The sequence below is a fragment of the Chryseobacterium sp. 14P4.3.2 genome (assembly GCF_057799275.1).
Genome location: NZ_JBYOKO010000006.1, coordinates 1 through 230,686, shown reverse-complemented (window position 1 = coordinate 230,686; position 230,686 = coordinate 1). Strand labels below are relative to the sequence as shown.

At 36.5% G+C, this 230,686-nt stretch carries 201 protein-coding genes, 2 tRNA genes, 2 pseudogenes and 1 riboswitch; of the genes and pseudogenes, 123 read left to right on the top strand and 82 right to left on the bottom strand.

Annotated features, from left to right (window positions below; genetic code table 11):
* The first annotated feature begins 74 nt into the window (after positions 1-74).
* Both AC27VX_RS11690 and AC27VX_RS11685 read left to right on the top strand, forming a co-directional pair.
* Positions 75-1,268 (top strand): T9SS type A sorting domain-containing protein, encoded by a 1,194-nt coding sequence (locus AC27VX_RS11690; RefSeq protein ID WP_488695696.1) that lies wholly within the window; start codon positions 75-77, stop codon positions 1,266-1,268.
* Between the two features lie 170 nt (positions 1,269-1,438).
* Positions 1,439-1,606, top strand: a complete 168-nt coding sequence (locus AC27VX_RS11685) for a bacteriocin-like protein (protein ID WP_410680551.1) — start codon at positions 1,439-1,441, stop codon at positions 1,604-1,606.
* 99 nt (positions 1,607-1,705) lie between these two features.
* Here the strand turns inward: AC27VX_RS11685 and AC27VX_RS11680 are convergent, their stop codons facing one another.
* Entirely contained in the window at positions 1,706-4,237 is a 2,532-nt protein-coding gene (locus AC27VX_RS11680; protein ID WP_300687733.1) for a DUF5686 family protein, read from the bottom strand.
* Between the two features lie 445 nt (positions 4,238-4,682).
* Between AC27VX_RS11680 and AC27VX_RS11675 the strand changes: the two are divergent.
* A pseudogene (locus tag AC27VX_RS11675) lies at positions 4,683-4,775 on the top strand (transposase); the annotation flags it as partial.
* Positions 4,776-4,875: 100 nt separating this feature from the next.
* Here the strand turns inward: AC27VX_RS11675 and AC27VX_RS11670 are convergent.
* The 5 genes from AC27VX_RS11670 to AC27VX_RS11650 form a co-directional block, all read right to left on the bottom strand.
* A tRNA-Asn gene (locus AC27VX_RS11670) sits at positions 4,876-4,952 on the bottom strand.
* 381 nt (positions 4,953-5,333) lie between these two features.
* A complete protein-coding gene (locus tag AC27VX_RS11665; protein ID WP_488695693.1) occupies positions 5,334-8,540 on the bottom strand; it encodes a S41 family peptidase in 3,207 nt (1,068 codons plus the stop codon).
* A gap of 387 nt (positions 8,541-8,927) precedes the next feature.
* Positions 8,928-9,001: transfer RNA gene (locus AC27VX_RS11660), tRNA-Asn, on the bottom strand.
* Positions 9,002-9,082: 81 nt separating this feature from the next.
* On the bottom strand, positions 9,083-10,573 hold the full coding sequence (rseP, locus tag AC27VX_RS11655) for an RIP metalloprotease RseP (RefSeq protein WP_236856528.1): 1,491 nt from the start codon (positions 10,571-10,573) through the stop codon (positions 9,083-9,085).
* Between the two features lie 106 nt (positions 10,574-10,679).
* Positions 10,680-11,120, bottom strand: a complete 441-nt coding sequence (locus tag AC27VX_RS11650; protein WP_488695691.1) for a DUF6646 family protein — start codon at positions 11,118-11,120, stop codon at positions 10,680-10,682.
* Between the two features lie 234 nt (positions 11,121-11,354).
* Here AC27VX_RS11650 and AC27VX_RS11645 point away from each other — a divergent pair, with 234 nt between their 5' ends.
* Complete coding sequence (locus AC27VX_RS11645) at positions 11,355-12,107, top strand: nitrilase-related carbon-nitrogen hydrolase (RefSeq protein ID WP_236856526.1); 753 nt, start codon at positions 11,355-11,357, stop codon at positions 12,105-12,107.
* Positions 12,108-12,152: 45 nt separating this feature from the next.
* Here AC27VX_RS11645 and AC27VX_RS11640 read toward each other — a convergent pair whose 3' ends face one another.
* The 4 genes from AC27VX_RS11640 to AC27VX_RS11625 all read right to left on the bottom strand — a co-directional run bounded on the left by AC27VX_RS11640 (position 12,153) and on the right by AC27VX_RS11625 (position 15,517).
* Entirely contained in the window at positions 12,153-12,452 is a 300-nt protein-coding gene (locus AC27VX_RS11640) for a thioredoxin family protein (RefSeq protein ID WP_236856525.1), read from the bottom strand.
* A 17-nt stretch (positions 12,453-12,469) separates the two neighbouring features.
* A complete protein-coding gene (locus AC27VX_RS11635) occupies positions 12,470-12,844 on the bottom strand; it encodes a rhodanese-like domain-containing protein (protein ID WP_488695688.1) in 375 nt (124 codons plus the stop codon).
* A gap of 1 nt (position 12,845) precedes the next feature.
* The gene (locus tag AC27VX_RS11630; RefSeq protein WP_236856523.1) at positions 12,846-14,255 is read right to left on the bottom strand and encodes an MBL fold metallo-hydrolase; all 1,410 of its coding nucleotides are present in this window, start codon (positions 14,253-14,255) and stop codon (positions 12,846-12,848) included.
* Positions 14,256-14,455: 200 nt separating this feature from the next.
* On the bottom strand, positions 14,456-15,517 hold the full coding sequence (locus AC27VX_RS11625; protein WP_488695686.1) for a hypothetical protein: 1,062 nt from the start codon (positions 15,515-15,517) through the stop codon (positions 14,456-14,458).
* A gap of 144 nt (positions 15,518-15,661) precedes the next feature.
* Between AC27VX_RS11625 and AC27VX_RS11620 the strand changes: the two genes are divergently transcribed.
* The 13 genes from AC27VX_RS11620 to AC27VX_RS11560 all read left to right on the top strand — a co-directional run bounded on the left by AC27VX_RS11620 (position 15,662) and on the right by AC27VX_RS11560 (position 30,865).
* Positions 15,662-17,188 carry a helicase HerA-like domain-containing protein gene (locus AC27VX_RS11620; protein WP_488695684.1) on the top strand — a complete coding sequence of 509 codons (1,527 nt, stop codon included), beginning with the start codon at positions 15,662-15,664 and terminating at the stop codon, positions 17,186-17,188.
* Between the two features lie 158 nt (positions 17,189-17,346).
* On the top strand, positions 17,347-18,570 hold the full coding sequence (locus tag AC27VX_RS11615) for a 3'-5' exonuclease (RefSeq protein WP_236856520.1): 1,224 nt from the start codon (positions 17,347-17,349) through the stop codon (positions 18,568-18,570).
* Positions 18,571-18,831: 261 nt separating this feature from the next.
* On the top strand, positions 18,832-20,034 hold the full coding sequence (lysA, locus tag AC27VX_RS11610) for a diaminopimelate decarboxylase (RefSeq protein WP_236856519.1): 1,203 nt from the start codon (positions 18,832-18,834) through the stop codon (positions 20,032-20,034).
* 360 nt (positions 20,035-20,394) lie between these two features.
* Positions 20,395-22,128 carry a thiamine pyrophosphate-dependent enzyme gene (locus AC27VX_RS11605; protein WP_488695681.1) on the top strand — a complete coding sequence of 578 codons (1,734 nt, stop codon included), beginning with the start codon at positions 20,395-20,397 and terminating at the stop codon, positions 22,126-22,128.
* Positions 22,129-22,258: 130 nt separating this feature from the next.
* Positions 22,259-22,741 carry a hypothetical protein gene (locus AC27VX_RS11600; protein WP_236856517.1) on the top strand — a complete coding sequence of 161 codons (483 nt, stop codon included), beginning with the start codon at positions 22,259-22,261 and terminating at the stop codon, positions 22,739-22,741.
* A gap of 3 nt (positions 22,742-22,744) precedes the next feature.
* Complete coding sequence (locus tag AC27VX_RS11595) at positions 22,745-23,164, top strand: energy transducer TonB (protein ID WP_488695679.1); 420 nt, start codon at positions 22,745-22,747, stop codon at positions 23,162-23,164.
* Positions 23,165-23,335: 171 nt separating this feature from the next.
* Positions 23,336-24,085, top strand: a complete 750-nt coding sequence (locus AC27VX_RS11590) for an energy transducer TonB (RefSeq protein WP_300690655.1) — start codon at positions 23,336-23,338, stop codon at positions 24,083-24,085.
* A 109-nt stretch (positions 24,086-24,194) separates the two neighbouring features.
* Positions 24,195-25,631, top strand: a complete 1,437-nt coding sequence (miaB, locus tag AC27VX_RS11585) for a tRNA (N6-isopentenyl adenosine(37)-C2)-methylthiotransferase MiaB (RefSeq protein ID WP_300690653.1) — start codon at positions 24,195-24,197, stop codon at positions 25,629-25,631.
* A 66-nt stretch (positions 25,632-25,697) separates the two neighbouring features.
* A complete protein-coding gene (locus AC27VX_RS11580) occupies positions 25,698-26,159 on the top strand; it encodes a hypothetical protein (RefSeq protein ID WP_488695676.1) in 462 nt (153 codons plus the stop codon).
* Positions 26,131-26,928, top strand: coding sequence for a tetratricopeptide repeat protein (locus AC27VX_RS11575; RefSeq protein WP_236856512.1), 798 nt, complete (start codon positions 26,131-26,133; stop codon positions 26,926-26,928). The genes AC27VX_RS11580 and AC27VX_RS11575 overlap by 29 nt, the downstream gene beginning before the upstream one ends.
* Positions 26,929-26,961: 33 nt before the next feature.
* Positions 26,962-28,251 carry a sigma-54 interaction domain-containing protein gene (locus tag AC27VX_RS11570; protein WP_236856511.1) on the top strand — a complete coding sequence of 430 codons (1,290 nt, stop codon included), beginning with the start codon at positions 26,962-26,964 and terminating at the stop codon, positions 28,249-28,251.
* A 57-nt stretch (positions 28,252-28,308) separates the two neighbouring features.
* Positions 28,309-28,860 (top strand): LptE family protein, encoded by a 552-nt coding sequence (locus AC27VX_RS11565; RefSeq protein WP_236856510.1) that lies wholly within the window; start codon positions 28,309-28,311, stop codon positions 28,858-28,860.
* Between the two features lies 1 nt (position 28,861).
* Positions 28,862-30,865, top strand: coding sequence for a tetratricopeptide repeat protein (locus tag AC27VX_RS11560; protein WP_236856509.1), 2,004 nt, complete (start codon positions 28,862-28,864; stop codon positions 30,863-30,865).
* Positions 30,866-30,911: 46 nt separating this feature from the next.
* Here AC27VX_RS11560 and AC27VX_RS11555 read toward each other — a convergent pair whose 3' ends face one another.
* The 4 genes from AC27VX_RS11555 to AC27VX_RS11540 form a co-directional block, all read right to left on the bottom strand.
* Entirely contained in the window at positions 30,912-31,511 is a 600-nt protein-coding gene (locus AC27VX_RS11555) for a DUF4126 domain-containing protein (protein ID WP_236856508.1), read from the bottom strand.
* A gap of 192 nt (positions 31,512-31,703) precedes the next feature.
* On the bottom strand, positions 31,704-32,081 hold the full coding sequence (gene rnpA, locus AC27VX_RS11550; protein WP_236856507.1) for a ribonuclease P protein component: 378 nt from the start codon (positions 32,079-32,081) through the stop codon (positions 31,704-31,706).
* On the bottom strand, positions 32,081-32,806 hold the full coding sequence (locus AC27VX_RS11545) for a tRNA threonylcarbamoyladenosine dehydratase (protein WP_236856506.1): 726 nt from the start codon (positions 32,804-32,806) through the stop codon (positions 32,081-32,083). The genes rnpA and AC27VX_RS11545 overlap by 1 nt, the downstream gene beginning before the upstream one ends.
* Positions 32,799-33,425 carry a TatD family hydrolase gene (locus AC27VX_RS11540; RefSeq protein ID WP_300690641.1) on the bottom strand — a complete coding sequence of 209 codons (627 nt, stop codon included), beginning with the start codon at positions 33,423-33,425 and terminating at the stop codon, positions 32,799-32,801. Before AC27VX_RS11540 ends, AC27VX_RS11545 begins: the two co-directional genes overlap by 8 nt.
* A gap of 96 nt (positions 33,426-33,521) precedes the next feature.
* On the opposite strand from AC27VX_RS11540, the gene AC27VX_RS11535 reads away from it, so the two are divergent.
* The 8 genes from AC27VX_RS11535 to AC27VX_RS11500 all read left to right on the top strand — a co-directional run bounded on the left by AC27VX_RS11535 (position 33,522) and on the right by AC27VX_RS11500 (position 41,918).
* Positions 33,522-34,151: a TetR/AcrR family transcriptional regulator gene (locus tag AC27VX_RS11535; protein ID WP_236856504.1), complete on the top strand. Its 630-nt coding sequence runs from the start codon at positions 33,522-33,524 to the stop codon at positions 34,149-34,151.
* A gap of 103 nt (positions 34,152-34,254) precedes the next feature.
* Complete coding sequence (locus tag AC27VX_RS11530; RefSeq protein ID WP_236856503.1) at positions 34,255-35,250, top strand: outer membrane protein assembly factor BamD; 996 nt, start codon at positions 34,255-34,257, stop codon at positions 35,248-35,250.
* Positions 35,251-35,292: 42 nt separating this feature from the next.
* Positions 35,293-35,616 carry a DNA-directed RNA polymerase subunit omega gene (locus AC27VX_RS11525; RefSeq protein ID WP_027372958.1) on the top strand — a complete coding sequence of 108 codons (324 nt, stop codon included), beginning with the start codon at positions 35,293-35,295 and terminating at the stop codon, positions 35,614-35,616.
* A 121-nt stretch (positions 35,617-35,737) separates the two neighbouring features.
* Positions 35,738-36,943: a bifunctional phosphopantothenoylcysteine decarboxylase/phosphopantothenate--cysteine ligase CoaBC gene (coaBC, locus tag AC27VX_RS11520; RefSeq protein WP_488695670.1), complete on the top strand. Its 1,206-nt coding sequence runs from the start codon at positions 35,738-35,740 to the stop codon at positions 36,941-36,943.
* A 36-nt stretch (positions 36,944-36,979) separates the two neighbouring features.
* The gene (porD, locus tag AC27VX_RS11515) at positions 36,980-37,885 is read left to right on the top strand and encodes a type IX secretion system protein PorD (RefSeq protein WP_236856501.1); all 906 of its coding nucleotides are present in this window, start codon (positions 36,980-36,982) and stop codon (positions 37,883-37,885) included.
* 95 nt (positions 37,886-37,980) lie between these two features.
* Positions 37,981-39,630, top strand: a complete 1,650-nt coding sequence (locus AC27VX_RS11510) for a DNA repair protein RecN (protein WP_488695668.1) — start codon at positions 37,981-37,983, stop codon at positions 39,628-39,630.
* Positions 39,631-39,731: 101 nt separating this feature from the next.
* Complete coding sequence (locus tag AC27VX_RS11505; RefSeq protein ID WP_488695666.1) at positions 39,732-41,198, top strand: DUF5687 family protein; 1,467 nt, start codon at positions 39,732-39,734, stop codon at positions 41,196-41,198.
* A 3-nt stretch (positions 41,199-41,201) separates the two neighbouring features.
* Positions 41,202-41,918, top strand: a complete 717-nt coding sequence (locus tag AC27VX_RS11500; RefSeq protein ID WP_236856498.1) for an ABC transporter ATP-binding protein — start codon at positions 41,202-41,204, stop codon at positions 41,916-41,918.
* Between the two features lie 55 nt (positions 41,919-41,973).
* Here the strand turns inward: AC27VX_RS11500 and AC27VX_RS11495 are convergent, their stop codons facing one another.
* Entirely contained in the window at positions 41,974-42,165 is a 192-nt protein-coding gene (locus AC27VX_RS11495) for a hypothetical protein (RefSeq protein WP_300690626.1), read from the bottom strand.
* A gap of 208 nt (positions 42,166-42,373) precedes the next feature.
* On the opposite strand from AC27VX_RS11495, the gene AC27VX_RS11490 reads away from it, so the two are divergent.
* From AC27VX_RS11490 to AC27VX_RS11480, 3 genes are read left to right on the top strand one after another with little or no spacing between them, the layout of a single operon-like run.
* Complete coding sequence (locus AC27VX_RS11490) at positions 42,374-42,934, top strand: RNA polymerase sigma factor (RefSeq protein WP_488695664.1); 561 nt, start codon at positions 42,374-42,376, stop codon at positions 42,932-42,934.
* A complete protein-coding gene (locus tag AC27VX_RS11485) occupies positions 42,921-43,535 on the top strand; it encodes a hypothetical protein (protein ID WP_488695662.1) in 615 nt (204 codons plus the stop codon). The genes AC27VX_RS11490 and AC27VX_RS11485 overlap by 14 nt, the downstream gene beginning before the upstream one ends.
* Positions 43,536-43,562: 27 nt before the next feature.
* Entirely contained in the window at positions 43,563-44,603 is a 1,041-nt protein-coding gene (locus AC27VX_RS11480) for an outer membrane beta-barrel protein (protein ID WP_488695660.1), read from the top strand.
* A gap of 79 nt (positions 44,604-44,682) precedes the next feature.
* On the opposite strand, the gene fumC is transcribed toward AC27VX_RS11480, so the two are convergent.
* The gene (gene fumC / locus AC27VX_RS11475) at positions 44,683-46,077 is read right to left on the bottom strand and encodes a class II fumarate hydratase (protein ID WP_236856493.1); all 1,395 of its coding nucleotides are present in this window, start codon (positions 46,075-46,077) and stop codon (positions 44,683-44,685) included.
* Positions 46,078-46,215: 138 nt separating this feature from the next.
* Between fumC and AC27VX_RS11470 the strand changes: the two genes are divergently transcribed.
* Both AC27VX_RS11470 and AC27VX_RS11465 read left to right on the top strand, forming a co-directional pair.
* On the top strand, positions 46,216-47,823 hold the full coding sequence (locus AC27VX_RS11470) for a fumarate hydratase (RefSeq protein ID WP_236856492.1): 1,608 nt from the start codon (positions 46,216-46,218) through the stop codon (positions 47,821-47,823).
* Between the two features lie 147 nt (positions 47,824-47,970).
* Positions 47,971-48,255 (top strand): hypothetical protein, encoded by a 285-nt coding sequence (locus AC27VX_RS11465; RefSeq protein WP_236856491.1) that lies wholly within the window; start codon positions 47,971-47,973, stop codon positions 48,253-48,255.
* 93 nt (positions 48,256-48,348) lie between these two features.
* Here AC27VX_RS11465 and AC27VX_RS11460 read toward each other — a convergent pair whose 3' ends face one another.
* Positions 48,349-49,221 (bottom strand): helix-turn-helix transcriptional regulator, encoded by an 873-nt coding sequence (locus AC27VX_RS11460; RefSeq protein ID WP_488695657.1) that lies wholly within the window; start codon positions 49,219-49,221, stop codon positions 48,349-48,351.
* A gap of 154 nt (positions 49,222-49,375) precedes the next feature.
* On the opposite strand from AC27VX_RS11460, the gene AC27VX_RS11455 reads away from it, so the two are divergent.
* From AC27VX_RS11455 to AC27VX_RS11415, 9 genes are all read left to right on the top strand, one after another.
* Positions 49,376-51,454: a T9SS type A sorting domain-containing protein gene (locus AC27VX_RS11455; protein ID WP_488695655.1), complete on the top strand. Its 2,079-nt coding sequence runs from the start codon at positions 49,376-49,378 to the stop codon at positions 51,452-51,454.
* Between the two features lie 184 nt (positions 51,455-51,638).
* Complete coding sequence (locus tag AC27VX_RS11450) at positions 51,639-54,473, top strand: alpha-amylase family glycosyl hydrolase (RefSeq protein ID WP_488695653.1); 2,835 nt, start codon at positions 51,639-51,641, stop codon at positions 54,471-54,473.
* A gap of 48 nt (positions 54,474-54,521) precedes the next feature.
* On the top strand, positions 54,522-55,820 hold the full coding sequence (locus AC27VX_RS11445; protein WP_488695651.1) for an APC family permease: 1,299 nt from the start codon (positions 54,522-54,524) through the stop codon (positions 55,818-55,820).
* A 174-nt stretch (positions 55,821-55,994) separates the two neighbouring features.
* A complete protein-coding gene (gene prfA, locus AC27VX_RS11440) occupies positions 55,995-57,080 on the top strand; it encodes a peptide chain release factor 1 (protein WP_236856486.1) in 1,086 nt (361 codons plus the stop codon).
* 77 nt (positions 57,081-57,157) lie between these two features.
* The gene (locus AC27VX_RS11435; protein WP_488695649.1) at positions 57,158-57,835 is read left to right on the top strand and encodes a hypothetical protein; all 678 of its coding nucleotides are present in this window, start codon (positions 57,158-57,160) and stop codon (positions 57,833-57,835) included.
* A gap of 95 nt (positions 57,836-57,930) precedes the next feature.
* Positions 57,931-60,033 carry a prolyl oligopeptidase family serine peptidase gene (locus AC27VX_RS11430; RefSeq protein WP_488695647.1) on the top strand — a complete coding sequence of 701 codons (2,103 nt, stop codon included), beginning with the start codon at positions 57,931-57,933 and terminating at the stop codon, positions 60,031-60,033.
* A 137-nt stretch (positions 60,034-60,170) separates the two neighbouring features.
* Positions 60,171-63,257, top strand: a complete 3,087-nt coding sequence (locus tag AC27VX_RS11425; protein ID WP_488695645.1) for a reprolysin-like metallopeptidase — start codon at positions 60,171-60,173, stop codon at positions 63,255-63,257.
* 139 nt (positions 63,258-63,396) lie between these two features.
* Complete coding sequence (gene scpA / locus AC27VX_RS11420; RefSeq protein ID WP_236856483.1) at positions 63,397-65,517, top strand: methylmalonyl-CoA mutase; 2,121 nt, start codon at positions 63,397-63,399, stop codon at positions 65,515-65,517.
* Between the two features lie 38 nt (positions 65,518-65,555).
* Positions 65,556-66,542: a M28 family peptidase gene (locus tag AC27VX_RS11415; RefSeq protein ID WP_488695643.1), complete on the top strand. Its 987-nt coding sequence runs from the start codon at positions 65,556-65,558 to the stop codon at positions 66,540-66,542.
* A gap of 40 nt (positions 66,543-66,582) precedes the next feature.
* Here AC27VX_RS11415 and AC27VX_RS11410 read toward each other — a convergent pair whose 3' ends face one another.
* Positions 66,583-67,425 carry a hypothetical protein gene (locus tag AC27VX_RS11410; RefSeq protein WP_488695641.1) on the bottom strand — a complete coding sequence of 281 codons (843 nt, stop codon included), beginning with the start codon at positions 67,423-67,425 and terminating at the stop codon, positions 66,583-66,585.
* 435 nt (positions 67,426-67,860) lie between these two features.
* Between AC27VX_RS11410 and AC27VX_RS11405 the strand changes: the two genes are divergently transcribed.
* The 5 genes and pseudogenes from AC27VX_RS11405 (at position 67,861) to AC27VX_RS11385 (ending at position 71,840) form a co-directional block, all read left to right on the top strand.
* Positions 67,861-68,595 carry a hypothetical protein gene (locus tag AC27VX_RS11405; RefSeq protein WP_488695639.1) on the top strand — a complete coding sequence of 245 codons (735 nt, stop codon included), beginning with the start codon at positions 67,861-67,863 and terminating at the stop codon, positions 68,593-68,595.
* A gap of 27 nt (positions 68,596-68,622) precedes the next feature.
* Positions 68,623-70,014, top strand: a pseudogene (locus tag AC27VX_RS11400) (RtcB family protein).
* Positions 70,015-70,085: 71 nt separating this feature from the next.
* On the top strand, positions 70,086-70,631 hold the full coding sequence (locus AC27VX_RS11395; RefSeq protein WP_300688404.1) for a hypothetical protein: 546 nt from the start codon (positions 70,086-70,088) through the stop codon (positions 70,629-70,631).
* 2 nt (positions 70,632-70,633) lie between these two features.
* Complete coding sequence (prfH, locus tag AC27VX_RS11390) at positions 70,634-71,332, top strand: peptide chain release factor H (RefSeq protein ID WP_236856477.1); 699 nt, start codon at positions 70,634-70,636, stop codon at positions 71,330-71,332.
* Positions 71,319-71,840 carry a hypothetical protein gene (locus AC27VX_RS11385; protein WP_236856476.1) on the top strand — a complete coding sequence of 174 codons (522 nt, stop codon included), beginning with the start codon at positions 71,319-71,321 and terminating at the stop codon, positions 71,838-71,840. Before prfH ends, AC27VX_RS11385 begins: the two co-directional genes overlap by 14 nt.
* A gap of 119 nt (positions 71,841-71,959) precedes the next feature.
* On the opposite strand, the gene AC27VX_RS11380 is transcribed toward AC27VX_RS11385, so the two are convergent.
* Together AC27VX_RS11380 and AC27VX_RS11375 are read right to left on the bottom strand one after the other, a co-directional pair.
* A complete protein-coding gene (locus AC27VX_RS11380; RefSeq protein ID WP_488695636.1) occupies positions 71,960-72,247 on the bottom strand; it encodes a c-type cytochrome in 288 nt (95 codons plus the stop codon).
* 24 nt (positions 72,248-72,271) lie between these two features.
* Positions 72,272-72,565 (bottom strand): c-type cytochrome, encoded by a 294-nt coding sequence (locus AC27VX_RS11375; protein ID WP_236856474.1) that lies wholly within the window; start codon positions 72,563-72,565, stop codon positions 72,272-72,274.
* A 195-nt stretch (positions 72,566-72,760) separates the two neighbouring features.
* On the opposite strand from AC27VX_RS11375, the gene meaB reads away from it, so the two are divergent.
* Positions 72,761-73,756, top strand: a complete 996-nt coding sequence (gene meaB / locus AC27VX_RS11370) for a methylmalonyl Co-A mutase-associated GTPase MeaB (RefSeq protein WP_488695634.1) — start codon at positions 72,761-72,763, stop codon at positions 73,754-73,756.
* On the opposite strand, the gene AC27VX_RS11365 is transcribed toward meaB, so the two are convergent.
* The gene (locus AC27VX_RS11365) at positions 73,753-74,301 is read right to left on the bottom strand and encodes a DUF4251 domain-containing protein (protein ID WP_236856472.1); all 549 of its coding nucleotides are present in this window, start codon (positions 74,299-74,301) and stop codon (positions 73,753-73,755) included. The two genes, meaB and AC27VX_RS11365, sit on opposite strands and share 4 nt — an antisense overlap.
* Before the next feature lie 106 nt (positions 74,302-74,407).
* On the opposite strand from AC27VX_RS11365, the gene AC27VX_RS11360 reads away from it, so the two are divergent.
* Positions 74,408-75,214, top strand: coding sequence for a M48 family metallopeptidase (locus AC27VX_RS11360; protein WP_236856471.1), 807 nt, complete (start codon positions 74,408-74,410; stop codon positions 75,212-75,214).
* A gap of 86 nt (positions 75,215-75,300) precedes the next feature.
* A complete protein-coding gene (locus AC27VX_RS11355; RefSeq protein WP_236856470.1) occupies positions 75,301-75,612 on the top strand; it encodes a hypothetical protein in 312 nt (103 codons plus the stop codon).
* A gap of 36 nt (positions 75,613-75,648) precedes the next feature.
* Here the strand turns inward: AC27VX_RS11355 and AC27VX_RS11350 are convergent, their stop codons facing one another.
* From AC27VX_RS11350 to AC27VX_RS11300, 11 genes are all read right to left on the bottom strand, one after another.
* A complete protein-coding gene (locus AC27VX_RS11350; protein WP_236856469.1) occupies positions 75,649-76,260 on the bottom strand; it encodes an outer membrane beta-barrel protein in 612 nt (203 codons plus the stop codon).
* Entirely contained in the window at positions 76,244-77,059 is an 816-nt protein-coding gene (locus tag AC27VX_RS11345; protein ID WP_236856468.1) for an ABC transporter ATP-binding protein, read from the bottom strand. The genes AC27VX_RS11350 and AC27VX_RS11345 overlap by 17 nt, the downstream gene beginning before the upstream one ends.
* Complete coding sequence (locus AC27VX_RS11340; protein ID WP_236856467.1) at positions 77,059-77,811, bottom strand: MlaE family ABC transporter permease; 753 nt, start codon at positions 77,809-77,811, stop codon at positions 77,059-77,061. Before AC27VX_RS11340 ends, AC27VX_RS11345 begins: the two co-directional genes overlap by 1 nt.
* Positions 77,812-77,908: 97 nt before the next feature.
* Positions 77,909-79,279 (bottom strand): exopolysaccharide biosynthesis polyprenyl glycosylphosphotransferase, encoded by a 1,371-nt coding sequence (locus AC27VX_RS11335; RefSeq protein ID WP_236856466.1) that lies wholly within the window; start codon positions 79,277-79,279, stop codon positions 77,909-77,911.
* Positions 79,280-79,322: 43 nt separating this feature from the next.
* Positions 79,323-79,952, bottom strand: a complete 630-nt coding sequence (locus tag AC27VX_RS11330; protein WP_236856465.1) for a 7-carboxy-7-deazaguanine synthase QueE — start codon at positions 79,950-79,952, stop codon at positions 79,323-79,325.
* A gap of 7 nt (positions 79,953-79,959) precedes the next feature.
* Entirely contained in the window at positions 79,960-80,844 is an 885-nt protein-coding gene (locus AC27VX_RS11325; protein ID WP_236856464.1) for a bifunctional 5,10-methylenetetrahydrofolate dehydrogenase/5,10-methenyltetrahydrofolate cyclohydrolase, read from the bottom strand.
* 40 nt (positions 80,845-80,884) lie between these two features.
* The gene (pgi, locus tag AC27VX_RS11320) at positions 80,885-82,525 is read right to left on the bottom strand and encodes a glucose-6-phosphate isomerase (protein ID WP_236856463.1); all 1,641 of its coding nucleotides are present in this window, start codon (positions 82,523-82,525) and stop codon (positions 80,885-80,887) included.
* A 205-nt stretch (positions 82,526-82,730) separates the two neighbouring features.
* Complete coding sequence (locus AC27VX_RS11315) at positions 82,731-83,327, bottom strand: hypothetical protein (protein ID WP_236856462.1); 597 nt, start codon at positions 83,325-83,327, stop codon at positions 82,731-82,733.
* A complete protein-coding gene (locus AC27VX_RS11310; RefSeq protein ID WP_236856461.1) occupies positions 83,317-83,826 on the bottom strand; it encodes an RNA polymerase sigma factor in 510 nt (169 codons plus the stop codon). Before AC27VX_RS11310 ends, AC27VX_RS11315 begins: the two co-directional genes overlap by 11 nt.
* Before the next feature lie 24 nt (positions 83,827-83,850).
* Entirely contained in the window at positions 83,851-84,729 is an 879-nt protein-coding gene (locus AC27VX_RS11305; protein ID WP_488695632.1) for a TraB/GumN family protein, read from the bottom strand.
* Positions 84,730-84,882: 153 nt separating this feature from the next.
* A complete protein-coding gene (locus AC27VX_RS11300) occupies positions 84,883-85,794 on the bottom strand; it encodes a DUF4349 domain-containing protein (protein ID WP_488695630.1) in 912 nt (303 codons plus the stop codon).
* 208 nt (positions 85,795-86,002) lie between these two features.
* On the opposite strand from AC27VX_RS11300, the gene AC27VX_RS11295 reads away from it, so the two are divergent.
* Positions 86,003-87,361, top strand: coding sequence for an acyl-CoA dehydrogenase family protein (locus AC27VX_RS11295; protein WP_488695628.1), 1,359 nt, complete (start codon positions 86,003-86,005; stop codon positions 87,359-87,361).
* Positions 87,362-87,428: 67 nt separating this feature from the next.
* Here AC27VX_RS11295 and AC27VX_RS11290 read toward each other — a convergent pair whose 3' ends face one another.
* Positions 87,429-87,806, bottom strand: a complete 378-nt coding sequence (locus AC27VX_RS11290) for a DoxX family protein (RefSeq protein ID WP_236856457.1) — start codon at positions 87,804-87,806, stop codon at positions 87,429-87,431.
* A gap of 157 nt (positions 87,807-87,963) precedes the next feature.
* Here AC27VX_RS11290 and AC27VX_RS11285 point away from each other — a divergent pair, with 157 nt between their 5' ends.
* Positions 87,964-88,215 (top strand): bacteriocin-like protein, encoded by a 252-nt coding sequence (locus AC27VX_RS11285; RefSeq protein WP_410680522.1) that lies wholly within the window; start codon positions 87,964-87,966, stop codon positions 88,213-88,215.
* Between the two features lie 116 nt (positions 88,216-88,331).
* Here the strand turns inward: AC27VX_RS11285 and AC27VX_RS11280 are convergent, their stop codons facing one another.
* Complete coding sequence (locus tag AC27VX_RS11280) at positions 88,332-89,444, bottom strand: AI-2E family transporter (protein WP_236856456.1); 1,113 nt, start codon at positions 89,442-89,444, stop codon at positions 88,332-88,334.
* A gap of 201 nt (positions 89,445-89,645) precedes the next feature.
* A complete protein-coding gene (gene lon, locus AC27VX_RS11275; protein WP_236856455.1) occupies positions 89,646-92,051 on the bottom strand; it encodes an endopeptidase La in 2,406 nt (801 codons plus the stop codon).
* Positions 92,052-92,312: 261 nt separating this feature from the next.
* Between lon and AC27VX_RS11270 the strand changes: the two genes are divergently transcribed.
* The 13 genes from AC27VX_RS11270 (at position 92,313) to AC27VX_RS11210 (ending at position 108,064) form a co-directional block, all read left to right on the top strand.
* Positions 92,313-94,466 (top strand): peptidylprolyl isomerase, encoded by a 2,154-nt coding sequence (locus AC27VX_RS11270; RefSeq protein WP_488695624.1) that lies wholly within the window; start codon positions 92,313-92,315, stop codon positions 94,464-94,466.
* Between the two features lie 132 nt (positions 94,467-94,598).
* A complete protein-coding gene (locus tag AC27VX_RS11265; protein WP_236856453.1) occupies positions 94,599-95,549 on the top strand; it encodes an MlaD family protein in 951 nt (316 codons plus the stop codon).
* 8 nt (positions 95,550-95,557) lie between these two features.
* The gene (locus tag AC27VX_RS11260; protein ID WP_488695622.1) at positions 95,558-96,886 is read left to right on the top strand and encodes a 4Fe-4S dicluster domain-containing protein; all 1,329 of its coding nucleotides are present in this window, start codon (positions 95,558-95,560) and stop codon (positions 96,884-96,886) included.
* A 90-nt stretch (positions 96,887-96,976) separates the two neighbouring features.
* A complete protein-coding gene (locus AC27VX_RS11255) occupies positions 96,977-97,762 on the top strand; it encodes a (Fe-S)-binding protein (protein WP_103232354.1) in 786 nt (261 codons plus the stop codon).
* An 18-nt stretch (positions 97,763-97,780) separates the two neighbouring features.
* On the top strand, positions 97,781-98,917 hold the full coding sequence (locus AC27VX_RS11250) for a hypothetical protein (RefSeq protein WP_488695620.1): 1,137 nt from the start codon (positions 97,781-97,783) through the stop codon (positions 98,915-98,917).
* A 24-nt stretch (positions 98,918-98,941) separates the two neighbouring features.
* On the top strand, positions 98,942-99,430 hold the full coding sequence (locus AC27VX_RS11245; RefSeq protein ID WP_236856450.1) for a hypothetical protein: 489 nt from the start codon (positions 98,942-98,944) through the stop codon (positions 99,428-99,430).
* A 98-nt stretch (positions 99,431-99,528) separates the two neighbouring features.
* Entirely contained in the window at positions 99,529-100,662 is a 1,134-nt protein-coding gene (locus tag AC27VX_RS11240) for a glycosyltransferase (protein WP_488695618.1), read from the top strand.
* 5 nt (positions 100,663-100,667) lie between these two features.
* Positions 100,668-101,921, top strand: coding sequence for a lipopolysaccharide biosynthesis protein (locus AC27VX_RS11235; RefSeq protein ID WP_236856448.1), 1,254 nt, complete (start codon positions 100,668-100,670; stop codon positions 101,919-101,921).
* A gap of 84 nt (positions 101,922-102,005) precedes the next feature.
* Positions 102,006-103,904, top strand: coding sequence for an asparagine synthase (glutamine-hydrolyzing) (asnB, locus tag AC27VX_RS11230; protein WP_488695616.1), 1,899 nt, complete (start codon positions 102,006-102,008; stop codon positions 103,902-103,904).
* A 37-nt stretch (positions 103,905-103,941) separates the two neighbouring features.
* Positions 103,942-104,460: a hypothetical protein gene (locus tag AC27VX_RS11225; RefSeq protein ID WP_236856446.1), complete on the top strand. Its 519-nt coding sequence runs from the start codon at positions 103,942-103,944 to the stop codon at positions 104,458-104,460.
* Between the two features lie 66 nt (positions 104,461-104,526).
* Positions 104,527-105,795, top strand: a complete 1,269-nt coding sequence (serS, locus tag AC27VX_RS11220) for a serine--tRNA ligase (RefSeq protein WP_236856445.1) — start codon at positions 104,527-104,529, stop codon at positions 105,793-105,795.
* A 390-nt stretch (positions 105,796-106,185) separates the two neighbouring features.
* Positions 106,186-107,475 carry a hypothetical protein gene (locus AC27VX_RS11215; RefSeq protein WP_488695613.1) on the top strand — a complete coding sequence of 430 codons (1,290 nt, stop codon included), beginning with the start codon at positions 106,186-106,188 and terminating at the stop codon, positions 107,473-107,475.
* A 19-nt stretch (positions 107,476-107,494) separates the two neighbouring features.
* Positions 107,495-108,064, top strand: a complete 570-nt coding sequence (locus tag AC27VX_RS11210; RefSeq protein ID WP_300685828.1) for a DUF6705 family protein — start codon at positions 107,495-107,497, stop codon at positions 108,062-108,064.
* Between the two features lie 36 nt (positions 108,065-108,100).
* Here AC27VX_RS11210 and AC27VX_RS11205 read toward each other — a convergent pair whose 3' ends face one another.
* The 9 genes from AC27VX_RS11205 to AC27VX_RS11165 all read right to left on the bottom strand — a co-directional run bounded on the left by AC27VX_RS11205 (position 108,101) and on the right by AC27VX_RS11165 (position 117,675).
* Positions 108,101-108,796: a hypothetical protein gene (locus tag AC27VX_RS11205; protein WP_488695611.1), complete on the bottom strand. Its 696-nt coding sequence runs from the start codon at positions 108,794-108,796 to the stop codon at positions 108,101-108,103.
* A gap of 57 nt (positions 108,797-108,853) precedes the next feature.
* Positions 108,854-109,579 carry a sulfite exporter TauE/SafE family protein gene (locus tag AC27VX_RS11200; RefSeq protein ID WP_488695609.1) on the bottom strand — a complete coding sequence of 242 codons (726 nt, stop codon included), beginning with the start codon at positions 109,577-109,579 and terminating at the stop codon, positions 108,854-108,856.
* Entirely contained in the window at positions 109,570-110,022 is a 453-nt protein-coding gene (locus AC27VX_RS11195) for a FixH family protein (protein ID WP_236856440.1), read from the bottom strand. The genes AC27VX_RS11200 and AC27VX_RS11195 overlap by 10 nt, the downstream gene beginning before the upstream one ends.
* Positions 110,023-110,031: 9 nt before the next feature.
* Positions 110,032-111,486 (bottom strand): cytochrome c oxidase accessory protein CcoG, encoded by a 1,455-nt coding sequence (gene ccoG / locus AC27VX_RS11190; RefSeq protein ID WP_236856439.1) that lies wholly within the window; start codon positions 111,484-111,486, stop codon positions 110,032-110,034.
* Between the two features lie 96 nt (positions 111,487-111,582).
* Positions 111,583-112,464: a cbb3-type cytochrome c oxidase N-terminal domain-containing protein gene (locus AC27VX_RS11185; protein ID WP_236856438.1), complete on the bottom strand. Its 882-nt coding sequence runs from the start codon at positions 112,462-112,464 to the stop codon at positions 111,583-111,585.
* A gap of 10 nt (positions 112,465-112,474) precedes the next feature.
* Positions 112,475-112,675, bottom strand: a complete 201-nt coding sequence (locus AC27VX_RS11180; RefSeq protein WP_062652071.1) for a cbb3-type cytochrome oxidase subunit 3 — start codon at positions 112,673-112,675, stop codon at positions 112,475-112,477.
* 16 nt (positions 112,676-112,691) lie between these two features.
* Positions 112,692-114,953, bottom strand: a complete 2,262-nt coding sequence (gene ccoN / locus AC27VX_RS11175) for a cytochrome-c oxidase, cbb3-type subunit I (RefSeq protein WP_488695605.1) — start codon at positions 114,951-114,953, stop codon at positions 112,692-112,694.
* Positions 114,954-114,974: 21 nt separating this feature from the next.
* Complete coding sequence (gene ccoS / locus AC27VX_RS11170; RefSeq protein WP_124535806.1) at positions 114,975-115,187, bottom strand: cbb3-type cytochrome oxidase assembly protein CcoS; 213 nt, start codon at positions 115,185-115,187, stop codon at positions 114,975-114,977.
* Positions 115,188-115,296: 109 nt separating this feature from the next.
* On the bottom strand, positions 115,297-117,675 hold the full coding sequence (locus AC27VX_RS11165; RefSeq protein ID WP_236856435.1) for a heavy metal translocating P-type ATPase: 2,379 nt from the start codon (positions 117,673-117,675) through the stop codon (positions 115,297-115,299).
* An 88-nt stretch (positions 117,676-117,763) separates the two neighbouring features.
* Here AC27VX_RS11165 and AC27VX_RS11160 point away from each other — a divergent pair, with 88 nt between their 5' ends.
* The 11 genes from AC27VX_RS11160 to AC27VX_RS11110 all read left to right on the top strand — a co-directional run bounded on the left by AC27VX_RS11160 (position 117,764) and on the right by AC27VX_RS11110 (position 126,665).
* Positions 117,764-118,477, top strand: coding sequence for a Crp/Fnr family transcriptional regulator (locus AC27VX_RS11160; protein ID WP_236856434.1), 714 nt, complete (start codon positions 117,764-117,766; stop codon positions 118,475-118,477).
* Between the two features lie 62 nt (positions 118,478-118,539).
* Positions 118,540-119,355 carry a 3-methyl-2-oxobutanoate hydroxymethyltransferase gene (gene panB / locus AC27VX_RS11155; RefSeq protein WP_236856433.1) on the top strand — a complete coding sequence of 272 codons (816 nt, stop codon included), beginning with the start codon at positions 118,540-118,542 and terminating at the stop codon, positions 119,353-119,355.
* Between the two features lie 5 nt (positions 119,356-119,360).
* Positions 119,361-119,678 carry a hypothetical protein gene (locus AC27VX_RS11150; RefSeq protein WP_236856432.1) on the top strand — a complete coding sequence of 106 codons (318 nt, stop codon included), beginning with the start codon at positions 119,361-119,363 and terminating at the stop codon, positions 119,676-119,678.
* 11 nt (positions 119,679-119,689) lie between these two features.
* Positions 119,690-120,367, top strand: coding sequence for an RluA family pseudouridine synthase (locus AC27VX_RS11145; protein ID WP_236856431.1), 678 nt, complete (start codon positions 119,690-119,692; stop codon positions 120,365-120,367).
* Between the two features lie 144 nt (positions 120,368-120,511).
* Positions 120,512-120,608, top strand: a riboswitch (TPP riboswitch).
* A gap of 57 nt (positions 120,609-120,665) precedes the next feature.
* Entirely contained in the window at positions 120,666-120,872 is a 207-nt protein-coding gene (gene thiS / locus AC27VX_RS11140) for a sulfur carrier protein ThiS (protein WP_488695601.1), read from the top strand.
* A gap of 24 nt (positions 120,873-120,896) precedes the next feature.
* Complete coding sequence (gene thiC, locus AC27VX_RS11135) at positions 120,897-122,708, top strand: phosphomethylpyrimidine synthase ThiC (protein WP_300690281.1); 1,812 nt, start codon at positions 120,897-120,899, stop codon at positions 122,706-122,708.
* Positions 122,705-123,292 carry a thiamine phosphate synthase gene (locus tag AC27VX_RS11130; protein WP_488695599.1) on the top strand — a complete coding sequence of 196 codons (588 nt, stop codon included), beginning with the start codon at positions 122,705-122,707 and terminating at the stop codon, positions 123,290-123,292. Before thiC ends, AC27VX_RS11130 begins: the two co-directional genes overlap by 4 nt.
* Before the next feature lie 24 nt (positions 123,293-123,316).
* A complete protein-coding gene (locus AC27VX_RS11125; RefSeq protein WP_488695597.1) occupies positions 123,317-123,931 on the top strand; it encodes a thiamine phosphate synthase in 615 nt (204 codons plus the stop codon).
* A gap of 87 nt (positions 123,932-124,018) precedes the next feature.
* Positions 124,019-124,795 carry a thiazole synthase gene (locus AC27VX_RS11120; protein WP_488695595.1) on the top strand — a complete coding sequence of 259 codons (777 nt, stop codon included), beginning with the start codon at positions 124,019-124,021 and terminating at the stop codon, positions 124,793-124,795.
* Between the two features lie 10 nt (positions 124,796-124,805).
* Positions 124,806-125,924 (top strand): 2-iminoacetate synthase ThiH, encoded by a 1,119-nt coding sequence (thiH, locus tag AC27VX_RS11115; protein WP_236859538.1) that lies wholly within the window; start codon positions 124,806-124,808, stop codon positions 125,922-125,924.
* Between the two features lie 30 nt (positions 125,925-125,954).
* On the top strand, positions 125,955-126,665 hold the full coding sequence (locus AC27VX_RS11110; protein WP_236856425.1) for a HesA/MoeB/ThiF family protein: 711 nt from the start codon (positions 125,955-125,957) through the stop codon (positions 126,663-126,665).
* 87 nt (positions 126,666-126,752) lie between these two features.
* Here AC27VX_RS11110 and AC27VX_RS11105 read toward each other — a convergent pair whose 3' ends face one another.
* The 3 genes from AC27VX_RS11105 to AC27VX_RS11095 form a co-directional block, all read right to left on the bottom strand.
* Positions 126,753-128,975: a TonB-dependent receptor domain-containing protein gene (locus AC27VX_RS11105; protein WP_236856424.1), complete on the bottom strand. Its 2,223-nt coding sequence runs from the start codon at positions 128,973-128,975 to the stop codon at positions 126,753-126,755.
* A 480-nt stretch (positions 128,976-129,455) separates the two neighbouring features.
* Positions 129,456-131,723, bottom strand: coding sequence for an aconitate hydratase (locus AC27VX_RS11100; protein ID WP_488695592.1), 2,268 nt, complete (start codon positions 131,721-131,723; stop codon positions 129,456-129,458).
* Positions 131,724-132,042: 319 nt separating this feature from the next.
* Positions 132,043-134,826, bottom strand: a complete 2,784-nt coding sequence (locus tag AC27VX_RS11095) for a bifunctional aconitate hydratase 2/2-methylisocitrate dehydratase (protein ID WP_236856422.1) — start codon at positions 134,824-134,826, stop codon at positions 132,043-132,045.
* Positions 134,827-135,240: 414 nt separating this feature from the next.
* Here AC27VX_RS11095 and AC27VX_RS11090 point away from each other — a divergent pair, with 414 nt between their 5' ends.
* The 8 genes from AC27VX_RS11090 (at position 135,241) to AC27VX_RS11055 (ending at position 144,555) form a co-directional block, all read left to right on the top strand.
* Positions 135,241-135,906, top strand: a complete 666-nt coding sequence (locus AC27VX_RS11090; RefSeq protein ID WP_488695590.1) for a WG repeat-containing protein — start codon at positions 135,241-135,243, stop codon at positions 135,904-135,906.
* 278 nt (positions 135,907-136,184) lie between these two features.
* Positions 136,185-138,302 carry a TonB-dependent receptor gene (locus AC27VX_RS11085; RefSeq protein WP_300690296.1) on the top strand — a complete coding sequence of 706 codons (2,118 nt, stop codon included), beginning with the start codon at positions 136,185-136,187 and terminating at the stop codon, positions 138,300-138,302.
* A gap of 177 nt (positions 138,303-138,479) precedes the next feature.
* Positions 138,480-139,232 (top strand): hypothetical protein, encoded by a 753-nt coding sequence (locus tag AC27VX_RS11080; RefSeq protein ID WP_488695588.1) that lies wholly within the window; start codon positions 138,480-138,482, stop codon positions 139,230-139,232.
* On the top strand, positions 139,220-139,762 hold the full coding sequence (locus AC27VX_RS11075) for an acyl-CoA thioesterase (protein WP_047492349.1): 543 nt from the start codon (positions 139,220-139,222) through the stop codon (positions 139,760-139,762). Before AC27VX_RS11080 ends, AC27VX_RS11075 begins: the two co-directional genes overlap by 13 nt.
* Before the next feature lie 173 nt (positions 139,763-139,935).
* A complete protein-coding gene (locus tag AC27VX_RS11070) occupies positions 139,936-140,865 on the top strand; it encodes a 2-hydroxyacid dehydrogenase (protein WP_236856418.1) in 930 nt (309 codons plus the stop codon).
* Positions 140,866-141,025: 160 nt separating this feature from the next.
* On the top strand, positions 141,026-142,288 hold the full coding sequence (locus tag AC27VX_RS11065; RefSeq protein WP_236856417.1) for a serine hydrolase domain-containing protein: 1,263 nt from the start codon (positions 141,026-141,028) through the stop codon (positions 142,286-142,288).
* 25 nt (positions 142,289-142,313) lie between these two features.
* Positions 142,314-144,092 (top strand): Ig-like domain-containing domain, encoded by a 1,779-nt coding sequence (locus AC27VX_RS11060; RefSeq protein ID WP_488695585.1) that lies wholly within the window; start codon positions 142,314-142,316, stop codon positions 144,090-144,092.
* A gap of 4 nt (positions 144,093-144,096) precedes the next feature.
* Complete coding sequence (locus AC27VX_RS11055; RefSeq protein ID WP_236856415.1) at positions 144,097-144,555, top strand: heme-binding domain-containing protein; 459 nt, start codon at positions 144,097-144,099, stop codon at positions 144,553-144,555.
* Positions 144,556-144,702: 147 nt separating this feature from the next.
* On the opposite strand, the gene AC27VX_RS11050 is transcribed toward AC27VX_RS11055, so the two are convergent.
* The 5 genes from AC27VX_RS11050 to AC27VX_RS11030 form a co-directional block, all read right to left on the bottom strand.
* A complete protein-coding gene (locus AC27VX_RS11050; protein WP_488695583.1) occupies positions 144,703-145,215 on the bottom strand; it encodes an NUDIX hydrolase in 513 nt (170 codons plus the stop codon).
* A gap of 41 nt (positions 145,216-145,256) precedes the next feature.
* Entirely contained in the window at positions 145,257-146,171 is a 915-nt protein-coding gene (gene xerD / locus AC27VX_RS11045; RefSeq protein WP_236856413.1) for a site-specific tyrosine recombinase XerD, read from the bottom strand.
* 6 nt (positions 146,172-146,177) lie between these two features.
* Entirely contained in the window at positions 146,178-146,600 is a 423-nt protein-coding gene (locus tag AC27VX_RS11040; protein ID WP_236856412.1) for a deoxycytidylate deaminase, read from the bottom strand.
* Between the two features lie 51 nt (positions 146,601-146,651).
* Complete coding sequence (locus AC27VX_RS11035; protein ID WP_300690308.1) at positions 146,652-147,419, bottom strand: enoyl-CoA hydratase-related protein; 768 nt, start codon at positions 147,417-147,419, stop codon at positions 146,652-146,654.
* Between the two features lie 105 nt (positions 147,420-147,524).
* Positions 147,525-149,012, bottom strand: coding sequence for a catalase (locus tag AC27VX_RS11030; RefSeq protein WP_488695580.1), 1,488 nt, complete (start codon positions 149,010-149,012; stop codon positions 147,525-147,527).
* Between the two features lie 132 nt (positions 149,013-149,144).
* Between AC27VX_RS11030 and AC27VX_RS11025 the strand changes: the two genes are divergently transcribed.
* From AC27VX_RS11025 to AC27VX_RS10980, 10 genes are all read left to right on the top strand, one after another.
* Positions 149,145-150,095 (top strand): LysR substrate-binding domain-containing protein, encoded by a 951-nt coding sequence (locus tag AC27VX_RS11025; RefSeq protein WP_236856409.1) that lies wholly within the window; start codon positions 149,145-149,147, stop codon positions 150,093-150,095.
* 231 nt (positions 150,096-150,326) lie between these two features.
* A complete protein-coding gene (gene metK / locus AC27VX_RS11020) occupies positions 150,327-151,607 on the top strand; it encodes a methionine adenosyltransferase (protein ID WP_236856408.1) in 1,281 nt (426 codons plus the stop codon).
* An 82-nt stretch (positions 151,608-151,689) separates the two neighbouring features.
* Positions 151,690-152,181, top strand: a complete 492-nt coding sequence (locus tag AC27VX_RS11015; protein ID WP_488695577.1) for a hypothetical protein — start codon at positions 151,690-151,692, stop codon at positions 152,179-152,181.
* Positions 152,182-152,372: 191 nt separating this feature from the next.
* Positions 152,373-152,963, top strand: coding sequence for an RNA polymerase sigma factor (locus AC27VX_RS11010; protein ID WP_236856406.1), 591 nt, complete (start codon positions 152,373-152,375; stop codon positions 152,961-152,963).
* Between the two features lie 46 nt (positions 152,964-153,009).
* Positions 153,010-153,144: a hypothetical protein gene (locus tag AC27VX_RS11005; protein WP_262912492.1), complete on the top strand. Its 135-nt coding sequence runs from the start codon at positions 153,010-153,012 to the stop codon at positions 153,142-153,144.
* Positions 153,145-153,164: 20 nt separating this feature from the next.
* Entirely contained in the window at positions 153,165-153,860 is a 696-nt protein-coding gene (locus AC27VX_RS11000) for a YjjG family noncanonical pyrimidine nucleotidase (protein ID WP_488695574.1), read from the top strand.
* Positions 153,861-154,147: 287 nt separating this feature from the next.
* Positions 154,148-154,597 (top strand): PepSY-like domain-containing protein, encoded by a 450-nt coding sequence (locus AC27VX_RS10995; RefSeq protein ID WP_300690316.1) that lies wholly within the window; start codon positions 154,148-154,150, stop codon positions 154,595-154,597.
* Positions 154,598-154,632: 35 nt separating this feature from the next.
* On the top strand, positions 154,633-154,839 hold the full coding sequence (locus AC27VX_RS10990; RefSeq protein WP_300690317.1) for a PepSY-like domain-containing protein: 207 nt from the start codon (positions 154,633-154,635) through the stop codon (positions 154,837-154,839).
* A 197-nt stretch (positions 154,840-155,036) separates the two neighbouring features.
* Positions 155,037-155,708, top strand: coding sequence for a response regulator transcription factor (locus tag AC27VX_RS10985; RefSeq protein WP_236856403.1), 672 nt, complete (start codon positions 155,037-155,039; stop codon positions 155,706-155,708).
* Positions 155,708-156,991 carry a sensor histidine kinase gene (locus AC27VX_RS10980; RefSeq protein ID WP_488695571.1) on the top strand — a complete coding sequence of 428 codons (1,284 nt, stop codon included), beginning with the start codon at positions 155,708-155,710 and terminating at the stop codon, positions 156,989-156,991. The genes AC27VX_RS10985 and AC27VX_RS10980 overlap by 1 nt, the downstream gene beginning before the upstream one ends.
* An 85-nt stretch (positions 156,992-157,076) precedes the next feature.
* On the opposite strand, the gene trpS is transcribed toward AC27VX_RS10980, so the two are convergent.
* The 8 genes from trpS to ileS form a co-directional block, all read right to left on the bottom strand.
* Positions 157,077-158,045: a tryptophan--tRNA ligase gene (gene trpS / locus AC27VX_RS10975; protein ID WP_236856401.1), complete on the bottom strand. Its 969-nt coding sequence runs from the start codon at positions 158,043-158,045 to the stop codon at positions 157,077-157,079.
* Positions 158,046-158,095: 50 nt separating this feature from the next.
* The gene (locus AC27VX_RS10970; protein WP_236856400.1) at positions 158,096-159,100 is read right to left on the bottom strand and encodes a hypothetical protein; all 1,005 of its coding nucleotides are present in this window, start codon (positions 159,098-159,100) and stop codon (positions 158,096-158,098) included.
* Positions 159,101-159,110: 10 nt separating this feature from the next.
* Complete coding sequence (locus tag AC27VX_RS10965; RefSeq protein WP_488695569.1) at positions 159,111-159,755, bottom strand: SanA/YdcF family protein; 645 nt, start codon at positions 159,753-159,755, stop codon at positions 159,111-159,113.
* Between the two features lie 15 nt (positions 159,756-159,770).
* Positions 159,771-160,409 carry a lipoprotein signal peptidase gene (locus AC27VX_RS10960; protein WP_236856398.1) on the bottom strand — a complete coding sequence of 213 codons (639 nt, stop codon included), beginning with the start codon at positions 160,407-160,409 and terminating at the stop codon, positions 159,771-159,773.
* Complete coding sequence (locus AC27VX_RS10955) at positions 160,409-160,603, bottom strand: DUF2683 family protein (RefSeq protein WP_236856397.1); 195 nt, start codon at positions 160,601-160,603, stop codon at positions 160,409-160,411. The genes AC27VX_RS10960 and AC27VX_RS10955 overlap by 1 nt, the downstream gene beginning before the upstream one ends.
* 16 nt (positions 160,604-160,619) lie before the next feature.
* The gene (locus AC27VX_RS10950) at positions 160,620-160,865 is read right to left on the bottom strand and encodes a DUF6576 domain-containing protein (protein ID WP_236856396.1); all 246 of its coding nucleotides are present in this window, start codon (positions 160,863-160,865) and stop codon (positions 160,620-160,622) included.
* A 78-nt stretch (positions 160,866-160,943) separates the two neighbouring features.
* On the bottom strand, positions 160,944-161,324 hold the full coding sequence (locus AC27VX_RS10945) for a TraR/DksA family transcriptional regulator (protein ID WP_045501318.1): 381 nt from the start codon (positions 161,322-161,324) through the stop codon (positions 160,944-160,946).
* A gap of 58 nt (positions 161,325-161,382) precedes the next feature.
* Complete coding sequence (gene ileS / locus AC27VX_RS10940; protein ID WP_488695565.1) at positions 161,383-164,838, bottom strand: isoleucine--tRNA ligase; 3,456 nt, start codon at positions 164,836-164,838, stop codon at positions 161,383-161,385.
* Positions 164,839-165,209: 371 nt separating this feature from the next.
* On the opposite strand from ileS, the gene AC27VX_RS10935 reads away from it, so the two are divergent.
* The 3 genes from AC27VX_RS10935 (at position 165,210) to AC27VX_RS10925 (ending at position 168,939) form a co-directional block, all read left to right on the top strand.
* Positions 165,210-166,898 carry a M23 family metallopeptidase gene (locus tag AC27VX_RS10935; RefSeq protein ID WP_488695563.1) on the top strand — a complete coding sequence of 563 codons (1,689 nt, stop codon included), beginning with the start codon at positions 165,210-165,212 and terminating at the stop codon, positions 166,896-166,898.
* Between the two features lie 66 nt (positions 166,899-166,964).
* Positions 166,965-168,257, top strand: coding sequence for a flexirubin biosynthesis putative acyl-CoA ligase FlxY (gene flxY, locus AC27VX_RS10930; RefSeq protein WP_488695561.1), 1,293 nt, complete (start codon positions 166,965-166,967; stop codon positions 168,255-168,257).
* A gap of 76 nt (positions 168,258-168,333) precedes the next feature.
* Positions 168,334-168,939: a hypothetical protein gene (locus tag AC27VX_RS10925; RefSeq protein WP_236856388.1), complete on the top strand. Its 606-nt coding sequence runs from the start codon at positions 168,334-168,336 to the stop codon at positions 168,937-168,939.
* A 33-nt stretch (positions 168,940-168,972) separates the two neighbouring features.
* On the opposite strand, the gene AC27VX_RS10920 is transcribed toward AC27VX_RS10925, so the two are convergent.
* Positions 168,973-170,229 carry an NAD(P)/FAD-dependent oxidoreductase gene (locus AC27VX_RS10920; RefSeq protein WP_236856387.1) on the bottom strand — a complete coding sequence of 419 codons (1,257 nt, stop codon included), beginning with the start codon at positions 170,227-170,229 and terminating at the stop codon, positions 168,973-168,975.
* A gap of 98 nt (positions 170,230-170,327) precedes the next feature.
* Here AC27VX_RS10920 and flxA point away from each other — a divergent pair, with 98 nt between their 5' ends.
* From flxA to AC27VX_RS10875, 9 genes are all read left to right on the top strand, one after another.
* A complete protein-coding gene (flxA, locus tag AC27VX_RS10915) occupies positions 170,328-171,848 on the top strand; it encodes a flexirubin biosynthesis tyrosine ammonia-lyase FlxA (RefSeq protein WP_488695559.1) in 1,521 nt (506 codons plus the stop codon).
* Between the two features lie 82 nt (positions 171,849-171,930).
* The gene (gene flxB, locus AC27VX_RS10910; protein ID WP_488695557.1) at positions 171,931-172,662 is read left to right on the top strand and encodes a flexirubin biosynthesis SDR family reductase FlxB; all 732 of its coding nucleotides are present in this window, start codon (positions 171,931-171,933) and stop codon (positions 172,660-172,662) included.
* 1 nt (position 172,663) lies between these two features.
* The gene (locus AC27VX_RS10905; RefSeq protein ID WP_300689504.1) at positions 172,664-173,884 is read left to right on the top strand and encodes a beta-ketoacyl-[acyl-carrier-protein] synthase family protein; all 1,221 of its coding nucleotides are present in this window, start codon (positions 172,664-172,666) and stop codon (positions 173,882-173,884) included.
* A 4-nt stretch (positions 173,885-173,888) separates the two neighbouring features.
* Positions 173,889-174,143, top strand: coding sequence for an acyl carrier protein (locus AC27VX_RS10900; protein ID WP_236856383.1), 255 nt, complete (start codon positions 173,889-173,891; stop codon positions 174,141-174,143).
* A gap of 121 nt (positions 174,144-174,264) precedes the next feature.
* Positions 174,265-175,149: a lysophospholipid acyltransferase family protein gene (locus tag AC27VX_RS10895; protein WP_236856382.1), complete on the top strand. Its 885-nt coding sequence runs from the start codon at positions 174,265-174,267 to the stop codon at positions 175,147-175,149.
* Positions 175,150-175,326: 177 nt separating this feature from the next.
* Positions 175,327-176,838, top strand: coding sequence for a phytoene desaturase family protein (locus tag AC27VX_RS10890; RefSeq protein WP_236856381.1), 1,512 nt, complete (start codon positions 175,327-175,329; stop codon positions 176,836-176,838).
* A 16-nt stretch (positions 176,839-176,854) separates the two neighbouring features.
* Positions 176,855-178,540, top strand: coding sequence for a C45 family autoproteolytic acyltransferase/hydrolase (locus AC27VX_RS10885; RefSeq protein WP_410680495.1), 1,686 nt, complete (start codon positions 176,855-176,857; stop codon positions 178,538-178,540).
* The gene (locus tag AC27VX_RS10880; RefSeq protein WP_236856380.1) at positions 178,537-178,902 is read left to right on the top strand and encodes a hypothetical protein; all 366 of its coding nucleotides are present in this window, start codon (positions 178,537-178,539) and stop codon (positions 178,900-178,902) included. Before AC27VX_RS10885 ends, AC27VX_RS10880 begins: the two co-directional genes overlap by 4 nt.
* 287 nt (positions 178,903-179,189) lie before the next feature.
* Entirely contained in the window at positions 179,190-181,838 is a 2,649-nt protein-coding gene (locus tag AC27VX_RS10875; protein ID WP_488695554.1) for a T9SS-dependent M36 family metallopeptidase, read from the top strand.
* A gap of 73 nt (positions 181,839-181,911) precedes the next feature.
* On the opposite strand, the gene AC27VX_RS10870 is transcribed toward AC27VX_RS10875, so the two are convergent.
* From AC27VX_RS10870 to DarG, 16 genes are all read right to left on the bottom strand, one after another.
* On the bottom strand, positions 181,912-183,084 hold the full coding sequence (locus tag AC27VX_RS10870) for a DUF2062 domain-containing protein (RefSeq protein ID WP_488695552.1): 1,173 nt from the start codon (positions 183,082-183,084) through the stop codon (positions 181,912-181,914).
* A gap of 4 nt (positions 183,085-183,088) precedes the next feature.
* Complete coding sequence (locus tag AC27VX_RS10865) at positions 183,089-183,565, bottom strand: hypothetical protein (protein ID WP_488695550.1); 477 nt, start codon at positions 183,563-183,565, stop codon at positions 183,089-183,091.
* Positions 183,562-183,942, bottom strand: coding sequence for an ApeI family dehydratase (locus tag AC27VX_RS10860; protein ID WP_300689523.1), 381 nt, complete (start codon positions 183,940-183,942; stop codon positions 183,562-183,564). Before AC27VX_RS10860 ends, AC27VX_RS10865 begins: the two co-directional genes overlap by 4 nt.
* An 84-nt stretch (positions 183,943-184,026) precedes the next feature.
* A complete protein-coding gene (lolB2, locus tag AC27VX_RS10855; protein ID WP_488695548.1) occupies positions 184,027-184,662 on the bottom strand; it encodes a flexirubin biosynthesis protein LolB2 in 636 nt (211 codons plus the stop codon).
* Positions 184,628-185,254 (bottom strand): flexirubin biosynthesis/transport protein LolA2, encoded by a 627-nt coding sequence (lolA2, locus tag AC27VX_RS10850; protein WP_236856373.1) that lies wholly within the window; start codon positions 185,252-185,254, stop codon positions 184,628-184,630. Before lolA2 ends, lolB2 begins: the two co-directional genes overlap by 35 nt.
* Entirely contained in the window at positions 185,247-186,002 is a 756-nt protein-coding gene (locus AC27VX_RS10845; RefSeq protein WP_236856372.1) for a polysaccharide deacetylase family protein, read from the bottom strand. The genes lolA2 and AC27VX_RS10845 overlap by 8 nt, the downstream gene beginning before the upstream one ends.
* A gap of 171 nt (positions 186,003-186,173) precedes the next feature.
* Complete coding sequence (locus tag AC27VX_RS10840) at positions 186,174-187,235, bottom strand: beta-ketoacyl synthase N-terminal-like domain-containing protein (protein WP_300689531.1); 1,062 nt, start codon at positions 187,233-187,235, stop codon at positions 186,174-186,176.
* Positions 187,232-188,431, bottom strand: coding sequence for a beta-ketoacyl-[acyl-carrier-protein] synthase family protein (locus tag AC27VX_RS10835; protein WP_488695546.1), 1,200 nt, complete (start codon positions 188,429-188,431; stop codon positions 187,232-187,234). The genes AC27VX_RS10840 and AC27VX_RS10835 overlap by 4 nt, the downstream gene beginning before the upstream one ends.
* 83 nt (positions 188,432-188,514) lie before the next feature.
* On the bottom strand, positions 188,515-188,772 hold the full coding sequence (locus AC27VX_RS10830; RefSeq protein WP_047381552.1) for a phosphopantetheine-binding protein: 258 nt from the start codon (positions 188,770-188,772) through the stop codon (positions 188,515-188,517).
* Between the two features lie 93 nt (positions 188,773-188,865).
* Positions 188,866-189,405, bottom strand: coding sequence for a beta-ketoacyl-[acyl-carrier-protein] synthase family protein (locus AC27VX_RS10825; protein ID WP_300689539.1), 540 nt, complete (start codon positions 189,403-189,405; stop codon positions 188,866-188,868).
* A 10-nt stretch (positions 189,406-189,415) separates the two neighbouring features.
* Positions 189,416-190,549: a beta-ketoacyl synthase N-terminal-like domain-containing protein gene (locus AC27VX_RS10820; RefSeq protein WP_488695543.1), complete on the bottom strand. Its 1,134-nt coding sequence runs from the start codon at positions 190,547-190,549 to the stop codon at positions 189,416-189,418.
* Positions 190,546-190,974 (bottom strand): acyl-CoA thioesterase, encoded by a 429-nt coding sequence (locus AC27VX_RS10815; protein ID WP_236856367.1) that lies wholly within the window; start codon positions 190,972-190,974, stop codon positions 190,546-190,548. The genes AC27VX_RS10820 and AC27VX_RS10815 overlap by 4 nt, the downstream gene beginning before the upstream one ends.
* Positions 190,964-192,232: an ABC transporter permease gene (locus AC27VX_RS10810; protein ID WP_300689543.1), complete on the bottom strand. Its 1,269-nt coding sequence runs from the start codon at positions 192,230-192,232 to the stop codon at positions 190,964-190,966. Before AC27VX_RS10810 ends, AC27VX_RS10815 begins: the two co-directional genes overlap by 11 nt.
* A complete protein-coding gene (locus tag AC27VX_RS10805) occupies positions 192,219-192,977 on the bottom strand; it encodes an ABC transporter ATP-binding protein (protein WP_488695541.1) in 759 nt (252 codons plus the stop codon). The genes AC27VX_RS10810 and AC27VX_RS10805 overlap by 14 nt, the downstream gene beginning before the upstream one ends.
* A 1-nt stretch (position 192,978) precedes the next feature.
* Positions 192,979-193,974, bottom strand: coding sequence for a BtrH-related acyltransferase DarH (darH, locus tag AC27VX_RS10800; protein ID WP_236856364.1), 996 nt, complete (start codon positions 193,972-193,974; stop codon positions 192,979-192,981).
* A gap of 64 nt (positions 193,975-194,038) precedes the next feature.
* On the bottom strand, positions 194,039-194,443 hold the full coding sequence (gene DarG / locus AC27VX_RS10795) for a flexirubin biosynthesis protein DarG (protein ID WP_300689547.1): 405 nt from the start codon (positions 194,441-194,443) through the stop codon (positions 194,039-194,041).
* Positions 194,444-194,802: 359 nt separating this feature from the next.
* On the opposite strand from DarG, the gene AC27VX_RS10790 reads away from it, so the two are divergent.
* Complete coding sequence (locus tag AC27VX_RS10790) at positions 194,803-197,715, top strand: M16 family metallopeptidase (RefSeq protein WP_236856362.1); 2,913 nt, start codon at positions 194,803-194,805, stop codon at positions 197,713-197,715.
* A gap of 310 nt (positions 197,716-198,025) precedes the next feature.
* On the opposite strand, the gene AC27VX_RS10785 is transcribed toward AC27VX_RS10790, so the two are convergent.
* Genes AC27VX_RS10785 through AC27VX_RS10765 form a run of 5 tightly spaced genes read right to left on the bottom strand, consistent with a single transcriptional unit; the run spans position 198,026 to position 204,658 of the window.
* Entirely contained in the window at positions 198,026-198,469 is a 444-nt protein-coding gene (locus tag AC27VX_RS10785; RefSeq protein WP_488695538.1) for a hotdog family protein, read from the bottom strand.
* Between the two features lie 6 nt (positions 198,470-198,475).
* On the bottom strand, positions 198,476-198,907 hold the full coding sequence (locus AC27VX_RS10780) for a hotdog family protein (RefSeq protein ID WP_236856360.1): 432 nt from the start codon (positions 198,905-198,907) through the stop codon (positions 198,476-198,478).
* On the bottom strand, positions 198,907-200,046 hold the full coding sequence (darB, locus tag AC27VX_RS10775; protein WP_488695535.1) for a dialkylresorcinol biosynthesis protein DarB: 1,140 nt from the start codon (positions 200,044-200,046) through the stop codon (positions 198,907-198,909). Before darB ends, AC27VX_RS10780 begins: the two co-directional genes overlap by 1 nt.
* Position 200,047: 1 nt before the next feature.
* Positions 200,048-200,962: a dialkylrecorsinol condensing enzyme DarA gene (locus AC27VX_RS10770; protein WP_236856358.1), complete on the bottom strand. Its 915-nt coding sequence runs from the start codon at positions 200,960-200,962 to the stop codon at positions 200,048-200,050.
* Between the two features lie 42 nt (positions 200,963-201,004).
* The gene (locus AC27VX_RS10765; RefSeq protein WP_488695533.1) at positions 201,005-204,658 is read right to left on the bottom strand and encodes an MMPL family transporter; all 3,654 of its coding nucleotides are present in this window, start codon (positions 204,656-204,658) and stop codon (positions 201,005-201,007) included.
* A gap of 192 nt (positions 204,659-204,850) precedes the next feature.
* Between AC27VX_RS10765 and AC27VX_RS10760 the strand changes: the two genes are divergently transcribed.
* From AC27VX_RS10760 to AC27VX_RS10670, 19 genes are all read left to right on the top strand, one after another.
* The gene (locus AC27VX_RS10760) at positions 204,851-205,858 is read left to right on the top strand and encodes a hypothetical protein (RefSeq protein ID WP_488695531.1); all 1,008 of its coding nucleotides are present in this window, start codon (positions 204,851-204,853) and stop codon (positions 205,856-205,858) included.
* 1 nt (position 205,859) lies between these two features.
* A complete protein-coding gene (locus AC27VX_RS10755) occupies positions 205,860-206,999 on the top strand; it encodes an EpsG family protein (protein WP_236856355.1) in 1,140 nt (379 codons plus the stop codon).
* Between the two features lie 195 nt (positions 207,000-207,194).
* The gene (locus tag AC27VX_RS10750; RefSeq protein ID WP_488695529.1) at positions 207,195-210,614 is read left to right on the top strand and encodes a T9SS type A sorting domain-containing protein; all 3,420 of its coding nucleotides are present in this window, start codon (positions 207,195-207,197) and stop codon (positions 210,612-210,614) included.
* Between the two features lie 271 nt (positions 210,615-210,885).
* Positions 210,886-213,462, top strand: coding sequence for a type I DNA topoisomerase (gene topA, locus AC27VX_RS10745; RefSeq protein ID WP_488695527.1), 2,577 nt, complete (start codon positions 210,886-210,888; stop codon positions 213,460-213,462).
* 348 nt (positions 213,463-213,810) lie between these two features.
* Positions 213,811-214,185 carry a hypothetical protein gene (locus tag AC27VX_RS10740; protein ID WP_236856353.1) on the top strand — a complete coding sequence of 125 codons (375 nt, stop codon included), beginning with the start codon at positions 213,811-213,813 and terminating at the stop codon, positions 214,183-214,185.
* Between the two features lie 198 nt (positions 214,186-214,383).
* Positions 214,384-215,835, top strand: coding sequence for a T9SS type A sorting domain-containing protein (locus AC27VX_RS10735; protein WP_488695525.1), 1,452 nt, complete (start codon positions 214,384-214,386; stop codon positions 215,833-215,835).
* Positions 215,836-215,995: 160 nt separating this feature from the next.
* Complete coding sequence (locus AC27VX_RS10730; protein ID WP_236856351.1) at positions 215,996-217,066, top strand: formimidoylglutamase; 1,071 nt, start codon at positions 215,996-215,998, stop codon at positions 217,064-217,066.
* 3 nt (positions 217,067-217,069) lie between these two features.
* Complete coding sequence (locus tag AC27VX_RS10725; protein WP_488695522.1) at positions 217,070-218,071, top strand: glycosyltransferase family 2 protein; 1,002 nt, start codon at positions 217,070-217,072, stop codon at positions 218,069-218,071.
* A gap of 117 nt (positions 218,072-218,188) precedes the next feature.
* Positions 218,189-219,307 (top strand): glycosyltransferase family 4 protein, encoded by a 1,119-nt coding sequence (locus AC27VX_RS10720; RefSeq protein ID WP_236856349.1) that lies wholly within the window; start codon positions 218,189-218,191, stop codon positions 219,305-219,307.
* A gap of 35 nt (positions 219,308-219,342) precedes the next feature.
* Complete coding sequence (locus AC27VX_RS10715) at positions 219,343-220,224, top strand: polysaccharide biosynthesis/export family protein (RefSeq protein ID WP_236856348.1); 882 nt, start codon at positions 219,343-219,345, stop codon at positions 220,222-220,224.
* Positions 220,225-220,229: 5 nt separating this feature from the next.
* Positions 220,230-222,728 carry an exopolysaccharide transport family protein gene (locus AC27VX_RS10710; RefSeq protein ID WP_236856347.1) on the top strand — a complete coding sequence of 833 codons (2,499 nt, stop codon included), beginning with the start codon at positions 220,230-220,232 and terminating at the stop codon, positions 222,726-222,728.
* Positions 222,729-222,941: 213 nt separating this feature from the next.
* Positions 222,942-223,832 carry a type IX secretion system protein PorG gene (porG, locus tag AC27VX_RS10705; protein WP_236856346.1) on the top strand — a complete coding sequence of 297 codons (891 nt, stop codon included), beginning with the start codon at positions 222,942-222,944 and terminating at the stop codon, positions 223,830-223,832.
* A gap of 1 nt (position 223,833) precedes the next feature.
* Positions 223,834-224,583 carry an undecaprenyl pyrophosphate synthase gene (gene uppS / locus AC27VX_RS10700; protein ID WP_236856345.1) on the top strand — a complete coding sequence of 250 codons (750 nt, stop codon included), beginning with the start codon at positions 223,834-223,836 and terminating at the stop codon, positions 224,581-224,583.
* Between the two features lie 27 nt (positions 224,584-224,610).
* Positions 224,611-227,145, top strand: coding sequence for an outer membrane protein assembly factor BamA (gene bamA / locus AC27VX_RS10695; RefSeq protein ID WP_236856344.1), 2,535 nt, complete (start codon positions 224,611-224,613; stop codon positions 227,143-227,145).
* Positions 227,146-227,153: 8 nt separating this feature from the next.
* Positions 227,154-227,705, top strand: a complete 552-nt coding sequence (locus tag AC27VX_RS10690) for an OmpH/Skp family outer membrane protein (RefSeq protein WP_236856343.1) — start codon at positions 227,154-227,156, stop codon at positions 227,703-227,705.
* Between the two features lie 65 nt (positions 227,706-227,770).
* On the top strand, positions 227,771-228,274 hold the full coding sequence (locus AC27VX_RS10685; protein WP_236856342.1) for an OmpH/Skp family outer membrane protein: 504 nt from the start codon (positions 227,771-227,773) through the stop codon (positions 228,272-228,274).
* Between the two features lie 70 nt (positions 228,275-228,344).
* Positions 228,345-228,830, top strand: a complete 486-nt coding sequence (locus AC27VX_RS10680) for an acyl-CoA thioesterase (RefSeq protein ID WP_236856341.1) — start codon at positions 228,345-228,347, stop codon at positions 228,828-228,830.
* Positions 228,831-228,882: 52 nt separating this feature from the next.
* Entirely contained in the window at positions 228,883-229,746 is an 864-nt protein-coding gene (gene rfbD / locus AC27VX_RS10675; RefSeq protein ID WP_488695517.1) for a dTDP-4-dehydrorhamnose reductase, read from the top strand.
* A 14-nt stretch (positions 229,747-229,760) separates the two neighbouring features.
* On the top strand, positions 229,761-230,444 hold the full coding sequence (locus AC27VX_RS10670) for a hypothetical protein (protein ID WP_488695515.1): 684 nt from the start codon (positions 229,761-229,763) through the stop codon (positions 230,442-230,444).
* Positions 230,445-230,686 lie beyond the last annotated feature (242 nt).

Genomic DNA, 230,686 nt, shown 5'->3' with positions numbered 1-230,686 from the left:
TCAATGCATTTCAAAGTATTCTAATTTTGTACCCCATTTTAAATAACTTGAACATGAAGGGTAAAATTATACTAATGTTAGGACTGTTGGCTTCTGTAAGCTGGCAGGCACAAATAAAAATACTTTTTGACGCCACCAAGGCAGAGTCAGCAGGAAATGCAGACTGGGTTATTGATGCTGATGTGCATAATCTCTATTTTAATGCAACAGGAGTTGCCACTACAGGGTCAGAATCTAATCCGCAAAGATTTCCAACGCCTGCACAAAGTACAATTACTGCTGCGACTCCGGAAACCTATTGGCAGGGAGCATTGAGTAATTGGGGAATAGACCTTGTTAAACAGGGGTATAGTGTAGAAACGTTACCATACAACGGAAGTATTACGTATGGAAGCTCTTCGAATCCACAGGATTTGTCCAACTACAAAGTTTTTGTCATAGATGAGCCTAATATTAAATTTACTCCTTCAGAAAAAACAGCGCTGTTAAGTTTTGTAGCAAATGGTGGTGGACTTTTTATCATTTCTGATCATAATCAAAGTGATAGGAATAATGATGGTTGGGATTCTCCTGCTATCTGGAATGACTTTTTTACAACAAATGGGGTGGTTTCCAATCCATTCGGAATTAGTTTTGACTTGAATAGTATATCTCCATCCACATCTAATTTTGCGCCAATAAGTGTCAACCCAATGATTTTGTCTGGTCCTCAGGGGACTCCAACGCAAATGAAATTTTCAAGTGGTGCAACAATGACTCTGGATAAAAGCAGTAACGCATCTGTACAGGGACTGGTTTTTACTTCCGGTTCATCTAATACGGGAAGTACTAATGTAATGTTTGCTACAGCAACCTATGGAAGTGGCAGAATATGTGCTTTAGGGGATAGCTCTGTGCCGGATGACGGAACGGGTGATCCTAATGATACTTTATATAACGGTTATACAGGAGATGCAAACGGTAATCACAGGCCTCTTTTGGTGAATGCAGTAATTTGGCTTGCCAGTTCATCAAATCTTGGGGTACAGAATATGATATCTGAACAACAGGATATTGAGGTGTATCCTAACCCGGTTACGGACTATGTTTATATTAAAAATAATAAATTTAAGACCTATAAACTTATAGATGAGGTTGGAAAAGTTGTGCTTTCCGGGTCACTACAGGAAAATGGCTCAGTTAATATTAAGGATTTGCCGGTAGGGGTGTATTACCTCTTACTGCAGTCCGATAAGGATGTGAAATCAACTAAGCTGATCAAAAAATAATAATTAGGAGCTGAACTTTAAATAGAGTTCAGCTTTTTTATTTTTAAGGGATTCTGACTATTCTAATTATACTCCTTTATTCGTGAAATATTTTTATATTTGCTCAATCACAGACCCTATGCGGAAGCCGAAAAGCATATAGAGTAGGCCGAGAATCAAAACTAAATAATATGAAAAATCTCAAAAAACTAACAAAGAAAAATCTAAAAAGCATTAATGGTGGTGGAGAACAATGTCCTCCAGCTCCCACTAAAACATGTGATAAATGGTGCAGGCTGACCCCATGGCAGAAAATACATTGCCTGCTGGACGTTGAGGAACCTTGTACATGTTTTTAATAATGGTCTTTCGAAGAGTAATCTGTACTAGATCTTAAGCTTTAAAATAAGAATCGGCGGCTTCGAAGAAGCCGCCGATTCTGTTTATATTTTTCTTATTTAGAAACCTACCTGGAATCCTGCTTTAACGCCGAATTTTGAAATATCGGGTCTGTCAAGATAATTTCCTCTCCAGTTGAAATCTACTCTGAAGATTCTAAGGTTGCCAATTCCTATATTTTCAATACCAAATCCGTATTCATAATAAATATGCTCGCTTGGAGCGGAATATCTAAATCCTTCAACATTGATGGCCTTAGAAGCATCACTTAAGGTTCCGTATGCTCCTCTGATAAATGCAATTTCTCTAAGCTTCAGTTTTTTGATCAAAGGAATGTAAGAAAGTATTTTACCATTAAAATGATGTTCCAGATGCAAAGTCGTATAGGCATCGGCAACAAATTCATAATAATTAAGCTGTGAAAATGTATTCGGAACTAAACCATATGAAAGATTAGCCGGGATTATATTCTGTAATGCTAAAGGAACTGTATTAAAGTTTTTCCCAGCCTCAAAATTAACAATCATTTTTCCCATACTTCCAATTAAGAAAGGTTTATACAGCATAAACTGCAGCTTGTCATAATTGAAATCAGCATTGAATAGACCTTCTATTCCTCTCGTATATCTTAAAACAATAGTAGGTGCCAGATTTCTTGCCTGATAGCGGTCTATTCCCGTTTGAGAAAATTTCGCTCCCGGTTTTGCAATCAAACTAATTGTAACATGAGAATCGTTTACTGTTTTTCTTAAATTTCCATTCTGATAATACATAAGGTTGAATTTCTCAGGAATAGCAGATTTAATACTTTGCATCACTCCGTCAACTCTTATCTGAAAATTTTTCCAGGGTTCAATCGCTGCAAAAACATTTGTTTGGTTTACAGAACTTAAAGAAATATTTTCTCCTCTTGCAAAAAAAGTACTGGAAGATAAAGAACGGGATGCAACTCCATCACCTGATGTAAGCTGTCCTCCAAGCTGTATAATATCTCTGCTGGTTCCGGCACCGACCATAAAACGGTTAAGCCTGTTGAACATATATCGTGCATCAACACCGTATTTTACCTGGTGGTCTCTGAATCCATAGGCTGTATAAAACTGAGCCCTCCAGGTGTCATTTAAGCCAAAATAGGTTCTCGCTCCAAGTCTTATACGGTTTCCTTCAACTTCATTTTTCCCGTAAATGGAGAAAATAGGACCAATATCAATTCCCTTAAAAGCGTTATAATAACGGGACCCAAGAGTTTCTACCAGTTTTACCATTCGGTTGAATTTAGGAGTCTGCTGAAGCTGATCCAGCATATTATAGACTCCCTGTTCTGCTTTAGATAACGTGTCAGGTCTGGCTTTGGTCCAATACGCATCATCTTTATCTGTAAATTTATCTTCATATTCCTCTTCAGTCCGCTTAAATACTTTTGGATCAAGAGGTTTATTGAACTGATAGTCGGAGTAGTCTACGGATCTTTTTGCTATAATACTTTTGGCGCCTTTCTTTTTTGAGAAAGGGCTCATTTCAAATTCTGTAACAAGCTTTTTAGGAAGAAAAGTAGTGTCATCAGGATTATCATATTCCAGCTGTGTATAAACACTGTTGACGAAATTGACGTTTATCTTCTGTGTTGATTTTAAGGTGGCTCCCAACACAGCATACGTGTCTGTGTCTATATAAAGATTTCCCTGAAATGCAAGGATATCTTTTCTCTTGGGCTGATATCTTATTTGGAAAGCCTTTTCGCCACGGATGGTTATAGTGTCCATCAGGCTGTAGTCATAAGTACTGAATCCATCAGTTCCTACCGGACTCTGGAATCCAATATCGAAATAATTGAGGGTATTATCATAAATATTGATATCCCGGTACAGGTTTTTAGCTGAAACAGTTATTACCTGATTATCTTGAAAACCAGAAGTTTTCTGAGCAATCAAAGTTCTTTTACTATCCTTATCAGGTCTGTTTCTACCATAGTTTTCATAAACAGCTTCATTCAGGAAGATAGGAAGCCCTAATCTTCCACTGGCAGTAGAGTCGGCATAACTGAAAATAAAATCCAGTTTGTTGAAGATCTTTTTCTTCATGAATGCGCTGTCCAGGTTGTTGAGATCAAATTGAGTCTTCTCATATTCTTTAAACGAATAGGTGTCAAATTTCTCTAACCCGTTATTTCTTTTCTGAGCCCATACTTTCTGCATGATAGCATAAGCAGGGTTTTCCTTTTTGTTCTTGTACTTGGGTTTTCCGCTTTGAAGAACAATTTCTTCGATGTTGCTTACCTTGGCCTGGGAAAGCTGTACAAAAATATTGTCAGCAGTCTCTGGAGTAATGTCCAGTGTTTCTGAAGTATAATTTTTTTTAGAAAATTTTAATTTATGAATGATGCTGTCCGACTGCACCATGAAGCTGCCGGATGTTGTGGTAAGAGAAGGAGTTTTATTATCATTGATAAAAATATCAACTTTACTTAGTTCTTTGTTGCTTTTTTCATCTGCAATTTTACCACTGGCCCGGTTTTGAGCATGTGCTGAACCGGCAAGTATCAGGAGAAAAAATAAAAAATAGTGTTTTTTGGAATTATTATTTAACATCATTCGTTTCTTCAGGCAATTAGCATAAACAAAAAGTATGCAGTTTATTTAAAAAAATACGTAAAAAAATAAATTATTTTTATTCTTACATATAAAACGGCAAATGTAACGAAAATAATATACTGTATACTAAAATTAAATAGGAAATTTTTAGGCTTAAGGTATAAAGAATCAGTGAATTAATGAATAGGATAACCCTTTAGATTTATTATGTATTCAGCTGTTCTTTTGGGTACAAAAACTATAAATAAAAGAATTGTTCTCTTTCTTTCAATTTTACTGAAGAAATTAATGTGATCTTTTTTTAAGTAAATACTTTTTTGTGAGGCTTTTAACTTGTATTTAAAGTGTTTTGAATAAAAGTGCTAAAGGTAGCCACTTTGATGAGATCTCGTGGGATAACAAAGTTTGTAATAACAATCCATGTATTAATTCTGATAAATAACCTTTCAACGCGAAAATCAAGAACTTCAGGATGCAGCTCAGAGGGGTGAAGGACAGATCATTTTTTTTATTCAGATTAACCAAACTTTTTGCTTAGCCCCCAGCTTTTGCACCTGATCCATAAAAACCCTATTTCATCAGCTCATCGGGTAAAAGTTTTAGGCATAAAAAAAGACCTACATTGCTGTAAGTCTTTTTGGCTCCTCCTGCTGGGCTCGAACCAGCGACCCTCTGATTAACAGTCAGATGCTCTAACCAACTGAGCTAAGGAGGAATGTCCTTTGTTTTAAGTGGTGCAAATATAATATGAATATCCATTCGACGCAAGTTTTCTTGCCTATTCTGGATGATTTTTAACTAAAAGTATTGAAATTCAATAAGAAATATTTTATTTTTTTTTCAACAGATTCCCGGAAATTTCAAAAAATGGCAAAAATCTAAAAGTTGTTCCTCTAAAGTAACCTTGAGATTTAACAAATTTTTCTCTCCTATGAAGATTTACAGGAACAAATATTTGATGAAATACTCTCAATAGCCCGAAAAAATTGAGTCATCAAAAAAAACCAATCATATAATTTTTGATTTAATAGGTTATGGAGTAAGTCTGTTATCATCAAAAAAAACAAGACCTACATTCCTGTAAGTCTTGTTTTTTTTATTTCTTTATATCTTTAAGTATTTCCTGAACAGCCCGTTCCAGTTGAGGATCGTTGTCCTTTTGTCGGTCTATGAAGGTATTTTTAACATAGATATCAGGTTTTACACCTGTTTTTTCCAGATTTTGCCCATCCAGAGTATAAGTTCCCCATGAAGGAAGTCTGTAAAAAGAACCGTCTACGAGGCTTTTTCCTGAAGTGAAGATAATCCATCTGTACGTATCCTGTCCAATAATTTTCCCCAGTTTCAGTGCTTTGAACCCAGCTGCGGTCATTTCAGCATCACTTAATGAGCCTTCATTAATCAGTAGAACAATAGGTTTTCCGGAAGGAGCAAAATTAGGCTGCATAGTCATTTTCCCTTCACGGTATTTCCATTGTAAATAAGGTCTTTGGGAAAGGAAGTTTAATACTTTATCATGAACATTTCCTCCAGTATTGTAGCGCAGATCAAGGATGACAGCATCTTTTCTGTTTTCCTGTTCTACCATATCCAGAAGGAAACGATCCAGCTCATCGGTAGACATGTTTTTCATGTATGAATAAGCAATTCGGTTGTTGCTGAGCTTATTAACACGCTGGCGGTTGTTGAATATCCAGTCGTCGTAAAGCAGTGTTTTTAATTCCGTATTTGAAACCGGATGTACTTTGGTGGTTACATTCTTACCGCTACGGCTCAAGGTAAGAGTGAGCTCATCCTGTTTTTTAGGACTTGTGAAATAGGTTTCACGATTTTCAGCAGTATCAATGTTTTTTCCGTTTACAGCAACCAGCTGATCGCCAGGTTTAATGTCAACACCTGAACGGAAAGCCGGAGATTTTCGAATAATACTTTCTACGGTATAAGGCTGGTCTTCTTTAAAGACAATCCCGGTTTCGTTTGTAAAGTAGTTCAGGTATCTGGTTTCTTCTTTTCCTGTTGAGGAAAATCCGGTGTGTGAAGAATTAAGTTCACCCAGAAGATCATTTAATAAAATTCGAAGATCATTTCTGTTGTGAACGTAGGGTAGATATTTTGCATACTGCTCTTTTTTTGCTTTCCAGTTAATGCCATGGAAATTCTCATCGTAGAAGTTTTCATCAACACCAGTCCAGGCTTCGTCATACATCTGATTAAATTCAGAGGCCAGATCCTTATCAAAAGTATACTGAATACTTACTTTCTCGGGCTTTAAGGCAGCCAGAGTCATCTTATAAATATTGCCTTCTACTAATGCAAAGAGATTCTTATCACTTTTTGTGATGTAGTAAGCTGCCTTATCAAATACTTTTTCAGATTTGGCGGGTTCAAAATCGCTGAAGACTTTCTTAAAGAGCTGTTTTTTTCCATTATCCTGATTAGAATTAAAGAAAAGGATCTCCTTTTTGTCATCAAGAAAAACCGAAGGATCATCCTGATATCCATATCGGTCGGTCACCAGCTCAATTCTGTCCAGAGTATTTTCAGGATTTACTTTTAATTCTTTTATAACCGGTTCTTTCTCTTTTTCATCCTTTTTGTCTTTCTCTTCTTTATTTTCGGTATCTTTTTTGTCTTTTTTGTCCTTTTTATCCTTATTATCTTTTTCTTTTTCTGAAGGTTTAGTTTCCTTTTTTTCTTCAGTAAAAAGCTTGTCGAACTTTTCAGACTTATAAGGTTCATCAAACCAGTCCAGAGCCATGCGGTAAATATTAGACTTCTGCATACCTAAAGGATAAGACGGGTTTGTTCTGTCGCTGGCGAAATAAATGTATTTACCATTGGGAGACCAGAAAGGATCTTCCTCTGAAACGCCGGTATTCGTAAGGTTTATAGTCTGTTGCTTTTTGATATTATAAATGAAAATATCCAGCTCAAAGTTTCTTTTTGCAGAGAATAAGACATATTCGTTGTTCGGCGAGAAAGAAGGGGTTGAGTTTTGGAATGCCCAGATTTCGTCTTTTACAATGGTTGTGGAGCTGAAGCTTTTTAAATCCATTAATCTTACTTCATCCCTTCCGCTTAAGTAAACGGCTTTTGTAAGATCGCTATTAAGTGTTATGTTACGATTATTACGCGAATCGTGAGTCAATTGTTTTAAGGGATCTTTGCCGTCTGCAGAAATGCTAAACCAGTTTTGATACCCCTTATCGGTCTGACTAAAAAGTAATGTGCGGTTATCTTTCTGCCATTTTACCTCCATTGCACGTTCTTTTCCATCAGAAACCTGCTGGGTAAACTTCCCTTCAATGTCTGAAACAAACAAAACACCACGGCTTATGAACGCCATTTTTTTACCATCCGGAGAGACATCATAGTAGGAAATATTATTTTCTACTCCGAAGTTCTGTTCTTTTTCCAGTGTTTTATTAGTATTTAAATTGATATTCAGAGCCTTCGTCGCTTTTGTGGCAACGTCGTAAATATAGAGTTGATAATCCTTTTCAAATATTACTTTGGACCCGTTTGCCGAAACAAAAGGTTTTTTAATAGAAGTGTCAAATTGGGTTAAAGGTATCTTTTTACCGTTTTCGATTTTATAAAGATTGTATTCATTATTATTCTCATCGGAAATGAAATAAATAGCCCCGTTTTTATCTACGCTAGGGTTGAAATCTTTTCCTTCATAGTTAGTATATTGTTTGAAAGTGCCGTTCTTTGGATTATATCCTAAAATATCAGGATTGTTTTCACCTTTGTAGCGCTTACGGTGTACCTGATTGGCGCTTTCTGAGGAGTTGGTGAAGAGAAATTCTCCAGCCGGAGTTTCTGCAAGGCCATTAGTATTGTTGAAGTAATTATTAAAAAGCTTTTGTGGAGTTTTTCCTTCAACCGTAGTTTTGAAGCTTCCGAAGTTATTGTTTCTGTTTGAGGTGAAATAGATGGTTTTACTATCCCATCCCCAGTTTTCCATTTCATCTTTTCCTGTATGAAAGGTCAGTTGTTTAATATTTCCTCCTTCAGCAGGCATTACATAGACGTCGTAATTTCCATATTGATTAGAACTGAATGCAAGCCATTTTCCGTCGGGAGAGACACGTGGATTAATCTCTTCTCCATCCAGAGCGGTGATTCTTGAAGCATTTCCACCGTTGGAATCTGCTTTCCAGATGTCTCCGTCATAAGCGAAATAGGCAGTTTTCCCATCAGGACTTAGTGAAGGGCTGGATAAAAAGTATGATTTGTCCTGTGCTGAAGCTTGGATAATAGCAAAGGCAGTTAATAATGAGATATAAAGTTTTTTCATGAGATAAGTGGGTATTTATGCCTTCCCGAAGACATACTATGAAACTGGTTTGTCATGGTAGATTAATAATAAGCTACAAATGTCTAAATTTTTCAGAAATAAGAAAGATTTTTCTCTGACTTATTTAGAGCGAGAGATAACCTAAAAAGGACCTGCGCTTTTGTGACCCCTTTATACTTTATCATTCTGTTAATAGAATGAACATCTGATTTTGATGACAGGAAGATTGTGTCAGAAAAGACTCGTTTGAAATATGAATACTCCGTAAAGTTTTAAAATTTAAACAAGTTGAGATGTTCTCCCAACTTTTGAGCCTGGCGCATTAAAATACGATTTGTTACAGGTCATAAAATGAAAAAAGACCTACATTACTGTAAGTCTTTTTTGCTCCTCCTGCTGGGCTCGAACCAGCGACCCTCTGATTAACAGTCAGATGCTCTAACCAACTGAGCTAAGGAGGAATGTCCTTTGTTTTAAGTGGTGCAAATATAGGACGAATATTTATACCCTACAAATATTTTTTAGAAAAATTTTCAAAAAAATTATAATTTCCCTGTAAAGATCTTGAAGATATCGCTTCCGAAGATTAGTAACATTAAGCCTAACAGGAAGATAACCCCAATCATCTGTGCATTCTCCAATACCTTTTGCGGAACAGGTTTCCCTACAATAATTTCATACAACGTAAATAAAACATGTCCTCCATCAAGGCCTGGAATAGGAATAAGGTTTAGGAATGCCAACCATATCGAGAACATTGCTGTAAAACTCCAGAATGCAGCCCAGTTAATGGTAAAGCTTCCGTCAGCACTTTTATCAACAGGCATATTCTTTACAATAGCAATAGGGCCTCCCACGTTCTTATATCCCTGAACTTTGGAGTTGAACATGATTTTAAACTGTTTTACCTGTGCAGTTAATGCCTCAATAGTTCTTGTAAATCCTCTTGGAATAGCTTCTCCAAAAGAATATTTTTTATTGGTTACAATATTTTTGGCAATACTTTTAGTATCAATTGCTACCCCTAATTTTCCATTTTTGTCAACAGAAACATTAGATACTGTTTGTAAAGCGCCATTTCTTTCAACGTCTACAGTAATTGTTTTTCCTTTATTTTCAGCTAAAAGAGCACTTACTTCATCAAAGAAAACTGCTTTTTTTCCGTTGATTCCTACAACTTTGTCTCCTTTAGCTAAGCCTGAAGCTTGAGAAGAAGGTGTTGCCAGGGAATCAATTACCATCTGAATCCTGGGAGTAATATAAAGCTTTGCTTCCTTCTGCTTAAGAACAGCTGCTACACCATCTGCTTCTACAGGGAAAGTAACTTCCTGCCCGTTTCTCAGTACAGTAACATTATTTCCTAAAAGGATATTGATAGATGTGTTTTCTAATCTTTCTGCAGGTTTCCCATCCACATTGATGATTTTGTCCCCGTTTTGGAAGCCCATTTTCTTTCCTGCGTCACTCGCCTCAATTCCATTGTTGAATTTGGTGATGTCCGTATACGTTTCTCCATTGAAGAATGATAGGGAGCTGTAGATTAACCACGCAAGGAAAAAGTTTACAGTAACCCCTCCCATCATAATGATAAGCCTCTGCCAAGCCGGTTTGGATCTGAATTCCCATGGCTCTGCCGGTTTTTTCATCTGAGCAGTATCCATACTTTCATCTACCATTCCGGCAATTTTCACATAACCTCCAAAAGGAAGCCATCCAATTCCGTATTTAGTTTGTTCAGGATGTTTTCTCCAGTCGTTGTCCGGAAGTTTTGATATATCGATAGGAACTTCTTCCTTCTTTCCGTTAACCTCTATTACTTCAGAATCCGGTAGATTCTGTGAGAAGAATTTATACTGCCATTTTCCGTTGATTTTCTTCATTGAGAATAAAGAAAAATAAGGATCGAAAAACAGGAAAAACTTCTCCGCTCTGGTTTTGAACCATATTGCCGGTAAAAAATGCCCAAGCTCATGAAGAAGCACAAGTATAGAGATGCTCAGAATGAACTGAAAGAGTTTGATTGCTATTTCCATTAATAAATTTTAGATTTTAATTTGCAAAGGTAACAATTATCAAAACTATGCCAAATAAAAAAGCCTCCCGAAACGAGAAGCTTTGTCATATTTAAAGACGATTTGATTATAAATTGAATGAAACTCCAAGGCTGCCGTTATTACCAACCTCTGCAAAGACTCCTATTTTCTCAGTAAAGAAGTAGCGTGCTCCTATGTGGGCCCCTATTCCAAAGTCGCTTCCTACCACTCCCATATCTACTCCCGGATAGATATCCCACTTCGCCGGAAGGTTCAGTGCATCCTGTAAGTGAAAATTTAGTCTTCCAAAAACAAAAACACGATTGTCTTTATCATTATTCTTATAATTATCAAAATAACCATTAATTCCGGCTCCTACGGAGATGAGTTTGTTCAGTCCGTAATCATAAGTTCCCGTTATACCAGTTCCATATCCCCAGGCACTTAGACCCAGCTGAATTTTCTGATCTCCCTTTCCATTCCATGCCTGAGCATTTGCCATGGCTCCGAAAAAGAATATCATCACCATAAAAACCAATTTCTTCATAAATTTTCCAATTTTTAATGATATTAATAAAAAATACCTGTATCAAAAATGAAACCGAAAGAAGTTTTATAGCTGAAAAACGCATGACTTTAATAGTTTGTTAAGAAATTCAGATGTTGAAAATAAAGTCTTCGCTACACCGAAATATAATTCCGGAAGTAAGTTTTTTTGATCAATATAAAAGGCGTATTTTTATAAATCAGATTTGAAATAATTTTAAAAAACAATAAAAAGATGAAAGTTGCAGGGCTCAATTTAGATATCATCTGGAAAAATAAATCAGAGAATTTTAAACTTATAGAACATGAACTTCAGCATATTGAAGCAGATCTCTTTCTTCTTCCTGAAATGTTTTCAACAGGTTTTTGTATGGATGCTTCTGAAGTTTCGGACCGTAATGAAGAATCCCTGGAGTTTTTGAAAAGGATGGCAAAGGATAAGAATGCCGCATTTTCCGGAAGTGCTCCGGTAGAAGAGGATGGTCGTTTTTATAATAGGATGTATTTTGTAAAACCGGATGGTCATATTTCATGGTATAACAAAAGGCATCTGTTTTCTTTTTCAGGGGAAGATAAAGTGTATACTCCAGGAAATGAAAGAGTAATTGTAGATTATAAAGGAGTACGAATTCTGCTTCAGGTATGCTATGACCTTCGTTTCCCGGTCTTTGCCAGAAATAATGATGATTATGATGCCATGCTGTATGTTGCCAACTGGCCGGAAAAAAGGGTAGGAGCATGGGAGCATCTTTTAAAAGCAAGAGCTATAGAAAACCTGTCTTTTGTATTTGGTTTAAACAGGATAGGAACAGATGGAAACAATCTGTTTTATCAGGAAAGCTCCCACTGCTTCTTCGCAGACGGAAAAGAAATTTCTCAAAAAGAAGGAAATATTGTATCCACAGAATGGAATATGGATGAACTGATAGATTTTAGAAAACACTTCCAGTTTTTGAATGACCGGGACCACTTTTCAATCCAATTATAAAAAATAAGGCTGAGGTTTAAATTTCAGCCTTACTTATATTTTATGTTACATATATTGTTGCAAAAGTTGGGTTAATGTATTCACATCATGTACCCCGCTTTCCTTCCATAATAATTCTCCATTTTTGAAAACCGCCAGTGTAGGGACTCCACGTACACCATACTGGGATGCTATTGCAGGATATTGATCCACATCTACCTTTATGATTCTGGCTCCTTCACCGATGTTTTCTTTTACCGTATTCAAAACCGAAGACTGTACTTTGCAAGGCTGACACCAGGTAGCAAAAAAGTCAATAAGTACCGGTCTGTCGGAATTGATAATTTCCTGAAATTTTTGTGACATAGTTTTTGGTTGTTAATTTATTTTTTATCAGTTTCTTCCTGAATGGCTTTTACATTCTTCCAACTGGTGCCATCGTAGGCCTCTACACTGTTTTTCTTTAAAATATCCATAGCCTGGTCTGCCTGTATTCCTTTATTACAGAACACGACAACCTTTTTGCCTTTAAGCGTTTCAATATTATTCTGAATTTCTGCCAAAGGGATATTGATTGCATTTTTTGCAGTTCCCGCAGCATACTGTTCCGGGATTCTGACATCTATCAGGGTCACCTCTGAACTGTTTACCACTTCTCTGATATTCGCCTTTGGGACATCTGCCAAATGAGATGATTTACAGGCGCTTACCATACATGTTAAAATCAGAATAAGACCGAAAAAATGAATTTTCCTCATCCTATGATGTTTTAGATTGGCAAACAAAATCAGATGTTGGAAATTTTTCTGTTTTTTTGATACCGTTAAAACCACCTTCTATTTCAGTGAAGTTCCTGATTCCGTTTGAATTAAGGATGCTTGCCGCAATCATGCTTCTGTATCCGCCTGCACAGTGAAGGAAGAAATGTTCCGAATCATCAATTGTGCGTGCCCAGTCGCTGATAGTATCTAATGGCTTATTATAAGCGTTATTAATATGTTCTGCAGAATATTCAGTTAGTTTTCTTACATCAATTACCTTGCTGTCTTCTGTAAATACTTCTGCAAATTCAGCCGGAGAAATTCTTTTGATCTCATCCGTTTCTTTACCTGTATTTTTCCAGGCTTCAAAACTTCCTTTCAGATATCCAACCACATTATCAAATCCTACTCTGCTTAGTCTGGTAATCACTTCCTCTTCTGTTCCTTCATCAGCAACCAATAGTAAAGGATGATTTACATCTACTATAAGATTTCCCACCCATGGTGCAAAATCTCCTTTTAATCCAATGTTGATAGAGTTGGGTACAAAACCTTTATGAAAGTCAGCAGCCGCTCTTGTGTCTAAAATCAAGGCTCCCATTTCTTCTGCCAATGCTTCGAAATCTTCTGCAGCAACTGGCTGTAGTCCTTTGTTCATTACTACATCCAGACTTTCATAGCCGCCTTTATTCAATGCTACATTCATTCCGAAATACTTTGGAGGAGCAGTCAGTCCGTCCAATACTTCTTTGATAAAAGATTCTTTATCAGGCTGGTTAAGTGCGTAGTTAGTCTTTTTTTGGTTTCCTAAAATGTCAACAGTTTCCTTCTGCATATTTTTTCCACATGCAGAACCTGCACCGTGAGCCGGATAAACAGTGATGCTGTCATCTAAAGGCATAATTTTATTTTGAAGGCTGTCATACAGAATACCTGCAAGATCTTCTTGTGTAAGATTGGTTGCTTTCTGAGCCAGATCAGGTCTGCCTACATCTCCCAAAAATAAAGTGTCGCCTGTGAAAATGGCGGTTTCAATACCGTTTTCATCAATTAAAAGATAAGTACTGCTTTCCATCGTATGACCCGGCGTGTGCATTACCTTGATTTTTATTTTCCCAATCTCAAAGATCTGGTCGTCCTCTGCTATAATGGCTTCAAATTCAGGGGCAGCAGTAGGCCCGTATACAATAGGTGCACCTGTTTTTTTGCTTAGATCCAGATGTCCGGAAACAAAATCAGCGTGGAAATGAGTTTCAAAAATATATTTTAACGTAACGTTGTCTTTTTCCAAGCGATCAAGATAAGGTTTTACCTCTCTTAGCGGATCAATAATCACAGCTTCATTCTCTGATACAATATAATAGGCACCCTGAGCCAGACAGCCCGTATATATTTGTTCAATTTTCATTGGGGTATTTTTTTAATGAGTTAAAGATACAAAGTATTAGATGAATTCTAAATGAAATGTTAAATGCCATTGATAGTTTCTTTCAATACTATGTTAAACAATTGTTTAATGTTCTTCGTCTTTTCAGCAAAAAGAATGCCTTACATAGTGTTAATTTCCAAATGCTGTTTTTTATCATGTTCAATTGATAGAATCTTCAATTATTCTAAACGATAATACAGTTTGTAGAAAATCTGATTAGTATCTTCCGAAATATGGTTATCAATTTTGAATTGGATATAGTCATCTTTTCTGGCGTCACCTTCATCATACTGGATCAACCGGTTATACTTTGCATAGATATGATCTTTTATTTTGCCACTATCAGCGATTCTGATCATTTCATTAAAATATTTTTTCGTGTCTTCATGTATAGGCCAATCTTTTTCATGAGCTTTATAGAACTCTATCATTTTTTCAATAGCATACACCTCCGAATCAATTTTCATATCATTGAACCCGGCGAGGAGTTCCTTTTTTTCTAAATTTGTACCTAGCCATTCTTTTTTAGCCTCTGCAGCCGCAATGGTTGAGCGGATCATCATGGTGTCTCTTTTGATGACGGGTGATAGAATAATATCCGGTGCCTGATCAATGGGAAGAGGTTTTTTTGAAGCAACTTCCAGTATACTGAAATAGTTTTCTATTTTGTTTTTCATCTCAGCTAGCTGATCCGCGGTCATATGATCACTTGATATTCTGATTTTAAAACGCCAGCCTCCACATTCATAAATAGAAATAAGAGATTTTTTATCAGTGTATTTTACACCTTTAAAAAAGTCACGTTCACCCATTGAATGGTCAAATACAGAGTAAATATAATTTACTTTTACCCGGTCATTAGAAATATTTCCAAATAATGGTTTTAAATCGACTCCTTTGTTGGAATTCTGATTCAGCACATATTCATAAGTTGAAAATTCGCTTCTGAGAAGTTGGTTGTCAATTGATTTTATAGGATATACGTACAGGGTAAGTGCTGTTTTGTTTTTCTTTCCTTCTTCCTGCACATAACTCACCGCGACATGCTTATTCTGCATATCATAAGAGTATATGGATTCTCTTTGAAAACCTGACCAAAGTAAGGGGAAAATCACTGAAGTGGATATATGGGTGAAATCTCCTTTTATGGCTAATTTTACAGGTTCCTTCCTGTTTTGAGTGAAAAACAGAGTGTACAAAAGGGAGAAAATAATAAATAGATTTTTTTTTAATGGAATCATGTGTGGTATATATGTTGTTACTGTCAACGCCAAATTAAATATATAAATTAATGAATTTAGAACAAAATTTAATCATAATAATATTGTTTTAATCATTAAACATTTTACAAAAACTTCTATATTTATAAGTTAAAAAACGATCAGATGGCAGACAAAGCACAATTTATTGAAGAATTAAATGCGAGATACACTCCAAAGGGAGAACATATTATATTAGGAAAAGGAATGCTGGACGGAGAAGTGGTTCCTGAGGTGAATGTAACCATTCCTTTGAAAACAATCAACCGTCATGGTCTTATTGCAGGCGCAACAGGAACGGGGAAAACAAAAACATTACAGGTGTTTGCTGAACAACTTTCCCATCAGGGAATTCCGTCTCTTGTATTAGATATTAAAGGTGATTTTTCAGGAATTGCAGAAGCTGGTCAGATGAATTCGATTATTGAAGAAAGATACGCTAAGACACAGCTTCCTTACAATCCACAAGGATTTCCGGTGGAACTAATGACAATTTCCGGTGGAAAAGGAGTGAAATTAAGGGCAACGGTTACAGAATTCGGCCCCGTTTTATTAAGTAAAATCCTGGAACTTAATGATACCCAGCAAAGTATCATGTCTATTGTTTTTAAATATTGTGATGATAAAGGACTTCCGCTGATTGACCTGAAGGATTTAAAGAAAGTTTTACAGTATGTTACAGATAATGCACAGGGAAAAGCTGAACTTGCCGCTGATTATGGATCGATAGCATCGGCCTCTTTAGGTGCTATCTTAAGATCTATTGTTGCACTGGAGCAGCAAGGAGCAGCAGACTTTTTTGGAGAATTGAGTTTCGATGTGCAGGATTTACTGGAAACGCGCAATGGAAAAGGGGTTGTCAATATCTTGAGAGTCGCAGATATTCAGAATAAACCACAACTGTTTTCGACCTTCATGCTATCGCTTTTTGCAGAAATTTATATGACTTTCCCGGAAGAAGGAGATAGTGGCAGGCCCAAACTGGTCTTGTTTATAGACGAGGCTCACCTTCTTTTTGATGAAGCATCAAAAGCCCTTCTTTCACAAATTGAAACAATGGTGAAACTGATCCGTTCTAAAGGAGTTGGGATTTATTTCATTACCCAAATTCCGGGTGATGTTCCGGAAAGTGTACTTTCTCAATTAGGGCTGAAGATACAGCATGCCTTAAGAGGGTTTACGGCTAAAGATAAAAAAGAAATCTCCAAAGCAGTAGAAAATTATCCTACTACAGAATACTATAATGCATCCAGCCTGATCCAGAATATGGGGATTGGAGAAGCATTTGTAACAGCTTTGGACGAAAAAGGAATTCCTACACCACTTGTTCACACTTACCTTATCTCTCCGGAGTCGAGAATGGATGTCCTGAGTGAACCGGAGATTACAGAGCTTACCGCAAAATCAGCAATGGTTGCCAAATATGAAGAGGCGATTGATAGAGAATCAGCGTATGAAATGCTAACCAGCAGAATGGAACAGGCAGCCCAGAATGCTGCTCCAACACAAAAAACCAGGCCGGTAAAAGAAGAACCGGGAATGTTCGAACAGGTATTGCAGAGCAAGGCCGGAAAAACTTTCACCAGTACATTAATGCGTGAAGGGGCAAAGGCTATTCTCGGAATGCTGGGGTTAGGAGGCCGAAGAAGATAGTTTTAACGTATAATATAAAGTAAACTGCTATGTTTTTGACATATTTTTTGTTATTTTAGCAGGTTATCTTTACTTATATGGTAAAAGTAAACCCAGATTTTGATGGGAATTAAAAATGGGTTTAATATAAATTAGAAACAGCAGTTAACAGAAATTCAATGTATTCAATTATAGATATAGAAAGTAATGGTGCAGGTTATAGAAATGAATGCATTATAGATATCGCCATCTACAGATATGACGGTCAGAAAATTACGGACCAGTTTATATCTCTTGTAAACCCTGAAAGTGATATCACTCCTTTTGTTCAAAAGCTTACGAGTATCACTCCTAAAATGGTGAAAACTGCTCCTAAATTTCATGAAATAGCCAAAAGAGTTATCGAAATTACCCAGAATACAACATTGGTAGGGCATAATATTGATTTTGATTACAGAATGCTTCGCCAGTCCTTCAAAAGGCTTGGTTATGATTTTAAAATCAATACTTTAGATACCATTCCATTAGCTAAAAAAATGATTCCGGATGAGGTAAGCTACTCATTGGGAAAACTGGTGAAGTCACTGGGAATTCCTTTGACCAATCATCACAGGGCTGATGGAGATGCACGAGCCACATTGGAACTTTTCAAACTGTTGATCTCAAAAGATACCGAAAATGAGATCATTCAAAAGCAGCATGATGAGTCCAATGCGAAAACCTATATCAACAAGATTAAAGAGCTTACCCAGGATCTTCCGAATGAAAAAGGGTTTGTTTATTTTCAGGATGAAGTTGGACGAATTATTTTTTCTGATTATGTGCAGGATATCAACAAGTATTCAAAAAAAATGTTCAATTCCAAGTCAAAGAAATGGGAGCCGATCCAGAGAGATGTTGAGCAGATTAATTTTGAACTTACCGGAACAGATATTATTGCGAAGCTGATCCTGAATTCTAAAAATATTAAAAAGAAAGAAGTTTTACCTTTTGGACTTTATTTTAGGAACGGGAAATATATCGTTGAAAAAAATCAGCTCAATAAAACAGAAAAGCCGGTTTTAAAATTCAGATCATTTACACAGGGTACAAAAGCCGTTCAGTTTATTAATTCTCATGAAGAATACAATGATTTTTCTGTATTAAAACATAAAATTGATTTCAAAAAAAGAAATGAATTGTGGCTGGGTGCCGGAAGAAAATTAGGTGAGAAATTATTTTTGATTATTGAAAACGGGAGGGTAATGTCTTTTGGTTTTTATGAGCTGTTTACACAGATTCAGACGCTGAGTAAGCTTGCCAAATTAAAAATTGATCTTCCTTTATCTTCTACGGATCTGAACAACGAATTGCAGCTGGCAATGCTGCGTGGTGACTTTGAGACACTGCCTTTGCCAAAATAACGGAAGAATTTAGACTGTATAATCTTTTATAAAAAAGAAGATGCTTTTCAAATCAATTTTCTTAAAATAAAAAATAAATAGTATTTTTGTAAAAAATAAAACGAAGCAATGCAAAATTTTAAACAAATTAAAACTGGAAAAAAGGGAGCTGTAAAGTTCTCTAAGGTTTGGAATATTTAAAAGAGTTGTCTTGCATAAAAATAATTAATGTGGCAGACTCTTTATCTAAGAATCTGCCTTTTTTTATGTTAAAATGAAATTATGAATTCAAAAGAATTATTAAAGATTGCCAATGAGTTTGGCACCCCGGTGTATGTTTACGATGCTGAATCCATCAAAGTTCAATATGAAAAACTTACATCTTCTTTTTTAAAACACACAAAGTTTTTCTATGCTGCGAAGGCATTGACAAACATCAATATTTTGAAGTATGTCAAGAACTTGGGTGCTTCTTTGGATTGTGTATCTATTAATGAAGTCAAACTTGGACTGAAAGCAGGATTTCCGAAAGAGAAAATATTGTTTACTCCAAATTGTGTTGACTTAGCAGAAATAGAAGAGGCAATGGCTTGTGGAGTTCATATAAACATTGATAACATTTCTATTCTTGAGCAATTCGGGAATAAATACGGAAATACATATCCGATTTTAGTAAGGATCAACCCGCATATTTTTGCTGGTGGTAACTATAAAATTTCAACAGGACATATCGACAGTAAATTTGGTATTTCTATTCACCAGGTTCGTCACATAGAAAGAGTGATGAAATCTACCAACCTGAATGTGGAAGGACTTCACATGCATACAGGAAGTGAAATCAAAGATCCTGATGTATTTCTTCAGGCTTTGGATATCATGCTGGAGCTTTCTGAGCATTTCCCCAACCTGAAATATCTTGATATGGGAAGTGGCTTCAAAATTCCTTATCAGGACAGCGAAGAGGAAACTGACGTTAAAACTTTAGGTAAAAAAGTAGAACACGTTTTAAGCGAATTTTCAAAAACAACGGGGAAAAAATTCGAGTTATGGTTTGAGCCTGGGAAATTCCTGGTAGGAAAGAGCGGCTATCTATTGGTGAAAGCTAATGTGATTAAGCAGACTACCGCTACAGTTTTTGTAGGTGTTAATTCTGGATTTAACCACCTGATCCGTCCGATGTTCTACGATTCTTACCACACGATTGAGAACTTATCTAATCCAAAGGGAGCGGAAAGAATCTATACTGTAGTAGGAAACATTTGTGAAACAGATACATTCGCATGGGACAGGAAGCTGCATGAAGTGAGGGAAGGGGATGTCCTTGCTTTCCATAATGCAGGAGCTTACGGGTTTGAAATGAGTTCTAACTTCAACTCAAGATTGAAACCTGCAGAAGTATTATTCCTGAATGGAAAAGCTCACCTGATCCGTAAAAGAGATGAATTTGAAGATTTATTAAGAAATCAGATCGAAGTAGTGATCTAAAGACTTAAAAAAATATATATAAACGGCTGTCTTTTGGATAGCCGTTTTTCTTTTACCGGAAAATACGGTACTATTTATCCAATATAAATACTGCAAGATTTTTTGCTTTTGTTTTAAAGGGATTTTGTCTTTGTGTTTAACAGATGTTTAAATCCAAAGAACCTTGCGGATTTTGCCTGAAAATAATAATTCTTTTCTTCCCAAGAACCTATAAAGTCTGATCATGAATTTAGGAACCTTTAACATTGAAACCCTGCGGAAGTTCCAATTTAATTAGTTAATTTTGATAGAGATATAGAGGCTTATCTTTATATCCATTACTATTTTTCATAGAAAAACAACCACCAAAACATATTAATTATGGCTAAAAATATAGCAGAGCAAATTGTAGAAATGCTCGAAAGTGCTAATGTGAAAAGAATTTATGCAGTAACGGGTGACAGCCTTAATCATCTTAATGTAGCTGTTAAGAAAAGCAGTATTCAATGGATCCATGTACGGCACGAGGAAGTGGGAGCCTATGCGGCGGCGGCTGAAGCCGAGCTGGATGGTTTGGCGGTATGTGCGGGCAGTTGTGGTCCGGGACATGTCCATTTGATCAATGGGGTGTATGAGGCGCACCGGTCTCATGTTCCGATGTTGGTCATAGCTTCCACTATTCCCAGTGAAGAAATGGGAATGGATTACTTTCAGGAAACCAATACGATAAAGCTATTTGATGACTGCAGTTATTATAATCAGATGATTACAAGACCGGAACAGGTGCAGAGAACTATTCAGACAGCCATTCAGCATGCAATCTCTAAGAAGGGAGTTGCAGTAATAGGGCTTCCGGGAGATGTCTCTGAACTGGACGCGGAAGAAACAACTACCTCTACCCAAATATTTAGGACTAATCCCGTTATACGCCCTTCAGATGAAGAGCTGAAGCGTTTAGCTAAACTGATCAACGAAAGCAAAAAAGTAACCCTGTATTGCGGAATTGGAGCAGCAGGAGCAAGCACAGAAGTAATAACATTATCTGAGCTCTTAAAAGCTCCTGTAGGATATTCATTCCGTGGAAAAATGGATATTCAGCCTAATAATGCTAATGAAGTAGGGCTTACCGGGCTCTTAGGATTTCCATCAGCGTTTCACGCAATGCATGAAGCAGAGCTGGTTATCCTTCTCGGAACAGACTTTCCTTATCAGAAATTCATGCCTTTAAAAAATAAAATCGTGCAGATAGACGAGAGCCCGGAGAGGCTGGGCAGAAGAGCGAAACTGGAATTGGGGCTCACAGGAGATATAAAAGAGACAATTCTTGCTTTGCTTCCTTTGCTGGACGAGAAAACAGACGTTCATTTTCTTAATGAGCAACTGGCATTTTACGAAAAAGTAAAAGAGAACCAGTTAGAATACGTCAAAGACTATGGTAAAGAGAATGCAATTCAGCCGGAGTATGTTGCACATACTTTAGACCGGCTTGCTGATAAAGATGCTATTTTTACCGTAGATACAGGAATGTGTTGTGTGTGGGGTGCCAGATTTATTACCGGAACCGGAAAAAGAAAAATGCTGGGATCTTTTAATCATGGATCAATGGCTAATGCAATGCCTATGGCTATTGGTGCTGCTCTTTCACATCCGGAAAGACAGGTTATTGCAATGTGTGGAGATGGAGGACTGTCGATGCTTTTGGGAGACATGGCAACCATTTTTCAGTATAAGCTTCCCGTGAAGCTCATTGTATTCAATAACAGGACGCTAGGAATGGTAAAACTTGAAATGGAAGTAGGCGGAATGCCGGATAATGAAACAGATATGATCAATCCTGATTTTGCAATGGTTGCCCATGCAATGGGATACCCTGGGAAAAATGTGCACCTACCTGAAGACGTACAAAGTTCTATAAAAGAATGCCTGGAGCATAACGGACCTTACCTCTTGAATATTTTCACAAATCCTAATGCCTTGGCGCTCCCTCCCAAAATTGAATTTGAACAGGTTATGGGAATGACGAAATCTATGGCACAGCTCATGCTTGGCGGAAAAATGGATGAGGTTTTTGAAACAGTGAAAAGTAATTATAAGCATATCAAAGGCCTGTTGTAAAATGATGGTCCTACAAAAGAGATAAAATCACCATATTTTTAAAAACTTCACATCTGATGTGAAGTTTTTTTTTCCTATCAATGAGGTAAATATTTACCTTTGCTAATAATTAATACTAGCTAACAAAATTATGAGAACGATATTTTTATTCTTAGCCCTATGTGTTGCCAATTTTTCCTTTGCACAGGACCAGGAAGATAGAGATGATTCTTTTATCAGAGACAGCAACAAGAATCTTTTAAAGATAGATATCAAGGAACCCTTTATGCAGGTTGCTGTTAAATGTAATGACTTTAGGCCCGCGGGCTTTGAAGGAGGGGTGGCAGCGTATAAAAACATATTGAATAAATATATGTATGCCTATCTGAATTCGGATTTCTATGCATTGTCAGGAGATTTTACATTCACATTAACTATTGATGCTAAAGGAAAAGTAATTGATGTTACAGGAGTGCCTAAGGTGGAGAATAGCAAGGTTTTCTTTGATGATATGCAATATGTTGTAAGAAGAATTAAGAAAAACTGGACTCCTGCGTCATGTGGCGGACAGCCTGTATCTTCACAGATGAAAATTAAAATGAGCTTTTCATCCATATCTACAGATATTGATTAATCCATGAAAAAATATCTTTTAATTTTACCTTTATTACTTTTAAACGGTAGGGGTTTTTCGCAGGAAGCAAAGGCTCAGATTCAAACTCAAAATGGAGAAAATTTCCAGAAAGCAGAATTTCCAGGTGGAGATGATGCCTTTCGGAAAGAATTTCTGAATATGGTACATGCCTATATTGATGTTGCTTTATATGCCATTCAGGGACAAGTGACTTTCCTGTTTAATATCAATTCAAAAGGGAAAATTGATAAAGTAGATATACTTCCAAGATTCAGAAATGATGAAACATTTATTGATGATATGAAGTTCGCTCTTAAAAAGGTAAAAGGAAAGTGGACTCCAGCTACAAAGAATGGCATCCCCGTTGATTCTAAACTTATCATGAAAATCAATTTTCAGAATAATGTCTATGACCATGATTAAAAAATGATTGAAAATCATTTTGGCCCTTTTCGGAAAATTAGAATGAAGTCTTCTGAGAATTGTTCCACGTGATATGTCTATACGAGACTTAAAACAATCGAAGTTTTGTATTTCTGCAGCCATTCTACATCTTATATATACTAAAATAACTAATTAAAAAACTATATACTATTGAATAACTTTAATTGGGGGGGTAAGAAAATCCTCTTTATTTTGTGCCTTGCTTTTGCATCTCAAAACAAAGCACAAGTTCTAGATGAATACCCCCGAAATCAGAATTTTTATGAAGGCGGCCTGGTCAATTTTTATAAAGAGGCTCATGAATATATTGTCAACAATAAACTGAAAGAGTGTGATGAAAATGAGATTTATCAGCCAAGAATCTTAGTTACAAAAGAAGCAGGAGTAAAGCTGGTTAAAGATTTTGACACCATAAATATTGCAAAGAACAAGTGTGCTTACAACCTATCCAAAGAAGTTATAAAAAACCTTGTCCATTGGAAAGCAGCTGAAGTAAAAGGAGGTAAAATAGGAGCTGTTGCAGAATTCATTATTTATCCTAAAGATCTGATGAGCAATTATAGATCAGGATATAATGCCAATGCTTTTGTGAGGCCGGCTGAATATGCAGGAGGAAAAAAAGAATTTAATAAAGATTTTCATGATAACTTTATGGTATTGTTCGAAGATTACCATATCAACGGAAAGATAAATCTGGAATTCTATATCAACAAGGAAGGGCATATTGTAAATCCAAGATTTTATCCGGAGGTCAATAACCGAAGTTTTAATATGGATTTCCTGAGAACACTTGCGAGAATGAAAAAAGTGTGGAAGCCAGCTCTGTATGCTAGCCTTCCTATAAAACAAAGGATTGCAATCCCAATAGATTTTTCAATAACATTCAGAGAAGATAGATAGCCCTGACATTCTGTCACAATATTTTGTATCTTTGCAGACTTATTTGTTCGTAATTTAAAATTCACGGAAAAATTCTCTGTGTTTTAATCCCGAACCTAAATTGATTATCGTGCAGGAAAAATATATTGACGAAACAAAACAAGGCGAAGCTTTTGCTATTGCTGAAAAACCTGAGAATTCTAAAAAATTGTTTTTAGAAAGCTATGGTTGTCAGATGAACTTCTCTGATTCTGAAATCGTTGCATCTATTCTTAATGAACAGGGGTACAATACGACGATGAAAGTAGAAGAAGCAGACCTTATTTTGTTAAATACCTGTTCCATTCGTGAGAAAGCGGAACAGACTGTAAGAATGCGTCTTGCCCAGTTCAAAAATCTAAAGAAAGAAAGACCGGGCATGACGGTAGGAGTGCTGGGATGCATGGCGGAAAGGCTAAAAACTAAATTCTTAGAGGAAGAACAGCTTGTTGACCTCGTTGTAGGTCCGGATGCCTATAGAGATTTGCCTAACTTATTGAAAGAAACTGAAGATGGTAGAGATGCTATTAATGTCATTCTTTCCAAAGAAGAAACATACGCTGATATTAATCCGGTACGTTTAGGCGGGAATGGAGTGACTGCTTTTGTAACCATTACCAGAGGTTGTGATAATATGTGTACATTCTGTGTAGTCCCTTTTACCAGAGGAAGAGAAAGAAGCCGGGATCCACATTCCATTCTTGACGAATGTAAAGATCTTTGGAATAATGGGTATAAAGAGATTACCCTTTTAGGGCAAAACGTAGACTCTTACCTGTGGTATGGAGGAGGTCCTAAGAAAGATTTCGCAAAAGCTTCTGAAATGCAGAAGGCTACAGCTGTGAATTTTGCAAACCTGCTTGATTTGGTGGCTAAAGCTGTTCCTGAAATGAGAATCAGGTTCTCAACTTCAAATCCTCAGGATATGAGCCTTGATGTATTCAGAATGATGGCAAAGCATAATAATATTTGTAAATATGTACATCTTCCTGTACAAAGCGGAAGCAATAATATGCTTGAAGCGATGAACAGACAGCATACCCGCGAAGAGTATCTGGACTTGATCAGAAAGGCCAAAGAAATAGTTCCTGACGTATCTTTTTCTCAGGATATGATTGTTGGGTTCTGTAATGAGACCGAAGAGGATCACCAGGATACTTTAAGCCTGATGAAAGAAGTAGAATATGACTACGGATATATGTTTGCGTACTCAGAAAGGCCGGGAACTCCTGCTCATAAAAAAATGGAAGATAATATTCCTGCCGATGTGAAACAGAGACGCCTTGCTGAGGTGATTGATTTACAGCGTGAGCTTTCCAGAAAGAGAATGGAATCTTATGTTGGAAGAACGCACCAGATTCTGATTGAAGGAACTTCCAGGAAAAATGAAAATCAATGGAAAGGAAGGAATTCTCAGAACGCAGTATGTGTTATTGATAAGATTGAAGGGCAGAAAGTGGGTGACATTTTGGATGTTTTTGTTTATGACAATACCCAGGGCACACTTTTAGGGAGGCTGACAGAATAAAATAAAGTTTTGATCAAAGCGGTTTATTTCTTTACCCTGTTTTCTTCTGTCTTGATTTCCTGTCAGGTGGAAAAAAATAGTAATAAATATCCCAATACCGTAGGAGATATTGAATTTGATGGAAAACCGGATGATATTGATTTTAAAAAATGTGGAGCAGGAAAAGACGCTCCCTTTAGTTTTCAGTATTATCAGGGGACAAAAGGGTTTGATTATAAAGGAGAGAAAATTGCCATTGTTGAAAAACTTAAAAAAGAAAATATATACTCTAAAAAGAAGATCTATGGTTATATTACCGTAAGATTTTTAGTAAATTGTGAAGGAAAAACGGGGTTATTCAGACTGAAAGCTATGAATTCAGATCTGAAGGATGACGTTTTAGATGAAGAAGTTGAGAATAAACTGCTGAAATTTACAAAATCATTGGATGGGTGGCAGCCCAAGGATATCAAAGGTTTCAAAGTAGATTACTATCAGTATTTAACCTATAAAATTGAAAATGGAAAAGTTTCAGAGGTATTACCTTAGCTTTTTGTTACTTATAGTTTATACCAATACTATTGCACAGGTTAACTGTAATGCAGTAGAGGGAGAGGACTGCAAAAAAGCGTGCGAGTTATACAACTGGGCTTCATACTTACAAGGTTCAGGAGAATCTCAGGAAGGCTTTGATAAAGCCATTGGGCTATGTCCGGATTTCTCCCATGCTTATATGGAGAAATCAGTTCCATATCTTAAAAACGGAGATTTTGTAACCTGGAAAGTACTTATAGATAAAGCTGTTGATTTAGATCCTAAATTGTATCTGGGCTACAGAGGCTGGTGTAAATTCCAGTTTCTGCGTGATTATAGCGGAGCTATCCAGGATTTAGAAGAATTAAAGAAGTACTATCCTGAAGACTTAGGAAGATCTCAAAACGGAGATTATAATCTGGATGTAGTGAGAGCTATGTCTTACAGTGCTTTAGGAAAGAAAGGAAAAGCTGCAGGAATAATAGAAAGGCTGCTGGCAGCAAGAGGTTATGTCAAAGGAATGTTTGACCATTACCAGCTGGGAGTGACTTATTTCGAACAGGGAAAATATGACAAAGCCCTGGAAAATTTTGAAAAACAAAGCAAAGAATACAACTTTGCTGAGAACATATACTTTAAAAGTAAAGTTTCTAAGATCAGAAACAAAGATTATTTGGATTTAAAAACGTTGGCACTTAGAACGTATGATGAAGGAAAAACGATGAAAGACATCTACACCCATCATTTTAACAAGGTCTACAGACAACAGATAGAAGAGCTGTAGATTATTATTAAATCAATAATCAAAAATTTACTTATGAGCAATGAGCTGCAAAATATAAAAAACCGTTTCGGAATTATCGGGAACTTTCCGGCACTTAACAGGGCCCTGGAAAAATCAATTCAGGTCGCTCCCACAGATATTTCCGTTCTTGTAATAGGAGAAAGTGGAGTGGGAAAAGAATTTATTCCGAAAATTATCCATTCAGAATCCAGAAGAAAACATCAGCCTTATATCGTTGTAAACTGCGGGGCCATCCCTGAAGGAACAATAGATTCCGAACTTTTCGGGCACGAAAAAGGAGCCTTTACAGGAGCTACGGCTACCAGAAAAGGATACTTTGAAGTGGCAGATGGAGGTACAATCTTCCTGGATGAGGTGGGAGAACTACCGCTACAGACGCAGGTTCGCCTTTTAAGGGTGTTAGAAAGTGGTGAATTTATGAAAGTGGGTTCTTCACAGGTGCAGAAGACCAACGTCCGAATTGTAGCGGCTACCAATGTTAATATGATGAAAGCGATCCATGACGGAAGATTTCGTGAAGATTTATATTACCGTTTGAACACCGTTCAGATTGATATGCCTCCTTTAAGAGAAAGAAAAGGAGATGTTCATCTGCTGTTCAGAAAGTTTGCAATAGATTTTGCTGAGAAATACAGGATGCCTGAGCTTGAATTGGAACCTAGTGCTGTTCACTATATTGAAAACTACCCTTTCCCGGGAAACATCCGACAGTTAAGAAATCTTGTTGAGCAAATGACTGTTGTGGAAAGGAACAGAAGGATAACAGCAGAAAAACTGGCTGAGTATATCCCGATGGAGACCCACCTTCCAATGGTGGTGAATACTCAGAATATATCCAAACAGAATGACTTTGGAAGCGAAAGAGAAATCATGTATAAAATTCTTTTCGATATGAGGAATGATATTAATGATTTAAAATCCTTAACTTCGGAATTGATCAAAAACAGAGGCGCAGGAGATCTAAGCAGTCAGGAAAAAAACCTGATCAACAGGATTTATACCCCTGAAAGCCAGCCTCAGGTAAGTTCAGGGTCTTTATTATATTTTGAAAATAACAATGATGCACCGGCTGTTCAGACCCCTACAATCATGTCGGCACCTGAAGATAGCTACGAAGACATTGAGGATATTGAAGTAGAAGAAAACAGACCCGAGTCTCTTTCTCTTCAGAACAATGAAAAAGACTTGATTATCAAAGCATTGGAGAAGCATAAAGGCCGCAGAAACAGAGCGGCAGATGAATTGGGAATCTCACAAAGAACATTATACAGAAAAATAAAACAGTATAATCTGGAAGATTAGATGAATATCTAGACCTTTAAATAATTCCGGAATTTAATTATACGAAATAAGTGAAAAATGAATATTAATATCAAAAATATTAGTCTGAAGCAGTCAATGGTAGTTGGAGTGCTTTTTGCGCTGCTGGGAGTTTTAAACTCCTGCTATAGCTTTACAGGATCCTCCCTGAAAGATGAAAAGACTGTTCAGATCAATGAGTTTCCTAATAATGCATCTCTTGTAAACCCGGCACTGGCACAACAGTTTTCTACTGATATTCAGAACAGGTTTCTCCAGAGAACAACGTTGAAGGGAACCAAAGAAAATCCTGATATTCTGATAGAGGGGGAAATTACAGACTATACAATTACCCCAACCACGATAAGTTCCGGTACACAGACCAATTCTGCGGGAGGAGTAGTGCAGCAGGCTCAGAATAAACTTACGATCACAGTAAAAGTGCATTATGAAAATAAACTGCATCCGGAGCTGAGTTTCGACAGAACTTACACTGATGAAGCTGCTTTCAACAGTAACTTATCACAGAGTGATATCGAAACCTCACAGGTGAAAATTGTTACCGAGAGAATTATTAATAAGATATTTAACGACATTGTAGCGAATTGGTAAGATGAATCCGAGAATTTTAGAATTAATAAAAAATCCGAAAAATATTCAGTTAGAAGACCTTGGTCTTTTGAAAGAAGAGATTCACACTTTTCCTTATATCCAAAATATCAGGGCACTTCATCTGTATGGGGTGCATCTGTATGAAAAAGAAAATTATCAGAAAGAATTATCTGTTACTGCGGCATATACCACAGATAAAAAAATTCTTTATCAACTGATCAACGGAAAAATAAAACAGGAAGAGAAAGTAGAAGTGCAGCCTGCCAAACCAGCTGATAAAGCAGTACAGCAAGCTTATAAAAATAAAAGCTTCCCGATTAAAAGAGAAGACGAAATTCCTTCGGAGCAACAGAAGGAAGAGGAAAGTGTCTGCTTATTATCCACTTCAGAGGAAATTCTCCCTATCTATGTGAATGGGGAAAGAAACAGAATCCTGTTTGAAGGAGAAGAAAACTTTTTGGAAGACAAAAACTCTGAGACTATAGATATTGAATCTACTTTGGAATCAGGTACTTTAATCACTCAAAAAGCTGAGCCCGCAACAGAACCTGAGCTGAATGAAAAGGAAGAAACACAAGCAGAAATAGAAGAAAATGGCGGTGAAGAATTTACTTCAGAAACCATTATTAACGAAGATGAAATTTCATCAGAACCGGAGGAAGAAAAAATAGTAGAAGAAGAGAATATAAGCTTTGAAGAAACAGAAGCAATATTGCCGGAAGTTACTATTGAAGAAAATACCAGCGAAAAATCTACAGAACCTGAAGCAGTATCTGAAAATGAAGATATCCGTTCTGTAGAAGTAGAACAACAGGTACAGGAACCCGATGCAGAAGTCAGTTTCCATGGTACAGAAGCCTTCCTGCCTGATGTAAAAATAGAGACCAGTAACGAAGAACTTGCGGAGACTGCAGAAGTCTCTCAACCGAATGTCAATAAGCATGAGGATGAAATGCGACGCCTTATCGAAGAGGTTGAGAAAAAGATGAAGGAAGCGAAATCTGCTCCTGAACACGAAAAAGTGGAAACAGAACCTGTGCCTGATCACGAAATCAGTTTTGCAGAAACGCAAAGCTTTCATTTTTGGTCAACCAGTGAAGAATCTATCCCATCAGAGGAAGTAAAAACAGAGGCAGAACCGGAAGAAATTACAGAAATAAAAGAATCTGTAAGAACTGATGATTCTAAAGAAGAGATCGGAGGCAAAGAACTTCCTGAAGTTCAGTCTACATGGAAACCAATGAGTGTTGAATCCAATGTTCCGGATTCTTTAATCAACAAATCAGCTGAAGTTTCAACTCCTCCGGTAGCAGCTTCTATAGAAGAAACTACGGTGGTGGCTGCTGAAGAAGTGAAAAAAGAAAACCAAGAACCGGAAATTGCCGAAGAAACTCTTTCTGAAGAGATTTTACCTGCTGCAGATCCTGTTTCGAAGCTTGCCAATGATCACGCTGAGAATAATGAAGCCCTGAAAGAATCTCCTGGGACCATTGCCACAAAAGAAGATGAGGTAGCTGTAATGAATGTTTCATTCTTTGGAACAGACATTTCAAGCCTCAGCGTCCAGGAAAAAGAAAATAAAGATAAAGAGGAGTCTGTAAAAGAAGAAACAGCACAAGAGGCTATGATGAAAAAGACAACTCAACCTCCGGCAGACAGCAATGTCCCCGGATTTATCAATACATGGCAAAGCTGGCTGAAAATCGACAGAATAGAAGAGGTGGAAAAAGTAAAAGTGGAGATTAAGGAGAAAGCAATTGAGACTTTTATTGAAAATAATCCTAGAATCAGTCAGTTAAAAGAGGAAAGCACCTATGTCGTTAAAGAGAAAAATGATGATATTTCCCACTTGATGACAGAGACTTTGGCCAAACTTTATTTTGAACAGAAACTTTATACGAAAGCAATAAAGGCATTTGAAATATTGATTAAGAAAAACCCTGAAAAGAAAGACTATTTCAAATCAAAAATTCAGGAAGTCAAAGATTTCAGAAGTAAAAACTAAATAAAAAGGTACAGTGTTTTGAGACTGTACCTTTTTTATTTTAAATCTAGAGCGTCCCTTTTCTGCGCTGTATTTTTTTCAATGCTCTGCGACCGAAGACAATGATGAGAATCAACAAAACAATTGAAGCAATGGCTGCAACAAAAGGAAGTGCTATAGCTAGAACAGACATAATCCCTGCTCCGGCTGTTTCAGTAGTTCCTACTACAGAATTTCCCAATCCACCAGTCGTAGCAGTAGAAGCTGCCCGTATTCCCGCAAAGCCTGTACTTATGGTAGCTGCCGTTCCTCCGCCTGCAATCAGTGCTAATGCCCATTGAGGAAAAGTTCCCAATTCAGCAAACTGACTGGCAAATAAAATAGAACCCGCCACAGTAGCCATAGGAATAGAAATAGTGTCCAGTAAATGGTCTATAAAAGGAATATAATAGGTAAGAATTTCTGCAACCGTTGCGATTCCTGTTGTGATAAGAGCAGGAAGGCCGGCAAGCCATTCAAAGTGTTCATTCATGGGAAGCCAGTGAAAATAAGAAGCCAGACTTACAATGAACATGGGAAGAAAGACCCGGAAGCCTGTAGCCGCAGCCAGCCCAATACCGATGAATGCGCTCAGTATATAGGACAAATAGGGAATATTGTCTAACATATTAATTTTCAGATTTATTGTTTTCCTTAAAAATACAAAAACTATCCGAAGAATTAATAGAAATTTCAGCTCATAAAAACTTTCACATCCATTTCCATCACTAGAGTTTATCCTCCCTGTAAAATGGGATTAATATTATACACCATTATTGATGAAGGATTGATACAGGAGAGTGAAATTATCCTGATGTATCTAAGCCTGTTTTTTCTGCGCCTCACAAAGCTTTATAAACTGTGCCTCTACCTCCTGATACTTTTGAGGCATTACAGGAGAGACCCAGAATAACATTGCCATCGTCTTTTCTCCAAAGGACTGCCGGAAGAGTTCCTTGTTAAGGCGGTAGCATTCTCTCAGTAATCTCTTTATACGGTTTCTGTGTACCGCTCTCTTGAAATATCTCTTAGAAACCGAAACTCCAAATCGGGTAGCTTCTATAGGAAGGGTGGGCTTATCTTTCAGAATGATGATTCTGAGATTTCCACATGTCTTCCATTTACCCTTGTCAAAAAGTAAACTGATCTCAGTGTTTTTTTTAAGCTTTTCCGCTCTGGAGTATTGGAAATTCTGCATTAATCTTTTTTTACTAAATAATTGATTACTTCAGCAGCAGCATACAGACCAAAAATAGCCGGAATGAAGCTTACCGTTCCATAAAAAGATCTTTTATAATTTGCCCCGTCCGTCATTTTCAGACTTTCTTCATTTTGAAGCTCATTAGAAAAAACACATCTGAAACCTTTATTGATGTTTTCCTTTTTTAATCTTTTTCTTATCTGTCTTGCAAGAAAGCAGTTTTGTGTTTTACTGATATCCCTTACCATTACTTTGCTTGGGTCGCTTTTACCACCCGCTCCCATAGAACTGATAAGTTTTATCTTTTTCCTTTTAGCGGCTTTTATCAGACATAATTTGGGAGTTACACTGTCAATACAGTCAAGAACATAATCAAACTTAGCAGAATCTAAAACTTCTTCCATTCTTTCAGGATTTAAAAACTCATTTATCTTCACCAGTTTGATTTGTGGGTTGATATCAAGAAGCCTTTCAGCCACCACATCCACTTTGTGCTTTCCAACAGTAGAGTGCAGCGCGGGAAGTTGTCTGTTGATATTGGTAATATCTACCGTATCTCCATCCACAATCGTCATATTTCCCACTCCTGCTCTAGCAAGGAATTCCGCAGCAAAAGAACCTACACCTCCTAAGCCTATCACCAGCAGATTAGCTTTGATCAGCTTCTCTAATCCCTCTTCTTTTATTAGCAGTTCAGTTCTTTCCAGCCAGTATTTATCCATTTCTTATCGTGTGTAAATTTTCTAAAATTTGTTCGTTGAGTTGTTCCAAAGAAATCGCCCTTATTTCAGAAACTTTCAGGTACAATTCTTCGATGTTAAAATCCTCATTGTCAGTTTCTAAAAAGATTTTGTCCAACGGGGTGTCTTTTAAAATATTCTGCAAAGATAAATTATACAAAACAGCTTTCCCAAAACTCAGATAAAAATTATTGGACAGAAGGTCTTCTGCAATTTGTCTTTTCTTATTGAAACCGTGGATGATCATAGGCTGTTCAGCCTTCTTCTTAAAAGAAATAACCTCATAAAACTTTCTGACACAATGAATAATAATAGGTTTCTTTACCTCATTGGAAATCATTATTTGTCTTAGAAAAACTTCTTCCTGAATACTCTGGTCAATAGGAACAAGAGAATCTAATCCACATTCCCCGATAGCAAAACAGTTTTTAAACATCATACTTTTCATCCAGCTCAGCTGTATATCAATAGTATTAATATCAATATCATTAGGGTGAATCCCTATGGAATAAGAGAAGTCAGGCGGAATTTGTTCAATATCCAAATTGTAAATTCCGTTGCTGATATATTTCTTATGATGATGAAAATCAAAAAAATCCATTTTCAAAAATAGGACTTTCTACAATTAATTTAAAATTATTAAACGATCGTTTATAAATGTGTTAAAAATTTCTTAACTTTACTCAAAGTGCACTCTATGAAAAAAAAATTTACGGACAAACAGATTCATATACTTGATATCGCGGAAGAGCTGATTGCAAAAAAAGGATATGAAGGTACATCTGTGAGAGACATATGTTCCAAAGCCAATATTAATGTGGCAATGATCTCTTACTATTTTGGTTCCAAAGAAAAAATGATGTCTTATCTCTATCAGTACAGAGTATTGAAAACCAGAGAGAACTTTTCAGAATTTGCAGATACAATCAAAGATGGGAAGCCGGAAATGCAGATGCGTGAAATGATAAAATATATTGTTTCTCAGTTATTTAAGTATAATTATTTCCATGGGTTTGTAACGCAGGAGCTTCGTCATACAGAAAACCTGAAAGATGAATTGCTTGATTTTTACCAGCTATTTGTAAAAAAACTGGATGAAGTTATTAAAAAAGGAGTGGCTTCCGGAGTTTTTACCTTCACTCCAAAACCCGAAGATATTCTTACCATGATCATCGGATCCACCCTATTTGTGATCAGAAATAAAAACTTTTATGAGCTCTATGTCCCTAGCAAAAATGAAGAAACCTATACAAAAGAAGCCGAAAAAAAAGTGAGAATGAACCTTTTATTGAGTGTTTTTGCAATTTTAGGATACGCTGCAGACTAAAATTACGTTAAATATTCATAAAAAAAAATCTATTGGCAAAAAAGTTATATTTTTGCAAATTAGTAAATCGGCTGTGTAATCCGTAAACTGTTGAATTTTTTATATGAAAAAATATATTTTAGGTCTTTTTGCTGTAGCGGTAATTTCATCTTGCGTAAGCCAGCAGGAAAAAGCAATGAGAAGTGCTGACAAAGAGTTTATCTTAAAAGCAGCTAATGAAAATTTCGCTAAGAAAAAGTGGAAAAACGCATTGGCTCTTTATGACAGACTTGCAAATCTGGTAGCAGGAACAGATGATTTTCCTAACGTAGGTTTTAATACTGCCTATGCCAATTATTATGATAAAAGTTACAAGTTGGCAGGTCACCAGTTTAAAAATTTTGCAGTTAGTTTTCCAAAAGATCCAAGAGCAGAAGAGGCTGCTTATATGTCTGCCCTTTGTTATTATGAAGGATCTATGGATTACAACTTGGACCAGTCCAGCACAGAGTTGGCAATCAATGAGCTTCAGGACTTCCTGACTAACTATCCTAATTCTGAAAGATCAAAAAATATTACCCAGCTTATTGATGAGCTTTCTTATAAATTAGAGTTTAAAGCTTATGAGAACGGACGTCAGTACTTTAAAATGGCTGAATATAAAGCGGCTGGAGTTGCCTTAGAAAATGTATTGGAAGACTTTCCAAGTACAAAACTTCGTTCTAAAATTTATGATTATATCATGAAATCGCGTTATGAATTGGCAGCAAAATCAATTTATAGCCTTAAAGAAGAGCGTATTGAAAGTGCACTTACCTATACAAAAATGGTAGAAAAGGAACTTCCTAATACAGAATATTCAAAAACGGCAACAGACCTTAGAGAAAAACTGGAGAAGGAAAAACAACACTTCGCTATCGTTAAGAAAGAAACAGAAGCAAAAATCGCAACTTTAACTGCAAGACAGAAAAAAGAGGCTGATAAGCTGGCAGATAAAAATAAAACTGAGCAGCAAATCAAAGATCAGATCAGTAATGAAAAGCAGGCAAAGCAGATCCAGAGGGATAGTGCAGCACTTCAGACCCCTCCTCCTGCAGCGACTTTCAAAATTCAAAGATAATTCGTAAATTTGTCGTCTTATAAATAAAATAATTTTCTCAAAATGAGTGTAAAAGATACAAAAGCAGAAGTAAATACTATTACTTACGATAAAGATAAGATTGAAGATAAAGTGGGTTCAATCTATGAAGCTATTGTTATCATGGGAAAGAGAGCAGAGCAGATCAATGCGGAGATCCGTACGGAACTTCATAACAAATTGGATGAATTTGCCGTTCACAATTCTACATTAGAAGAAGTTTTCGAAAACAGAGAGCAGATAGAGATCTCTAAGCATTACGAAAAGCTTCCAAAGCCAACTTCAATTGCTATTGAAGAATGGTTAAATGAAGATATCTATTTCAGAAAAACAGAAGACAGAAAATAATCATCTGTGTTTTTATAAATGAAGGTCATAAAGGAATCAGGTTCTTTTATGACCTTCTTTGTTTTAAAGCCTTATTGTGGGAAAAAATAAGTATTTTAGTGTTTCAAAAAATTAAAACTAAATGAGTATTTCCGGTAAAAAGATACTGATCGCCGTTTCTGGAGGAATTGCAGCTTACAAAACTCACTTTCTGATAAGAGATTTTGTAAAAAAAGGAGCCGATGTACAGGTTATTATGACCCCTGATGCTGAACAATTCGTAACGAAACTAAGCCTGTCTACCTTATCCAAGAAACCTGTATATTCAGACTTTTATGGAGATAACGGAACATGGAACAGCCATGTGGAGCTGGCTTTATGGGCAGATATCATGATGATAGCTCCCTGTACTGCTAATACCTTATCTAAAATGGTTCATGGGATGTGTGATAATTTGGTGATTGCCACTTATATGTCTGCGGAATGTCCCGTATTCATTGCACCTGCAATGGACTTAGATATGTATATACATCCGTCTACAAAAAAAAACCTTAAACTTGCAGAAGACTTTGGGCACATTATAATTCCTGCAGAAAGCGGTGAGCTGGCAAGCGGACTGATCGGACAGGGAAGGATGGCAGAACCGGAAACAATTTATACTGCTGTTGAAAACTATTTTACAGGAAATATCCCTGCAAAAAGTCTTGAAGGGAAAACTGTTCTAATTACGGCTGGGCCTACCTATGAAGCCATAGACCCTGTAAGGTTCATCGGAAATCATTCTTCCGGGAAAATGGGGTTTTCTCTTGCGGAGGAAGCTTCAAAAAGAGGGGCAAAGGTTATCCTTATTTCTGGGCCCAGCGCTCAGGTCCTTAAAGATTCGAACGTAGAACTTTATAAAGTAACTTCTGCCAGGGAAATGCTGGCAAAAGTATTCGAGTTTTACGACAAGATAGATATTGGAATTGCAAGTGCCGCAGTAGCAGACTATGCACCAAAGGAGGTGGCGAAGGAAAAGATTAAGAAAAATGATGATAACCTGACTATCGAGTTGGTGAAGAATCCTGATATTCTTAAAACAATGGGAGAAAAGAAGACCCACCAGTTTCTGGTAGGATTTGCGCTGGAAACCCAAAATGAAGAAGAAAATGCAAAAGGAAAACTGGAAAAGAAAAATCTGGATATGATTGTTTTGAACTCCTTGAGGGATGAAGGAGCCGGGTTTAAAAACGATACCAATAAAATCAAAATATTTACCAAAACGGAAAAGAAAGAATTTAACCTGAAGTCTAAAGGAGATGTGGCCAGAGATATTCTCAATTTTGTTGAATCTCAACTTTTAAAATAATTTTAATAAATTTCCGTTCTCAATTTTTAATAGACAATGAAAAAAATTATAAGTTTATTTTTTCTGTTTTTTCTATATACTCAAAGTTTTTCACAGGAATTGTTAGCAACAGTTCAGGTAAACTCTCAGCAGATAGGAGGAAGTAACCAGCAGGCTTTTAAAGCGTTGGAAAAAAGCCTTAGAGACTTTATTAATAACACCAGCTGGACTGGGAAAAAGCTACAGAATTTTGAAAAGATAAAATGTGGGTTTGCCATTGTTATTTCGGAAAGAGATGTCAACAAATTCAAAGGTTCTATTGTAGTTCAGGCTGTACGTCCCGTTTACAATACCACTTACGAAACCCCTTTACTGAACCTTCAGGATCAGAGATTTGCTTTTGAATATATTGAAAATGAGAATCTTATTTTTAATGAAAGACAATTCTCAGGTAAAAACCTTACAGATGTTATCAGTTATTATATTTATCTTATTTTAGGATATGATGCTGATAGTTTCCAGTCTATGGGAGGAACTCAATGGTATGCAAAAGCCCAGCAGATTGCCCAGAACTCACAGAACAGGAACTATGAAGGATGGAATACCATCAATGAGCCAAGAAGCCGAAGCATACTGATCAATGAAATTGTTAACCCCAACTGGAGCCAGCTGCGCTCAACGATATATACTTACCACAGAGCGGGAATGGATAACTTATTCAATCAGGATCAGACTGCAGGAAAGAAAGTGATCTTTGATGCGCTGATGCAGCTGAAAATGTATGAAAATACTTTCCAGCAGGCTTATTTCTTTAATCTTTTTATGGATACGAAAAGTGATGAGATCTTCAATATTTTCAATTCCGGAAACAATGGAGGGCTTATGCTTAATGATTTAAAACAAACTATGATCATTCTGTCTCCTAAAAATATTGAGAATAAGTGGAATAAATGGAAGATTTAAAGAAGGGAAATCCCTCAAAAACATTTTCGTAATTCATTAAAAAAAAACTTACTTTTACAGTTCAAACTCAAATTGGATCATAACCCGGACTATCAATGCTTTCGAGAATTTACATTAAAAACTTTGCCCTGATTGATACTCTCGAAGTATCATTGAAAAATGGTTTGCAGGTAATAACCGGTGAAACGGGTGCAGGGAAATCTATTATTTTAGGAGCACTTCGACTTATTTTGGGAGAAAGAGCCGATGTAAAATCCATTGCCAAAACTGAAGAAAAAAGTGTGGTAGAAACCGAGTTTAATCTCAATAATCAGTTCAAGAAGTTTTTCATTGAAAATGATCTGGATTACGAACTTCAGACCATTATAAGACGAGAAATACTTCCTTCAGGAAAATCAAGGGCATTCATCAATGATGTGCCGGTAACATTAGATATTCTCAAAGAACTTTCTTCTAAGCTTATTGATATTCACTCACAGTTTGAAACCTCCAATCTTTTTACCTCAGAATACCAGTTTAAAATTATTGACGGACTTTCTGAGAACAAAAGGATCATTGAAGAATATCAGCATGAATTTTCCGACTTTCAGAGCATGAAAATGCTGTTGAAGAAATTGAAAACTCAGCTTTCAGAGGCCAATAAAGAAAGCGATTATAAAGAATTTCTGCTGAACGAATTGGAAGAGCTGAAGCTGGATGATGTAGACTACGAAGATATTCAGAATCAACTTTCAATTCAGGAAAATGCAGGAATGATTTCCGAAAATGTGGGTCAGATTTTGTCTCGTTTTCATCAGGAAGAGATCGGTATTCTCTCCTTCTTTAATGAAGCTAAAAGCAGACTTTCAAAAATCTCCGAAGTTTCTACCAGTTTTGCAGAACTAGATGAAAGATTTGAAACCTCTTTTGTAGAATTAAAAGATATCATTTCTGAACTTGAAAACGAAGCTGAAAGAGTAGAAATCAATCCGGAAAATCTATTATATCTTACAGATCTTAATAATAAAATCAATGCTTTATTTCTTAAGCATAGCGTTTCAGACCTCAATGAGCTGATAGAGATCAGAAGCCAGCTGGCCGGAGATCAGAAAGGAGCTTCAGAGCTGGAACTACAGATCGCTGAAACTGAAGAAAATATTACCAGGAAAGAAAAAACACTTCAGAGTTTAGCTGGCAGACTTTCGAAAAACCGTCATAAAAATGTTTCTGTTTTCGTAAAAAAAGCAGAAGGGCTTCTTAAAAAATTAGGTCTTGAAAAAGCGAAAGTTGATATCCAGCTGGAAGACGCGCAGGAATTCAATGCATTTGGGAAAGAAAGCATCCAGTTGCTTTTTCAGGCGAATTCAGGTTTCCCGTTAAAACCCATTCAGACTGCGATCTCCGGTGGTGAAAGATCCAGAGTAATGCTGGCTGTAAAGAAGATTATTGCAGAAAGTGATGAGCTTCCGACCCTTATTTTGGACGAAATTGATACAGGTGTCTCAGGTAAAGTTGCAGAAGAAATCGGAAATCTGATGAGGGAAATGTCTGAGGATATGCAGCTCATTGTTATTTCCCATCTCGCGCAGGTGGCGGCTAAAGGAAATGATAACTATAAAGTTGTGAAACAGGATGTTTCCGGAAAAACGCAATCTACCATCATTCCTTTAAGTGATGCAGAAAAACTGAATGAAATTGCACAATTGCTTTCAGGAAGCAAGATTACTGAAGCTGCTTTAGCACAGGCAAAGGAACTTATCGGGTAGTGATGAATCTTTGGGTTTTATATTTTCCAATTTATTGATGATTTTGTGATGAAATCTGTAACATTTTTTGCATTATACATACTAATGTAAAAAACTAACATATGTTTCTAAAGTTCCTTAGACTGGAAATTAAAAGCTTCTTTCGCGGCAGTTCTTTGGGGATCAATCTTGCCATGAAAATTCTGAGACTTTTCGGGATTTTTTATTTCATGGTGTGCCTCATTGCCGGAGCGTGTATTTCTTTTTATTATGTACAGGAGGAGATGCATCAGAATCCATTAATAATAGCATCAAGATTCTTAATCATTGCCTGGGTTATAGATTTAATTCTAAAATATCTATGGCAGGAAATCCCAACACAGAATATCAAACCTTTTCTTACTCTGAGTATCAGAAAGAATACACTGGTTAATTATATGCTGGCAAAAACATTTCTTTCAGCATTCAGCTGGCTGAGTTCTCTGTTTTTTGTTACATTTTCTATAATGGCTCTGTTCAACGGATATAGTTTCTTTGGAGTATTCACCTGGTTGGTAGGAATCTCAATGCTTCTTTATATGAATAACTTTATCAATATTTTCTTTAATGGTAAAGAGACCGTGGCTTTGTTTGTAGGCATATGCTTTGCTGCAATAGGAGCTTTGGGGTATTATCATATTATTCCGTTACTGTCTTATTCAGAATCTGTTTTTTATAGCTTTTATGATAAGCCTTACTTTGTGTTGATACCTATTGCTTTGTTTGCGGGGCTTTGGTTTGTATGCTTTAAATACCTGCGTCGGGAGTTCTACCTAGATCAGGGACTTGAAGCAAAAAAAGCAGTTGGAAAAACTGAAAATATTGCTTTCCTGAATAAATACGGCGTTACAGGGACATTTATCAATAATGATATTAAAATGCTCAGACGTAATAAGGTGACAAAAGGAATCCTTTTGGGAAGCTTTATGTTTCTTTTTTATGGTTTGCTGATGTATGCCAACGTTATGTATAAAACTCCGGCGATGATTATGTTCATGGGACTTTTTGTAACAGGAGGATTCCAGTTTCTGTTTGGGCAGAGAGTTCCTGCATTTGACAGTTCTTATTACCCTTTAATGATGACCCTGAATGTTCCTTACAAAGAATATATAAAAGCAAAATGGTGGCTCATTAATATTGTAACAGGAATCTCTATAATTATAGCTTTGTTTTATGCCTATTTTGGCTGGGAGATTTATGTTACATTTTTTGCAGCAGGGCTTTACAATATTGGGGTAAACTCTCAATTTACCCTCTGGTCAGGAGCATTCAATAAAAGTCAGATTGATCTAAACTCAAAGGAAAAAAGATTTGGGCAGAAAGGAAGTTTCAACATGATTGCATTACTTCTTCTGATTCCTAAAATGCTCCTTCCAATGGCGGTCTTTGCCATCGTAAAGTATTTCTCGGGAATTACAGCAGCCGTTATCTCAATTGCCGTTTTAGGGTTTATAGGATTCCTGCTCAGAGAGAAGATCTTTGATATCATTGTAAAACATTACAAGAAAGAAAAATACAGTACACTTGAAGCATTTAAAAATAAAGGTTAAGCCATGATCAGTATAAATAATTTATCAAAAACATACGGAACAGCAACGGTTCTGAACATTGAGAATCTTGAAATTCCAAATGGCGAAACATTTGGTCTGGTAGGGAATAACGGAGCGGGAAAAACAACGCTTTTCAGTCTTATGCTCGATTTGATTCAGGCAAGTACGGGGTTTGTAAGCATTGACGGAATTAAAGTAAATGAATCCGAAGTCTGGAAGAATAAAGTTTCAGCTTTTGTAGATGATACTTTTCTCATCGGATATCTTACTCCGGAAGAATATTTTTATTTCATTGGTGAGCTGAGAGGCCAGAATAAAGCTTCTGTAGATGAGTTTCTGAAACCCTTTCATGATCTTTTTAACGGGGAAATTCTTAAATCCGGAAAGTACATCCGTGATCTTTCTAAAGGGAACCAGAAAAAGGTGGGAATTGTAGGAGCGATTATCGGAAACCCGGAAATTATTATTCTTGATGAGCCGTTTGCCAATCTTGACCCTTCCACACAAATCAAACTTAAAAATCTTATCAAAGAATTATCCAAACAGGATGGGGTGACTTTCCTTATTTCCAGCCATGATCTTTCCCACACGACAGAAGTCTGCAACAGAATTGTAGTGGTGAATAAAGGGCTTATTGTAAAAGATATTCAGACCAATCCGGAAACCTTGAAGGACCTTGAACAGTATTTTGCAGATCAGGTTTCAGAAGTGACGATCTAAATGAATCTAGATATAAAAAAGGTCAGGAATATTTCATTTCTGACCTTTTTACTTTTTAATCACACATTCCTATAGGAAGCATGCACATTACAGTCGTTGAGCAGGGGTTATTGATCTGTTCCTTGCAGCAAGCATAGTATCCATTGAAGCCTACAAGATATTGCAGCCTTCCGGAGCATGTAGGTACAGAGCCTCCTCCAGGAAATTGTTTTAAATTTTGTCTGTTTACTTTTTTTAAATTTTTCATGGCTTTGGATTTATAAATTTGGTATTCCTAATGTAAGAAAAATAGAATTAATAGACTGAAATTCAAAATTTTATATACTGATGGAAATATGTGGAGCATTGTTTTAGAGCTTTCACGAGCCATTCCGTTTAAATAAATTTCAAAAAAATATATTTTTCTGTAACTTTTTAAAATATTTGTTGTCTTTAATACAAGAAACAGCATTAGAATGAAACTTTTGTTCGTAAATAAAAAAGAAGATTTGTTGAGCCGCCTGAAAAAACAGGATCCGGTGGCACAGAAGCTTTTCTATGAGAAGAATGTAAAGAAATTCCTAAGCGTAAGCAAGAGCTATGTAAGTGACTTGTATCAGGCAGAAGATTGTCTCATCAAAGCATTCTGTAAGATTTTTAAGCATATTGAAAGTTTCAGAGGTGACGCTAATCTTGAAAGCTGGGCAAGGCGGATTGTTGTTAACGAATGCCTGAACTTTATCAAAAGCCATAAAACGGTTTTTTATCTGGATGAGATTAATCATTCTTTCCAGCAGGATATTCATGATCCGGACATCGCTTTCGACTTTAATGCTCAGGAACTTCTGGACCAGCTTCCGGATGCTTACCGAATGGTTTTCAATCTTTACGTTTTGGAAGGCTATTCTCACCAGGAAATTGCTGATGCTCTGCAGATTTCGGTTGCTGTAAGCAAAACACAGTTGTTTAGAGCAAAAGAAAAACTAAGAAAGATCTATTTGCAACAACAAAAAAAAATGAAAAATGAACACATCTAAAGATAATTTCGAATGGCAGATCAAAAAACAGATCGAGGAAAGAGAAGTTGCCCCTTCCAGAGATCTGTGGTCTGAGATTGAGTGGCAAACCCAAAATAACAAGGCTCCCAAATTAAAGATAAACTGGATATTGGTAGCTGCATGTATTATCCTGACTTTCAGTTTAGGCACTGTTCTGTTGTTCCTTAAAGAGGAACCTTTGGTAGAGCAGCCCAAAATTGTAAAAGAGGTAAAAGAACAAAATGAAGATCAGATCATTACTGAACCAAATAATGATAATCCTGTATTGGCAGCGCAAAACCCTGTAAAAAAAGATATAAAAAATATCCCGTCAAAGGAGAAAACAGAAAAAATAACCGCTATACCGGTGCCAGATAAAAACACTATTCTCACTAAAGAAGGGCTTCCGGCAAGAAAACTGGAAGTAATCAGAATGACCGATCCCAAAATTCTGGCAAAAGCTGATTCCTCAAAAATTCAGGTTAAAAAGAAAAAATATGTGGACCCTTCTGCATTGCTTTTCTCAGTAGAACACAAAGATGTGATCGAAAAGACCAAGGATGGGAGTAATGTGGCTACAATAGAACTCAATAGAAACTAATTTATTTAAAATTTAAAAATTAATAATATGATCAAGAAATTTATCCTGATGGGATTGGTGTGTCTTTTCTCGTCCTCATTTTACGGGCAAAAGACATTCAATATCAATCTTGCATCTAAAAAAGATACGGAGGTAAGTCCTATCGTAAAAGATAAAATTGAAGAGTATGCTGGCCAGATTAATGCTATCATTCAGGAAGAGAAAAAGCTCATGGAAGCAGAGTTGTTGAATCTTCAGTCTAAAAATCTGGATAAAACTGAATTTGACAAGCAAAAGGCTCAGATCGCAGACCGCTATTCAGAGAAAATAGATAAAAGGATTGAGGAACTTGGGTTTGATCTTGATGGAGTCATTCAGAAGCAGGTAAGATATTCTCTTCTCAATACGGATGCTGCATCTAAAGAGGAGCTTAAAGCAAAGCTTCTGAAAAAATTCCGCCCCAGCAGAAGTATTACAGGATACTTTTCTTACGGAATTATGACAATGACGAACAGCCTTCAGGATAATGATCTGGATAAAAATATTGGATATTCTAATAATTTGGAATTCGGCTTGAAACTAAACTATCAGCTCAGCAGAACCAGTCCATGGGCCATTATATCCGGATTGGGATTCTCATGGAGAACGCTTCGCCTGGATAATAATATGGTCTTTGCAAAGAATTTTGATAATAATGTTTATCTGGAACATTATAATGGTGATATAAGCAAAAGTAAACTGAGAACGGGTTATATTGTAGTTCCTCTGGGGCTTCAGTACAATTTTTCCAAACTTAAAAATGCAGGTATGGATGTTCAGTACCGGAACTATTACAGAGGGTTAAAAATAGGGGCTAATGTGTATGGAGGAGCAAGAATGTCCACCAATAATATTATAGACGGAAACAACGGAGAATTAAGAAAAAGAGACAACTATCAGGTGAATCCTTATATTTATGGCGGCCAGCTTACTTTGTCCTATAACAGTGTGAGTATTTTTGTGAAAAAAGACTTCAGTAATTTCTTTAAAGACAGCCACTTTAAAAATGATAAAGCGTTGGTGTTTGGAATTAGCATTGGATTAGAATAATTGAACTTTTTATTCAACTAAAAACTCCGGGGAAAAATCTCCGGAGTTTTTTCAAGTCTATGAATGAAATTAAATCTAATTATTTTAAACTTCCTACCATATCTTCAGGTTTTACCCATTCGTCAAACTGTTCTGCTGTTAACAGACCAAGATTGACTGCTTCCTCTTTTAAAGTAGTTCCATTTTTATGGGCGGTTTTTGCAATCTTTGCTGCGTTTTCATAGCCAATATGAGTATTTAAGGCAGTGACAAGCATTAAGGATTTGTCCACCAGCTCTTGAATTCTCTCATGATTCGGTTCAATACCTACTGCACAGTGATCATTGAAAGAAATAGACGCATCAGCGATTAATTGGGCAGACTGCAAGAAATTATAGGCCATTACAGGTTTGAAAACATTCAGCTCGTAATTTCCCTGGGTTCCTGCAAAAGAGATTGTAGTGTCATTTCCCAATACTTGCGCGCAAACCATGGTCAGAGCCTCATTTTGCGTAGGATTTACTTTTCCTGGCATAATGGATGATCCCGGTTCATTTTCAGGAATATGAATTTCCCCGATTCCGGAGCGCGGTCCGGATGCCATCAATCTGATATCCTGTGCAATTTTAAATAGAGATACAGCAAGCTGCTTTAATGCACCATGGCTTTCCACAATAGCATCATGAGCAGCCAGTGCTTCAAATTTATTTTCAGCAGTGATGAAAGGGTGATTGGTAAACTTTGCGATATATTCAGCTACTTTTACATCATAGCCATTAGGAGTATTCAATCCCGTTCCTACAGCTGTTCCCCCTAAAGCCAGCTCAGAAAGATGGGGTAGCGTATTTTTTAATGCTCTTAAGCCAAATTCCAGTTGAGCCACATACCCTGAAAACTCCTGTCCCAGTGTAAGTGGAGTAGCATCCATCAGGTGGGTTCTTCCGATTTTTACTACATCCTTGAATGCTTTGGATTTTTCAAGCAGCGTATTTTTCAATTTTTCAACCGCTGGAATAGTCACTTCCACTACCTTTTTATAAGCAGCGATGTGCATAGCCGTAGGATAAGTATCGTTAGAAGACTGGGATTTGTTGACATCATCATTCGGATGGATTTCTGATTTCTCGCCCAACGTCCCCCCGTTGTTCACATGAGCTCTGTTGGAAATCACTTCATTCACATTCATATTGGACTGCGTTCCTGAGCCTGTCTGCCAGATGACCAAAGGAAACTGATCATTAAGCTTTCCTTCCAGAATTTCGTCACATACCCGGGCGATCATATCTCTTTTTTCAGCAGGAAGAACTCCCAGATCAGTATTGGTATAAGCTGCAGCCTTTTTCAGATAAGCAAAAGCTTCAATGATCTCATGTGGCATAGATCCTTCAGGTCCGATTTTGAAATTGTTTCTGGAACGTTCCGTCTGTGCACCCCAAAGCTTGTCCGCAGGTACCTGCACTTCTCCCATGGTGTCTTTTTCTATTCTGTAATTCATTGTGATTGAAATTTTTATAAAGTTAGTGATAACCGAAGAATTCTGCAATTTATAATCATTATAAATATCAATTTTAATGACTGACTTTGCTCATGTTTTTTTAAAGGAAGCCGTATTTTTGTACAAACAAAAAATTGAATGGATTTTAGATATCAGGATCCGTATCCTATTCAGAAAGATGATACGGTGTATAAAAAGCTTACATCAGATTATGTAAAAGTTGAAAAACTTGGCGACAGAGAAATTTTGACAGTAGACCCTAAAGGATTGGAATTATTGGCAGAAGAGGCGATGGCAGATGTTTCCTTTATGCTTCGTTCTTCTCACCTTGAAAGTCTTAAAAGAATCATTGATGATCCTGAAGCTACAGACAATGACCGATTTGTTGCTTACAACCTTTTGCAAAATGCAGCCGTAGCTGTTGAAGGAGCACTTCCTTCATGTCAGGATACGGGAACTGCCATTGTAATGGGTAAAAAAGGGGAAAATGTATACACAGGTGTAGATGATGGAGAATACCTGAGCAAAGGGATCTACAATACTTACCAAAAAAGAAACTTAAGATATTCTCAGGTTGTTCCTTTGACTATGTTTGAGGAGAAGAATTCGGGATCAAACCTTCCTGCACAGATTGATATTTATGCTAAAAAGGGAGATTATTATGAATTTTTATTCCTTACAAAAGGAGGAGGTTCTGCGAATAAGACTTTCTTATACCAAAAGACGAAATCTCTATTGAACGAAAAATCTCTGGAAGAATTCGTTAAAGAAAGAATTTCCGACCTTGGAACAGCAGCTTGTCCGCCATACCACTTAGCTTTGGTAATAGGAGGGACATCGGCAGAAGCAAACCTTGCTACAGTAAAAAAAGCTTCAGCAAAGTATTATGACAATCTTCCAACAGAAGGAAATGAAGCCGGGCAGGCGTTCAGAGACCTTGAGTGGGAGGCAAAAGTTCAGAAGATCTGTCAGGAAAGTGCAATTGGAGCACAGTTTGGCGGTAAATACCTTACTCATGATGTAAGAGTGATCAGGCTTCCAAGACACGCAGCTTCTTGCCCTGTAGGAATGGGAGTTTCATGTTCTGCAGACAGAAATATAAAAGGTAAAATTACAAAAGAAGGTATTTTCCTTGAACAGCTGGAACAAGACCCGAAGAGATTCTTGCCGGATACCCCTCCACATCTGGAAGAAGCCGTTGAAATTGATTTGAATAAGCCAATGCCTGAAATTTTGGCAGAGCTTTCAAAATATCCAATCAAAACAAGATTGAAATTAAATGGAACATTGATCGTAGCAAGAGATATCGCTCACGCAAAAATCAAAGAAATTATTGACAGTGGTAAGCCAATGCCGGAATATTTCAAAAACCACCCAATCTACTATGCAGGACCGGCAAAAACACCGGAAGGAATGGCCTCAGGAAGTTTCGGACCAACTACAGCAGGAAGAATGGATGTGTACGTTGATGAATTCCAAAGTCACGGCGGAAGCATGATCATGCTGGCAAAAGGAAACAGAAGTAAAGATGTTACCAATGCGTGCGGCAAATACGGAGGTTTCTATCTTGGATCTATCGGAGGACCTGCAGCGATTCTTGCAAAAGACAATATTGTATCCGTAGAAGTAGTGGACTTTCCGGAATTAGGAATGGAAGCGGTAAGAAAAATTGAAGTAAAAGATTTCCCTGCATTCATCATTAGTGATGATAAAGGAAATGATTTCTTCGCAAATCTTGCCCATTAATTAAATTAAAAACGATTATTAAGGCCTCAGATATTAAGTCTCATGGCCTTAAAATCTATATAGAATTAAAATAAATAATAAAATAGAGCACTGATCTTTTGTGTAAAAAGGAAAAAAGTTCTATTTTTGCCTAAAATCTTTAAGAGAATGATAACGATATTATCAGCATTTTGGCCGTTCTACCAGTTCCTTTGGACTATCTTCTTCATTACTATGTTCTTAGTGGGATTCTGGTGTATTTTCATGTTCTTCGGATGGGTTATCCCAATTTGGTTGACTGAAGGTCTGAAGGAGTACTTCGGAAAAGTAAAGCCTTTCGATCCTGAAGATATCAGAAGAAAGAAAGTATACGAACAGGAAGGTGTAGAGGTGATCTACAACGAGCCTAAAGGTAACGGACCGTTCCTTCACGATCACGGACATCATCATTAATTGATTGTCATTGCTTTTTCACCTGAATTCTGAAAAAGTAATATCAAAGCAAAACAACATATATAAACCGCTTAATTTTTTAGGCGGTTTTTCTTATTTATTATTCCTGAGGTTTTCCGGAGATATTCCGAATTTCTTTTTAAAAGCCCGCGTGAAATTCTGCAGATACTCATATCCGCATTCTATAGCAATTTCCTTGATCATAATTTCCTTATTGGTAATCAGTTTTTTAGCTTTCAGCATTCTGAGGTCTGATATATAATTGGAAATTGTAGTGTGGTACTGTGCCTTAAACTCTCTCCTGATGATATTCGGATTTACCCCTATCAGTTTTCCCAGTTCCTCAGCTTTTATATTTCTGTGGTAGTTTTCATCGATGAAATTCTTAATCATTTCAGTTGCCCTTGGTGTTATCTCCTGAGTGTTTTTTTCATTGAACTGTTCAAAAATTAAAATAAGAAGTTTGATGATCTTTGCCTCAATGAATAATTTCTGCATAATTCCTCTCTTGGAATATCCCTGAATCTCCTTTACTATCATATGCATTTCAACAGTCATGTCAGGAGGAGTTTTTTTGTGAAGGAATATAAAATTATTAGAAATCATATTTTCCAGAATCTCTGCGTTCTCCCGGTTAAGTTCCGGATTGATGAGGTTAAAAATATATTGGTAATTAATTTGGATTTGGAAGTATTTCAATATTTCCTGGTTTTCAGTCCATAGCTCAGCCTTACTTTCTTTAGACGAATAGTGCAGTATATATTGGTTTTTCTTAAATAAAAATTGAGTTCCACAGTCATAAGCTTTCAGATTGACATCCGGGCTCAGGATAAAGAGAAGATTAAAACTTGATTTGCCTTCAAGCAAATGTGATTTGAAGGATTGGTCAGGACACAAATCCTCCTGTATAGTGATTTTGATGTCTTCGGATCTGAACAAAAGTCCACTTTTAGGTTGATTCCTCATACAACACATTTTTACGGCCATGGTACAAATAACTTTAAGCAAAGTACTGCGCAGGATAACCAAAAGTTTGAAAATGATAACTCGGGGTTAATTATGTGAGGTACTTTTGCGCAAAATTAAATTAAATTTAGAATAATTAAAAATAATATTTAATATGTTTAAAAGTTTACATTTTGCAATAAAGAAAATAACAACGGGATTAGCGTTGTTGACCGTTGCGGGAAGTTATTTATATGCCCAGCAATGGGAGAATGTTGGAGGTGTTCAGAATGTATCAGCAGGAGGAAGCAGTTTTAATAATCTGGTGATTGATAATAGCGGAAATTATTATCTATCCTATTATGATGTTCCCGTTGCCAGAGGTTCTGTTCAGAAATTTGATGGGACAGCATGGTCATATCTTGGTGGAAGTGCCGGTATTACCACCGGAACAGCAACCTACAATTCCTTGTCAGTGAGCCCGTCAGGAAGCACTATATATTATACCAACCAGCTTGGCTATCCGGGATCCGGGATGGAAGTACGCTTGTTTAGCGGTTCTTTATGGTCTCAGCTTCCTAATGCTACAGAAAGTTCTGTTAATTATCAGGCTTCTGCTGTATCTTCGGACGATATTTTATTTACTTACGGGTCTTATAATTCGGGAACTGTAAAAAGATATGTTAACGGAGGATGGGAGCAGGTAGGAAATGCAGGATTTTCAGGAGGAGCTGAATTTGCAGAAATGCATATTGGAACTAATAATATGGTGTATACCAGCAATGTATCAGGAGGAGTAAAAGTATATCAAAACAGTACAGGCGCTGATGCTTCACAAAATTGGAGTCTTGTAGGAGGGGCAGCTGTGGATGCAGCATCTTCAGGTGAGCAGTACAATACTGATATGGCATTGGATGCTTCCAATACAATCTATGTTGCCTATGTTTCCAATTCAGGAGGAGGAAGAAGAGTGAACGTTAAAAAATTCAACGGAAGCTCTTGGATTCAGGTTGGAAACGCTAATTTTTCTGAGGGAGGAGTTCAGCATATAGCTTTAGCAGTGACGGCATCCGGTACTCCATATGTGGTAGCCAGCCGTTTTGAAAATGATAACTTCCTGAGAAATACAGTTTATAAACTGGATGATTCTCAGAACTGGGTAAGCTTTGGAGGTGATTTTGTCTCTGATGGTGAAGCAAAATACAATGATCTGGCTATAGATAAAGCTCATAATTATCTTGTACTGGCTTATTCAGAAAACGAAACAAAAGTTAAAAGAATATCTCTTACCAATACACCACAAGTATGTACCAATACAGACCCGGGTGCCAATACCGGAGATATAGGCTGCGTAACTTTTACGTATCAGGGACAGCCGGTTTCTTATACAACAGTAAGAGGAGCAGATGGAAAAATATGGCTTCAGCAGAATTTAGGAAGCTCTCAGGTAGCTTTGTCAATGGATGATGCTGCTTCCTATGGTGATGTTTTCCAGTGGGGAAGATGGGATGACGGACATCAGCTTAGAAATGCTCCCACTGCACCTGCACCTGCACCTAACACACCTGAAGGGGCAGCAGCAGTTGCCGGATCTTTTATAGCGGGGTCGCCTGCCTGGTGGACAGGTTTTGTTTCTACAGATCAATGGAATGCCATATCACCTGCTCAGGCCGGCAAATTTTTAGGAGTAGATCCATGCAAAGCCATCGGGACAGATTGGAAAATGCCTTCCCAGGCAGATTGGACTGCTTTGGTTGTTGCAGAGGGTATTAATAATCCGGCCAATGCTTATGGAAGTAATCTGAAGCTGCCGGCAGGAGGATACAGAAGTTCCAGCACGGGAGATTATACTTTTGTAGGGCAGAAAGGATATTTCTGGAGTTCAGATACTTCAGGCTTAGGAGGGAAATATCTGTATATTGGGACAACCATTGCTAATGCATCTTCAGGGGCTATGAGAGGGCAGGGATCTTCTGTACGATGTATCAAGCCATCATCTGCACTGGGTACATCAGAAATTAGCCTGAATACTGCATCTTTAGGAGTATATCCAAATCCTACCAAAGGAATTCTTTATATTAAAGCTGATTCAAATATTGAAAATGTAAATGTTATCAATGCCGTAGGGCAAAGAATGAATGTACTATTTTCAAATAACCAGATCGATATGACCGGACTGGCTAATGGAGTATACATTGTTGATCTGAAATTAAAAAACGGACAGACAATTTCTAAAAAAATAATTAAAAACTAGTGTAAGATTGTATATACAGTCCTATACTTGTAAAAAATAATAGTTCATTACAATTACTTTTATTGGAAAGTCCATGAAATTTTCATGGGCTTTTTTTGTGATAAATAATAAAAACACTAAGGATAAAATAAAAAATAGATGCTGCAAAAAAGAAAATTAATATTATATTCGATAAAAATAAGACATGAAAAAGTTTTACTCTGTTGTTTTTCTGCTTGTTGCAGTGTTTGTTTTTGGACAGATCAATTATACCATTGCCCCAAATCTATTCAATGAAACAGATAATGTCACTCTAACGGTGCCGGGAGATCAGATCGACGAATCGGTATGGGGAATTACTGATCATTCAGTTTACATTTGGTCATGGTCTTTTGATACCAGCTATCAGAATAGCCAGGATTGTCCTACGAATGGCAGTTGGAATAATTCCGGTGATCTGAATAAACTGATTTATAACGCAGTAACAGATACCTATTCATTCACTTTTACTCCGACTGTTTTTTTCGGAAGGACAGGGATTGGAAGATTTGGATTTTTATTAAAAGATAAAACAGGATCACATCAGACCTCACCGGATATTTTTGTAAACGTTGGAATTTTAAATATGACTTTAACCAATCCAATGGCAAATAGTCTTACCTCTGTGCAGGCGGGAAGCTCAATCAGCATTACAGCGGCAACCAATGTAAACGCAACTTTCCAGTTAAAAGCGAACGGAACCATCGTGAATTCTACAAGTGCTCCTTCACAATCTTATTCTTACAACTATAGCGTTTCACAGGATGCCAATATGGAGCTTGTTGCTACCCAGGGATCAAGTTCTAAAAGCGCAGCATTCATGTTGCAGATTCCCAGAAATGTGGTTTCCGAAGCGATTCCGGGCTGGATAAAACAGGGAATCAATTACCATCCCACAGATCAGACAAAAGCAGGACTTGCTTTATATGCTCCCGGAAAAAATTTCGTGCATGTGATTGGAAGTTTCAACAGCTGGACGGTGGATGATGCCTATTTAATGAAAAAAGATACCACAAACCCTGATCTTTACTGGATTGAACTAAGTGGGCTTACCCCGCAGCAATTATATTCTTTTCAATATAGAACCAATGATTTAAAAAAAGTAGCGGATCCCTATTCACCACAAATTCTTTCTTCTTATGATGATCAATGGATCTCATCTTCCACTTATCCCAATCTGCCGGTATTTCCTGCGGGGCAGGACTTTGAAGTTTCAACATTTAAAACAGGACAGACACCTTATAACTGGCAGGTAGCGAATTTCCAAAGACCTGCAAAAGAAGACCTGATCGTATATGAGTTATTGCTAAGGGATTTTACACAGGAAAAAAACTGGCAGTCGCTGATTAATAAGATTTCTTACTTAAAGAACCTGAAGATTAATGCAATCGAACTGCTTCCGATCATGGAATTTGATGGAAATCTTTCGTGGGGATATAATACATCTTTCCATTATGCTCTGGACAAAGCCTATGGAACTCCGGAAAAATTCAAAGAATTTGTAGATCTGTGCCATCAGAATGGGATTGCTGTTATTTTAGATGTTGCTTTCAATCATGCAACAGGACGTTCACCATTAGTGAGGCTCTGGAATATTGATCCGGATGGTGACGGATATGGAGATGTTGCTCCCAATAACCCTTATTTCAATCAGGTTCCAAAACATTCCTATAATGTATTTAATGATTTTAACCACACAAGTACCTCAACTCAATATTACGTTGAAAGATGCCTTCAGCAATGGCTTACAGATTATCATGTTGATGGATTCCGTTGGGATTTAACAAAAGGATTTACCCAAAGCTGTTCAGAAAATGATGAAGCGTGTACCAATGCCTATCAACAGGATAGGGTGGATATCATGAAATATTATGCAGACAGACAGTGGGCAATCGACCCGAATTCTTATATGATTTTCGAACATCTGGGAACAGACGCAGAAGAACAGCAATGGGCCAATTACAGAGTAGCAGAAGGGAAGGGAGTATTACTTTGGAATAAACAGACAGACCCTTACAATCAGAATACAATGGGATATAAGGAGAACAGCAACTATGACAGAATGAATCATACTCTTCACGGCTTTACCAATATGCGCGCTGTAGGATATGGAGAAAGCCACGATGAAGAAAGGCTAATGTTTAAAAACCTTGCTTATGGAGCGATAAACGGAAGCTATAGTGTTAAAAATCTTACGACAGCTCTCGAAAGAATGAAAACCTTTGGCGCTGCGTTCTTTACTATTCCAGGCCCAAAAATGATCTGGCAGTTTGGAGAATTAGGATATGAATTCAGTATCAACAGGTGTGCAGACGGTACTATTAGCAGCGGATGCAGAACAGATGAAAAGCCCGTGGCATTTACGTTGGGCTATGATACTGATGCTGCCAGAAAAGGAGTATATGATACCTGGGCAAAAATTATCAGCATCCGAAATACCAACCCTGTATTCAAATCGAAGACATACAGCATAGAGTCAAATAATCTGACAAATGATCCAAATGGTCTTATCACAAGGATTTATATATACGATGATACGATTAACGGAATGAAGAATGTTGTCGTACTGGCCAATTATGCCGCTTCTGTACAAAATGTTGTTCCCTATTTTCCATATGCAGGGCAATGGCAGAATTTGATGGATAACACGGTTACTAATATTATTTCCACGATTGCCCCAATAACCCTTCAGCCAGGAGAATTCAGAATCTTTGGCAATTATGCAGGAGCTTTATCAACAGAAGATGCAAACGCGGTTCACAAACTCTCACTTCAGATTGAGAATAACCCTGTAAAAGACGGCTTGGCAAAACTATTATTTAACAAAGCTAAAAATGGTAATGTTTTGATTTTTGATATGAACGGTAGAAAGATTGATGAATTTAAACTGAACAAAGAGAGTGGAACTTATGAATTGAAAGTTAATTATCCGGCAGGGACTTATTGGGTGCAGCTGAAATCAGAAACGGGAGTTGCCATTCAGAAAATGATCGTTAAGTAGACCAATACAAAACAAATATATTTTTTAGAAAGATCTAATTTTAACTCAATGAGCACTCATTCACATCAGATTGGCTGGAAAACGGCTGCCGCTATCGTAGTGTCCAATATGATAGGAACAGGAATCTTTACAACGTTGGGATTTCAGCTTTCCGATATCACCAATACCTACAGTATTTTTTTATTATGGGTTATTGGAGGGATTCTGGCATTGTTCGGGGCTTTCTGCTATGCCGAGCTGGGATCTCATTTTAAAGGAAATGGCGGAGATTTTATCTATCTTAAAGAAACCTATCATCCTTTGTTTGGATATCTCATAAGCTGGATATCATTAATTATCGGGTTTTCATCCCCTGTTGCCTTAGCCGCATTGGCCATGTCAAAATATTTGTCAGTATTCAACTACAGTTTTGGAAATGGTTTTGCAATCATCGCTGTTTTTCTGATTGCTATGGCCTTATCATTCAGTTTAAAAACTTCAAGCAGATTTCATAATTTTTTTACTTTTGTGAAAGTGATTTTTATTATTGTTCTCATTGTTCTGGGAGTAGGTCTTTCAGAATCACCTCAGATAGGGAACAGTTTGAATTTCAGTAACAGCTGGCAGAAAGAAATCCTGCTTCCGGCCTTTGCAACCTCAATGGTTTTTGTTACCTATTCCTATACCGGCTGGAATTCAGCTTCTTACATTGCGGGAGAAATAAAAGATGTTCAAAAGAATCTTCCAAAATCCCTGATCATAGGAACTGTTTTTGTGACAGTAAGCTACATTCTGATTAATTATATTATGTTGAAGCACGCTCCTGTAAGCCAGCTGGCAGGAAAAGAAGATGTAATGGGAGAAGCTGCTGTTAATATGTTGGGACTTTCCTTTGGAAAAATCGTCAATATTTTTATTGCATTACAGCTTATTGCCACGGTCAGCGGTTACTTGTGGGTTGGCTCCCGGCTGACTCAGGCTTTTGCAAGAGAAAGCTATATTTGGAAGCCCCTGTCATTTGGGAATAAAAAAGGAATTCCGGTGATTGCTATATTTGCCCATGCTGTAATTGCTGCCATTATTATTTTAACAGGAAGTTTTAAAGAAATATTCGTCTACACAGCCTTTATTTTGCAGCTGTTTGCAAGTCTGGCTATTTCTACCGTATATTTTCTTAAAAAAGAAGACCGCAAAATATTTAAATCCAATACTTTTTATATTTTTCCCACTGTTTTTTTATTATTCAGCGTATATATTCTCTACTTTACATTGGTTCATAATCTTAAAGAAAGCTTGATAGGACTGGGAATCGTTGCAGTAGGAATTATTTTATACTTAATAGACAGAAAGCTGTCTGAAAAAAGCTGATATTCAAAATATAAATAAACTCTTTTGATGCAGATTGATAGGTGAAAAAGTAGAATTTCGAAATATGCTTATAAGCCCTTTGTGCTTTATCCCTCATGCTCAAAAATTTATGCTGATTTGTAATTTTAATTTTGAATTAATAATTCTTATCTTTGCACCCACAAAAATTCCATAATGTCTAAATCATTAATTCCAAAATTAGAAGCTATAAAACAAAGATATAATGAGGTTGCAGACCTTATTATACAGCCTGATGTCATTTCAGACCAAAAAAGATATTCTTCTTTGAACAAAGAATATAGTGATTTGGGGAAAATTGTAAGAGTTTACGATCAGTATAAAGGGGCATTAGATAGTATCGAAGAATCTGAAGAAATCATTGCAGATGGTTCAGACAGAGACTTGGTAGATCTTGCTAAAGAAGAAAAGCTTGAAGCACAAGCCAAAATTCCTGGCCTGGAAGAAGAACTGAAAGTACTCCTGATTCCTAAAGATCCTGCAGATGATAAAAACGTTATCGTGGAATTACGTGCCGGAACCGGTGGTGATGAAGCGGCTATTTTTGTGGAAGATGTCTACAGAATGTACACCATGTACTTCAAAACGAAAGGCTGGAAGCATGAAGTTACAGATTCTAACGAAGCTGCAAAAGGTTACAAGGAATTGATAATGAAGGTGGAAGGAGAAGGTGTTTACGGAATTATGAAGTTCGAATCCGGAGTTCACCGTGTACAGCGTGTCCCGGAAACAGAATCTCAGGGTAGAGTTCATACCTCTGCTATCACAATTGCTGTTTTACCGGAGGCTGAAGAAGTAGATTTCGAACTGAATCCTGCAGATATTGAAATGCAGACTTCCCGTTCAGGTGGAGCCGGAGGTCAGAATGTAAATAAGGTTGAAACGAAAGTTCAGCTAACGCATAAGCCTTCAGGACTTGTTGTTGTTTGTCAGCAGGCCCGTTCTCAGTTAGCAAACCGTGAATTGGCAATGGAAATGCTAAGAACAAAGCTATACGATATCGAGCTGCAAAAAGTACAGGGAGATATTGCAGCACAACGTAAATCTATGGTTTCTACAGGAGACCGTTCTGCAAAAATTAAAACCTACAATTATCCTCAAGGTAGAGTTACTGATCATAGAATCAATAAATCTATGTATAATCTGGATGCTTACATGAACGGAGATATCTCTGAAATGATCGATGCCGTAATTATGGCAGAGAATGCAGAGAAAATGAAGGGAGAAGAAGATAACTACTAAATTTTATAAAAAATAAAGATAAGACCTCTGATTTTTTCAGAGGTTTTTTTGTAATAATTAAAATTCAAAAATAAGCTATGAAAAACTACAAAATTATTTTATTATTACTCCTTACAATGATGGGGCAATATCTTACTGCTCAGACAGAAGTAAAGAAACCTGCTGAAGCATTTGAAATGTTCTTCGGAACTTTCGTAAATAATGATGAGGCAGCACTCAATAAGCTTAATGATTATCTGAAACCCACAGTGAATGGTGAGAATGCCTATCAGGTAAACTTTAAAGAGACCTCAGGAGAGATCATGAAAAGCAGCGTAGAGAATTTCCTTTCTGCCTTTTCTAAAACTACAGGATCAGCATGTCAAAAAGAAGCAGAAGACTATTTTAAAGCAATGTTTGAAAACTTCAAAAACGGGAAACTTACCATTAAAAATGTGAAAGTAGTTCCTAACGAATATGTTGAAGGTCAGAAAATTGCCGAGGTAAGTTATTCTGTAAGCTTTAAAGTGCCGTCAAAATTAACAGTCGGGCCAACAGGAGATACCCAGAAAGTAAAAGCTGAAGACTTGAAAAAATACTTGACTCAGGCAGCGAAGGACTTTAACAATGCAGATAAAACAGTAACCACCGATCAGAATTTTAATCTATACGAATTGAAAGAAGACGGGAAAATATATTATTGGAATGGGAGTCCCGATGAGATTGTGAGCAGCCTGACAGATTTTTATTTTGAGAGTTTCGGGCCAAAAGAATAGTTTGACTAAATACCCTTTAAGAGATACAAAGTTCTGATTTTTCAGGACTTTTTTTATTTCATATACTTTGCGTATTTTTGAAAAAACCGATCAGTATGAATTTTAAACCTATGTTATTAACGGCTGGAGTTTTGTTTTCAGCCACTTTTTATTCTCAGAAAATGAATTATCCTAAAGCATTAAAAGGAAATCAGACCGATACTTATTTTGGAAGTACAGTTTCTGACCCGTTCAGAGATCTTGAAAATGATTCTGAAGCAACAAAGAAATGGGTAGATGAAGAAGTCGCTTATAGCCAGAACTATCTTTCAAAAATTCCATTCAGAGATAAAATTAAAAATCAGTTGAAAGACATCTGGAATTATGAGAAAATTTCAGCCCCTTTCAAAGAAGGAGATTATACTTACTATTATAAAAATGACGGTTTACAGGCACAGTCTGTTTTATACAGAACCAATAATGCTACAAAAGCAACAGACGTATTTTTAGATCCTAATAAGTTTTCAGAAAAAGGAACCACTTCACTTTCTAACCTTTCCTTCAATAAAAAAGGAAACCTTGCTGCTTATTCTATCTCAGAAGGAGGAAGTGACTGGAATAAAATTATTATCATTGATGCCATTACCAAAAAGCAGATTGATGAAACAATTCTGGATGTAAAATTCAGTGGAATTTCATGGCAGGGAGACGAAGGATTCTATTATTCAAGCTATGATAAGCCGAAAGAAGGAACTGTACTTTCCGGAATGACGGATAAGCATAAAGTGTATTTTCATAAATTGGGAACTAAGCAGTCTGAAGATAAACTGATCTTCGGAGGAGACAAAACACCAAGAAGATACCTGAGTGCCGGAGTTTCTGAAGATCAGAGATTCCTGATCATTTCTGCAGCAAATGCAACCAATGGAAATGAACTGTATATAAAAGACTTGAAGAAAGGAGGAGACTTTGTGCAGATTACCAAAGGATTTGATATCAACGCCAGTATTGTAGACACAGAAGGAGATAACCTTTTTATTTTCACAGATAAAGATGCCCCAAATATGCGTCTTGTAAAAACTACAATCAGCAATCCAGCTCCTGAAACATGGAAAAATGTGATTCCTGAGACCGAAAATGTATTGGGAATTTCTTCCGGAGGTGGCTATTTCTTCGGAACCTACATGATTGATGCTATTGATAAGGTGAAACAGTTTGACAAGACAGGTAAGCTGATCAGAGAAATTACTCTTCCGGGGAAAGGAAACATTTCCGGTTTTGGAGGGAAGGAAAAAGAAAAAGAAGTTTATTATTCATTCAGTAACTATATTACACCGGGAACTACTTACAAATTTAATGTAGATTCAGGACAATCAGAAGTATATCAGAAACCGAAAGTGAAATTTAATCCGGATGATTATGTTTCTGAGCAGGTATTCTATACTTCAAAAGATGGGACAAAAATCCCTATGATGATCAGCTATAAAAAAGGGACGAAGCTTGATGGTAAAAACCCTACTATTTTATACTCATATGGTGGTTTCAATATCAGTTTACAACCTTCTTTCTCTGTAGTGAATGCTATCTGGATGGAAAATGGGGGGATCTATGCTGTTCCAAACATCCGTGGTGGAGGTGAATATGGTAAAAAATGGCATGATGCAGGAACAAAAATGCAGAAGAAAAACGTTTTTGAAGACTTTATTGCTGCCGGAGAATATCTTCAGAGCAAGGGCTATACTTCAAAAGAATACATGGCACTTTCAGGAAGATCTAACGGAGGATTGCTGGTAGGTGCAACCATGACAATGCGTCCGGATCTGGCAAGAGTAGCATTCCCGGGAGTAGGAGTTCTGGATATGCTGAGATATAATAAATTTACAGCAGGAGCTGGCTGGTCATACGATTATGGAACAGCAGAAGACAGCAAAGAGATGTCTGAATATCTTAAATCATATTCTCCGGTACATAATGTAAAAGAAAAAATATGCTATCCATCCACGATGATTATTACCAGTGACCATGACGACAGAGTAGTTCCGGCTCACTCTTTCAAATTTGGTGCTGAGCTTCAGGAAAAGCAGGCATGTAAGAATCCTATTTTATTAAGAATTGAAAAGAATGCAGGTCATGGTGCAGGAAGAGCAACTGATCAGGTAATCAGTGAAAATGCAGATCTTATATCATTTGCGCTGTTTGAAATGGGAATTAAGAAATAATATATAAAATATTAAAATAGCACTTAAGCGACTGATTTATTAAAATTAGTCGCTTTTTTTATAGTGATTATTTGGATATAATTACTAATTTTAGCTCGGATATTTAAATTTACTAATTTTTATTTAATTAGGTTATTATGAAAAAAAGAATTTTACTAGTTTGTGCACTGGCAGCTGGGCTGTCCGGTGTTAATGCACAAAGGTGGGAGCCGGCCTCGCAAAAAACGTCTCAGATCAGAAAAGAAGTAGAAGTGCAATACTCCTACAGAGTAGACTTACAATCTCTTAGAAATATTTTAAAAGATGCTGTAGAAACAGGGAAAGGAGCTCAGGCAGTTACTGTTTCTTTGCCTACAGCAGAAGGTAAGATTGAAAGATTTGCGGTATATAGTGATCCTGTAATGGAAAAATCTTTAGCCGATAAATATCAATTGGGATCTTATGTAGGTGTAGGATTGGATGATCCTTCTAAATATTTAAGATTCAGCACCTCTCCAACAGAAATGCAGTCCATGATTATTAAAGATGGTGTATTTCAGTTTATAGAACCCATCACTACTGATAAACAAACCTATGGTGTTTTCTATAAAACAAACCGAACAGAAGGACTGCATGGGTTCGAATGTTCTACAGATGAAAAAGGTATTGATATAAAATCCCTAGAAAGTTACGGAAAAAAAAATCTTTCTAGTGTAGGAATTACGAATAGACCTGCAAGTACAAAATACAGAACCTATAGATTAGCTCTATCAGTTACAGGAGAATATACACAATATTTCATGACTCAGGCTGGTGTACCTTCTACTGCTACTGATGATGAAAAAAGAGTTCCTGCACTTGTGGCTATTAACAATACAATGAGCCGTGTAAATGGTGTCTTTGAAAAAGATTTCGGAATAAAATTACTTGTTCAGGATTTTCCAAATATCATCTATACAAATTCTGCCACAGATCCCTATTCCGCAGCAGCTACAGGATCTGCCGGGGCTTGGAATCTGGAACTTCAAAATACTATAACAGCCCAGGTAACGAATGCCAATTACGATATAGGGCATTTATTTGGTGCATCTGGAGGAGGAGGTAATGCCGGATGTGTAGGTTGTATATGTGTTAACCCAACAACCAGTGTGCCTAGGGGTAAAGGTTCCGGATTTACTTCACCGGCGAATAGCATTCCAAGTGGAGACGCTTTTGATATCGATTATGTAGCTCATGAAATGGGACACCAGCTAGGAGGAAACCATACCTTCTCACATGCTTCAGAAGGATCAGGGGTTAATATTGAGCCAGGTGGGGGTACTACCATCATGGGATATGCAGGAATTACACAGGATAATGTTCAGGCTAATTCTAATGCTTACTTCCATTATTCTTCCATTAATCAGATTCTGAATAATCTTGATGCTAAGACAACATGTGGCGTAGCAGAAAATATTACAAATAATAATGCTCCTGTTATTGCTGCTCTTACACCATACACTATTCCTAAAGGAACAGCTTATTATTTAGAAGCTTCAGCTACAGATGCTCAGGGTGATCCTATTAATTATACATGGGAGCAATATGATAGTGTAACCGCTAAAGGTTCTATTTCAGGTGACAGTGGTTGGGGCTTCATTACAGAAGGTTCTATTGCAAGATCATTTACGGGTACGGCAAGTGGAAGAAGATACTTCCCTAGCTTTCCTCTTGTAATGGCTGGAAAGCTTACCAATAAGGCAACTTGGGAAACGGTATCATATGTTCCAAGGGTTCTTAATTATGCAGTAACGGCAAGAGATACAAATGCTCAAAGACCAATGCTTTCATCTTTAGAAACAACAGTTACAGTAGGGAATGATGGACCATTTAAATTTAATGGTATTACAGATTCTACTGTGCTTTACAGTAATGCTTCCAATACTATATTATGGGACGTGGCCAATACAAATGCAGCTCCTTATAATGTGTCAAATGTAAAGATTGAGTATACTACTGATCTTACTAATGGAGCATCATGGACAGAACTTGTGGCATCTACTCCCAATACTGGAAGTTACAGCGCACAAATGCCATCTGGATTAACAGGGGATATCAAGTTAAGAATATCTGCTGTAGGGAATATATTCTATGCAATATCTCCTAAAGTAAGTGTTGCAACAGCACCAACATCTTCTACAGCAGCACCTGCCGGAGTTTTTGCTCAGGATACAGAAATTTTTAGAACCTCAGCAAGATTATCTTGGAATAGTGTACCAGGAGCTACCTATTCAATCAACTACAGAAAAGTGGGGGAGACTAATTGGCAAAATGCTACGAGTCCTACCAATTCTGTATCAATATCCGGTCTTGAAGATGAAACAAATTATGAAACTCAGGTTGCAGCTGTTGTAAACAGTGTAGCAGGTGCATTCTCTTCAAACTATGCTTTTAAAACAAAAGGGTTAAGAACCGGATATGATTACTGTCTAATGACAACGGGAGGAAATAATATGAATGGTGCGTTTTATAGTGGGCTAATTGGATTAAACGTAGGAGGACTAAACTATTCGGAAACTACTGTAGCTGGAGTCGCAAGAACTTATCTGGATTTTAGTGCAGATCCTACTAAAACAGTTAATTTAACAAAAGGAACTCAATATACTGGTACATTTAGAACTTTAGGTAACCCTAGTAATTATAGTGACTGGCTAGAAGTATGGATCGATTTTAATAGAAATGGTATTTTTGAAGCTTCAGAAAAAGTAGGTTCTCATAGTGCCGTTCCGGTTAATGATCCAGGAACTACTGGATACAAATATCATGATGGCTCATTTACATTTACAGTGCCAACCAGTGCATATGCCGGAGATAAAACTCTTAGAATGAGAGTGGCAACTACATTCTATAATGCGGCATCAGGACCATGTGGTTATCCTTCTGTTGCTTCTGGACCAAGTAGTATTGTTTCAGCTGGGGGATTCAGAGACTTTAATGTGAAAATTTCAGAAACGTTAGGCGTAAATGAAACAAAAAATACAAAAGCATCAGAAGTATCTATCTATCCTAACCCTGCAGACACTTTCGTAGAAGTGAGAAATCTGAAAGGAAAAGCAGATTATAAAATCTATACTGCTGACGGAAGATTGGTTCAGGAAGGTAAAATTGATGGAAGAATCAATGTAGCTTCATTGATCAAAGGAATGTATGTAGTGACGATCAAAGACGAGAAAGGCACTTACAATACAAAGCTTATCAAAAAATAAGCAGACAATATATAAATAACAGAAGACCGGGCATTCGTCCGGTCTTTTTCTTTCAATAAACATCACAAAAACTGTATGTTAACAGATGTTTTGTGTTTCGGTCAAAAAAATTAACTTTACGGAGACAAAAATTATTGGAATGCGAAAGACAATTTCTGTGAAAACCCCGGATTTTAAAGTGTTACCTCAAGAGAGAGAAATCTATAACTTTGAAAAAGACGGACTTGAACTTAAATCATCTTATGAAAAAAAAGATGTAAAAGATGAATCTTTAACACAGACTTCTCCAGGAATTGAACCCTACCTTAGAGGGCCGTATTCTACTATGTATGTTCAGAAGCCGTGGACCATCAGGCAGTATGCCGGTTTCTCTACAGCTGAAGAATCCAATGCTTTTTACAGAAGAAATCTTGCCGCAGGACAGAAAGGTCTTTCCGTAGCATTTGACCTTGCTACCCACAGAGGATATGACTCTGATCATTCAAGAGTGGTAGGAGACGTAGGAAAAGCAGGAGTTGCTATTGATTCTGTTGAAGACATGAAGATTTTGTTCAACGAAATTCCGTTGGATCAGATTTCAGTGTCCATGACAATGAATGGAGCTGTACTTCCGATTTTGTCTTTCTATATTGTGGCAGCAGAAGAACAAGGGGTAAAACAGGAACTGCTTTCAGGAACCATTCAAAATGACATTCTGAAAGAATTTATGGTTAGAAATACCTATATCTATCCACCAGCACCTTCTATGAAGATTATTGCAGATATCTTTGAATATACCTCTCAAAATATTCCAAAATTTAATTCTATTTCCATCTCAGGATACCATATGCAGGAAGCAGGCGCTACTCCGGTGCTGGAAATGGCTTATACACTGGCAGATGGTCTTGAATACGTAAGAACAGGCATCAAAGCAGGTATGAATGTTGACGATTTTGCACCAAGACTATCATTCTTTTGGGCAATCGGAATGAATCACTTTATGGAAATTGCTAAAATGCGTGCTGCAAGATATATTTGGGCCACACTTTTAAAACAATTTAACCCTCAAAACCCTAAATCCCTTGCACTAAGAACCCATTCCCAGACTTCAGGATGGTCTTTGACAGAGCAGGAGCCCTTCAATAATATTACAAGAACCGCTATTGAGGCATTATCATCTGCCTTAGGAGGAACGCAGTCATTACATACCAATGCTTTGGATGAGGCCATTGCCCTTCCTACAGACTATTCAGCGAAAATTGCAAGAAATACTCAGATTATTCTCCAACAGGAAAGCGGAATATGCGATGTCGTAGACCCGATGGGAGGAAGTAATCTGGTAGAAAGCCTCACCCAGCAGATGATTGAAGAAGCAATGAGATACATAGATGAGGTAGAACAGGAAGGAGGAATGACGAAAGCTATCGAGGCCGGAATTCCAAAGATGAGAATTGAAGAGGCAGCAGCCAAAAAGCAGGCTAAAATTGATAGCGGGGAAGAATTCATCATTGGGGTAAATTCTTTCAAATCCTCATTAAAACAAGATGCAATAGAGATTCTTGATATTGATAATACCGAAGTTCGCAGAAAACAGATCGAAAGACTGAATAATATAAAAACAGATCGAAATGCAGAAGCCGTAGCCCAGATATTAAATGATATCCGTGAAAGTGCAAAAACTGGAAAAGGAAACCTTTTGGCATTATGTATTGAGGCTGCAAGAAGAAGAGTTACTCTCGGAGAGATGAGCGATGCGATGGAGGAAACTTTTGGAAGATATAAAGCAAACATTAAAACAATCTCTGGAGTATACGCTATGAACGCAGGTAAAAACGAATACTTTGAAAAAGCTCTGAATCTGACGCAGAAATTTGAAGAAGAAGAAGGACGCCGCCCGAGAATAATGGTCGCTAAAATGGGCCAGGATGGGCACGACAGAGGCGCAAAAGTAGTAGCAACAGCTTTTGCCGATATGGGATTTGATGTTGATGTTGCTCCATTGTTTCAGACTCCGGAAGAAGTTGCTAAACAGGCCATTGAAAATGATATTCACATTTTAGGAGTATCCTCCCTGGCTGCAGGACATAAAACTCTGGTTCCACAAGTAGTGGAAGAACTGAAAAAATTGGGTGCTGATGATATTACCATCGTTGTAGGAGGTGTGATCCCACAACAGGATTATGAATTCCTATATGCCAATGGGGCAGACTTCATATTTGGCCCAGGTACGAACCTTCCGAAATGTGCCGTAGAAATTTTAGAGAGATTTTTAGAAAACTAAACTTTAAAAATTTTAATTTTAGTTGAAAGATAAACTGAATGAATTTTAAAAACAAAATAAAGCCTGCGAAAAAGAAGATTATTCTTTTCGTAGGCTTACTTTTTATGGGTGCTTTGTTGCTAAGCTTAGTCAGAAGAGAGAAGCCTATCATACAAAAATCTACGAATACTGCTGATATTGAGAGAGTAAAAGAGTATTTAACGGTACTTACCCAGACATCTCAGTTCCGGAACCATAAAAATATAGATCAATTGAATGCAGTGGCGGACTATATTCATCGGACCTTTAAGACTTATAGTGACAGTACAGATTTTCAGGAATATAATGTTGAAGGGAAGACCTATAAAAACGTAATTTGCTCCTTTGGGACGGAAAACAGCAAAAGAATTATCATAGGAGCCCATTATGACGTTTGCGGAGATCAGCAGGGCGCAGACGATAACGCGACCGGAGTTACTGCCCTTTTAGAACTTTCCAGAATGCTTAAAGGACAAAAGCTCAACTACAGAATAGACCTCGTAGCTTATACCTTAGAAGAACCTCCCTATTTCAGAGCTGAGAATATGGGAAGCTACATCCATGCAAAATCGTTGAAAGATAAAAATATTGACGTCTATGGGATGGCAAGTGTTGAAATGATTGGCTACTTCAAAGATGAAAAGAGCTCCCAGAATTTTCCTGTAGGAATACTTTCATGGATCTATGGCAATAAAGGAGACTTTATTACTTTAGTCAGAAAACTCACCGGAGCAGGCCCATTTGTCAATAATTTTATTGATAATTTTAAAAATTCAGAGCAGATCAAGACAGAAACTTTTCCCGCTCCCAAATTCGTGGGCGGTGTAGATTATTCCGATCATATGAATTATTGGAAATTTGACTTTCCAGCTCTCATGATCACTGATACCTCGTTCTTTAGAAACAAAAATTATCACAAATCTACAGACACTTTAGAAACATTGGATATCCAACGGATGACAAAAGTTATTGATGCTATTTTTCTAAGCATTATTTACCTCAAATGAAAAAATAAAGGCTGTTTCAACATCTGAAACAGCCTTTATTCTATTTTTTCTGAACGATTTTACCATCATCCATAATCTGATAATGAGTTTTAGTTATCCTTTGACTATTTCCATCAATCTTATGATCTGTTGTCACAGTGATTTCTCCTGCTTTATTGATTTCATAGCTGCTGAATTCCTCCTTCTTATCATCCTTTCCGGGATCAAACCAAATACCTTCAACATAGGCTTCGTCAACGATGCTGTTATTCAGTACAGTAAGAAGATAATATCGGTAATCAAAATCTCCGCAATCCGTCGGAACAAGAATCAGTTCAACATCCTTGTATTGAGCTAAAGGAAAATATCGGAATGCTGGCTCTCCACAGCTGTACTTTTCTGAACCTTCCACCGCAAAATCTGTTTCGATAAATTTTACATCTACCTGAGGAAGACTTTCAATTGGTAAGCTATAAAGCCCTGGTTTTAATAAAGATTCCATTGCGGCAGGCTCATTTTTGCTTTTTCTCCATTGCTCAATAGAAATATATTCTCCGGATACGGGTTCTAAAATAGTTAAAATGTTACATTGACTACTTGAAGCATGGAAAATGTGATACGTTTCAAAACGGTCTGGCCCATTATAACCTACGGAAATTGAATAATCCCAGCCATTATTTGCTTTTGTGCTGTCTACAAGAAAACCGATTTTCCCCTTTCCTTGGGTTTGTGAATTCAGAAATTTTGCCTGATCTTTTATTTCCTCCAAATCAAAAATTTTTTCCATGAAATTCGTAGAGAAACAGCCTTTTTCTGATACTTTTACCACCTCCTTTTTTACAGGTTCTTCTTTCTTACATCCTATAAAAAGCATTGGAAGTAAGGCCAATAAAACTTTATACATAAAACTCTTTTTTCACAAAAATAAGATTTAAATAATTGATGATTAAAAAAATAATTCTATATTTGCACCTGAAAATCAAGTTTAACCAATTAAAAACAACGAAGCAATGTTCAGAACAAAACAGAATTCTACAGTTGGATTACCCCTTATGGTGGTAAGGCTTCGCGGTTTGGTACATTCTTAGAATAATAGTACAATACAATATCAAAACCCGAAGTCGTAAAGATTTCGGGTTTTTTATTGCGCAATATTTCAAACTTCAAGTTTCCCCGAAATCTTTTTTAGTGTCACATAAGGACAAAAACAGGATGAGGTATGTCCTCAAAGCCGTTGGCGTCTATTATTAATCCATTCAACTAGTATTTTAGTTGATTAAAAGTTGTGTGAGGTAAGATAAGCTAACTTCTAATATCTCACATCTAACTTCTCTTAACAATGGAAAATGATAATCTTCTGTCTTCCCGCTTGAGAAGCGTAAGAAACAGAAAAAGAACAAGTAGAATAGATGTAGAAAAACAGATCAGAAAAAAGTATAAACGTAGTAAAGAGCTTTGGAATATAAGAAGAAACATTCCATTGATTCCTTTAGATAAACCCTGTCAGAGAGGTTTTGTAAGATTCTTTGTGGTAAGGGAAGATGTCATGAGAACTAAAGACGGAGATTTTTTTGACGGAATTCTGAAGAAAATCAATACTTACATGTATTCTGAAAGCAGGCAGTTTCTCAAAAAGAAAAGAAAATTCGGACGAAGAATATATGTAGAAAGAGAGCAAAAACTTAGCAGAATTTCTTCTTACTCTTGGAATGATCCGAAGTTAGGGCTTACACCAAGGGAAAGACAGTATTTTTTGAAACTTGAAGAATATTGGCCTGTAAGAAAGAGATACGATACTTACTACGAATTCATCGAGCCATGGAGGTTTATCCTGAGAATAAGACCCAATATGATTACCCACTACAAGCCTGTGGACTTTGAACTAGAAAAAGAATATGCAGAGCTTGAATCCTATCTGGGACAGCATAAAGTGTCAGGAATTATTCTTAAAACAATGCATGGAAAACCCAATCCATGGAAGATGAAATACAAATCTGATAAAACGGGAAGTACAAAATACTTTCACTACAAAATGTCTGCAACAGCGATTGCAGAAAACTTACAGGACTTATAGGTCCAACTGTTATTTAAAACAAAAACAATGGGAAATTTAAAACTAAAAGGAAAAGATATATTAAAATTGGGCTATCCAAATAACCAAAGCGTCAATGTAGCTTTGGAGGTCATGAAAAGGAATTTTGCAACCAAAAATATTCATCATGTGAAATCTATTTTAAAAGAAATCCTTGCGAATCCTGAGAATTTTGAAAAAGATTTAACCTTCGGGCAAATTGCAGAGACCTTATTATCCTCCAAAAAAACTGAAAAAAGAATGCTCAATTCACAACGGGCTTCTTTCCAGATCTTTGGCAGTAATATTTCAGAAGAAGCAAAAAATCAGTTGTACATTGGCTTAAAGCTTCCAATATCTACTCAGGGAGCATTAATGCCTGACGCTCACAGTGGCTAGGGACTTCCGATAGGAGGAGTACTTGCTGTAGAAAACGCAGTGATCCCTTACGGAGTAGGAATGGATATTGGCTGTAGAATGAGCCTCAGTATTTTGGATACCCCGGTTTCATATCTTGAAGGTGCAAGAGATAAATATGAAAAAGCTCTTGCTGAACATACAAAATTCGGAATGTATGAAGTCCATAAGTCTCATATAGATCATGAGATTTTTGAGAGAGATACATTCGATATGATCCCTATTCTCAGAAGATTAAAAGGCAAAGCCATCAAGCAGATGGGCTCCTCAGGCGGTGGAAATCACTTTGTGGAATTCGGAGAAGTGGAAATTACAGAAGTAGATGACCAGATTGGATTGCCGAAAGGTAAATACCTGGGAATTCTCTCACACAGCGGTTCCAGAGGGCTGGGAGCAGAAATTGCCCAATACTATTCAAGAATGGCTACAGAACAATGCCCACTGCCAAAAGAAGCTCAGAACTTTGCCTGGCTGGACCTGAGTACACACCTCGGACTGGAATACTGGACTGCCATGAATCTCGCCGGAGATTATGCTTCAGCCTGTCATGATGATATTCACAGAAGACTGGTAAAGGCTGTTGGGGGGAGAGTAAAAGCCAGAATAGAAAATCATCACAACTTTGCCTGGAAGGAAATTCACAGCGGAAAAGAAGTGATCGTTCACCGTAAAGGAGCTACTCCTGCCAATGAAAATGAATTGGGAATGATTCCGGGATCTATGACCGCAAAAGGATTTATTGTACGTGGAAAAGGAAACCCGGATTCTCTGAATTCAGCGTCGCATGGAGCGGGAAGAGCTTACTCTCGTGGAGAATGCAGGAATCTTTTCACGCAGCACGATATTAAGAAAGAGCTGAAGCTGAAGAATGTCACATTAATGGGTGGAAATGCAGAAGAAGCACCAATGGCCTATAAAGACATTAATGAAGTGATGAATGCACAAAGTGAATTGGTAGACATCCTGGGAACATTCCAGCCAAGAATCGTAAGAATGGATCGATAGTCAGAATGATAAACCTTATAGGTTCTTTTAAGCCTGTAAGGTTTATTAAGATTTAGCAAAAATTAAAAAAAATGGGAGCACCGCATAACATAAAAAGATACGGAGAACTCTGGCCGGAATTCAGAATCCGGTTGGGGCTCGAAATTTTAGAACAATTAAAAGATAAAGTTATTATATCAGGTGGTTGGGCATGGCATTTCATGTCAGAAAGTGGACATATAGAATATAAACATGCTCATGATCATAAGGATATTGATGTTTTTGTAAAAAAGGAAAACGTTGCAGAGGTTGTTGTGATCCTTTATCAGGAAGGATTTCAGAAAGTCTGGACCCGCTATGACCATCTGGCAAGTGAGGAAAACTTTCGTAGGTATGAGAAAACGGTAGAACAGGAAAATGATAAATTCTACAGGATTACAATAGATTTCTTTGAAAGAAATGATCTTGAGACAATCAAAGCAAATGGTTTTACTGTTGTGAAACCTGATATTTTACTGTCATTTTACCGGAATATTCATTCCAGTGATAAATGCTGGGCTGTGATGGCAGCAACAGAATTATTAAACAAGGGAATAGATCCTCTAGGACATCCTTTATTAAGCAAAATGCCAAACTAACAATGGAAAAATTAATACAGATCACTTCAGGAAGAGGGCCTTTAGAATGTCAATGGGTGACAGCCAAAGTTCTAAAGACCTTTCTTGAAGAGGCAAAACAAAATAAAATAGAATACGAAATCATTCACCGTGAAAGTGGGGATGAAAATTTGACACTGAAATCAGTTACTGTTCTTTTAAAAGGTGATGAAGTAACAGAATTCTTAAAAAACTGGATTGGAAGTATTTGCTGGATAGGCAAAAGTACATTCCGTAAACTCCATAAAAGAAGCAATTGGTTTATTGGAGTTTTTGAACTGGAAAATAATAAAAAAATTGATTTTAATGAAAAAGATATACAGTTCCAGACAGTCAGAAGCCAGGGAAGCGGTGGTCAGAATGTAAACAAAGTGAATACAGCCGTTCGTGCCACCCATATCCCAAGCGGACAATCCGTTTTTGTGCAGGATTCACGTTCTCAGCTCGAAAATAAAAAGCTATCCATTATCAGATTAAAAGAAAAAGTAATGGCAGTCTATATTCAGCAGTTGGAAAAGAATATGCAGGAAACATGGAATCATCATTTTCGGGTACAGCGCGGAAATGCTGTCCGCACATTTTCCGGAACAGACTTTAAAAGAAACCATGAAGACAGGTCATTCAAAAAACGAAGAAATGCCCTGAAAAATGAATTAAAAAATTACAGAAATGACCTTAACTAAAAGCAAATATTATTTTGAAGCTTTGGATAATTACCCATACAGTCTGCCGGATTGTCTGGAAGCATTAAATTATGCTTTGTCGTATGATCCTGAAGATACAGACAGCCTTTGTCTGATGGGAAGAATATATAGTGAAATGCTTATAGACTATGAAAAAGCTAAACTCTATTTTCAAGAGGCAATGCAGTGTAATATGGCTAACCTGAATACTCCTCAATACTATATTAAATGTCTTTTGGATAATGAAGATTTAGAAGAAGCTGAAAAGCTGATTGAATATTCTCTGGGAATAAAAGGGATTGACCGATGCAGAATTCTTACCCACCATTCTTTACTGTTTGAAATCAGATTAGATTATAAAAAAGCATTAGAGCCCTTAAAAAAAGCTAAGACTTTTGCTTATGATCAGGAAATGCTGGATTTTCTAAAAAACAGAGAAAAATTTGTCAAAGAAAAAATGCCTAAGAAAAAGAAAAAAAGGAATAAAAAGAAGAAGGAGGCTAAATAGTCTCCTTTTTTTGGGGGATGTAGTACAATTTTTGACCTAAGGATAATTATAAAAAACGCCACGAATACACAAATCATTTGATTCATGTATTCGTGGCTAAAAAAAATAAAAACATCTTTTTATTTTTTATTCACAGAGATCAGATAATCATAAACCATTTGATGCTGGTCATCATTGAGCTTGGCTTTAGGAGCCATTCTGCTTAATGTATTGATCCACCCCTGGTTATCATTCTTTGTAGGCTCTGGTAATTTGTGGCATTTTGCACATGAATTTTCAAAAATGGTTTTTCCCTGAGCCAACTGTTCAGATGAGGTATACTTTGGCCCTGTTACGGCCGTACTCTTTGGCCCGCAGGACACCAGAAAAGCTGATGCTGCAATGCCGCTTAAGATTAATTTTTTCATACCCATATTTTTGTTGTTGATGGTTTATTTCTGTACAGAAACGATATAATCATAAACCCACTTATGCTGGTCATCATTAAGTTTTGCCTTTGGAGCCATAGCATTCATAATACCAACCCATTGTACAGGATTGTGTGAAGCAGGATCCGGCAGTTTGTGACATCTTCCACAAGAACTTTCAAAAATAGTTTTTCCCTGAGCGATTTGTTCCACCGTAGAAGTCGAAGTTCCTGCAGTAGCAGCAGACGTTGAAGCTTTCGGCGTACAGGATACTAACAAGATGGCAGTAAATGATGCCGCAGCGATGATTTTTTTCATGTTTCTAAATTTTGCTATATAACAAATGTAATAAATTCCTTAAGCCTTTGGTATAGGGGATTCTAGTTTTAATTTAGAAGAAATAAAATTTAATTAATTATAAATAATGCAATATTGATAGAAAATTAGGGTCTTTTATCATTTCATTAACGGGTGCTATTGACCGTTCCCATTTTAATGATTACTTTTGAATCAATGAAATTTTCTACAGAAGAGCTAATAGAAGGAATACAATCAGGTAACAAACGCCTGATTGCAAAAGCTATTACACTAGTTGAAAGTAAAAAAGCGGAGCATAGAGTGCAGGCGGAAGAACTGCTAAAGAAGATTATGCCCTTTACCGGAAATTCTGTTCGAGTTGGCGTAACCGGAGTTCCCGGGGCAGGAAAATCTACTTTTATAGAAAGCTTTGGAAGACTGGCTATTGCTGAAGGGAAAAAAGTCGCAGTGCTGGCGATTGATCCGAGCTCTTCCATCAATAAAGGCAGTATTTTAGGAGATAAAACCAGAATGGAAGAACTTGCAAAAGAAGAAAATGCTTTCATACGCCCTTCTCCGAGCTCCGGATTTTTAGGAGGGGTTGCCAATACGACCTTCGAAACCATGATGATCTGTGAAGCCGCGGGATATGATTATATTTTAATTGAAACAGTTGGGGTAGGGCAGTCAGAAGTTCTTGTGGCAGATATTACCGATGTTTTTCTTTTCCTTAAAATTATTGGAGGTGGAGATGAACTTCAGGGAATAAAGAGAGGAATCATGGAGATGGTGGATCTTATTTTTATCAACAAAGTAGATCAGGACAACCTTCAGAAAGCAAAAAATACAAGATTGGAGCTTAAAAGAGCCCTGGATTTTATTCCCCCTAAAGAAAAAGAATGGAAGATCCCCGTTTTACTGGGTTCAGCGTTACATAATAATGAGGGCCTGAAGGATATCTACGATAAAATCTTCGAATTTATTGAGCTCAAAAAGAAAAGTGGACGCTTTGAAGAAGTCCGTATTCATCAGGCTGAAAAACGTTTTGAATATTGGGTACAGGAATACATACTGTCTTTAATGAAAAAAAGCAATGAAGTGGAAGAGGCTTATATGATGCATAAAAAAAATGCTTCAGAGATGGTTTCGAATCCAAGCACTGAAGCAAAATTATTTGTTGAAAAGTTTTTATCAGATAAAACTAAAGGTTAGAGTTTTTCTTTTTCCGGCTTATCTTCACTTTTTGCAATATATCCGTCGTAGGAAATTGGCTGTCTGTCATTACTTCTCATAGACACGTAAGCTTTCCCGTTTTTATAAACCTCAATAATAATTTCATCAACATTCTTTACATCATTAGGTTTAATTCTTAGGATCCACTTTCCTTTTTTGTTTTGGGATTTGGTAACAGTGAAATCTTTCGAAGTAAATCTGTAGCTATTATTCGTCGTATTTGCATACGTTGCATTGTATAATCTTCCAAAATATGGAAGTGCCACATCTAAGTTGTTTTTACTTACATCAATGGTATAACTTCCATCCAGGTTCAGCATTCTTGTTGCTGTTGCATTCGGCATTGAAGTCATGACGTTAAGGACGTCATAGTTGGTAGGGTTGGCTCTCTGTGCATAGAAGGTAAATTCCTGAGAATCTACTAGAGCGTTCACTGCTTTTGGATCTACTGAGCCTTGAGAAGCGCAGTTCTGAAAAAAGAAAAGAAATCCAAAAACCATCAAAAGAGGAATATACTTTTTCATGATTGAGATAATTATTAAGTTTAAACAGCAAAATGTATGCAAATATATTCTTTATTGGATATTTTGGAATAAAAATTGTTAAAGTTGAGGTATTAACACTCAAACTATGAAAGTTACACATCTATTAGGAATAGGAGCCATTGCTCTGTCGGCCGTTTCCTGTACTACAAACCCGATTACGGGTAGGTCCTCTTTACAGCTGGCTAACAATTCAGAAATTTTAACAATGTCTGCACAGGAATATAAAACGACATTGTCTAAAGGTAAGGTGATTACCGGTACCGCAGATGCAAAAAGAGTGGGAAATGTAGGAAACAGAATTAAAAGTGCAGCAGAAAGATATTATCAGAATATTGGAAGATCAGCTGATCTCGCCAATTATAACTGGGAATTCAATCTTTTGCAAAGCAACGAACTGAATGCATGGTGTATGCCCGGAGGTAAAGTAGCGGTGTATACCGGTATATTACCTGTTACAAAAGATGATAACGGTCTTGCAGTAGTATTGGGACACGAAGTATCCCATGCATTGGCAGGCCATGGAAATGAGAGAATTTCCCAGGCTATGATGGCTCAGTATGGTGGTGCTCTTCTTGGAGGAGCTATTTCAAATGCACAATGGGCAAGTATTTTCCAGAAAGCCTATCCAATAGGTTCACAAGTTGCTTTATTGAAATATGGAAGAAGTCAGGAGTCAGAAGCTGATGAAATGGGACTTTATCTTATGTCTATGGCAGGATATGACCCTAGAGCAGCGATCCCTTTCTGGAACAGAATGGAAGCGGCGTCCTCAGGAGCAAGACAGCCGGAATTCCTGTCTACCCACCCGAATCCGGAAACAAGAATTTCAGATATAAATAAAGATCTTCCGAAAGCTTTGGAATACTATAAGGCTGCGGGAGGAAAAATATAATTAGAATTTTAATCTTGAGTAGGGCCTTATTAAATTTTTAGTAAATTTGGTAAGGCTTTTTAATGTAACCACCTAAACACAATATTATGAAGAGTTTATCAATTACCGGATTTATACTTTTGGCTGTTTCTGCCTTACTTTTCTATCTGACCACAGATTTTGCTGTAGAACAAATTAAAATTTCCCACATCATGGGCATGATGGCAGGAGTTGGGATTGGTCTTATTATCGGCGGAATGGTAGGCTATCTGAGTAAAGGGAGCGCCATAAAAGAAGAGCAGAGGAAAAAAGAATTCAAACAGCTTCAGAAAGAAAAAGAAGAATTGGAAAAACAGGCTGCAGATATTGCAAAACGTCAGGCTGAGATTGAAAATCAAAATAAAAACCCTCAGATATAGATCTCAGGGTTTTAAGTTGTTATTTTCGATTGTTGATTAAAATTTATATCCCAGCCCCACCATAAACAGGTTGGGTCTGTTGTCATATCTGATCTCCGAACCGGAAACTCTGTTGATGAAGTTTCTTTCGTCCTTACTAAAGGCTCCTTCGTATCTTGCATTTAGAATAAGCTTTTTAATTTCAAGCTGTGCCCCAAACTGGTATCCTACCGTGAAATTATTTTTAGCATTTTCTTTAAAGTCATTATAGGTATTGTCTTTGTTTAAATTAAAACTTCCAACCGGACCTACAAAAACACCAAGCATATTCCCTAAAAGATTATATCCCAAAAGTACCGGAACATCTATACGGTTACTTTTAACATCAAATGTAGTGTTCTCCGTGGTAAACTCATTTTTGAAATGAGTATAATAAATTTCCGGCATCACAAATAAAGAAGTAGGAAGACCTACTTTTAATGAAAGTCCTACATTGAACCCTACATTATTTTTACCTGATCCATTAACGGCATCATTGACTGTTCCTTTGATGTTTGACCATGAAGGTGAACCCGTAGGAAATATTAAATTAGCCTTACCTGCCAGTGAGATCTGTGCTGAAGCCCACATTGAAAAACCTATTAACGCTATACTAAGTATCTTTTTCATTATCATCTATTTTTGTAATTGAATTTTCAATCGTTTTATTATTCTCGAGTAAATACTCTCGCAGCTCTTTAAACAGTTCTGAAGAATAAACGAAATCAATAAGATTTTTATTGCCTGCAGTAATCAAAATGTCCTTGTTACCTTCCCATTCCTTGATTCCCAGTCTCAGGTATACAATTTTCTCGCCAATTGTCATCACAGAATTCATATCGTGAGTATTGATGATCGTTGTTGTATTGTATTCTTTTGTGATTTCATATAAAAGATCATCAATGACCTTAGATGTATAAGGATCTAGTCCGGAATTGGGTTCATCACAGAATAAATATTTGGGATAGTTGACAATAGCCCTTGCAATGGCAACCCTTTTTTGCATTCCTCCTGAGATTTCAGATGGATATTTTTTATCAGCTTTATCAAGATGTACTCTTCCTATAACCTCAAAAACCCTTTTTTTCTTTTCTCTATAGGTAAGATTCGTAAACATATCCAACGGAAACATGATATTTTCTTCAACTGTTAAAGAATCAAATAAAGCACTCCCCTGAAATACCGTTCCGATTTCTGAGCGAAGATGCTGTTTTTCATCCCTGGTCATGGTATTCACATTCCTGCCGTCAAACAGGATTTCTCCGGATGATGGCATATAGACGTTCAATAAACTTTTAAGAAAAACCGTTTTCCCCGAGCCACTCTGTCCAATGATTAAGTTTACTTTTCCTTTATCAAATGAAGTCGAAATTCCCTTAAGTACTTCAACATCACCAAAACTTTTCTTAAGATCTTTTACCTCAATCATTAGCTTAATATTAATTGGGTTAAAATTAATTCGGAAATGATAATAAATACCATTGTCCATACCACGGCCTGTGTACTCGCTCTACCTACTTCCAGTGATCCTCCTTTTACAAAATATCCGAAATAAGAAGGGACTGTTGCAATGATGAATGCAAACACTGTGGTTTTGGTAAATGCATAGTATATAAATAAATTAGGCATATACATCTGGATACCGGTGATATAGTCATTGGTAGTCCAGTTCCCGGTTAATATTCCTGCAATATAGCCTCCCCCGATACCAAATACAATACTGATTGCAATAAGAAGAGGGTTAAATAACATACAGGCGATAATTTTTGGAAATATCAGAAAGTTGGGTGAGTTTACCCCCATGATATCCAGCGCATCAATCTGTTCGGAAACTCTCATTGTTCCAATACTTGATGCAATATAAGATCCTACTTTACCCGCTAAAATTAAACTGATAATGGTAGGCGCAAACTCCAGTACAAGTACAGCCTTCGTAGCATATCCTACAAATGAAGGAGGAATAGGAAACGAAGATGCATCAAAGTTGTTGAACATCTGAATGGCGACTACTGCCCCCACAAAGATAGAAGTGAAGACAACAAGTCCGAAAGAATTTACTCCCAAATCATTAATTTCTCTCATGAACAGCTTCCAAAAAACCTTCATTTTCTGAGGTTTCTGCAGGGATTTCCCTAAGAGGATCATGTATTCCCCTACTGCTGTGAAAAACTTTTTTAACATACTGCTAAATTAGACTTTTTTATTTAATTAGGCTAGAGTTGAAGGTAAGACTGATGTATAGAAAAATGTTAAAATTATCTACGGCTTAATCTGCATTTTATTTTGCATTTTTATCACCTGCAATGACCAGTAAAACGGTTTTTAAAATAATAACGAGATCGAGAACAAAACTCCAGTTTCTTACGTAAAAGGCATCCGCCAAAACTCTTTTTTTCATTTCTACATCCACATCTCCAAAATCTCCACGAAGTCCGCTTACCTGTGCCAGTCCCGTAATGCCGGGGCTTACCATACTTCTTAAACTGTATCTTCCGATTTTAGGTTTGTAATAATTATCAACAGCCAGCATATGGGGGCGTGGTCCTACAACAGACATTTCTCCCTTTAATACATTTATGAACTGAGGAAGCTCATCAAGGCTGGTCTTTCTTAAGAATTTGCCTATTTTAGTTATTCTGGAATCATTTTCTGAGGTAGTTTTGATAGCCGATTCTTCATTTACAACCATGGTTCGAAATTTAAAACAGCTGAAGACTTCTTCATGAAAGCCATATCTTTTCTGTAAAAAGAAAACAGGACCTTTAGAGGTTGTTTTGATTAATAGGGCAATAATTGGGAAAACCCAGGAGCAGATGAAGACCAATACAAAAATGGAGAAAAAGATATCAAATGTCCTTTTCATCAGGAAGTTAGAATAATAATCCAGCGGATATCTTGCCTGGCTGAGAACGGGCTGAGTCTGTATATATCCAAGGTCATAAAGGAAAAAGTCACTTTGAGTGATACTCGGTATCAGTGAAATATGAACTTTATTGTCCTCCGCGAGTTTGAATATTTCAGTTTCCGTTTTTTCATCATATGAATTTTCTGTAGATAAAAATAGGGTATGAATCCCATTTTTTTTCCAGAAACTGACTAATTCGCTGGTTCTGATTTCTGAATTTTCGTATTCAAATATCCGGTATCCATAATCTTTACGGTCTTTAAAAATGTTTCTAAGGATCTCTGTAGAATCATTATTCTCCAGAAACATTACATTTCTATGGTTGATCCCCAGAGAACGCAAATACTTAATGGCGAAATAGATCAATGATTTTTCCAGAAAAATAAAAGCAAAAAGATAAAAGGAGAGCCAGTAAATATCTGAATTGAAAAAGACATTATTACTTACCTTTCCTATAAGCAGTACACCCAGTATAAAAAACAGGAAGTGAATTAAAAGGCGTTCCAGAAACAGGGTATACGTGAGATTCCTTGGGATATTGTATATTTTTGTCCTACCGCTTAGCAGCACCCAGAACAAAAACAATAAAATCAAGGAAAAAGCATTCTGGTACCAGGTTTCTTTGTGATATTTTAAACTTTCGTTTCTGCTTATAAAAAAGAATATAAAGATAGATGCAATAACCATGAGGTCAAGCAAAATGATGATCGATTTCACGTATCTAGAGTATCGAATTCTCTGCATCTAACGGTATTATAGCGGATGTGGCCCGCTAATTTACACTTTTTTATGGGATATTCAGATATTTATGAGTCTGAACTGAAGCCTGCCACTCCGGATGCTCAAGAATGAAGTCTGTAATCTTAGGATACATTTCATTCCTTTTGCTCCATTCACTTTGAAGATAAAGCTTACAGTTTTCAGAAACTTTTGCTGCCTGTTCCTGTGCAAATGTAAAATCATGCTGATTGAAAATAATCATTTTCAACTCATTAGCTTTCTGATAAATTTCTTCTTTAGGAAGCCCTGTTTTCTTGGGTGAAAGAGTGATCCAATCCAGTTGTCCGCTCATAGGATAAGCTCCTGAAGTTTCGATATGCACAGTACACCCCAGTTCTTTTAATTTGGATGTAAGGATATTCAGGTTCCACATCAAAGGTTCTCCTCCTGTCAGAACAATTGTTTTACAGTGGCTGGCTGCTGTTTGCGCTATTTCTTCTGCATTCATAAGAGGATGAAGCTCAGGATCCCAGCTTTCTTTTACATCACACCAGTGGCATCCAACATCACAGCCTCCTAGTCTAATAAAATAGGCGGCTTTTCCAGTATGTGCTCCTTCTCCCTGTAAAGTGTAAAAATGCTCCATTACAGGGAGCATTTTACCTTCTTTTAATAAAATATCTTCTTCTTTATTCATTTTTAAATTAGTCGTTATAGACCGAAGTTTTGTAAGCAATGATGGTGTTTTTCATCAACATTGCTCTTGTCATTGGGCCTACTCCTCCAGGTACCGGTGTAATCCAGCTTGCTTTAGCGGCACAGCTTTCAAAATCCACGTCGCCGGCAAGGTAATATCCTTTTGGAGAATCGTTATCTACTCTTGTGATCCCTACGTCAACAATTACAGCTCCTTCCTTGATCATTTCTCCTTTTAAGAAATGAGGATCACCTAAAGCTGTAATAACGATGTCTGCCTTTTTAGTGTATTCTTCGATGTCTTTTGTATATGAGTGTGTAAGAGTTACGGTAGAGTTTCCTGGGAAATCTTTTCTTCCCATAAGAATACTCATCGGTCTTCCTACGATTTTACTTCTTCCGATGATTACGCAGTCTTTTCCTTTGGTTTCAATATTGTATCTTTCCAATAATGTTAAGATTCCGAAAGGAGTAGCCGGTAAGAAGGTGTCCATCTCTAATGCCATTTTTCCGAAGTTTTCAGGGTGGAACCCATCAACATCCTTTCTTGGATCAATTGCGTTAATGATTTTCTCCTGGTCAATCTGATCTGGTAAAGGTAACTGAACGATAAATCCGTCAACAGCTTTCGATTTATTTAGTTCGTCAATTTTTTCCAATAATTCAGATTCTGCAACAGTACTGGGGAATTTGATTAAGCTGGATTGAAATCCTACTTCCTCACAATCTTTCACTTTAGCATTTACATAAGCCTTGCTAGCTCCGTTGTTTCCAACAAGAATTGCTACCAGATGTGGTGCTCTCCTTTTGCTTGCAATGATTTTTTCCACCTCAACCTTGATCTCCGCTTTTATTTCTTTGGATACTTTAAGTCCGTCAAGAATTTCTGCCATTTTACTTTTATTACTTTATTAGATTTATTTTTACTTTTTACTACTTAAATTCTTTATAGTAACTGATCAATCCATTAGTAGAACTGTCATGAGAATTGATAGCCTCATCATTTTCAAGTTCAGGAAGAATTTTGTTGGCTAATACTTTACCTAATTCCACACCAAACTGATCAAAACTGAAAATGTTCCAGATGACACCCTGTACAAAGATTTTGTGCTCATACATGGCGATTAATTGTCCTAGTGAAAAAGGAGTTAATTCTTTGAATAATATGGAGTTGGTAGGAGTGTTTCCGTGGAAGATTTTGAAATTGATCAATCTGTCTATTTCTTCGTCAGATTTTCCTGCACCTCTAAGTTCTTCTTCAACTTCCTCTTCCAGCTTTCCGAAGGCAAGAGCTTCAGTCTGAGCGAAAAAGTTCGCTAACAATATATCCTGATGGTCAGAAACTTTGTTAGGGCTTTTTGCATACGCAATAAAATCTGCTGGGATCAATTCCGTACCTTGGTGGATCAATTGGTAGAAAGCGTGCTGACCGTTTGTACCAGGCTCTCCCCAGATAATTGGTCCTGTTTCATATTCTACGAATTCACCGTTTCTGTCTACACATTTTCCATTGCTTTCCATATCTCCCTGCTGAAGATAAGCAGCAAATCTGTCCAGATACTGAGAGTAAGGTAAGATTGCATAAGTTGTTGCTGCGTAGAAATTACGATACCAGATTCCAAGAAGTCCCATTAATACAGGAACATTTTCAGAGAAATCTGCAGTCTGGAAGTGTTGGTCAGTATCAAAAGCTCCTTTCAAAAGCTGTTCGAAGTTTTCATATCCTACGGAAAGAACAATGCTTAATCCGATAGCACTCCAAAGTGAATATCTTCCGCCTACCCAGTCCCAGAATTCGAAAATGTTCTCTTCTGCGATTCCGAACTGTTTAACAGCTTCAATATTAGTGGATAAAGCTACAAAGTGCTTTGCTACATCTTCCTGTTTTCCAGCTTTAAGGAACCAGTCTTTTGCAGAATTTGCATTGGTCATCGTTTCCTGAGTAGTAAACGTTTTAGAAGCAATGATGAATAGAGTAGTTTCCGGATTTAAGTTTTTAACAACTTCTGCAATATGATTTCCGTCCACATTGGAAACAAAGTGAACATCCAGTCTTGTTTTAAAATGTTTTAATGCAGAGCAAACCATCACAGGTCCTAAGTCTGAACCTCCGATACCGATGTTGACAACATCAGTGATCGCTTTACCGCTAAAACCTTTATGTTCTCCTGAAATGATTTTTTCAGAAAACGTTTTCATATGTTCAAGAACATTCTTGATCTGTGGTTTGATATTTTCACCATCTACAAGAATCTCACGATCTGAAAAATCCCTCAATGCTGTATGCAAAACTGCTCTTCCTTCTGTTTCATTGATCTTGTCTCCGGAAAACATTCTGGTGATAGAATCCTTCAACTGGCATTCTTCAGCCAGTTGTAATAAAAGTTCCTTCGTTCTGGAATCAATTAAGTTTTTAGAATAATCAAAAAGATAATTGTCTTTTTGTAAAGAGAACTCTTCAAAGCGGGTTGGATTATATTGGAACAGACTTCTCAGGTCAAAGTCATTTCCGGCAAAATGTTCATCAAGAGCTTTCCAGCTGTTAGTTTGTATAGGATTTATTTTTGATAGCATATTTCAGGAATTTATAGTGTTCAGAAAACCATGTATCGGATCATAATACCTAAAAATCCATAATGATTTATTTCTGATTGGCAAATTTAAGGAAAAATAAAACCTCAGATAAATTTGAGGAGTATAAATAACAATTTTTTAAAAAACAAAGCCCCAGAAATGTTCTGAGGTTCATTTTTTATGTTTATAAAAGATACTTTAAATATTATTCATCCATTTCATTTAAGATGGTTTCCAATTGCTTGGCCTGATGTCCATAGATATATTTTGTCCATGAAACTATACTTGCCACTAATAAAAGCGTTCCCATCAAAACAGCAATTATTAAAAAGAACTGATTTGAGTTGGACAGGCCATGGCCTTTCTTTTCCAAAATATTATAGATAAACAATCCAATAGTGATAAGGAAGTGAGGCAGTAATAAAAAGCCAAATGACTGATATCTTTCCATATTTAATCTAAGCTCGTGATAGATTTTCCAAAGACTGTTCTTGGTATTTCCAGTATAAAGTTCAGTTTGTCTGTAGAATTTATAAAATCCAAACAGATAATAGGAGGATATTACAATCATCATTGTATAGGATATATAGTAGATAATGTACTGTGAAACTGGAAATCCAAACTGAAGCGGGAAGAATCCCATAAGGATGATGGCAAGAATCTGCATTGGAAATTCTTTTTTCATGCTTTTTTGAATTTTTTCTATAGGATGTTTGCTCTCCTTTAATTGTTTTATGCTATCAGGAATAGTGACGTTACTGTCTTCATTATTCCATTGTTCTTTTAATTGGTCAAAGTTCATGGCCTGATTTTTTTATGATTTGCTGTATTTTTTCTTTTGTTCTGTTGAGTTTTACACGGGTGTTTCCTTCACTGAGCCCGAGGTTGTTTCCAATCTCTTTATGAGACATCCCTTCCATGAAATAAAATATAACGGCTTTCTCTAAAGAATTCAACTGCTGGACTGCATTGTAAAAGATTTCCAGTTGCTTATCTTTTGCAGGATTATAATCTTCTTGCTGAACTTCAAAATGATGAGCAGTATCTGTATGATTATTGGTTCTCTGCTTTTCTTTTTTTAAAAAAGTAATAGCAGTATTGATTGCCACACGATACATCCAGGTGGAAAACTCACTATTCCCTTTGAAAGTCTGGTAGGATTTCCAGAGTTGGATAAGAATTTCCTGCTGAAGGTCTTCCCGGTCCTCTATAGAATCGGCATAGATGCGGGAGGCTTTGTATAAAATGCCTTTATGCTGGTTGACAAGCTGTAAAAAAGCAGTTTCAGTTGAATTACTCACAATAGTTTCATGGTTTGATTACTATTATAGACCAGAGACAGGTTTTACCGTATAGCCTTTAGACTGTAGAAGAGGGATAATTCCGTTTTCACCCATTAGATGTGAACCGCCTACTGCAAAGAAAGAACTTTTATCTTTCATTATTTCCGGCATTATTTTTACCCAGTTTTTATTTCTGTTGGTGAGCATCGCCTTTTCCTGCCGGGCATTCATAAATCTTTCATCCTTGAAAAGAGTGTATAGTGATTGTATATTTTCATTTTTAAAAGCTTCTATCATCTGTCTGAATAAAATTTCATATTCCTTACCCATTTTTAGCTGTGAGATAGTGCTCCTCAGATCATAAGCTTCGTTGATGGATTTCATCTGCTCCTCTACCTTTTCCAGCCCTTTAATGTTCTTTTTATCTTTCATTGCCTTTTTCAGAAGTTCCATTTCATAGAGTTTTATTTCAGTCTGAGGACATGGGGTTGCTTTGGCCGCAAGAAGAGCATAAAGAGCCTGAGGGCTTGAAGTGTCTATGCTTTCAAGGGTAGTTCCGTAATCGGTTAGAATGTTATCCAGTTCTTTCGCTTCATTTGGAGAAAGCTGATCAGATATTTTCTTATCAGTCTGATACATTTTCTGTAGTGTTGCCATCTCGACGGGATCTGTATAATTAACTTCCATTACAAAGTTATCTGATTTTTCAAGGGCTTTGAGTACTTTAGATTTGATCTCAAAATCTTTACTGCATAAGATATGAAAAGTTCCGGTAATATAAGATGGCTTAGAAAGACCATTGCCGGTAACCTCCCAAAGCAGACTGTTACTGTTGGGAGTCTCCTTACTCTGTGCTGTTGCAGTTATGGAAGAACTCATTGATAATAATGCTGCGAACCCAAGTTTTACTAAATTTTTCATACTATTATTTTTTTTGATTTTTAAGTTATTTTAAACAGTATGTAAAACAAGAGTTATATTCGTTACAGTTTTTTTTGAAAAAAATAAAAACCTCCCGGAAAAGGAGGTTGTAACATCTAAAATTACGATGATAACCAATTGGTTAGGTTTTTTTTATTCTTGAATTTTTGGCTGTTCAGGTTTTGAAACTCTTCTTTTTCTTAGGAAATAGATCATGGCAGCTGCAATTAATAGGATTGGCCAGATGTTGATAAGAACCACTATGATTTTCTGGATCAAGTAGAATCCATAGACAAAGCCATCCTTTGCGTCATAAATGAAATTGTATTTATATTTATTATCAATGCTTGTCGTGTTGGTAATAGTAATTTCTGCAATACGCAATTGAGGTTCTTTGATGTAAATCTGAATGGTGCTGTATTTGAGATCGTCTGTCATATTCATACTTGATAGCTTTTGAAGATTCCCTTCAGACATATTCTCATCGTGTAAGATTACTTTATCCTTATTGGTTTTAAGCTTGCTGATATTTTCAGAGGTTTTTTGATTTCTTTTCCCTTCAAGTTCCGAATATTTGGTATTGGCAGTCACATCTTTCGCATTAATAGATCTGGAATTAAGAAATAATTTGTTCGTATTGATTGCTGTTAAAAGTTCACCTAGTTTTTCAGTCGGAATACGCACCTGCATTGTATTTTCTGTCTGAAATTTTTTAACCAGCATAGCTTCTTCATTAGAAGTGTTGTAGGTGTTTTCAGAAACCACATTGCTTTGAAGATTGCTGTTGGTAACAAATCCTCCAAGCTCCTGAACCGATTTTTCAATAGCGATGGTTGCATTGTACACATCTTTTACTTCCATATTGACATCCGCAGTCTTGATGAACTGTTTGTCTTTTACTTTCATATCTGCGACAGATGAGATGCTGTCTGATATAACTGCCGTTGCTGAATCTGTAGTAGCATAGGCTTCAAGATCTTTAGAAGAAACTTCGCCTTTTTTACATGAATATATGCCTAATAAAAGAACAGCAGATAGAGATAATTTAATGTAAGTGGTTTTCATAGCGTTTATTTTTAATGTTTTTGCTTGGGTCAAAGTTCAGTCAGGATCTTTTGTAACGCTTGAAAATCAAAAGTAAAAAAAATGTAAACGGAATATTGTAATTTAATCGATTGTGATTGAGTGTTTTGTAAAATATTAATGCTGTTTTCTGGTTATTTTCGGAGCAGTTTTTGCTTGTGTTTTACAAACCCAATTACAATATATTAATATGTCGAATACCTTTTCCAAAATCAGAAACGCAATAGAATTATTTAGATCCATAGATTTTGATCAGCTGAGTTCCATTTCTAACAAAGTAGATTTACCAAAACTGATGCAGAATTTTTCTAAACTGGATGATAAGCAGCTTTCCGGTATTATGAAAATGCTTGATCCGGAAAAGAAAAAGAAAGAACTCCCGCCTATTGATGGTGATTTTTATGATATTTACCATACCCTTAGTCCCGAACAGAGAGAGATTCAGCTTAAGGTAAGAGATTTTATGGAGAAAGAAGTGAAACCCTTGGTCAATCATTACTGGCTGAGAGATGAATTTCCTTTTGAATTGATCCCTAAATTTCAGAAGCTTAATATCTGCGGAGTGACCTATGAAGGCTATGGCTGTCCGGGTATGCCTTTTCTGATGGAAGGTGTTATCGCAATGGAAATGGCAAGAATAGATGCCTCTATCGCTACATTTTTTGGCGTGCAATCTGGATTGGCAATGGGTTCTATTTACATCTGTGGTTCAGAAGAACAAAAACAAAAGTGGCTTCCACAGATGCAGAAATTTGAAAAAATTGGAGCTTTCGGTCTTACAGAGCCTGAAGTAGGTTCAGGAGCCGCAGGTGGTCTTACAGTAACCTGTAAAAAAACAGAAGACGGCTGGGTACTTAATGGTCAGAAGAAATGGATTGGTAATGCAACTTTTGCTGATCTTATCATTATTTGGGCAAGAGATTTAGACAGTGGGGAAGTGAAAGGTTTTATTGTGGAAAAAGATAATCCCGGATATTCGGTAGAGAAAATCAAAGGGAAAATGGCCTTGAGGATTGTCCAGAATGGATTGATAACGTTAAAAGACTGTATTGTAACGGAAGAAAACCGTTTGCAGAATGCCAATTCCTTTAAAGATACTGGTAAAGTTCTTCGAATGACCCGGGCTGGAGTAGCCTGGATGGCTACAGGGTGTGCAAGGGGAGCTTACGAAAGTGCGCTGGATTATACCAGAAAAAGAAAACAATTTGGAAGACCTATTGCTTCTTTTCAAATGATTCAGGGGCATTTGGTAGAAATGTTATCTAACCTTACAGCAATGCAGACCATGGTTTTTAGGCTATCTGAAATGCAGGATGAAGGAATTTTAAAAGATGAACATGCTTCTCTGGCTAAAGTTTTCTGTACCTTAAGAACACGAGATATCGTTTCCAGAGCAAGAGAAGTGCTGGGTGGAAACGGAATTTTGCTGGAATATGATGTAGCCCGTTTTGTAGCCGATGCCGAAGCCATTTATTCTTATGAAGGGACAAAAGAAATAAACTCGCTCATCGTAGGACGATCGATTACAGGATTCAGTGCTTTTGTGTAGGGAACAGGTAACAGATATTAAGTTTCAGTTTGTAGGTACTACAAACTGAAACTTAATATCTGAAGCCTTATGAAACTAAATGCTTGTATTTTTCTTTGTTGTCAAGAATGATCCAAAGATTGATCAGGAACATCAACCCGGCGATGCTCATTCCCATTGGAGATTTATCCATTGTGAAAACGTGGGTAACAATTCCTACCATGACAGGTAAAATAACAATGGCTCCTAAGGCTCTTGTTTTTGGGAAAATGAATAATAATCCGCCAATGACTTCTACAATACCCACTAAAGGCATTAACCAACTGATTTCTCCAAAAGCAGAGAAAAGTTTCATTTGCTCTGGAGTAGGTTTCTCCATTGGCATATAATTAAAAAACTTGTTTAAACCGGCATTAATAAACATAAGCCCGAAAAGTAAGCATAAAATGAATTTTACTATTTTCATGATTGATGATTTTATATCAAATGTAAAGTAAAAATGGGATATGAATGTTGAATTCAGATTTTAAATATATAATTTATTGTTAATGTTAGGTTAATGGGGTGTTTTGTATAATTTTATTTTTCTATATTCGGGAAGCAAACTAAACTAATAAATTATTATGTTGAAAAATCTTAAAAAATTAGATCGCTCAAATTTAAGAGAGATTCAGGGCGGAGTAGGTATTGGACTATGCGATATTGGTCCTGAAGGATGTCCATGTAAAATCCCACCAGGTCACCCATGCTTGGGCGGCGGCGGAGGCGTAGAGCCGGGAGGACCAGATATGGGATATTGTCCTGATACTCAATCTTACATTCCGTGTACACAAACTTGTGCAAATGGGATGAGTCCATATTGTGCACTGCCATAACTGGCATAATAAATAGTAAAAAAGACTGTCTTGAAAAAGACAGTCTTTTTTATTTAAAAATTGGAAATGATTTTTTTGAGTAATCAATTATCAATTGTACATATATTATTCAATCCTTAATCCATTTCTTTCAAGGTAATATTTTTGGATATCTTGTAGCTCTTTTTCTTTTTATTGGGTTTTTGTTCTTCACCCAGCAATTTTCCCCACGGTTTCAGGCCATCCACTCTTTCGCAGATAATTTTTATAATTGCAATGGCCGGAATACAAAGGAACATTCCTGCAATTCCCCAAAGATGCTCTCCTAAAAGAATTCCAAGAAAAGAAAATAATGCATTGATCTTTACTTTTGAGCCTACGACAAATGGAAGTACAATATTTCCGTCAACAGCGTGTACCGCAATATATCCCATTGCTACATAAATACAGGTTGACGGGCTGGATGTTGCAAATGCTATAAAACAGGAAATGAGAAGTGAAATAAAAATTCCCAAATATGGAATTACATTTAATAGTCCGGTAAGTACGGCCAAAAGAATAGCATATTTTACACCTAACACGGTAAGAAGAATAGTCGTAAGGGTAGAGACAATAATAACCTGAAGAAAAAGTCCGAAAATATATTTCTTGGTCATAAGTCGGATCTCAGTTACAGCTTCCTGTACGTTTGCTTTATGTCTTTCATTAAAAACAGTGACGATAAAGCCGTTCAGAAGTCTTCTGTAATTTAAGATAAAGATAAAAAACAGAGTGAAAAATATAATAAATCCAAATCCGGTTGAAAAAATTCCAAATGTAAAGCCTAAAATAGCTCCCGAAGAAGACAGAAGTTTATTTACTCCCTGGTTAATGTAGTCTACCTGTTCATCCACCTTTACGTTGAACTTTTTAGAAACCCAGTGCTGAAGGCTGTCAAATACAGTGGTAAACTGCTCTTTGAGATGAGGGAGATCTTTACTGAAATCCGATAATTGTGAACTGAAGAAATAAATCAGTCCGCCTAATATGATCAGCATAATGAAGACCGATGTCATCGTGGATATGGATCTTGGAAACCTTAGTTTTCTTTCCATAAAAGTTGCTGCCGGTAAAAAAAGCATAGCCATAAGGAATGCAAGGAAAAACGGAGCCAAAATACTCTGTCCTAGCGCCAGAAGATAGCCAAGTCCAATAATGGAAATAACGACGAGCGTAAGCTTGACAAGAAAAGGAAGTCTGAGGAAATTCATAATTTATAATCTGCAGTATGGAATAAAAATAAGAAAAACCCAACGAAATAATGCACTTTTTATTCAAACTGTTTGGATTTTTCTTTCAACACTCCAAATTTCATTCCATACAACGAATTAAAGGAGGCTTAAAAACAGAAACACGCCTGGTAATCAGAACGTGTTTCTTTATTGAGAAGTTGATATGTTGAAAAGTTTGTTTTATTTTTCAATGGCGATGTCAATGACATCCTCCATTCTGTTGACGTAATGTACCTGTAGATTTTTTAAATAATCTTTTTTGATCTCTTCTACGTCTTTTCTGTTGGCTTCACAAAGAATTACCTCTTTGATTCCGGCTCTGGTAGCAGCTAAAAGTTTCTCTTTGATTCCTCCTACGGGAAGTACTTTCCCTCTTAAGGTGATTTCCCCTGTCATAGCAAGATGTGGTTTTACCTTTTTGTTTTTAAAAGAAGAAACCATTGAAGTTAGCATGGCTATACCTGCAGAAGGTCCGTCTTTAGGAGTTGCCCCTTCCGGAACATGGACGTGGATGTTCTTTTTATCCAGTTCTTCCTGCGGTATTCCCAACTCATCATGTCTTGCTTTGATGTACTCTAAAGCAATTGTCGCAGACTCCTTCATTACCGTTCCAAGGTTACCCGTCATGGTTAAACTGCCTTTTCCATTACTTAAAATACTTTCAATATAAAGGATATCACCTCCTACACTTGTCCAGGCAAGACCTGTTACAACACCAGGCACTCCAGTTATTTCAGATAAGCTTTTAGGTCTTGGAACACCAAGTATTTCGTCTACTTTTTCAAGAGATATCTTAGAATCATACTCTTTTTCCAAAGCAGTCTGAAGCGCCACCCATCTTGCTATAGAAGCAATTCTTTTCTCTAAAGTTCTTACTCCGCTTTCTGAAGTATGGGCTTCTATAATATGTTTCAGTTCAGGATTCCCCAGTTTAAATGACTTCGTATCCAAACCATTTTCCTCCTGTTGTTTTTTGATTAAATGTCTCTTCGCAATCTCAATTTTTTCCTCTAAAGTATATCCTGCAATCTGGATGATTTCAGTTCTGTCCAAAAGAGGAGTTTGTATCGTTGAAAGTGAATTGGCCGTTGCAATAAACATTACTTTTGATAAGTCATACCCCATTTCAAGGAAGTTGTCATAGAAAGACTTATTTTGTTCAGGATCAAGAACTTCAAGCAATGCTGAGCTGGGATCGCCGTGAAGGCCCTGTGCTATCTTATCAATCTCATCCAGAACAATAACCGGATTGGATGTGCCTGATTTTTTGATAGACTGTAAGATTCTTCCGGCCATCGCTCCGATATACGTTTTTCTGTGTCCTCGGATCTCACTCTCATCGTGAAGGCCTCCCAAAGATAGTCTTACATATTTTCTTCCTAGAGCATCAGCAATAGACTTACCCAGAGACGTTTTACCTACTCCGGGAGGCCCTACCAACAAGAGGATAGGAGATTTCATATTATTTTTTAATTTTAAAACAGCCATGTGTTCCAAAATTCTTTTCTTAATATCTTCCAGTCCGAAGTGAGCTTTATCTAAAACTTTTTCAGCTTTTGCGATATCAAAAATATCTTTAGTATATGTTTCCCATGGAAGATCCGTGAAGAAATCCAGGTAATTTCTCTGTACATTATAATCCGGAGAGTTAGGATTTTGGCGCTGTAGTCTGCTGATTTCCTTTTGGAAATGGTCTTCTACTTCCTGGCTCCATTTTTTATCCTTCGCCTTGTTAATAAGATCTTCAACATCACTTTCAGGGCCTCCGCCAAGTTCATCCTGAATTGTTCTGATCTGTTGATTCAGAAAATATTCTCTCTGCTGCTTATCAAGATCCTTAGAAGTTTTCTGATGGATCTGGTTTCGGAGTTCCAGCTTTCTAAAGTCCTCATGCATCATCTCATAGCAGTTATTAGCTCTTTCCATGAGGCTTTTCTCCTCAAGAAGCTTTTGTTTCGCTTCCGATGAGAAATTGGCATTGGTGCAGATGAAGTTCAGAAGATCATCATTATTATTGATGTTCTTGATCGCGAAGTTGGCTGCATTAGGAATATTAGGGTCCAGCTCAATAATCTTTAAAGCAAGATCTTTAATGTTTTCCAGCAGTGCTTCATATTCGTCCTGATTTTTAGGTCTGCTATCTTTTAATTTTGATATTTCTGCTCTGAAATAGGGCTGGGTTTCAATGATTTTTTTTATCTTGAACCTATGGAACCCCTTCGTGATTGCAGTAATGTTTCCTTCAGGTAACTTGATGATCTTAATGATCTTAGCAAGTGTTCCGGTAGTGTAAATGTCTTTTTCAGAAGGTTGCTCCATGTCCGAATTTTTCTGGCTTACAATTCCAATAAAATCGCCATTTTTCTGAGCTTCCTCAAGAAGTTGTATCGATGTTTTTCTTCCCGCAGTAATAGGAATCACTACATTAGGGAACATTACCATATTTCTTACAGGAAGTATAGGGAATATTTTCTGTTCGGAATTTTTATCAGTCTCCGAGAAGTCCGAAAGATTGATTTCCTCAGCTACGATATCAAATCCGTCGCTGATCATTTCTTCTAAACTAATATCTTCAAATTCTGTCATAATCAATCAAATGACAAATTGTCATTTTCGTTTTTAATCGTTAAAGTGATTTTCTATAAATATACCCTGAAAACGTGTGGCATATTATGATGTTTTAAAATGCACAATACTTATGCCATTTGTTTTTTGGTAAAAAATACGGTCAAAATTTCCTTTTTTAAATAATCTTTACGAATAAAAATTAAAATAAAGAACTTCTGCTTCTGTAATTTCTTAAAAATGTGTATTTTCGCAAACTGATAAAAAACTATAATTTATAAAATGGCAATTTTAGGACAGATTAGGAGTAAGCCTTGGCTTTTAATGGGAGTAATAGCCTTAGCGCTTTTAGCGTTTTTGGTGAACCCGGATAGTATCGATAAGGTTTTTGGTAAAAATCCTGACGTTTTAGGAAAAGTAAACGGTGAGAAAATCACCCGCGAAGAGTTCAATGATCAGCTTTTCGTGTTGCAGCAACAGGCTGATCAACAAGGGCGTCCGAAAAGCGGTCTTGAAGAGCAGGCTTGGCAGTTACTTGTACAATCTAAACTTATCAAGCAGCAGTTTGAGAAACTGGGCTTTGAAATGACTGATGACTATTTCTGGAGTCAGATCCAGTATGATCAGATGTTTGCTCAGAATCAGCAGTTCTTTGATGAGAAAGGTAACTTTAAAACTCAAGAGCTTAAAAAAGAAATTGAAACATTGCAAAACACCAATCCTCAGGGGTATACCCAATGGTTGAAGACGAGAAAGACTGTTGAGTACAGACTGATGGCAAGACAGGTGTTTACTAATATTTCAGCAGGGATTACTACAGGTAAGAAAGAGGCAGAAGAATTGATGAAGCAGAGAGATCAGCTTGCTGATATCGACTTTGTGAAAGTAGATTATGCTGCATATCTTCAGAAAACAAAAATCAATGTTACGACAGAAGATCTTGCAAATTACATAAAGAAGCATCCTGTAATGTTCAAAGCTGAACCTAGCAGAAATATTGGTATTGTATATTTCCCATCTAAACCTAGTGCAGCAGACGATGCAGCAGCGTTGAAAGAAATTACAAAACTATATTCAGGAGGTACAGATGCGAGCGGAGGTTCAGAAAATTTCCAGAATACGAAAAATGATTCAATGTTTGTAATGGCAAACTCTGATATGCCATTCAATGCTCAGTATATGAAGCCTACTCAATTGCCGGCGGCTATACAAGGTCAGATTGCTACCGCAGCGGTAGGGCAGACTTTTGGTCCCTATAAAGAACAGGATTTCTATGTAGTGTCTAAGCTTGTAGGTAAAAAAACTTCAGATTCTACATTATCCAGACATATCCTTATTGCTTTCAAGGGAAGCCCTGCAGGAGAAGGAGTAACAAGATCTAAAGAGCAGGCTAAGAAATTGGCAGACTCTATCGGAGCTATTGTAAAAGCAACTCCGGCTAAATTTACAGAATTCCTTAAGCTTTCCAATGATCCAAATTCTGCAGCACAGGGAGGTAGTCTAGGTTGGACAACTCCAGAAACGCCATTCGTTCCGGAATTCCTTACTTACCTTGCAAACAACCCTAAAGGAGCTACAGGGGTAGTAGAAACACAGTTCGGTTATCATATCATCAATATTGAAGATAAGAAATCTGGATCTATGGGCTATAAAGTTGCTAACCTTGTGAAGGCAATTAAACCTTCAGATGCTACAGAAGCTGACGTAGATAGAAAATCAAGAAAATTCATTCAGCAAATTCAAGGGAAATCTTTCAATGATTTCGTGAATATTGCTAAAAAAGATAATTATCAGTTCTCTAATCCAAAAGCAGCAAAAAGATTTGAAGGCCAGCTTCAGGGCTTAGGTACTGAAAAAGATGCAGAGATCTTAGGATGGGCTTTTAATAAGAAAAGATCAAAAGGTGATACAGAACTTTTCACTGTAGAAGGTACAGGAGATAAAATTGTGGTATACCTGAACGGAAAACAAGACGCTGGTCTTGCTGATCCGGAATCTGTGAGAGATCAAATTGAAGCTATTGTTAAAAATAAATTGGCAGCAAAACAGATTTCTGATAAAATTGCAGCAGCAAAAGCTTCTAACCTGGATCAGGTAGCTAAATTATTTGCAGCTACAAAACAAAGTGCTCAGGTAAACTTACTAAACCCTTCGGTAGCTGGAGCTATGGAGCCTAAAGTTGCCGGTGCAGCATTTGGTGTTGCAAAAGGTAAACTTTCTAATCCGGTTGAAGGTGGAACAGGAGTGTATGTTCTGATCAAGAAATCAGAAACAGTAAACAAACAACCTGGGGATCTTAAACAGTTTACAGAGTCTATTACTCAAAGAAATGCTGGAATGTTCGGCCAGGCTTGGATGAAGAGTCTTCAGGACAATGCAGATATTCAGGATTACAGAATTGAAATCTGGAATAAAATTGGAAATCAGCAGCAATAAGAAATTCATTTTTATTGATATAAAAAAGCGACAAAATTATTTGTCGCTTTTTTTTTGTATTTAACGCAGAGCAATAAGGCAAAGGATTTATTTAAAATGTGTTATATTTGCTTATTAGAAAAAAATTAGCAAGTGAAATTCAGTAAAGAATTAAAAGCGGGTGTGATTGCACTTCTGGCTGTTGTTGGCTTTGTGTTGTTGTTTCAGTTTATGAAGGGGAAAAGCCTTTTTACAACCGATAATATATTTTATGCAAAATATGATAACGTAGAAGGCTTGGCACAGTCTTCGGCAGTTTCTATTAATGGTCTTAAGGTAGGGCAGGTAGATAAAATCATTCCCAGGACCGCAAAAGATGGAAAAATTAGTTTTGTTGTAAAGATTACTATCGATAACAAATTCGAATTTTCAAAAAACTCAACTCTGGAAATTTTTGAACCCGGATTAATGTCTGGTAAAGAAATGAGAGTAAACCTTTTATATGGAGGAGATACCGCAAAAGATGGTGATACGCTTAAAGGTGCTTTCAAGCTGGGAATGATAGGAAGTCTTTCTACTCAGGTAGGCCCGGTTAAAGATCAGCTGCAGGGTGTACTTTACAAAGTAGACTCTTTGATGGCGAATGCCAATCAGATTGTAGATGGACAGAACAGAGCCGAAATCAGAGCTTTATTAATCAATCTTAATAAAACAGTAGGAGCATTACAGACTACGGCAGGTAATGTAAACAGCCTGGTGGGGCACAATGATCCTAAACTTCAGAAAGTATTGGATGACGCTAGTCTTACCATGCAGAGCGGAAAAGTTACGTTGGATAAATACGGAAATCTTGCACAGAGCATTGATACCAAGCAGTTGAATGCAACGATAGCAAATCTTGATGCTACTGTAGGAAAACTAAATCAGGTAATCGGAGGAATAGATAAAGGAGAAGGTAGTTTAGGTAAACTGATGAAAGATGATCAGCTTTACAATAATCTTAATTCAGCTTCTTCTAATCTGAATACACTGATTGAAGACATGAAAGCAAACCCTAAGAGATACATTAATTTCTCAGTTTTCGGTAAAAACAATAAAGACTAATACTCCCTATGCAGTACATCGATAATATTATTTTCCTGATTTTATTAGTGGCCGGATTTGGACTATTTGGCAAAAGCCTGCTGAAGATCTACAGAAATATCAGGCTGGGCCACGAAATCAAAAGAAACGACAGAAAATCTGAACGCTGGAATACCATGGCACGAGTGGCTATGGGGCAGAGTAAGATGGTAAAACGTCCTGTTGCCGGGATTCTGCACATCTTTGTATATGTAGGTTTTGTTATTATCAATATTGAACTTGTTGAAATTATTGTTGATGGTGTATTTGGAACACACCGTTTCCTGGCTTCAGTGTTTGGAAATGGCTTTTACAGCTTCTTTACAGCGACATTAGAGATCCTTGCACTTCTTGTTGTAATCGGTGTAGTTGTATTTTTCATCAGAAGAAACTTCTATGGTGTTAAAAGGCTTACCATGAAGGAACTTTTCGGATGGCCAAAACATGATGCTAACTGGATTCTTATCATAGAATTTGCCCTGATGATGGCTTTCTTTAAAATGAATGCCGCTGACTGGGTTTTACAGCAAAGAGGACTTCTTCCGGAACATGGAAGCTTCCCGATTAGCTCTATGGTTATGGGGCCTGTTTTTAATAATTTTAGTGATGGCTTTTTATTCTTTACAGAAAAAGGAGCTTGGTGGTTCCACTTTGTAGGAATCCTTTTCTTCATGAACTATCTTTATTACTCAAAACATTTACATATTATCCTTGCATTTCCAAGTACATGGTATGCTAACCTTGATAAAAAAGGAAAATTCAATAACCTTGATTCTGTAACAAAAGAAATCAAATTAATGATGGATCCTAACGCAGATCCTTATGCAGCTCCGGCTGAGGGAGCTGACGCAGATATTCCTTCCAAATTTGGAGCTGAAGATATCTTCGATTTGAATCAGGTACAGCTGCTGAATGCCTATTCATGTACAGAATGTGGACGCTGTACTTCCGTTTGCCCCGCTAATATCACGGGGAAAAAACTTTCACCAAGACTGATTCTGATGAAAACAAGAGACAGGCTGGAAGAAGTGGGAAGAAATATTGATAAAAATGGAAAATTTGTTGACGACGGTAAAAAGTTGTTAAACGATTATATCACAAAAGAAGAACTTTGGGCTTGTACCACGTGTAATGCATGTACAGATGCTTGTCCGGTATTGCTGGATCCGCTTTCCATTATTTTTGAAATGAGAAGATTCCTTGTAATGGAACAGTCTGCTGCTCCACAGGAACTGAATCTGATGATGACCAATGTGGAAAACAATGCAGCACCTTGGCAGTATAACCAGGCGGACCGTCTGAACTGGGCAAATGATTAATAGATGTACCAGTGTATCAATTTAAAAATTGACCAATAGATTGTTACATTGATATATTGTTAGATTGTTACATTATTTAATTTTAAAGAAATGGATTTCAATATAAAAACAATGGCAGAATATGCTGCCGAAGGAAAAGCACCAGAAGTTTTATTTTGGGTTGGATGTGCAGGAAGTTTCGATGACCGTGCTAAAAAAATTACAAAAGCATTTTGCAAGATATTAAATAAAATAGGTGTTGAATTTGCCGTTTTAGGACAGGAAGAAAGCTGTACCGGGGATCCTGCAAAAAGAGCCGGAAACGAGTTTGTATTCCAGATGATGGCGCTTACCAACATTGAAGTTCTTAATGCCTATGAAGTAAAGAAAATTGTAACGGCGTGCCCGCATTGCTTCAATACCCTGAAAAATGAATATCCAAGCCTGGGTGGACACTTTGATGTAGTACACCATACTCAATTCCTTAAAACCCTTATGGAAGAAGGAAGGCTGAAGATTGAAGGAGGAGCATTCAAAGGAAAGAAAATTACTTTCCACGATCCTTGCTATCTGGGACGTGCCAACGATGAATATGAAGCACCAAGGCTTCTACTTGAAAAGCTGGATGCAGAACTTGTAGAAATGAAACGTTGCAAAACCAATGGACTTTGCTGTGGAGCAGGAGGTGCTCAGATGTTTAAAGAACCTGAAAAAGGTAACAAAGACATCAATATTGAAAGAACAGAAGAAGCTCTGTCTTTTGAGCCTAAAGTAATTGCAACCGGATGCCCTTTCTGTAATACAATGATGACTGACGGTGTAAAACACTTTAATAAAAATACTGAAGTTGCCGTAAAAGACATTGTAGAACTTCTTGCTGAGGCAGAAGATTTATAGATATAATCTTTACCGGCTATGAAATTAAAATGGGGTTTCTCCTTTCTGTTTGTAATATCGATACTTATATTTCTTACACTCTGGAACTATAAAAACAGGGTATATGACTGGGATATGCCCGGCTATCTTGGATGTTTATATACGTCTGAGTTTCCGGATTCACCAGATAAAGTTCGCATCATTACTTATAATGAAATAAAAAAGGAAGCCCCTGAAGAACATTATACAGACGTTATCGGAATAAAGCCCTGGGATATCCCAAGACAGTATTTCGTAAAAAATACACAATCTTTTACAGAACAATTACCCTATTTTCAGATAAAAGTAGGGTATATTCTTGTTATTACCCTCTTTTATAAGCTTGGGCTTACTTCTCCTATGGCTGTCTTATTTACCAGCCTTATTTCTTATTTTATTTCAGGACTGCTATTATTTTATATCCTAAAGCTTCTGTTTCCAAAGAAATACTGGCTTGCTGCCATAATAACGGTTGCTGCCATGCTTTTGCCTCCAATGACTTATATGTCAAGAGTCTCAACACCGGATATGTTTATTTTTCAGTTTATGCTGCTCTTTATCATTGGTCTGATAAAACATTGGAGCAAATGGGGAATGTTTATGCTGCTCTTTATGATCACTTTCATTCGTCCGGATTATATTACATTCACGCTTACCTATATTGTGGCTGTTTTCTTCTTTCGGTATTTTAAAGAAAAGAAATTTGATATTTCCTTTATTATCCAGGGAGGAATTCTGTTGCTGATGTATCTGGCCATCATCAAATTTTATCACTATCCAGGCTGGAAAGATGTATTTTATGATACTTTTATAGATAGGAGACCTATTATCTCAAGTCATCCCATAACTGTCAGCTTAAAAGATTATTTGGAAATTATTTACATCAAAATTATTTATTTTAAAAAGGTGACCCTATCTGTTTCCATTATGATTGCAGTTATCTTTTGGAAGTCTAAAGACGCGTGGGTAAGAATGATTTCGGTTCTTCTACTTGTAAATCTCTATATTAAGTTCTTTTTCTTTCCGCAGTCGGCAGCACTAAGATTTTTCTTCCCGTTTATTTTTCCGCTTTTTATGATGATGCTTTATGTTCTGAGCAAAAAATACAATGATCTTAAACTCAAGAAAATTGCGTAATTTTATCCTTTAAATTGACAGGATATGAAAATCGACGAATCTAGTATTGTAGAAACTAACGACTACAGAGTCATTATATACCCGGCTTCAAGGCCTTTTGAAACAAAAGAAGCGAAAACGATCACCGAAAAACTGTTCGATTTCCTTTCTACCTGGGCTGCCCATGGAAAACCCCTTTCTTCCTCATTCAAAATTGAAAAAAACCAGTTTATTGTGGTTTGTGTAGATGAAGAAAAAGAAATGGCTTCCGGATGCAGTATTGATGCTTTAGGCAAAATAATGAGAGAAATAGATGAAGAATATCAGCTAGGACTTTTTGACAGGATGAAGGCCAGTTTTGTAGAAAATGGTGAAGTAAAAACGTTGAAACTGATAGACTTTAAGACGAAACTTAGAAATAACGAAATTTCAAAAGACATTCAGGTTTTCGATTTTTCAAAAAACACCTATCTGGACTTCCTTAGCCACTTCCTTCTTCCTTTAGAGAAAAGCTGGGCAGCTGCTATAAAATAAATACTGTTAAGATCAAAATACTTATAAATCATAAAGTGGAAACCTGTTTTCCACTTTTTTGTTTTAATGTATCTTTGTACAGATTCGAATAAGAGCTAATGCCTAAAGTACTTTTTTTAACAACTTCCCACAGCTATAATGATGACCGGATTTTCTATCATCAGGCGAAGACTCTGAAAGAAAGAGGATATGAGGTGGAAATATGCAGCTTATATGCTGACTTTAATGGTACAATTGATGGCATTGGGATCGAATCTTATGCTGTGATCGAAGAAAGTATAAACAGGAAAGTAGAAACGTTTCAGAACGTTTGCGAAACATTTCAGCCAGATTGTATTATATGCTCTGAGCCTTTGGCAGTAATAGCCTCAAAGAAGTGGGTGAAGGAAAAGAAGATCAGCTGTATCTATGATATTACAGAATGGTATCCTTCAATGTCTATGCTGAGAGAATATACATTTCCTGCAAAAATTGTTCATGCAGCAAAGTTTTTTCTTATTCAGTTGTATGCAGGTATTGTAAGTACTCATTTTATCTTTGGAGAATCCACCAAAAAGTTTCCTTTAGCCTATCTCTTTTGGTGGAAAAGACAAATGATTCTTCCTTACTATCCGGATCCTGTTTATATAAAAGAAAGTATTAAAGAACCAAAACCTTGTACTATCACACTTTGTTATACAGGGCAGATTTCAAAAGATAAGGGGATCGGGAATTTCTTTAAAGCTATAGATGTCATTCATCAGAAAGCACCTGATCTTAAAGTCCGGGTGCTCATTATCGGATCAGCAAAGTATGATGGTGATAAAATTTATTTTTCGTCACTACTTGAAAAACATTCTTTTGCTGATATTGAGATCAGGAAACCCAGCTCTTTCGAGCAGTTTACTGAAGTTTTTGCCGACGCCGACCTTTGTTTTGACCTTCGGGAGATTAATTTTGAAAATAATCATTCCCTGCCTATAAAGCTGTTTTATTTTATGGGCGCAGGGAAACCGGTTATTTACTCAAATTTGAAAGGAATTCGGAGGCATATGGGAACCCTTTTATTTGGAGAACTGGTAGACCCGAAGGATGCAGATTCTATTGCTGAAAAAGTGATCAATTATGCCGGCAATCCTGAATTGTACCATTCCCATGCTGTCAAGGCCCGAAAAATGTTTAATGAAAAATATAACTGGAGGACAATTAGTGGCTCCTTTGTTGATTTTGTTAAAAGATCTATCGATAAATAACCATCATGCAGCTTACCATTATTAAAACCTTCGTTTCCCGTTTTCTCATCCTGATTCTAAGTTTCGGGCTGGTTATTTTTTCTACCAATATGTGGGGCAGCGAGGGGAAGGGAACTATTTCTATAGTGGTTGCCAACGCAGCAGCGGTAAGCTTCTTCAGCAGTATTTTTTCAGGAAGCAGTACCTCTTATTTTGCCTCAAGGTTTAAAATTGAAAAGATATTGCTGTATGCATATATCTGGTCGCTTTTCATCGGACTATTGGTCCCTTTTTTATTTAGTCTGGCTTCCATTCAGAGTGGCTACCTTGTATACCTTATTGGGATTTCGGTATTCTCTTCATTGCTGTCAACGAATATAAGCTTGTTTATTGGTACACAGAATATTAAGAGATTCAATGTTTATACTGTCTTGCAGCAGGTAATACATATTCTATTTATAGGATTGCTGGTTTTCATTTTTAATAAAAAGGATGTTTCAGCCTATTTTCTTGCACAGATAGGATGCCTGGCTCTATTGTTTTTCACCAGTTTTTTTCAGATTATTAAAAAATGCAATATTTCAGAAATTTCCTTTTGCAGGGAAGTTGCCCGGAATATGTTTGAATATGGCTGGAAAACTCAGTTAAGCGCATTTGTACAGTTCCTGAATTACAGACTTTCATTTTATTTTTTAGAACACTTTGAAGGTATTGCAAGTGTAGGGATTTTTTCCATCGGGGTTACCTTTTCAGAAGCGATCTGGACCATTACACGAAGTATTGCCGTCGTTTTATATTCTGACGTAGTCAATAGTAAAAGTAATGAAGAATCTGTGGAAAAAACCAAATCTTCACTCAAACTTACTGTCATTCTGATGATAGGCTTTGTTTTGGGGATCATTATTATTCCTTCTCAGGTATATGAAATGATCTTTGGAAGAGAGTTCAGAGATACCAAAGAAATAATGCTTCTCTTGTCTCCGGGGATTTTTGCTATTGCTGTAAGTGATATGGTAGGCCATTATTTCTCTGGAATCAGAGAACTTAAAATACTCAATGTAAAATCAATAGTAGGCCTTGTTGTTACCGTCGTTTTTTCTTTTATAGCCATACCGAAATGGGGGATTTTGGGAGCGTGCCTGGCCACAACATCTTCTTACCTGGTTTCGGCATTTTTGTTATTCCAGAAATTCTACAGTACCGTTTCGTTTCGTATAAAGGACTTTATGATTTCAAAAGAAGAAATAGAAATTTTTAAAACTAAGTTTTTAAAGAAATAGCTGTTTTTACTGCCATTAAATCATCATGAATTGATGTTAAATAAAGTCATTTCCTTATTTTTACAAACCTATTAAGTCTTATCTATGTGCGGAATCAGCGGTTACTATTCATTTCATAAAAGTATTTCCTCTAAAAATATTCTGGAGATGAATCAGGCCATCAGACATCGTGGCCCTGATGATGAAGGCTTCTGGCTTTACAATAAAGGTAAGGGAGTTTCTTTTTCCGGAAATGATTCCACACAAGAAATTAAAAAATATTTTCCTGTCTTAAATTCAGATGAAGCTGAAATTGCTTTGGGATTCAGGAGGTTAGCTATTGTTGATCTTTCTGAAAAAGGCCATCAACCTATGCTTTCTGAAAACAGGGAAATCATTATTACTTTTAATGGAGAAATTTATAACTTCAGAAAAATAAGAAAAGAACTGGAAGTGTTGGGATATTCTTTTGGAAGTAGTTCCGATACAGAAGTTATCCTTAAAGCTTATCAGGAATGGGGAAATTCTGCATTTGCAAAGCTGGACGGGATGTTTGCTATCTGTATTATTGACCTTATTCAACAGAAGCTGATCCTGGTAAGGGATAGAGTAGGAATGAAGCCTCTTTTTTATTACCAATGCGGAGAGGGCTTGGTTTGGGCCTCTGAAATAAAAGCCCTTTTGAAAAATGAATTTGTAAAGGCAGAAGTCAACTGGGATGGAGTATATACCAACTTTCTTTTTCAGACAACACTTGCTCCCTATACCTGCTTTAAAAATATATTGTCTCTGGAACCTGCGCATTTTATGACGGTTGATTTGAAAGATAAGACCATTACCAAAGAAAGATTCTGGAGTTTCCCTCAGAAATTGACGAGAATTATTTCGGAAGAAGAAGCGGTAAAAAAAGTGGATGAATTATTGTCTGAAAGCATATGCGAACAATTGTATGCAGATGTTCCGGTTGCTGTGATGATGAGCGGAGGTATTGACTCTACGTTAATCGCTTCAAAATCCAAACCCTTCGGCGAGGATATTAACACTTATACCATCTCATATCCTTTTTCGGAAGAAGAAGTTGAAAAAGCCACTTTGGCAGCAAGTCATTTTGGAGTATCTCATCAGGTAAAAGTGATCAGTGATGAAGAGGCCCTGGATCAGCTAAAAGAAAACATTCAGCATTTTGAAGAACCTTACAGCAGTTTTGAAGTACTCATTAATGCTGCAAGATATGCGCACGATAAAGAATTTAAGGTTGTTTTAAGCGGAAACGGTGCTGACGAGCTTTTTGCGGGTTATTCTCATACCCTGAAGCTGGAAAGATGGCTTACGATGAGAAACTTTAACTTTATAAGCCCTTTTATTTTTACAAAAGATCAATTTTCACAAAGGGTTAAAAACTATTTTTCTCAGGACGATATGTTCGACTTTTTTCGCCAGAGCCAGATAAGCATGATGCCCATTCAGGTTAAAAATGTTCTGAAGCCTGAAATTTTTAATAAGATTAATACTGATCTTTCAGCCTATCACCTTTCAGAAGCAAAAAGCTACCATGGATATTTTGAATATGATATGAAGTATTCCCTGTCTTCACACCATGTTTTCAGAGATGATCTGAGTGCTATGAAATATGGGGTAGAATTTCGCTATCCCTATTTAAGCAACGGCCTTATAGATTATATAGCGGCTTTACCAGAAGGGCTAAGGTTCAATGGTGCTCAGAATAAACCATTATTAAGAAAAACCGCGGAAAAATATCTTCCTTCAGAGGTTTTAAATATGCCTAAGAAAGGTTTCTCTTTTCCGGTACATTATTTCCTTAAAAATGAAAAAAGAGTCAGGGATTTCATTGCTGAAAATTTAGAAAGTTTAGAGAAGAGGAATTTTTTCAATGGAGAAGTGATAGAGGAGTGGTGGAATCATCAGAAAAATGAATATGACTGGGTGAAAATATGGCAACTGGTGACTTTTGAACTTTGGTATCAGAAATATTTTGAGAAATAAAGAAGCAGCCTAAAGATTAATATTTTACCTTTGTATTATGATGAGATATTTTTTGGGGATACTTGTTGTGTTTTTTGCACTTATAAGTTGTAAAAGTGATGATGATTCTTTGCAGAGAATTGATCAGATCATGAATATTTATGTGAAAAACAGTGCTGGTCAGGATTTGTTGAACGCTAAAAAAACAGGTTCTTTTACCGGCTATTCTGTAAACGATATTTTTGGAAATAATGATGTTTCACCTGTTAGTCTTCCTCTTAGGATGACAAGCGATTCTATATTCTACATGGAATATATTGGGGGAGCCAAAAGGTTAAGACAGGATTCGATAAGCCCTGAAAATCCGGGAACGGGAACTCTTTATCATTCCAAAATGCTGATTACTTTTACAAAAAGTACCAATGTAAGCGATAATGTTACCGGTATTCTGGAAATTCAGTATCGTAATACGCCCACTTTATTTCAGGTTTCAAAGGTATTATATGACGGAAATGCAGTGTTTTCCAAAGATGCTGATCAACCTAATTCGATAAATAACGTTACTATCACAAAATAATTTTAAATTTGTACAATTGTTAGCTTGATTGTAAGCTAAACATCTAATATTTAACATCTAAATAAAATGTTACAAGTCAATTTTTTACGCGACAATAAGGAACGCGTTTTAGAAGGTCTTAAAAAAAGACAATTCAAAAATCTTGAGTTGGTAGACGAAGCGATCGCTGCTGACGACGAAAGAAAAAGAATCCAGTTTGAACTAGATTCCCAGCTTTCCGAGATCAACAAAATCTCCAAAGAAATTGGACTTTTGATGAAAGAAGGAAAGAAAGAAGAGGCGGAATCAGCAAAATCTAAAACAGCACAATACAAAGAGTCGAGTTCAGAATTGAAATCTCAGCTTGAAGTAAAGGAAATAGACTTACTCAATATTCTGTATCAGCTTCCCAATATTCCTAACGAATTGGTGAAAAGTGGTGCATCTGCTGATGATAACGAAATTATTTTCCAGTCTCACCCTGTAGAAGGGCTTGGTGAAGGAGCTATTCCTCACTGGGAACTGGCAAAAAAATACAACCTGATTGATTTTGAATTGGGAGTGAAAATTGCCGGAGCAGGTTTTCCTGTTTACTTAGGTAAAGGTGCAAGACTTCAGAGAGCTTTGGTTCAGTATTTCTTGGATAAAAACGTTGAGAAAGGGTACACAGAAGTAAACCCTCCTCACGTTGTGAATGAAGCTTCCGGATTTGGAACAGGGCAATTACCTGATAAAGAAGGACAGATGTATTACATCAATGAAGATAAATTATTTCTGATTCCTACAGCAGAGGTTCCTGTGACTAATCTTTACCGTGATGTATTGCTTGAAGAAAGAGACCTTCCGATTAAGAATACAGCATTCTCTCAGTGTTACAGAAGAGAAGCTGGAAGCTATGGCGCTCACGTGAGAGGATTGAACCGTCTTCACCAGTTTGAAAAAGTAGAAATTGTTCGAATTGAAAAGCCGGAAAACTCTTATGCTGTTCTTGAAGAAATGGTAGAACATATCAAAGAAATTCTTACAGATCTTGAGCTTCCTTTCAGAGTATTAAGACTTTGTGGAGGAGATACAGGTTTTGCAGCTGCAATGACATATGACTTCGAAGTATGGAGTGCAGCTCAGGAAATGTGGCTGGAGGTGAGTTCTGTTTCTAACTTTGAAACATTCCAGGCAAACAGACTGAAGTGCCGTTACAAAGGAGATGGTAAATCTCAGCTGGTTCATACATTAAACGGATCTGCAATGGCATTACCAAGAATTATGGCAGCATTGCTTGAAAACAATCAGACTGCAGAAGGAATTAAACTTCCTAAGAAAGTTGCTGAATACGCGAGATTCGAAGTGATTAATTAAAAAGGATAAATTATCTGCTATACGTCCCTCTTTCTGTAGAAGAAAGGGGGATTTTTGTATTTATAAGTAGAGGATACTCTGATTTTACTACTATTATTATCAATAATTATTCTAAATAAAATTTATAATTTTAACTTTTTTTTCTTTTTTAATTATTTTTTAGCCTTATTTTATTTAATTATTAGTAAAAAATACAATAATTAGTGAATTGTTTAATTTCTGAATATATTTGCCTTTTCAAAATAAGCCATGATAGGCATATGATTAAATTGATATCAATTATCAGATTTAATTGATATTTTGAAATAAAAACTAATGTATGTGTCCTACTTATAAGTTAAAATAAGACAGTACATCTATTACCATGAAGACGTTATTAAAATAAATTACATGAAGAGAAACTATCTCATGGCTGTTGTAGCCGGAAGCTTTCTTATGCTTGCTTCTTTACAGTCATGTATCCATGAAAGCCTTGAAACAGAGGTGACCAATGTACAGGATGATCCACTTTCATTCATTAGGAGTGAATATATGAAAGGTAAGGATATGGTCGCAGGAAAGCAAATTGAATGGGAAAAGGCGAGAAAATATGATGCTGATGAACGCATTGTTTTAGTCACTGTTCCCATTAAAAGTTCAGAAGATAACATCATTGAAGAACTTACATTCAGGATTGATAACAGTAAGGTATCTGGGCATCTTTGGAAGTTTAAATCTAACGGTGCATTCAGTACTTCCGATTACAATCTTACAGCACACGAAATCATCGCAAAAATGACGGGTAAGGTTTCTTATATTGCTTTAGAAGGCTCTATGAGATATGAGAAGTCTATTGTCCGCGGAAAATTCATTGATGAAGTGGCCAGAAGCGGATCCGGGCCAATGAGTTCTCCTTCTTGTAAACCATGCCACGGAGAGATTGATGAAGTTGTGATTCCATCACCAGGTGGAGGCGGACCTATTGGGCCTACCAATCCACAGCCACCGGATAATCCTACTATACCTATTCCGACGGTTGTTATTCCACCACCTAACAATAATAATGATCCCTGCAGTAAAATTAAAGGACAAAAAGGGAAAGCAGATTACAATCAGAAAATGAATGACCTGAAAGGTAAAACAGGCCAGAAAAAAGAAACAGGCTACAGCCAAAAAGCTAATGGAGATTATACCTATCATGACAACGCGTCTACAAATTCTGATTCTAACTCTCTGACACTTCCTAATAGTAGTGATATAGAGGGATATATGCATACACACGTAGATGATTTCTCAGCAGTTAATTCAGAGGGCGTTGAAGTAACAAGAACTGGGATTAAAATGTTTTCGCCGGCAGATGTAGGATATTTTATGGATATGCTTTCCCATGCCCAGGCAGGCGGGAGACCACTTAGTAATGTGTATGCGGTAATGGTAACCAGCAGTGGAAGTTACCAAATCAGATATACTGGAACTGGGGCTCAGATTAAAACATTTACTGAAACCCAAATTAAAGGTTTCAAAGATGCATATCTGAAATCTATGACAAAATCACAAAATTTAGAATCTAATTTTCTGAAGTTCTTAAAAGAAAAGATGGGAATAGATGGTGTAAATTTGTACAGAATGCAGCAGATTGGAAAAACAACAGAAGTAAAGCTGGACAGTAATGGTAAACCTAAGGAATCAGATTGCCCATAATAAATTAAAATCAATTAAAATGAAAAAAGTACTTTTGATAATGATCATAGCATTATCTAATCTATATCATGCACAGACGCAGATTGCTTCTATTGAATTTGTGGCCAAATGTGTTGTAGACAAATCATATTGTCTGGAAGATTATAACTATGTAAAAGATGTTAACCATCTCCTTGATAAATATACCGGTACCTGGAAAGGAACTCTGAATGGCAAAAATTATGAATTTAGTTTTGTTAAAAAAGAAAAATTTGAAAGTGAATATTCTAATATTAAATGGGATATGTTGATAGGAAGAGTAAGAATCACAAACCAAAGTGGAGTCGTGGAATACGATGATTTTAATAAATCAGACAATGATGCCAATTGGGGAACTAATTTTCAGGGTGACCTAAAAACTTATTTAATGACTTTTTCTGGAAATAAAGTGGGATGTAACGATACGGGATACCTGTACCTGAGTGAGCCCAGCCCTTCCAACAAAATGAAAATTGACTTCTATCAAATTGCAGATATTGTGTCCAAAGATTGTAGTAATTTTCAAACGACCATACCTGTAAATAAAATTATTTATCTTACGAAACAATAAATAAAAATTCCCGGACCATAAATCCGGGAATTTTTATTATTCTGTCTTGATGACAATATGTTTATCAGCCTTAAGTCTGTTATCCTTATTATACAACGCTTTCAGGTCATATTCTATTCTTATGGTGTGATTGTCAATTTGTTTTACCCAATTATGTTTCCCGGTGATGGATTTTATTGTGTTTTCAAATTTTAAAGTGGTGCCAATACTTTTGAAGAACATCAGCATCATTCCTTCCATTTTTTCAGCTTCTTCCTTTGAACTTTTCGTTCGGATGGCTTCTTCCAGATTTTTGAGGTTGAAGTTTTCGGTATCGATGATCAGGGTTTTTCCATCCCAGCTATTGAAGTTATTCTGATCCAGTGGAAGTTTTTCAGTTTTTATAAAATTTTTCAAAGCCTGATAATCCTCTGAAGTGAAATGTTCCATTTTAAAAGAAAAACCAGATGGCTTATTATCTTCTTTTACAGACTTCATGAAGACTTTTTTCATGATTCTTATGGTGTCAGCATTTTCAGTTTTTAACTTTCCCTCCAGTGTAGCCAGATCATACATATTGGTCCAGGTGGTTGGAAGCTTATCTATTTCTCCAAACTCCTTTTGTTTTAATGAATCCGGTGTCATTGCCATCATTTCTGCCATAAATTCCCTTGTATCTATATTGGTCAGGGAGGTAGAGGCTGCATCCGGGTGATAGACAATTTCTGAATTGACACTGCATGATTGCAGCATAAAAATGCTTATTAAAAATAAGACAATCGTTTTCTTCATGGTTGATTAAAATACTAATTAATGACAATTAACAGCTCCGTTCGGATCTTTAGAAATGGTCATTGCTTCAGCTTTCGGAGATACATAAGGAATTCCAAGTTCCAGACCTCTTAAAATGAATAATCCGCCCAGAATGATCATGATAATAGGCACCGCCTTAAGAACCTTTACCCTGAAGGCCTGATTCATGAGGTTTCCGGCTAAAACTATGGCAAACATGAACGGTAAGGTTCCTAAACCAAATAAAGCCATATATAAAGCTCCCTGCCATATTCCGCCCCCTGCAAGGCTTGCGGTAAGAGCCATATAAACCATTCCGCATGGTAAAAAGCCATTAAGAAGGCCAGTTGTGAATCTTGAACGGTAATCTGCTTTCTGAAGCAGTTTTCCTAAATTCATTTTTACACTGTACAGAAACTTAGATAGAAAAGGGATTTTTGAAGCGAAATCTTTCCCTCCAAAAGAAAATACAGCCATGACGATCAGCAGAACACCTGCTATAATCGTCAGGTATTTCTGAAATCCTGCCATCTCAAAACCCTGCCCTATAATTCCGAGAAGAGCACCTAATAGTGAATAAGTGAAAATTCTTCCGAATTGATAAGTAAGATTCTGGAGATAAAAATTGGCAGCTTGTTTTTTGGTTAATCCCATCGATAAAGCAATAGGTCCGCACATTCCGATACAATGAAAACCGGAAGCAAAGCCTAAGGCAATAGCCGATACAACAAGTCCTATTTCCATATCACATCATAATCCATTCTATAATCTGTTTTATCCTTGGTCCATGTCAGTCTTAAAGTATAATTACCCATTTTCAACACCTGTGCAGGTATTGTGAAAGACTGATCAGCATCAAGCTGTACAGATTTTTTTATATCTAAATTCTGGTCGTCGGTTCTGTTTAAAACAAATTTTACCGTAGTATCAGAGTTATTATAACCTTTTGGAAAAATGATTTTAATTCCATTAGTATCCTGGCTGTATGCAGGTTTTTCCTGCAGATCATCAGCTCTTTTCTTGGCATCAATTACATCCTGGTACTGTAGTTCTTCTTCATAGTAATTGTCTGTTACCATCTCAGAGTTTTTCTGCCCGTTCGGGAAAAGAAACATCATGGATAAAATAAAAATTATGAATGAAAGCAATGCAATTACAACACCGTGTCCCCAACTAAAGTTCTTCATCTTATTAAATTAAAATTGTAGTTTGAATGGTCCTTCAAAATATGTCTGGTATGAATCAATCAGTTTACCTTTCATATCATAAACGCCAATAGTAATATTTTGTTTAGAGAGTTTCATATCATCTTCCGGAAAGCTGATATTAATTGTCCCTTTAGAAATTTTGTCCCTGTCTACCTGAATTTTGCTTGAAGCACTATACGTGATTTCACCGTGAGAAGGATCTATTACTTTTATGGTAACTATTTTCTTGTCATTGGTTTTGTTCAGGAACGTATAGTTATAGGTATTTGTAATCTTACCGTCTTTTACAAAGAATGTACTTCCTGCAGGCTTAATAAATTTAGCTTCCATTTCCCCGCGGCTGTACAGAAGATATCCCAGGAATCCAACCAGAAATAATAAAAATACGGCAAATCCTTTCATTCTTCCTGTAAACTTAAACGGAATTTCTTTCTCAATTTCGTTCTCAGAAGCATATCTCACCAGTCCTTTAGGAAGACCTACTTTTTCCATTACTTCATCACAGGCATCTATACAGGCTGTACAGTTCACACATTCCAGCTGCTGTCCGTCACGGATATCAATTCCTGTAGGACATACCACTACGCATTGGTGGCAATCAATACAGTCTCCTTTACCTGCGGCTTTCCTGTCTTCTCCTTTTCTCCATTTTGATCTGTTTTCCCCTCTTTTAAAATCATAGAAAACATTGATCGTATCTTTGTCTATCAATACTCCCTGAAGTCTACCGTATGGACAAACCAATGTACAAACCTGCTCTCTGAACCATGCAAATACAAAGTAGAATGCAGCGGTAAGAAGAATCATTACGATAAAATTGGTAGGGTGTGTAAATGGCCCTTCGGATACAATTTTAAATACCTGCTCATATCCCACAATATACATAAACATAAAGTGAGTGATAATCAATGAGATCACTACGTAAACAGACCATTTTAAACTTCTCTTCCAGATCTTTTCTGTATTCCACTCCTGTCTGTCCAGCTTCATTTGCTTGTTTCGGTCACCTTCAATCAGATATTCTATTTTACGGAAGATCGATTCCATAAAAATTGTCTGAGGGCAAATCCACCCGCAGAAAATTCTTCCGAACGCAATCGTAAAAACAATAATGAAGATTAAAGATGCGATAGCACCCATAGTAAGGATGAAAAAATCCTGAGGATAGAAAGGCTGTCCAAAGATGAAAAACTCCCTGTCTATTACATTGAATAACAATAAAGGATTACCATTAATCTTGATGAACGGTAATGAAAAATAAATGATTAGTAAAGCATAGCTTACCAGATTTCTATAGTTGGTATACTTCCCTTTAGGTTTTCTTGGGAATACCCATCTTCTTTTACCGGATTGCTCCATTGTCCCTATAGAATCTCTGTAAGTCTCAGGGTCCAGAACCTGTCCCTGTCCGCCTCGTACTTCTATTTCTTCTATGTCTGACATATTGTAAATGTGTTTAAAAAAGAAAAAACATAATTCGTTACTATTTTTAAGGTAATAACAAATTATGTTTTTTTCATATGTTTCTAATTTTCTAAATTATTCTTTTTCCCAATGTGCTTCAGTCCCCTGAGGAGCTGCTCCTCCCTGAGCCGGAGTCACTGGCGGTTGCTCCTGATTGATGTGATATACATACGCTGCAATCTTTTCAATCTCTGCACCTGAAACTTCTCCGTTTTTACCGAATGCTCTCATCGCAGGGTTAGTAGGAGAACCATTCCAGTCCATATGGAAAACGTTTTTAAATAATGTTTTCTCCGGCTGGTTGATCCAGTAGTTATCGGTAAGGTTTGGACCAATACCTCCACTTCCGTCTTCCTTGTGGCAAGATGCACAGTTTGTTTTGAACAATTCTTTACCTTCTGCGATATTATCAGCTGAATATTTTGCTGTTTCAATCGTTACAGGAGGCTGAGTTTTTTGATATTCTATAATGCTTGCTAATTGCTCTTTGTATTCTTTCTCATATTCGCTCAACGGGTGTGCGAAATCTGTGAAAGAGAAAGCTGCAATATATACAATACAAAAAGCAGTCCCAAAATAGAATAAACCTACCCACCATTTTGGTAATTGGTTGTCTAATTCCATAATTCCGTCGAAACCGTGGTCGATAAGGATATCCTTTTCTTCAGTTTCAGATTGCTTTTTGAATGCTGCATCGTACATTCTTCTTAAGAAAGGAACTTTCTTTTCAGCTAAATAAGCTGCTTTTTCTTCCGGAGATAATTTTTTGAATTTGTTGTTCTCAATAAGGTCTCCGATAGCACTGTGAATATAAGCTAAGATACCAGCGATCACCACTGTTCCCCAGAAGTAAGGCGAAGCTAGGAACGCGTAGCTTTGTACAAACAAATAATAAAAAACTATTAAAAGTCCTATTATTATTAAGATGTTTACGACAACAGGTGTTCTTTGTTTCATAAAAAATAGTTTAATTTTTTAAATTAAAATCGTCATCTTCATCATCCCCAAGGGGCGCTTCTTCTTCCTCTTTGTAATATTTTTTAGGTCTGCTAAAAACATAGATTACTAGAGCTACAAAAAAAAGCATAAAGAAAATCAGAGCCAGCGTCTGGTAGAGACCAGCGTTTTCTGTATTGGATAATATATCTTTAAAGTTCTGAGGAATCATATGAACCTTTTAATGTTTAGTTATTACTTGCTGTTTTTATTTCAGTTGTTTTGATATCTGTTCCCAGTCTCTGAAGATAAGAAATAAGAGCTACAATTTCTTTTTTCTCTAATTCTCCCTGAGGTCTCTTGGCATAAGCCAGTTTCAAGTCATTTGCTTCAGAGAAGATATCTTTAACAATTTTTGCCGATTGGTTGTTTGCCCAATTGTCTGCAGAATCGATCTGAGCCTTAGTATAAGGTACATCAAATACATTCTTCATCAACTTCATTTTGTCTACCATTTTAGTTCTGTCTAAATCAGTAGCGATCAACCAAGGGTAACGTGGCATAATAGAACCTGCAGAAGTAGATCTTGGGTTATACATGTGTTTGTAGTGCCAAGAACTTGGGTTCTTTCCTCCTTCTCTATGTAAATCTGGTCCTGTTCTCTTAGATCCCCATAAGAATGGTCTGTCATAGATGAATTCTCCAGCTTTAGAATATTGTCCGTTTTTACCGTTGAATCTCGTAATCTCATCCCTGAACGGTCTGATCATCTGAGAGTGGCAAGCGTTACATCCTTCACGGATATAGATATCTCTACCTTCCAGTTCAAGCGGCGAATAAGGCTTCACTGCAGAAATCGTAGGTACACTTTTCTTAAGAGATAGTGTAGGGATGATTTCAATTGAACTACCAATAGATATCGTGATGAAAGATAGAATTCCCAATAATACAGGAGTTCTTTCCAACCAAAGGTGAGTTCCCTCTCCTTCTTTTCTGTTTTTGCTGATATTAGCTAATGCAAGAGCTTCAGCAGGAACTTCTTTCTGGAATGATCCTTTTCTTACCGTAGCAATTACGTTTACGATCATTAGGATAGATCCTGAGATATAGAATAAACCTCCTACGAATCTCATTTTGAAGTAAGGGATAATAGCCGTTACTGTATCCAACCAGTTTTTCCACAATAGTGTTCCATCCGGGTTGAACTGTTTCCACATTAATCCCTGTGTGAATCCTGAAATATACATTGGTACTGCATAGAAGATAATTCCTAAAGTACCTAACCAGAAATGCCAGTTAGCTAATTTTACAGACCAAATTTTTGTTCTCCACATAATTGGTACCAGGTAATAGATAACCCCGAATGCCATGAAACCATTCCATCCAAGAGCTCCTAAGTGAACGTGACCGATAACCCAGTCAGTAAAGTGACCAATTTTGTTGATGTTTTTAGTTGCTAAAAGCGGACCTTCAAACGTTGCCATACCATAACAGGTAACAGCTACTACGAAAAACTTAAGGATAGGATTTTCTCTTACTTTATCCCAAGCTCCCCTTAATGTAAGAAGACCATTTAACATACCTCCCCAGGAAGGTGCAATAAGCATGATAGAGAAACCTGTTCCTACCGCCTGCGCCCATGCTGGAAGAGCTGTATACTGAAGGTGGTGAGGACCAGCCCAGATATATACGAAAATTAATGACCAGAAGTGAATAATAGACAGTTTATAAGAGAATACCGGTCTGTCTGCTGCCTTCGGAAGGAAGTAATACATCAAACCAAGTACCGGAGTTGTCAATACGAATGCAACCGCATTGTGCCCGTACCACCACTGTACAATTGCATCTTTTACTCCCGCATATGCTGAATAAGATTTCCAGCCAGTGAAAGATAAAGGTACCTCTAGGTTATTGAAGATGTGTAGCATTGCCACAGCAATCCAAGTACCAATGTAGAACCAAATCGCTACATAAAGGTGTCTTACTCTTCTCTTCGAAATAGTCAGGAACATGTTGATCCCGAAAATGATCCATGAGAATGCAATCAATATGTCGATCGGCCACTCGTGTTCAGCATATTCTTTAGAAGTGTTAATCCCCATAAAGAACGTAACGAACGTAGCAACGATCATAAACTGCCAAGTCCAGAAATGTAACCAAGACAATGTATCACTGTACATTCTTGTTTTCAATAATCTTTGTAATGAGTAATAAATACCCGTGTAAACGATGTTACAAACGAATGCAAAGATTACTGTATTGGTGTGCAACATTCTGATTCTACCAAAACCAAATGCACCATGAGTGTTTATTAACCCTTGAATATTACCAGATGCCAAACTCTTAATGGTTGTATCATCTGTCCCGAAGAAGAATTCAGGTAATTCAGGGTAGAAAAGCATTAATGCCGCCGTAAGCCCGAACGTAAATCCTATGAGACCGAAAACTAAGGTCGCATAAAGGAACGCACGGACAATACTATTGTCATAACTAAACTTTTGTGTTTCCATATCAACTATTCACTATTTTTCTCAATTTTTATTATTTTCTCCTATTTCTTTTTCGTCTTTATCTTTGTTGCCGCTTTCATCATTTTCTTTGACTCTTTCATCATCAAAAAGGATTCTGACAGCAGGAGATTCATCATCTTCAAACTGTCCTTTTCGGGCATACACTATAAATACGACCAAGAAAATCGCAGCTAAAGAAACACTGCAGAGGATCATTAAATATAGAATATCCATTGGACAACAAAATTAACCTATTTTCGGGGTTCAAATTTAGTGAAAAATAATGACATTCATCACGAAATGCCGATTTCAGCTAATTTAAAATCAGTCTAAATAAGGGCGTTTAAGCCTGTTTTTTGAAATGTTTGCGGCCTAAAATCCAGGTTGAAACTGTCGTAAAGGTAACTACCGTAATAGAGCTGGCTGGCATGATGATAGCGGCAAATAGCGGGTGCATATGCCCTGTAACTGCGTAACTTAACCCAATGATATTGTAAAGAAAACTGATTATAAATGTCATTTTCACAATATTGATAGATCCTTTACAAACGTTCAGATAATTATCGAGCGTAACTACTTTTTCGCCATTCATGATCACGTCAGAGGACGGAGTAAAGCTGTTGGTATCATCTGCAATAGCAATACCTACGTTACTTTGTTTTAAAGCTCCTGCATCATTGAGCCCGTCGCCAAGCATGGCTACTTTCATATGCTGGTCCTGAAGATTTTTTATATAATTCAGTTTATCCTCCGGGCTTTGATTAAAGGCCATTCCTTTGTAATTTGGAATAAGCTCCTTAAGTTGTTTTTCTTCCGAAGAATTGTCTCCACTAAGAATGAATATATTGTAGTGAGCAAGTTTGGTGAACAGATCTTTAAGTTTGGGGCGGTATTCATTTTTGAAGATGAATTTTCCTATAAACTGATCGTTTTTGCTGATATAAACAGCTGTTTCAAGATTCATGGGTTGCTGGGCGTTGTAACGTGCTGAACCAATTTTATATACGTTTCCTCTTACACTTGCCTCGTATCCCTTCCCTGATATTTCCACAAAGTTTTCCACCGGGAAATAATCATCACTTTCCTCAATGAACTCATACAGGGATTTTGAAAGCGGGTGATTAGAGTTTTTTAGCAGAGTTTTGATGTTTAATAAATCAAATTCATTAATTTCAATACCCTCATACTTAATGTTTGATTTTTTTCTGTGGGTAATTGTTCCTGTTTTGTCGAAAACAATAGTGTCCAGTTTTGCGATTTTTTCAATCGTTAACGTATCTTTTACATAGAACTTATTTCGGCCTAAAATCCTCATAATGTGTCCGAATGTGAAAGGCGCGGATAGAGCAAGCGCACATGGACAGGCAATGATCAGAATGGCTGAAATGACCTGAAACATTTTCTCCAGATCGACAAATGACCAGTATATTCCGGAAATCAGAGCAATGCCTAAAATGATGAACGTGAAGTACTTACTGATGTTGTTTGTCAGTGTGTCAAGTCCTGTTTCATGCTTCTTAAAAGCTTCCTTATTCCAAAGCTGAGTTAGGTAGCTCTGGTCTACATCTTTTATGACTTCCAGTTCCAGTGAAGATCCAATCTGTTTACCTCCTGCGAAGATTTTATCCCCAGGCTGCTTGCTGATGCTTTCACTCTCTCCGGTGATAAAGCTATTGTCAATATTTCCTTCCCCGTTAATAAGGATAGCGTCTACAGGAATGATTTCCTGATTTCTAACTAAGATACGGTCTCCCACTTTAACTTCTGAAAGCAAAATGTTCTGCTGTTTCCCTTCAAAATCTACTTTTGTAACCGCAATTGGATAGAAAGATTTATAATCTCTGTCATATGAAAGAGCGCTGTAAGTTCTTTTCTGGAATATTTTCCCCATCAGCATGAAGAAAAGAAGCCCGCACAGCGTATCAAAATATCCAGGGCCATAATTAGTAACCACTTCATAGATACTTCTTCCAAAAAGAACAAATATTCCCAATACAATAGGGACATCGATGTTGACGATTTTATTTTTTAATCCGTACCATGCGGATTTGTAGTAGTCTGAAGCAGAGTAGAATACAACAGGGCATGCCAGCAGGAACATCAATGTTCTGAAGAGCCCTTTATAATGTTCCATCCAGTAGTCTTCTCCCCCTACATATTCAGGGAAGGCCAAAAACATTCCATTTCCAAAAGCAAAACCTGCAATAGCAAATTTTACAAGCAGAGATTTATCAAGATGGTCAACATTTTTTTCTGCTGTTTCAAGACTGATGACAGGTTTGTACCCGAGATTGGTTAAGAAGTTGGCGAGTTGGCTTAATTTCAGATCATTATGGTTGAAAGAAATCTGCAAAGTCTTTCTGGTGAAATTAACCTGAGAATATTTGATGTGTTTATTTAAAGTATGAAGGCTTTCTAATAGCCAGATGCATGAAGAACAATGTATTACAGGGATCTTGAAGGTGACAAGACTTGTACTTCCTTCTGAGAAATCAGTGACTTTTTCAAAGATTTCCGGAGTATCCAAATAATCAAACTGAGTGGAGTTTTCATCACCCGGACGAATTCCTGCCCCTTTATTCAGTTCGTAAAAATTACTTAAATTATTTAAATTCAGAATTTCATAAACGGACTTACAGCCGTTACAGCAGAAAATTTTTTCGTTAAATAAAATCCGCTCTTTTTCTATACCTTGACCACAATGAAAACAGTTCTCGCTCACCCCATAAAATATTGAACTACAAAATTATAACAAATTTTTTTGTTTATCGTGTTAAAAAGTTCTATTTTTGTGATAAATATCATATAAAATGCCGCAGGAACAACAGATAGCAATTGAAGAGAGGTTCGCCAAAGTTTTTAATGATAAATCATTTAAGGAAAGACTTTCCAGCACAGATTTTGAGAAGTATATTAACGGTAAAAAAAGATTGAGTTTTCAGAAACACGATACTATTTTTGAGGATGGAGAAACTCCGAAAGGAGTGTTTGTTCTTGAAAAAGGAGCCGCTAAACTTTCGAAATCAGGTGCCTTCGGGAAAGATCAGATTTTAAGATTTATCAAAGAAGGGGATATCATCGGCTATCGTTCTTTGCTTTGCGGGGAAAATTTCCAAGCCAAAGCAGAAGCAATGACAGATATAGAATGTGTTTTCTTACCCGCAGATATATTCATGTATCTTTTGGAGATAGATCCACAACTGTCTTTCGTAATGCTTCAAAAAATTTCATACGAATTAGGAGAATCTTCCAATACTATCACTTTTCTGGCGCAGAAAACTGTACGGGAAAGGCTGGCTGAAATTCTGTTGCTTCTGGAACAGAAGCTCGGAGTTGATCCTGAAGGATTTATCAAAATCTCATTGACAAGAGAAGAGATCGCAAACATCATTGGTACAGCTACAGAAAGTGCTATCCGTTTGATCTCGGAGTTCAAGCAGGATAGCCTCATCGAAGTAGATGGAAGAAACATCAAAATTCTGAATCACGATAAACTAATGAAACTCGGTCACGTAGTTTTATAAAAATCATACAAAACTTAAGTCGGCTATAGGCCGACTTTTTAACTTTTAAAAATAGATAAATTATGTCTGTTCACTCTGAAATTAAAAAAGTTACGACTGAAACCTTGCGTAAAATGAAATTCGACAAGGAAAAAATCACAATGCTTACCGCCTATGATTTTACCACAGCTAAGATGGTAGATGCAGGTGGAGTAGACGCAATTTTGATTGGAGACTCTGCAGCGAATGTAATGGCTGGTTTTGAAACTACATTACCTATTACGCTGGATCAAATGATTTATCATGCTCAAAGTGTGGTAAGGGGAACCGACAGAGCCTTAGTAGTAGCAGACTTACCTTTCGGAACTTATCAGAGTAATCCCGAAAAAGCGCTTGAATCTGCCGTAAGAATGATGAAAGAAGGGGGAGCTCATGCAGTAAAGATTGAAGGAGGTAAAGAAATTTCCAAATCAATCAAGAAAATTATCAATGCAGGTATTCCGGTAATGGGACATTTGGGGTTAACTCCACAGTCTATTTATAAATTCGGAACTTATAAGGTAAGAGCAAAAGAAGAAGCTGAAGCAGAAAAATTGATTGCTGATGCACAGCTTTTGGAAGAACTAGGCTGTTTTTCTGTGGTTTTAGAGAAGATTCCTGCTGAATTAGCTAAAAGAGTAACAGAAAGCATTTCTATTCCTACGATCGGTATTGGTGCAGGTGCAGATTGTGACGGTCAGGTTTTGGTGTATCATGATATGGTAGGGATGAACAAAGGTTTCAGTCCCAAATTTTTAAGAAGATACCTTGACCTTTACACAGAAATTACAGGAGCTGTTGCTCAATATGTAAAAGATGTGAAGAGTGTAGAATTTCCTAATGAAAACGAAAGTTACTAATCCACATGCAAAACCAACAACAATCTATCCAGGGAATATTATCCATATTAGCATTGATCTGTCTTGCTGTAGGCTGGTTTAATTTATTTTCTCCGGAAATCAATCATTTACTTTCAAGAAAAATTTTTTACGTTCTCATAGGCGCCAGTTTCTTTATTCAGGCTCCGCTGCTTACCAATAAGAACTTTGTGTATGCCATGTATGCAGCAGCAGCTATTTGTGTATTGGGAGCATTTATACCTGAAGATTCAAAACTTTCAGCCGTTAAAACAATTGGCCTTCTGGGAGGGATTATCCTGTCACTTTCAAATAGAAGAAGATAGACTGAAGAATTATGAAGGAGCAGATTATATATGAAGATAACCATCTTCTGGTGATTAATAAAAAAGTCGGACAGCTTGTACAAGGTGATAAAACCGGTGATGAATCACTATTAGAATCTATAAAGAATTTTATAAAAATAAGAGATGCTAAGCCGGGAAATGTTTTTCTCGGTTTAGTTCATCGTATAGACCGCCCAACTTCTGGATTGGTCATTTATGCTAAAACTTCCAAGGCTCTTTCCCGTCTTACTCAGATGGTAAAAAACCGGGAGATCAAGAAAACATATTGGGCAGTGGTGGCAAAAGAAATCATTCCACAGACCCAAAGGCTGGTTCATTATTTAAAGAAAAACGAAAAGAATAATAAAGCCATTGTTTTCACTAAAGTTACAGAAGGAGCAAAAGAAGCGATTTTAACCTATAATGTTATTAAGACATTAGATAATTATCTGCTGCTGGAAATTGATCTTGAAACCGGAAGACATCATCAGATCAGGGCTCAGCTATCAAAAACCGGAGTTCCAATAAAAGGAGACTTAAAATATGGCTCTCCACGTTCCAACCCTGATGGAGGAATTAATCTTCATGCAAGAAAACTGGAGTTTATTCATCCGGTCACTAAAGAAAAAATTGAAATTACAGCTCCCGTTCCGCAAAATGATGCTATTTGGAGAGCCTGTGAAAATTAAAACGATTACTTTATCCCCCTAAGATACGCTGATCAAACTTTTATGTATTCAGCGGCAAAAATACTAAACCATCTCAATTACGGGATGGTTTTTTACTTAATGTAAATTCAATTTTGTGCATTCTTAAAAAATAACTAACTTCGTCCCAGACTTTAGGGGTGTCTGTTATCAACAGACTGAGATTTTACCCTTTGAACCTGATCTGGATCATACCAGCGTAGGGAAAAGCTGATGACTTTTGCTGTACATTCTATTGTACAATAATGGCCATTCCTAAAGTGTATTTAAATAATTAGGAATGGAACTTATAATCAACCACACCCGAAAAACATTTGATATACTTCCCGAAAATCTGGAAGCTTTACTGGCTATTGAATTACCCGGAAAGAAAAAGGGTATTGCTGTAGCGCTCAACAACCGTATTATTCCGCTGTCCGCCTGGGAAGAAACCATCCTTAATGATAGAGATTCAGTTTTAATCATTACTGCCACTCAAGGCGGTTAATTCTCATATTTAATACCAATACTTATGGCTCATTCAATTACGTGTTCGCCATTTCCGAACTCAAAGAAAATCTATGTTGAAGGGAAAATACATCCTATCAGTGTAGCAATGCGTGAAATACAGCTTAGTCCCACCAAACTTACTAATGGAGGCTTTGAACATAATGCTCCGGTAACGGTTTATGATACGTCAGGCCCCTATACCGATGAAACCGCAGAAATTGATATTCAGAAGGGACTTCCGAGAATAAGGGAGCAATGGATCCTGGACAGAAAAGATGTCAGTATCCTGGAAGGAATTACATCAGAATACGGGAAAGCCCGTCTGGCGGATCCTCGTCTTGACGAACTGCGTTTTGCATATGATCATCAGCCTAAGGTGGCTCAGGAAGGAAAACAACTTACCCAGCTGTATTATGCAAAACAGGGAATTATCACTCCTGAAATGGAATATGTTGCCATCAGGGAAAACCAAAGAATAGAACAGCTTGAATCTGTTTCAAAAGAAATGGCTTTTCAGCATGCCGGAAACAGCTTTGGAGCCAATACACCGAAAACTAAGATTACACCGGAGTTTGTAAGAGATGAGATCGCTGCCGGAAGAGCTATTATTCCTAATAATATCAATCACCCGGAAAGTGAGCCGATGATCATCGGAAGAAATTTCTTGGTGAAAATTAATGCTAATATCGGGAACAGTGCCGTTTCATCAAGTATCGAAGAGGAAGTTGAAAAAGCAGTTTGGGCTTGCCGATGGGGAGCTGATACCATTATGGATCTTTCAACAGGGAAGAATATCCACGAGACAAGAGAATGGATTATCAGAAACAGTCCGGTTCCAATTGGTACCGTTCCAATTTATCAGGCTCTGGAAAAAGTGAAAGGAGTACCAGAGGATCTGACATGGGAAGTTTTTAGGGATACTCTGATTGAGCAGGCTGAACAAGGGGTTTCTTATTTTACGATTCATGCAGGAGTTTTATTACGTTATATCCATTTGACAGCCAATAGAGTAACAGGAATTGTGTCCAGAGGCGGATCTATTATGGCAAAATGGTGCTTATACCATCATAAAGAAAGTTTCCTGTATACTCATTTTGAAGAGATCTGTGAGATTATGAAAAAATATGATGTTGCCTTCTCTCTGGGAGATGGTCTGCGTCCCGGTTCTATTGCTGATGCCAATGATGCAGCTCAGTTTGCAGAACTGGAAACTTTAGGTGAACTGACAAAAATTGCATGGAAACACAATATACAGGTGATGATTGAAGGTCCCGGACACGTTCCTATGCATATGATTAAAGAAAACATGGAGAAACAGCTTGAAGAATGCCATGAAGCTCCATTCTATACCCTAGGACCTCTAACTACAGATATTGCCCCCGGTTATGATCATATCACTTCCGGAATTGGAGCTGCAATGATCGGATGGTTTGGTTGTGCCATGCTTTGCTATGTAACACCGAAAGAACATTTAGGACTTCCAAACAGAGATGACGTAAAAGTTGGAGTGATCACGTATAAACTGGCTGCACACGCTGCAGATTTGGCGAAAGGACATCCTGGAGCGCAATACAGAGATAATGCCTTAAGTAAAGCCAGATTTGAATTCAGATGGGAAGATCAGTTTAATCTTTCATTAGACCCGGAAACAGCAAGATCGTATCATGATGAAACTCTTCCCGCTGATGGGGCTAAAATTGCCCATTTTTGTTCTATGTGCGGACCGAAATTCTGTTCCATGAAAATTACTCAGGAGATCAGGGAGTCTGCAGAAAAAGGAATGCTGGATAAATCACAGGAATTTATTGAAAAAGGAAAAGAAATCTATATATGATCCTTGTTATCACTCCTGAACTGAAGGTTCGAAATGAAATAGACACTGTTAACCAGATGTTTCAGGAAGGGCTAGATCTGCTCCATATCAGAAAACCTCAAATGGCTCTACAGGAGATGATCGGCTATCTCAATAAGATTGATGCTTTATTTTATCCTCAGCTGGTTCTCCATACCCATTATGATCTGGGCAGAGATTTTGGGATTTCGAGATTTCATTTTAGAGAAATAGACAGGCTTGAAGAAAAACAAAGGCCTTTTACAGAGGAAAATGTCATCTCAACTTCTGTGCATGATATTACCACCTACAATGCTTTGGGAAAAGAATGGGAATATAGTTTCATAAGCCCGTTCTTTCCAAGTATTTCTAAAAAAGGATATGGTGAAAATTCAACAGTTTTGGAGAGTATAAAACACAGAAGGAACCCTGATGTAAAACTGATTGCTCTGGGAGGAATTGATCTTGCCCATATTCAGGAGGCTTTGGACGCCGGAGCGGATGGAGTTGCTTTGTTAGGGGCAGTTTGGGAGAGTGAAGAACCAATAAATAGTTTTAAAAAATGCATAAAAAATGCCCTTTTATAATCTCGGAACACATTCTTTATAAACATGGAAAAATTACAATACATATCGCAGGGAAACACAAAACAGGAACAGGAATTCAATATCCGGAAAGCTTTAGACCACGGAATACAATGGGTGCAGGTACGATGGAAAAATGCTCCTGAAAATGAATTGATAAGCCTTTGTGAATTATCAAAAAAATTATGTTCAGAATATAATTCAGTTTGTATCATTAATGATCATGTTCAGCTGGTAAAAAATATAGATGCTGATGGTGTTCATTTGGGGTTGAATGATGGTTCTGTAGAAGAAGCAAGACTTATTTTAGGGGAAAACAAATTCATTGGCGGAACAGCCAATACAATATCTGATATACTTCAAAGAATTAATGAGCGCTGTGATTATATAGGTCTGGGGCCCCTGAGATTTACTGCTACGAAGGAAAAGCTGAGCCCTGTTTTAGGCTTTGAGGGGTATCTGGGAATTGTTAATTATTTAAAAAACAGATCGATGGAGATTCCAAAGATCTTTGCTATTGGCAGTGTTACCCTGGATGATGTTTTACCATTACAGGAGATCGGAATTTACGGAGCTTCAATTTCTGGTGAGATTACTAGACAGCCATCCATTATTAATGATTTGAAAAAAGCAATGATATGAAATCGTTATTGACGAAGTATTTCACTGAACAAAAACAGTTGAAATTAACGACCGGATATGGCTTTAGAAAAAAATAAATATTTGTAAATGAAAAATCAAAAATTAGTAATAGCAGGAAGAACTTTTGAATCCAGACTATTTTTAGGAACAGGTAAATTCGGGAGTCTCAACGATATGACCTCATCTGTCGTCGCTTCAGGAACTGATATGGTGACTATGGCACTCAAAAGAATTGACGCACAGTCTGCAGAAGATGATTTGCTAGACTCATTGAGAGCTACAAACGTTCATCTTTTACCCAATACTTCAGGTGCTAGAACAGCTAAAGAAGCTGTATTGGCCGCTCAGCTGGCTCGGGAAGCACTTGAAACCAACTGGGTAAAGCTTGAAATTCATCCGGATCCAAAATATTTATTACCCGATCCCATAGAAACACTTTATGCTACAGAAGAACTTGCCAGATTAGGATTTGTAGTAATGCCCTATATCCATGCAGACCCGGTATTGTGCAAACGCCTTGAGGATGCAGGAACTGCCGTAGTAATGCCTTTGGGAGCTCCGATAGGGACGAATAAAGGACTGAGAACACAGGATTTTCTGGAAATTATTATTAGCCAGAGCAATGTTCCGGTAGTAGTAGATGCCGGGATAGGTGCCCCGTCAGATGCAGCAAAAGCAATGGAAATGGGAGCTGATGCAGTTCTTGTTAATACAGCCATTGCTGTAGCAGGAAACCCATTAAACATGGCTGTAGCTTTTAAGGAAGGTGTAATTGCCGGAAGACGGGCTTTTGAATCGGGACTAGGGAGTATTGCAAACCATGCAGAAGCTTCAAGCCCGCTTACTTCTTTTTTATTTGAATAAAACCAAAATGATGAACAGTTTTAAAGATGTTTTTGAACAATATAACTGGAGTGATGTAAAGAACAGGCTTAATAAGGTAAGCTTAACAGACGTTTATCAAAGTCTTCAGAAAAAGAATAAAACAATTGATGATTTTCTGAATCTACTTTCACCGGCGGCTTCCCGGGAATTGGAGATGATGGCAAAAATGACGCGTTCTCTTACTCAAAAACGCTTTGGAAAGACTATTCAGCTGTACGCTCCTTTGTATCTGAGTAATGAATGCCAGAATATCTGTACCTATTGCGGATTCAGCTTAGACAATCCTTTGAAACGGAAAACGCTCTCTGATACGGAGTTAATGATTGAAGCTTCAGTCCTGAAATCAAAGGGGATTAATCATGTACTGCTGGTAAGTGGAGAAGCCAATAAAATAGTAGGAGTTCCGTATTTTCAAAATGCTGTCCGATTATTAAAACCTCACTTTTCCAATATTTCCATTGAAGTACAGCCTTTGCTGGAAGATGAATACAGGATTCTGCATAAGGAAGGAGTACATTCTGTATTGGTATATCAGGAAACCTATCATCAGGAAGTCTATAAAGAATATCATCCGAAAGGTAAAAAATCTAACTTCCATTTTCGTCTGGACACACCGGACAGAATAGGACAATCGGGTATTCATAAAATAGGATTGGGGGTTTTACTGGGATTGGAAGATTGGCGTGTAGACAGTTTTTTCAATGCACTTCATATTGATTATTTACAGAAGCAGTACTGGAAAAGTAAATTTTCGGTTTCCTTTCCGAGATTGCGGCCTGCAGAAGGAATTATAGAACCCAATTTTATTATGGAAGATAAAGATTTACTCCAGTTAATCTGTGCCTACAGAATCTGGAATGAAGACCTTGAAATATCAATATCCACAAGAGAAAATGAAGTATTCCGGAATAATATTGTATCACTGGGAGCAACAGCAATGAGTGCAGGATCAAAAACCAATCCCGGAGGATATTCCGTAGATAAAGAATCTTTGGAGCAGTTTGAAACCAGTGATGAAAGAAGTGTGGAAGCCATTAAAACCATGATCAGCAAAGCAGGCTATGATCCCGTGATGAAAGACTGGGATTCTGTGTACAGTGGTTATTAACGTTTAGAATTGTGATTTAAATTGAGTGAAATGACAAGTGAAGATATTTTTAAAAGATACAGCCGGCAGATATTTATTGAAGAAGTAGGATTGGAAGGTCAGAAGAGAATAATGGGTTCAAAAGTACTTGTTATAGGAGCAGGAGGTCTTGGAAGCCCTATCATTCAATATCTCTCTGCTGCAGGAGTCGGGACTTTAGGTGCCGCTGATTTTGATCTTGTTGAACTTCATAACCTGAACCGGCAGATTATACATACCGAAAATAGCGTAGGAACTGCAAAAGTTAAAAGTGCCAAAAACTTTGTAGAAAACCTGAATCGTCAGATTAATTTTGTAGCAATTGAACAAAAAATTAATAGCGCCAATGCAGCGGAAATACTCTCTCAGTATGATATTATAGTAGATGGGTCAGATAATTTTTCCACAAGATATTTAGTCAATGACACCTGTGTGAAACTTAAAAAAACATTAGTGTATGGAAGTATTCTTGGATTCTCAGGACAATTGGCGGTATTCAATCATAAAGGAAGCAAAAACCTGAGGGATATATTTCCCGATCCGCCTTTTGATGAAGACGTACCCGATTGTGACAGTCTTGGGGTTTTAGGAGCATTACCGGGAATAATAGGAAGTATGATGGCACTTCAGACCCTGAAAATTATTACAGAACTTCCTGTGAACCTTAATCAGATTACCCTTGTTGATACATTCAATTGGAGATTTCAAACGATAGATTTTTAAGTATCTTTTGTATGAAACCAATTTCTCACATATAAAAAATGAGGCAGTAAAATTATTACTGCCTCATCTTATTTTGATATAAAAAAATTATTGTCCTTGCTGCATTACACCTCCGTTATCCTCTTTCTTAGTACTGTTAAGAATATTTGCATCTTCCTTAGCCAGTTTATTCTTCGTAGGAATTTTGTAATTGATTGAAACCCCAAAGTTTCTTGAATCATATTTGGTTCTAAGCATTACACTCTCGCCCAAAGGAGGATTAGAACGTACCTGCATCACCTGTCCGTTGAAAATATCATTTGCAAAAACAGATACAGTCAGACGGTTATTCATAAACTTCTTCGTTAATGTAATATCTACATTATTGTTAAAAGGTTTTTCCGCTGTAAAGTAAAAATAGCCTGCTTTAGGAGTCAGATAGCTATAGTTGGCTGTCAGTTTGATATCTTTTGGAAGAAGCAGCTGGGTCATTATATTGAAAATCCAGAACCCCTTGTTGTTGAGGTTATCAATTTCATGCTTTTGATATCCTGCGTAGATATACATGAAATTCATTTTGTCAGGATTGAAGTTAGACTTCATGATTTCCCCTATTGACTTACTGAAAATTAAAAACGGAACAGGAAGTCCAACATTGAAGTTATGAATTTTCATATTTGAGATATTCACCTGTTCATTATAAAGATTTCTACCGTCTTTTCTAATGATCTGTGCGACCTGGTTATTCGCCGAGCTTACACTATATCCAATAAAAGCATAATCAAAAGCAGAAATTTTCAGCTCATAATTATCAAAAATAGTAGGCTGAAGATTTGGGTTACCATTGATCTGCGTATTCGGTCCTGCAAAGGTTGTATTATTGGGGTTAAGAGCTGAAATACTTGGTAAGCTTATCTTTTTGTTATAATTCGCAGAAATATTCACCTGATTCATCAGGTTGTACTGTACGCTGGCATTGGGGAAAAGTTTAAATTTCTTAAAAGGAGTCAGATCTTTCTGTATAATCGTTCCCAGACTATCCTTTCTTGTAATTCCATAGATATCATAGTTTTCCGCTCTTGCTCCCAATGTAAAATCAAACTTTTTTAATTTAGCCTGAAATTCTAAATAAGTAGAAGCTGTTTGTCTGTGATAATTCAAATTGGTAAGCCCAAAACTTTCCGTATCAAAATCCTGTCTTTCGTATAATCCTCCCGCGCTTACTTTGCCACCATCAAGAAGTTTGATTGGCTGCGAATAATCGATCTTAAAATTAGCAACCCTCATATCAGAATTGTTATTCACTGTATTTCCGAGAACGGCTCTTGGCAGTTTTTCCTCTGGCTTTTCAAAAGTTTTGTCAAAAAATACATTATCCTGCCCAAACTTTGTATAAGCCTTTGTATATCCGAACTGGAAATCCAGTTTTTGAGATTTATCAAAGAAACGTTTCTGATACGTTACTACAGCTTCCTGTCTTACCGTATTCGTGTGAGCAATATCTGAGGTGTTAAATTCATAATCCCTATAGTAAAATCCCTGAGGGCTTTTATCCGGTGTTTTGTCACCAATACCATGACTCAGAGTATAGTTATCATTATTATTGTGATAAATATCGTAGTTAAGGAGTAATTTATCTTGTCCTAAATCAAATGATAATCCTGATTTTGCAAAATATCCGCGGGAAAATCGATCCGTATTACCATTTAAAATATTGTCCTGTTGTGTATTCAACATTCCTTCACGGTAATTTTGCCCCACGTTCAGCTGCCATCCGAAAAACTTATTTCTTGCATTTAAATTAAGGGAGTTGGTTGTCCTGTTTCTATACTTATCATAATTCGAGAAAGAATAATTTCCAGAATAAGTAGCTGTTAAGTATTTATTGGCATTTTTATTCGTAATGATGTTCATGATGGCCCCTCCGGAAGTTGCTGGAAATTCAGCACCTGGCTGGGTAACCACTTCAATCCTCTCTACAGAGTTGGCTGGCATTCCTTCCAGAAAAGAGTTTAGCTCGTTCGAAGTAATATTTAAAGGTCTTCCGTTAAGATAAACATCCAGCATTTTCCCCTGATACATCATTCCTGCGATGTCTGTGGCTACAAGCCCCGGAAGCTTTTTAATTCCTTCCAGTACATTTCCGTTGTTCAGTTGAGGCTGCTCTGAAAAGTCGAAAATAGTTCGGTCTGCTTTCTGTTCAACGGCTTTTTTAGTTTTGGTGATCACAACACCTTCTATCTGTTTCTCTTTAGATGTATTATTATCTTTTTCCTGTGAAAAGGCAAAAACAAAACTTAAGAGTGATAAAGCGAATATAGTTTTTTTCATAATGTTTTTTACTACTATTGGGTTAGACGCTAAAAAATATAATTTGTTACAACAATTCTATTGTATAAATTACAATTTTGTCTGTAGAAGAATAAATTCATTATATATTGATAGAGGAAAAAATAGTTCCTGATAAAGTTAAATTAATTGGTTTCCGAATGTATACGTAATGGGTTGCTTATTTAACTGATTGATAGTTAGGTGAAAATTTGGGTTTATTTCGTTTTTATAAAAATACATCAGATTATTATCTTCATCTCATACTGATGAAGGAGGAAATTTCTATATTAATTGATCAGGAATTGATCCATACTTTTTTAACGCCGGGCTTAGCTGACGGACAAGTTTTTGACGACCGGGTTGATGAACGTGAGATTCCGGTAAGAGGTAGTTATAGAGCAAACTTTTGAGCAGGTTAAAATAAAGAAAGACGACTTCTGGTGAAGCCGTCTTTCTATTAATCAATCTAACAAATTAATTTTATTTTTCCTGTTGCTTAATTAAGTTCAGAGCAGAACCAGCCTTGAACCAGTCAATCTGCTGGTCATTGTAAGTGTGATTTGCCATGACGATATCTTTGGTTCCGTCTGCGTGAATAAATTCTAAAGCCAGCTGTTTGCCCGGAGCAAACTGATCAAGATCTAAGAAGTTGACAGTGTCATCTTCCTGGATTTTGTCATAATCTGCTTCATTAGCGAAAGTGATTCCCAGCATCCCTTGTTTTTTAAGGTTTGTTTCGTGGATTCTGGCAAATGATTTTACCAGTACCGCTTTCACACCAAGATGCCTAGGCTCCATAGCAGCATGTTCTCTTGAAGAACCTTCGCCGTAGTTTTGGTCTCCCACAACGATTGTTGGAACTCCTGCAGCCTTGTAAGCTCTTTGTACAGCCGGAACTTCACCGTATTCACCGGTTAATTCATTTTTAACCTTATTGGTTTCCATATTGTAAGCATTTACTGCTCCAATCAGCATGTTGTTTGAAATATTGTCAAGGTGACCTCTGTATTTCAGCCATGGTCCAGCCATAGAGATGTGGTCAGTTGTACATTTTCCGAAAGCTTTGATCAATACTTTAGCTCCTTTAATATTTTTACCATCCCAAGCAGGGAATTCTTCCAGTAACTGAAGTCTGTCTGAAGTAGGGCTTACGTTAACTACAATACCAGATCCATCTGCTGAAGGTGCCTGATATCCGTTATCATCTACCGCGAAACCTCTTGCAGGAAGTTCAGAACCTTTAGGCTCGTCAAGTTTTACCTGTTCACCAGCTTCATTAGTTAATGTATCTGTAATAGGATTAAAATCTAATCTACCTGAAATTGCAACAGCTGCTACCATTTCCGGTGAAGCTACGAATGCATGAGTATTCGGGTTACCGTCAGCTCTTTTTGCAAAGTTCCTGTTAAAAGAGTGAATAATAGAGTTTTTTTCTCCTTTTTCGGCTCCTTCTCTGTCCCATTGTCCGATACATGGCCCACAAGCATTGGTAAAGATTCTTGCGTTTTCAAATTTTCTGAAAGAATCTAAGAAACCGTCTCTTTCCGCTGTGAATTTTACCTGCTCAGAACCTGGGTTAATCCCTAAAATTGCTTTAGGTTTTACTCCTTTGGCAACCGCATCTTCTACAATAGAAGCCGCTCTGGACAAATCTTCATAAGAAGAGTTGGTACAAGAGCCAATAAGCGCCCATTCAACCTCCAGAGGCCATCCGTTTGCTTCCGCTTTGGCTTTGAATTCAGCAACCGGAGTTGCTAAGTCCGGAGTGAAAGGTCCGTTTAAGTGAGGAGTCAATTCAGAAAGGTTAATTTCGATTAATTGATCGAAATACTGTCCTGGATTGGCATATACTTCAGCATCACCTGTTAAATGTTCTGCTATTTTATCAGCTGCATCCACTACATCCTGTCTTCCTGTAGCAGCCAGATATCTTCTCATGGAATCATCATATCCGAAAGTAGAAGTTGTAGCTCCAATTTCGGCACCCATATTACAGATCGTACCTTTACCTGTTGCAGAAAGAGATTCCGCTCCTTCTCCAAAGTATTCTACGATGCATCCTGTACCTCCTTTTACAGTAAGAATTCCTGCTACCTTTAATATAACATCCTTAGCAGAAGTCCATCCGTTCATTCTACCGGTTAATTTTACACCGATAAGTTTGGGCATTTTTAGTTCCCATGCCATTCCTGCCATTACATCCACTGCGTCAGCACCTCCTACACCAATAGCCACCATTCCAAGTCCGCCTGCATTTACTGTGTGTGAGTCTGTTCCAATCATCATCCCTCCGGGAAATGCATAATTTTCCAATACAACCTGGTGAATAATACCAGCTCCCGGCTTCCAGAATCCGATTCCGTATTTATCACATACGGAACTTAAGAAGTTGAATACCTCAGAGTTTTTGTTGATACCTTCCTGTAAATCTTTGTCTGCGCCTACTTTTGCCTGGATCAGGTGATCGGCGTGGGCCGTTGAAGGTACAGCCACTTTTGTTTTTCCTGCCTGCATGAATTGAAGCAGCGCCATCTGCGCAGTTGCATCCTGCATTGCTACTCTGTCCGGAGCAAAGTCTACATAAGAATTTCCTCTTTCATAGGCTTGTGTAGCATTCCCTTCCCAAAGGTGGGTATAAAGGATTTTTTCTGAAAGTGTAAGCGGTTTTCCCACGATTTGTCTTGCCGCAGCAATTCTATCAGGGTAGCGCTCGTACACTTTTTTGATCATATCAATATCAAAAGTCATATTTTATTTAGTTTAGTTCTTTTTCCGTTAATGTCTTTTTCTCTGATGTAGAAAAAGAATAATCATTTTTTTTATACATCAAAAAACGTTCCTATAATCCATAAATAGGGATGATTTTGACTATTAAATCAAGAGATTTTATAACTTTCAATTTAAGAAAAAATAGATTCTATTTTGTGGATTTTGTCGAAAAAAAAACGTATTTATCATAAAATAGAAGCATTCTAAACAAAAAAAATGGAAGATTTTAAATCCTAAAGGACCAAAATCTTCCATTTCTATAGTGTTTAATAGTCTTACGACTTATTTTTTAATTCCCTTAGTGAGCGCTTGTACTTGTTAATTCCTTAATAGAAGGTACAAAAGTGGTCAGGTCAATACCTTCAACGGCAGCTTTATACTCATCTATGCTAGGAATTCTTCCGATAATAGCAGATAAAACAACTACTGGTGTAGAGGCAAGCAGAGATTCTCCTTTCTTACGTTCAGAATCTTCAACCACTCTTCCCTGGAAAAGACGGGTAGAAGTTGCCAGTACTGTATCTCCTTTAGCAGCTTTTTCCTGGTTACCCATACAAAGGTTACAGCCAGGACGCTCAAGATACATTACATTTTTATATTCAACGCGAGCCTCTCCTTTTGGAGTATTGTCATCAAATTCAAAAGCTGAATATTTCTCTAATACTTCCCAGTCTCCCTCTGCCTTTAATTCATCAATGATGTTATAGGTAGGTGCTGCTACTACAAGAGGAGCATTGAATTCTACTTTTCCTTGTTGCTTTTCAAGGTTTTTAAGCATTTGTGAAACAATCTTAAGGTCTCCTTTGTGAACCATACAAGATCCTACGAAACCAAGATCTACTTTTTTCTCACCACCATAATAAGAAAGATCTCTGATAGTATCGTGAGTATATCTCTTAGAAACGTCTTCATTGTTTACATCCGGATCAGCAATCATAGGTTCTACGATGATGTCAAGATCTACAACTACTTCAGCATAATATTTAGCATTTGAATCCGGAGTCAAAGCAGGTTTTTCACCTGATCTGATTTCTGTAATTCTCTTATCAGCTTTGTCGATCAAGCCTTGAAGAACCTGGTTTTTGTTATCCATACCTTTGTCGATCATAATCTGGATTCTGCTTTTTGCGATCTCCAGTGATTCGATCAAAGTATTATCTTCAGAAATGTTGATAGAAGCTTTTGCCTTCATTTCAGCAGTCCAGTCTGTAAATGTAAATGCCTGGTCAGCAGGAAGTGTTCCGATGTGAACCTCAATGATTCTTCCCTGAAATACGTTCTCCCCTCCAAATTGCTTCAACATCTGAGCCTGAGTAGCATGAACAACATCACGGAAATCCATGTGTTCTTTCATGTTTCCTTTGAAAGTTACTTTTACAGATTCAGGAATTGGCATAGATGCTTCACCCGTAGCTAATGCAAGGGCCACTGTTCCTGAGTCAGCTCCAAAAGCAACTCCTTTTGACATTCTTGTGTGTGAGTCACCACCAATAATGATCGCCCACTCGTCTACAGTAATATCATTAAGAACTTTGTGAATTACGTCAGTCATAGCATGATATTCCCCTTTAGGGTCACGAGCTGTGATCAGACCGAATTCGTTCATAAACTTCATTAGTTTAGGAATATTAGCCTGTGCTTTTTTATCCCACACGGAAGCGGTGTGACATCCTGATTGATATGCACCGTCAACAACTGGTGAAATCACAGTGGCAGCCATTGATTCAAGCTCCTGAGAAGTCATAAGACCTGTTGTGTCCTGCGAACCAACAATATTAACCTGTACACGAACATCAGAACCGGCGTGTAATACTTTCCCCGGAGTTGTTCCAACAGCATTTCTGTTAAAGATTTTTTCTACAGCAGTAAGACCTTGTCCTTCGTGAGAAATCTCTTTTGAAGGAGCAAAGACAGCTGGAGCTTCAATGCCTAAAAGTTGAGCAGCAAATGTCTGTAATTTTTTACCGAATACGATAGCGTAAGATCCTCCCGCTTTGATGAATTCCATCTTTTGAGGAGTGAAAGACTTAGCAAGGTCAATTAATTCCTTATCGCCGTTATATAATTTCTGTGTTTTTGTATTAATGGTTAATACAGTTCCTGTTGCTACTGAATAAGCTTCTTCAAGAACTACATCTCCATTTTCATTACGAACAGCGTTTCCGTTTTCATCCAGTTTCTTCACCCAGTTTTTAAGATCAATACCGATACCTCCGGTAACGTCAACTGTAGTAAGGAAGATTGGAGAAATACCGTTTGTACCTCCAACAATTGGAGCAATATTTACGAATGGTACATATGGACTAGCTTGTTTACCGGTCCAAAGAGCCACATTATTTACTCCTGACATTCTTGATGAACCTACACCCATCGTTCCTTTTTCAGCAATAAGCATTACGCTTGCGTCCGGATGCTGCGCCTGTAAAGCTTTGATTTCTTCCTGCGCCTGAGGAGTGATCATACATTTACCGTGAAGTTCACGGTCAGATCTTGAGTGAGCTTGGTTACCGGGAGAAAGTAAATCCGTAGAAATGTCTCCTTCACCGGCGATATAAGTAACTACTTTTATTTCTTCAGCAACTTCCGGCAGTTTAGTGAAAAACTCAGCCTGTGCATAACTTTCAACAATTTCTTTTGCGATTTCATTACCGCTTTCAAATGCTTCTTTCAGACGATTTGTATCAGCGTCATAAAGGAAAACCTGTGTCTTAAGAACGTTTGCTGCTTCTTTAGCAACAGCAGGATCGTTACCTAATGCAAGATCCAGCAATACATCAATGGAAGGTCCTCCTTTCATGTGAGATAATAACTCAAATGCATAAGCCGGAGTGATTTCTTCTACCAAGGATTCACCAAGGATGATCTCCTTTAAAAATTTAGCTTTTACCCCGGCAGCACTTGTCGTTCCCGGCAGCGTGTTATAAATAAAAAAGTTAAGAGAGTCTGCTCGATGTTCATTACCTGAATCTTTAATTTGCGTAATGATTTCGCTTAGTAATTCAGAACCATCGATAGGCTTCGGATTAAGCCCCTGGTTTTTTCTTTCTTCAATTTCTTTGATGTAATCCTTATAAATATTCATAATAGAAGTCTTTCAATATTAAAGGTAGACTAAAAATATTTGATCGTATTATGACTTCTTTACCGGTCTGTATAAAATACAGTTAATAACATTTTGAGTTCTCGCATTTTAATAGGCAACATGAACCGGACTAAAGTCAGTATAATCTACACTTTTTTTTAAAAGTTTTAAAATTATTAAACAATTCAAAATGTTCCCCAAAATTACGAAATTTTACTATTTTATGGGAATGAAATTATTTAGATTCTTTATAAATATGAATTTGATAATTTCTATTTTTGGCCGTAATTTTGCGAACATATGATGAATATGAAAAATATCCTGAATTTTTTATGCATTTTTATTTCGGTTTTTGTTTTCTCACAGAATAAATCTGGGAAGAAAATACAAGTGAAAAATGTAACCAAAACCCCGATGAAAAAAGCAATACAGGCAACTAAGCCTAATCCTGATCTCGTGGTTATCAATAAAAACCTTCCGGTTCTGATTCCCAAAAAGAAAGGAAGTGATTTTGGATACGTTAATCAAAACGGGAAGTTTATTATTCAGCCGGAGTATCATATCGCTGTCTTTTTTTATGAAGATTGTAATCTTCAGAACTCTCCCAACGAGAAAGTTCGGAAATTTGGAAGTAATAATTATGCGACAGTAGAGAAAAATATGATTTCCTATCGTATTGATCAGACAGGAAAAAGGGTTTATCAGTTCAAAGATGCTGATCTTGGAAAGTGCAAGTTTGAAGAATATAAACAACAGCTCTTTCAGGCTTATATTCTGAATGGGTTTTATGGAATTATAGAAAAATCAAAATTTGTCAATGCAGCAGATTACAGACAGTTTAAGATCTACCCCCAGTATCAGTATCTTTACATTATGGAAGGAGATGATGTTGCCAACCCAATGATTGTAGCTTCCAATAACGACAGATTTGGAGTTATTGATGTCAATAATAAGATTGTAATTCCTTTTGAATATGCCAATATAAAAAGAAATTTCAGCTGGAAATTGGGAAAGATGTTTGAAGTGACAAAAGATGGCAGTAACTACTATTATATTGATTCAAATAATAAAACCTATTAGATTAATCACTTATCAATTATCACTTATCACTTATCAATTATCAATTATCAATTATTCTCGCTACTTGCCACTTCCTTAGTTAGATACGTCTCATTCCGCATCTCATATATTTTTTGTAATTTTGCAGTTGAAATAAAGGGGTGCTTTTACAGGCTGAGATTATACCCAATGAACCTGGAACAGGTAATGCTGTTTAGGGACGTCTGCTCATATAGAGCCAGAACTGTATAATATCTTATCGATCCCCTTTTATTCATTAAATGTCAAAGATTTATAGAATGAAAGGATTATTTTTTTTAGGGCTTAGTGTAGGCTCTGTAGCCTTTATGCAGGCTCAAAATAAAGACTCTCTGAAAGTCAGAGAAATTGAAGCGGTCAGCTTTACCAAAAGACTTCCTGTTGCTAAGGAAATTATCAATGTTCAAAAAGATTTAGAAAGTAGAAATCTAGGACAGGATCTTCCTATTCTTTTGAAAAATCAAACTTCCATTATTTCGACTTCTGACGCTGGAAACGGAGTAGGATATACGGGGTTCAGAATTCGTGGAGTTTCGGGGTCGTCTATTAATGTTATGATGAATGGGGTTCCCTACAATGATTCGGAAAGTCAGGGAACGTTTTTTGTGAATGTTCCGGATTTAACGAGTTCAGCATCGCAGATTGTCATTCAGAGAGGAGTTGGAACTTCCAATAATGGGGTTTCTGCTTTTGGAGCAAGTGTGAATGTTATTTCAAAGGATCCCGAAGAAAAATTTTATTTCAAAACAGATGACAGCTATGGCTCTTTTAATACGTACAAATATGCTGCTGAAATAGGTTCCGGAAAGTTCTGGAAAAACCGTCTTTCAGTAATGGGAAGGTATACCAGGATTCACTCTGATGGCTATATAGATAGAGCATCCTCAGATTTGCATTCTTACAATTTTACAGCTTTATTCGAAGAAGGAAAAACAAAGCTTAGACTAATGGCTTTTGGTGGAAAAGAAAAAACGTATCAGGCGTGGGGTGGAGTAACCAAAGAAAGATGGGAAACTGACCCTAAGTTTAATGGTTCAGGCGTGATTTATGATGCCAACTGGGAAAATATTGTTGGCTTTTATGATAACGAAACCGATAATTACAGACAGAACCACTATCAGTTATTATGGGAACAGAAATTCAATGACCGATGGAATCTGGAGACCACTTTTCACTACACCAAAGGAAAAGGATATTATGAAAATTATAAGCAGGATAATGCTTTTTCAAGATATAATCTTCCCAATATTATTGAAAACGGACAAACCATTAAATCGTCAGATTTTATCAGAAAAAAATGGCTGAATAATGACTTCTACGGTGTCGTTTCAACGCTTTACGGGAAATTTGAAAACCTTGACATCAACGTTGGGGCAGTAGCCAATCAGTATTACGGCAGGCATTTCGGAAACGTTAGCGGCGTGTTCTATCCACAAATTGAAGAAAGCGAATATTACAGAAACCGCTCAGTGAAAAATGAAGTTTCAGGTTTTGCAAAAGCGTTATTTAGAGTGAATAACTTTGAGTTTTTCGGAGATTTGCAGCTTAGAAATATCACTTATAATACCAAAATCCTGATGGCTGGTGATAAAGAGGGTGCTAACCTGGATAAAAACTGGCTGTTTTTTAATCCGAAAGCGGGTGTGAATTACAGAATTGATGGTGGTAAAGTGTTCTTATCCTATGCACACGCCCACCGTGAGCCGAACAGAGAAGATATCATGGCCAATAATGACGTTAAGCCGGAGAAACTTCACGATTTTGAAGCCGGTTTGGAAAAACAGTTTGGAGTTGTATCTGTAACGGCCAATCTTTACTATATGTATTATGTAAATCAGTTGGTTTTAAATGGTAACCTTAGCAACGTTGGGGCATTCATCAGAACAAACTCAGGAAAGAGCTACAGAAGAGGAATTGAAATTGGTGCATTAGCAAAACTATCAAAAAAATGGGAAGTTACCGGGAATCTGACGTTAAGTCAGAACAGAAATCAGGACTTTAATATCCAAAACGGAACTGTACCTCAGAGTTTGGGAAATACACAGATTTCATTCTCTCCCAACGTGATTGCTAATCTGGGAGTGAGATTCAACCCAACCAAAAATTTCCAGTTTGCCCTGATGAACCAGTATGTTGATAAACAGTATCTGGATAATACAGAAGATAAAAACTTTCAGCTTAAAGATTATTTCCTGACCGATTTTAATGCTCAGTATCAATTTAAAATTGGCAACAACGATATTGCACTGAAATTATTAGTAAACAATCTATTCAACAGAAAATATGTGAATAATGGAGCAGTGGATGGTAGCCAGGCTTATTACTTTGCCCAGGCAGGAACCAATTTTATGTTTGGGATCAGCTGGAAAATTCAATAACATAGAGATGGCTGAAAAATGTAAATAAGCGGATTTATAAATTTGTCTTTTGACAGCATAAATAATAAGAGTATTTCATTTTTAGTGTAAAATAATTAAAAGGCTGCCTCGGCAGTCTTTTTTTATATCCGTTAAATATCTTCAAAAGTCATGAAAAAGTTATAAATTTGCGTCCAAATGAATATTTCAGCATACATTTTAGAATATTTAAAACAATTTGGAACTTCCACGGTTCCAGGCTTTGGGGTGTTTTCTCTGAAAAATTCTAAAGCAATTATCAATTCCGAAAACGGAAGCATCCTGCCTCCGGCCAGTCAGATTGAATTTACGATTGACTATGAAGTACAGACTGAAGATCTTACCGCTTTTATTGCTGCCCAAAAACAGATGTCTTTGGAAGCTTCCAGAAGTGATCTGAAAATTCAGACCGACTTTTGGAAGAAAAAACTGCAGTCAGAACAGGTTCTTGAAATTCAAAACCTTGGGACGGTTTTTATTGAAGAAGGCGTTACCCATTTCAAAGGAAAAAGAATAGAATCCGGACGTCCGGATTTTTATGGCCTGGAAGAGATCAGATTCTCGGATATCAATAACGGGGAAAAAGTAACAGCCTCAGTAAACCGTGAAAATGATTATAAATTCAAGAAAGTAATTCTTTGGGTATTCTTATTATTAATTCCTGTTTTGGGAATTTTATACCTTGCATTTACCCAGCAGGAACTTCTTTTTGGAAAAAAATCTTTTAATAAAGTTTCTGTCCAGACTTCTACCCATAGAATCGTAAAAGATACTGTTAAAATAATGGCGCATACACCGGAAGCGCCTGTTTCAGATTCACTGAAGGCAGATTCACTGGTAAAACCTGTCGGAAAAGGAACGAAAACTACTCCGGCTGCTCCAATCAACACTAAGACTAAATGGCAAAAATAAAAAAAGCGTCAGAATCTCTGACTATCATGACCAATATCGTTCTTCCGAACGAAACAAACTCTTTAAGAAATCTTTTCGGTGGTGAACTTTTAGCAAAAATGGACCGTTGCGCGTCTATTTCTGCTGCAAGACATTGCGAAAGAAGAGTGGTAACAGCTTCTGTAAATCACGTTTCCTTCAACCATCCAATTCCAGAAGGTGGAGTGGTGGTACTGGAATCTAAAGTTTCCAGAGCATTTTCTACTTCCATGGAAGTATATGTAGATGTATGGCTGGATGATCCAATCAACCAGAAAAAGATTCATACCAATGCTGGGATCTATACTTTCGTTGCGGTAGATGAATTCAACCGTCCTATTCCTATTCCGGAAATGGTACCGGAAACAGAAGAAGAAAAAGAAAGATTTGCTGCTGCATTCCGTAGAAAAGAACTTTCACTGATTCTTTCCGGAAGAATGAAACCATTGGAATCCGTAGAGCTGAAGAAATTATTTCAGGAGCCACAGGAGCCTAAGAAAGATAAAAAATAAAACAAATATTTTGTAAGAGAAAATGCTTTTAAACTTTGCTGAGTGCTGACACCTTTGCGAGCTTAAAAGCATTTGTCTTTTCCGGGTCTCGACAAAGCCTGTGTTACAATAAGATATTTAACGATCCGGAACAGCAATTTCCGGATGTATTAATTCCTAAATTTTATATCAAAATGAAAATTCTTCTTTTAGATAAAAACCATCCTCTCATTACAGAACAGCTTTTAGCCCAGAATTTTATTTTGGAAGAAGATTTTACATCTTCCTATGATGAGGTTTGCAGTAAAATTCAAAATTATGACGGAATCATTATCAGAAGCAGAATTCCGTTGGATAAAAATTTCCTTGAGAAAGGGAAAAATCTGAAGTTTATTGCTAGAGTAGGTGCTGGAATGGAAAATATTGATATCCCTGTTGCCGAAAAGCTGGGTATTCAGTTGATCAATTCTCCAGAAGGAAACCGAGATTCTGTTGCGGAACACGTGGTAGGAATGTTGTTAATTTTGATGAACAGACTTTTTATTGCTTCCCAGGAAGTGAAAAATGGTATCTGGAAGCGTGAAGAAAACAGGGGGGATGAGCTGCTGGGAAAGACCGTTGGTCTTATTGGCTATGGAAATATGGGAAAAGCTACGGCTAAAAGGCTTTCAGGGTTTGGGTGTAAAGTAGTCTTCCATGATCTTCTTCCCGATCTTTCTGATGAATTTGCAACTCAGGTCAGCTTAAAAGAACTGAAACAGTCTGCAGAGATCGTAAGTCTTCATATTCCTTTAACAGAAGAAAGCCATTATCTTATTGATGAAACATTCATTGCTGATATGAAAAATAACTTTTATTTTGTCAATACAGCAAGAGGTAAAAATGTAAAAACGAAAGCTTTAGTAGAAGCAATAAAGTCAGGGAAGGTAAAAGGAGCGTGCCTGGATGTATTGGAGTATGAAAAATCTTCTTTTGAAAATATAGAAACCGAAAATGAAGACCTGAGCTATTTGCTTGAATCTGAAAATGTAATTGTTACGCCTCATATTGCCGGATGGACTCATCAGAGCAAAGAAAAACTGGCTCAGTTTATTGTAGATAAGATCGTAGCCTCTTATTGCTAGACGATGAGCGGTAATAACACAAAAGGACAAAACTGTAAAAGAAGAATTTATTTTTCAATTTTGTCTTTTTGTCTATTTATGTTAAATAATTCATAATGTCGTTCTTATATTTACTATTTATTTTTGAGTTTTACTAAATTGCCAGTCATTTTTGAATCTCATGAAGACGCGTAATTTAGTACTTATTTTAACTGCCCTTTTATCCCTATTTTCTTGTAAAAAAAAATCTGAAGCTACAGAAGTTTCGGCTGAAAACACGACCAATCTTCCTAATTATGGAAATGTAGATCTGGGGAAAGTTTTTACCAAAGCTGATGGCCAGCTTTCAAATAAGCAGGCAACTATCAACTATATAGATCAGTATTACAAAAAAATCTGGGAGGCAGGAGATCTTAGCGGAGGAATTCTTGTTGCTAAAGGAGATGAAATTCTGTACGAAAATTATAGAGGATTCGGAAGAGAAGGAGATCAAATGCCGATTGATAAAAATACACCTTTGCATGTCGCTTCTGTGTCGAAAACATTAACGGCAATGGCAATGATGAAGCTGGTGGAGGCCGGAAAAATAAAATTGTCTGATCACCTCAGCCAGTATTTCCCGGGATTCCCTTATCCCAACGTTACTGTTCAGACTTTGCTGGATCAGAGAAGCGGACTTCCAAAATATGAATATTTCATTACAAAAATACAGCCCGGAGCGGAAGAACTTTCAAAAAAGTTTGTTACCAATCAGGATGTTCTGAATATGATCATTAAATATAAACCGGATCTTGCAAGAGATACAGATACAGGGTTTATGTATTGCAATACCAATTTTGCTTTATTGGCTTTACTGATTGAGAAAGTAACAAAAACTCCTTTTCCGCAGGCGATGAAAGAGATGATTTTCACACCGCTGAAAATGAATAATACCTATATCTTCCAGGAAAAAGATATTCCAACGGCTTCACAGTCTTTTTATTATGGTAGAAATAAACTATATCCGCTGGATAGACTGGATTTGATCTACGGAGACAAAAATGTATATACAACACCAAGAGATTTATATAATTTTTCGAAAGCGATGTTCTCAAAAAATTTCCTGAAGCCTGAGCTGATGCAGATGGTATTTACTCCATACAGTAACGAAAAGATGGGTATGAATAATTATGGACTTGGATTCAGAATGAAATTATTTGATAATGGTGAAAAACTGACTTACCATAATGGATGGTGGCATGGGACAAACTCTGTTTTTGCGCACCTTCTGAAGTCTAAAGTAACTATTGTAGCGATTGGAAATAAATATTCAAACAGAGTATATACAGCACTCGCATTATCAGGATTATTTGAAAATTTCCCTTTACAGAAAGATAAACTCCATACTGTAATGAATGATAATAAAGATAGTTTGAATTCCGGACAGGAAGTTTTTGGAGAATAATGTTTACTTTTGCTTAAACATTTTCATGAAAAGGTTTCTTTTATTATTCGTTATCTGTTTTCTTGTACATTCCTGTGCAAGAGTGGGATCACCTGTAGGTGGACCAAGGGATACTTTAGCACCAAAGTTTTTAAGCTCAAACATTGATACTACAAGAATCAATGTAAAAAGAGATATTCACGAGCTCCGTCTGGATTTTGATGAATATATAACCCTGAAGGATATCAGTAAGAACCTGATTATCTCTCCACCCATTAAAAATATCAAGAGAATTCTTCCATCTAATATTGCGAATAGATTTGTTCTTATTCAATGGACAGATACTCTTCAGGCCAATACGACCTATAATTTTAATTTTGGAAATTCCATCGTAGATAATAATGAAGCAAACATACTTCGTTATTTTAATTTTGCTTTTTCTACCGGTGATAAGCTGGATGACCTCTATGTAAGCGGTGAAGTAAAAGATGCTATGGAGATCAAAAAGAAAACCGGAAACAATGAAAATAAACTGGTTGTAGGATTGTATCAGTTGAAGGATACAATGAATTACAAACAGAAACCTTATTATATCACTAAAGTTGACGATGACGGATATTACGAACTGAATTACCTGTCTCCTGGCAAATATAAAATTATTGCCTTTGATGATGAGAACGGAAATTCTATCTATGATGCCGGAAAAGAAAAAATTGGATTCCAAAAAGAACCCTTGGACATCGATAAATCAATTTCAGGGCTGAATTTAAAGGTTTATCCTTCTAAAAAGCCTGTGAAGTATTCAGAAATGAAAGAAGTTTCGGGTGGAGTTCTGATGATGTTTGAAGGGCATCCTGAAGACGTGAAAGTTCAGTCATTGAATGAAAAACTGAAAGATGTAAAAATCACCCATACTCCTAAGTCAGACTCTGTAAGAATCTGGTTTGATGCTGTGAAAAGTGATGTTGGGCAGACGGTGAATGAAAAGCTTTTGTTCAGTCATGATAAAGGACCGAAAAAAGACAGTGCCTATACTGTTTCACTATTTTACAAGTACAATAAGAAAAATACTATGGATATCTTTAGTGATAATGATGGCAGTACTTTGGCTCCGAAAGCAGATTTTAAAATTTTATCAAACTATATTGTCGATAAAATTGATCCATCAAAATGGACATTGAATATTAAAGGTGATAGTTTAACAACTTTACCATTTAATGCTAAAATTTCAGCAACTAATCCTTATCAGATTTTAATTCAGTCAGATTTTATAAGTGGGAAAGACTATCAGCTTACAGTTCCTAAAGAAACGGTATCTTCTTTCTATGCTAAAAATGTTCAGTCAAAACGTTTTGATTTTGGTATTGGTAAGGTAGAACAATATGGAAGCCTTGAATTCACTCTGACGAATGCTCCTGCCTTTAATTACTGGATTCAGCTGTTGGATTCTTCGGATAAAGTAGTGCATCAAAAATATACAAAAGGGGATAAGGTGAAATTTGATCTTCTGAAACCGGAAGAGTATTTTGTACGGATATTGGTAGACAATAACGGGAATAAATATTGGGACGAAGCAGATTTTACCAATCAAGTTTTTGCTGAAGATGCCTATATTTTCTATAAAAAAGCGTTGGTAAGAGCATTATGGGAAACCCGAGAAGATTGGGATCTGAATGATAAAAGAACACTTGAGAATCCAAAAGGAACGGTTTCTCCTGTAGTACCAGCAGTACCAGCCGCTGACTCTAAAGAAGTGGGGACAGTAAAACAACAGGCTAAAAAAGAGATAAAATCCACTAATGCAATCCTAACTCCTGTGAAATAGGCTTATGAAGACGGCGAAAAAAATAATATTCTGGACTTTTGTAGCTTTCGCTCTGATCCAGTTTGTACCTATTGACAGAGTTAATAAACCTGTTGATGCTTCTGTGAATTTTGTTGATTCCAGGAAGTCTCCGGAAAAGGTCGCAACATTGCTTAAAAATGCTTGTTATGACTGCCATTCCAATGAAACGGTATATCCTAAGTATGCCTTTATAGCACCGGTTTCATGGTCTGTAAAGAGCCATGTTAATGAGGGGCGCGAGCATCTTAACTTTTCCATCTGGGGAACCTATAATAAGGAATTAAAAGAGAATATACTCGACAGGTCTGTTGAGGCCCTTAAACATAAGACAATGCCATTACCCGGCTATATTGTTTATCATGACGAGGCTAAGCTTAACGATGCAGAAAGAACACTCCTTATTCAATATTTTGAGGAAATGCTGAAGACTAAAACGTATTAAGATTAAAATCAGACTTTCCCGCAAGTGTCACCAATTACATACATCTATTCTATAAGACATCTGTGAAATTTGTTGGAAAACTATTTTTCTGATCATAAAAAAACTCCCGCAGTATCTTCAGATCTGCGGGAGTTTGTATTACAAAAATTATTTTTTTAAATAGCTTTCAAAAAACCTTTTCTGAGAATCAAAAGCAATATTTTCGAGGTCAAGTTCCTGTAAAGGAATCCATACCGCCTCTGAAATCTCTGAAAGTTCAAGATTAACCTCAAACTTCTCCGAAACATTATATTCATAAAAGAGATCAATCGTATTATAATCAATTTCTTTATATTGATAGATGTTGGGAAGACTGGTAAGGTATTTCAGGTTTGAAATATTGATATCAAGCTGAAGCTCTTCAAAAAGCTCTCTTTTGCAGGTTTCTTCCGCACTTTCTTTAGGGTCAACAAATCCTCCGGCAAGGTCCAGTTTTCCCTTTTTAGGGTCTCTGTTTCTTCTTGTAAGATAAATTTCATCACCACATCTGATGACAACTGCCACAGCACCTGCCACATTATTGTACAATGTAAAACCACATTCAGGGCAGCTCCATTTTTTTTCGCCATCCCAATGTAAAGACTCTTTGCCGCAGTTTGGGCAATATTTCAATAATTTCATCCGGTTATCATTATTTTCAACAGCTCAGATAGAACTTTTGTTTATTGAGCAATATTAATATTTCTCGGGTGATAACTCAAAATAACATCCCGTAATTCTTCTGTTTTAAGGTGCGTATAGATTTCTGTAGTGGTAATGCTGGAATGTCCCAGCATTTCCTGAATATAACGGAGATCCGCTCCATTCTGCAGTAAATGCGTAGCAAAAGAATGTCTGAATGTGTGGGGAGATATCTTTTTGTTAACCCCCGCTTTATCTGTAAGTTCTTTAATAATAAGAAATACAATCACTCTGGACATGGATGTCCCACGGCTGTTTAAAAACAGAGTGTCTTCATATTTTTTATTGATTTTCCCTTTAGAGCGTACCTCCTTGATATAGCTTTCCAGCAGCTCTGCTGTATAGTCAGCTAAAGGAACAAAACGGGTTTTGTTTCCTTTTCCATTCACCTTGATGTATTGCTCCCTGAAGTTGATATTGGATATCTTAAGGTCGATCAGTTCAGACACACGGAGTCCGCAACCATAAAGTACCTCAATGATACATTGGTTTCTTTTTCCGAGATCTGTATTGACCTCAATGGCAGCAATAATCTTGTTGATATCAGGAAGGCTTAGAGTATCAGGTAAGTAAAGTCCCAGTTTAGGGCCTTCCAGTAGTGCTGCAGGGTTGTCTTCACGATATTCGTCTTCAAGCAGAAATTTGAAAAAGGCTTTGATGGAAGATATCCATCTTGCCTGTGATCTTTCGCTGAATTTCTGTTTAGAAAGATTGAAAATGTATTCCTGCAGGTTTTCGTAGCCGATAGCGTCTGGACCGACGTTCTCCAGATCTTCTTCTACGTAATCTTTTAATTTCTTAATGTCTCGAACATAAGCGTCGAGCGTGTTTTCTGAAAAATTCCTTTCGAAACGAAGAAATATTTCAAAATCTTTGATCTTTTCATCCCAAGTCATTTGTGCTTAATTTTTTAGTTCACAGTCCGATATTTGTTCTATTTCAATATTATGGTTTCTCAGGAACGATATCCCATCATCGTCCGAATACTCATTGATATACACCAGCCTTGCAATACCTGCCTGCAGGATTAGCTTACTGCATTCCTTGCATGGCGACAGCGTCAGATATAACGTTGCGCCTTTTGCAGATTGTGTAGAAGCAGCCAGCTTTAATATAGCGTTGGCTTCTGCATGCAGTACATACCAGTGCGTCTTTCCCTCTCCATCTTCACAACAGTTTTCGAATCCCGAAGGAGTTCCGTTGTAACCATCTGAAATAATCATCCTATCTTTTACGATAAGAGCTCCTACCTGTTTTCTCTTACAGTAGGAGAGTTTTGCCCATTCCTGGGCCATTTTTAGATAAGCTTTGTCAAACTTATTCATACCGCAGCATTGATTTTTCGAAATAATTTGGATTAAAGTCTTCTTGAAAGATTAGAAGTTGGGCTTTCTTTTCTCGAGGAAAGCAGTCACTCCTTCTTTCTTATCTGCCATTTCAAAAAGCTCCCCGAAATACTTGATTTCAGTTTCAAAACCTTTATCCGTGTCAGATAGATTTACGGCATTAATAGCCTTGGATATTGCCATTGGTGAATTGTAGGCAATAGTGTTCGCTAATTCTTTCGTTTTTGTTAATAATTCTTCAATAGGGTATACTTCATTTACCAATCCGATTTCCTTTGCTTTTTGGGCAAGGATCATTTTGGCAGAGAAGATCATTTCGTTGGCAATACCTTTTCCGACAAGCTTTGGAAGCCTTTGAGTACCTCCGTATCCTGGGATTAATCCCAAAGTTACTTCCGGAAGCCCTAATCTGGCGTTCTCTGATGCATATCTGATGTGGCATGCCATGGCAAGCTCTAAACCTCCTCCTAGTGCAAAACCGTTTACGGCAGCAATAACAGGTTTAGACATATTTTCAATTTTGTTAAATAACGTATTTTGTCCGTTTCTTGCAAGTTCTTCAGCTTTCTCCTGTCCGAAGTCACTGAATTCCTTGATGTCTGCTCCAGCTACAAAAGATTTTTCTCCACTTCCTGTAAGGATAATTACTCTACAGGAGTTGTCAGAATTAAGTTCATCTAATGCAGTACTGATTTCCTGAATTGTTTTAGCATTTAAGGCATTTAAACTTTCAGGTCTGTTTATGGTAATGATAGATAATTTATCTTCTTTATTCAATAATATGTTTTCGTAACTCATTTTTCCACTTTAAAATATCATCCTTTGCAAATTATGAATTTTTTACAAAAAAAAGGAAAAAATATTATTTTTTTTTCCTTTTTTTTAATTTATCATTCAATATGATTATTTGGAATGATTCATCATATTTGCATCAATATTAACGTTTAGTTGTGAAGCCACTTTCATGCCAAGCTCAATGTTAGCGCGGAAAAAATGACATAACTGACGATTAATAATCTCATCTTTTTTAGGCCCTGTGATGCTTTTCATACTTCCAACGATATTGTGAATCAAATGTTCTCTGTCATCAGCATTCATTGCTTTTGAATAAAGTAGACCCGGCTGGGTATAATGATCTCCGTCATTATCATTTCTGTTGTAGTTGGCTACGTGAACGCTATCTAACTCATATTCATAGTTTTTATAAGATGAGTCTGCTTTGATATCGTCAAAACTGTTTGGATGGTAATTCGGCTTATCCTGATATTGGCTGGAATCTGCCATATATCCGTCTCTCTGATAATTATTAACCGCAAACGGGCATCTGTTCACTTCCAGCTGGTGAGCATTTACTCCAACTCTGTATCGGTGGGCATCAGGATAAGAGAATAATCTCCCCTGAAGCATTTTGTCCGGAGAGAAACTGATTCCATTAATTAGGCTGCTTGGAGAGAACGTAGATTGTTCAACGTGTGCAAAATAGTTAACGGGAACTTCATTAAGCTCCATTTCTCCCACTTCAATCAATGGGAAATCATCATGAAACCACACTTTTGTTACATCAAAAGGATTCCATCTGAAATCTTTTGCCTGCTCTTCGGTCATTACCTGGATGTATAAGGTCCATTTCGGGAAATCCCCGTTTTCAATAGCGTTGCAAAGGTCTTCCTGTGCAAAGTCAGGATTTTCTCCTGCCATTTTTACAGCTTCTTCATCTGTAAAGTTTTTAACTCCCTGTTTTGTTTTGAAATGGAATTTCACCCATACTCTCTCATTCTGGTCATTGATCATAGAGAAGGTGTGAGAGCCAAAGCCATGCATATGCCTGAAGCCATAAGGTGTTCCTCTGTCTGACATTAGTATAAGGACCTGGTGAAGAGATTCAGGATTTAAACTCCAGAAATCCCACATCATTGCGGCACTTTTCAGATTGGTTTTTGGAACTCTTTTCTGGGTATGAATAAAATCGGGAAATTTTTTAGCATCTTTAATGAAAAAAACTGGTGTATTGTTTCCTACCAGATCCCAGTTTCCGTCTTCAGTATAAAATTTTAAAGCAAAACCTCTTGGGTCTCTTGCGGTGTCAGCACTTCCTTTTTCTCCTCCTACGGTAGAAAATCTGGCAAACATTCTGCATGAATTTCCCACCTTCGAAAACAGTTTCGCTTTCGTGTATTTGCTGATGTCATGGGTTACGGTAAAAGTTCCGTAAGCTCCGCTTCCTTTGGCATGTACAATTCTTTCAGGAATTCTTTCCCTAACGAAATGTGCAAGATTTTCCTGAAGAACAAAGTCCTGCAGTAATACGGGGCCTCTTGGCCCTACAGTCTGAGAATCCTGATGCTCAAAATAAGGGGCGCCATTACTTAACGTTAATTTTTTAGAATCCATATCATTGATGATTTGTATAATTGTTTTCTTTTTCTAAATCCAAGTGTAAAGGTAGTGAATATCAAATTTACTTGAATTTTTAATTGGTAATAGCAAAAACGTTATATCTTTGTAATAGATAATATTAATCAAATGAACATTCAGCAACTGGAGTATCTTATCGCTGTTGATAAGTATAAACATTTTGGTAAAGCAGCTCAGGCTTGCTTTATTACTCAGCCTACGTTAAGTGCCATGATACAGAAATTTGAGGATGAACTGGATGTGAAAGTTTTCGACAGAACTACACACCCTATTCGTACTACAGATGTAGGACTTCAGATCATTGATCAGGCTAAGGTTATCATAGAGTCTGTCAATGAGTTGAAAAACAAAGCCAATCTTTTGAATAATATTTTGGGTGGAACACTCAACCTGGGGATCATTCCTACGGTTTCTTCTTTTATCCTGCCTACGGAAATCTTTAAGTTCCTTGAAGAAAATCCAAAGATTCAGATGAATGTAAAGGAAATGACAACCGATAATATCATTAAAGCTTTAAAAGCCGGGGAACTGGACGCGGGCATTATCTCCACACCTTATGATACCGCTAATGAATTTTATCAGGATTTCCTATTCAATGAAGAGCTGATGATTTACAGCTCCAATACTGAAGCTAATAAAAAGAATGCCTACATTATTCCTGAAGAACTGAATGTTGAAAAGGTATGGCTGCTTGAAGAAGGTAACTGTCTTAGAAATCAGTTTGAAAACATCTGCCACCTGAAAGAAAACACACTGAAACCTAAGAACTTAGATTTCCTTGCGTCCAATATTCAGACGTTGGTACATATGGTAGATAAAGTAGGAGGAATCAGTATTCTGCCTGAGCTAGCATTAAGCCAGCTTTCTGAAGAGCAAAAGAAAAATGTTTTCAGATTCAAAAAGCCGTTCCCTTACAGAGAGATCAGTATCATCTACTATAAGCCGACTTTCAAACAAAAAATTATTGATGAATTGTCACATTCTATCAAAAATTCTTTAGAACTTAAATTGAACTATCACATCAGCCCAAAAGAATTTGTGAGTATAAAGCCACAATAGTACAAAGGCTCTAAAGTGATATAAATCATTAATTTAAATAAAGTTATAATTAATAAACAAAAATTTTGAGTATTACAAAAATAGTGCTTAAATTTGCTGACGTTTATTACGAGGAAATTTGACCTGATTGCAACCTCTATAAAAAAATGCTAAAACAGTATTCTTTTTGGGGCAATTGTTATTCATATTTTTCTTCGACATTAATTTTTAATCTAAACAAAGAATAATAATATGTCTTATTTATTTACATCTGAATCCGTTTCAGAAGGACATCCTGATAAAATTGCCGATCAGATTTCCGACGCACTAATCGACCATTTTTTAGCATACGATAAAGATTCAAAAGTTGCATGTGAGACTCTTGTAACTACAGGACAGGTTGTATTGGCAGGAGAAGTAAAATCTGATGCTTATCTTGATGTACAGACAATTGCCAGAGAAGTAATCAATGGAATAGGGTATACCAAAGGAGAATATATGTTCAATGGAGACTCGTGTGGAGTTATCTCTGCAATCCATGAGCAATCTCCTGATATCAACCAGGGAGTTGACAGAGCTGTGAATGATGAGTCTTTTGAAGCAAAAGCGAACGCACAGGGAGCTGGAGACCAGGGGATGATGTTTGGGTATGCTACCAATGAAACGGCTAACTATATGCCGCTTGCTTTAGATCTTGCGCATACAATCCTTAAAGAACTTTCTGCAATCAGAAGAGAAAATAAAGAGATCACTTACCTTCGTCCAGATGCAAAAAGCCAGGTGACTATTGAATATTCTGATGATCACAAACCAATCAGAATAGATTCTATCGTAGTTTCTACTCAGCACGATGATTTTGGAGCAGAAGAAGAGATGTTGAATAAAATCCGCGAGGATATCAAAAACATTCTGGTTCCTAGAGTTGTTGCTCTGCAGACTGAAGAGATCAAAGCTTTATTCAATGATCAGATCAAGTATCACATTAATCCTACAGGTAAATTCGTAATCGGAGGTCCTCACGGAGATACCGGTCTTACAGGTAGAAAAATCATCGTAGATACTTATGGTGGCAAAGGGGCTCACGGTGGAGGTGCTTTCTCAGGAAAAGACCCTTCAAAAGTAGACAGAAGTGCTGCATATGCTACAAGACACATTGCTAAAAACTTAGTGGCTGCCGGAGTTGCTGATGAAGTATTGGTACAGGTTTCTTACGCAATTGGTGTTGCTGAACCTTGTGGGTTATACATCAATACTTATGGAACTGCAAAAGTAGACCTTCACGATGGTGAAATCGCGAAAAAAGTGTCTGCAATCTTTGATTTGAGACCTTATGCTATAGAGCAGAACTTAAAATTGAGAAATCCTATTTATCAGGAAACAGCTTCTTACGGACATATGGGTAAAGAGCATTATGTAGCTGATAAAACCTTCAATAAAGGGCATAAAAAAGAATTGACACTGAAAGGTCTTGAATTCTTTACTTGGGAGAAATTAGACAAAGTAGAGGAAATTAAAGCTGCTTTTGGAATTTAATTTTTTCTTTTAATAATAAATAGACTGCTTTATCTTTGGATAAGGCAGTTTTTTTTAATTTTACACCTTAATAATTTGAAAGATGATGAATTTTAGAACAGCAGTTACAATCCTTTTCGTATTTGTCCTGTCTACAGTGGCAAAAGCCCAGTATACAATGCATAAAATGATTACAGTGGGGTATACCTATCAGAATCAGAATTTTGGGGAAGTAGGGGGTAAACTGCTCTTTCTTAAAAATGACGATGTGATTTACAGACTCGGAGCATCCGCTCTGATGGGAGCTACGGACTCAAAATTTGCAATAATGCCAAAATTACAGGCAGATGTTCTGCTTAATTTTCAAAGAAACGTAGATTTCTATCATTCCTATTATTTTATAGCTGGGGCAGAAGGAACCAATAAATATATTGCCCCGAAAATTGGGGTGACTCTATTTGGAATGCTGGACCTTACAGGAGGGTATGCTTTTCCGATAGGAGATACCCGATTGAATGGGAAAGAAATGAAAGGACTGAATATTAATTTTACATTAAATATCCCTACTGTGTTCATTCATGACATGTTTAAATGATTTTTTTTAAATTTTTATTGTGAAAATTTAATAATAGGTTAACAGTTATTAAAAAATTATTATATTTACATCATAATAATTGTACCGCCTATAGAAGAGACTCTACTCTACAACTGTTTTGTTTATACAGCAAAGACCAGATAGAATATCTGGAGGAATGACTGTCTACAAATGTTATATTGAGAAGAGTTATGAAATCAAAATCGGATAGTTTACTAATTTCCCTTTACCAAAAAGGAGACGAAGGGGCCTTATCAACCCTTATTCACCGACACCAGAGAGAGCTGTTTACATTCATTTTTTACAAAATTAATGATGAAGATTTAGCCAACGATATTTTTCAGGATACATTCATGAAGATTATTGTCATGCTCAAAGAAGGACGCTATAACGAGGAAGGTAAATTTATTCTTTGGGCGAAAAGAATTTCCTACAACCTAATCATCGACTATTTCAGATCAAAAGCGAAAAATATCAAAGTTTCACAAACTACTTTTGAAACGGATGAATATTCTATCTTTGATTTAATCAGAGAGCCTTCAGAAAATATTGAAGATCAGCTTGTCACCAATCAGATTCAGGAAGACCTTTTGAGAATGCTGCAATTTTTACCGGCAAATCAACAAGAGGTGATTAAACTGAGGTTTTTTGACGGTCTAAGCTTCAAAGAGATTGCTGATCATACAGATATGAGTATTAATACCACACTGGGTAGAGTGCGATATGCTTTGATTAACCTGAGAAAAATCATGGAAGAAAATAACATAATATTAACCAGATAGATAATATTTCGTAAAATTTCACGTTTTAAGGAAAACATACCCGCCTATGAAAAAAAATGATTCCTTAAAAGTGAAAACTTTGAAACCTAAGAAACAAACCATTGATTTTTTGCTCAATTTTTCTAAAAGTATTGAAATTGTGAAAAGCAAGAGCAAAAATTATCCTATTTTAAAAAATTAAAATGATTAACTTTGTGCTGTATGAAAATGCAGCACGTTTATTTTGATCTCGATAATACACTTTGGGATCACCGCAGAAATGCCTATCTTACCATTAAGGACCTTTTCGAAAAACAGGAAATCACTTCGAAGTATAATATTGACTTTGAAGAGTTTCATTCTGTGTACCATGACATCAATGAAGATCTCTGGGAAAAGATTAGGGATGGTATTATCGGTAAAGAATATTTAAGAGAACACCGTTTCTATGATTCCTTCAAACATTTTGGAGTGGATAACAAAGAACTGTCTCTTTATTTTGAAGAAAACTTTCTGGATAATATTGTGGCTTATAATGAATTGGTGGAAGGAGCAGAAGATGTTCTTGAATATTTAAAAGCCAAAAATTATACGCTTCATATTATTTCTAACGGATTTCAGGAAGTTACGGAGAGAAAATGTACTCTATCCGGAATTGCTCCTTACTTTAAAACCATTACCAGTGCAGATGCGATAGGAGTAAGAAAACCCAATCCTAAAATTTTTGAATACTCTCTGGGGCTTTCTGAAGCGAAAAAAGAAGAGAGCATCCTGATTGGGGACGACTGGATAGCGGATGCAATGGGAGCAACAGCTTTCGGAATGGATGCCATCTTCTTTGATGTTTATAAAGAAGACAAACAAAAAGAAGGGATAAAAGCAATTACCCATCTTCAACAGATCAAAGAATACTTATAACATTCCGGACTGTAAAGTCTGAAAATAAAAATTATTTAAACCATTAAGGTTATTGAAGCTTTTAAGGGAGTTAAGATTAAGTGTTATTGCCAGCCTATGGTAAAGTAATTTCAAACATAATCAGTCTTGCTTTTCTTAAAACCTTAATTTATCTTAATGGTTTAATTGTATTTACTATTTTTCCTGTGGTTCTTATCCACTTTTTTTTACTAATAAAATTTTTCCTAATTCTTTCCTAAATTGATTCTGACCTTTGCTTCATAATAATAACAGAAAAACTTAATGTTATGAAAAATGCAAAGAAAATCACTGGAATACTTATTGTCATGTTTTTATGTATTGGCGGCTTGATCTTCGGACAAGACAGAGTGATCTCTGCGAATCAGCTACCTAAAACATCCAAAACGTTTCTTACTACTCATTTTAAAGGCGTACCTGTAAGTTCAGCTATTGAAGACAGAGCGATCTATGGAGTAGATGAATATAAAGTCTACCTGAGAAATGGAATGAAAATAGAATTTGACAGTCAGGGTAACTGGAAAGAAGTTGATGGTAAACATCAGAAGCTACCTTATAGTTTTATTCCGGCCTCCATCAGGAACTACAGTACCCGAAACTTCCCAAATACTTATATCATCAAGATAGAGAAGAAGAGATGGTCTTACAAAGCCGAACTGTCCAACGGGCTGGAGCTTGAGTTTGACAGAAACGGAAACTTTAAAAAAATTGACGACTAATTCATCATTACACATTAACACAAAATTTTAATATTATGGTCAACTGGAATTTAATAAGAAGCAACGGAAGAAAAGTTTCTTCCGCTAAGATTAGGAAAAGTATTGTGTCTTTTATGACAAAGCACCATCCGTGCAGTGTAGTTAAATCTATTGAAAAAAAATATAATGCCTATAAAATTCATTTATTGAACGGGATCTGCCTTATTTTCGATGCTGATGGCCGTTTTGTAAAAATGAATTAAAAAAGATTGAGAAAGAGGAAAGTCATTGAGGTCTGGAATTGAAAGGAAGCAAAATTGAATGTGTTTTTTACATGAAATAAAAGAGGCTGCCAGTCATATACTGTAACTTCTGATCTTCCTCTTTCTTTTTCCCTTTCTATAATTTCATATATTTGATATAATTTCAATCATGTAGCAAAGCACCAAAATAAAGAGGTATGAAGATTTTAATAGTAGAAGATGAGCCGCAATTAAAGGATACTGTACAGAAGTTTCTGGAAGCAGAGCATTTTATAGTAGAATATGCTCTTGATTACAGCTCAGGCTTAGAAAAAATTATCTCTTATGAATATGATTGTATTCTTCTGGATATTATGTTGCCTGACGGAAATGGTATCGACCTCCTGAGAGAGATCAAAAAGATGCATAAAAAAGATCCTGTGATCATTCTCTCCGCGAAAGATTCGGTGGACGATAAAGTAACCGGACTGGAAATAGGCGCTGATGATTATCTGGCAAAACCTTTTCACCTTGCTGAGCTTTTGGCGAGAGTAAAATCGGTAATCAGAAGAAATCATCAGGACGGAGAAAATATCATTACTTACAAAAACATAAGCATCGATCCGGAGAGCAGAATAGTGATGGTGGGAAATAAAGAATTAGTGCTGAACCGAAAAGAATATGATCTTTTGTATTACTTTGTGATTCATCCGGAAAAGACTTTACAGAAAACAACATTGGCGGAAGCAATCTGGGGTGATTATATCGATCAGGCAGACAGTCTTGATTTTATCTATTCACAGATTAAAAACCTTCGTAAAAAATTGAAAACCCTCAATGCAGAAGCTGATTTCCAGGCTGTATATGGAATAGGATATAAATTTGTCTGATGAAAGTTTCATTAAAATACTACACCATAAAATACCTGATCATGATTCTGCTGCTGATTATTGCAGTGTGGGCAGGATTGTTTTATGCCTATATCCTGGATGAAGTGCATGATAATGTGGATGATGGTTTACGAAACAGGAAGATACAGATCATTAAAGCGGTTTACCTTAATCCTCAGCTGCTGAAGAATAATGATTTTGGATTTAATGAATTTAAAATTAATTCTATTAGAGAAGGAGATTATAAAAATAAGAGCAGGCTCTATAATAAGATGTATTATATGGAGTATGATGATAAAGATCAACCCTACAGGGTGTTGGAGGCAGACTTTATCGATCAGTTCAAAATGCATCAGAGGCTTGTCATAAGAACTTCTACAGTAGAAGAAGATGAATTGATCTACGATCTTACGACAGCTTTGGTCGTACTTTATGTTTTTTTAGTAATAAGCATTGTAGCTGTCAACGGATACCTGCTTAATAAGGCAATGAGGCCATTCTATTTAATACTTGATAAGCTTAAAAAATACCAGTTTGGGGTTCCGTTTTCCCAGGAAAAGCAGAATTTTTCCATCACGGAGTTTGAGGAGCTGAATGTGGAAATTAATGAAATGATTGAGCGTAATGAACTTGTTTTCTATCAGCAGAAACAATTTATTGAAAATGCTTCTCACGAGCTTCAGACTCCACTGGCTATTGTTATTAATAAAATAGATCTTCTCATCCAGAATGAAAATCCTGATAAAAAAAATCTGAACTTTCTTACTGAAGTTAAAAATGATCTTAGAAGAATGGTTGGGCTTAATAAGTCGCTGTTAATGCTTTCCAAAATAGAAAACAGCCAGTTTAATAAAACATCAGGGGTTGATTTTAATAGGATGATTTCTAAGTTGGTTGAGAACTATGAAGATTTTATAGAATTTAAAAAAGTAGAGGTCAGCATCATAGAAAAAGGAATATTTGTGGCAGATTTCAATCAGGATCTTGCGGATATTCTACTCTCCAATCTGCTTAAAAACGCTGTTAAATACAATAATGAAGAAGGTACTTTAAATATTATCATTGAAAATGACAGAATAACATTCCAAAATAGCGGAGCATCTGTTCCCCTGGATAAGTCTAAGATATTTAACCGGTTCTATAAACAGGGATCGGATCATACTTCGACAGGATTAGGGCTGTCTATCATTAAAACAATTATAAAACAATATCCAGGCTGGGATATTATCTATGAGTTTGAAGATAAAATGCACTACTTTATTCTTACAAAAAATAAAGCCTGATGTCACTATAAATAAAAACATTAGCAGAAAAAAAACCGGCTGCTTTCAATTGAAGGCAGCCGGTTCTTATATTTAAAACTCAGAATTAAAATCCTAAGCTTGTTCTTACTCTTTTAAGTGTTGAAAGGGCAACAGGTCTGGTTTTTTCAGCACCTTCCTGCAATTTTGCTTCCAGCTCATCAAGATTGTTCATATAATAAGAGAATGTTTCTCTTTCTTTAGCAAAACGTACCAAAATAAGATCCAGTAATTCTTTTTTAGCATGGCCGTATCCGAAGTTTCCGGCAAGATATTTCGATCTCAGTTCTTCTGTCTGTTCCGGTGTCGCTATAAGTTCATAAATATTGAATGTCTTATCCGTTTCAGGGTCCTTAGGTTCTTCTAAAGACTTAGAATCCGATTCAATACTCATTACTTGCTTTTTAAGCTCCTTTTCGGGTAAGAAAATATTGATGATATTTCCTCTTGATTTAGACATTTTCTGCCCGTCTGTTCCTGGGACATATTTGGTGTCTTCCTGAAGTTCAGATTGTGGAAGTACAAGGATTTCACCCATCTGATTGTTAAATCTTGATGCAACATCTCTTGCAAACTCCAAATGCTGAAGCTGATCTTTTCCTACAGGAACAATCTCCGCGTCGTACAATAAAATATCTGCAGCCATCAGAATAGGGTAGGTAAACAAACCAGCATTTACATCCTGAAGACGGTCCGCTTTATCCTTAAATGAATGAGCCAACGTTAATCTTTGATATGGAAAAAAACATGATAAATGCCAAGAAAGTTCACAGGTTTCAGCGATATCACTTTGTCTGTAGAAAAATGTTTTTTCGGTATCTAATCCACAAGCAAGCCAAGCCGCAGCAATCTCGTAGGTATTCTGTCTTAAAGTTTGCGCATCTTTAATCTGGGTAAGCGTATGAAGATTCGCAATAAATAAAAATGATTCATTTCCTTCCTGCTTGGATAGTTCGATAGCAGGAATAATTGCCCCAAGCAAATTTCCAAGATGGGGTGTTCCGGTGGCTTGAATGCCGGTAAGAATTCTTGACATTTGTTTAAAATTTATATTTAAAAATTAATGAATTGCAAATTTAAGCAAAATTACTTTCTAATTGCGTTATAGTAATGAATTCCGATTCTTTTCATCCATGTAAGCGGAATCATTTTTGATTGTTTTTTGTGAATATCGGTAACCACGGCACCTGCTACATAAATAAAATAAGTATACTTTCCATCATTAATGATAAAAGAATAGGATGGGGGAACTCCAAAACTGATTAAACTTTGTGTGCTTTTAACCTGAGAATCAGACATTCTGTAATGGTGGTCTTTATAATAATCTAGACGATTTTGGATGGTCTTGGCAGCAATGGGTGATAATATCTTGATCGAATCTTCCTTATGGGTATATATGGAATTATCATTTTCTAAAATGCTTTGGATGCTGAAAGGTTCCTTGCATACACCGTTCCTGCTAAAGGTTTGGAATATTTTAATGGCGTCTGGAAAAGATAGAAAATTTAAATTGTAATGTCTTCTGTCCAGATGGTCTACCTTAAACTTTGACAGGAACTCTGCCGCATGTTCGTTTATTTTGGAACTGTCAGAAGGAATGACCGCTGAGGCGTAGATAACAAGGTAATCCTCAGGGATTTCAGCATTAGGATTTGTACTCAAAATACTTCCCATATTGATCAGCTTTTTCATTCCCGCCATGTTGAGGTCATATCGGTCAAACTTAGGGGGTTTAAATGTGCTGTAGAATTTTACCACTTTTGCGGTTTTACTATCTACCACTATTATTTTTTCCCTTACCCATTCATCAAAAAGAGCCTTGTCTTTTGGAATCGAATTGTCTTTTGAAGCTATCTCGAAGACCTTCGTTCTTATAGTATCCAGATTTGTTTGATAAGAAACAGAATCCAGGGTGGTGTGAATTTTTAAATTCTTTTTCTTGGGATCAATATTCAGTTTTTTTAATTCCGTATCAACAAAGCGAATGACGGTACTGTCTTTAATTTCTTTATTGTTGGCGTAATAATAAATATTTTCTTTCTTGCAGGAAACAAGAGTACAGATTAATATAAAAAACTGAATGGCTTTCATACCACCTAAGTTAAGGAATTATTATCTTCTCTCCCCCAAATTTTGGTTCTACTCCAAATAGCAAATCCCAATACACTTTGGTCTTGGCAAGATATTCCCGCATATTCGTCTTTAATCCTGCGTATTTATTGACATCTTCTGCATTGTACCCAAAGGCTTCCATTCCATTTTTTTGAGCAAGAAAAACGGCTCTTTCATTGTGAAATTTTTGGGAGATAATCACAATTTTAGTCTGTCCAAAGATATCTTTTGCTCTCACCACAGAATCCAACGTCCGGAATCCGGCATGATCCAGTATGATCCTATCCTGTGGAACTCCCTGCTGAATCAATGCAAGCTGCATATCTTCGGGTTCGTTATAGTCCTGGGTACTGTTATCACCGCTTACGATGATGTATTGTGTTTTTCCGCTTTTAAATAAGTCGGCTGCTGCTTTTATTCTGTTATAGAAATAGGCATTCGGAGTTCCATTGCTTAAGGTTTTTCCTGTTCCTAACAATAATGCAGTTTTTGCCTCGGGAACATCCTTAATGTTATAAGATACGAACGATGCACTTTCATTTTTGATGCTGTAGTTGGCCCAGGTTATAAAAATAATTCCTGCAACGAGAAGAAGCAGGAAAAATTTAAAAATATTTTTGATTATTTTTTTCATCCGAAGAAGATATTTTTAAAACTCGAGGCCGTTCGGAAAAGCTTTTTTTCTGAATATTAATAAGAATGCAGCTCCTACCGTAATCGCAGAATCGGCAACGTTGAAAATATATTTGAAGAACTCAATATGTTTTCCACCTATCAATGGCCAGCTGTCTGGAACATGCCAGTCTACCAATGGGAAATGAAGCATATCCACTACACATCCTTTCATAAAAGTAGAGTATCCGTGGCCAATAGGAACAAACTTAGAGATCCCTCCGTAGCCGATCCATCGGTCAATACTTGGGTCATAAACCGTTCCGCTGTCGAAGATCATTCCATAGAACATTCCGTCAATAAGATTTCCGATAGCTCCGGCAAAGATGATGGCCATTGGAATCAGTAGATAGTTTGAAGCTCCTTCTTTCAGCCACTTTTTAAACATATAAACCATTCCACCAATTAAGAAAATTCTTAAAATTACGAGGAAATATTTTCCGATAATTCCACCAAAGTGAAAGCCATAAGCCATTCCCGGATTTTCTACGAAAGTCAGTTTAAAACCGGAAAACACATTGACACTGTCATCCAGATTGAAATGCGTTTTAATGTAGATTTTTGAAGCCTGGTCAATTAACAATACCAAAAATGTGATAGCTAATATCTTTTTCATTATTCTCCTTTAGGTTTTGAAGGCTTTGCTGCAGGCTTTATATGTTTATTATCGCTTGCTTTCTTGATCACTTTCTGTCCATTGAAAGAACTTTTAACATGAGCCTTCTCAAATTTAATGTTCATTTCTTTTAAAACACCTTTCAGTGCGCTTAGCTCCATTGCATTTTTTGGATGTACTATGATAGATTCCATTTCTTATATTTAATTATTACATTTTGGACAGTTCATCAAGTCTTTTTCTGTCTTTTTCAGACAGATCATTGATTCCGTTTTTGCCCATCTTACTCAACAGTCGGTCTATTTCTCTTTCCCGGTCACGTTTATCAGAATTAAACTGATCATCAATCGTATAGTTTTTCTGTTTATCCGGAAAGAATCTGTTTTTGATACCTTCTCTGTTGAAAAACAGTAAAATTACGGCGATGATAATTCCTAAAATTAATAATTCGCCCATGGGTATACATTAAAAATTAGGTTTATAAAGTATCCTCGAATACCGTATAAACCCAATATTATTTTACAAACCTTACGGTTATTTTTGCATATTTTTCGCTTCGATGCTCAGTGTAGCATGAGGAACGGCTAAAAGTCTTTCCTTAGGAATCAGCTTCCCTGTTACTCTACAAACACCATAAGTCTTATTTTCGATTCTGATTAAAGCATTTTTCAGATCACGCACGAATTTTTCCTGTCTTCCGGCTAAGATAGAGTTTTGCTCTTTGCTCAAAGTTTCTGCACCTTCTTCAAAAGCTTTGAAGGTAGGTGAAGTATCATCTGTTCCATTATTCTGGTCATTGATGAAACTTTCTCTGATCAGCTGAAGATCTTTTTCCGCTTTTTCTATTTTTTCTTTAATGATCGCCCTAAATTCCTGTAAATCAGCATCGCTGTATCTAACTCTTTCGTCTGACATATTCTTTCTCTTTTTTAATAAAATTATGAAATGGAATTTGAAATACAATAACTACATGTTAATTTTTTTCAATATTTATCTTAAAATTAACTTCATCGATTTCGATTTCGTTAAAATTTGAAAGTGAAGATACAATTTCTATTTTATTTGACAAGACTTCAGAAGAAATATATTGTTCATTTTTCATAATATCTTCAATAAATGGTGAATTTTTTTCAATGGAGATATTAATTCTGTCTGTCAATTCAAAATCATTCTCTTTTCGCAGGTTTTGAATTCTGTTGATGAACTCTCTTGCGATACCTTCAGATTTTAATTCATCGGTTAACGTCAAATCTAATGCCACAGTTATTTTTCCATCGGAAGTTACAGTCCATCCCGGGATATCTTTTGTAGAAATTTCTACATCATCAAGAGTGATCTCATATCCCTGAACGTCCAGTTTCCCTTCTTTTTCAAGAGTGGAAATCTGTTCTGCATTCAGATTAGTAATCTCGGCACCTACCACCTTCATGTCTTTTCCTAGTTTAGGACCAAGCGCTTTGAAGTTAGGCTTTATCTGTTTTACAATTAAGTGTGATGCTTCTTCAGCATTAATTAACTGCAATTCTTTTACGTTTACTTCTTGTTTGATTAATTCAGAAACCGCTGCAATTTGCTCTTCTGTCTTTTTATCCAAAACAGGAATTAATACTCTCTGAAGTGGTTGTCTTACTTTTAAGCTTTCTGCACGTCTGATAGAAAGAACCAAACTTGTAATGGTCTGAGCCAGGTGAGTTTTTTCAACCAAATCCTGATCGATTAAATTTTCATCAGCAACCGGGAAGTCTGTAAGGTGTACCGATTCTACATTTTCTTTTCCTGTTACTTTATTCAGATCCTGATACAGCTGGTCCATAAAGAAAGGTGCAATTGGAGCAGATAATTTGGCCACTACTTCAAGACAAGTGTATAAAGTCTGGTAAGCAGAGATCTTATCATCAGAATAATCTCCTTTCCAGAAACGTCTTCTGCATAATCTTACGTACCAGTTACTCAAGTTGTCATTAACGAAAGTATTGATCGCTCTTGCTACTCGTGTTGGCTCGTAATCTTCGTAGAATGCTTTTACTTCTTTTATTAATAGATTTAATTCCGAAAGGATCCATCTATCGATTTCCGGTCTGTTTTCAACCTCTTTTTCAGAATAATTGAATCCGTCAACATTCGCATACAGTGTAAAGAATGAATAAGTATTATAAAGTGTTCCGAAGAACTTTCTTCTGATTTCATCAATTCCGTCCCTATCGAATTTCAGGTTTTCCCATGGATTTGCATTTGAAATCATGTACCAACGCGTTGCATCCGGTCCGTAAGTAGCAATGGTTTCAAATGGGTCAACACCATTTCCTTTGGATTTTGACATTTTCACGCCATTTTTATCCAAAACAAGTCCGTTACTCATTACATTTTTATAAGCAACTGAATCAAAAACCGCTGTTCCGATGGCGTGAAGTGTATAGAACCAACCACGAGTCTGATCAACCCCTTCCGCAATGAAATCTGCAGGGAATGCTTTATTATTGTCGATTAATTCTTTATTCTCAAAAGGATAGTGCAGCTGAGCATAAGGCATAGAACCAGAATCAAACCAAACGTCGATCAAGTCGCTTTCACGCTTCATTGCTCTTCCTGAATCTGAAACAATGATAATCTGGTCAACGATATTTTTATGTAGATCAACCAAAGCATAATTCTCCTCAGACATATCTCCGATGATAAAATCTTTGAACGGATTTTCTTTCATGAATCCTGCTTCAATAGATTTTTCGATTTCGTTGTATAATTCTTCTACAGAACCTATGATTTTTTCTTCTTTCAGATCTTCTGTTCTCCAGATTGGCAAAGGAATTCCCCAATATCTTGAACGGGAAAGGTTCCAGTCGTTTACATTTTCCAACCAGTTGGCGAAACGTCCTTCTCCTGTTGCTTTTGGCTTCCAGTTGATTTCTTTGTTTAAATCTACCAATCTGTCTTTTACAGCAGTCATTTTTACAAACCAAGAATCCAACGGATAGTATAATAATGGCTCATCCGTTCTCCAGCTGTGCGGATAACTGTGAACATATTTTTCAACTTTGAAAGCCTTATTTTCTTTTCTTAATTTTAAAGCAATTCTTTCATCTACAGAAAGATAAGCCCTTAAGTCTGCAATGATAGATTTTAAGTTATCCTTCTGAATATTTAATTCCGTATTTTTTTCGTCTTCGCTAAGGTATTCTCCTTTTACATATTCATTAGCAAAACCATAGATTTCATCGTTTACTACAGATAAAAATCTTCCCTGTAGATCCACTAAAGGGATTGGATTTTCGTTTTCATCCAAAACCAACATTGGTGGTACTTCAGGTTTAGCTTCTTTTGCTGCTTTCGCATCATCGGCACCAAAAGTAGGAGCGGTATGAACGATACCTGTTCCGTCTTCAGTTGTAACAAAATCTCCTGAAATTACTCTGAACGCATTTTCCGGATTCTGATAAGGAAGAGCGTACTGTAATAACTGCTCATATTTAATCCCAACCAAATCAGCACCTTTGAATTCTGCTAGGATCTGGTAAGGAATAACTTTCGTTTCAGGAGTGAAGTTTGCAAAATCTTCATCTGTTCCTTCTGCGTATTTTTTTGCAAATTGTTTTCCAGCCAAAGCTTTAGCCAAAACAATATTGATGGGTTCAAAAGTATATTGATTGAATGTTTTTACTAAAACATAATCGATTTTCGGACCAACTGTCAAAGCTGTGTTAGAAGGCAGCGTCCAAGGAGTTGTCGTCCAGGCTAAGAAATGTACATCTCCAAAACCTTGTAAAAATGAAGGTAAAGTTTCCGGTAAAGTTTTAAACTGCGCAACAACCGTTGTATCAGAAACATCACGGTAAGCACCCGGTTGGTTTACTTCGTGTGAAGAAAGACCGGTTCCTGCTTTTGGAGAATAAGGCTGAATTGTATATCCTTTATACAATAATCCTTTATCGTACAATTGCTTCAACAACCACCAAACGGTTTCCATATATTTTGACTTGTACGTGATATACGGATCCTTTAGATCTACCCAATATCCGATTTTCTCAGTAAGGGTATTCCAAACATCGGTATAACGCATTACTGCTTCACGACAAGCTTTGTTATAATCTTCAATAGAAATTTTTTTGCCAATATCTTCTTTAGTGATTCCTAATTCTTTTTCTACGCCTAGCTCTACAGGAAGTCCGTGTGTATCCCAACCCGCTTTACGGAAAACCTGTTTCCCGTTTTGGGTTTGATAACGACAGAAAATATCCTTCAATGCTCTGGCCATTACGTGGTGAATTCCGGGCATACCGTTTGCTGAAGGCGGACCTTCATAAAAAACAAACTCAGGTTGCCCCTCACGAATCTCAACACTCTTATTGAAAGTTTTATTCTGTTTCCAGAATTCCGCTACATTTTCTGCTACGTCAATAAGGTTGAGGTTTTTGTATTCTTTAAATTGGCTCATTGTAATATCTCAATATCGTTGATTAATTAAGTCTGCAAATTTACTAAAATTTGTCGGTTTATAATATATGTTTTATTTAGGTAATACCTATTAAAAACTTCAATTTCAGAAATATAAATGAAAAGTGGCTGGAAAATGAATGGGGGAATGGTATATGAGTGAAAGTTTTGACCTCTTTTATAGGACGATTAGGCATGTTTGAGGGCTTGAGTTCTCTTAAAATTTTAATTATTTCTGACTGGTTGTACAGCCCATGTAAATCCTTATTCTTATCCTCTGTGAAAATCTGTGTTTTCTCATCCAGAAATGGAAAAAGCATATTCTCATCTCTTAAAATTTCATATATTTAAGTCGATAAATCCAAATGTTGTATGAAAGTTTTTTCAAAAATTCTTCTTATTATCTGTCTTGTTAATAACCTCATTACACAGGCTCAGAATAATTATCCTCAAAACTATTTCCGAAATCCTTTAAATATTCCTATGCAGCTGGCCGCTAATTTTGGTGCTGTACGAACCAATCATTTTCATATGGGACTGGATTTAAGGACCAATAGTCAGGAAAACTTATCAGTAGTTGCAGCAGCAGATGGCTATGTAAGCCGGATAAAAGTAGAACGTTACGGCTTTGGTAATGCCATTTATATTACCCATCCAAATGGATATACTACGGTATATGCTCATTTGAACAAATACTTTGACAAACTTGATGAGTATGTGAAGGAAAGACAATATCAAGATGAAAAATGGGAACAGGATATTAGTTTTTCACCAGGTCAGTTTCCTGTAACGAAAGGTGATCTGATTGCCTTAAGCGGGAATACCGGAGGATCAGCGGGGCCGCATCTGCATTTCGAAATAAGAGATACCAAAACAGAAGAATGCCTTAATCCATTGCTTTTTGGTTTTAATATTCCCGATAATATAGCTCCCATTATCAGTGGACTTTATTGGTATGACCGCAGATTCAGCACCTATGAGCCGGGAGCAAATGCAATTGCCGTTAAAAAAGCAGGAAATACTTATAGCTCTGATGTGGTGAGAGTCAGTTCTCCCATGATAAGCTTTGCAATCAAAGCTGTAGATAAAGCTAATCAGGGATTTAATCTTGGTATTTATCACGCAGAATTACTGATGGATGGAAAGCTGGTCTATGGTTTTTCCATAGATAAAGTAAGTTATGATGATACCCGATATATCAATGGCTGCATCGATTATACCAAATTTGTCAGAGATAAAATGAGTATTCAGCACTTATCATCTTTGCCGGGGATGAAACTTAAGAATTACAGCCAGCCAAATTGGTCAGGAATTATTAACCTTCAGGATGAGAATATTCACAATATTGAAATTATTTTAAAAGATGTCAGTGGAAATACAAGCCGGCTGGCCACAAAAGTACAGCTGGGTAAAGTTGCTGATGAAACTTCGCCTACAAGTAAAACGGTAATGCCAAATGAAGGTAAAACAATCACTACCGAAAATGCCGAAATTAATTTCAGTAAAAATGCAGTATATGATGCGGTAAATTTTAATATGTATGAAAAACAAGATGCCGATCTGAATTCAGTTTCGAACTCTATTGTTCTTCATAATCCATATATTCCGGTGCAGGATGATTATACTTTGAAAATAAAACCAAGTAGAAAATTAACCAGCGACGAAAAAGACAAAGTAGTAGTTCTGCTTAATTACGGAAGCGATACCAATGTGGTAAAAGGGAAATGGAACGGAGATAAGGTTGAAGCACAATTTAACAGATTAGGGAATGCGAAATTAATTACGGATCATAATCTGCCATCCGTTTCATCCAGCTGGAAAGGAGGCGCTTTGGTCAACAGCAGCTCTTTACGGCTAAGAGGAACAACGAAAATAGGAGATATTATTTCATTGCGTGCAGAATTGGATGGAAAATGGCTTCGTTTTGCCCGGGTAAAGGATGATTTTGTTTACGCTTTTGATGAAAAATGCCCGAAAGGATCAGGTTCTCATACTTTAAAAGTGACAACCATCAATACCGCTGGAAATACCAATACGCAAACTTTTACGTTTCAGAGATAAATAGGGCCTTAATACTTTAATCTTTTATTTTAATTAAATAAATTTGCTCTTTAAAAATTAAAATCATTGGAATTTCATCCGTCAATCGAGAAAGCAGATATTCAGGAAATAAAAAAGTTTCAGGAAGGAAAACTTCATGAGCTTTTGGCTTATCTTGAAAATCATTCACCCTTTTATCAGAAATTGTTCAAAGAAAACAATATCCATACTGCTGATATCCGTACTTTGGAGGACCTTCAGAGAATTCCTACGACCACGAAGAATGATTTGCAGCAGTATAATCATGATTTTTTCTGCATAACCCCGGATAAGATTGTTGATTACAGTACTACTTCCGGAACTTTAGGAGATCCGGTTACTTTCGGGCTTTCTGACGGTGACCTTGAAAGACTTGCTTACAATGAAGCAGTCTCTTTTGTCTGTGCGGGAATTCAGAAAGGAGATGTTGTTCAGATGATTACCACCATAGACAAGCGGTTTATGGCGGGTCTTGCTTATTTTTTAGGCTTAAGAAAAATGGGGGCAAGTGTGGTGAGAATGGGCCCTGGAATTCCTGAGCTGCAATGGGATTCTATTTTCAGATACAAACCTAAATATTTGATTACCGTTCCTTCTTTTCTGCTGAAAATGATTGATTATGCTGAAAAACATGGATTGGATTATAAAAATTCAAGTGTTTATGGGGCTGTATGCATCGGGGAAAGTATCAAAAACCAGGATTTTACAGATAATATTCTTTCGCAGAAGATCAAAGAAAAGTGGAATATAAAACTATTTTCAACCTATGCTTCTACGGAAATGAGTACCGCTTTTACAGAATGTGAATTTCAGATCGGAGGGCATCACCATCCGGAATTAATCATTACGGAAATTCTGGATGATAACGGCAATCCGGTGAAAGAAGGGGAAAGTGGTGAACTGACGATTACGACTTTAGGAGTGGAAGCGATTCCTCTGTTAAGATTTAAAACCGGAGATATTGTAAAAGCTCACTATGAGCCATGCCGCTGTGGAAGAAGTACGATGAGGTTAGGTCCTGTAGTAGGAAGGAAGCAGCAGATGATCAAATACAAAGGAACAACACTATATCCGCCGGCAATGAATGATATTTTGAATGATTTCAACACTATTTTGTGCTATCAGATTGTCATTCAGGCTAACGAGATTGGTCTTGACGAAATTATCATTAAACTGAGTACAAACGAAGAGCACGATAGCTTTGTCAATGAGGTAAGGGATCACTTTAGAGCAAAATTAAGGGTAAGCCCTAAAATTGAAATCATTGATTTTGATATCTTGTCTAAAACTGTTTTTAATCCAAACAGCAGAAAACCCATTACTTTTATTGATTTAAGATAAAATTAAATATAAAAGAGCATTTGAAAACTTCCTTTTTAAATATCTTTGGCCACTTAAATATTAGAACTATTACACTATGAAAAAATTATTATTGCTGCTTTTCGCAGTAATTGCAACAACAACATTTGCACAAAATAAAATCAATTTTGAACAGGGGAATTTTGACTTTTTAAAAGATCAGAAAGAAGTGAATGTTAAGTTCATATTTGACAATGTTACTTTTCACGAAAAAAATCTTACAGAAGCTCAGTATCTCGAAAACAGAAAAGCAGACATCACAGCCAAAAAAGGTCAAAATACCTGGGATAGCTGGAATACTCAATGGGAAAAATATAAAACATCAGAATTTCTGGATTTCTTTCTTAAAGGAATCAATGGAAAATCAAAAAAGATATACTTCAAAAGTGATGTAAAGGCGAAATATACTTTAATTATTGATACAAAATGGGTATATGCAGGCTGGTATGGAGGATTTATGGGTACTCAGCCAGGAAAATTAACTGCAGACCTGACATTTGTAGAAACAGATAATCCCTCAAAAGTAGTGATGAAGTTAATCGCAGATAAAATAGAAGGTAATAAAGGGAATGATGATCTTAACTGGGAATATGGAAGAATAGGTGCAGCCTACGAAATTACCGGGAAAAAATTAGCAAAAGAAATTAACGCAGTTGTAAAATAAAATAAAAACGGTCTGAATTTTCAGACCGTTTTTTTATGCTTGATTTTGCTGTTCCTGTTTTTCTAACTTGATCAGGTTGGCAAGATTTTTAATCACTGTATCATGCTTTTTCACAAAAGGATTATCTTTGTTCCAGACATAGCCTGCTAAAACAGCGCAAATCTTTTTCTTTACGTCTAGGTTTTCCGGTTGATGGAAAAATAACTCCTGAAGATTTCCGGTATACCATTCTTTTACATACGTAGTAAAAACATCTACTCCGTATAAAATATAATCCGAATATTCTGTCTGCCAATTGATCTTCTCGCCATTTAATTGTCTTAAAGCCAGTTTTGCAGCCAGCATTCCGGATTCTGTGGCAAAAGCCATCCCAGATGAAAAAACCGGATCAAGGAATTCTGAAGCATTCCCCGTTAAAGCAAATCCGTCCCCGAATAAACTCTTTACAGAGCAAGAATAATCTTTCAGATGTTTGGGTTCAAAAAGAAAATCTACATCCCCAAAACGCTTTACATAATAATCAGAAAGAGAAATAGCTTTTCTCAACGCTTCAGCAGCATCTCCGTTTTCAGATAATTTGTCAATATAATCTGTTGGCCCTACAATTCCTAAACTTGTATTTCCGTTGGAAAAAGGAATTACCCATAGCCATACTTCTGTTTCAATAATATCAAAAGAAATTAAAGTGCCTTCTTCACCCGGTTCTCTGTTGCTGTCCTTTACATGAGAGAAAATAGCAGAATGAGGAGAAAGTTTTGAAGGTTTTTCAAGATCCAGAAGACGAGGCAGTACCCTTCCATAACCGCTGGAATCAATAACAAACTTAGCATGGATCTCTTTTGTTTCTCCATCCTTGGTTCTTACCGTCGTTATTGAATCTGTTCCGTCAAATTTGATGTCAATAACTTCAGTCTCAAATTCAAGATCAATTCCTTTATTAATGACTTCCTGAGCAAGAGTATTATCAAAATCAGCCCTCGGAACCTGCCAGGTCCAGTCCCAGCCTTCCCCGAATTTGTTGCTGAAATCAAAGATGCAGACTTCGTCGCCGCGAAGGAAGCGCGCTCCCAGCTTTTTTTCAAAGCCCATTTTGTCTAATGCAGGGAAAAGTCCGGCCTCCTCAAAGTGGTCCATTACCCTTGGAATTAAGCTTTCTCCGACTACCAATCTTGGGAATCGTGTCTTTTCGACCACTTTTACGCTGACGTTATTGTTCTTCAGGTAAGAAGAAGAGACGCATCCGGAAGGTCCAGCTCCGATTACAAGAACGTCAACAAATTCTTTGCTCATCTTTGATTTTTTATTTTAATAATAACTTTTATCTTTGCCGCAAAATTAGTGACAAATAATTAATATTTTACAAAATTATCAACTATTACTTTTAATTGATGAAAATAAATAACTTTTTAGAACTGAAAGACTTTCAAAAAATTATCATTGGGAATGAAAAAATAGAACTGGATGAATCACTTTTGTCAAGAGTGGATAAGAGTTTTCAGTTTTTAAAGGAGTTTTCAAAAAATAAAGTAATATATGGAGTGAATACCGGTTTTGGGCCGATGGCTCAGTTTAAAATCAGTGACGAAGATACCCATCAGCTTCAATATAACCTTATAAGAAGCCACTCTTCAGGAATTGGAAATCCTTTACCTGCAGATGAGGTAAAAGCATGCATGCTGGCAAGACTGAATACCTTATCATTAGGAAATTCAGGAGTACACCAGTCGGTCGTTTATCTTCTTCAGGAATTGATCAACAGAGATATTATCCCATTGATTTTTGAACATGGAGGAGTAGGAGCAAGCGGCGACCTTGTTCAGCTGGCTCACCTGGCTTTAGTATTAATTGGTGAAGGAGAGGTATTTTATAAAGGAGAAAGAAAATCTACAAAAGAGGTTTTTGAAGCAGAAAAACTGGAACCTATTCAGGTAGAAATCCGTGAAGGGCTTGCTTTAATGAACGGTACTTCCGTGATGTCAGGAATCGGAATTGTAAATGCTTATAAAGCGAACCAGCTGACAGATATTTCCCTTAGACTTTCTTGTGCCATTAATGAAATTGTTCAGGCTTACGATGATCATTTATCAGAAGCGTTGAATGGAACGAAAAAACATTACGGCCAGCAGAAAGTGGCAGAAAGAATGCGTGCTCATCTGGCAGACAGTAAACTGATCAGAAAAAGAGAAGACCATCTTTATACCCACTTTGAAGAACAGGAAAAAGTATTCAAGGAAAAAGTTCAGGAATATTATTCTTTAAGATGTGTGCCTCAGATTTTAGGTCCGGTATTGGATACTTTAGAGTATACGGAGAAAGTTCTTGAAAATGAGATCAATTCAGCGAATGATAACCCGATTATCAACGTTGAGGATCAGCATGTTTACCACGGAGGAAACTTCCACGGAGATTATATCTCGTTAGAAATGGATAAACTTAAAATTGTGGTAACGAAACTGACCATGCTTGCAGAAAGACAGCTGAACTACCTTCTGAATGCTAAAATCAATGAAATTTTGCCTCCTTTTGTGAATCTGGGTAAATTAGGTTTCAATTTCGGGATGCAGGGAGTACAGTTTACGGCAACTTCCACTACGGCTGAAAGCCAGATGCTGTCAAACTCAATGTATGTTCACAGTATTCCGAATAATAATGATAATCAGGATATCGTTAGTATGGGGACCAATGCTGCTGTGATCTGCAGAAAGGTGATTGAAAATGCTTTTGAAGTATTGGCGATTGAAGCCATTACCATTATTCAGGCGGTTGAATATCTTGGGTTCCAGGATAAGGTTTCGTCATCCACAAAAGAACTGTATGATGCCATCAGAAAAATTATACCTCCTTTTTCAGACGATATGGTTATGTATCCGTATCTGGAGGAAGTAAAGAAATATCTGAAAGGAATGTAACTATTAGCTGTTATAAATTGTCTTGTAAAGAAAGACTGTCATTACACTTAAAAAAAACTAAAAACGATATAAACACTAACGCATGAAATGTGCAATTGTAACAGGAGGCTCCAGAGGAATCGGGAGAGCGATCTGTATAAAACTGGCTGAAGAAAAAAACTATCATATCCTCATCAACTACGCTTCAAATGAAACGGCAGCAAAAGAAACATTGGCTAAAGTAGAAGAATTGGGTGCTACAGGAGAAATTCTTAAATTTGATGTAGGAAACACTGAAGAAACAAAAGCTGTTCTAACAGATTGGCAGGAGAAAAACCCTGATGCCTTGGTAGAAGTTATTGTCAATAATGCCGGAATTACCAGAGACGGTCTTTTTATGTGGATGCAGAAAGAAGACTGGAACAGCGTGATCAATACAAGTCTGGATGGATTTTTCAATGTAACCAATTTCTTTATCCAAAAACTGCTTCGTAACAAATACGGAAGGATCATCAATATGGTTTCTGTTTCAGGAGTAAAAGGAACTGCTGGCCAAACGAATTATTCTGCGGCGAAAGGAGCATTGGTAGGGGCTACAAAGGCTCTTGCTCAGGAAGTTGCCAAAAGAAATATTACTGTGAATGCTGTAGCTCCTGGTTTTATCAGAACCGATATGACCCAGGAATTCAATGAAGAAGAATTGAAAGCAATGATTCCTGCCAACAGATTTGGAGAAGCAGAAGAAGTAGCTGACCTTGTGGCATTTTTAGCGTCTAAAAAAGCTTCATACATTACAGGAGAAGTGATTAATATTAACGGAGGAATTTATTCATAAAATGGAAAATAGGGTTGTAATTACCGGAATGGGAATTTATTCCTGCATCGGGACATCTTTAGAAGAGGTCAGGGAATCCCTATATCAAGGAAAATCCGGAATTGTTTTAGATGAAGAAAGAAAAGAATTTGGCTTCAGATCAGGCCTTACAGGTGTTGTTCCAAAACCGGACCTGAAGAATCTTTTAAACAGACGCCAGCGTATCAGTATGGGTGAAGAAAGCGAATATGCTTATCTGGCTACCCTTGATGCATTGAAGCAGGCAAATCTGGATGAAGAGTTTTTAGATTCTCATGAGGTAGGAATTTTATATGGAAATGACAGTGTTTCCAAGGCGGTAGTAGAGTCTATTGATATAGCAAGAGAAAAGAAAGATACAACATTGATGGGATCGGGAGCGATCTTTAAATCAATGAACTCTACAGTAACCATGAACCTTTCTACGATCTTTAGGCTGAAAGGGATCAATCTTACCATAAGTGCAGCATGTGCAAGTGGCTCACACTCATTGGGACTGGCTTATGTGATGATCAAGAATGGTTTGCAGGATATGATTATCTGTGGAGGAGCTCAGGAAACCAATAAATATTCTATGGCGAGCTTTGATGGATTGGGCGTTTTCTCAGCCAGAGAAGATGAACCAACAAAAGCATCCAGACCTTTCGACGTAGAAAGAGACGGATTGATCCCAAGCGGAGGTGCCGCTACTTTGATCGTGGAAAGTTTAGAATCTGCCCAAAGAAGAGGAGCGCCTATTATTGCTGAAATTATTGGATATGGTTTCTCTTCAAACGGAGGACATATTTCAACCCCAAATGTGGACGGGCCAGCTTTGGCAATGGACAGAGCGCTTAAACAGTCAGGGTTAAAAGCTTCTGATATTGATTATATCAATGCTCATGCAACTTCTACTCCTATTGGGGATGCCAATGAAGCAAAAGCAATTTACGAGATTTTCGGCAGTGAAGTTCCTGTAAGCTCTACCAAATCTATGACCGGACACGAGTGCTGGATGGCAGGTGCAAGTGAAGTTATCTACTCAATTCTGATGATGCAGAACGATTTTGTCGCTCCAAATATTAATCTGGAAAATCCTGATAATGAAGCACAAAGGATAAATTTGGTCGCAAAAACAAAAAATCAAAAAATTGATGTATTTTTGTCGAATTCTTTTGGGTTTGGGGGAACCAATTCTGCACTAATAGTTAAAAAATTTGATTAAAAACATGGAAAGGGAAAAAATTGTTGCCATCGTTAATGATTTTCTGGTCAATGAATTCGAAGTAGACGGAGACGAAATCAGTAATGATGCCAACCTTAAAAATACACTGGGCTTAGACAGCCTGGATTATATCGACATGGTCGTCGTGATTGAATCCAATTTCGGAGTGAAATTAGGAGAAGCCGATTTCAAGAAAATGGTGACATTCAATGACTTCTATACAACGATTGAAGATAAGATTGCTGAAAAAAACGCGTAGTTATTGAGCCAATCTTTATTCTATAAAATGTACCAATGTAATAATATCACAGTGTTTCGGTAACGATCACTTTTAAAAGAGGTATTATTACATTGGTTCTCTGTTATATTAAATTCTATCTATGAACAAATGGAAAGGTAAATCTAAAGGAACAGTACTCGGATACAGAATATTCGTCTGGTGTATTAGAAATATCGGAATCAGAAGTTCATATGGTGTGCTTTATTTTGTAGCCGCCTATTACTCTCTGTTTCAGAAGAAGAGTAACGAATACATTCTTTATTATTTCCGAAAAAGACTGAATTATAGTTATTGGAAATCAATAAGTTCCATATTTAAAAGTTATTTTACTTTCGGAAAAGTTCTGATTGATAAAACGGCCATTACTGCCGGCCTGAGAGAGAAATATACCTACGAATTTGACGGTATTGAAAACCTAAGGAATCTTTTGGCAGCTAAAAAAGGCGGAGTTCTGATCAGTGCTCATATTGGTAATTTTGAAATTGCAGAGCACTTTTTTGCTGACATTGATTTCGAATGCCAGATTAATCTGGTGACTACAGATCAGGAAGTTACCGTGATCAAAGAATACCTGGAAAGTGTTGCCGTTAAAAAAAGTAATATCAAATTTATTTATGTAAAAGACGATATGTCTCATATTTTTGAGATCAATCAGGCGTTGTCAAATAATGAACTGATTTGCTTTACCGGGGATCGCTATTTTGAAGGATCGAAGTATCTGGAAGCTGATTTGTTGGGCAAAAGTGCGAAATTTCCGGCAGGGCCATTCCTTATTGCATCAAGGTTGGGAGTACCGGTAGTATATGTGTATGTAATGAAAGAAAAGAACCTTCATTATCACCTGTATGCAAGAGTAGCCCAAAATATAAAAAACAGAGATTCACAGGGACTTTTGCAGTCTTACGTTCAAAATCTGGAGACTATGGTAAAAAAATATCCCCTTCAATGGTTTAATTACTTTGATTTTTGGGATGATGTTGATTAATTTTTTCTATTTTTACCCTTAAAACTAACAAAAAACTAACAACTATTAAGATTTATTGAAAATTTAAGATTTATAAGCTGCATCGGCCACAGTAAGTTTCTTTGTGCCTGATAAATAATGCGACATCTGAATCTCTTAACTGCTCAGCTTCTTAATTTAAAAAAAACACACTCTCTTTTGAAGAAAGAATATGACATACTTGTAATCGGCAGTGGATTGGGAGGTCTTGTTTCGGCTCTTATTTTAGCGAAAGAAGGGCTGAAGGTTTGCGTGTTGGAGAAGAACAACCAGTATGGTGGAAATCTACAGACTTTCTCAAGAGATAAACTCATTTTTGATACCGGTGTCCATTATTTGGGAGGACTTTCAAAAGGGCAGAATTTAAACCGGTTCTTTTCCTATCTGGAAATTATGGATGAGCTGGAACTTCAGAAAATGGATGAAGACGGGTATGACCGGATTAGTTTTGCAGATGATGAAGTAGAGTATCCTCATGCACAGGGCTATCAGAATTTTGTGGAGCAATTGTCTGTATATTTTCCGGATGAAAAAGAAAATATTGAAAACTATTGTGAAGAAATTCAATACGTCTGCAGCCAGTTTCCAAGATACAATGTCGTAGGAAAAGACAATTATAACGAAGAGATCCTGCACCTCAATACCAAAAGATTTATAGAATCCGTTACTCAGAACAAAAAACTGCAGTCGGTTTTATTAGGTTCTAATTTCCTGTACGCCGGAGATTCTGAAAATGTTCCTTTTTACGTTCACGCCTTAACGGTGAATTCTTATATACAAAGCGCCTATAAATGTACAAAAGGAGGAAGCCAGATTTCTAAACTCCTTATTAGAAAGCTTCGGAAATATGGAGCCGAAGTGCATAAGCATTCTGAAGTTTCCGAATTTGTTTTTAATGAAAAGAATACATTGACTTCCGTAAAAACAAAGACAGGAAAAGCGTACTTTGCCAAACAGTTTATTTCGAATATTGAGATCCGTTCCACCATAAGGCTGATAGGAGAAGAGCGGTTGAAGAAATCATTTTTAAACAGAGTTTTGAGCTGGAGGCCTGTTTCATCGTGCTTCAGCATTTATTTGGTTTTAAAACCTCAAAGCCTTCCCAATTTCAATTATAATATTTACCACTATTCATCACAAGAATCAGTTTGGAATGCGTTCCGTTACAAAAAGGAAACATGGCCGGAAACCTATATGCTGTCCTCTACAGCTTCAAAACATCATCCGGAATTTGCAGAAAGTCTTACTGCTATCTCCTACATGGATTTTGATGAGGTGAAAGAATGGGAAAATACATTTAATACAATAGTGGATAAAAATGAAAGAGGATCAGGATATGAGAAATTTAAATTTGAAAAAACAGAGAAAATGATTGAGGCGTTGGAAAAGAGAATTCCCAATCTCAGACATGCTATCCAAAACATCTATACTTCTTCCCCGTTGTCTTACCGGGATTATATCGGAAATTTTGACGGAAACATGTACGGCTACATGAAAAGCTCAGAAAATCCACTTAAAACAATGGTTTCTCCACGTACTAAAATTGATAATCTTTTTCTGACAGGCCAGTCTGTCAATATGCACGGGATTTTGGGAGTTACTATTGGTGCTTTTAATACCTGTGCGGAAATTTTAGGAAAAGAACTGATTGACAGCCGTCTGCGAAAATGATTTAATAAAAGCCAAAGTGAAAAAAACTTATACCAACTATCCAACTTATAAAAGACTTTTTCTATACTCTTTTTTTTCTTTAACAGTTATTTCATGCGGTGTTTCAAAGTCTGTACATCATATTCCTGAAGTAAAACAATATCCGCTTGAGATTCCTCAAGTTACTAAAATCAATGATTCAACATTCAGCTATCATCAAAACTTTCTGACAAAGAATAAGCAGCAGCTTTGGGAGCTTTATATCAAAGGAAATCCATTGCAGCTGGGATATAATAACGGAGCATTGACCCAAAGTTTGATGCAGAAACAAGAAGGGATTTTCTTTTCAAAAGTAGAAGGATTTGTACCATCAAAGTTCAAACAAAAGCTGTTGAGAGGCTTTTTGAAATGGTATAATAGAAAGATGTACCTGAATGTAAGAGAAGATTATCAGGCAGAATTATTTGGATTAGCACAATACTCATCTGATCAGTATGATTTTATTGCACCAAAATATTTAAGAAACCTTTATCTGCATGGGGCACATGATATTGGGCATGCTATGCAGGATCTGGCAATGGTAGGCTGCTCATCCCTTGCGGTATGGGACGAAAATACAGAAGATGGTGATCTTTTGATTGGTCGAAATTTCGATTTCTATGTAGGTGATGATTTTGCCCAAAACAAACTGGTAGAATTTGTAGAGCCTGAAATTGGGATTCCTTATATGTCGGTGAGCTGGCCAGGAATGATTGGTGTAGTTTCAGGAATGAATAAAGAAGGAATTACTGTGACCATCAATGCCGGAAAATCCAAAATTCCTCTTACTGCAAAGACTCCAATTTCGCTTGTCACGAGGGAAATTTTACAATACGCTAAAAATATTGACGAGGCAATTACTATTGCTAAAAAAAGAAAAGTTTTTGTATCAGAATCTATTCTGGTAGGAAGTGCAGCAGATAAAAATGCAGTGATCATTGAAGTTTCACCTAAAAACTTCGGGGTATATAGAGTGCAGAATACAAGCAGAGTTCTTTGTACAAACCATTTTCAGTCGGAAGCTTATAAAGATGATAAAAGAAATCAGAAACAAATTGAAGAAAGCCATTCTGAATACCGATACGAGAAACTTCAGGAGCTTTTGGAGGAAGAGAAAAAGCTGAATCCTGAAAAAATGGCTTCCATTTTAAGGAACAGGTCCGGTTTGAAAGGTGAAAAGATCGGTTATGGCAATGAAAAAGCACTCAATCAGCTTTTGGCGCATCATGCCATTATATTTTCACCACAGAAAAAACTGGTTTGGGTTTCTTCAAATCCTTATCAGCTGGGAGAATTTGTATGTTATGATCTGAATGAAATTTTTTCAGTTAAAAAGCCAGTAGAAAGTTTGCAGTTAAAAACAGCATTCAATATTGCCAGAGATCCTTTTGCCGATTCACAGGAATTTAAAAATTATCAGGAATACAGGCTGGTCAATACAAAAGTAAGTAATGCTATAGATAACAATGAAATCCTTACTGATGATTTTATTGCTCATTACCAGTCTTTAAATCCTTATTTTTGGAAAGGATATTATGTGGCCGGAAAGTATTATTTTGAGAAAAAAGAATATAAAAAGGCAAAGATTGAATTTGAAAGAGCCCTCACTAAAGAAATCACCACAGTTCCGGATAAAAAAGCGGTAGAAAAATACCTGAAAAAAACCTTAAATAAACTGAAATGATCCCCAAACATATAAAACTGCTATTCAGTATTCCTTTCGTCATTATTCTGTGCTATACCGTCTATTTGTGTACAGTATACAGCTCAGTTCCTGACATCATCCCCATTCACAGCTTTGGAAACAATAAAGATAGCTATGGCAGCAAAGTTTTTCTCTTCATGCCTATAGTCCTCGACCTTGTCATTCTAGTATTCTTCTGGTTAATTATCCGAAGACCGGACAAAATTAAATTTACCTTTGAAATAAAAGAAGAAGATCAAGGGAAAATATACCATACCACTCAGTTGGCCTTAGTCATTCTTGCAATATTTGTTACCATACTTATGGGACCTTTATCTTTTTCCGATGTTGTGTATAAATAATGTATTATCAAGAGGTCTCACTATTTGAAAGGCAGCTTCGAAGTGATGAAATTACAGTATTTTAGTTTTAATATTATTTAAGTTGATAATTTTACAATGAATTCACTGTAATTCGTTGTAAAATAGAATTTTAATTTATCTTATTGTTTGTGAAGTTGATATAAAACAGGCGATTTTTACTTTGTATAACATTTTTTTAAGATTGTTTTTATTGAAATGTGTAACATTTTTAGATGTTTTTCTACTAACTGGCAAATTGATATTAATATTTGATAAAAAGAAAGCTTATGAAAAAAATTCGACTTAGTGCTAAACTTCTGTTGTTTTGTTCACTTTTTAGTGTTAGTTTAATCTCTGCTCAAAAATATGAACAAACGATTAAAGATTACGTTAACTCAAACCAAGGAGTATTTCAAAGAGTAAATCCGGAACTTAAAGCATTTAAAATCATTAATGTGGATCCTTCAGCAAGTTTGAAAGGAGATGTTGTAGGAATACAGCAGGTAATTAATGGTATTCCGGTTTTTGGAAGTTCCGCCAATGTATTAATCAGAGAAGGTAAAGTGTTAAATTTTGCGGATACCTTTATTAAAACTTATCCTTCAGCCATCAAGGGAAAGGAAAGTGGAAGAAAGGATGCTTTGGTAGCACAAACGATTAAAAAACTGAACGGTTTGTCGACGTTGAAAAATATTGATGGAAAAGAGGAGCCTATCAAAACAAATGTTGTTTATTTTGCAAAAGCAGGAGAATTAATACTTGGATATCAGCTAAATGTAGAAGAAAAAGGTACAAGTAACGTTTGGAATACCATTGTAAGTGCTGAAGATGGTTCTGTTTTATATCAGGAAAATACTACTCTTTCTTGTGATTTTCATTCGGAAGCTTACGATCATCATTCTATAGGAGGTGCTTTATCCCATTCAAATGCTTATGCATCTTCTCTCCCGGCTAGTTTTGGGGAAATAGATTTAAAAAAGAATACAAATTTTGTATTATCACCTGATAATGCTACTTATAATGTCTTTGCATTTCCTACAGAAGCACCAACTTTTGGAAGCCGTACATTACTTACAAACCCATGGGATCTTACTGCTTCCCCGGAAGGGTGGCATTCTGACGGAACCAATAGCTACACTATAACGAGAGGTAACAATGCTTTTGCATATACTGATGAGGCCAATACGAATGTCCCACAGTTCTCCCCCGATGGAGGACCTAACAGATCATTTGATTTTCCTTTGGATATAACAGCACCCCATACTACCTATACATCAGCTGCAGTAACCAATTTATTCTATAATACGAATAAAATGCATGATTTATTTTATAAATTTGGATTTACAGAATCAGCAAGAAATTATCAGACAAATAATTTTGGAAACGGAGGGGTAGGTAATGACCCGGTTCTTTCTGAGGCAAGAGACGGAAGTGGTCTTAATAACGCTAACTTTAATCCTGGAGTGGAAGGAACAAGCGGAAGAATGCAGATGTTTCTTTTTTCACCTACCAATGCAAGATATCTTTACTATAATTCACCATCCAATTATACCGCGAGAACACCGGCCGCTGCTACAGCCCAATTTGGACCGCAAATTATGGGTAATCCACCTGTAACAGGTGACCTGGCTCTTTCAACGCCTGCTGATGCATGTACTGCAGTTGCAGCGGGAACTCTTACAGGAAAAATAGCTGTGGTAAACGCTGCAGGATGTAGTTTCTCTATTAAAACAAAGAATTTACAAAATGCCGGAGCAATAGGAGTTATACAATACCATCCTAACAGCAATACTCCTGTGGGATTAGGCGGAACAGACACAACAATCACTATTCCTACAATAATGGTTGGCTTGTCAGAAGGCCAGTTTCTGGTGAATGACTTAACTAATGGTATCGTTGGAAATGCAACACTGAAAACAGATGCAGTTTATAAAGATGCAAGTTTAGATAATGGAGTTATCAGCCACGAATATGGTCATGGGATTTCTAACCGTCTTACCGGAACAGGAAGCTCTTGTCTCTCTTATATTTCGTCTAACGAACAGATGGGAGAGGGATGGTCTGACTTTTTTGCCCTTATGGTGACTGCTAAACCTGGTGATAATGCTTCTATTGCAAGAGGTATGGGAACTTATGTTTCAGGACAGGAAACTACAGGATTAGGAATAAGACCTGTAAGATATTCTCCTGACTTTGCAATCAATAATTATACTTATGGACGTACTAATGGAATGAAAATCAGTACAAGTATTTCGGGAATTCCTGTTACAGTACCGGATGTTCACAGTATTGGTTTTATCTGGGCTTCTATGCTTTGGGATCTTAACTGGAAATATGTTGAAAAATATGGCTACAACAATAATGTTTTGGCTGATGCCAACAGTGGAACTGCCAGAGTTTTACAATTGGTAATGGATGCTCTTAAGCTTCAGCCATGTAACCCAACCTTTGTACAAGGTAGAGATGCAATCTTGGCTGCTGACCAGGCATCTACAAACGGAGCTAATAAATGTATGATCTGGAATACATTTGCTAAAAGAGGATTAGGAGTAAATGCATCTGCGGGAGCTCTTAATGGTTTGGCATTTGGGGCTAATCAGCCTTTACCGGAAATGAGTGATCAGGTAGAAGATTTTTCAGTTCCGGCTGAGTGCGGAGTTTTAGCCGTTAATGAAGTTAAAAACTCTAAGGGGATTTCTATCTATCCAAATCCTGTAAGAAATGAATTCACCATCCAAACTCCTTCAGATGTGAATCTATCAGGAATTACAACAGTTTCTATCTATGATTTTACAGGGAAGCTTATCTCTCAGGATAGCATTAATCTTAATAAGCAAACTACAATTAGCGCTGAAAAGCTGATCAATGGAGCATATATCGTAAAAGTTAGCAATAACTCAATTGATTATACTCAGAAGATTATAGTTTCAAAATAAAATAGTAATAATTAATTTGTAAAAAGCCCTGAAAGAATATTTTTCAGGGCTTTTACTTTTATATAGTCTCTGCTTAATCGTTCTCAGGACTCATTTTATTCAGAAAGAAAAAAGTTGCAATTCCTGAAAGTGCCGATAACGTTGTACTCAAAATAAAACTGCCAATAATATATTGCAGAAGATTGTTCTTGATCAGTTCAAAATTCAAGTCCTGACTCAGTATATTACTGTCACCGTGAACAAATGGTGCTCCCAGGAATAAAGATGCTGCAATAATGAAAGGAATAAAAGGAGGAAGACTTACATTAGACGATACAAATGCCAGTACTTTATTCAGTTTCAAAAGAACAGATAGGCTGATCACTAAAAGAGTCTGAAAACCCCAAAATGGAGAAAGCCCGATAAAGACTCCCAATGCAACAGAAAAAGCTTTGGTACGGTTGCTTCCGTCACTTTCCAATACATCCTCTTTTATGAATCTCTTAAAGCTTTTTTTTTTGAAGTTATTCACGAAGTTTCTCGGAATAATATATAACAGCGTAATAGTTACCAGAACTGTATTCAGAATACTGATCCTTGTAAAATCTTTGAAAGGTCGGAAATGCGAAACCCTCTCGTTGGGATCGTATAATACTTTTATAGGGATATTTTTTACAGGAATATGCCTCCACGCAGTTCTTACGATGATTTCTATTTCAAATTCAAACTTGGGTGTAAAGTATTTCTTAGGAATTTTATGAAGAGGATAAAGTCTGTAACCGGATTGAGTATCTTCCAGCTTGATACCGGTTTCAAACCGAAACCAAAAATTAGAAAACCTGTTCCCAAAACTACTTTTCTTTGGAATCCCATCCTGAGACATATTTCGGTTTCCGATGAGTAGAACCTCTTCCTTTTCCTGAAGAAGTGCCTCCACAAATACAGGGATATCATCCGGATAGTGCTGCCCGTCAGAATCAATAGTTATGGCATAATCATACCCTAAATCTTTAGCCTTTCTGAATCCTGTTTTCAGACCATTTCCTTTACCTTTATTTTCCGGTAAGGTGATTGTTGAGATTTGCGGGTATTCAGCAAGGATAAGAGGGGTGGAATCTGTAGATCCGTCATTCACCACAATAATACTTTCGGTGTAGTTGAGAACACCGTCAATAACCCTTTTCAGGGTTTTCTCATTATTGTAGGTAGGTATTAAAACGCAGATCTTTTTTTCAGAAATTGCATTTTGTACTTCTGCAAGGGACATGGTTTTATTTTAAAGTAGCTTTTTCAGCCTCTGTCATGGTTTTGGATTGCATTGCAAACCTTTTGATGTAGTTTTTCAGCCCGGCATTCTGTTTGCTGTAATTATTCAGAAGGAATGCTTTATCATCTTTTATACTTCCTCGGTAACCTACTATTTTCGGAATGTTTTCCTGAACACTTAATCTGATCAGGCGAAGTTCTGCATTATTAGGATTACTTTTGATAATGCCTTCCAGACTTGTAGCACCCGTTTTCACAAGAGATTTTCTATTGCTTTTCACAATCTTTGCTTCCATGATCTTCGCTGCTGCTTTATACCCTAAAGTTACGGCATCAGAACCTGATTGCTTTTCAGCTGTTTCAATGAAGGCAGCGGTGCTGGTATTTGATTCATTGGCCTTGGCATAGCTATTTCTCAGCGCTTCAATATCAGACTGAAAGAAAAAAATAAATGCCGCTACGAATGATAAGATAAGTTTCATGATGGTATTTTTTTATAGCTTACAGACAACTTTAATGCAATTGTCTCGCCAAAAGAAGTCATATTTTTTACTTTAACATCCTCTCCGTTTTCATCAATATCAAGATGAAGCACCAGATCAGGGGTCTCAAAAGGATTGATGATGGCCATGAATTTCACATTAGACGCGGTTTTCAGAAATAACTTTGAACTGGTAAATTCTTCCGTAAGTTCTTTAATGATCTGCATCATACAAACACCGGGAGTTACCGGATTTCCAGGGAAATGTCCCTTGAAAATATCGTGATCTTTATTGAGGTTGATGTGGGCAGTAAACTTTCCGTCCTCTGTCTTCTCGTATGATGTTAACGTATAAAAGTCTGTAAGAATGGTTTGCATGATCTTATTTTTTAAGATTAAATGTACAATACACTTCGGTTTGAAAATGACACTCGTATGCTGTATCGTTTTTCATGTTGGAAATTATTCCGTTTCGGTTATTTGAAATAGTTTTATATTGATCTTAAAATCCTTGTGTTGCAGGTTTAAGCTGTCTGCGAAGATATGCTTTTTTGCATCAAAAGTAAAATCGATTTTCTCTCTGTTGTTTTTCGTGTAAATAATCTGTTTCAGTAAATTGTTTTCCTTATTGAAGAATAAATAATACCCTTTTTTATCAATTTTTGAAAGATATATTTTTGAATTTTCATTCTCAAAGCTTTCACTTACAGGGTACTGTCTTTTTAAGAGCTGCTGGAAATCGTTTTTCAGAAAATTGATGACAATTTTTTTATCCAGATCAGGAAGAACATAATTAAGTTTAAAATCATCGTGCGAAACTTCAAAATCGATCAGCTTATTCCCAAAATCTGATGTTAATGCGACACGATGGGTCGTTTCGCTGATCTTTTTAATAATCAGAATACCGCTCACATGATTTTTATAAATATCCATCTGACATTTATAAACATAATCTTCGCCGGTAGAGAAATATAAATTTTCTACCATTTTCTCAGAGGTAGAAACAGACCTGACACCAGTAAGCTGATAGCTTTTACAGGAAACAGCCAGAATCAGGATAAGGCTATAAAGTAAACTCTGACGCAGGAATTGAAGCATTGATCTTAGTATTTTTGAAAACGATATTGGTAGTATCTCCGGATGCCTCAGTCATATTAACCTGAGAAACCGTAGACTGGTTCTTTGGGAAATACAGTTCGATCTGTTTGATATATTTCAATAGCTGAGCGGTTTTAGGAATAAACTTCGCAACATTATAATTTCCGTTCTTAAAATACGTTACCGTAAATTCAGGATCATTGAACATCGTTCCATTTGAGCTTCCTACAATCAGCTTATTAATTTTTTCAAATGTTTTGCTCTTGGCATCTACAGACGATTTTTTCCCCTGATCATTGATGAAGATTTTATTGCTTTTAAAAACAATACTGTACTGATAAGGCTTGGTATACTTCCAGCTCAGCATATTCGGGGTCTGTAATGACATTCTTCCGTAAGTAACGATACTTTTGTCCAGAAAGTCCATCTTTTTGGTTTGTGTAAAATCACTCTGTAAAGTTTTAATCTCTTTTGTTTCGGATGAAACCTTAGATACAAAAGCTTTAGCCTCAGCTGCTGACATTGCTGTATTTTGAGCAAAAAAGAAGCCGGAAACTAATAGAAATGCTCCGAAAGCAATATTTTTAATCATTTTTCTTTGATTTTTTAATTGAATCAACGGTAAAGGTTGAGTACTTTTTATCTTTCAAAAATACTAATAAATCTACCAGAACACGATAGGTCTTTTCCGACGTATCATGAAGGAGAATAATACTCCCTTTTTTCAAACCTTTGGTAACTCTGCTGTAGATTTTCTTTTCATCATCAATGATGGTGTCTAAAGACCGGACATTCCATCCGATGCTTTCTTTATGGGTCCTTTTGATCGCTTTGGCAATATTGGGATTCGTTACCCCAAAAGGAGGTCTGTAAAGATGAGTTTTTATATTTCCTGTATTTTTCATGACTTCATCACATTTTTCAATCTCCTCAATCATTTTTGAAGTCGATAAAAACCCTGTGGAATTAGAGTGTGATAACGTATGATTTCCAATACTGTGACCTTCCGCAATGATTCTTTGAAATATTTCAGGGTATTTTTCAATCTGTTTCCCGATACAGAAAAAAGTTGCTTTTACCTGATGTTCTTTAAGTAAGTCTAAAAACTTTGGAGTAAACTCTGTGGGACCATCATCAAAAGTGAGGGCAACTTCTTTTACTTTAGTTCTTTTGTGAGTAATGCTGTTGACGAAATATCCAAGTCCAATGTCAAACGAACCCCATACAACAACGGCAGAGAAAGCAAAAAAAGTAAACAAATATACCCACGAGCTTCCCTGAAACGCATAAATAAAAACGTTGCAGAAAAGATAGAACAGGATAAAGGGATAATGTTTCATTGCTGATTACTTTTATATTGTTAAACTTTCTGGATGTATACCCATTTTGTCATTCTGAATATAGCGAAGCGAAATGAAGAATCTATCATGTAAAAGCAGGAATTCTTCCTTCGTCAGAATGACAACAATACTGCTTTAATTGTATGGTAAACGCTATTGACTTTTTGCCAACTAAGCCCTTTCCAATAATACCAGACTGTGATCATTACCCGCCAGATGATTGTAAAGAAGTACATACTTCACGCTTTCCTTTTTCTCTTGATTGATCATCATAACTTCCGGAATTTGCTGTTCCTTCAGAATATGACAGGCTATAAAGGTAGAAAAACCACTGGCTGTATTGAATTCTCCACTCAAATGTTTATAATACAACTGCGATGAGGCTGGAAACATATCTGCAGCTTTCGTATAATAAACATCAGAATCTGCATCTCCGCTGAATCCTAGAATAACAGCATCAATATCATGATTGGAAATATTGTTTTGAGCTAAGAAATTTTGGATAAAATCCTGAACTTCATTCAATTCAACTTTATTGCTGATCCGAATATTTTTAAGCTTTGCGTAAGAATTTTCAGTCTTATCCTTTCCTACAACAAAAAAGCTGGCACCTTCACCCCAGATCACCCCATTGGTAGTGGAATGTAAATAATCAGCAGGAAGATCAATTTCCTTTTTTATGGTATTATTTAAACAGTAAAGCTCCATTGTTCTGTTGGTCTGTTCATCTGTAGAACCTACAAGAACATTTTCTGCCTCTCCATCATTGATCTGAAGTTTAGCATCAAGAAATGAAAACTCAAGGGAAGATGAAGTGTTTACATAGGTGAAATTATAAGCATGGCACTGTAATCCCAGAGCAATCTGCCCTGCTACCGTATTGTGGGTAGACTGGATAAAGAAAGTTGGAGTAAGGAACTCTTCATGATTATCAATCACATTTTTCAGGAATTTTTCAGAATCCTGAGAGCAGCCCATTCCGGTTCCTACAATAATGGCATCCGGTTGTTCAATTCCTGCCTCTTTCAATGCATGGTTTGAAGCTACGGAGCTCATTTTTACTGTCTTAGACATTCTCCTGATCATAGCAGGGGGAATGAACTCTTTATAGTTAGGTTCTATTGCCTTTATGATCTGTAAAGAATTTTCGGGATTAAGATTTTGAAGAATATTTTCGTTTAAACTATCCTGTACAGAGATACAGGCTGCACTGTTGATGTATACTTCACTCATGATTTTGAGAAAATTAAGGTTGAACAGTTTCCTCCAAAGCCAAATGAATTGGATAGAACATGATTGATTTCTTTTTCTTTCAATTCAGTAACCGGAGTTAAGTCAAACTCTTCCATTTTCGTCTGGAAATTCAGGTTCGGGAAGATAAGGCTGTGCTGCATTGCTAAAATTGAAAATACAGACTCAATTCCTGCTGCTGCGGCAAGAGTGTGTCCTGTAAACGCTTTTGTAGAGCTGAATTCAGGAACCTGATTTTCTCCAAAGATTCTGATCATAGCAATTCCTTCTGATAAATCATTATTCGGAGTTGCCGTTCCGTGAACGTTGATGTAATCTATATTTTCTTTAGCCAGTCCTGAGATTTTCAAAGCTTGTTGCATGGCTAGAAATGCGCCCTGTCCGTTTTCTGATGAAGCGGTCTGATGATGGGCATCATTAGCATTTCCGTAACCGGAAAGGTAAGCTAAGACCTTTTTGTTTTCTTTTTTAACAATTTCCTCAGATTCAAGCACCAGAAAAGCCGCAGCTTCTCCAAGGTTCAGCCCTTTTCTGTTGTTGTCAAAAGGGGTATTGTAAGAATCCGTAAGAATCATCAGGGTATTGAAGCCATTCAAAGTAAACTTTGAAAGAGAATCTGTTCCCCCAACAATAACACGGTCTAAAACTCCGTTTTTGATCAGTTTGGCGCCCATCATAATAGCATTGGCTGCAGATGAACAAGCAGTACTGATGGTAGAAACCATTCCTTTTAATTCCAAATAGTCAGCAATTGCCAGTGAAGAATTTCCGGCATCATGAGCATCGATATATTTTTGCTTTTCAGGAAAATCTTCGTAAGAGTAGAAGTATTTTTCGGTAATATCCATTCCTGCTACGCTGGTAGAAGAAATAAGACCGGTTCTATACCCGTTAATATCCGAAATTCCGGCACTTTCTACCGCTTCTTTTGCGGCTACCATACCCAATAAAGAAGTTCTTGTTACATTGTTGTCTTCATCAAGCTGAAGCATTTGTACAAGTTCTCCATTGGATAATTTTATTTCACCTGTTTTAATGGCTCCGGCATGTCGGGTTTCAAACATCTGAATATCTGAAATTCCATGGTTTCCGGATTGTAATGAAATAAAATTTTCCTCCACGTTGTTTCCGATGGAGGAAATAATGCCCATTCCTGTTATGGCAATTTTTTGGCTCATGGTATTAAATAATGTAACAACGTAGCAATCTAACAATCTGCCAACAATTGCTGTATGACAGATTATTAGATTGTTATATTAATTTATTTCGTTCTGTTGTCTTCGATGAATTTAGCCATCGTATCGATAGACTGGAAAATTTCCTTTCCTTTTTTAGGATCGGCCAATTTGATTCCATAGTCTTTATCAAGAAGAACGATAAGTTCTAATGCATCAATAGAATCAAGTCCCAGTCCGCCTCCGAATAATGGGTCTGTATCTTTGATTTCTTCTATAGAAACGTCTTCAAGGTTTAATACTTCAATAATTTTGTGCTTCAATTCTGTTTTTAAGTTTTCCATAAAAAGTTTTAATTTAAATAAGATAACAGCTTAGAATATACCATGATTTTGGTCATCAGTATTACATTTTTATACTGTTAAAGTGTTCAGTTTTTATAAGGTTAGCAAATATACAAAAGCTTTATAATTTTCCTTATATAATTCAACCCAGCCACATAATACTTTATCAGCTTTTCCTGACTGGAGGATTTGTTCGGAATAATTGTTTAAAAAATTTTCATCAAATTCATCCAGTACAAAAAAAGCATTTTCCGTCTGCATTTTATGTTTAATGCTTATTTCACCTACACAGATGTTGGGTAATGTGTAGACAAAAACGGCCGGACTCGGATAAAAACTGTCCTGCGAATTGATGCTTTCCTGATATTTGAAATCCGTGTCAAGGCTTGATGATGAATTGGCAAAAACCAGAGCTGTGCTGCTGTGATCGTCATCATTTAAAAGCATTTCTGCAGCAAGGAAAGCCAGTTTACTCAAATTATCCATTTTGTGAAACTTTTGGTAATTCAGTTCTAAGGTTTTATAAGCTTCTTTTGCAAATTCCTGAAAGGTCTCGCTTTGATTTTCAAAAATAGTTTCTCCGTTGACGGCTATTTTTGAATGTTCTATGGTACAGGTGTTTGTTTTCTTCATCATGTTCATTTTAGCATTTTTCCAGTACAATGGCTGCATTGCATCCACCAAAACCTGAAGCTGTTTTTAAAATATATCTGATGGAACTTGTCTTGTTTTCTGTAATAATATTCAATGGTTGGGAAACTCCTATTTCTTCAAAATTTTTAGAAGGAATCAGTGTATTATGAAGAGCTCCTTCCATAGAAATAATGCTTTCCAGAAGTCCGGAAGCACCCAGGCAGTGCCCATAGTAGCCTTTTATGCTGTTCAGAGGAACCCTTTCAAGTTCCATTCTGTTGAAGGCAATGGCTTCCATTTCGTCATTATATAAAGTGGCTGTTCCGTGGGCAGAAATAAAATCGATTTGTTCCGGAGAAACGTGGGCTTCTGTCATGGCATTTTTGATGCTGGCATACAAGCCGTCACCTGTTCTTGAAGGTCCGGAAATATGATTAGCATCATTAATAGCAGAATCACCTAAAACTCTGAAACTGAATTTTTCGTTTTCAGATCGTTCTGAAGTAATATAAACCGCTGCGGCAGCTTCACCTATATTGATTCCGTTCCTGTTTTTATCGTAGGGTTTACAAGGCCCAGAGCCAATCGCCTGAAAGGAATTGAATCCTGAAATAACAAACTCAGAAAGTTCGTCTCCTGCAATAACGAAAGCGTTCTTGTATTTTCCTGCCTGAATCATATTTTTGGCAACAGCGATGGCCATTACTCCTGAAACGCACGCATTGGAAACTACAATAGGTTTTGTGCTAAACCCAAAGAAGTCCGCAATTTTCTGGGCCAGTTTTGAGAGAAAAACACCTTCCGGCAGCTCCGTCTGATTTTTTAACAGGCTTATATTTCCTTTTGTTGTTGAAAGAATAAACAAAGTATCTTCTGTGATCTTCTGTCTTTCAATTAAAGGTTTTAAGCTTAAAAGGAGCATCTTTTCCAGCTTTGTAAAGTCTTGATTTTCAAAATTTTCACTGAAAACTTTATTTAATTTTTCAGAATCAATCATAGAAGCATAGAATGGCTCCTGGCTTTCTATGATTTTGTGTAAAGCAACTCCTGATTTTCCTTCCAGAAGGGCTGTCCAGTTGGAATCTACATCAAATCCAACAGGCGTTACACAATTATAATCTGTGATAAAAATTTCTTTCGTCATGATAATCCCATTTTATCTTTCCATTTTTGAAAAAATTCCGGATTATAAAGGCATAAACCCCCATTGTTATCCAGGAATACCTGAATGGTTTCACCACTGCAAACCAATTTATCTTCCTGGTTGAAAAGCTCATACCTGTAGATGAGTTTGGCTGAAACAGAGTTGATAAAAGTGGTAACAATTCTGAATGTCTCTCCGTATTTTAAAGGAAGAAAATGTTCGCAGGTACTTTTGACAATAGGTGTTACATATCCGGCTTTCTGAATATCGAGATAAGTGAGACCATGCTGACGGCCAAAAGCTTCCCTTCCGTCTTCAAAATAAACAATATAATGTCCATGCCAGACAATTCCCAGCGGATCTGTCTCATTGAAACGTACTCTTACTTCTTCGGTACAGGTTAATATATTTTTGTTAGACTGCATTTTGTTTCTTTTCGTAAAAAATGGAAATAGATACGGTAGCAAGATAAAATAAAAGCAGGAATGCCAATTCTTTTGCAATACCTCCAATTCCGCTGTTTCTTAAAATAATATCATAATAAGCATTCAGCCCCCAGTTCATTGGTGAGAACTTGGCCACGGTCTGCATAAATTCCGGCATCAAGAATACCGGTACCCAAATTCCTCCAATAGCGGCTAAAACAACTACGGAAGTAGCTCCAAATGGTGCCGACTGCTCCTGAGTATCTGCAATAGTTCCCAGTAAAACTCCGAATCCTATTGCTGCCAGCCCGGCAAATAACGTTACTATCAAAAGCTGGAACATTTTTCCCGACACATCAAAGGCGGGAAGATCCATATAGGGGAACAGATAAATTCCTACAGCTATCATCAGTAAAAACTGAATGATACAGATGATAAGGTAGGTACATGTTTTTCCCAAAATATGTATAAAATAGGGAGTAGGGCTGATTCTTGCCCTTACACTTGTTCCCTGGCTTTTTTCTTTAACAAGGTTGATCGATAACGGGACTACGATAAAAAATATGGCAAAAAGCGTCCAGGCAGGAACATTGTGCTGAACGGAATTTGGCATTACATCCATTTTTCCTTTTTTCGGAGTGATCTCTTTAAAGCTGATCAGATTCTTATTTTGGTCAAGGTTTTCAGTAGTTCCCAGCTGGTCCTGAAAGGCTTTGTAAATCTTTTTATTCTCAATCTGAAAAACCATTTTGTTGACAGAATTCATCACAGAATTTTTGAATCCTGCATTGGTTGCCGGGTCAAAGTACAGATGAATTTCTTTAGCTTTTGGAGCTTCTGTTTTTACTTTGGCAGAATCACCTTCAAGGCCGAATGAACTTACAATGGTCTGAACTTTTGAATCAATATTTGAATTTAAATCCTTTGTTAAATTTTCTGGAATGACAATTGCCATCTGATATTCTCCGGAAAAAACGGCTTCCTGTGCCGACTTTTCATTGAAATTGGTGAGCAACTGGAATATCTTACTATTCTCCAGCTCGCCTTTTATATTTTTTGATACGTCAGATCGGTCATTATCAATAAAGATGATCGGGATTTTTGATCCTTCAAGGTTTTTGAAGGTAGAATCCTGAATCAGGGTAATGGTTACAATAAGAAGTAACGGCATGACAAAGATGATAACAATTCCTCCTATATCTCTTTTCAGGAGAAGAATTTCCTTAACAAAGCTTCTCCACAGTTTATACAACAACATCTCTTAATTCTTTTCCGGTTAATGAAATGAAAACATCTTCAAGGTTCTCTGCATTGGCAATCTGGGAAACAAGCTCTTCAGGTGTTCCTATAGCATGAATTCTCCCTCTGTCAATAATGGCAATCTTGGTACAGAACTCTTCTGCCTCAGACAGGTGATGAGATGTATAAATAATACACGTTCCGTTTTTATTAAGTTCCAATAAGAAATCTATGATTACTTTTTTGGATTGAACGTCTACGCCTACGGTAGGTTCATCCAGAAATAGGACTTTAGGATTATGGAGTGTTCCGGCGATGAGGTTACAGCGCCTCTTCATTCCCCCTGAAAACTGTCCTACCTGCTTGTCTGCAAATTTTGAAAGTCCCATAATTTCCAGAGACTCATCGATTGTTTTCTTTAGCTGGTTATGCTTTAAGCCATACAGACTTCCGAAAAACATCAGGTTTTCTCTGGCCGTAAGGGTTGGGTAAAGTGCATATTCCTGTGGGACGATACCAATAATCTGTCTGATTTTAAAAGCATCTTTCTGTGGAGATAAACCGTTGATGGTAAATTTCCCTGAGGTAGGCTTTATCAATCCTGAAAGCATAGAAATAAAGGTTGTTTTTCCAGCTCCGTTAGGACCAAGAATTCCATAGATTTCGTTGTTGCTGATATTTAAAGAAATATCATTTACAGAAAACTCATCAGAATTTTTGTATTTTTTATATAGGTTTTTGATTTCAATCATATTCTCCGCCATATCAGATCGCTTTTCTGAGTTTTTTATAGAAAGCTTCTTCCAGGTCTGCAATATGCAGCATCGTTTTTGAAAGTTCGTTATAGATGTTGCTTTTTGAATTTCTGTTTTTATACACTCTTGCAATATCAACAGCAAAGTCTCTCCAAAGATCACCAATTGAGGTAATTTCTTTTGACAATTCTTTTAATTCTTCATTTTTAAGAATTACAGCAGCCTCCTGCAGGAATGCTCCATAGATAAATCTGAATCCGCCGCCGCCGGTTCCGATTTCCTCCTGCATTCTGATAAGCTGTCCCAGATAGTGATTGGTTACTTTTGTTCCTTTCTTTTCCGCCCATTTTGGAATACTTCTGGCCACCCATCTCATGGCTTTTACTCCAATAAGCGGTACGGGAGCAAGCATATTTTTACAGGTGTCTTTGATTCCTTTTTTGATGGCCTCTTCCAGATTGATATTTTCGGGAATGTAAACAGGATAATACATATGCCCTTTTGGAGGAAGTGCTCCTTTGGCATATCTTACCTTTTCCAGTTCAGCCTCTGTAAGGGAAGTAGTGTAGTCCATTACAGGGTCACTGATAAGGAATTTTCCATCTTCTTTCCCATAGACAACAAGATTGTGGGCATTAAAGTGGAATTTATATTCTTCAGGGAAGTAGGTAAGGTTGAAAACTCCTACCTGAAGTCCTGTAGGTACATTTTGTTCCAAATTTCTTTCAAGAGCTTTTTGTGCATCCTGAGGATTTGAGAACTTTTCTCTTTTGATTTTAATACCTAATCTTTTTGCTGCTTTGCTGAAAATAGCACCCGGCATCGGACGATAGCTGAAGCCCGGAGCAAAATTCACCTTTAAAAAAGGCAGGTAGACAAAAAACAATCCTGAACCGATCCCGAAGATCATAGGTTCACTCAGTTTAAGGCCTCTGTTAAGCAGAAGATTAGAAGCAACACCGTTCTCGCAATGCGCAGTCTGATGGTGTTCAAAGTTTAATTTCATTTGTCGCTTATATCTTTTTCATTGGTTAAATAAAAGTGAGCATAGTATATATGCGTTGTTTCATTTATTTCCCATTGAAGTTTTTTAATTCATTTACTGAAATTCCGAATGCATCAGCATATTTTTTCAGTGCTGTTTCGCTTAGTGTTTTAAATGTTCCGGGCTTAAAATGTCTTTTTACCCTCCATTGCCACATTCCTACATAGGAGGCAAGTACACCCAGATCCATCTTATTCAGTTCCATAAAGTAAACGATAGGACTTACTATATTATTGGCAACATTTTGTTTTGCTCCCTCAATTCTTTCATAGATAAGCTCCATTGATTCATCCAGTGCAGCTTTCTTTGCGTTCCAGCCAGTACTGTTTGCCGTTGTATAATTATCATTCTCATCCGTGACATACAGAACTTCAGTCATGTTGGCAGATTTCAGGTTACTTTCGTCCTGAGGTAAGTCGTGTTTTTTCATCTAAATAATGTTAATTTTTTTAGATTCCAGATAAAAATGCTTCACCTGTTTTGATTTTTTTAATCAGTTGGCTAAAATAGTGAAAATACATTATATGTAAATCATATTAAACGGAAAGACGGTATTGTAGTGAAACAGAGGCAGTATAAGAATTGATAGTTCAATTTAATGTTTGTTTAAAAAAAAGTTTTGTCCATTTTAGGAAGACCGGTTTTAACTAATATGAAATAAAAGGATCTTAAGCAATACTCTGTTAGGGCTTATAATTTAGATATGTAATAAAACAGCTGTAACAAGTGTGTTATATAAGAAGACTAATGGTGTAAGAATTTGATAAAAATAACTAACAAATAACAACTATGAAGAAGTTTTTTATTTCTGTTTCGCTTTTCTATATGATAAGCGCTATGGCTCAGAAATTTGATACCCAAAAGCTGACTGATGCTCAGGGTTATACTTATGAAACGGTCAAGAATGATCAGGCAGGTGTAAGAGTTTATACCCTGAAAAACGGATTAAAGGTTTATCTGGCAAAAAATGAAGACGCGCCAAGAATTCAGACGTATATTCCAGTGAGAACAGGATCAAACAACGATCCGAGTGATAACACAGGATTGGCTCACTATCTGGAGCATATGGTTTTCAAGGGAACTTCACATCTGGGAACTCAGGATTGGGCAAAAGAAAAAGTTTTGTTACAGCAGATTTCAGATCTTTACGAACAGCATAAAGCTGAAAAAGATCCTGAAAAAAAGAAGGAACTTTATAAAAAAATTGATCAGGTTTCTCAGGAAGCTTCAAAATATGCTATTGCCAATGAGTATGATAAGGCCATTTCTTCATTAGGAGCTACCGGAACAAATGCTCATACATGGCTGGATGAAACGGTTTATAAAAATAATATTCCTTCGAATGAGCTGGAAAAATGGCTGAGAGTAGAAAAGGAACGTTTTTCAGAATTGGTATTACGTCTTTTCCATACAGAACTTGAAGCGGTATATGAAGAGTACAACAGAGCGCAGGATAACGACGGACGTCTTGTAAACTATGCTTTGATGGAAGCTCTTTTCCCAAAACACCCGAACGGACAGCAGACAACGATTGGTACTTCCGAGCATCTGAAGAGCCCTTCAATGGAAGCTATTCATAAATATTTTGATACCTACTACGTACCAAACAATATGGCGGTAGTATTGGTGGGAGATCTTGATTTTGACAAAACTATAAAATTAGTTGATCAATATTTCGGTTCTTTCAAGTACAAAGAACTTCCGATGAAAAAAATGGTTACAGAGGAGCCGATGACGCAGGTTGTTACAAGAACTGTAAAAAGTCCTTCTACACCAAGAATGACGATTGCCTGGAGAACAGACTCTTATGGAACGCAGGAGGCAAGATTAGCAGATGTAGTCGCTGAAATTCTCAGCAACAGAGGAGATGCGGGATTAATTGACCTTAATATCAATCAAAAGCAAAAAACTCTTGGAGCGGGGGCTTATGAATCTCCTTTCAAGATGTATGGTTCATTTGCATTGGTAGTTACTCCTAAAGAGGGACAAAGCTTTGATGACGCGAAAAAGCTATTGATGGATCAGCTGGATCTTGTGAAAAAAGGACAGTTCCCGGACTGGATGCTGAAGGCTATCGTAAATGATAAAAAAGTTCAGCGCATGAAAGACTGGGAAACTGCTGACGGATTGGCTACAGAGCTTTATGATTCTTATATTAAAGGAAGAACCTGGGAACAGGAACTTGATGAGATCAATCAATATGACAGAATCACTAAGGCGGAGGTTGTAAAGTTTGCCAATGATTTCTTCAAAAACAATTATGTAGTTGTTTATAAGGAAAAAGGAGTGAATGATAAGCTGGTACGTGTTGAAAATCCTGGGATTACTCCAATTAAACTGAACAGAGATGCACAGTCGCCTTTCCTTAAAGATATTTTAAATACAAAAGTAACAGAAATCAAACCTGAGTTTATAGACTATAAAGCAGCTATTCAGACTTCACAGGTGAAAGACAAAAAAGTAAGTTTTGTAAAAAATAAGTACAATGAGATAGCTCAGGTAAGTTATATTTTCCCTTTCGGAACAGATAATGATAAAGAGCTTTCTATTGCAGGAACTATTTTTGAATACCTTGGAACGGATAAATATACTCCTGAACAATTGAAGGAAGAGTTCTATAAACTGGGAATCAGCTATACCATAAGAACTTCAAATGATCAGATGGTGATCTCACTGAGTGGCCTTGAAAGCAATATGAAGAAAGGGGTGGAGCTGATGAATCACTGGATGACCAATGTGAAGCCGGATAAAACTATTTATGATCAAACGGTAAAAACAATTCTTGAATCAAGAGCGGTCGCTAAGAAAGATAAAGTGAGAATTATGTCTGCGCTTTCAAACTATGCGAAATATGGTAAAAATTCAAGAATGACGGATATAGTTTCCAAGGAACGTCTTGAAAACATTGACGCTGCAGAATTGATGAAGAAAATAAAAACCCTGAACCAGCATCCTTATCAGGTACTTCTTTACGGACAGGATCAGGCAGGGTTGGAAAAAGCGGTAAAACCGTATATCACCAATACAAGCCTTCAGCCTGCAAAAGCTAAGGAATATGCGGAACAAGCTACGACAGGTAAAGTATATTTCACAAACTATGACATGGTACAAATGGAAATGGCTAAGGTGGCAAAAGGAAGCAATGTAAATCTTAGCAACTTCGGAAAAGCTAATGTTTTCAATGAATACTTTGGAAGAGGACTTTCTTCTATCGTTTTCCAGGAGATCAGAGAAAGTAAGTCACTGGCATATACTGCTTATGTTTCTTATGCTAATGCTTCGGAAAAAGGACATGCGAACTATATTACCAATTATATTGGAACGCAGTCTAATAAGCTTCCTTTGGCTGTAAATGCAATGAATGAACTGATGGTAGCACTACCACAGATCCCTGCACAGTTTGAGAACTCAAAAGGTTCTGCATTGAAGCAGATTGCTTCCAACAGAATCAACAGAACGAATATCTTCTTCAATCAGTTGGCATTGAAAAAGCTTGGGGTAGACTATGATATCAGAAAAGATATTTATTCTGAAATCCAGGGGCTGACATTACCACAGCTTACAGAATTCTATAATACTGAAGTTAAGCCTGTAAAATACAATACAGCGATTATTGGTAAGAAAGAAAATCTGAATATGGAATCTGTCAACAAAATGGGAGAATTCCAGGAGGTGTCTCTTGAAGAGATCTTTGGATATTAATTCTTTTTTTTGATTTAAAATAAGTCTGAAAGCGGGGCAGAAATGCTCCGCTTTCTATTTTTAAAGATCGTCTGAATTTTGCAGTTTTACGGAATGTTTCACGTGAAATATATTTTTTTATTACCAGGATAATATAGGTTTTCAGGATTTATTATACCATTTATAATAATTCAACAGGGGAGAGCTTTAGCCAAAATATAAATTTTTTAAATACAAATATTCACAAGTACTTAATAACCCTTGGTTATTGATCTGAAACAAAAAAGCCGTACATTGAGGTACAGCTTTTCTATTTATTTTGAATCGGAATTTACGATTTCACTTCCTGAATAAAAAGATTGATTTCTGCTCTGATCAACAATTCATCATTATTAAATGTTTCGCAGAAGATGTGGCAGATATTTTCAAACTGGGAAATCAGTGATGCTTTTGAAATAATTTTATCATTCACTTTTGGAAGGGCAAAAATTTCAATTTTCTTGATGTTGGTAATAAAACCTATCACTTTAGTATCAGCTTCCGGATTTTCGAAGAAACTTTGTCCAAGAATAGATGAGCAGGTCTGTGCAAGGTTTTCAATTAAACCGGCTTCCACAAACTCATTATTGTGAACAAATATATTGTCTTCTTTTATTTCAAAGGAAGTCACTACTTTTTCCTGGGTCAGCTCAAGAATATAGTCTGCCATCAGCATCGGTTCGCGATGAGGTAAAAAGTTGTGTATATTAATGATATTTTCTTCCCTGATTTCCATTTTCAGTTATTTTACAGCAGTTTTCATTTGAGATTTTGCAATCACTTCGCCATTTAGTTTGGTAACGATATCTACGAGGGTTACTCCCATTACTTCATTGAGGATGGTGACCTCAGATTTCAGCAGATCTCCTGTTTTAGGCAATACCTGAGCTTCAAATGATTTGATCGCCCCGATGTATCCTGTAGGCGCATCCTTTCCCAGGAGATAATATTTATATCCTGTATGAAGTGCTACGCTCTGTGCCTGATGCTCAATTAAGCCCGAAGCCTGAAAGGTTCCGTCTTGTACAAACAGATTATCTTCCTTTATTTCAAATCCTGCGATAAGGTGGCTTTCAGAATATTCGGAAAGCTCATGCACCATTACAAAAGGCGCTCTTTGAGGAATAAGGCTTTGTACAAAATCTTTATCGGATGTTGGCAGTATGTTCTCCATTAGCAAACCGTTAATAAAGCACAAGAGTAAGCGAATCTTCCACTTTCCGGAACACAAAGAAGTACTTTTTCGCCTTTTTTCAGTTTTCCCGAATTCATGAGCTCTTCTAATGCTATAAAGATAGATCCGGCACCAATATTTCCGACTTCAGAGAGGTTGTAGAACCATTTTTCTGCAGGAAAATCCATGTCTTTTTTAGCAAATTCCTCTTTCAGGCCATCTTTGAAATAACCGGAAGAAATATGAGCTAACACATGATCAATTTTTTCAGGATCTAAATTATGCTTGTCAAAAGAAGTTCTTAAGCTTTCTGCCCCTTTTACCAGAATATATTTATCCAGAATTTTAGTATCCTGCTTTATTGCAAAAATAGACTGCTTCAGCCATTCATCTGAAGGATAGTCTGCCCAGGATTTAAGGCTTCCGTCTTCCTGTTTGTCACATCCTGCGTACATACACGCTTCGATTTCGTGAGCATAAGAGTAGAAATCTATAAAATCTATTTTTAATGAAATACTGTTTTCTCTTGGTTTGTTTTGCAACAAGAAAGCCCCTGCTCCATCAGAAAGCATCCATCTCAGGAATTCTCTTTTGAAGGCAACGATAGGTCTTTCTTCCAGTAATTTTAAGTTTTCAGCTTCATGATTGAATTTATCAGCGGTCATCCATGCAGACATTCTTTCGGAACCTGCACATACTGCACTGTCCTGTACACCGGCTTTTACAGAAAGGAAGCCGTAGTTCAGAGCATTCATACCTGAGTTGCAAAGACCTGTTGCGGTATTAATCTCAATAGATTTTCCGATGTTCAGTTCACCGTGGACCATAGAAGCGTGTGATGGCTGAATCTGGTCTGGTGACGTTGTTCCTACAGATAATAATTTCATATCTTCCTTTTTGAAATTTTCATCAAAAAGTCCTTCAACTGCTTTTGCTGTGAGCTGCGCATTGGAATGCGTAGGATTTCCTTCTTTATCTAAAGCGTAATATCTTGTTGTAATTTTATTGTTTCTTAAAATAAGCGATTTTGCTTTAGAAGGTGCGTCATTGATAAGGCCAAGATAAGTCTCCATTTCAGCATTCGATACCGGCTCATTGGGTAAAAATTTTGAAGCCTTTGTTATAAATACGTCGTACATTCTATTTTAAATTAATTCCTTGTAAATATGTTTTTTGTCTTTGTCTTTTAAACCAAAAGATAGGGGTTGTAAGTAGGTGTAACACCAAAACGACAGGTGAGATGATCCATATCGCAGCCATCAAATATACCTTAAAGAATTTTATCAGCAATGGACGTTTCTCTTTTTTCTTGATAATCAGATTAGACCATATTGTAAAAATCTTATTTCCTACCTTTTCTACACGAACCAGGAAAGGGCGGATTTCAACGGCTCCGTTTTTTACCAAGTCCGGCTGTAAGTCGCTCAGATCATTGTTTTTAAAGTGCTTTTCGATAATTTCTCCATACTTTACAGAACCTGCAATTTCTTCATCAGAAACTCCGGCTGCCGGAAGTAGTCCTGATTTTTCTTTTTGTCCCGTTGTAAGCCACCGGATAATGGTTAATACACTCGTATAATTGTCATGCCTGTCTACCAGAGCTATATTTCCTGCAAGTTTCGCTTTTAGATCTCTCAGATAAACTTTTAGTTTTTCCTGAGAAAGCATCCACATATTCCTGGTTCCGGAAATGGTAATCACAGGTGTGTCTTTAAGGATTTTTTCTGCATAGCTGCTTTTCAGGAATGAAATGATGGGGATAGACGGGGTAAGGAACCAAACCTGATATCCAAACAGGATAAGGTCATATTTTTTGTTCAGTATTTCTTCTGAAGGAGGAAAAATCTCTTTCGGGATCTGTAAATAAGATTCCGGAAAAGTGTCGAAAAAAACATCTCCGGGCCATGGGTAAGGAAAATCTTCCTTTAGTTTAATATTATAATAGGTAATGTCATACTCATCCTTTTGGGCTTCAAAAGGCTTCGCTATGTTTCTCACAATATCTTCAAGTTGACCGGTTTGTGAATAATATATTATAAGTATATTTTTCTTCATTAGTTTTCTTTAGCGTTTACAAAAATATGTTTTTCATATTTATTATTTGGTTTTAAATACTTTTAAGGATTCAGAACTCCATTCTAATGTATAATTTTTGTTTTCAAACCCTGTATTTTTTATATTTATAAAAATGATGGTTTCAGGAAGAACCTTAATATTATTCATGCTAAAACTGTCATCCGAAACCAGAAGGACATCAATGATTTTGTTGATCTCTGAAAATTCTCTTATATACTGGATCTTCCTTCTTTTGACCAGATAGCTATGTGCTGCTGTAGCTCTCTTATCATTATCCCTGATTAATGAGAAAACTCTTCGGCTGGCCTGATATAAAGTTAACAAAACATCTGTTTGTCCGAAATCATCTGCAATATGAAGAATGCTCGCATCATTAGGTATATGTTTATTAAGCTCAAAGTATGCCAATTTATGAGTTTTAAAATCTTTTTTGACTTCTTTTACCACCTCACTGTCTTTATAGAGGAAGCTCAGGAATAATTTATTTTTGAAATAATTTTCATTCTCTATTTCCTCTCTCAATTTAGCAAATTCTTCTCTGAAATAGGCATTGATCTTTTTTGTTCTCTCAGAATAGTTTTTGCCGAAAGTCATATCATCTTTACTGATCCTGTTACCCACTTTAACGGTAATACTTCCATCATAGATAATGAAGTCACCTTTTGGTAATACCTCAGAATTTCCATGGATGTAAAGAGGAAGTATATCCAGTCCAAATTGTTCCGCAAGATAAAACGCCCCTTTATGAAATCTTTTGACATCATTGGTATAAGAACGTTCAGCTTCAGGGAAAACTACCAGAGAGTATCCCTGTGCAATTTTTTCTTTCAGCTGATCCATTCCGTTTTCAATGCCTTGGGAAACCGGATAAAAGCCAAGTGCCTTAACGAGTTTTCCAAAAACCGGTGAGTCATATACCCAATCATTAACCAGGTAAATGATTTTGTGGGTAGCCATGGCGATGGCTAAGGTGTCCAAGAACGACGTATGATTGGCAATGATAACAGCCGGTTTGCTGAAATCTTCTGCTGTATTTCTGATAACCCTTTTCTTTACAAAAGGAGTTGAATAAAGTACGGATGTCAGGAACTTGGCTAGGATTAATTTAATAATATCTAAGGTTCTGCCTTTAGAGTTTTTAACAAAGATACTGCCGAAAGCAGAAAATATCAATCCTCCCAACCCATAATATGTGAATGAGAATATTGCTCGTAACAGTAATCTTAAAGTAATCGGAGAAAGTCCTTTTTTTGCCCGGTTTGTAATCAACAGCCTAAACCAGAATGGATATAAGGTAGACGTAATGATAATCACTGAGAACATTCCAATCAACGCAACCAAAGCTAAAGAATGAAGGGCAGGATGTTTTGCGAAGATCAGAGATCCGATAGAAAGAATGGTTGTAAAAACAGCAAGAATGATTGAGGTTCTATAGGTGGGCAGTTCATTCTTTCCTGTAGTATGTTCTTTTTGCATGGCCTGGGTCAGGAAAATACTGAAATCATCCCCAACACCGAACACCAGAGTACAGACTACTGTACTGAATATATTTAATTCAAGCCCTAAAAAATAAAGAATTCCCGCTGTTACCACTCCTGTTAAAACAATCGGGAACATAGTAAGAATGGTTAATTCAAGATTTCTGAAGAAAACAATGATCGTTAAAACAATGGCTAAAAGAGAATAATTGATTAGTGTGGTAAAGTCTCTTTTCAGCAGGCCCAGGAAATTTTCATTCATCTGCTGGCGGTCAATCGCAAGGGCGTCATGTTTCTTTTCAATATCTTTGATGAAGGTATCTCTTTTGTTTTCATCTACTTTTACAACATTAGATACCGTATAAAACCCATTTTCATCGCTCAGAAATTCGGAAATTTGAAGAGCTTTTATCTTTTCATAATCCTTCAGGCTTAAAGTATTGTAGTCTTTATTTAAAAGCCCGTTGAAATTATCAAAAGCAGATCGGTTGAACCCGAATTTGTTTCCATTGCTGATCAGCTCAGAAATAGTCTGGTTCTTTTTATGATCATTCCAGAAACTTTTCCAATCCTCAATTTTCTTTTGCTGGTCTTTTTCTGAAAGTACAATGTTTCCAATGGAATTATAACTTAGTATTTTACCTTCCTGTTTCTCTTTTTCAAGGAAGCTGCTTAGTTTTGAGTTTCTTTCCAGTGCCTCTTCTTCAGAATTTCCATACGAGATGGTGTAAATAGACTTTGAAGTGATATCTGAAAGTTTTTGAAGTTTGGCTTCACTGATCTTTAATTCCTTGGGAATATAATTCAGATCGCCAATATCTTCATTAAAACCTACATGCCTGAATCCAAACAGACAGGCTAAAATAATGATCGAACAGCCAATAATTAGAGGTTTGTTTTTCTCGTAGGGATAAGACCCGATCCTGTCGATAAAATTTGAATGATGTGTATCATCCACTACTTTAGGCGTGTATAATTGGGGAACGATAATCAATGCTGTAACAGAAGAAAGAATGACGGTAATAGCAGCAAAAAGTCCTAAGTCCTTCAATGCTTCAGAGCGTACAAAAACAAGGCACAGGAATGAAACTGCGGTAGTAGCGCTGCTCAGTACAATAGGCTGGGTAATTTCCTTGTAAAGTTCTTCAATATTATTGTTGTGCTTATAATGTGTCAGAATATGCAGCGCATAATCTATCGTGATTCCGATAAGAATAGCCCCTACACTCAATGAGATTGCGGAAATTTTATCTTTAATAAAGTATAAAGCCAATAAAGCTAGCAACACCGAAAAAGCAGTCGGAAGAAAAACAATAATGGGAGTAAAGAAATTTCTGAAATAATAAATAAGCAGAATCAAAAGTACGGTCATAGAAATGACAACCGTATTCTGGATATCTTTCTTTATTTGTTTGGCATTGGCTACTGCAATCACCGGAGATCCGAAATAGCTGAGTTCTGTTTTTCCTTTGAACTGTTTATTGATATCGTCTTTTATTGTGTTAAGCTGATCGACGAAAGCTTCGTTTCCCTTAGTGTCATTGCTCTTATTTTTGGGATCAATGAAAAGTAACAGATTCTTGCCATCTTTGGTTACAATATAACTGTCTTCAAGTTTGAAATCTTTACTGATGTTTAAGGCATTTAATTTTTTAATCCCTAAAAAAGTGAGTCCCAAAGGATCTTTTTTGATAAATTCCTTTGTCACAAGACTTGTAGGAGATGCCAGCGAAATATAATTGTTCTCTACCTGTGTAGCTATACTGTCTTTTTGAAGCTTTCTGTCAATTTCTTTATAATCGTTTTCATTTAAGAATAATGGAAGGTTTTGACTGACAAAGTCAAATGTTTCTGAAATCTCATTATCATTTACTTTTCCCTGAACAGAACCAATGTATTGATGCAAAGGCTTTATTTTTTGCAAAAAAGTATCTGCGGTTTCAGAAAGCTGAAAGCTGTCTTCATGAGACTTGTTTTCTATAATGACAATGATCTTATCCGAAAAATTAAGCTGTTTAATAACCTTTGCTGTAAGATCCGATTTTTCATTTTTAGGAATAATCTGATTAATGTCTTCCTCGAAATTGATTTTTGAAGCAAAGAAAATGCATAAAGCGGCAATTCCTAAGGCTGTAAATACAGACAGGGTTTTGTTTTTGGAGATCAGGTAATATAAAAATATAAAAAAGCGATGCATTTTGTTTAAATCAAGTGTGCAAATTTAATTTTTTAAGAGTTAGTTCAAAATAGTTAGACGAGAAGTTTAGCTGAAAATCAATAAAATATTCTAGGAAGAATGAAAAAATATTCTACTTTTGCAAAAGTTCCCCGCTAACAAAATGTATTTTAAATCACAATTATTATTAAAAAATAAGAATCTGTTTTAGATATGTTGAAAAGAAATGATGAAAAAATAAACGGATTCCTATTTGTAATAGTACTTCCGCTTCTGCTGTTTGCTATGTCGTATTATGGATTTGAATCTGCTTATACAAGATTAAAAACATCAGAAAAAACCCCCGAATTTTTATTCTCCTCTGTTTATGCTTACAGAGTGATTCCCAATTATCTCAGTGTGTATATGACAGATATGATGTATTATCTGATCAATGGTCCTTTTTCCTTTTTTAAAGATTTCCTGTCCAAGAACGGGACCCCATTCTATCACGGGCTTTTCCTAATGAATAGTGTGTTTTTTATTTTGTGTTCATTAATTTTAAATGCAATATTTAAGCTTAAAGCTGGAGGCTTTCTTTTGAATCTTAATGCAAAAAGAATTATTCATCTCTTATCCGTTTTCTTTATTGTAATTACCCAGTATGCGCCAACAAATTGTGACACTATTGCTCTTTTTTGTTATTTGGCAGGTATTTTTTTTACACTGAAATATTTACATACTCAAAAAAATATATTCTTTTACTCTTTAATTATTCTTATTGTATTCTCCACATTTGTAAGGGAAACGGCATGTATTAATATCGCTTTTTTTGCTGCGGTATTTTTCAATTTAAATGACCTTAAAAGAGGTAATTATCAGATAATTTGGAAAATAATTCCCCTTGTTATTGCTTTTATTGTTCCTTATCTGGGGCTCAGAGCTCTTTTTATACAGGAAGAGACTACTTTTGTAGAAGGATTTTATATCAATAGAAACTTTTCCAGTCCATTCAATCTTGCAGGGCTGCTTTTTGCAGTAATTATACTTTATTTTATATATAGGCTTTGTGTGGATAATGAAAACAGAACTGTTTTTGGAAAATATCTCTTTTTTTCAATTCCCTATCTTCTTATGATTACCTTGGTGGGGCTTTTTTGGGAAGTAAGACTTTTTCTGCCTTTAATTCTTACCGGAATTATAATAGCATACCATCAATTTAAAAAAACATCAGAGATTTAACATGAGTTTATTACACCCATATTATCTAATTGCGATTGTCTATATGCTGTTTTTCAGTATTAAGGAGGTTTTTGGTAAAAAAGTGGATAAGAAATGGTTTTGGTTTTTAGCCGTGTATTTTATTATCATTGTTGGACTTAGAGATGATGTAGGGCCGGATTATGGAAGTTATAAAGGAATTTATATTTATTCTGATACCAAGAGCTATTACTCTATCTTTATGAAAATGCTCCATCTGGAGGGTACAGAAAACCTTGATGTAGAGTGGCTCTATACTTTAATTAATAAAATACTGCTCAATATCTTTGATGCGCCTTTTTACATGCTGACTTTAGTTATTGCTATTTTTGCCATGATCTTTAAAGTAGAGTACACAGAAGATAATACCTTTTATCCATTTACTTTTACCCTGTTTATGTTTATTCCCAACTTTTTCATTGGGGAAAGTGGACAGATAAGGCAAAATTTGGGAACTTTCATTGTTTATTTTGCAATACGCTATATCAAAGAGCGTAAGTTCTGGCATTACCTGTTTTTCATATTCATAGGCTCAGGTATACACAGTGTATGTTATCTTTTTTTACCTATGTATTGGCTGGCTCGTGTTCCGTTGAATAAAACGGTGATGCTGATCATGATTATTGGTTCTGTTTTCCTGTCTCCGTTTGAGATCTACAGGGTTTTTGGTAGTTTTCTGGATGGCATGGCATCGGAAAGTACACTTGTAGAAGGCTTTAACGGATATATGGATGAGAGTGTGCAGCGACTGAATGGTGGTATAGGTATTCCGGAAGTGATGATGGCTATTCTGACCTTTTTCCTTTTTGTTTTTGATACGAAGATGAAAAAACTTTATCCATACTATGAATATCATCGGAACTATGCGGTTATAGGAGTTTGCCTTTATTTTATTTTTAGAAATAACCCGATATTTTCATCAAGGCTTGCGGGAGCATTCATTGGATTCTCCTATATCATTATTCCGAATGCAATGTATGTGGTGGCGCCGAGAGTAAAGAACATGATCTATGCATTCATCATTTCACTGGTTGTCTTTAACTTCGTTGTATTTGGTCTATTTAATAATATCAAGGCTGGGCGATTTTCTATAGAGCGATATAAAAATCACATACTTCCATAGGGAGATTTAACTTAAATAAATTGTAAGACAGCTTTTTTAGCTGTCTTTTTTGTTTTTGTGTTGTTTTAAAGATTATTTAGTGTTTTATTAATAACATAATCATAATATGTTGAATTTATTTGTTAAATAATTCAATTTTATTGATATGGGCTTAAAAGTTGTATCTCAATAATGATATACCCAAATCCATAAAATATGAAAAGGTTAATTGAAAAATTAGCGGCAGTTTTTTGCCTAGTGTTGATGGGAATTTGTTTTAAAGGGAACATCTTATTAAAGGAAAATCTTTCCTTGATTGGACACATAAATGATGGATTAGTTAAGAAAGAAGACTCCCTTGGAAAGTCTGTTCATGCTAAGCTGTTGATTCCGGATTGGAAAAAAGCTCCTAATAGTTATATATTCGATCCCAATCAGAATAGTGAGGGCTTGCTGGTACCGGTAAAGAAAGCGTATGCTATGTGGGATGGAACCGGATATCTCAGTGGAACTGGTATTCCTGCAGGAACGGTCACAGCAGATGTACTCTGGGAAGACAGTCATGGACTGATAAAGTCGGGAGTAAATTATGCCCTGGAAATTGTTGGTTCCGGACAGGATGCAAAAATAAAAGTCCCAATCAACAAAATAAGAAAAGGAAATGCTGTGGTAGCATTAAGAGTGGATGGTGAGATTTATTGGAGCTGGCATATCTGGGTGACGGATGATCCTACTAATGGAGTATCTTACAAAAGTTTCAGCAGTATTAAAAGAATGAAAACGGATGGAACTGTTGAGTTGATTCCCGATTCTGATTGGAAATGGATGGATAGGAATCTGGGAGCACTTTCTGCTTCTATCACTTCATCAGATTGGAACAAGAGCATGGGGCTTCTTTACCAGTGGGGGAGGAAGGATCCTATTCCGCCATTAGTAACCAGAGGGAATGATTTCTATGAGGTTTCGGGATCTGTGGGAAGAATACGGCATAGAGGAGCAAAGAATATGGACAATGCAACAAGTATTGACGATCTCAGAAAATTTGTTCTGCTTTCCAATGCTGAGATAACAAATAATATCAGGCTTTCTGTAAAAAATCCTCTCAGTCTTATCTACATTAATAAAAATGATAATTCCGGACAGGCGTATTACAATAACAACGTCAATTTGCCTGTCAATTGGTTTGGTAAATCTACGGTGCTGCCGGATAACAGATTGTCAGAACTTAACCTTTGGTCTGATAATGCACAGGGTAAAATTTCAACAGTTTATAATAGCGACGATAGTGCAAAGCCATATAGAGACAAATCTTCTTATGATCCTTGCCCTAATGGTTGGCGCGTACCTTCTGTACTAGTTGCTAACCAGGCTTCTTCATCTTATGTTGACGACATCAGAATAGACTTTTCACCTTTCGGAGTAAAAACCAATATGGCGAAAAATGTTTTTGAAAACAATAAATATTATATTATAAAACCAACCGATGCAGGAGTGCCGTCATTTATGACCGGGTTTAAAGTGTATTCTAATTTGGGCTTTGATCTTTCTAACATAGGAGGATATAATATGGGAATATTTCCTGGAACAGGTCAGCTGATCAGAGGTGCTCATTTGGGACAATATACTGATCAGCATCATATAGCGCTTTGGACAGCAACCCTGGCAAGATTTTTTGATGCTTCACCGGCAGTAACCGTAAGAGGGCTTTCTATGATTCCCGATAAAGGACAGCCGGATATTCCGGATCCTAATTATCCTGATATTAAAGGACGTTATTATTACTATCCCCTTTCCGGAATGTACACTTCAGATGCAAATGGATGCAGATGTATAAAAGACCCTCTGTATAGCATCAACGACTATGACTTTCCTACAGAATACCTGCCTTCAGCGGCAGAGTACAGAGAAGGAATTGATAACCCTAATACCTATCAGATTACTAAAAATACGTCAGGTTCGGTTGTGAATATTCCCGTAAGTAAAGCATTTTCAATGCAGAATCAGCTGCTGAATAATTCCGAAATACTAAACCCTTCGAATTTTAACAACTTAAAAGCAAATGTTCTCTGGACAACGAACATAAACCTTATTAATAAAATTACAGTGGTGAATCCGTCCCCTTCTTCACTGCAGGACATAATTAATTCAAGGATATCGGTAGAAGTTGCTCCTGGCCAAAGTGGAAATGCTGTAGTGACATTGCATAATGGCAGTATATCGGCTCCGGTCTATTGGAGCTGGCATATCTGGGTGACTGATTCACCTGTAGGGTCTTATACTTATACAACAGAGCCTGCGTCAAATACAGCTGTAAACTATGTAAACTATGTTGCTAAGGCAGATGTACCCTTTCAGACTATATTCATGGATCGTAATTTGGGAGCTACAGATGTGTTTCCTAATGTTGTAAACCCTGCTTCACCTACTGCAGATGAGTTGTCAAAAATCAGTGCATCCACAGGGTTACACTATCAGTGGGGGAGAAAAGACCCTCTACCGACATTTCAAAGTGCAGACAGTAGAAACTTTTTCAATATATTTTTAGGAACTACAGCAGCAAATGGAACTGTTTCCTATAGCACCCTTACTCCAGCCGTTTACAATAGCCTTTCGGGTAATTATATCGTACCTTATACTACGTATGCTGCAGCCTCTAATGTACAGGCTACAGACAAACCTGTGGACAAAATCTCCAAAGTATTATCTTACTCCGTTAAAAACCCTTTAGTATACATGATTCCAAGTATATTTGCCCCTTTTAACAGCACAACACCTAATTACACCAGTGGAACAGACTGGCTGGCAACAGAACCTAATCTGGCATTGGACAGATGGGGGAGGGGAGGGAAAAAGTCTCCGTTCGATCCCTGTCCGGAAGGATGGAGGATTCCAGATTTGACAAATTCAGCATTAGTTTCAGGAACTGATTTTGGACAAACTCCCTGGTATAAAAAAGATAAAAACATAGCTACATCTTATAGTATTGTTACCGATTATGCAGGAGTCAGAGTCAGAAATTCCGGCAATTCGACGATTGGATATATGTTTAATAGTATTTCGTATCCCATAGGAAACTATCCGGATTCAGGATCAAGGGGATTCAGAAGCGTAATAGCAAATCAGTCTCCTCAGGGAACCTTTAACGTGATTAATTTTCAATATCCTGCAATATGGACGGGAGCCTTAACTTCAAATTACCTTGGAAGATCTATTAATGTACTTTTTGATGCCGCTTCTACAACCAATCGAATCATTGCTTTTCATGATAATAATGATCCTTACTTTGGTATAGGATGCCGGTGCGTGAAGATAAAATACGATGCTGATGGTAATGAGGAAGGGCCGGCTTCAAGAATTGCTATTATACAGAATGGCTCAACACTGAGTGCTATAAATACTGATGTGAAAGCTGAGGAAAACAGAATTTTTTTATACCCCAATCCGGTTTCTGACATTCTTTACTTAAAAGGTGAGGAAGATAAAGATTATAGCTATCAACTGTATAATGCATTAGGACAGCTCGTAAATTCCGGAGAGTTTGAAGATGATCATATTGATGTTTCTTCCCTGATCTCAGGAGTTTATTTAATAAGAATAAATAATTCTGAAGCTACTGTAAAAATAATAAAACGATAAAGTTTGAAAATGACAATTCTAAAAGCGGAATAAAAAGTTCTATTCCGCTTTTTCACTGATAAAATTATTTTTACATCTATTATGACTGATGAAAAATTCTATATTATCAAATATTGATACACATATAATGGGCTAAAGCCTACATTACAAAGGAGTTGGTTGTTGTTGGAATGGCTGTTGAAAGAGGATAGAAACCACTTTTATTGTTAAATTAAAAATCTTTATCAAAAAGTATATAATAAAAAAGCTTTACTTTTGCAAAAATTTTAGAATGTCGAAAAATTTAGTAATCGTAGAGTCCCCGGCCAAAGCAAAAACTATTCAGAAATATTTAGGAAAGGATTTCGAAGTGAAATCGAGCTTCGGACATATCCGGGATCTCCCTAAAAAAGGAATGGGTATTGATCTTACTACATTCAGTCCTGATTACGAAGTTTCAGCAGACAAAAAGAAATTGGTAACCGAATTAAAAGCTGCCGTAAAGAAAGCCGAAATGGTATGGCTTGCTTCCGATGAAGACCGCGAAGGAGAAGCTATTGCATGGCACTTAGCAGATGAATTGAAACTGAAGCCGGAAAACAGAAAAAGAATTGTTTTCCATGAGATTACCAAAAACGCCATTCTAAAAGCAATTGACAATCCAAGAGATATTGATCAAAACTTAGTGAATGCCCAGCAGGCTAGAAGAGTGTTGGACAGAATTGTAGGTTTTGAAATGTCTCCGGTTTTATGGAAAAAAGTAAAACCAGGCCTTTCTGCAGGAAGAGTACAATCTGTTGCAGTAAGATTAATCGTGGAAAGAGAAAAAGAGATTCGCGAATTTATACCTAAAGCAAGCTTTAAACTTGACGGAATCTTCTTAAATACCTCTGAGCAGGAAATTGCTGCCAAGCTGAAAAAAGACTTCGAAAAAGAAGAAGATGCAGAAAAATTCCTTGAACAGGCGAAGACAACAGAATTTAAAGTTCTGAATGTTGAAACAAGACCAGGTACACGTTCAGCATCTGCTCCTTTTACAACCTCTACATTACAGCAGGAAGCCTCTTCAAGACTGGGATATAATGTGACCAATACAATGCGTCTTGCACAGAGGCTGTATGAAGAAGGGTTTATTACCTATATGAGAACAGACTCGGTAAACCTTTCCCAGGAAGCAATTGAAGGAGCAAAAAAACAGATCACCTCAGAATATGGACCGGAATATTCTTCCCCAAGAAACTATACTACTAAATCTGCTGCAGCACAGGAAGCTCACGAAGCAATCCGTCCTACAGATTTTGGAGTGAAAAGTATTGGTGATGCTCAGCTGAGTAAACTATATCAATTAATTTATAGAAGAACACTTGCTTCTCAGATGGCGAATGCCAAAATTGAGAAGACGGTAATTGAAATTGGAAATGCATCATTGCCACATCATTTCGAAGCACAGGGAGAAGTGATCATATTTGATGGTTTCCTGAAAGCTTATGGTATTGTAAAAGCTGAAGATGATGATGAAGATAACAACGAAAAACTATTGCCAAAAGTAAAAATTGGTGAAGTATTAAATTATAAAACCATTACTGCTACTGAAAAATTCACAAGACCAAGTGCAAGATATACGGAAGCAGGATTAGTTAGAAAACTTGAAGAACTGGGAATTGGTAGACCATCTACGTATGCACCCACTATTCAAACGATTCAGAACAGAGAATATGTAGATAAAAGAGAGATTGAACCTCACACCCGTGAAGTGATCAAAATGTCTCTGATAAAAGATAAAATAAAAAAAGTAGTTCTTGAAGAGAAATTCGGGGGGGATAAAAATAAATTCGTTCCTACAGATATTGGGGAAGTTGTGAATGATTTCCTTACCGATAACTTCAAAGAAATTCTGGACTACGGTTTCACAGCAAGAGTAGAAGAAAGTTTTGACGAAATTGCAAGTGGAGACCAGAAGTGGAAAGAAATGATGACCAATTTCTACTCAAAATTCCATCCGAGAATTGCAGATGTAGAAGAAAATGCAGACCGTGCTACAGGAGACAGACTTTTAGGAGTGGATCCTAAAACCGGTAAAAATGTTCACGCAAGAATCGGAAGATTCGGAGCAATGATTCAGATTGGGGAAACAGATGATGAAGAAAAACCAGTTTTTGCATCATTAATGACAGGTCAGAATATTGCAACCATCACTTTTGAAGAAGCAATGGAACTGTTCAAATTACCTTTTGATTTAAATGAGGTTGATGGGAATCCGGTTTCTGTAGGAGTAGGTAGATTTGGTCCTTATGTGAAATGGGGCGAAACTTATATCAGTATTCCAAAAGGTGAAGATCCGCTTTCTGTAGATCAGAAACGCGCAGAAGAAATCATCAATGAAAAGAAAATCGCTGATGCACCTATTGCAAATTATAAAGGAGAGCCTGTAACAAAAGGAACAGGAAGATTCGGACCATTCATCAAATACAAAGATATTTTTGTAAATGTTCCGAAGAAATATAACTTCGACAATCTTTCTCAAAGTGACATCAATGAACTTATTGATGCTAAACTTGAAAAAGAAGCAAACCGATACATCCAGCAGTGGGAAAAAGAGAAAATCTCTATCGAAAACGGAAGATGGGGACCTTTCATCAAATTTGGAAAAGCAATGTTCAAAATTCCAAAGAAAGCAGACGATACAAAATATGATGCTGATGAGCTGAAAGAGCTTTCTTTAGATGAGGTTAAAAAATGGATTACAGATCAGGATCCTAAAGCCTTCGCAGAAAAGAAAAAGCCTGCAGCCAAGAAAGCAACGACTGCAAAGAAAACAACAACAGCAGCGAAAAAACCTGCAGCTAAGAAACCTGCAGCAAAGAAATAAATATTCTCTAATAAAATATAAAAGCACAGATTTCGGTCTGTGCTTTTTGCTTTTATAAAATCAGGTCTAAAGAAATGAAATGACATCGGTTTTAACTTATCTTTTTTTTTCCTTTATAATCACTTCAAAAAATGTAAAAATTGCTTAGCAATAACCTTTACGTGCTTGTCACTTAGCTTTAAGTATAAATACGTAAATGGAAGATTAAGTATTAAGACTCTGATATACAGTATTTTGATTCTCTATCTTTACACCGTAATATTACAAACGGTGGAGTTCAGAAACCACTTTAAAAACGAGGCGGATTCTGAAAAGCCAAATGAGTAAGAAAACAAAAACTATAAAATCATGTCAGAATTTAAATTTAGCGAAGAAGCTATTTCAAACGCATTAGAGGCAGCAAAAAGATCACACGAAGACAGTCAGGCAAATCGTCGCTCATCAGGGGCAGATTCAGATTTGAGCCTTGCTAATGCCAGCGCAGGTTATCTTCTTGTAACAGCAGAGTGTATATCAATTACTGTTGAGAACAATAAAGTTTGCATCAACTTACCATTAGGTTTTGGGAAATATTGTTTCAGTATACCATTAAGCATTCCTAATGGAACAGCTGGTCAGGCTTGTTTATCTATATGTACTACCTGGGGAATTCCAACAGGAATTAGAGTTACTATCATTATAGGTGGAATAACAATTATCAGCCAATCATTCGGAAAATGCTAATTATTTAGTACACGAATTAGAATAAAAAAGTCCGTCTCACATTATAGGTGAGGCGGATTTGTTTTACCAAGTTGTTGAAAATGTGATGCTGCTAATAAACCTTAGCAGCTTTATCTTTTACTGAATTCCTTGTTTAATTTTATATATTTGGGAATTATAAAAACTAATATAACAAACTGTACCGTGAAATCTTATTTTATGCACAAAATTTTATCCTTTTTAGGACTGTTTATTTCATTAAACTTCTTTTCCCAGGAAAACTTACTGGACACCTCTTACGGCTTTAGTGGAGGATATACTGATTTTGCTTTTTATAACGGCAGTCAAATGTCCGGAGGGCTGCAGATACAAGCTACAGCAAAACTTCCTGATGGAAAAGTTTTAGCAGTAGGGGCTGGCTTCATTGCCCGTTTTACTTCCAATGGGGTATTAGATACTTCTGTTCTCAATGGTTATGGGTATAAATTGTTTTCCCAGTCAACCTATGGCCGGATAAAACCTGCAGGAGACGGTAATTATATTGTCATGGATTACGGCTTTGGCGGTGTTCAAAAAATAGATACAGAGGGAAATTTTGTAAATAGCTTTACTTCTTTTAATCAGGGAGCATCATATGTGGACATAGAGGTTGACCAGAATGGGAAGATCTATCTACTTAAACATTCCAATTATAACTATACCCTTGTTCGTCTTTTACCGAACGGAACTGTTGATACCGCTTTCGGAAATAATGGAGTAGCGACCTTAGGGAACAGTTACCGATATAGCAAAGTAAGAGTCAATACAGATAACGAAATCTTTATAGCAGGTCTGAAGATTGTTGCCACAAATAGCGATCAGAGAATAGTGGTTACAAAAATTTTGCCTGATGGAGGACTTGACACCTCTTTTGGAACCTCAGGGAATTTCCTTTATCAGTATGGTCAGAATGCAGGTACCAGCGCACATCTTATGTTCTTGGATAATGGGAAAATCTTAGGATTAAGTTCCGGAAGTATTTGTAATGGAAACAATTGTTTTGGACTTATCACTTATCGCCTTAATGCAAACGGAACTTTGGATACAACATTTAAAAATACCGGTATTGCTGTTATTCCTGTTCAGTCTGATTCAACTCCTATAAAGACGGTGCGCCTTCAGGACAATACATTTATGATTTCCGGAACAGGATGGTACAATACTTACGTGCTGAAAATGGATGAAAATGGAAATCTGGATAATTCCTTTGGTTTAAACGGTAAAATTATTACCCCGCAAATGCTTAATAAATATGTATACAACGCAGGTTTCGAATTATATGGAAACTCAGTCGTATTATTTGGAGCTTATTCAATCGCGTATGGAGGACAGACCCAGTACGTGGGAACAGCCCGCAAATACTTTTTTAATACAAGTAGTCTGGGAGTTTCAGATGTAGCATTGAAGGCTGTGAAGATTTACCCCAACCCAGTTAAAGACTTTCTTCACTTGACATCAAAGGAAAAAATAACAGATTATGAAATTTTAGATTTGAACGGCCGGAAAATAATGAATGCGGAAGCTGGTTTTTCAGAAGGAAAGATTAATTTGAGCTTTTTATCACCAGGAACATATATGATTACTGTTCGTACATCGAAAGGAGCCGTCTCTTCTAAATTTATTAAAAAATAATACAACATCATATTTTGCAAAAAGTCTTCTTTCGGGAAGGCTTTTTTTGTTTTTTTGAAAGTTAAAAAGTGCCATAGATTGCCAATTTGCTGTGGTTTTTTTGTATGTTTGTTACAGTGGGTTATTCAATAAATTATTATTATTCAAATTAAATTATACTATGGATTTCGAAGACTTTATCATTTCACCAAGAAATTTCAAGACAGAAAGCTGGCAGATAGGAAATCGGATTACAAAAGATATTAAAGAAGACAGCATTGTTCTGCTGTTCGTATCAGATTACAGAGGTGCTGGCGGAGAAGCAGAAGTACAGGATTTCACTGCAGTCAGAAAAGAATTTTATAAGCTGGCACAACTGGACTTTGAAATTCCAATTGTAGATCTTGGAGATTTAGTATCCGGGAAATCTGTTCAGGATACCCATTACATCCTTCAGGAAGTTTTATCAGCCTGTCATTACAAAAGGGCACTTCCTGTCATTATAGGTGGATCCAATGACTTTGCCTTTTCATTATTTTCTGCTTTGAATTTTCATCAGAACAGCATCAATTACACCCAGATTAGCAATATTATATCCCTTCAACAGGGGGAAACGATTAATGAACACACCTTTTTGAGCAAGATTTTGGGTGCTAAGAATTTTTCCATTAAAAACTATCATCATTTAGGGTACCAAAAACACTTAAATGAAATGGATTCGGTAAGATTGATTAAAGAAGTAGAATTTGATATTATCCGTCTTGCAGAAATGATGAACTCTACAGAAAAGACAGAACCTTTTTTCAGAAAAGCCGATATGGTCACAGTAAATTGTGATGGTATTGAGAGTTTCAGCGAGCCTTTTTCTATGAACCCACAGATAAATGGACTCAACAGAAGAGAAATTTGTGCATATATGAAAGAAATCGGATTGAGTGAAAATCTGAAATCTGTAGGCATCTTTAATTATAATATTTATTCTGAAAATCAGCTGAACCACCAGCTTTTAGCACAAATGCTATGGTATCTGATCGAAGGAATCAATATTCAGCAGTCACACCCCAAAGAAAGACACTATGAAATGTTTTATGTTCTGATTGATGATAGACAATATGCATTTAAGCGTGATACTTTCAGTAATTTGTGGTATTTTGGTGACGATGAAAATATAGATCATTGCATTCCGTGTTCCAGGAAAGATTTTGATGAAGCTAAAAAAGGATGGCTGAATGCAAGACTGACGAAATTTTAATGTATGACGAAGATTCCCTCAAAAGTTTCCATTATTGTTCCCGTTTACAATGTTGAGCGTTATTTGAAAAAATGCCTTGATTCTCTGCTTAACCAGACCCTCCAGAATATTGAGATTGTGGTAGTAGATGACGGAAGCAAAGATCGGTCAGGTGAAATTATTGCCCATTATGCCGAGAAATATCCTGAAAAAATAAAATCTTTTACAAAAAAAAATGGCGGACTGAGCGATGCCCGGAATTTTGGTATTGACCATGCAACCGGAGATTATATAGGCTTTGTAGACAGCGATGATTATATAACGTCTGTCATGTTTGAAGAAATGATGCTGCTGGCAGAAAAACATGAGACAAAAATGGTGATCTGCAATATTCAAAAAGTAGATCAAAATGGAAAAGTTGTCCAAAAACTAACCCAGCTTCCCGATATGCCGGAAAAAATAATTCTTGAAAATAACTTTTCAGTTTTTTCAGATATCAGTTACTTTGCCTGTAACAAGTTGTTTGCAAAGGAACTTTTTGCTCAGAAAAGATTTAAAAAAGGTATTCATTTTGAAGATATTCAGCTTATTCCTCAGCTTTTGCTGGAATGCGAAGCAATTGCTCAGACCCAGAATTTCCACTATCAATACCTTGAACGTACAGATTCTATTACGAAAACTCATACGGAAAAAGGATTGGATATACTGAAAGCAGTAACTGATGTAGAACAAGCATTTGATAGATCTAAATATGCCCATAAAAAACAAGAATTGAAAAATTTTCAGATTTTTGAAGGGGTATACTCCTTTCTGGCGTATCTGGCCTTTGTAAAAGAGGAAAAAATCTTCTACAGAATGTCTGATCAGCTTGATGTTTTCACAAGAGAGAGACAAATAAAAATTCGAGATATATTGAAGTATAGTCGTTTTGGTAAAAATTATCTTTTATCTTTGCCCTTGAAAAAAAAGATTTTTTATCTGTTATTTTTTTCCGGACAGAAAAAATTGATAAAAAAATTAATATAAACACAAATGTAAGTACTATTATTTCGGGCAATAGAAAATAATGGTTAAACCTATTCTATTTACATGGTTGGGTTTTCTATTCATATTGGAGAAAGAAAGTACTGGATAAGAAAAAGGATGAAAAATTTTGAATTGTTCTTAAGCGCCTCGGGGATACCTATTTTCTACGTAAAAATAGGATTAGGCTTTGTATTCTCCCTTCTGATTACTTTTTTCAGTATTCCCACCATCGTAAAGATCTCAAGAAGGAAGAACCTCATGGATGAACCTGGGATAAGAAGCTCTCACCTCAGAAAAATTCCCAATCTGGGAGGTATTGCCATCTTCTATTCAATCGGGATTTGTACATCCATTTTTGCCTATGAGCTGTTTGATCTTTATAAGTTCTTATTTGCTTCATTGATCATTCTGCTGTATATTGGAGTAATGGATGATATTGTTGTAATGAGGGCATATAAGAAACTTGTTGCACAGATTTTAGTGTCTTCATTAGTTGTCATTGGTTCAGATATCAGAATCAGAAGCTTATTTGGGATATTCGGAGTATACGAACTGGGGTACTTTGTAAGCGTTGTATTCAGTATAATTACTTTTATTATTTTGATTAACGCCTTCAATCTTATTGATGGTATAGATGGGCTGGCAGGCGGTTATTCTGTAATATGCAGTGCGCTGTTTGGAATAAGTTATTACAGGTTAGGAGAATATAATTATCCTTTGGTTGTTTTGTCTGTTATCATTATTGGAGCGGGATTGGCATTTTTATACTATAATCTGTCAAATTCCAGAACCAATAAAATATTTATGGGAGACACGGGATCTATGTTACTAGGCTTTTTATTGGCCTTCACATCCATTTGTTTCATTGATATTTTCATTGATAAAAATCTCGCAGATGTCCCTAGATATCATTTACAGTCCGCGCCAGTAGTTGCTGTAGCGATTCTAATCCTTCCTATTGTAGATACGTTAAATGTTATTATGGTAAGGCTTTACAACAAGAAATCGCCATTCGACGCAGATAAGAACCATATTCATCACAAACTGTTGAAGCTTAATCTTACCCATAGAAGATCTACTTTTTATATTATTCTTTACTATCTGATGATTGTAGGGATTGCTTATTATTTAAGACACATGAATGTAAATTTATTATTGCTGGTAATTGTTACACTAGGTTTTTTCGGCGCTTATTTACCAGATTTGCTATATAAATTAAGAAATAACAAAAATTAACAATTAAATATTACTTTTGTAAACAATATTCAAATATGATGAAGAATTTTAAGTATTTATTTTTAATATTCCCTTTTTTAGTTACCTCATGTATCACAACAAAGGATGTGAGATATTTGCAGCCCAGCGAAAGTCTCGTTATTAACGAAGAAGGCCTTGTTCCCTACAATATTCCCGTATACAGGATTACAAAAAATGATATCCTTAATCTTAACATTGTCACCACTCCCAAAGGAGATGCTGCACAGTTTTATTCCTCTTACAATACTTCGGGAGGATTAGGCGGAGGCGGTGTGACGAGTTCTGCTGTTTCAGGAGGCGGTTCTGTGGGAGCAGGAGGAATTGTTACTGGGGGAAGCAGAGGTGGAAATATAAATTTTTATTTCAATGGACTGAAGGTTGATACCAATGGTGAAATTAATATCTTTGGAATAGGATATGTAAAAGCAGAAGGAAGAACGCTTGATGATATTACAAAAGAAATACAGGATAAGGTAAATGAAAATTTTCAGGAAGGTAAATCTGAAGTAAGATTAAATACTGACGGAATTACATACTATATTCTTGGAGATGTAGAAACTACAGGCCTTTCCGGGGAAAAAGTTGCCCACAAAAATACCCTTACTATTACAGAAGCATTGGCTATAAACGGAGGGTTAAACAGAACGATTGACAAAAGGGAAATCGTTATCCATAGAAAGCTTCCGGAAGGAATCAAAATTGCCAAAATAGACCTTACCCGTGAAGATCTTATGAATTCTCCTTACTATTACGTACAAAACGGTGATGAGATTTATCTGAATACAAGAGCTAAAAGTTTAAATGGATTCGGAAAAGATCCTATTCAAACTTTAGTTACAGGAGTTTCGGCAATTACTACTGCGTTGTCTATTTATTTACTTATCAAAAATCTTTAATCCTTATGATTCCGGGAAAAGACACACAAGTAGAAAAAAACGAAGGTCAGAAAGAAAAATTTGGCACGTTTGCATTGTTTGATATCGAACATTTCTTAAGAAGAATAATAAAGAACTGGTATTGGTTTGTTTTCATGCTGTTTATTGGTTACACTATTTCTTGGGTGTACAGTAAATATTATGCACAGAATGTATATGCCTCAGATTTATCGTTGAGTATATCCAATAATACCTCAAGTTATTTTACCCCAAATCAGTCTATCAACTTTATCTGGGGGCAGGGAGGTAATCAGGATGGGATTTACCTGAAGAAAATGCTTCTTTCAAGATCGCATAATGAGTTTTTAGTTAAAGAATTAGATCTTTTTGTCAATTACTCTACCAAAGGGGCGATTAAATCAACCTATTTGGACAAGTATGATTCTCCTGTTTCTCTGGAAATCGACAAAAAACATCTTCAGCAGATTAACTATCCAATTACATTACTTCCGAAAGGCAATGGTTCTTATGAAGTCGTTCTTCCGGAAGAAGGGCAGTCTACAAATTTATATAGCTATGAGGCAGAGGGATTTCAGAATATTAGCAATTATGAGAGACCAGCCAACAAAATTCTTAAGGTAAATGAGTGGTATACATCTCCCAATCTGAGATTTAAACTGATACAAAATCCAACGGTTCCTAAATTGGAACTTAAAAATATTATTGTGAGCCTTGGTTCTGTAAACCAGACTGTAAATGATATAGTGTCCACGATAGGTGTAGAATTCGATAAAGAGATTTCTACCATTATGATTATTACCAAAAAAGGATACAATCTGAACAATACAGTTAACTTCCTGAATAAGTCAGTAAATGAATTACAGAAAAAAAGACTTGAAGATAAAAATACTGTTAATAAAAATACAGAAGCTTATTTACAAGGCAATTTGGATAAGATCCGTAAAAAGTTAGATTCCAGTGCCGCAGTCCTGAACTATTTAAAAACATCAGAAAAGCTTTACAATATTAAGAACAGGGACGAGAGATCTTTAGATAAAATAAAAGAGCTTGAAGCAAAAAAAGCTGATATTGTAAGCAAACTGAGTTCTCTGAACAATATAAGGAATACACTTCAGTCGCAGAATTTTGATAAAATGATCGCAACCAATGCTGCAGGTTTTGAAGACGGTTTTTTCACCGCTACAGTTGCTGAACTAAAGGCTATGTATGCGAAGAGAGAAGAAATGGCTTCAATCTACAAACCCAGCTCAGAGCCTATGAAAGAGATTAACAGGCTTATCAGCGAGGCTAAAATGGGATCGTCCAACAGTCTTAGAAATTATTATAACAAATACTATGATGAAATCAATAGAATTGATCGTGAAGTAGCCAGTGCCAATTCTGATTTATCCAGCTTTCCGGAAAAAGAAAGAAAGTATCTGGATGCTGAAAGGGGGTACAATATGATTGAAGCTACTTATAACAGCTTATTGGGAAGACAAAATGAAACACAGATGAATGTTGCTACCAATAAATCTGATATTACTGTAATTGACCCAGCAAAGAATTTGGGGCAGGGGCCTATAAGTCCTAATATCAAATTGGCAAAGATTGCAATTATCTCAATAATGCTGTTACTTCCATTGTTATTCATCCTGGTTGGAGAGCTGCTTGATAATAAGATCAGAAATATCAAAGAATTATTGAGCGCTACAAAAATCCCACTTCTTGGAGTGATTGGTAATAACAGTAATGAAAATATGCTTACCGTTTTAGAACAACCTAAATCATCTGTTTCAGAGGCGTTTAGAGGGATAAGGGCTAATATGAGATTCTTAATGAATAATGATGATGAAAAAGGAAAAGTTATCCTGATAACATCTTCCATCGGAGGTGAAGGGAAGACTTATGTTTCTATTAACCTGGCGTCTGTAATGGGATTAAGTGATAAAAAAACAATCCTGTTGGGAATGGACCTTAGAAAGCCTAAAATCTTTGGTGATTTTAAGATTGATAATAAATATGGTATTTCAAACTATCTGACCGGGGAAGTAAATATTGACGATATTGTCAATAAAACAAATATCCCTAATCTGGATGTTGCTACTTCAGGTCCCATTCCACCAAACCCTTCTGAGCTTTTAATGAGCCAGAAAAACATCAAGTTTATAGAAGAACTGAAAGAGAGATATGATTTTATTATTATAGATTCTCCGCCAGTAGGTTTAGTAGCGGATTCTTACGAACTTATGAAGCATTCTGATGCCAATATCTATGTTGTCCGCCATGAATATACTGAAAAGTATATGCTGAAGATGATTACAGATAAATATCATAATGATGAGATTAAGCATTTAGGACTTGTTTATAATGATTATAATACAAAACAAGGCTATGGTTATGGCTACGGTTACGGATATGGCTACGGATATGGCTACGGCTATTTTGATGAAGACAAAAACTATAAAGAACCACTATTAATCAGAATAAGGAACAGAGTTCAGATGTTCTTTAATAAAAAATAAAGCATTAAACCCTCATTTAATGGGGGTTTTTTCATACATAATGTATTTTCATAGTATGAAAAAAAGAATATTTTTGTCACTTTGCCGTTTACTTTATAACAAATTATGTTTTTTTGTTTATTTTTAACTAAACATTAAGATTATCATTAATATAAAAATGTTTTATATTTGCAAAAATTAAATTTTAAAATAACCATAAATCCATATTCTTTTATGAATAAAAAATTATTGTTTAGCTTCCTTGCCTTCCTTGGAGTGGTAAGCGTTAAAGCACAAAGAAACGAATTGGGGGTTCGTCTAGGTATGAGTAACCTAGTGGGAGATGTAGGAAGGACAAATTATATTTTACAGAAGCCGTTGGATTTAAGCAGAACGTCAGATTGGGGCATCCCATTTTATGGAGGATTATTATATAGATTTAATTTTAACCCGCATCAGACTATTAGATTGGATTTAGGATACAACCAGGTTCAATTTAGTGATAAGGCGGCAAAGGAAGATTACAGAAGAAATAGAAACTCATACGGAAAAAACAATGTGTATGAGACGAGTTTAATGTTTGAATATAACTTTTTTCCAGTAAACAATGAGCAGATCAGCATGTTGAGTCCATATATCTTTGGAGGTATTGGCGCTTTGATGTTTGACGCACCTAAAGCTACTTTAGTCAATGACTTCAGAAGAGATGCCGATGGTGTGGCAATGGCTCCGATTAATGAAACGGACTTCAAAACAACTGCAGCTTACTCATTAGGAAAAAAAGTAACAATGCATATCCCTTTTGGAGTAGGATTAAAATATAAATTTAACCACTCATGGGCTATATTTGCAGAAGCTACATTTAGATATACACTGACAGATCAGCTGGATCACAGTAAAATTCTGTCCAAGGATGTGAAAACTTCCTTTAGCGCAGATATTTTGGATCCCGTAACAGGCGGTTCATTATTACAGTCAGGAAACTATTATGCAGTTTCTCAGGAAAGAGAAAAAGAGTTTATTAAAAAGAGAAATATTGGAGATGACAGATCCAATGACTGGATGAATACTTTCAGTCTAGGACTGACATATTCGTTCGGAAGACCTCCATGTTATTGTGAATAATATGTCGTTGATTAAAGATAAAATAAATTCTGAGAATTTACCAAAACACGTAGCCATCATTATGGATGGTAATGGCAGATGGGCAAAATCTCGTGGCGAAGAAAGAACTTTCGGTCACAGAAATGCCATTAATGCAGTGAGAAATGCTATTAATGCCTGTAATGAGATTGATGTTCCATACTTAACACTGTACACGTTCTCTTCGGAAAACTGGAGCCGTCCAAGTGAAGAAGTGAATACACTAATGAACCTGCTTGTAGAAACCTTACTGCTTGAAGCAGAAGAGATCTTCAGCAAAGGATTAAGAATGCATGTGATAGGGAATTTGGAAAAGCTTCCTCCACTAGTAAGTGAACAGTTACAGCGTGTGGTAGACCTTACAAAAGAAAACACAAAAGGAAACCTTGTATTAGCAATAAGCTATGGATCACAAAATGAGATACTTAATGCTGTGAAAAATATAAGTTCCGATGTAAAAGAAGGAAAGATAGAGCTGGAGAATATTAATGAACAACTATTCGAAAACTATCTTTATACTAAAGATTTCCCACCGGTAGATCTTTTGATCAGAACCAGTGGTGAAACAAGAATCAGTAATTTCCTTCTTTGGCAGATTGCTTATGCTGAATTACAGTTTTTAAATGTTCTATGGCCGGATTTTACCAAAGATATTTTCTTCCAGTGTATTGTGGATTATCAAAACAAGGAAAGAAGGTATGGGCTCACCGGAGAGCAGATACAAGGTCAATAAATTTAAAGAAAAGAAAGACTCGATAAAATGAAGTTTAGACTATTACCCATCATTATGTTTGCTGCTTCTGCACATTTTTATGGACAAGTAACTCCACAAGACAGCACTAAAGTAAATAATGCTGTACACGCAGAAAATGAGGCAGGCACTTATACACTTAAAGACATCGTTGTAGATGGGGTAAAAAAATATACACCAGCTCAGATTTTAAGATTTACAGGCTTGACTAAAGGCGAAAGCGTAGATATTCCGGGACAGAAAATCAGCAATGCTGTTAAAAAGCTTTGGGATACCCAATCTTTTTCTGAAGTGGAAGTTTATGTTCAAAGCATTGAAGGTCAGACTGTCGTTTTAAAGTTTTACCTTGAAGATCTGAAAGAACTTGGAGAAGTTAAATTCACAGGGAAGGGGATCGGTAAATCAAAGAACGAAAAAATGGCTAAGGATAACAACCTTAAGCCGGGAACAAAGATTACTCAAAACTTAGTTTCTAGTCTTAAAACCAATGTTCCAAAGGACTATATCAAGAAAGGTTTTGCAGATGCCAAAATCACTATTCAGGATAAAGTAAATGCCGGCGATCCTTCGTTGGTAGACTGGACAATCAATGTAGATAAAGGTAAAAGAATTAAAATTGATCACATTGAATTCGAAGGAAATACAAGTGAGACTGATAGCAAGCTTAGAAATAAAGCTTTTAAAGAAACAAAACAAAAACGTTTCGGGATTGGTGGAATTTTGAAATCTTCAAAATTCATTGAAGAAAAATATCAGGAAGATAAGCAGAATCTTATCAATTATTACAACTCACTGGGGTATAGAGATGCAAAGATCGTTTCAGATTCAGTATGGAGAAATAAAAGAAACAACTACGAGATCAATGTAAAACTGAACGAAGGGAAAAAGTATTATATCGGGGACGTTACGTTCACTGGTAATACAGTGTATGCCACAGAATATTTACAAAGATTATTAGGATATAAGAAAGGAGATATCTACGATGCTGTAGGATTCAACAAAAAAGTTGGTGAAGACGGAGGTAAAGAAGATGATTCAGATATCAAATCCGTTTATATGAATAACGGATACCTTTTCTCAAACGTAACACCTGTCGAAAAATCAGTGAACGGAGATGCTGTAAATCTTGAAGTTAGAATTAACGAAGGTGAACAGGCAAGCTGGAATAAAGTAACTTGGCAAGGGAATACAACAACCCATGACCACGTAATTCTTAGAGCATTAAGAACAAAACCGGGAGAGCTCTTCAAAAAAACAGAAATAAAAAGAACTTATTTTGATTTAGCCGGGATGTCTTTCTTCGACCCTCAGCAGGTAGGACAGGATATTCAGCCAAATCAACAGGATAATACAGTGGATATCAACTGGAAGCTTGTTGAAAAAGGATCCTCTCAGGTACAATTACAGGCGGGTTACGGAGGTAACAGTTTCATTGGTACTTTGGGACTTACATTCAATAACTTCTCGCTTAGAAATTTCCTTAAGTTTAAAGACTTTAAGCCTGTACCTCAAGGAGATGGTCAGACTTTCTCTGTGCAGGTTCAGGCAGGACAGTATTTCCAGAATTATGGAGTTTCATTTACGGAGCCTTGGTTATTCGGAACAAGAGCAACAGCGCTTTCTGTAAGCTTGAATAGTTCAAGAGTAAGATATACCGATGCTTACGGGACAGCTCAGAAACTTAATATATTTTCAGCATCAGCAGGTCTGAACAGACTATTGCACTGGCCGGATGATTATTTCTCACTTTACACAGGACTGCAGTTCCAGAAGTATGACTTCAATAACTATCCATTCCAGTTTGGTGATACTACAGAATATAACGGAACCGCAAATAACTTCAGTGTCAATTTAGGATTAAGTAGAAATTCTGCAGGTATTGACCCGATTTTCCCGACGATGGGATCTAATATAGAGCTTTCAGCGAAGCTGACTCCTCCATACTCATTGTTTAAGAAAAAGGATTATGCTTCAATGTCTCCTATTGACAAATATAAGTGGATGGAGTTCTATAAGATCAAGTTTAAGGCTGATGTATATAACGAAATCGTCGGGAAACTTGTACTGAGATCCTCTGCTGAGATGGGATTCATGGATGGATACAACAAAAACTTGGGGGCACCACCATTTGAAAGATTCTATATGGGAGGTACCGGACTTTTCGGAGGTAGATATGATGGTAGAGAGCTAGTTCCTTTAAGAGGGTATGAAAATGCCAGTACAGCAGGAGGCGAGAACGAGGATATCACCCAAAAAGGAGGAGGTACAATCTATAACAGATTTACTTTAGAATTAAGATATCCAATTTCAATGAGCCAGACTGCAAAAATTTATGCTTTGACATTTGCAGAAGGAGGGAACGTATGGAATTCATGGAGTACTTACAGTCCATTCCAGCTGAAAAGATCAGTAGGGGTTGGAGTAAGAGTATATATGGGAGCATTTGGATTAATCGGATTTGATTTTGCATATGGATTAGACAAAACAATATCAGGAGATGTATCTGGAGGAAAAACCCACTTCTTGATGAACCAAACATTATAATTATTAATATGAAAAACTTTAAAGTAACTTTCACATTCGTTATGCTTCTGTTGTTTGGGCTAAGTAATGCTCAAAAAATAGGAGTTGTAGATACTAATGAGATTTTAAATAAACTACCTCAGTATAAAGAAGCTGAAGCAAGACTTAATGCTCAGATTGATACTTGGCAGTCAGAACTTCAGAATTTACAGTCAGAATACGAAAGAAAGAAAGCTGCTTTTGAAAGTGAAAAAATATTATTAATAGGAGACCAGCTTAAACTTAGAGAAAAAGAAGTTGTAGATCTCGATAAAAATATCAAAACAACTACCAGCTTACGTTTTGGGTCCAATGGTGAGATCACAAAACTGAGAACAAATCTGGTTCTGCCATTTCAGGATCAGATCTGGGGAGCTATTAAAACTATGTCCGAAAAAAATGGATTGGGCATAGTTCTTGATAAAAGCAATAACATTAGTGTTATTTTTCTTCAGGGAAAATATGATTATACAGAAAAAGTGTTGACCATCCTGTTAAAGGGAACTGAGAAAAAAGACAAAAACAATAAAAGTAAAAAGTAAGTTTTGAATTAACTTTTACTTATATTTTAAATCTAAAAACAAATTAAATTATTTATTTACCAGTTATGAAAAAATTAAGTGTATTATTTGCAGCAGTAATGATGGTTGTATCAGTAGGTATGGCAAAGGCTCAAAAAATTGCTACTTTAGATGTAATAGGAGTTCTTAACGCAATGCCTGAAAAGAAAAAAGCAGATGCTGATCTTAAAACATTCTTAGATACAAAACAAGCTGAGATTAAGAAAAAAGCAGATGCTGGACAAGCTAAATATAAGCAGTTTGCAGAAGAAGCGCCTAAGAAAACTGCTGACGAAAACAAAGCTAGAGAAACTGAATTACAAAAAATTCAGGAAGAAATAGCTCAAATGCAGGACAAAGCTCAAAAGGACTTACAAGCTAAGCAAGACGTAGCTTTCGGACCAATTGAGAAAAAATTGAATGATGCTGTAGAAAAAGTTGCTAAAGCTAACGGATACGAGTATGTTATGGATGCAAATTCAGCAGCATTTCTTTATAAAGCTGGAGCAGATGCAACAGCAGCTGTAAAGAAAGAATTAGGAATTCAGTAATTTTAGCAAATTAACAAAGATTTATAAAACTAACCGCCTCTTTTAGAGGTGGTTTTTTTATTTTTGCGGAATGGAAAAAGAAGTATCAACCACGGTAAAAGTTAGGTTTAGTGATTGTGATCCTATCGGACATTTGAATAATGTAAAATATCTCGACTATATGTTCAATGCCAGAGAAGATCATGTAGAGACATTTTATGGATTTACTTATGAAGAATACACTAAAAAGACCGGCTGTACCTGGATTGCGATTCAAAATGAAATTGCCTATTTAAAAGAAGTAAGATATAATACCCAGGTGGTGATCAGCAGCAAAACCATAGACATACAGGATAGAACTGCCAAAGTTGAAATTCTTATGAAAAGCCTGGATGAAAAAACCATTCATGCCGTGCTTTGGGTTACCATTATTTATTTCAATGTCAAAACCAGAAGATCTGAGGTACATCCCGAAGATATAAAACAAATATTTGATAAATTTTACGTGGATTTGCCCCAAAAGGATTTCCAGTCAAGAGTTAAATTTTTAAGATCTCAGAACGCAAGAAATTCTTAATGAACACAACTTCATTGAGAATACTTTGAAAATAAAATTAATAATATAATAAATGAAAAAAATAGCAATAATAGGAAGTAACGGACAGTTGGGAAACTGTATTAGAAAGATTGCACCTGATTTTGAAAACCAATATGAATTTCTATTCACAGATTCATCAACTCTGGATGTCACAAACCAAGAGCAGGTCAATGATTTCTTTTATGATAACAAACCCGATTACTGTATCAATGCTTCTGCATATACAGCCGTAGATCTGGCAGAGACAGAAAAAGGGAAAGCATTTGCAGTAAACGCAGATGGAGTTGCCAACCTTGCACAAGCTTGTGCTGATAATAAATCAGTTTTAATTCATGTTTCTACAGATTATGTTTTTGACGGAAGCACCAATCTGCCATACGCTGAAGATGATTTTACCAATCCAATTGGAGTATACGGAGAATCAAAGAGAAAAGGAGAAGAACTGGCTTTGGAAATAAATCCTCAAACTATTATCCTTAGGACTTCATGGCTGTACTCTGAATTTAATAAGAATTTTGTGAAAACAATGCTGAATTTGTTCGCTCAGAAAGATGAAATGGGAATTGTTGCTGATCAGTTTGGACAACCTACGAACGCAAATGACCTTGCAGAAGCGATTATGGATATTATTCAGGCTCCCAAAAAGACCTATGGCGTTTTTCATTTCTCCAATTATCCTGAAACAACATGGTTTGAATTTGCAAAAAAAATTGCAGAACTCTCTAAGTTACCGGTGAAGTTAAACCCTATAACCACAGAGCAATATCCAACCCCAGCTAAAAGACCTGTAAGAAGTACAATGTCTTTAGATAAAATAGAGCAGATCTACAAAATAGAACCTAAGCACTGGGAAAACAGCCTTGAAGAATGTGTTGATATTCTTTCACAACAATAATACATATAATATAGATGAAGAATATAGCCATTATCATTTCCGTCCTGTGCGCCCAGCTTTGGAATGCACAGAATGTTTATCTGTCCAAAGTCGAAAAAACTAACGACAATTCAGATAAATTCTTCTATAAAAAGGAAGATGCAGCTACTGATGCTGTTTATTTGGGAGAAATAGAAGTACAAGGATTTTCAAAAGATGATGCTGTTGTATTTTCTATGGTATACAAAAAAGGAAAAGAGATCGGAGCCAATACATTTACTTTAAAACCTTTTGAAAATATTGACGGAACTCCCCAGTCATTCAATCCTGCTAACTATAAAATTGCTTTATACTATACTCCCAAAGATAAATTAGCAACTCAGCATGGAGACTTGTACCTATTTGCATCTTCAGAAAAGAAACAGAAAATAAGTGTTAACAAGGAAGATTATACTTTATCGCCAAGATCATTTTTAAAATTTAAAACGGTTCCGGGAGAAGTATATACAATTTCAACTAAGAAACTTTTAGGTTCCACTATAAAGATTCAGCCAAAAGCGGGTGATGATAACCAATACTTTCAGGTTTCTGCTTTAAAAGTAAAGCCGGATACATCGGGAGTAGGAGGTTTAAATCTAAAATCAGGTGATATTATTGGTTTGGAGAAGTCTTATGCAGAATTTTTAAGCTTAATTTATAAAGAAGAAAAGGCTCAATAAATAGTATTGTGAGGGATTATTCAATGCTTATCTTATATATATGCTTTATTTGAAACATTTGTTTAAAAATTTTAGCCTTACCAGCCAGCGTTTTAGCATCAAATATTAATCAGATATGAATTTAATGTTAAATAAGTTTGCTGTGTAAGGTATAAGTTTCTATCTTTGCCCCACTGAAAAACGAAAGAGATTCGGTAAGCGCAGAAGGGCTTTTAGATAAGCATAAACAGTATACTTTAAAG

Coding starts and splice junctions, on each gene's coding strand:
- AC27VX_RS11690 (WP_488695696.1), top strand. CDS start 75: ATGTTAGGACTGTTGGCTTCTGTAAGCTGGCAGGCACAAATAAAAATA.
- AC27VX_RS11685 (WP_410680551.1), top strand. CDS start 1,439: ATGAAAAATCTCAAAAAACTAACAAAGAAAAATCTAAAAAGCATTAAT.
- AC27VX_RS11680 (WP_300687733.1), bottom strand. CDS start 4,237: ATGATGTTAAATAATAATTCCAAAAAACACTATTTTTTATTTTTTCTC.
- AC27VX_RS11665 (WP_488695693.1), bottom strand. CDS start 8,540: ATGAAAAAACTTTATATCTCATTATTAACTGCCTTTGCTATTATCCAA.
- rseP (WP_236856528.1), bottom strand. CDS start 10,573: ATGGAAATAGCAATCAAACTCTTTCAGTTCATTCTGAGCATCTCTATA.
- AC27VX_RS11650 (WP_488695691.1), bottom strand. CDS start 11,120: ATGAAGAAATTGGTTTTTATGGTGATGATATTCTTTTTCGGAGCCATG.
- AC27VX_RS11645 (WP_236856526.1), top strand. CDS start 11,355: ATGAAAGTTGCAGGGCTCAATTTAGATATCATCTGGAAAAATAAATCA.
- AC27VX_RS11640 (WP_236856525.1), bottom strand. CDS start 12,452: ATGTCACAAAAATTTCAGGAAATTATCAATTCCGACAGACCGGTACTT.
- AC27VX_RS11635 (WP_488695688.1), bottom strand. CDS start 12,844: ATGAGGAAAATTCATTTTTTCGGTCTTATTCTGATTTTAACATGTATG.
- AC27VX_RS11630 (WP_236856523.1), bottom strand. CDS start 14,255: ATGAAAATTGAACAAATATATACGGGCTGTCTGGCTCAGGGTGCCTAT.
- AC27VX_RS11625 (WP_488695686.1), bottom strand. CDS start 15,517: ATGATTCCATTAAAAAAAAATCTATTTATTATTTTCTCCCTTTTGTAC.
- AC27VX_RS11620 (WP_488695684.1), top strand. CDS start 15,662: ATGGCAGACAAAGCACAATTTATTGAAGAATTAAATGCGAGATACACT.
- AC27VX_RS11615 (WP_236856520.1), top strand. CDS start 17,347: ATGTATTCAATTATAGATATAGAAAGTAATGGTGCAGGTTATAGAAAT.
- lysA (WP_236856519.1), top strand. CDS start 18,832: ATGAATTCAAAAGAATTATTAAAGATTGCCAATGAGTTTGGCACCCCG.
- AC27VX_RS11605 (WP_488695681.1), top strand. CDS start 20,395: ATGGCTAAAAATATAGCAGAGCAAATTGTAGAAATGCTCGAAAGTGCT.
- AC27VX_RS11600 (WP_236856517.1), top strand. CDS start 22,259: ATGAGAACGATATTTTTATTCTTAGCCCTATGTGTTGCCAATTTTTCC.
- AC27VX_RS11595 (WP_488695679.1), top strand. CDS start 22,745: ATGAAAAAATATCTTTTAATTTTACCTTTATTACTTTTAAACGGTAGG.
- AC27VX_RS11575 (WP_236856512.1), top strand. CDS start 26,131: ATGGAAAAGTTTCAGAGGTATTACCTTAGCTTTTTGTTACTTATAGTT.
- AC27VX_RS11570 (WP_236856511.1), top strand. CDS start 26,962: ATGAGCAATGAGCTGCAAAATATAAAAAACCGTTTCGGAATTATCGGG.
- AC27VX_RS11565 (WP_236856510.1), top strand. CDS start 28,309: ATGAATATTAATATCAAAAATATTAGTCTGAAGCAGTCAATGGTAGTT.
- AC27VX_RS11560 (WP_236856509.1), top strand. CDS start 28,862: ATGAATCCGAGAATTTTAGAATTAATAAAAAATCCGAAAAATATTCAG.
- AC27VX_RS11555 (WP_236856508.1), bottom strand. CDS start 31,511: ATGTTAGACAATATTCCCTATTTGTCCTATATACTGAGCGCATTCATC.
- rnpA (WP_236856507.1), bottom strand. CDS start 32,081: ATGCAGAATTTCCAATACTCCAGAGCGGAAAAGCTTAAAAAAAACACT.
- AC27VX_RS11545 (WP_236856506.1), bottom strand. CDS start 32,806: ATGGATAAATACTGGCTGGAAAGAACTGAACTGCTAATAAAAGAAGAG.
- AC27VX_RS11540 (WP_300690641.1), bottom strand. CDS start 33,425: ATGGATTTTTTTGATTTTCATCATCATAAGAAATATATCAGCAACGGA.
- AC27VX_RS11535 (WP_236856504.1), top strand. CDS start 33,522: ATGAAAAAAAAATTTACGGACAAACAGATTCATATACTTGATATCGCG.
- AC27VX_RS11530 (WP_236856503.1), top strand. CDS start 34,255: ATGAAAAAATATATTTTAGGTCTTTTTGCTGTAGCGGTAATTTCATCT.
- AC27VX_RS11525 (WP_027372958.1), top strand. CDS start 35,293: ATGAGTGTAAAAGATACAAAAGCAGAAGTAAATACTATTACTTACGAT.
- coaBC (WP_488695670.1), top strand. CDS start 35,738: ATGAGTATTTCCGGTAAAAAGATACTGATCGCCGTTTCTGGAGGAATT.
- porD (WP_236856501.1), top strand. CDS start 36,980: ATGAAAAAAATTATAAGTTTATTTTTTCTGTTTTTTCTATATACTCAA.
- AC27VX_RS11510 (WP_488695668.1), top strand. CDS start 37,981: ATGCTTTCGAGAATTTACATTAAAAACTTTGCCCTGATTGATACTCTC.
- AC27VX_RS11505 (WP_488695666.1), top strand. CDS start 39,732: ATGTTTCTAAAGTTCCTTAGACTGGAAATTAAAAGCTTCTTTCGCGGC.
- AC27VX_RS11500 (WP_236856498.1), top strand. CDS start 41,202: ATGATCAGTATAAATAATTTATCAAAAACATACGGAACAGCAACGGTT.
- AC27VX_RS11495 (WP_300690626.1), bottom strand. CDS start 42,165: ATGAAAAATTTAAAAAAAGTAAACAGACAAAATTTAAAACAATTTCCT.
- AC27VX_RS11490 (WP_488695664.1), top strand. CDS start 42,374: ATGAAACTTTTGTTCGTAAATAAAAAAGAAGATTTGTTGAGCCGCCTG.
- AC27VX_RS11485 (WP_488695662.1), top strand. CDS start 42,921: ATGAACACATCTAAAGATAATTTCGAATGGCAGATCAAAAAACAGATC.
- AC27VX_RS11480 (WP_488695660.1), top strand. CDS start 43,563: ATGATCAAGAAATTTATCCTGATGGGATTGGTGTGTCTTTTCTCGTCC.
- fumC (WP_236856493.1), bottom strand. CDS start 46,077: ATGAATTACAGAATAGAAAAAGACACCATGGGAGAAGTGCAGGTACCT.
- AC27VX_RS11470 (WP_236856492.1), top strand. CDS start 46,216: ATGGATTTTAGATATCAGGATCCGTATCCTATTCAGAAAGATGATACG.
- AC27VX_RS11465 (WP_236856491.1), top strand. CDS start 47,971: ATGATAACGATATTATCAGCATTTTGGCCGTTCTACCAGTTCCTTTGG.
- AC27VX_RS11460 (WP_488695657.1), bottom strand. CDS start 49,221: ATGAGGAATCAACCTAAAAGTGGACTTTTGTTCAGATCCGAAGACATC.
- AC27VX_RS11455 (WP_488695655.1), top strand. CDS start 49,376: ATGTTTAAAAGTTTACATTTTGCAATAAAGAAAATAACAACGGGATTA.
- AC27VX_RS11450 (WP_488695653.1), top strand. CDS start 51,639: ATGAAAAAGTTTTACTCTGTTGTTTTTCTGCTTGTTGCAGTGTTTGTT.
- AC27VX_RS11445 (WP_488695651.1), top strand. CDS start 54,522: ATGAGCACTCATTCACATCAGATTGGCTGGAAAACGGCTGCCGCTATC.
- prfA (WP_236856486.1), top strand. CDS start 55,995: ATGTCTAAATCATTAATTCCAAAATTAGAAGCTATAAAACAAAGATAT.
- AC27VX_RS11435 (WP_488695649.1), top strand. CDS start 57,158: ATGAAAAACTACAAAATTATTTTATTATTACTCCTTACAATGATGGGG.
- AC27VX_RS11430 (WP_488695647.1), top strand. CDS start 57,931: ATGAATTTTAAACCTATGTTATTAACGGCTGGAGTTTTGTTTTCAGCC.
- AC27VX_RS11425 (WP_488695645.1), top strand. CDS start 60,171: ATGAAAAAAAGAATTTTACTAGTTTGTGCACTGGCAGCTGGGCTGTCC.
- scpA (WP_236856483.1), top strand. CDS start 63,397: ATGCGAAAGACAATTTCTGTGAAAACCCCGGATTTTAAAGTGTTACCT.
- AC27VX_RS11415 (WP_488695643.1), top strand. CDS start 65,556: ATGAATTTTAAAAACAAAATAAAGCCTGCGAAAAAGAAGATTATTCTT.
- AC27VX_RS11410 (WP_488695641.1), bottom strand. CDS start 67,425: ATGTATAAAGTTTTATTGGCCTTACTTCCAATGCTTTTTATAGGATGT.
- AC27VX_RS11405 (WP_488695639.1), top strand. CDS start 67,861: ATGGAAAATGATAATCTTCTGTCTTCCCGCTTGAGAAGCGTAAGAAAC.
- AC27VX_RS11395 (WP_300688404.1), top strand. CDS start 70,086: ATGGGAGCACCGCATAACATAAAAAGATACGGAGAACTCTGGCCGGAA.
- prfH (WP_236856477.1), top strand. CDS start 70,634: ATGGAAAAATTAATACAGATCACTTCAGGAAGAGGGCCTTTAGAATGT.
- AC27VX_RS11385 (WP_236856476.1), top strand. CDS start 71,319: ATGACCTTAACTAAAAGCAAATATTATTTTGAAGCTTTGGATAATTAC.
- AC27VX_RS11380 (WP_488695636.1), bottom strand. CDS start 72,247: ATGAAAAAATTAATCTTAAGCGGCATTGCAGCATCAGCTTTTCTGGTG.
- AC27VX_RS11375 (WP_236856474.1), bottom strand. CDS start 72,565: ATGAAAAAAATCATCGCTGCGGCATCATTTACTGCCATCTTGTTAGTA.
- meaB (WP_488695634.1), top strand. CDS start 72,761: ATGAAATTTTCTACAGAAGAGCTAATAGAAGGAATACAATCAGGTAAC.
- AC27VX_RS11365 (WP_236856472.1), bottom strand. CDS start 74,301: ATGAAAAAGTATATTCCTCTTTTGATGGTTTTTGGATTTCTTTTCTTT.
- AC27VX_RS11360 (WP_236856471.1), top strand. CDS start 74,408: ATGAAAGTTACACATCTATTAGGAATAGGAGCCATTGCTCTGTCGGCC.
- AC27VX_RS11355 (WP_236856470.1), top strand. CDS start 75,301: ATGAAGAGTTTATCAATTACCGGATTTATACTTTTGGCTGTTTCTGCC.
- AC27VX_RS11350 (WP_236856469.1), bottom strand. CDS start 76,260: ATGAAAAAGATACTTAGTATAGCGTTAATAGGTTTTTCAATGTGGGCT.
- AC27VX_RS11345 (WP_236856468.1), bottom strand. CDS start 77,059: ATGATTGAGGTAAAAGATCTTAAGAAAAGTTTTGGTGATGTTGAAGTA.
- AC27VX_RS11340 (WP_236856467.1), bottom strand. CDS start 77,811: ATGTTAAAAAAGTTTTTCACAGCAGTAGGGGAATACATGATCCTCTTA.
- AC27VX_RS11335 (WP_236856466.1), bottom strand. CDS start 79,279: ATGCAGAGAATTCGATACTCTAGATACGTGAAATCGATCATCATTTTG.
- AC27VX_RS11330 (WP_236856465.1), bottom strand. CDS start 79,952: ATGAATAAAGAAGAAGATATTTTATTAAAAGAAGGTAAAATGCTCCCT.
- AC27VX_RS11325 (WP_236856464.1), bottom strand. CDS start 80,844: ATGGCAGAAATTCTTGACGGACTTAAAGTATCCAAAGAAATAAAAGCG.
- pgi (WP_236856463.1), bottom strand. CDS start 82,525: ATGCTATCAAAAATAAATCCTATACAAACTAACAGCTGGAAAGCTCTT.
- AC27VX_RS11315 (WP_236856462.1), bottom strand. CDS start 83,327: ATGAACTTTGACCAATTAAAAGAACAATGGAATAATGAAGACAGTAAC.
- AC27VX_RS11305 (WP_488695632.1), bottom strand. CDS start 84,729: ATGAAAAATTTAGTAAAACTTGGGTTCGCAGCATTATTATCAATGAGT.
- AC27VX_RS11300 (WP_488695630.1), bottom strand. CDS start 85,794: ATGAAAACCACTTACATTAAATTATCTCTATCTGCTGTTCTTTTATTA.
- AC27VX_RS11295 (WP_488695628.1), top strand. CDS start 86,003: ATGTCGAATACCTTTTCCAAAATCAGAAACGCAATAGAATTATTTAGA.
- AC27VX_RS11290 (WP_236856457.1), bottom strand. CDS start 87,806: ATGAAAATAGTAAAATTCATTTTATGCTTACTTTTCGGGCTTATGTTT.
- AC27VX_RS11285 (WP_410680522.1), top strand. CDS start 87,964: ATGTTGAAAAATCTTAAAAAATTAGATCGCTCAAATTTAAGAGAGATT.
- AC27VX_RS11280 (WP_236856456.1), bottom strand. CDS start 89,444: ATGAATTTCCTCAGACTTCCTTTTCTTGTCAAGCTTACGCTCGTCGTT.
- lon (WP_236856455.1), bottom strand. CDS start 92,051: ATGACAGAATTTGAAGATATTAGTTTAGAAGAAATGATCAGCGACGGA.
- AC27VX_RS11270 (WP_488695624.1), top strand. CDS start 92,313: ATGGCAATTTTAGGACAGATTAGGAGTAAGCCTTGGCTTTTAATGGGA.
- AC27VX_RS11260 (WP_488695622.1), top strand. CDS start 95,558: ATGCAGTACATCGATAATATTATTTTCCTGATTTTATTAGTGGCCGGA.
- AC27VX_RS11255 (WP_103232354.1), top strand. CDS start 96,977: ATGGATTTCAATATAAAAACAATGGCAGAATATGCTGCCGAAGGAAAA.
- AC27VX_RS11250 (WP_488695620.1), top strand. CDS start 97,781: ATGAAATTAAAATGGGGTTTCTCCTTTCTGTTTGTAATATCGATACTT.
- AC27VX_RS11245 (WP_236856450.1), top strand. CDS start 98,942: ATGAAAATCGACGAATCTAGTATTGTAGAAACTAACGACTACAGAGTC.
- AC27VX_RS11240 (WP_488695618.1), top strand. CDS start 99,529: ATGCCTAAAGTACTTTTTTTAACAACTTCCCACAGCTATAATGATGAC.
- AC27VX_RS11235 (WP_236856448.1), top strand. CDS start 100,668: ATGCAGCTTACCATTATTAAAACCTTCGTTTCCCGTTTTCTCATCCTG.
- asnB (WP_488695616.1), top strand. CDS start 102,006: ATGTGCGGAATCAGCGGTTACTATTCATTTCATAAAAGTATTTCCTCT.
- AC27VX_RS11225 (WP_236856446.1), top strand. CDS start 103,942: ATGATGAGATATTTTTTGGGGATACTTGTTGTGTTTTTTGCACTTATA.
- serS (WP_236856445.1), top strand. CDS start 104,527: ATGTTACAAGTCAATTTTTTACGCGACAATAAGGAACGCGTTTTAGAA.
- AC27VX_RS11215 (WP_488695613.1), top strand. CDS start 106,186: ATGAAGAGAAACTATCTCATGGCTGTTGTAGCCGGAAGCTTTCTTATG.
- AC27VX_RS11210 (WP_300685828.1), top strand. CDS start 107,495: ATGAAAAAAGTACTTTTGATAATGATCATAGCATTATCTAATCTATAT.
- AC27VX_RS11205 (WP_488695611.1), bottom strand. CDS start 108,796: ATGCTGCAATCATGCAGTGTCAATTCAGAAATTGTCTATCACCCGGAT.
- AC27VX_RS11200 (WP_488695609.1), bottom strand. CDS start 109,579: ATGGAAATAGGACTTGTTGTATCGGCTATTGCCTTAGGCTTTGCTTCC.
- AC27VX_RS11195 (WP_236856440.1), bottom strand. CDS start 110,022: ATGAAGAACTTTAGTTGGGGACACGGTGTTGTAATTGCATTGCTTTCA.
- ccoG (WP_236856439.1), bottom strand. CDS start 111,486: ATGTCAGACATAGAAGAAATAGAAGTACGAGGCGGACAGGGACAGGTT.
- AC27VX_RS11185 (WP_236856438.1), bottom strand. CDS start 112,464: ATGAAACAAAGAACACCTGTTGTCGTAAACATCTTAATAATAATAGGA.
- AC27VX_RS11180 (WP_062652071.1), bottom strand. CDS start 112,675: ATGATTCCTCAGAACTTTAAAGATATATTATCCAATACAGAAAACGCT.
- ccoN (WP_488695605.1), bottom strand. CDS start 114,953: ATGGAAACACAAAAGTTTAGTTATGACAATAGTATTGTCCGTGCGTTC.
- ccoS (WP_124535806.1), bottom strand. CDS start 115,187: ATGGATATTCTATATTTAATGATCCTCTGCAGTGTTTCTTTAGCTGCG.
- AC27VX_RS11160 (WP_236856434.1), top strand. CDS start 117,764: ATGCCGCAGGAACAACAGATAGCAATTGAAGAGAGGTTCGCCAAAGTT.
- panB (WP_236856433.1), top strand. CDS start 118,540: ATGTCTGTTCACTCTGAAATTAAAAAAGTTACGACTGAAACCTTGCGT.
- AC27VX_RS11150 (WP_236856432.1), top strand. CDS start 119,361: ATGCAAAACCAACAACAATCTATCCAGGGAATATTATCCATATTAGCA.
- AC27VX_RS11145 (WP_236856431.1), top strand. CDS start 119,690: ATGAAGGAGCAGATTATATATGAAGATAACCATCTTCTGGTGATTAAT.
- thiS (WP_488695601.1), top strand. CDS start 120,666: ATGGAACTTATAATCAACCACACCCGAAAAACATTTGATATACTTCCC.
- thiC (WP_300690281.1), top strand. CDS start 120,897: ATGGCTCATTCAATTACGTGTTCGCCATTTCCGAACTCAAAGAAAATC.
- AC27VX_RS11130 (WP_488695599.1), top strand. CDS start 122,705: ATGATCCTTGTTATCACTCCTGAACTGAAGGTTCGAAATGAAATAGAC.
- AC27VX_RS11125 (WP_488695597.1), top strand. CDS start 123,317: ATGGAAAAATTACAATACATATCGCAGGGAAACACAAAACAGGAACAG.
- AC27VX_RS11120 (WP_488695595.1), top strand. CDS start 124,019: ATGAAAAATCAAAAATTAGTAATAGCAGGAAGAACTTTTGAATCCAGA.
- thiH (WP_236859538.1), top strand. CDS start 124,806: ATGAACAGTTTTAAAGATGTTTTTGAACAATATAACTGGAGTGATGTA.
- AC27VX_RS11110 (WP_236856425.1), top strand. CDS start 125,955: ATGACAAGTGAAGATATTTTTAAAAGATACAGCCGGCAGATATTTATT.
- AC27VX_RS11105 (WP_236856424.1), bottom strand. CDS start 128,975: ATGAAAAAAACTATATTCGCTTTATCACTCTTAAGTTTTGTTTTTGCC.
- AC27VX_RS11100 (WP_488695592.1), bottom strand. CDS start 131,723: ATGACTTTTGATATTGATATGATCAAAAAAGTGTACGAGCGCTACCCT.
- AC27VX_RS11095 (WP_236856422.1), bottom strand. CDS start 134,826: ATGAATATTTATAAGGATTACATCAAAGAAATTGAAGAAAGAAAAAAC.
- AC27VX_RS11090 (WP_488695590.1), top strand. CDS start 135,241: ATGAAAAAAGCAATACAGGCAACTAAGCCTAATCCTGATCTCGTGGTT.
- AC27VX_RS11085 (WP_300690296.1), top strand. CDS start 136,185: ATGAAAGGATTATTTTTTTTAGGGCTTAGTGTAGGCTCTGTAGCCTTT.
- AC27VX_RS11080 (WP_488695588.1), top strand. CDS start 138,480: ATGAATATTTCAGCATACATTTTAGAATATTTAAAACAATTTGGAACT.
- AC27VX_RS11075 (WP_047492349.1), top strand. CDS start 139,220: ATGGCAAAAATAAAAAAAGCGTCAGAATCTCTGACTATCATGACCAAT.
- AC27VX_RS11070 (WP_236856418.1), top strand. CDS start 139,936: ATGAAAATTCTTCTTTTAGATAAAAACCATCCTCTCATTACAGAACAG.
- AC27VX_RS11065 (WP_236856417.1), top strand. CDS start 141,026: ATGAAGACGCGTAATTTAGTACTTATTTTAACTGCCCTTTTATCCCTA.
- AC27VX_RS11060 (WP_488695585.1), top strand. CDS start 142,314: ATGAAAAGGTTTCTTTTATTATTCGTTATCTGTTTTCTTGTACATTCC.
- AC27VX_RS11055 (WP_236856415.1), top strand. CDS start 144,097: ATGAAGACGGCGAAAAAAATAATATTCTGGACTTTTGTAGCTTTCGCT.
- AC27VX_RS11050 (WP_488695583.1), bottom strand. CDS start 145,215: ATGAAATTATTGAAATATTGCCCAAACTGCGGCAAAGAGTCTTTACAT.
- xerD (WP_236856413.1), bottom strand. CDS start 146,171: ATGACTTGGGATGAAAAGATCAAAGATTTTGAAATATTTCTTCGTTTC.
- AC27VX_RS11040 (WP_236856412.1), bottom strand. CDS start 146,600: ATGAATAAGTTTGACAAAGCTTATCTAAAAATGGCCCAGGAATGGGCA.
- AC27VX_RS11035 (WP_300690308.1), bottom strand. CDS start 147,419: ATGAGTTACGAAAACATATTATTGAATAAAGAAGATAAATTATCTATC.
- AC27VX_RS11030 (WP_488695580.1), bottom strand. CDS start 149,012: ATGGATTCTAAAAAATTAACGTTAAGTAATGGCGCCCCTTATTTTGAG.
- AC27VX_RS11025 (WP_236856409.1), top strand. CDS start 149,145: ATGAACATTCAGCAACTGGAGTATCTTATCGCTGTTGATAAGTATAAA.
- metK (WP_236856408.1), top strand. CDS start 150,327: ATGTCTTATTTATTTACATCTGAATCCGTTTCAGAAGGACATCCTGAT.
- AC27VX_RS11015 (WP_488695577.1), top strand. CDS start 151,690: ATGATGAATTTTAGAACAGCAGTTACAATCCTTTTCGTATTTGTCCTG.
- AC27VX_RS11010 (WP_236856406.1), top strand. CDS start 152,373: ATGAAATCAAAATCGGATAGTTTACTAATTTCCCTTTACCAAAAAGGA.
- AC27VX_RS11005 (WP_262912492.1), top strand. CDS start 153,010: ATGAAAAAAAATGATTCCTTAAAAGTGAAAACTTTGAAACCTAAGAAA.
- AC27VX_RS11000 (WP_488695574.1), top strand. CDS start 153,165: ATGAAAATGCAGCACGTTTATTTTGATCTCGATAATACACTTTGGGAT.
- AC27VX_RS10995 (WP_300690316.1), top strand. CDS start 154,148: ATGAAAAATGCAAAGAAAATCACTGGAATACTTATTGTCATGTTTTTA.
- AC27VX_RS10990 (WP_300690317.1), top strand. CDS start 154,633: ATGGTCAACTGGAATTTAATAAGAAGCAACGGAAGAAAAGTTTCTTCC.
- AC27VX_RS10985 (WP_236856403.1), top strand. CDS start 155,037: ATGAAGATTTTAATAGTAGAAGATGAGCCGCAATTAAAGGATACTGTA.
- AC27VX_RS10980 (WP_488695571.1), top strand. CDS start 155,708: ATGAAAGTTTCATTAAAATACTACACCATAAAATACCTGATCATGATT.
- trpS (WP_236856401.1), bottom strand. CDS start 158,045: ATGTCAAGAATTCTTACCGGCATTCAAGCCACCGGAACACCCCATCTT.
- AC27VX_RS10970 (WP_236856400.1), bottom strand. CDS start 159,100: ATGAAAGCCATTCAGTTTTTTATATTAATCTGTACTCTTGTTTCCTGC.
- AC27VX_RS10965 (WP_488695569.1), bottom strand. CDS start 159,755: ATGAAAAAAATAATCAAAAATATTTTTAAATTTTTCCTGCTTCTTCTC.
- AC27VX_RS10960 (WP_236856398.1), bottom strand. CDS start 160,409: ATGAAAAAGATATTAGCTATCACATTTTTGGTATTGTTAATTGACCAG.
- AC27VX_RS10955 (WP_236856397.1), bottom strand. CDS start 160,603: ATGGAATCTATCATAGTACATCCAAAAAATGCAATGGAGCTAAGCGCA.
- AC27VX_RS10950 (WP_236856396.1), bottom strand. CDS start 160,865: ATGGGCGAATTATTAATTTTAGGAATTATCATCGCCGTAATTTTACTG.
- AC27VX_RS10945 (WP_045501318.1), bottom strand. CDS start 161,324: ATGTCAGACGAAAGAGTTAGATACAGCGATGCTGATTTACAGGAATTT.
- ileS (WP_488695565.1), bottom strand. CDS start 164,838: ATGAGCCAATTTAAAGAATACAAAAACCTCAACCTTATTGACGTAGCA.
- AC27VX_RS10935 (WP_488695563.1), top strand. CDS start 165,210: ATGAAAGTTTTTTCAAAAATTCTTCTTATTATCTGTCTTGTTAATAAC.
- AC27VX_RS10925 (WP_236856388.1), top strand. CDS start 168,334: ATGAAAAAATTATTATTGCTGCTTTTCGCAGTAATTGCAACAACAACA.
- AC27VX_RS10920 (WP_236856387.1), bottom strand. CDS start 170,229: ATGAGCAAAGAATTTGTTGACGTTCTTGTAATCGGAGCTGGACCTTCC.
- flxA (WP_488695559.1), top strand. CDS start 170,328: ATGAAAATAAATAACTTTTTAGAACTGAAAGACTTTCAAAAAATTATC.
- flxB (WP_488695557.1), top strand. CDS start 171,931: ATGAAATGTGCAATTGTAACAGGAGGCTCCAGAGGAATCGGGAGAGCG.
- AC27VX_RS10905 (WP_300689504.1), top strand. CDS start 172,664: ATGGAAAATAGGGTTGTAATTACCGGAATGGGAATTTATTCCTGCATC.
- AC27VX_RS10900 (WP_236856383.1), top strand. CDS start 173,889: ATGGAAAGGGAAAAAATTGTTGCCATCGTTAATGATTTTCTGGTCAAT.
- AC27VX_RS10895 (WP_236856382.1), top strand. CDS start 174,265: ATGAACAAATGGAAAGGTAAATCTAAAGGAACAGTACTCGGATACAGA.
- AC27VX_RS10880 (WP_236856380.1), top strand. CDS start 178,537: ATGATCCCCAAACATATAAAACTGCTATTCAGTATTCCTTTCGTCATT.
- AC27VX_RS10875 (WP_488695554.1), top strand. CDS start 179,190: ATGAAAAAAATTCGACTTAGTGCTAAACTTCTGTTGTTTTGTTCACTT.
- AC27VX_RS10870 (WP_488695552.1), bottom strand. CDS start 183,084: ATGTCCCTTGCAGAAGTACAAAATGCAATTTCTGAAAAAAAGATCTGC.
- AC27VX_RS10865 (WP_488695550.1), bottom strand. CDS start 183,565: ATGAAACTTATCTTATCATTCGTAGCGGCATTTATTTTTTTCTTTCAG.
- AC27VX_RS10860 (WP_300689523.1), bottom strand. CDS start 183,942: ATGCAAACCATTCTTACAGACTTTTATACGTTAACATCATACGAGAAG.
- lolB2 (WP_488695548.1), bottom strand. CDS start 184,662: ATGCTTCAATTCCTGCGTCAGAGTTTACTTTATAGCCTTATCCTGATT.
- lolA2 (WP_236856373.1), bottom strand. CDS start 185,254: ATGATTAAAAATATTGCTTTCGGAGCATTTCTATTAGTTTCCGGCTTC.
- AC27VX_RS10845 (WP_236856372.1), bottom strand. CDS start 186,002: ATGAAACATTATCCCTTTATCCTGTTCTATCTTTTCTGCAACGTTTTT.
- AC27VX_RS10840 (WP_300689531.1), bottom strand. CDS start 187,235: ATGAGTGAAGTATACATCAACAGTGCAGCCTGTATCTCTGTACAGGAT.
- AC27VX_RS10835 (WP_488695546.1), bottom strand. CDS start 188,431: ATGAGCCAAAAAATTGCCATAACAGGAATGGGCATTATTTCCTCCATC.
- AC27VX_RS10830 (WP_047381552.1), bottom strand. CDS start 188,772: ATGGAAAACTTAAAAACAGAATTGAAGCACAAAATTATTGAAGTATTA.
- AC27VX_RS10825 (WP_300689539.1), bottom strand. CDS start 189,405: ATGAAGAAAACAAACACCTGTACCATAGAACATTCAAAAATAGCCGTC.
- AC27VX_RS10820 (WP_488695543.1), bottom strand. CDS start 190,549: ATGACGAAAGAAATTTTTATCACAGATTATAATTGTGTAACGCCTGTT.
- AC27VX_RS10815 (WP_236856367.1), bottom strand. CDS start 190,974: ATGCAGTCTAACAAAAATATATTAACCTGTACCGAAGAAGTAAGAGTA.
- AC27VX_RS10810 (WP_300689543.1), bottom strand. CDS start 192,232: ATGTTGTTGTATAAACTGTGGAGAAGCTTTGTTAAGGAAATTCTTCTC.
- AC27VX_RS10805 (WP_488695541.1), bottom strand. CDS start 192,977: ATGGCGGAGAATATGATTGAAATCAAAAACCTATATAAAAAATACAAA.
- darH (WP_236856364.1), bottom strand. CDS start 193,974: ATGAAATTAAACTTTGAACACCATCAGACTGCGCATTGCGAGAACGGT.
- DarG (WP_300689547.1), bottom strand. CDS start 194,443: ATGAAAAAACACGACTTACCTCAGGACGAAAGTAACCTGAAATCTGCC.
- AC27VX_RS10790 (WP_236856362.1), top strand. CDS start 194,803: ATGAAGAAGTTTTTTATTTCTGTTTCGCTTTTCTATATGATAAGCGCT.
- AC27VX_RS10785 (WP_488695538.1), bottom strand. CDS start 198,469: ATGGAAATCAGGGAAGAAAATATCATTAATATACACAACTTTTTACCT.
- AC27VX_RS10780 (WP_236856360.1), bottom strand. CDS start 198,907: ATGGAGAACATACTGCCAACATCCGATAAAGATTTTGTACAAAGCCTT.
- darB (WP_488695535.1), bottom strand. CDS start 200,046: ATGTACGACGTATTTATAACAAAGGCTTCAAAATTTTTACCCAATGAG.
- AC27VX_RS10770 (WP_236856358.1), bottom strand. CDS start 200,962: ATGAAGAAAAATATACTTATAATATATTATTCACAAACCGGTCAACTT.
- AC27VX_RS10765 (WP_488695533.1), bottom strand. CDS start 204,658: ATGCATCGCTTTTTTATATTTTTATATTACCTGATCTCCAAAAACAAA.
- AC27VX_RS10760 (WP_488695531.1), top strand. CDS start 204,851: ATGTTGAAAAGAAATGATGAAAAAATAAACGGATTCCTATTTGTAATA.
- AC27VX_RS10755 (WP_236856355.1), top strand. CDS start 205,860: ATGAGTTTATTACACCCATATTATCTAATTGCGATTGTCTATATGCTG.
- AC27VX_RS10750 (WP_488695529.1), top strand. CDS start 207,195: ATGAAAAGGTTAATTGAAAAATTAGCGGCAGTTTTTTGCCTAGTGTTG.
- topA (WP_488695527.1), top strand. CDS start 210,886: ATGTCGAAAAATTTAGTAATCGTAGAGTCCCCGGCCAAAGCAAAAACT.
- AC27VX_RS10740 (WP_236856353.1), top strand. CDS start 213,811: ATGTCAGAATTTAAATTTAGCGAAGAAGCTATTTCAAACGCATTAGAG.
- AC27VX_RS10735 (WP_488695525.1), top strand. CDS start 214,384: ATGCACAAAATTTTATCCTTTTTAGGACTGTTTATTTCATTAAACTTC.
- AC27VX_RS10730 (WP_236856351.1), top strand. CDS start 215,996: ATGGATTTCGAAGACTTTATCATTTCACCAAGAAATTTCAAGACAGAA.
- AC27VX_RS10725 (WP_488695522.1), top strand. CDS start 217,070: ATGACGAAGATTCCCTCAAAAGTTTCCATTATTGTTCCCGTTTACAAT.
- AC27VX_RS10720 (WP_236856349.1), top strand. CDS start 218,189: ATGAAAAATTTTGAATTGTTCTTAAGCGCCTCGGGGATACCTATTTTC.
- AC27VX_RS10715 (WP_236856348.1), top strand. CDS start 219,343: ATGATGAAGAATTTTAAGTATTTATTTTTAATATTCCCTTTTTTAGTT.
- AC27VX_RS10710 (WP_236856347.1), top strand. CDS start 220,230: ATGATTCCGGGAAAAGACACACAAGTAGAAAAAAACGAAGGTCAGAAA.
- porG (WP_236856346.1), top strand. CDS start 222,942: ATGAATAAAAAATTATTGTTTAGCTTCCTTGCCTTCCTTGGAGTGGTA.
- uppS (WP_236856345.1), top strand. CDS start 223,834: ATGTCGTTGATTAAAGATAAAATAAATTCTGAGAATTTACCAAAACAC.
- bamA (WP_236856344.1), top strand. CDS start 224,611: ATGAAGTTTAGACTATTACCCATCATTATGTTTGCTGCTTCTGCACAT.
- AC27VX_RS10690 (WP_236856343.1), top strand. CDS start 227,154: ATGAAAAACTTTAAAGTAACTTTCACATTCGTTATGCTTCTGTTGTTT.
- AC27VX_RS10685 (WP_236856342.1), top strand. CDS start 227,771: ATGAAAAAATTAAGTGTATTATTTGCAGCAGTAATGATGGTTGTATCA.
- AC27VX_RS10680 (WP_236856341.1), top strand. CDS start 228,345: ATGGAAAAAGAAGTATCAACCACGGTAAAAGTTAGGTTTAGTGATTGT.
- rfbD (WP_488695517.1), top strand. CDS start 228,883: ATGAAAAAAATAGCAATAATAGGAAGTAACGGACAGTTGGGAAACTGT.
- AC27VX_RS10670 (WP_488695515.1), top strand. CDS start 229,761: ATGAAGAATATAGCCATTATCATTTCCGTCCTGTGCGCCCAGCTTTGG.